This is a genomic window from Streptomyces malaysiensis subsp. malaysiensis (assembly GCF_040653035.1).
Classification (GTDB): Bacteria; Actinomycetota; Actinomycetes; order Streptomycetales; family Streptomycetaceae; genus Streptomyces; species Streptomyces malaysiensis.
In genome coordinates this window covers 1-224,960 of record NZ_JBEZNG010000009.1, presented here as the reverse complement: position 1 = coordinate 224,960, position 224,960 = coordinate 1, and the positions used below count along the sequence as shown (strand labels likewise).

General features: G+C 70.5%; 218 protein-coding genes, 4 tRNA genes, 1 rRNA gene, 2 pseudogenes and 1 riboswitch (1 of these 226 running past the window's edge). Of the genes and pseudogenes, 64 read left to right on the top strand and 161 right to left on the bottom strand.

Translation table 11 applies throughout. From position 1 onward, the window contains the following. Window positions 1–98 carry the end of a hypothetical protein gene (locus AB0E24_RS20750; protein ID WP_069865631.1) on the top strand. It extends 220 nt beyond the left edge of the window, so the window shows 98 of its 318 coding nt (coding positions 221–318); its start codon lies off the left edge, out of view; its stop codon occupies window positions 96–98. On the opposite strand, the gene AB0E24_RS20745 is transcribed toward AB0E24_RS20750, so the two are convergent. After that, complete coding sequence (locus AB0E24_RS20745) at window positions 71–796, bottom strand: hypothetical protein (protein WP_206333061.1); 726 nt, start codon at window positions 794–796, stop codon at window positions 71–73. The genes AB0E24_RS20750 and AB0E24_RS20745 overlap by 28 nt on opposite strands. 192 nt (window positions 797–988) lie before the next feature. Between AB0E24_RS20745 and AB0E24_RS20740 the strand changes: the two genes are divergently transcribed. Next, window positions 989–1,849 (top strand): polysaccharide deacetylase family protein, encoded by an 861-nt coding sequence (locus AB0E24_RS20740; RefSeq protein WP_359378767.1) that lies wholly within the window; start codon window positions 989–991, stop codon window positions 1,847–1,849. Window positions 1,850–1,930: 81 nt separating this feature from the next. Here AB0E24_RS20740 and AB0E24_RS20735 read toward each other — a convergent pair whose 3' ends face one another. Then, window positions 1,931–2,812, bottom strand: coding sequence for an alpha/beta fold hydrolase (locus tag AB0E24_RS20735; RefSeq protein ID WP_079258593.1), 882 nt, complete (start codon window positions 2,810–2,812; stop codon window positions 1,931–1,933). Between the two features lie 124 nt (window positions 2,813–2,936). Here AB0E24_RS20735 and AB0E24_RS20730 point away from each other — a divergent pair, with 124 nt between their 5' ends. Further along, complete coding sequence (locus AB0E24_RS20730; RefSeq protein ID WP_359378764.1) at window positions 2,937–5,222, top strand: AfsR/SARP family transcriptional regulator; 2,286 nt, start codon at window positions 2,937–2,939, stop codon at window positions 5,220–5,222. 53 nt (window positions 5,223–5,275) lie between these two features. On the opposite strand, the gene AB0E24_RS20725 is transcribed toward AB0E24_RS20730, so the two are convergent. Continuing rightward, the gene (locus AB0E24_RS20725; protein ID WP_359378762.1) at window positions 5,276–6,148 is read right to left on the bottom strand and encodes an aldo/keto reductase family oxidoreductase; all 873 of its coding nucleotides are present in this window, start codon (window positions 6,146–6,148) and stop codon (window positions 5,276–5,278) included. A 214-nt stretch (window positions 6,149–6,362) separates the two neighbouring features. Here AB0E24_RS20725 and AB0E24_RS20720 point away from each other — a divergent pair, with 214 nt between their 5' ends. Beyond that, window positions 6,363–7,226, top strand: a complete 864-nt coding sequence (locus tag AB0E24_RS20720; protein ID WP_102937975.1) for a LysR family transcriptional regulator — start codon at window positions 6,363–6,365, stop codon at window positions 7,224–7,226. 79 nt (window positions 7,227–7,305) lie between these two features. Here AB0E24_RS20720 and AB0E24_RS20715 read toward each other — a convergent pair whose 3' ends face one another. Genes AB0E24_RS20715 through tsaB form a run of 4 tightly spaced genes read right to left on the bottom strand, consistent with a single transcriptional unit; the run spans window position 7,306 to window position 9,965 of the window. Then, the gene (locus tag AB0E24_RS20715; protein ID WP_359378759.1) at window positions 7,306–7,569 is read right to left on the bottom strand and encodes a hypothetical protein; all 264 of its coding nucleotides are present in this window, start codon (window positions 7,567–7,569) and stop codon (window positions 7,306–7,308) included. Next, window positions 7,566–8,666: a tRNA (adenosine(37)-N6)-threonylcarbamoyltransferase complex transferase subunit TsaD gene (gene tsaD, locus AB0E24_RS20710; RefSeq protein ID WP_100806519.1), complete on the bottom strand. Its 1,101-nt coding sequence runs from the start codon at window positions 8,664–8,666 to the stop codon at window positions 7,566–7,568. The genes AB0E24_RS20715 and tsaD overlap by 4 nt, the downstream gene beginning before the upstream one ends. Continuing rightward, complete coding sequence (rimI, locus tag AB0E24_RS20705) at window positions 8,659–9,264, bottom strand: ribosomal protein S18-alanine N-acetyltransferase (protein ID WP_359378919.1); 606 nt, start codon at window positions 9,262–9,264, stop codon at window positions 8,659–8,661. The genes tsaD and rimI overlap by 8 nt, the downstream gene beginning before the upstream one ends. A 32-nt stretch (window positions 9,265–9,296) precedes the next feature. Beyond that, window positions 9,297–9,965 (bottom strand): tRNA (adenosine(37)-N6)-threonylcarbamoyltransferase complex dimerization subunit type 1 TsaB, encoded by a 669-nt coding sequence (gene tsaB, locus AB0E24_RS20700; protein WP_079258587.1) that lies wholly within the window; start codon window positions 9,963–9,965, stop codon window positions 9,297–9,299. Between the two features lie 250 nt (window positions 9,966–10,215). On the opposite strand from tsaB, the gene AB0E24_RS20695 reads away from it, so the two are divergent. Continuing rightward, window positions 10,216–10,782 (top strand): hypothetical protein, encoded by a 567-nt coding sequence (locus AB0E24_RS20695; RefSeq protein ID WP_069865157.1) that lies wholly within the window; start codon window positions 10,216–10,218, stop codon window positions 10,780–10,782. 57 nt (window positions 10,783–10,839) lie between these two features. Here the strand turns inward: AB0E24_RS20695 and AB0E24_RS20690 are convergent, their stop codons facing one another. From AB0E24_RS20690 to alr, 4 genes are all read right to left on the bottom strand, one after another. After that, the gene (locus AB0E24_RS20690) at window positions 10,840–11,037 is read right to left on the bottom strand and encodes a hypothetical protein (protein ID WP_359378754.1); all 198 of its coding nucleotides are present in this window, start codon (window positions 11,035–11,037) and stop codon (window positions 10,840–10,842) included. 377 nt (window positions 11,038–11,414) lie between these two features. Next, window positions 11,415–11,933, bottom strand: a complete 519-nt coding sequence (gene tsaE, locus AB0E24_RS20685; RefSeq protein ID WP_069865161.1) for a tRNA (adenosine(37)-N6)-threonylcarbamoyltransferase complex ATPase subunit type 1 TsaE — start codon at window positions 11,931–11,933, stop codon at window positions 11,415–11,417. Window positions 11,934–12,441: 508 nt separating this feature from the next. Continuing rightward, a complete protein-coding gene (locus AB0E24_RS20680; RefSeq protein ID WP_069865163.1) occupies window positions 12,442–13,665 on the bottom strand; it encodes an alpha/beta fold hydrolase in 1,224 nt (407 codons plus the stop codon). A gap of 2 nt (window positions 13,666–13,667) precedes the next feature. Continuing rightward, window positions 13,668–14,822 carry an alanine racemase gene (gene alr / locus AB0E24_RS20675; protein WP_100806523.1) on the bottom strand — a complete coding sequence of 385 codons (1,155 nt, stop codon included), beginning with the start codon at window positions 14,820–14,822 and terminating at the stop codon, window positions 13,668–13,670. Window positions 14,823–14,927: 105 nt separating this feature from the next. On the opposite strand from alr, the gene AB0E24_RS20670 reads away from it, so the two are divergent. Continuing rightward, window positions 14,928–16,700 carry an NAD(P)H-hydrate dehydratase gene (locus AB0E24_RS20670; RefSeq protein WP_359378749.1) on the top strand — a complete coding sequence of 591 codons (1,773 nt, stop codon included), beginning with the start codon at window positions 14,928–14,930 and terminating at the stop codon, window positions 16,698–16,700. 408 nt (window positions 16,701–17,108) lie between these two features. On the opposite strand, the gene AB0E24_RS20665 is transcribed toward AB0E24_RS20670, so the two are convergent. The 3 genes from AB0E24_RS20665 to AB0E24_RS20655 all read right to left on the bottom strand — a co-directional run bounded on the left by AB0E24_RS20665 (window position 17,109) and on the right by AB0E24_RS20655 (window position 18,304). Continuing rightward, on the bottom strand, window positions 17,109–17,669 hold the full coding sequence (locus AB0E24_RS20665; RefSeq protein ID WP_359378746.1) for a GNAT family N-acetyltransferase: 561 nt from the start codon (window positions 17,667–17,669) through the stop codon (window positions 17,109–17,111). A gap of 75 nt (window positions 17,670–17,744) precedes the next feature. Continuing rightward, window positions 17,745–18,077: a hypothetical protein gene (locus tag AB0E24_RS20660; RefSeq protein WP_359378743.1), complete on the bottom strand. Its 333-nt coding sequence runs from the start codon at window positions 18,075–18,077 to the stop codon at window positions 17,745–17,747. A gap of 14 nt (window positions 18,078–18,091) precedes the next feature. Then, complete coding sequence (locus AB0E24_RS20655; protein ID WP_359378922.1) at window positions 18,092–18,304, bottom strand: hypothetical protein; 213 nt, start codon at window positions 18,302–18,304, stop codon at window positions 18,092–18,094. Here AB0E24_RS20655 and AB0E24_RS20650 point away from each other — a divergent pair. Together AB0E24_RS20650 and AB0E24_RS20645 are read left to right on the top strand one after the other, a co-directional pair. Beyond that, a pseudogene (locus tag AB0E24_RS20650) lies at window positions 18,224–18,685 on the top strand (SPASM domain-containing protein); the annotation flags it as partial. The gene AB0E24_RS20655 and the pseudogene AB0E24_RS20650 overlap by 81 nt on opposite strands. 243 nt (window positions 18,686–18,928) lie before the next feature. Further along, on the top strand, window positions 18,929–19,537 hold the full coding sequence (locus AB0E24_RS20645; RefSeq protein WP_309145625.1) for a protein kinase family protein: 609 nt from the start codon (window positions 18,929–18,931) through the stop codon (window positions 19,535–19,537). Window positions 19,538–19,961: 424 nt separating this feature from the next. Here AB0E24_RS20645 and AB0E24_RS20640 read toward each other — a convergent pair whose 3' ends face one another. Beyond that, window positions 19,962–20,330: a holo-ACP synthase gene (locus AB0E24_RS20640; protein WP_251772859.1), complete on the bottom strand. Its 369-nt coding sequence runs from the start codon at window positions 20,328–20,330 to the stop codon at window positions 19,962–19,964. Window positions 20,331–20,436: 106 nt separating this feature from the next. After that, window positions 20,437–22,284, bottom strand: a complete 1,848-nt coding sequence (glmS, locus tag AB0E24_RS20635; protein ID WP_079258581.1) for a glutamine--fructose-6-phosphate transaminase (isomerizing) — start codon at window positions 22,282–22,284, stop codon at window positions 20,437–20,439. A gap of 128 nt (window positions 22,285–22,412) precedes the next feature. On the opposite strand from glmS, the gene coaA reads away from it, so the two are divergent. After that, window positions 22,413–23,390 carry a type I pantothenate kinase gene (coaA, locus tag AB0E24_RS20630; RefSeq protein ID WP_069865638.1) on the top strand — a complete coding sequence of 326 codons (978 nt, stop codon included), beginning with the start codon at window positions 22,413–22,415 and terminating at the stop codon, window positions 23,388–23,390. A gap of 13 nt (window positions 23,391–23,403) precedes the next feature. Beyond that, window positions 23,404–24,474: a DUF389 domain-containing protein gene (locus tag AB0E24_RS20625; protein ID WP_359378738.1), complete on the top strand. Its 1,071-nt coding sequence runs from the start codon at window positions 23,404–23,406 to the stop codon at window positions 24,472–24,474. 325 nt (window positions 24,475–24,799) lie between these two features. On the opposite strand, the gene glmM is transcribed toward AB0E24_RS20625, so the two are convergent. The 3 genes from glmM to rplM all read right to left on the bottom strand — a co-directional run bounded on the left by glmM (window position 24,800) and on the right by rplM (window position 27,310). After that, complete coding sequence (glmM, locus tag AB0E24_RS20620) at window positions 24,800–26,158, bottom strand: phosphoglucosamine mutase (protein WP_093705773.1); 1,359 nt, start codon at window positions 26,156–26,158, stop codon at window positions 24,800–24,802. A gap of 140 nt (window positions 26,159–26,298) precedes the next feature. Beyond that, window positions 26,299–26,826: a 30S ribosomal protein S9 gene (gene rpsI / locus AB0E24_RS20615; protein WP_069865172.1), complete on the bottom strand. Its 528-nt coding sequence runs from the start codon at window positions 26,824–26,826 to the stop codon at window positions 26,299–26,301. Window positions 26,827–26,866: 40 nt separating this feature from the next. Further along, window positions 26,867–27,310, bottom strand: coding sequence for a 50S ribosomal protein L13 (rplM, locus tag AB0E24_RS20610; protein WP_069865174.1), 444 nt, complete (start codon window positions 27,308–27,310; stop codon window positions 26,867–26,869). 417 nt (window positions 27,311–27,727) lie between these two features. On the opposite strand from rplM, the gene AB0E24_RS20605 reads away from it, so the two are divergent. Continuing rightward, window positions 27,728–28,588 carry a hypothetical protein gene (locus AB0E24_RS20605; protein WP_069865176.1) on the top strand — a complete coding sequence of 287 codons (861 nt, stop codon included), beginning with the start codon at window positions 27,728–27,730 and terminating at the stop codon, window positions 28,586–28,588. Window positions 28,589–28,697: 109 nt separating this feature from the next. On the opposite strand, the gene AB0E24_RS20600 is transcribed toward AB0E24_RS20605, so the two are convergent. Next, a complete protein-coding gene (locus tag AB0E24_RS20600; protein WP_069865178.1) occupies window positions 28,698–29,474 on the bottom strand; it encodes a hypothetical protein in 777 nt (258 codons plus the stop codon). A gap of 306 nt (window positions 29,475–29,780) precedes the next feature. Between AB0E24_RS20600 and AB0E24_RS20595 the strand changes: the two genes are divergently transcribed. Both AB0E24_RS20595 and AB0E24_RS20590 read left to right on the top strand, forming a co-directional pair. Further along, window positions 29,781–31,877, top strand: a complete 2,097-nt coding sequence (locus tag AB0E24_RS20595; RefSeq protein WP_359378734.1) for a glycosyltransferase family 4 protein — start codon at window positions 29,781–29,783, stop codon at window positions 31,875–31,877. Between the two features lie 99 nt (window positions 31,878–31,976). Continuing rightward, window positions 31,977–32,513: a hypothetical protein gene (locus tag AB0E24_RS20590; protein ID WP_099014561.1), complete on the top strand. Its 537-nt coding sequence runs from the start codon at window positions 31,977–31,979 to the stop codon at window positions 32,511–32,513. On the opposite strand, the gene AB0E24_RS20585 is transcribed toward AB0E24_RS20590, so the two are convergent. The 37 genes from AB0E24_RS20585 to rpsJ all read right to left on the bottom strand — a co-directional run bounded on the left by AB0E24_RS20585 (window position 32,507) and on the right by rpsJ (window position 54,448). Further along, window positions 32,507–33,739 carry a PP2C family protein-serine/threonine phosphatase gene (locus tag AB0E24_RS20585; protein ID WP_069865182.1) on the bottom strand — a complete coding sequence of 411 codons (1,233 nt, stop codon included), beginning with the start codon at window positions 33,737–33,739 and terminating at the stop codon, window positions 32,507–32,509. The genes AB0E24_RS20590 and AB0E24_RS20585 overlap by 7 nt on opposite strands. After that, on the bottom strand, window positions 33,736–34,755 hold the full coding sequence (locus tag AB0E24_RS20580) for a SpoIIE family protein phosphatase (protein ID WP_359378730.1): 1,020 nt from the start codon (window positions 34,753–34,755) through the stop codon (window positions 33,736–33,738). The genes AB0E24_RS20585 and AB0E24_RS20580 overlap by 4 nt, the downstream gene beginning before the upstream one ends. Beyond that, complete coding sequence (locus AB0E24_RS20575) at window positions 34,752–35,177, bottom strand: anti-sigma regulatory factor (RefSeq protein ID WP_069865640.1); 426 nt, start codon at window positions 35,175–35,177, stop codon at window positions 34,752–34,754. Before AB0E24_RS20575 ends, AB0E24_RS20580 begins: the two co-directional genes overlap by 4 nt. 37 nt (window positions 35,178–35,214) lie before the next feature. Next, entirely contained in the window at window positions 35,215–35,625 is a 411-nt protein-coding gene (locus AB0E24_RS20570) for an STAS domain-containing protein (RefSeq protein ID WP_069865185.1), read from the bottom strand. Next, the gene (locus tag AB0E24_RS20565; RefSeq protein WP_069865187.1) at window positions 35,622–36,500 is read right to left on the bottom strand and encodes an STAS domain-containing protein; all 879 of its coding nucleotides are present in this window, start codon (window positions 36,498–36,500) and stop codon (window positions 35,622–35,624) included. Before AB0E24_RS20565 ends, AB0E24_RS20570 begins: the two co-directional genes overlap by 4 nt. A 178-nt stretch (window positions 36,501–36,678) precedes the next feature. After that, the gene (truA, locus tag AB0E24_RS20560) at window positions 36,679–37,542 is read right to left on the bottom strand and encodes a tRNA pseudouridine(38-40) synthase TruA (RefSeq protein WP_359378726.1); all 864 of its coding nucleotides are present in this window, start codon (window positions 37,540–37,542) and stop codon (window positions 36,679–36,681) included. Window positions 37,543–37,628: 86 nt separating this feature from the next. Further along, the gene (gene rplQ / locus AB0E24_RS20555) at window positions 37,629–38,156 is read right to left on the bottom strand and encodes a 50S ribosomal protein L17 (protein WP_069865191.1); all 528 of its coding nucleotides are present in this window, start codon (window positions 38,154–38,156) and stop codon (window positions 37,629–37,631) included. 112 nt (window positions 38,157–38,268) lie between these two features. Then, window positions 38,269–39,291, bottom strand: a complete 1,023-nt coding sequence (locus tag AB0E24_RS20550) for a DNA-directed RNA polymerase subunit alpha (RefSeq protein ID WP_009715858.1) — start codon at window positions 39,289–39,291, stop codon at window positions 38,269–38,271. A 129-nt stretch (window positions 39,292–39,420) separates the two neighbouring features. Continuing rightward, a complete protein-coding gene (gene rpsD, locus AB0E24_RS20545) occupies window positions 39,421–40,047 on the bottom strand; it encodes a 30S ribosomal protein S4 (RefSeq protein WP_044571646.1) in 627 nt (208 codons plus the stop codon). A 28-nt stretch (window positions 40,048–40,075) separates the two neighbouring features. Beyond that, window positions 40,076–40,480 (bottom strand): 30S ribosomal protein S11, encoded by a 405-nt coding sequence (gene rpsK, locus AB0E24_RS20540; RefSeq protein ID WP_009715860.1) that lies wholly within the window; start codon window positions 40,478–40,480, stop codon window positions 40,076–40,078. A 66-nt stretch (window positions 40,481–40,546) separates the two neighbouring features. Next, entirely contained in the window at window positions 40,547–40,927 is a 381-nt protein-coding gene (gene rpsM, locus AB0E24_RS20535; protein ID WP_030835145.1) for a 30S ribosomal protein S13, read from the bottom strand. A gap of 211 nt (window positions 40,928–41,138) precedes the next feature. Continuing rightward, the gene (gene rpmJ / locus AB0E24_RS20530; protein ID WP_003956441.1) at window positions 41,139–41,252 is read right to left on the bottom strand and encodes a 50S ribosomal protein L36; all 114 of its coding nucleotides are present in this window, start codon (window positions 41,250–41,252) and stop codon (window positions 41,139–41,141) included. 28 nt (window positions 41,253–41,280) lie between these two features. Then, a complete protein-coding gene (infA, locus tag AB0E24_RS20525) occupies window positions 41,281–41,502 on the bottom strand; it encodes a translation initiation factor IF-1 (protein ID WP_003956442.1) in 222 nt (73 codons plus the stop codon). Window positions 41,503–41,651: 149 nt separating this feature from the next. Beyond that, the gene (gene map, locus AB0E24_RS20520) at window positions 41,652–42,488 is read right to left on the bottom strand and encodes a type I methionyl aminopeptidase (protein ID WP_069865193.1); all 837 of its coding nucleotides are present in this window, start codon (window positions 42,486–42,488) and stop codon (window positions 41,652–41,654) included. Window positions 42,489–42,580: 92 nt separating this feature from the next. Then, entirely contained in the window at window positions 42,581–43,237 is a 657-nt protein-coding gene (locus AB0E24_RS20515) for an adenylate kinase (RefSeq protein ID WP_069865195.1), read from the bottom strand. Further along, a complete protein-coding gene (gene secY, locus AB0E24_RS20510; RefSeq protein ID WP_069865197.1) occupies window positions 43,237–44,550 on the bottom strand; it encodes a preprotein translocase subunit SecY in 1,314 nt (437 codons plus the stop codon). The genes AB0E24_RS20515 and secY overlap by 1 nt, the downstream gene beginning before the upstream one ends. Before the next feature lie 203 nt (window positions 44,551–44,753). Beyond that, complete coding sequence (gene rplO, locus AB0E24_RS20505; RefSeq protein ID WP_069865199.1) at window positions 44,754–45,218, bottom strand: 50S ribosomal protein L15; 465 nt, start codon at window positions 45,216–45,218, stop codon at window positions 44,754–44,756. A 1-nt stretch (window position 45,219) separates the two neighbouring features. After that, entirely contained in the window at window positions 45,220–45,402 is a 183-nt protein-coding gene (gene rpmD, locus AB0E24_RS20500; protein ID WP_069865201.1) for a 50S ribosomal protein L30, read from the bottom strand. 2 nt (window positions 45,403–45,404) lie between these two features. Beyond that, window positions 45,405–46,010 carry a 30S ribosomal protein S5 gene (rpsE, locus tag AB0E24_RS20495; protein ID WP_030835127.1) on the bottom strand — a complete coding sequence of 202 codons (606 nt, stop codon included), beginning with the start codon at window positions 46,008–46,010 and terminating at the stop codon, window positions 45,405–45,407. 43 nt (window positions 46,011–46,053) lie between these two features. Next, window positions 46,054–46,437, bottom strand: a complete 384-nt coding sequence (rplR, locus tag AB0E24_RS20490; RefSeq protein WP_069865204.1) for a 50S ribosomal protein L18 — start codon at window positions 46,435–46,437, stop codon at window positions 46,054–46,056. A 3-nt stretch (window positions 46,438–46,440) separates the two neighbouring features. After that, on the bottom strand, window positions 46,441–46,980 hold the full coding sequence (gene rplF / locus AB0E24_RS20485) for a 50S ribosomal protein L6 (protein WP_069865206.1): 540 nt from the start codon (window positions 46,978–46,980) through the stop codon (window positions 46,441–46,443). A 20-nt stretch (window positions 46,981–47,000) separates the two neighbouring features. Then, on the bottom strand, window positions 47,001–47,399 hold the full coding sequence (gene rpsH, locus AB0E24_RS20480) for a 30S ribosomal protein S8 (RefSeq protein ID WP_055556099.1): 399 nt from the start codon (window positions 47,397–47,399) through the stop codon (window positions 47,001–47,003). 209 nt (window positions 47,400–47,608) lie between these two features. Next, on the bottom strand, window positions 47,609–47,794 hold the full coding sequence (locus tag AB0E24_RS20475; RefSeq protein ID WP_003948630.1) for a type Z 30S ribosomal protein S14: 186 nt from the start codon (window positions 47,792–47,794) through the stop codon (window positions 47,609–47,611). Between the two features lie 3 nt (window positions 47,795–47,797). Continuing rightward, window positions 47,798–48,358, bottom strand: a complete 561-nt coding sequence (gene rplE, locus AB0E24_RS20470) for a 50S ribosomal protein L5 (RefSeq protein WP_020869255.1) — start codon at window positions 48,356–48,358, stop codon at window positions 47,798–47,800. Continuing rightward, window positions 48,358–48,681 carry a 50S ribosomal protein L24 gene (rplX, locus tag AB0E24_RS20465; protein WP_030835110.1) on the bottom strand — a complete coding sequence of 108 codons (324 nt, stop codon included), beginning with the start codon at window positions 48,679–48,681 and terminating at the stop codon, window positions 48,358–48,360. The genes rplE and rplX overlap by 1 nt, the downstream gene beginning before the upstream one ends. Window positions 48,682–48,684: 3 nt before the next feature. Next, window positions 48,685–49,053, bottom strand: coding sequence for a 50S ribosomal protein L14 (gene rplN / locus AB0E24_RS20460; protein WP_003998823.1), 369 nt, complete (start codon window positions 49,051–49,053; stop codon window positions 48,685–48,687). Between the two features lie 99 nt (window positions 49,054–49,152). Further along, window positions 49,153–49,440, bottom strand: a complete 288-nt coding sequence (gene rpsQ / locus AB0E24_RS20455; protein WP_014054172.1) for a 30S ribosomal protein S17 — start codon at window positions 49,438–49,440, stop codon at window positions 49,153–49,155. Next, window positions 49,440–49,664, bottom strand: a complete 225-nt coding sequence (rpmC, locus tag AB0E24_RS20450; RefSeq protein WP_009715874.1) for a 50S ribosomal protein L29 — start codon at window positions 49,662–49,664, stop codon at window positions 49,440–49,442. Before rpmC ends, rpsQ begins: the two co-directional genes overlap by 1 nt. Further along, entirely contained in the window at window positions 49,664–50,083 is a 420-nt protein-coding gene (gene rplP, locus AB0E24_RS20445; RefSeq protein ID WP_014178774.1) for a 50S ribosomal protein L16, read from the bottom strand. The genes rpmC and rplP overlap by 1 nt, the downstream gene beginning before the upstream one ends. A 5-nt stretch (window positions 50,084–50,088) precedes the next feature. Further along, on the bottom strand, window positions 50,089–50,916 hold the full coding sequence (rpsC, locus tag AB0E24_RS20440) for a 30S ribosomal protein S3 (RefSeq protein ID WP_069865208.1): 828 nt from the start codon (window positions 50,914–50,916) through the stop codon (window positions 50,089–50,091). Next, complete coding sequence (gene rplV, locus AB0E24_RS20435) at window positions 50,916–51,263, bottom strand: 50S ribosomal protein L22 (RefSeq protein WP_059148970.1); 348 nt, start codon at window positions 51,261–51,263, stop codon at window positions 50,916–50,918. Before rplV ends, rpsC begins: the two co-directional genes overlap by 1 nt. Before the next feature lie 43 nt (window positions 51,264–51,306). Further along, a complete protein-coding gene (gene rpsS, locus AB0E24_RS20430; protein WP_020869258.1) occupies window positions 51,307–51,588 on the bottom strand; it encodes a 30S ribosomal protein S19 in 282 nt (93 codons plus the stop codon). 12 nt (window positions 51,589–51,600) lie between these two features. Continuing rightward, window positions 51,601–52,437, bottom strand: coding sequence for a 50S ribosomal protein L2 (rplB, locus tag AB0E24_RS20425; protein WP_069865209.1), 837 nt, complete (start codon window positions 52,435–52,437; stop codon window positions 51,601–51,603). A 48-nt stretch (window positions 52,438–52,485) separates the two neighbouring features. Then, window positions 52,486–52,812, bottom strand: a complete 327-nt coding sequence (gene rplW, locus AB0E24_RS20420; RefSeq protein ID WP_069865211.1) for a 50S ribosomal protein L23 — start codon at window positions 52,810–52,812, stop codon at window positions 52,486–52,488. Further along, the gene (gene rplD / locus AB0E24_RS20415; RefSeq protein WP_069865212.1) at window positions 52,812–53,471 is read right to left on the bottom strand and encodes a 50S ribosomal protein L4; all 660 of its coding nucleotides are present in this window, start codon (window positions 53,469–53,471) and stop codon (window positions 52,812–52,814) included. Before rplD ends, rplW begins: the two co-directional genes overlap by 1 nt. A gap of 10 nt (window positions 53,472–53,481) precedes the next feature. Further along, entirely contained in the window at window positions 53,482–54,126 is a 645-nt protein-coding gene (gene rplC / locus AB0E24_RS20410) for a 50S ribosomal protein L3 (protein WP_069865644.1), read from the bottom strand. 13 nt (window positions 54,127–54,139) lie between these two features. After that, a complete protein-coding gene (gene rpsJ, locus AB0E24_RS20405) occupies window positions 54,140–54,448 on the bottom strand; it encodes a 30S ribosomal protein S10 (RefSeq protein ID WP_003948644.1) in 309 nt (102 codons plus the stop codon). Between the two features lie 483 nt (window positions 54,449–54,931). Here rpsJ and AB0E24_RS20400 point away from each other — a divergent pair, with 483 nt between their 5' ends. Together AB0E24_RS20400 and AB0E24_RS20395 are read left to right on the top strand one after the other, a co-directional pair. Further along, the gene (locus tag AB0E24_RS20400) at window positions 54,932–55,921 is read left to right on the top strand and encodes a GNAT family N-acetyltransferase (RefSeq protein WP_069865214.1); all 990 of its coding nucleotides are present in this window, start codon (window positions 54,932–54,934) and stop codon (window positions 55,919–55,921) included. 146 nt (window positions 55,922–56,067) lie between these two features. Continuing rightward, the gene (locus AB0E24_RS20395; protein WP_359378708.1) at window positions 56,068–58,230 is read left to right on the top strand and encodes a PIG-L family deacetylase; all 2,163 of its coding nucleotides are present in this window, start codon (window positions 56,068–56,070) and stop codon (window positions 58,228–58,230) included. A 56-nt stretch (window positions 58,231–58,286) separates the two neighbouring features. Here AB0E24_RS20395 and tuf read toward each other — a convergent pair whose 3' ends face one another. From tuf to rpsL, 4 genes are all read right to left on the bottom strand, one after another. Then, on the bottom strand, window positions 58,287–59,480 hold the full coding sequence (tuf, locus tag AB0E24_RS20390; protein WP_069865218.1) for an elongation factor Tu: 1,194 nt from the start codon (window positions 59,478–59,480) through the stop codon (window positions 58,287–58,289). Between the two features lie 226 nt (window positions 59,481–59,706). Then, on the bottom strand, window positions 59,707–61,827 hold the full coding sequence (fusA, locus tag AB0E24_RS20385) for an elongation factor G (protein WP_206333051.1): 2,121 nt from the start codon (window positions 61,825–61,827) through the stop codon (window positions 59,707–59,709). A gap of 38 nt (window positions 61,828–61,865) precedes the next feature. Then, on the bottom strand, window positions 61,866–62,336 hold the full coding sequence (rpsG, locus tag AB0E24_RS20380; protein WP_014178748.1) for a 30S ribosomal protein S7: 471 nt from the start codon (window positions 62,334–62,336) through the stop codon (window positions 61,866–61,868). Window positions 62,337–62,338: 2 nt separating this feature from the next. Beyond that, window positions 62,339–62,710 (bottom strand): 30S ribosomal protein S12, encoded by a 372-nt coding sequence (rpsL, locus tag AB0E24_RS20375; protein ID WP_014054153.1) that lies wholly within the window; start codon window positions 62,708–62,710, stop codon window positions 62,339–62,341. A gap of 391 nt (window positions 62,711–63,101) precedes the next feature. On the opposite strand from rpsL, the gene AB0E24_RS20370 reads away from it, so the two are divergent. The 6 genes from AB0E24_RS20370 to AB0E24_RS20345 all read left to right on the top strand — a co-directional run bounded on the left by AB0E24_RS20370 (window position 63,102) and on the right by AB0E24_RS20345 (window position 69,960). After that, window positions 63,102–63,824, top strand: coding sequence for a Crp/Fnr family transcriptional regulator (locus AB0E24_RS20370; RefSeq protein ID WP_079258573.1), 723 nt, complete (start codon window positions 63,102–63,104; stop codon window positions 63,822–63,824). Between the two features lie 243 nt (window positions 63,825–64,067). Continuing rightward, window positions 64,068–64,901 carry a hypothetical protein gene (locus AB0E24_RS20365; RefSeq protein WP_167502735.1) on the top strand — a complete coding sequence of 278 codons (834 nt, stop codon included), beginning with the start codon at window positions 64,068–64,070 and terminating at the stop codon, window positions 64,899–64,901. Beyond that, window positions 64,898–67,018: a hypothetical protein gene (locus AB0E24_RS20360; RefSeq protein WP_359378701.1), complete on the top strand. Its 2,121-nt coding sequence runs from the start codon at window positions 64,898–64,900 to the stop codon at window positions 67,016–67,018. The genes AB0E24_RS20365 and AB0E24_RS20360 overlap by 4 nt, the downstream gene beginning before the upstream one ends. 31 nt (window positions 67,019–67,049) lie before the next feature. Further along, a complete protein-coding gene (locus AB0E24_RS20355) occupies window positions 67,050–68,228 on the top strand; it encodes a PE-PGRS family protein (protein ID WP_359378698.1) in 1,179 nt (392 codons plus the stop codon). Continuing rightward, entirely contained in the window at window positions 68,225–68,743 is a 519-nt protein-coding gene (locus tag AB0E24_RS20350; protein ID WP_359378695.1) for a Pycsar system effector family protein, read from the top strand. Before AB0E24_RS20355 ends, AB0E24_RS20350 begins: the two co-directional genes overlap by 4 nt. 263 nt (window positions 68,744–69,006) lie before the next feature. Continuing rightward, on the top strand, window positions 69,007–69,960 hold the full coding sequence (locus AB0E24_RS20345; protein WP_359378692.1) for a M48 family metalloprotease: 954 nt from the start codon (window positions 69,007–69,009) through the stop codon (window positions 69,958–69,960). Between the two features lie 83 nt (window positions 69,961–70,043). On the opposite strand, the gene AB0E24_RS20340 is transcribed toward AB0E24_RS20345, so the two are convergent. From AB0E24_RS20340 to AB0E24_RS20295, 10 genes are all read right to left on the bottom strand, one after another. Continuing rightward, the gene (locus AB0E24_RS20340) at window positions 70,044–73,958 is read right to left on the bottom strand and encodes a DNA-directed RNA polymerase subunit beta' (protein WP_069865234.1); all 3,915 of its coding nucleotides are present in this window, start codon (window positions 73,956–73,958) and stop codon (window positions 70,044–70,046) included. A 98-nt stretch (window positions 73,959–74,056) separates the two neighbouring features. After that, window positions 74,057–77,539, bottom strand: coding sequence for a DNA-directed RNA polymerase subunit beta (gene rpoB, locus AB0E24_RS20335; protein ID WP_069865236.1), 3,483 nt, complete (start codon window positions 77,537–77,539; stop codon window positions 74,057–74,059). 606 nt (window positions 77,540–78,145) lie between these two features. Continuing rightward, window positions 78,146–78,535 carry a 50S ribosomal protein L7/L12 gene (rplL, locus tag AB0E24_RS20330; protein ID WP_069865238.1) on the bottom strand — a complete coding sequence of 130 codons (390 nt, stop codon included), beginning with the start codon at window positions 78,533–78,535 and terminating at the stop codon, window positions 78,146–78,148. 84 nt (window positions 78,536–78,619) lie between these two features. Next, window positions 78,620–79,183, bottom strand: coding sequence for a 50S ribosomal protein L10 (gene rplJ, locus AB0E24_RS20325; RefSeq protein ID WP_069865240.1), 564 nt, complete (start codon window positions 79,181–79,183; stop codon window positions 78,620–78,622). Window positions 79,184–79,456: 273 nt separating this feature from the next. Then, a complete protein-coding gene (locus AB0E24_RS20320) occupies window positions 79,457–80,344 on the bottom strand; it encodes an SCO4651 family lipoprotein (RefSeq protein ID WP_308311549.1) in 888 nt (295 codons plus the stop codon). A 151-nt stretch (window positions 80,345–80,495) separates the two neighbouring features. Beyond that, window positions 80,496–81,215, bottom strand: coding sequence for a 50S ribosomal protein L1 (rplA, locus tag AB0E24_RS20315; RefSeq protein WP_069865244.1), 720 nt, complete (start codon window positions 81,213–81,215; stop codon window positions 80,496–80,498). A gap of 95 nt (window positions 81,216–81,310) precedes the next feature. After that, a complete protein-coding gene (rplK, locus tag AB0E24_RS20310) occupies window positions 81,311–81,745 on the bottom strand; it encodes a 50S ribosomal protein L11 (protein WP_020869305.1) in 435 nt (144 codons plus the stop codon). Between the two features lie 165 nt (window positions 81,746–81,910). Next, window positions 81,911–82,747 (bottom strand): transcription termination/antitermination protein NusG, encoded by an 837-nt coding sequence (gene nusG, locus AB0E24_RS20305; RefSeq protein ID WP_069865246.1) that lies wholly within the window; start codon window positions 82,745–82,747, stop codon window positions 81,911–81,913. A gap of 83 nt (window positions 82,748–82,830) precedes the next feature. Then, window positions 82,831–83,118, bottom strand: a complete 288-nt coding sequence (gene secE / locus AB0E24_RS20300) for a preprotein translocase subunit SecE (protein WP_069865248.1) — start codon at window positions 83,116–83,118, stop codon at window positions 82,831–82,833. Window positions 83,119–83,225: 107 nt separating this feature from the next. Further along, window positions 83,226–83,298: transfer RNA gene (locus tag AB0E24_RS20295), tRNA-Trp, on the bottom strand. Window positions 83,299–83,479: 181 nt separating this feature from the next. Between AB0E24_RS20295 and AB0E24_RS20290 the strand changes: the two genes are divergently transcribed. Together AB0E24_RS20290 and AB0E24_RS20285 are read left to right on the top strand one after the other, a co-directional pair. Beyond that, window positions 83,480–84,718 (top strand): pyridoxal phosphate-dependent aminotransferase, encoded by a 1,239-nt coding sequence (locus tag AB0E24_RS20290; RefSeq protein WP_069865250.1) that lies wholly within the window; start codon window positions 83,480–83,482, stop codon window positions 84,716–84,718. A gap of 168 nt (window positions 84,719–84,886) precedes the next feature. Further along, window positions 84,887–85,900, top strand: coding sequence for an adenosine deaminase (locus AB0E24_RS20285; RefSeq protein WP_147966129.1), 1,014 nt, complete (start codon window positions 84,887–84,889; stop codon window positions 85,898–85,900). Between the two features lie 23 nt (window positions 85,901–85,923). Here AB0E24_RS20285 and AB0E24_RS20280 read toward each other — a convergent pair whose 3' ends face one another. From AB0E24_RS20280 to AB0E24_RS20255, 6 genes are all read right to left on the bottom strand, one after another. Next, window positions 85,924–86,979 carry a UDP-N-acetylmuramate dehydrogenase gene (locus AB0E24_RS20280; RefSeq protein ID WP_359378682.1) on the bottom strand — a complete coding sequence of 352 codons (1,056 nt, stop codon included), beginning with the start codon at window positions 86,977–86,979 and terminating at the stop codon, window positions 85,924–85,926. 236 nt (window positions 86,980–87,215) lie between these two features. After that, window positions 87,216–87,650 carry a MaoC family dehydratase gene (locus AB0E24_RS20275; protein ID WP_069865254.1) on the bottom strand — a complete coding sequence of 145 codons (435 nt, stop codon included), beginning with the start codon at window positions 87,648–87,650 and terminating at the stop codon, window positions 87,216–87,218. Beyond that, window positions 87,647–88,117: a MaoC family dehydratase N-terminal domain-containing protein gene (locus AB0E24_RS20270; RefSeq protein WP_069865256.1), complete on the bottom strand. Its 471-nt coding sequence runs from the start codon at window positions 88,115–88,117 to the stop codon at window positions 87,647–87,649. Before AB0E24_RS20270 ends, AB0E24_RS20275 begins: the two co-directional genes overlap by 4 nt. Window positions 88,118–88,201: 84 nt before the next feature. Continuing rightward, window positions 88,202–88,366, bottom strand: coding sequence for a 50S ribosomal protein L33 (gene rpmG / locus AB0E24_RS20265; RefSeq protein ID WP_009715907.1), 165 nt, complete (start codon window positions 88,364–88,366; stop codon window positions 88,202–88,204). An 87-nt stretch (window positions 88,367–88,453) separates the two neighbouring features. Then, window positions 88,454–88,526 (bottom strand) — tRNA-Met (locus AB0E24_RS20260). Window positions 88,527–88,585: 59 nt separating this feature from the next. After that, a tRNA-Thr gene (locus AB0E24_RS20255) sits at window positions 88,586–88,658 on the bottom strand. A gap of 334 nt (window positions 88,659–88,992) precedes the next feature. On the opposite strand from AB0E24_RS20255, the gene AB0E24_RS20250 reads away from it, so the two are divergent. Then, complete coding sequence (locus AB0E24_RS20250; RefSeq protein WP_100806540.1) at window positions 88,993–90,279, top strand: amidohydrolase family protein; 1,287 nt, start codon at window positions 88,993–88,995, stop codon at window positions 90,277–90,279. 25 nt (window positions 90,280–90,304) lie between these two features. Further along, window positions 90,305–90,970 (top strand): NAD(P)H-binding protein, encoded by a 666-nt coding sequence (locus tag AB0E24_RS20245; protein ID WP_069865261.1) that lies wholly within the window; start codon window positions 90,305–90,307, stop codon window positions 90,968–90,970. A gap of 204 nt (window positions 90,971–91,174) precedes the next feature. On the opposite strand, the gene AB0E24_RS20240 is transcribed toward AB0E24_RS20245, so the two are convergent. Continuing rightward, complete coding sequence (locus AB0E24_RS20240; RefSeq protein ID WP_283885120.1) at window positions 91,175–91,672, bottom strand: DUF3574 domain-containing protein; 498 nt, start codon at window positions 91,670–91,672, stop codon at window positions 91,175–91,177. Window positions 91,673–91,925: 253 nt separating this feature from the next. Between AB0E24_RS20240 and AB0E24_RS20235 the strand changes: the two genes are divergently transcribed. Continuing rightward, window positions 91,926–93,146, top strand: a complete 1,221-nt coding sequence (locus AB0E24_RS20235) for an amidohydrolase family protein (protein ID WP_069865264.1) — start codon at window positions 91,926–91,928, stop codon at window positions 93,144–93,146. Here the strand turns inward: AB0E24_RS20235 and AB0E24_RS20230 are convergent. After that, entirely contained in the window at window positions 93,143–93,598 is a 456-nt protein-coding gene (locus tag AB0E24_RS20230; RefSeq protein ID WP_069865266.1) for an MscL family protein, read from the bottom strand. The genes AB0E24_RS20235 and AB0E24_RS20230 overlap by 4 nt on opposite strands. A 383-nt stretch (window positions 93,599–93,981) precedes the next feature. Here AB0E24_RS20230 and AB0E24_RS20225 point away from each other — a divergent pair, with 383 nt between their 5' ends. Continuing rightward, the gene (locus AB0E24_RS20225; RefSeq protein WP_435865303.1) at window positions 93,982–95,493 is read left to right on the top strand and encodes a glycoside hydrolase family 30 protein; all 1,512 of its coding nucleotides are present in this window, start codon (window positions 93,982–93,984) and stop codon (window positions 95,491–95,493) included. A 61-nt stretch (window positions 95,494–95,554) separates the two neighbouring features. Here the strand turns inward: AB0E24_RS20225 and AB0E24_RS20220 are convergent, their stop codons facing one another. The 3 genes from AB0E24_RS20220 to AB0E24_RS20210 all read right to left on the bottom strand — a co-directional run bounded on the left by AB0E24_RS20220 (window position 95,555) and on the right by AB0E24_RS20210 (window position 97,738). Beyond that, window positions 95,555–96,370: an MIP/aquaporin family protein gene (locus AB0E24_RS20220; RefSeq protein ID WP_359378674.1), complete on the bottom strand. Its 816-nt coding sequence runs from the start codon at window positions 96,368–96,370 to the stop codon at window positions 95,555–95,557. A gap of 137 nt (window positions 96,371–96,507) precedes the next feature. Next, window positions 96,508–97,482 carry a quinone oxidoreductase family protein gene (locus AB0E24_RS20215; protein WP_359378672.1) on the bottom strand — a complete coding sequence of 325 codons (975 nt, stop codon included), beginning with the start codon at window positions 97,480–97,482 and terminating at the stop codon, window positions 96,508–96,510. Window positions 97,483–97,656: 174 nt separating this feature from the next. Further along, window positions 97,657–97,738 (bottom strand) — tRNA-Tyr (locus tag AB0E24_RS20210). Window positions 97,739–97,927: 189 nt separating this feature from the next. On the opposite strand from AB0E24_RS20210, the gene AB0E24_RS20205 reads away from it, so the two are divergent. Then, window positions 97,928–98,416 (top strand): YajQ family cyclic di-GMP-binding protein, encoded by a 489-nt coding sequence (locus AB0E24_RS20205; RefSeq protein ID WP_069865272.1) that lies wholly within the window; start codon window positions 97,928–97,930, stop codon window positions 98,414–98,416. Window positions 98,417–98,658: 242 nt separating this feature from the next. Here the strand turns inward: AB0E24_RS20205 and AB0E24_RS20200 are convergent, their stop codons facing one another. From AB0E24_RS20200 to AB0E24_RS20145, 12 genes are all read right to left on the bottom strand, one after another. After that, entirely contained in the window at window positions 98,659–99,051 is a 393-nt protein-coding gene (locus AB0E24_RS20200; protein ID WP_347236469.1) for a YccF domain-containing protein, read from the bottom strand. After that, complete coding sequence (htpX, locus tag AB0E24_RS20195; protein WP_069865275.1) at window positions 99,048–99,911, bottom strand: zinc metalloprotease HtpX; 864 nt, start codon at window positions 99,909–99,911, stop codon at window positions 99,048–99,050. The genes AB0E24_RS20200 and htpX overlap by 4 nt, the downstream gene beginning before the upstream one ends. A gap of 151 nt (window positions 99,912–100,062) precedes the next feature. After that, entirely contained in the window at window positions 100,063–101,646 is a 1,584-nt protein-coding gene (locus AB0E24_RS20190) for an NADH-quinone oxidoreductase subunit N (RefSeq protein ID WP_359378668.1), read from the bottom strand. Further along, complete coding sequence (locus AB0E24_RS20185; protein WP_251772874.1) at window positions 101,643–103,232, bottom strand: complex I subunit 4 family protein; 1,590 nt, start codon at window positions 103,230–103,232, stop codon at window positions 101,643–101,645. Before AB0E24_RS20185 ends, AB0E24_RS20190 begins: the two co-directional genes overlap by 4 nt. 3 nt (window positions 103,233–103,235) lie before the next feature. After that, window positions 103,236–105,254 (bottom strand): NADH-quinone oxidoreductase subunit 5 family protein, encoded by a 2,019-nt coding sequence (locus AB0E24_RS20180; protein ID WP_359378665.1) that lies wholly within the window; start codon window positions 105,252–105,254, stop codon window positions 103,236–103,238. Beyond that, entirely contained in the window at window positions 105,251–105,652 is a 402-nt protein-coding gene (gene nuoK, locus AB0E24_RS20175) for an NADH-quinone oxidoreductase subunit NuoK (RefSeq protein ID WP_359378662.1), read from the bottom strand. Before nuoK (AB0E24_RS20175) ends, AB0E24_RS20180 begins: the two co-directional genes overlap by 4 nt. Then, window positions 105,652–106,242, bottom strand: a complete 591-nt coding sequence (locus AB0E24_RS20170; protein ID WP_359378659.1) for an NADH-quinone oxidoreductase subunit J family protein — start codon at window positions 106,240–106,242, stop codon at window positions 105,652–105,654. The genes nuoK (AB0E24_RS20175) and AB0E24_RS20170 overlap by 1 nt, the downstream gene beginning before the upstream one ends. Beyond that, the gene (locus tag AB0E24_RS20165; protein ID WP_359378656.1) at window positions 106,239–106,904 is read right to left on the bottom strand and encodes a NuoI/complex I 23 kDa subunit family protein; all 666 of its coding nucleotides are present in this window, start codon (window positions 106,902–106,904) and stop codon (window positions 106,239–106,241) included. Before AB0E24_RS20165 ends, AB0E24_RS20170 begins: the two co-directional genes overlap by 4 nt. Next, window positions 106,904–107,869 (bottom strand): complex I subunit 1/NuoH family protein, encoded by a 966-nt coding sequence (locus tag AB0E24_RS20160; protein ID WP_359378653.1) that lies wholly within the window; start codon window positions 107,867–107,869, stop codon window positions 106,904–106,906. The genes AB0E24_RS20165 and AB0E24_RS20160 overlap by 1 nt, the downstream gene beginning before the upstream one ends. After that, the gene (locus AB0E24_RS20155) at window positions 107,866–109,326 is read right to left on the bottom strand and encodes an NADH-quinone oxidoreductase subunit C (RefSeq protein ID WP_359378650.1); all 1,461 of its coding nucleotides are present in this window, start codon (window positions 109,324–109,326) and stop codon (window positions 107,866–107,868) included. The genes AB0E24_RS20160 and AB0E24_RS20155 overlap by 4 nt, the downstream gene beginning before the upstream one ends. Next, window positions 109,323–110,030, bottom strand: coding sequence for an NADH-quinone oxidoreductase subunit B (locus AB0E24_RS20150; RefSeq protein WP_079258554.1), 708 nt, complete (start codon window positions 110,028–110,030; stop codon window positions 109,323–109,325). The genes AB0E24_RS20155 and AB0E24_RS20150 overlap by 4 nt, the downstream gene beginning before the upstream one ends. Continuing rightward, complete coding sequence (locus AB0E24_RS20145; RefSeq protein ID WP_069865296.1) at window positions 110,021–110,443, bottom strand: NADH-quinone oxidoreductase subunit A; 423 nt, start codon at window positions 110,441–110,443, stop codon at window positions 110,021–110,023. The genes AB0E24_RS20150 and AB0E24_RS20145 overlap by 10 nt, the downstream gene beginning before the upstream one ends. Window positions 110,444–110,622: 179 nt before the next feature. On the opposite strand from AB0E24_RS20145, the gene abrC1 reads away from it, so the two are divergent. The 9 genes from abrC1 to AB0E24_RS20100 all read left to right on the top strand — a co-directional run bounded on the left by abrC1 (window position 110,623) and on the right by AB0E24_RS20100 (window position 123,009). Next, window positions 110,623–111,873, top strand: coding sequence for a sensor histidine kinase AbrC1 (abrC1, locus tag AB0E24_RS20140; protein ID WP_359378646.1), 1,251 nt, complete (start codon window positions 110,623–110,625; stop codon window positions 111,871–111,873). 323 nt (window positions 111,874–112,196) lie between these two features. After that, complete coding sequence (locus AB0E24_RS20135) at window positions 112,197–113,540, top strand: sensor histidine kinase (RefSeq protein ID WP_359378642.1); 1,344 nt, start codon at window positions 112,197–112,199, stop codon at window positions 113,538–113,540. A 91-nt stretch (window positions 113,541–113,631) separates the two neighbouring features. Continuing rightward, window positions 113,632–114,324 (top strand): response regulator AbrC3, encoded by a 693-nt coding sequence (gene abrC3 / locus AB0E24_RS20130; protein ID WP_069865303.1) that lies wholly within the window; start codon window positions 113,632–113,634, stop codon window positions 114,322–114,324. A 231-nt stretch (window positions 114,325–114,555) separates the two neighbouring features. Beyond that, window positions 114,556–116,508: a 2-oxoacid:acceptor oxidoreductase subunit alpha gene (locus tag AB0E24_RS20125; protein ID WP_069865305.1), complete on the top strand. Its 1,953-nt coding sequence runs from the start codon at window positions 114,556–114,558 to the stop codon at window positions 116,506–116,508. Beyond that, window positions 116,501–117,583: a 2-oxoacid:ferredoxin oxidoreductase subunit beta gene (locus tag AB0E24_RS20120; protein ID WP_069865307.1), complete on the top strand. Its 1,083-nt coding sequence runs from the start codon at window positions 116,501–116,503 to the stop codon at window positions 117,581–117,583. Before AB0E24_RS20125 ends, AB0E24_RS20120 begins: the two co-directional genes overlap by 8 nt. A 105-nt stretch (window positions 117,584–117,688) precedes the next feature. Next, window positions 117,689–119,698, top strand: coding sequence for an APC family permease (locus AB0E24_RS20115; RefSeq protein ID WP_347237062.1), 2,010 nt, complete (start codon window positions 117,689–117,691; stop codon window positions 119,696–119,698). Window positions 119,699–119,803: 105 nt separating this feature from the next. Continuing rightward, complete coding sequence (locus AB0E24_RS20110; RefSeq protein ID WP_359378639.1) at window positions 119,804–120,661, top strand: SDR family oxidoreductase; 858 nt, start codon at window positions 119,804–119,806, stop codon at window positions 120,659–120,661. A gap of 137 nt (window positions 120,662–120,798) precedes the next feature. Further along, on the top strand, window positions 120,799–121,815 hold the full coding sequence (gene rarD, locus AB0E24_RS20105) for an EamA family transporter RarD (RefSeq protein ID WP_069865313.1): 1,017 nt from the start codon (window positions 120,799–120,801) through the stop codon (window positions 121,813–121,815). Between the two features lie 195 nt (window positions 121,816–122,010). After that, a complete protein-coding gene (locus AB0E24_RS20100) occupies window positions 122,011–123,009 on the top strand; it encodes a M28 family metallopeptidase (protein WP_359378637.1) in 999 nt (332 codons plus the stop codon). A 154-nt stretch (window positions 123,010–123,163) separates the two neighbouring features. Here AB0E24_RS20100 and AB0E24_RS20095 read toward each other — a convergent pair whose 3' ends face one another. The 6 genes from AB0E24_RS20095 to AB0E24_RS20070 all read right to left on the bottom strand — a co-directional run bounded on the left by AB0E24_RS20095 (window position 123,164) and on the right by AB0E24_RS20070 (window position 131,728). Next, entirely contained in the window at window positions 123,164–124,132 is a 969-nt protein-coding gene (locus AB0E24_RS20095) for an ABC transporter permease (protein ID WP_435865302.1), read from the bottom strand. Beyond that, window positions 124,119–125,108, bottom strand: a complete 990-nt coding sequence (locus tag AB0E24_RS20090; RefSeq protein WP_359378634.1) for an ABC transporter ATP-binding protein — start codon at window positions 125,106–125,108, stop codon at window positions 124,119–124,121. The genes AB0E24_RS20095 and AB0E24_RS20090 overlap by 14 nt, the downstream gene beginning before the upstream one ends. 136 nt (window positions 125,109–125,244) lie before the next feature. Beyond that, window positions 125,245–126,480, bottom strand: coding sequence for a LolA family protein (locus tag AB0E24_RS20085; RefSeq protein ID WP_206333033.1), 1,236 nt, complete (start codon window positions 126,478–126,480; stop codon window positions 125,245–125,247). A gap of 581 nt (window positions 126,481–127,061) precedes the next feature. After that, window positions 127,062–128,072: a polyprenyl synthetase family protein gene (locus tag AB0E24_RS20080; RefSeq protein ID WP_069865321.1), complete on the bottom strand. Its 1,011-nt coding sequence runs from the start codon at window positions 128,070–128,072 to the stop codon at window positions 127,062–127,064. Window positions 128,073–129,264: 1,192 nt separating this feature from the next. Then, window positions 129,265–130,467, bottom strand: a complete 1,203-nt coding sequence (locus tag AB0E24_RS20075) for an FAD-dependent oxidoreductase (RefSeq protein ID WP_359378631.1) — start codon at window positions 130,465–130,467, stop codon at window positions 129,265–129,267. Between the two features lie 22 nt (window positions 130,468–130,489). After that, the gene (locus AB0E24_RS20070) at window positions 130,490–131,728 is read right to left on the bottom strand and encodes a carboxylate--amine ligase (RefSeq protein WP_079258545.1); all 1,239 of its coding nucleotides are present in this window, start codon (window positions 131,726–131,728) and stop codon (window positions 130,490–130,492) included. Between the two features lie 380 nt (window positions 131,729–132,108). Between AB0E24_RS20070 and fahA the strand changes: the two genes are divergently transcribed. Then, window positions 132,109–133,359: a fumarylacetoacetase gene (gene fahA / locus AB0E24_RS20065; protein WP_079258544.1), complete on the top strand. Its 1,251-nt coding sequence runs from the start codon at window positions 132,109–132,111 to the stop codon at window positions 133,357–133,359. A gap of 60 nt (window positions 133,360–133,419) precedes the next feature. After that, window positions 133,420–133,941, top strand: coding sequence for a PT domain-containing protein (locus AB0E24_RS20060; RefSeq protein ID WP_099014529.1), 522 nt, complete (start codon window positions 133,420–133,422; stop codon window positions 133,939–133,941). 1,358 nt (window positions 133,942–135,299) lie between these two features. Here AB0E24_RS20060 and nuoN read toward each other — a convergent pair. The 14 genes from nuoN to AB0E24_RS19990 are packed head-to-tail and all read right to left on the bottom strand — an operon-like array spanning window position 135,300 to window position 151,438. Beyond that, on the bottom strand, window positions 135,300–136,952 hold the full coding sequence (gene nuoN, locus AB0E24_RS20055) for an NADH-quinone oxidoreductase subunit NuoN (RefSeq protein WP_069865331.1): 1,653 nt from the start codon (window positions 136,950–136,952) through the stop codon (window positions 135,300–135,302). Further along, window positions 136,949–138,613: an NADH-quinone oxidoreductase subunit M gene (locus AB0E24_RS20050; RefSeq protein ID WP_174885233.1), complete on the bottom strand. Its 1,665-nt coding sequence runs from the start codon at window positions 138,611–138,613 to the stop codon at window positions 136,949–136,951. Before AB0E24_RS20050 ends, nuoN begins: the two co-directional genes overlap by 4 nt. Window positions 138,614–138,616: 3 nt before the next feature. Next, on the bottom strand, window positions 138,617–140,512 hold the full coding sequence (gene nuoL / locus AB0E24_RS20045) for an NADH-quinone oxidoreductase subunit L (protein ID WP_069865335.1): 1,896 nt from the start codon (window positions 140,510–140,512) through the stop codon (window positions 138,617–138,619). 16 nt (window positions 140,513–140,528) lie between these two features. Continuing rightward, the gene (gene nuoK, locus AB0E24_RS20040; protein ID WP_009715954.1) at window positions 140,529–140,828 is read right to left on the bottom strand and encodes an NADH-quinone oxidoreductase subunit NuoK; all 300 of its coding nucleotides are present in this window, start codon (window positions 140,826–140,828) and stop codon (window positions 140,529–140,531) included. After that, window positions 140,825–141,739: an NADH-quinone oxidoreductase subunit J gene (locus AB0E24_RS20035; protein ID WP_359378622.1), complete on the bottom strand. Its 915-nt coding sequence runs from the start codon at window positions 141,737–141,739 to the stop codon at window positions 140,825–140,827. Before AB0E24_RS20035 ends, nuoK (AB0E24_RS20040) begins: the two co-directional genes overlap by 4 nt. Continuing rightward, complete coding sequence (gene nuoI / locus AB0E24_RS20030) at window positions 141,736–142,368, bottom strand: NADH-quinone oxidoreductase subunit NuoI (RefSeq protein ID WP_359378619.1); 633 nt, start codon at window positions 142,366–142,368, stop codon at window positions 141,736–141,738. The genes AB0E24_RS20035 and nuoI overlap by 4 nt, the downstream gene beginning before the upstream one ends. Further along, the gene (gene nuoH, locus AB0E24_RS20025) at window positions 142,361–143,686 is read right to left on the bottom strand and encodes an NADH-quinone oxidoreductase subunit NuoH (protein WP_202542975.1); all 1,326 of its coding nucleotides are present in this window, start codon (window positions 143,684–143,686) and stop codon (window positions 142,361–142,363) included. The genes nuoI and nuoH overlap by 8 nt, the downstream gene beginning before the upstream one ends. A gap of 26 nt (window positions 143,687–143,712) precedes the next feature. Further along, window positions 143,713–146,202 carry an NADH-quinone oxidoreductase subunit G gene (locus tag AB0E24_RS20020; protein ID WP_359378617.1) on the bottom strand — a complete coding sequence of 830 codons (2,490 nt, stop codon included), beginning with the start codon at window positions 146,200–146,202 and terminating at the stop codon, window positions 143,713–143,715. Then, window positions 146,199–147,581, bottom strand: coding sequence for an NADH-quinone oxidoreductase subunit NuoF (gene nuoF, locus AB0E24_RS20015; RefSeq protein ID WP_099014526.1), 1,383 nt, complete (start codon window positions 147,579–147,581; stop codon window positions 146,199–146,201). Before nuoF ends, AB0E24_RS20020 begins: the two co-directional genes overlap by 4 nt. Continuing rightward, window positions 147,581–148,390, bottom strand: a complete 810-nt coding sequence (gene nuoE / locus AB0E24_RS20010; RefSeq protein WP_069865654.1) for an NADH-quinone oxidoreductase subunit NuoE — start codon at window positions 148,388–148,390, stop codon at window positions 147,581–147,583. Before nuoE ends, nuoF begins: the two co-directional genes overlap by 1 nt. A gap of 20 nt (window positions 148,391–148,410) precedes the next feature. Further along, a complete protein-coding gene (locus AB0E24_RS20005) occupies window positions 148,411–149,745 on the bottom strand; it encodes an NADH-quinone oxidoreductase subunit D (protein ID WP_069865347.1) in 1,335 nt (444 codons plus the stop codon). Beyond that, a complete protein-coding gene (locus tag AB0E24_RS20000; RefSeq protein WP_069865349.1) occupies window positions 149,745–150,494 on the bottom strand; it encodes an NADH-quinone oxidoreductase subunit C in 750 nt (249 codons plus the stop codon). Before AB0E24_RS20000 ends, AB0E24_RS20005 begins: the two co-directional genes overlap by 1 nt. Beyond that, the gene (locus AB0E24_RS19995; protein WP_069865351.1) at window positions 150,491–151,045 is read right to left on the bottom strand and encodes a NuoB/complex I 20 kDa subunit family protein; all 555 of its coding nucleotides are present in this window, start codon (window positions 151,043–151,045) and stop codon (window positions 150,491–150,493) included. Before AB0E24_RS19995 ends, AB0E24_RS20000 begins: the two co-directional genes overlap by 4 nt. Before the next feature lie 33 nt (window positions 151,046–151,078). Continuing rightward, window positions 151,079–151,438 carry an NADH-quinone oxidoreductase subunit A gene (locus tag AB0E24_RS19990; protein ID WP_069865353.1) on the bottom strand — a complete coding sequence of 120 codons (360 nt, stop codon included), beginning with the start codon at window positions 151,436–151,438 and terminating at the stop codon, window positions 151,079–151,081. A gap of 689 nt (window positions 151,439–152,127) precedes the next feature. On the opposite strand from AB0E24_RS19990, the gene AB0E24_RS19985 reads away from it, so the two are divergent. After that, window positions 152,128–152,952, top strand: coding sequence for a C40 family peptidase (locus AB0E24_RS19985; RefSeq protein WP_079258541.1), 825 nt, complete (start codon window positions 152,128–152,130; stop codon window positions 152,950–152,952). A 146-nt stretch (window positions 152,953–153,098) separates the two neighbouring features. On the opposite strand, the gene AB0E24_RS19980 is transcribed toward AB0E24_RS19985, so the two are convergent. Further along, a complete protein-coding gene (locus AB0E24_RS19980; RefSeq protein ID WP_069865356.1) occupies window positions 153,099–153,518 on the bottom strand; it encodes a CBS domain-containing protein in 420 nt (139 codons plus the stop codon). Window positions 153,519–153,787: 269 nt separating this feature from the next. Here AB0E24_RS19980 and AB0E24_RS19975 point away from each other — a divergent pair, with 269 nt between their 5' ends. Then, window positions 153,788–154,570, top strand: a complete 783-nt coding sequence (locus AB0E24_RS19975; protein WP_069865358.1) for a VOC family protein — start codon at window positions 153,788–153,790, stop codon at window positions 154,568–154,570. A 166-nt stretch (window positions 154,571–154,736) separates the two neighbouring features. On the opposite strand, the gene AB0E24_RS19970 is transcribed toward AB0E24_RS19975, so the two are convergent. The 6 genes from AB0E24_RS19970 to AB0E24_RS19945 form a co-directional block, all read right to left on the bottom strand. Then, window positions 154,737–156,047 carry a geranylgeranyl reductase family protein gene (locus AB0E24_RS19970; RefSeq protein WP_283885226.1) on the bottom strand — a complete coding sequence of 437 codons (1,311 nt, stop codon included), beginning with the start codon at window positions 156,045–156,047 and terminating at the stop codon, window positions 154,737–154,739. Window positions 156,048–156,279: 232 nt separating this feature from the next. Continuing rightward, window positions 156,280–156,972, bottom strand: coding sequence for a demethylmenaquinone methyltransferase (locus tag AB0E24_RS19965; protein ID WP_147967015.1), 693 nt, complete (start codon window positions 156,970–156,972; stop codon window positions 156,280–156,282). A gap of 117 nt (window positions 156,973–157,089) precedes the next feature. Then, entirely contained in the window at window positions 157,090–157,539 is a 450-nt protein-coding gene (locus AB0E24_RS19960) for an imidazolonepropionase-like domain-containing protein (protein ID WP_257634500.1), read from the bottom strand. Then, window positions 157,539–158,738, bottom strand: a complete 1,200-nt coding sequence (mqnC, locus tag AB0E24_RS19955; protein ID WP_069865362.1) for a cyclic dehypoxanthinyl futalosine synthase — start codon at window positions 158,736–158,738, stop codon at window positions 157,539–157,541. Before mqnC ends, AB0E24_RS19960 begins: the two co-directional genes overlap by 1 nt. 106 nt (window positions 158,739–158,844) lie before the next feature. Continuing rightward, window positions 158,845–160,626, bottom strand: coding sequence for a serine/threonine-protein kinase (locus tag AB0E24_RS19950; protein WP_359378607.1), 1,782 nt, complete (start codon window positions 160,624–160,626; stop codon window positions 158,845–158,847). 80 nt (window positions 160,627–160,706) lie between these two features. Next, entirely contained in the window at window positions 160,707–161,618 is a 912-nt protein-coding gene (locus AB0E24_RS19945; RefSeq protein ID WP_079258538.1) for a menaquinone biosynthetic enzyme MqnA/MqnD family protein, read from the bottom strand. Window positions 161,619–161,921: 303 nt separating this feature from the next. Here AB0E24_RS19945 and AB0E24_RS19940 point away from each other — a divergent pair, with 303 nt between their 5' ends. After that, complete coding sequence (locus AB0E24_RS19940; RefSeq protein ID WP_014178671.1) at window positions 161,922–162,125, top strand: cold-shock protein; 204 nt, start codon at window positions 161,922–161,924, stop codon at window positions 162,123–162,125. Window positions 162,126–162,248: 123 nt separating this feature from the next. On the opposite strand, the gene AB0E24_RS19935 is transcribed toward AB0E24_RS19940, so the two are convergent. After that, entirely contained in the window at window positions 162,249–162,695 is a 447-nt protein-coding gene (locus AB0E24_RS19935) for a cupin domain-containing protein (protein ID WP_093700974.1), read from the bottom strand. Between the two features lie 153 nt (window positions 162,696–162,848). Between AB0E24_RS19935 and AB0E24_RS19930 the strand changes: the two genes are divergently transcribed. Then, window positions 162,849–163,943, top strand: coding sequence for an AraC family transcriptional regulator (locus AB0E24_RS19930; protein ID WP_079258537.1), 1,095 nt, complete (start codon window positions 162,849–162,851; stop codon window positions 163,941–163,943). 99 nt (window positions 163,944–164,042) lie between these two features. Beyond that, window positions 164,043–165,215, top strand: coding sequence for a lipase family protein (locus tag AB0E24_RS19925; RefSeq protein WP_359378603.1), 1,173 nt, complete (start codon window positions 164,043–164,045; stop codon window positions 165,213–165,215). Window positions 165,216–165,320: 105 nt separating this feature from the next. On the opposite strand, the gene AB0E24_RS19920 is transcribed toward AB0E24_RS19925, so the two are convergent. Continuing rightward, window positions 165,321–166,025 carry a TetR family transcriptional regulator gene (locus tag AB0E24_RS19920; protein ID WP_102937653.1) on the bottom strand — a complete coding sequence of 235 codons (705 nt, stop codon included), beginning with the start codon at window positions 166,023–166,025 and terminating at the stop codon, window positions 165,321–165,323. 130 nt (window positions 166,026–166,155) lie between these two features. Between AB0E24_RS19920 and AB0E24_RS19915 the strand changes: the two genes are divergently transcribed. Then, window positions 166,156–167,172 carry an alpha/beta hydrolase gene (locus AB0E24_RS19915; protein WP_359378599.1) on the top strand — a complete coding sequence of 339 codons (1,017 nt, stop codon included), beginning with the start codon at window positions 166,156–166,158 and terminating at the stop codon, window positions 167,170–167,172. 8 nt (window positions 167,173–167,180) lie between these two features. Beyond that, a riboswitch (guanidine-III (ykkC-III) riboswitch) is annotated at window positions 167,181–167,246 on the top strand. 31 nt (window positions 167,247–167,277) lie between these two features. Continuing rightward, entirely contained in the window at window positions 167,278–167,598 is a 321-nt protein-coding gene (locus AB0E24_RS19910) for a DMT family transporter (protein ID WP_069865378.1), read from the top strand. A 113-nt stretch (window positions 167,599–167,711) separates the two neighbouring features. Here the strand turns inward: AB0E24_RS19910 and AB0E24_RS19905 are convergent, their stop codons facing one another. The 6 genes from AB0E24_RS19905 to AB0E24_RS19880 all read right to left on the bottom strand — a co-directional run bounded on the left by AB0E24_RS19905 (window position 167,712) and on the right by AB0E24_RS19880 (window position 172,919). After that, window positions 167,712–169,040, bottom strand: a complete 1,329-nt coding sequence (locus tag AB0E24_RS19905) for a dicarboxylate/amino acid:cation symporter (protein ID WP_069865380.1) — start codon at window positions 169,038–169,040, stop codon at window positions 167,712–167,714. A gap of 384 nt (window positions 169,041–169,424) precedes the next feature. Beyond that, window positions 169,425–169,712 (bottom strand): DUF4229 domain-containing protein, encoded by a 288-nt coding sequence (locus AB0E24_RS19900; protein ID WP_173963240.1) that lies wholly within the window; start codon window positions 169,710–169,712, stop codon window positions 169,425–169,427. 115 nt (window positions 169,713–169,827) lie between these two features. After that, on the bottom strand, window positions 169,828–170,352 hold the full coding sequence (locus AB0E24_RS19895) for a GNAT family N-acetyltransferase (RefSeq protein WP_167502678.1): 525 nt from the start codon (window positions 170,350–170,352) through the stop codon (window positions 169,828–169,830). A gap of 126 nt (window positions 170,353–170,478) precedes the next feature. Further along, window positions 170,479–171,138 (bottom strand): UdgX family uracil-DNA binding protein, encoded by a 660-nt coding sequence (locus AB0E24_RS19890; RefSeq protein WP_359378593.1) that lies wholly within the window; start codon window positions 171,136–171,138, stop codon window positions 170,479–170,481. Between the two features lie 95 nt (window positions 171,139–171,233). Then, window positions 171,234–172,412, bottom strand: a complete 1,179-nt coding sequence (gene mqnE / locus AB0E24_RS19885) for an aminofutalosine synthase MqnE (protein ID WP_069865384.1) — start codon at window positions 172,410–172,412, stop codon at window positions 171,234–171,236. A 45-nt stretch (window positions 172,413–172,457) separates the two neighbouring features. Continuing rightward, entirely contained in the window at window positions 172,458–172,919 is a 462-nt protein-coding gene (locus AB0E24_RS19880; protein WP_359378907.1) for an Lrp/AsnC family transcriptional regulator, read from the bottom strand. A 112-nt stretch (window positions 172,920–173,031) separates the two neighbouring features. On the opposite strand from AB0E24_RS19880, the gene AB0E24_RS19875 reads away from it, so the two are divergent. After that, window positions 173,032–173,208, top strand: a complete 177-nt coding sequence (locus AB0E24_RS19875) for a hypothetical protein (RefSeq protein WP_167459889.1) — start codon at window positions 173,032–173,034, stop codon at window positions 173,206–173,208. Here AB0E24_RS19875 and AB0E24_RS19870 read toward each other — a convergent pair. The 3 genes from AB0E24_RS19870 to AB0E24_RS19860 form a co-directional block, all read right to left on the bottom strand. Further along, on the bottom strand, window positions 173,205–173,879 hold the full coding sequence (locus tag AB0E24_RS19870) for a UbiX family flavin prenyltransferase (RefSeq protein WP_069865388.1): 675 nt from the start codon (window positions 173,877–173,879) through the stop codon (window positions 173,205–173,207). The genes AB0E24_RS19875 and AB0E24_RS19870 overlap by 4 nt on opposite strands. An 81-nt stretch (window positions 173,880–173,960) precedes the next feature. Then, entirely contained in the window at window positions 173,961–174,884 is a 924-nt protein-coding gene (gene mqnP / locus AB0E24_RS19865; protein WP_079258531.1) for a menaquinone biosynthesis prenyltransferase MqnP, read from the bottom strand. Then, window positions 174,881–176,332 (bottom strand): menaquinone biosynthesis decarboxylase, encoded by a 1,452-nt coding sequence (locus tag AB0E24_RS19860; RefSeq protein WP_069865392.1) that lies wholly within the window; start codon window positions 176,330–176,332, stop codon window positions 174,881–174,883. Before AB0E24_RS19860 ends, mqnP begins: the two co-directional genes overlap by 4 nt. Window positions 176,333–176,422: 90 nt before the next feature. On the opposite strand from AB0E24_RS19860, the gene AB0E24_RS19855 reads away from it, so the two are divergent. Further along, window positions 176,423–176,923: a PLD nuclease N-terminal domain-containing protein gene (locus AB0E24_RS19855; protein WP_167502676.1), complete on the top strand. Its 501-nt coding sequence runs from the start codon at window positions 176,423–176,425 to the stop codon at window positions 176,921–176,923. Window positions 176,924–177,097: 174 nt separating this feature from the next. On the opposite strand, the gene ccsB is transcribed toward AB0E24_RS19855, so the two are convergent. The 7 genes from ccsB to hemL all read right to left on the bottom strand — a co-directional run bounded on the left by ccsB (window position 177,098) and on the right by hemL (window position 185,017). Then, complete coding sequence (ccsB, locus tag AB0E24_RS19850; RefSeq protein WP_069865396.1) at window positions 177,098–178,192, bottom strand: c-type cytochrome biogenesis protein CcsB; 1,095 nt, start codon at window positions 178,190–178,192, stop codon at window positions 177,098–177,100. Beyond that, entirely contained in the window at window positions 178,189–180,012 is a 1,824-nt protein-coding gene (resB, locus tag AB0E24_RS19845) for a cytochrome c biogenesis protein ResB (RefSeq protein ID WP_359378585.1), read from the bottom strand. Before resB ends, ccsB begins: the two co-directional genes overlap by 4 nt. Window positions 180,013–180,015: 3 nt before the next feature. After that, window positions 180,016–180,774, bottom strand: coding sequence for a cytochrome c biogenesis CcdA family protein (locus tag AB0E24_RS19840; protein WP_069865666.1), 759 nt, complete (start codon window positions 180,772–180,774; stop codon window positions 180,016–180,018). An 11-nt stretch (window positions 180,775–180,785) separates the two neighbouring features. Beyond that, window positions 180,786–181,403 carry a TlpA family protein disulfide reductase gene (locus tag AB0E24_RS19835; protein ID WP_069865399.1) on the bottom strand — a complete coding sequence of 206 codons (618 nt, stop codon included), beginning with the start codon at window positions 181,401–181,403 and terminating at the stop codon, window positions 180,786–180,788. A gap of 142 nt (window positions 181,404–181,545) precedes the next feature. After that, the gene (locus AB0E24_RS19830) at window positions 181,546–182,733 is read right to left on the bottom strand and encodes a polysaccharide deacetylase family protein (protein WP_251772890.1); all 1,188 of its coding nucleotides are present in this window, start codon (window positions 182,731–182,733) and stop codon (window positions 181,546–181,548) included. Window positions 182,734–183,005: 272 nt separating this feature from the next. Next, window positions 183,006–183,692 carry a histidine phosphatase family protein gene (locus tag AB0E24_RS19825; RefSeq protein WP_187287006.1) on the bottom strand — a complete coding sequence of 229 codons (687 nt, stop codon included), beginning with the start codon at window positions 183,690–183,692 and terminating at the stop codon, window positions 183,006–183,008. Window positions 183,693–183,700: 8 nt separating this feature from the next. Then, complete coding sequence (hemL, locus tag AB0E24_RS19820) at window positions 183,701–185,017, bottom strand: glutamate-1-semialdehyde 2,1-aminomutase (RefSeq protein WP_206333023.1); 1,317 nt, start codon at window positions 185,015–185,017, stop codon at window positions 183,701–183,703. A 116-nt stretch (window positions 185,018–185,133) separates the two neighbouring features. On the opposite strand from hemL, the gene AB0E24_RS19815 reads away from it, so the two are divergent. After that, window positions 185,134–185,682, top strand: a complete 549-nt coding sequence (locus AB0E24_RS19815; RefSeq protein ID WP_231981349.1) for a hypothetical protein — start codon at window positions 185,134–185,136, stop codon at window positions 185,680–185,682. 67 nt (window positions 185,683–185,749) lie between these two features. Here AB0E24_RS19815 and AB0E24_RS19810 read toward each other — a convergent pair whose 3' ends face one another. From AB0E24_RS19810 to AB0E24_RS19800, 3 genes are all read right to left on the bottom strand, one after another. After that, complete coding sequence (locus AB0E24_RS19810) at window positions 185,750–186,286, bottom strand: DinB family protein (protein WP_359378580.1); 537 nt, start codon at window positions 186,284–186,286, stop codon at window positions 185,750–185,752. 93 nt (window positions 186,287–186,379) lie between these two features. After that, the gene (locus AB0E24_RS19805) at window positions 186,380–187,747 is read right to left on the bottom strand and encodes a caspase family protein (RefSeq protein WP_359378578.1); all 1,368 of its coding nucleotides are present in this window, start codon (window positions 187,745–187,747) and stop codon (window positions 186,380–186,382) included. Then, window positions 187,744–188,112, bottom strand: coding sequence for an effector-associated constant component EACC1 (locus AB0E24_RS19800; protein ID WP_069865414.1), 369 nt, complete (start codon window positions 188,110–188,112; stop codon window positions 187,744–187,746). The genes AB0E24_RS19805 and AB0E24_RS19800 overlap by 4 nt, the downstream gene beginning before the upstream one ends. A gap of 173 nt (window positions 188,113–188,285) precedes the next feature. Here AB0E24_RS19800 and AB0E24_RS46010 point away from each other — a divergent pair. After that, window positions 188,286–188,363, top strand: a pseudogene (locus tag AB0E24_RS46010) (YnfA family protein); the annotation flags it as partial. Here AB0E24_RS46010 and AB0E24_RS19795 read toward each other — a convergent pair. Then, window positions 188,360–189,823: a hypothetical protein gene (locus AB0E24_RS19795; RefSeq protein ID WP_359378574.1), complete on the bottom strand. Its 1,464-nt coding sequence runs from the start codon at window positions 189,821–189,823 to the stop codon at window positions 188,360–188,362. The pseudogene AB0E24_RS46010 and the gene AB0E24_RS19795 sit on opposite strands and share 4 nt — an antisense overlap. Before the next feature lie 273 nt (window positions 189,824–190,096). On the opposite strand from AB0E24_RS19795, the gene AB0E24_RS19790 reads away from it, so the two are divergent. The 4 genes from AB0E24_RS19790 to AB0E24_RS19775 all read left to right on the top strand — a co-directional run bounded on the left by AB0E24_RS19790 (window position 190,097) and on the right by AB0E24_RS19775 (window position 194,058). Next, complete coding sequence (locus AB0E24_RS19790; protein ID WP_079258525.1) at window positions 190,097–190,852, top strand: SDR family NAD(P)-dependent oxidoreductase; 756 nt, start codon at window positions 190,097–190,099, stop codon at window positions 190,850–190,852. Between the two features lie 287 nt (window positions 190,853–191,139). Continuing rightward, on the top strand, window positions 191,140–191,376 hold the full coding sequence (locus AB0E24_RS19785) for a ferredoxin (protein WP_069865420.1): 237 nt from the start codon (window positions 191,140–191,142) through the stop codon (window positions 191,374–191,376). Beyond that, window positions 191,366–192,754, top strand: coding sequence for an NAD(P)/FAD-dependent oxidoreductase (locus AB0E24_RS19780; protein ID WP_359378569.1), 1,389 nt, complete (start codon window positions 191,366–191,368; stop codon window positions 192,752–192,754). Before AB0E24_RS19785 ends, AB0E24_RS19780 begins: the two co-directional genes overlap by 11 nt. A 65-nt stretch (window positions 192,755–192,819) precedes the next feature. Next, the gene (locus AB0E24_RS19775) at window positions 192,820–194,058 is read left to right on the top strand and encodes a cytochrome P450 (protein ID WP_069865424.1); all 1,239 of its coding nucleotides are present in this window, start codon (window positions 192,820–192,822) and stop codon (window positions 194,056–194,058) included. A gap of 16 nt (window positions 194,059–194,074) precedes the next feature. Here AB0E24_RS19775 and AB0E24_RS19770 read toward each other — a convergent pair whose 3' ends face one another. Next, window positions 194,075–195,268, bottom strand: coding sequence for an RtcB family protein (locus AB0E24_RS19770; protein WP_069865426.1), 1,194 nt, complete (start codon window positions 195,266–195,268; stop codon window positions 194,075–194,077). A 163-nt stretch (window positions 195,269–195,431) separates the two neighbouring features. Here AB0E24_RS19770 and AB0E24_RS19765 point away from each other — a divergent pair, with 163 nt between their 5' ends. The 3 genes from AB0E24_RS19765 (at window position 195,432) to AB0E24_RS19755 (ending at window position 198,801) form a co-directional block, all read left to right on the top strand. After that, complete coding sequence (locus AB0E24_RS19765; RefSeq protein ID WP_359378564.1) at window positions 195,432–196,376, top strand: DUF3558 domain-containing protein; 945 nt, start codon at window positions 195,432–195,434, stop codon at window positions 196,374–196,376. 147 nt (window positions 196,377–196,523) lie between these two features. Beyond that, window positions 196,524–197,237, top strand: a complete 714-nt coding sequence (locus AB0E24_RS19760; protein WP_093703358.1) for a hypothetical protein — start codon at window positions 196,524–196,526, stop codon at window positions 197,235–197,237. Window positions 197,238–197,325: 88 nt separating this feature from the next. Then, complete coding sequence (locus tag AB0E24_RS19755) at window positions 197,326–198,801, top strand: DUF2637 domain-containing protein (protein ID WP_435865301.1); 1,476 nt, start codon at window positions 197,326–197,328, stop codon at window positions 198,799–198,801. Window positions 198,802–198,882: 81 nt separating this feature from the next. Here the strand turns inward: AB0E24_RS19755 and lysS are convergent, their stop codons facing one another. Next, a complete protein-coding gene (gene lysS / locus AB0E24_RS19750) occupies window positions 198,883–200,634 on the bottom strand; it encodes a lysine--tRNA ligase (RefSeq protein ID WP_069865668.1) in 1,752 nt (583 codons plus the stop codon). Window positions 200,635–200,813: 179 nt separating this feature from the next. Between lysS and argS the strand changes: the two genes are divergently transcribed. Then, window positions 200,814–202,601: an arginine--tRNA ligase gene (argS, locus tag AB0E24_RS19745; RefSeq protein WP_069865434.1), complete on the top strand. Its 1,788-nt coding sequence runs from the start codon at window positions 200,814–200,816 to the stop codon at window positions 202,599–202,601. Between the two features lie 177 nt (window positions 202,602–202,778). Here argS and AB0E24_RS19740 read toward each other — a convergent pair whose 3' ends face one another. Then, window positions 202,779–204,278, bottom strand: a complete 1,500-nt coding sequence (locus AB0E24_RS19740; protein WP_359378557.1) for an alpha/beta hydrolase — start codon at window positions 204,276–204,278, stop codon at window positions 202,779–202,781. A 209-nt stretch (window positions 204,279–204,487) separates the two neighbouring features. On the opposite strand from AB0E24_RS19740, the gene AB0E24_RS19735 reads away from it, so the two are divergent. Continuing rightward, window positions 204,488–205,087, top strand: a complete 600-nt coding sequence (locus tag AB0E24_RS19735; RefSeq protein ID WP_359378554.1) for an AMIN-like domain-containing (lipo)protein — start codon at window positions 204,488–204,490, stop codon at window positions 205,085–205,087. Between the two features lie 92 nt (window positions 205,088–205,179). On the opposite strand, the gene AB0E24_RS19730 is transcribed toward AB0E24_RS19735, so the two are convergent. Beyond that, window positions 205,180–206,061, bottom strand: coding sequence for a D-alanyl-D-alanine carboxypeptidase family protein (locus AB0E24_RS19730; RefSeq protein ID WP_069865440.1), 882 nt, complete (start codon window positions 206,059–206,061; stop codon window positions 205,180–205,182). 297 nt (window positions 206,062–206,358) lie between these two features. Between AB0E24_RS19730 and AB0E24_RS19725 the strand changes: the two genes are divergently transcribed. Beyond that, a complete protein-coding gene (locus AB0E24_RS19725; protein WP_359378550.1) occupies window positions 206,359–206,979 on the top strand; it encodes a nucleoside/nucleotide kinase family protein in 621 nt (206 codons plus the stop codon). Between the two features lie 95 nt (window positions 206,980–207,074). Here AB0E24_RS19725 and hemB read toward each other — a convergent pair whose 3' ends face one another. The 5 genes from hemB to AB0E24_RS19700 are packed head-to-tail and all read right to left on the bottom strand — an operon-like array spanning window position 207,075 to window position 213,031. Next, complete coding sequence (hemB, locus tag AB0E24_RS19720; protein WP_359378547.1) at window positions 207,075–208,118, bottom strand: porphobilinogen synthase; 1,044 nt, start codon at window positions 208,116–208,118, stop codon at window positions 207,075–207,077. Then, window positions 208,115–209,779 carry a bifunctional uroporphyrinogen-III C-methyltransferase/uroporphyrinogen-III synthase gene (locus tag AB0E24_RS19715; protein ID WP_102937678.1) on the bottom strand — a complete coding sequence of 555 codons (1,665 nt, stop codon included), beginning with the start codon at window positions 209,777–209,779 and terminating at the stop codon, window positions 208,115–208,117. The genes hemB and AB0E24_RS19715 overlap by 4 nt, the downstream gene beginning before the upstream one ends. Continuing rightward, a complete protein-coding gene (gene hemC, locus AB0E24_RS19710) occupies window positions 209,776–210,765 on the bottom strand; it encodes a hydroxymethylbilane synthase (RefSeq protein ID WP_079258514.1) in 990 nt (329 codons plus the stop codon). Before hemC ends, AB0E24_RS19715 begins: the two co-directional genes overlap by 4 nt. After that, a complete protein-coding gene (locus AB0E24_RS19705) occupies window positions 210,762–212,231 on the bottom strand; it encodes a glutamyl-tRNA reductase (RefSeq protein WP_359378542.1) in 1,470 nt (489 codons plus the stop codon). The genes hemC and AB0E24_RS19705 overlap by 4 nt, the downstream gene beginning before the upstream one ends. After that, window positions 212,228–213,031, bottom strand: a complete 804-nt coding sequence (locus AB0E24_RS19700) for a redox-sensing transcriptional repressor Rex (protein WP_093701821.1) — start codon at window positions 213,029–213,031, stop codon at window positions 212,228–212,230. The genes AB0E24_RS19705 and AB0E24_RS19700 overlap by 4 nt, the downstream gene beginning before the upstream one ends. A gap of 351 nt (window positions 213,032–213,382) precedes the next feature. Here AB0E24_RS19700 and AB0E24_RS19695 point away from each other — a divergent pair, with 351 nt between their 5' ends. The 4 genes from AB0E24_RS19695 to AB0E24_RS19680 all read left to right on the top strand — a co-directional run bounded on the left by AB0E24_RS19695 (window position 213,383) and on the right by AB0E24_RS19680 (window position 217,497). Beyond that, a complete protein-coding gene (locus AB0E24_RS19695) occupies window positions 213,383–213,661 on the top strand; it encodes a glutaredoxin family protein (protein WP_069865670.1) in 279 nt (92 codons plus the stop codon). A gap of 107 nt (window positions 213,662–213,768) precedes the next feature. Further along, window positions 213,769–214,692, top strand: coding sequence for an HAD family hydrolase (locus AB0E24_RS19690; RefSeq protein WP_069865453.1), 924 nt, complete (start codon window positions 213,769–213,771; stop codon window positions 214,690–214,692). Between the two features lie 548 nt (window positions 214,693–215,240). Then, window positions 215,241–216,047, top strand: coding sequence for an ECF subfamily RNA polymerase sigma factor, BldN family (locus tag AB0E24_RS19685; protein ID WP_069865456.1), 807 nt, complete (start codon window positions 215,241–215,243; stop codon window positions 216,045–216,047). Window positions 216,048–216,264: 217 nt separating this feature from the next. Further along, window positions 216,265–217,497, top strand: a complete 1,233-nt coding sequence (locus AB0E24_RS19680; RefSeq protein WP_359378536.1) for a DUF5667 domain-containing protein — start codon at window positions 216,265–216,267, stop codon at window positions 217,495–217,497. A 239-nt stretch (window positions 217,498–217,736) separates the two neighbouring features. On the opposite strand, the gene AB0E24_RS19675 is transcribed toward AB0E24_RS19680, so the two are convergent. The 9 genes from AB0E24_RS19675 to rrf form a co-directional block, all read right to left on the bottom strand. Further along, a complete protein-coding gene (locus AB0E24_RS19675) occupies window positions 217,737–218,777 on the bottom strand; it encodes a lysophospholipid acyltransferase family protein (protein ID WP_069865459.1) in 1,041 nt (346 codons plus the stop codon). Between the two features lie 14 nt (window positions 218,778–218,791). Then, window positions 218,792–219,835, bottom strand: coding sequence for an NAD-dependent epimerase/dehydratase family protein (locus AB0E24_RS19670; RefSeq protein WP_069865461.1), 1,044 nt, complete (start codon window positions 219,833–219,835; stop codon window positions 218,792–218,794). Window positions 219,836–220,046: 211 nt separating this feature from the next. Then, on the bottom strand, window positions 220,047–220,145 hold the full coding sequence (locus AB0E24_RS19665; protein ID WP_003948845.1) for a 30S ribosomal protein bS22: 99 nt from the start codon (window positions 220,143–220,145) through the stop codon (window positions 220,047–220,049). A 129-nt stretch (window positions 220,146–220,274) separates the two neighbouring features. Further along, the gene (locus tag AB0E24_RS19660; protein WP_014053989.1) at window positions 220,275–220,484 is read right to left on the bottom strand and encodes a helix-turn-helix domain-containing protein; all 210 of its coding nucleotides are present in this window, start codon (window positions 220,482–220,484) and stop codon (window positions 220,275–220,277) included. A 129-nt stretch (window positions 220,485–220,613) separates the two neighbouring features. After that, entirely contained in the window at window positions 220,614–221,429 is an 816-nt protein-coding gene (locus AB0E24_RS19655) for a phosphatase (RefSeq protein WP_359378531.1), read from the bottom strand. Between the two features lie 136 nt (window positions 221,430–221,565). Then, a complete protein-coding gene (locus AB0E24_RS19650; RefSeq protein WP_100806578.1) occupies window positions 221,566–222,738 on the bottom strand; it encodes an acetoin utilization protein AcuC in 1,173 nt (390 codons plus the stop codon). Beyond that, entirely contained in the window at window positions 222,707–223,927 is a 1,221-nt protein-coding gene (locus AB0E24_RS19645) for an MFS transporter (protein ID WP_099014504.1), read from the bottom strand. The genes AB0E24_RS19650 and AB0E24_RS19645 overlap by 32 nt, the downstream gene beginning before the upstream one ends. 24 nt (window positions 223,928–223,951) lie before the next feature. After that, window positions 223,952–224,608, bottom strand: a complete 657-nt coding sequence (locus tag AB0E24_RS19640; RefSeq protein WP_069865468.1) for an HAD family hydrolase — start codon at window positions 224,606–224,608, stop codon at window positions 223,952–223,954. Window positions 224,609–224,684: 76 nt separating this feature from the next. Beyond that, window positions 224,685–224,801, bottom strand: a 5S ribosomal RNA gene (rrf, locus tag AB0E24_RS19635). Between the last annotated feature and the right edge of the window lie 159 nt (window positions 224,802–224,960).

Here is a 224,960-nt window from a genome sequence, read left to right as displayed (position 1 = left end):
GTATCGAGGAGGCGGCCAAGCAGCGCGGGGAGAGCCCCGGGGAGCGGTACGAGGAGCTGCGGAGCCGCTTTCAGTCGCTCCAGAAGCTGCCGTCGTAGCCGAGGTCCGGACTGCGGGGATCCGGACTACGGGGGTCCGGATCGTCGGTGTCCGGACCTCGGGTATCCGGACCGTCGGCGTCCGGACCGCCGGTGTGGGGGCGGAGTTCGCGCCTCACGAGGCGGTAGTAGTCGATCGCCTTGGCCATGCCGAGCGCCCCGGCCGCCGCGAACACGATGCCGATACCGGCGACGGTCCCGAAGCTCTCCGTGCTGATGTCCGAGAAGAAGGCGAACCCGCCCAGCGCCAGCCCCAGGCAGGCCAGCACGATGGACGGGCCCAGCCAGAGGAGCGCGCCGCCGGAGACGCGCCAGTGCGGCAGCGTCTGAGGATCGCGCTCCAGCTCCGCCCAGTCGCGGAGGCACGCGCCCACGAAGACATCGCGCCGGATGCCGGACGCCACCCCCAGGCTGGACGGAACCGTGGCGCCCAGGGCGAGACCGAGGAAGATCACGCCCAGGATGTGCTCGACGATCTCTCCCTTCACCAGGAACTGGAACCCCGAGACCGCGAGGCTCCAGCCCAGCGCGAAGATCAGCGTGGACAGCCACAGCAGCAGCGCCCGATGCGGCGCCAGATACCACCGCGCCAGCGTCCCCATCGCCCGCGCCCGCTCGTCGAGCAGCCCGGCGCGGTCCTTCCACGGCCGCTCGTCCGGGCCGGGCGGCAGTGGCGGAAGCTCGATGGGCGGCGTCATGGCGTCCTTTCCTCAGGGCACTCGTAGCGCTTGTGTCGCTCGTGGCGCTTGTGTCACACGCAGCACACAGCGGTGTACGCCGAGGCAGTCTCTCAGCTCATGCGGACAGACCACTTGACCTTCTCACTTATGTGAAGGTTTCACGATGCCCATCGAGCGAACCGAACCGCCGCACCTATGAGGTGAGCCCTGATGGACAACCAGCTCTTCGACTACAGCCCCATCGTCGAACGCGAGCCGATCCACTGGCCCGACGGCGCCCGGGTGGCCTTCTACGTCGGGCTGAACGTCGAGCACTACCAGGTCGACCGCCCCTCGACCAGCATCTTCCCCGACACCAAGGCACTGGCCCCCGATCCGCTGAACTACGGATGGCGGGACTACGGGCCCCGGGTCGGGATCTGGCGGCTGATCGAGAGCCTGGACCGGCACCGGGTGCGGGCGAGCGTGATGCTCAACTCCGATGTCGCCGAGCGCTACCCCCAGATCATCCGGGCCGGGCGGGAGCGGAACTGGGTGTGGGCGGCGCACGGCAGGAACAACTCCATCCTCCAGGCGGACATGACGCCCGAGGAGGAGCGCGCCTACCTCACCGAGGTGATCGGCACCATCGAGAAGGCCACCGGCCGCCGGCCGCGCGGCTGGCTGGGACCGGCCCTGACCGAGACCTTCCGCACCCCGGAGCTCCTGGCCGAGCTGGGGCTGCGGTACGTACTGGACTGGGCCAACGACGACCAGCCGTACCGGCTGAACGTGCCGGGCATGCTGAGCGTGCCGTACTCGATCGAGGTCAACGACATCCAGCTGTTCGTCGGCAAGAGCCTCAGCGGGCCGGACTTCGTCCGGATCGTCAAGGACCAGCTGGACCAGCTCCACGCCGACGCGGCCACCAGTGGCCGGGTGATGTCGCTGGTGCTGCATCCGTTCGTGATCAACCAGCCGTTCCGGCACCGGTACGTGGACGAGGCGCTGGAGTACGTCGTGAACCACCCCGGGGTGTGGGTCACGACCAGCGACGAGATCGCCGAGCACTACGCCGCCCGGACGGGGTGACTCCGGGGGACTCCGCCACGGGGGAGTCCGCTACGGGATCCGCTACGGGGGAGTCCGCTACGGGGCCGTCCAGCAGGTCCGCTACCGGGCGAGCAGCTCCCGCAGCGTCTTGGCGATGTCGGCGGGTGCCTCCTCGGCCATGAAGTGGCCGTAGCCGACGGTGGCGTGCTCCAGGTCGTCGGCCCAGACGCGCCACACCGCCGCCGCGTCATAGCCGAGGGCCGCACCCCAGTCCTGCTGGACCACCGTGACCGGCATCGTCAGCCGGCGCCCACCGTCCCGGTCGGCCCGGTCGTGGTCGACGTCGACACCCGCGGAGGCGCGGTAGTCGGCCACGATCGACGGCACCGCGGCGCGGCAGGCGTCCAGATAGGCGGCGCGGACATCGGCGGGGATGGCCCGCGGATCGCCCGTCCACAGGTCGAGGAAGTGGCCGAAGAAGTCGTCGGGGCAGGCGCTGATCATCCGCTCGGGCAGCCCCGGGGGCTGGGCCATCAGATAGAGGTGGAAGCCGACAGCGCCGGTGGTGCCGTGCAGCACGTCCCACATGTCGAGCGTCGGCAGCACGTCCAGGCAGGCCAGATGGGTGATCGCCGCGGGGTGGTCCAGGCCCGCCCGGAAGGCGACCAGGGCGCCACGGTCATGCCCGGCCAGGGCGAAGCGGTCATGGCCGAGGGCGCGGGCCAGGGCGACGATATCGGCGGCCATGGTGCGCTTGGCGTAGGCGGCGGGGTCGGCGTCGGCGGCCGGTTTGTCGCTGGCGCCGTAGCCGCGCAGGTCGGGGCAGATCACGGTGTGATCGGCCGCGAGGTCGGCGGCGACATGCCGCCACATCAGGTGGGTCTGCGGGAAGCCGTGCAGCAGCACGAGGGGGCTGCCGGAGCCCGCGACGGCCGCGTTCAGGGATACGCCGTCGGCGACGGGGACGCGCCGGTAGTCGAAGCCGGGGATGACGGGGGCCATGGTGCGCGCGCTTTCTGTAGAGGGTGCGTTGCGTTTTCTTTTTGACCGGATGATGTGGATGACCAGGTGCGGGTCAGCCTGCCGGGTGCGGATGAGCAACCGGTCAGCGCGCTACCGTGACCGCATGCGGGTCGGTTTCGGGGTGCTGGGGCCGGTGGTGGCCTGGGACACGGACGCCGACGGGCGCGCGATCGCGCTGAAGGGGCCGCGGCACCGCGCGGTGCTGGCCCGGCTGATCGTCGCCCGCCGCCGGGTCGTACCCGTATCCCGGCTGGTCGAGGACCTGTGGACGGCGCCGCCGCCCGGGGCCGTGGGCGCGGTGCGTACGTTCGTGGCCGCGCTGCGCCGTGCGCTGGAGCCGGACCGCCCGCCGCGCGCCCCGGCCCGGCTGCTGGTCACCGAGGGCCCCGGGTACGCGCTGCGCGCCGACGCGGACGCGGTGGACGCCTGGCGCTTCGAACAGGACGTGGCCGCCGCCGCGACCCTGCCGCCGGACGGCGCGCTGCCCCGGCTGGAGGAGGCGCTGGGCCGGTGGCGCGGACCCGCGTACGCGGAGTTCGCCGACGAGGGCTGGGCCCGGGGCGAGCGCTCCCGTCTTGCGGAGCTGCGGCTGCACGCCGTTGAACGGCAGGCGGAGGCCCGGCTGGCGCTGGGCCGGGCCGCCGAGGCGGTACCGGACCTGGAGGCACATCTGGCCGAGCACCCCTGGCGTGAGGGCGCGTGGCGGGCGCTGGCCCTCGCGCTGTACCGCACCGGCCGCCAGGGCGACGCGCTCGCGGTGCTGCGCCGGGCCCGGACGCTGCTGGTCGAACAGCTGGGCCTGGACCCGGGCCCCGAACTGCGCCGCCTGGAGTCGGACATCCTCGCCCAGGCGCCCCACCTCGCCCCCGCCACGGCGCGGGGCGGCGGCGCGGCCCAGGTCTGGGCGGACGCGGCCGCCGCCTACGACCGCACGGTGGCCTCCGGCGCCCGAACCCGCCTGGAGTCCACGGTCGGCCTCCTGCGCGACCTGTCGATGACCGGGGGCGGCGGCCTGCTCACGGCCCGCCGACAGCGCGTGGCGGCCGTCGCGGCGGCGGAAGAACTCGGCGACCCGGAACTCACCGCCCGAGTGATCGGCGCCTACGACGTCCCAGCGATCTGGACCCGCCTGGACGACCCGGAACAGGCAGCGACGATCGTGGCCGCGGCGGAACGCACCCTGGCCGCACTCGCGGCCGGTCCCGGCGCACCCGATGACGGGCTCCCCGGCGTCGAGCCCCCTGACCACGGTGAGCCCAGCGGCCAGACCCCCGACCAGGAGTCCACCGACCACGAGGCCCCCGGCCACGAGGCACCCCATCACAGGGAACCCGATCACACGGCTCCGGACCACAAGCCAACCGGCCACAGAACGCCCGACCCCGGGACGTCGGAGCCCGAGGCAACCGGTCGGTGGGCCTCCGGGCGCGAGGCCGTCGGGCGCGGGAGCTCCGCTCCCGGGGGTGACGGCCGTGGCGCGCCCGGCCACAGCACGTCCGGGCGCGGGACAGCGGGTGAAGCGGCCACGCGTCATGACGCGATCCGGGCGCGGCTGTTGGCGACGGTCGCCGTCGAGTCGCGTGGTGGTCACTCCGGGCGGGGCCGCCAGGCCGCCCGGCAGGCCGAGGAGATCGCCCGGCGGCTGGACGATCCCGCGTTGCTGGCGTTCGCGCTCAACGGCGTCTTCATGCAGAGCTTCGACCGCGCGGGGCTGGCGCCGCGCCGGGACGCGACCGGGGCCGAGCTGATCGCCCTGTCGGCGCGGCACGGCCTGGTCGCCTTCGAGGTGCTCGGCCATCTGATCCGGCTCCAGGCCCGCAGCGCGCTCGCGGACTTCGCGTCGGCCGACCGGCACGCGGCCGCCGCCGAACGTCTGGGTGAGCGCCATGAGCGGCCGCTGGTGAAGGTGTTCACCGAGTGGTACCGGGCCCTGCGGCTGGCCGCGACGGGGCGGGCGGACGAGGCCGAGGCGGCCTACCGGGACGCGGCCACACGGCTGGACGGCGCCGGGATGCCCGGCCTTGAGCGCGGTCTGCTGCCGCTCGCGCTGCTCTGTCTGCGCGTGGGGCGGGGGCGGCCCGCCCCGACCGACCCGGAGCTCGACTGGGGCCCGTACGCGCCCTGGGCCCGCCCGCTGGTGCTGCTGGCCCGGGACCGCCGCGCCGAGGCCGCGGCCGCCCTCCGCACGGTCCCCGAGCCGCCCCGCGATCTGCTGCTGGAGGCCCTGTGGTGTCTCACCGGGCGCGCGGCCATCGCCCTCGGCGACCGGGAGACGATGGCCCGCGCCCGCACCGCGCTGGCCCCTGCCGCGGCGGAGCTGGCCGGGGCGGGCAGCGGGCTGCTCACCCTGGGGCCGGTCTCCCGGCATCTCGCCGATCTCGGGGGCTGAGGAACCGGGGATCTCGGGGGCTGAGGAAGGCCGAAGGCCGGGGCCGCGTTCCGCTAGTGGCCGATCTTGTCCAACTCGGCGAGTTCCTCGTCGGAGAGCGAGAGTCCCGCGCCGGCGACGTTCTCGCGCAGATGCGCCACCGACGAGGTGCCGGGAATGAGCAGGATGTTCGGCGACCGCCGCAGCAGCCAGGCCAGCGCGACCGACATCGGCGTCGCGTCCAGCCGGGTGGCCGCGGCGGAAAGCGCCGTGGACTGGAGCGGGGTGAAGCCGCCGAGCGGGAAGAAGGGCACGTAGGCGATGCCCTTGTCGGCGAGATCGTCGATCAGCTCGTCGTCCTGGCGGTGGGCGAGGTTGTACATGTTCTGTACACAGACGATCGGCGCGATCGCCCGCGCCTCGGCGACCTGTTCCGCCGTCGCGTTGCTGACTCCGAGGTGCCGGATCAGCCCCTGCCGCTGGAGTTCGACGAGGGTCTCGAAGGGCTCGGCGAGCGAGCCGGACCGGGGGCCCTGAGCGTCGCCGAGCCGGAGGTTGACCACGTCGAGCGAGTCGAGACCGAGGTCCTCGAGATTCTCGTGGACGGCGCGGCGCAGCTCCTCGGGCCGCCGGGCAGGGGGCCAGCCGCCCTGCTGATCGCGGACCGCGCCGACCTTGGTCACGATGTGCAGCGATTCGGGATAGGGGTGCAGCGCTTCCCGGATCAGCTGGTTGGTGACGCGTGGTCCATACGCACCGGCGGTGTCGATATGGGTGATCCCAAGAGCTGCCGCCTCGCGCAGGACGGCCAGCGCGCCGTCGTGGTCGGCGGGCGGGCCTATGACCCCGGGGCCGGCGAGCTGCATGGCGCCGTAGCCGAAACGGGGGACGGTCAGATCGCCCAGGGTCCAGGTGCCGCCGGGCAGTGACGTGGAGGGTGTGTTCATGTCGGTGTCCTTCCTGCTGCCGAGCCGGTCACTACAGAGAGTTATGTGCCACTTGGTTCGCCGTTCGTTCACGGTTCCCCTTGTTCGCGCCGGTCACCAGCGCATTCTTCGTTTCGCTCATGCCGTCGATGTTCGCTCGCGGACAAGCGGTGCCGCCAACACCGATACGGTGCGCTGTCATACCCGCTAGGTATCACTGGGTTACGCTGTGGCCATGGACACCCTGGAGACCCGCGAGCTGAGGTACTTCATGGCCGTCGCCGAGGAGCTGCACTTCGGCCGCGCCGCCGAGCGCCTCGGCATGGCGCAGCCACCGCTGTCCCGGGCGATCCAGCAGCTCGAGCGACGCCTCGGCGTCTCCCTGCTGAAGCGCAACCGCCGCGGCGTATCCCTGACCGGCGCCGGAGAGGTACTGCTGCACGAGGGCCGCGCGGCCCTCGACGCGACCACCGCCGCCGCTCGCCGCACCCGTCGCGCCGGTGGTACCGACACTCCGGGCGGCCCCCGCCACCGCCTGGTGCTGGCGGTGAAGGCCGGCGCGTCGCACGAGCTGCTGCACAAGCTCCTCGACGCCTACGCGGCCGAGCCCGAGGCCGCCGAGATCGAGGTGCTGCCGAGCGGCACATGTGAGCAGGAGGACATGCTGCGCGACGGCCGCGCCGATGTGGCGCTCATGCACGCGCCGTTCAACTCCCTCGCCGGGTTCGACAGCGAGGAACTGATGACCGAGGGGCAGATCGCCATCCTGCCCGCCGGGCACCCCCTCGCCGCGCACAAGACGCTGTCCCTGGCGGACGTCAGCGACATCCCCGATCTTCCGCTCGCCCGCTGGTCCCGGCATGGCGTATACCCACCCGGCCCGGGTCCGGAGATCCACGACCAGACGCAGCTGGCCCAGCTGATCGCCCTCGGACGCACCGTGGCCGTCTTCCCCGACTCGGCCCGCGCCTGGCTATGGGCCGAGCACACCGCCGTCCCCCTGACCGACGCGCCGCTCGTCGTCACCCATATCGCCTGGCCCGCGCACAGCCGCTCCGTCGCCCTCGCCGGGCTGATCCGCACGGCCACACGGCTCTGAGCCGCTCGTGCCGGACGGCACCGCTGTCACCCCGCCGTCACCCCGCTGACGCACCGCGGGCCGTCCGGCGCCAGTGCGGTCAGCCCTCGTCCGCCACCGTCTCGAAGCGCCAGCGGTGCACCGCGCGCCGCGCCAGCTCCTCCCCCGGCTCGGGGAGTTCCGGCAGCCCGTCGGCGTCGTAGGCGCCGTCCCACCAGGTGATGACGAGGACGCGGTCCTCGGGCGCGCGGAAGGTCTCGCGGCGCAGCGGGGCCGGGTCGAGTGGCTGACGGGTGACCCAGGCCAGCAGTTCCTCGCCCTTCCCGGCCACGGCACGGGCTTCCCACATCAACGCGACGGTCATGCGTACAGGTTCTTCCGGCTCAGCTCGTGCACATGGTCGTGGGAGTGCCCGGCGGGCGCCGGGACGTGCGGGTCCGTCACCGGAAGCGAGGAGTCCGCCGACAGCTCCCACGCCGAGGCGGACCGTCCCCGCGCCACCATCTCCGCGCCGAGCGCCGCGACCATCGCGCCGTTGTCCGTGCACAGCTTCGGCCGCGGCACCCGCAGGGTGATGCCCGCGTCCTCGCAGCGGCGTTCCGCCATGGCCCGCAGCCGGGAGTTGGCGGCGACGCCACCGCCGATCATCAGATGCGCCACGCCCTCGTCCTTGCAGGCGCGGACGGCCTTACGGGTCAGCACGTCCACGACCGCCTCCTGGAAGGAGGCCGACACATCCGCGACCGGGACCTCCTCGCCCGCCGCCCGCTTCGCCTCGATCCAGCGGGCGACGGCGGTCTTCAGCCCGGAGAAGGAGAAGTCGTACGGGGCGTCCCGGGGACCGGTCAGCCCGCGCGGGAAGGCGATCGCGTCCGGGTCGCCCTCGCGGGCGATGCGGTCGATGACGGGGCCGCCGGGAAAGCCCAGGTTCAGCACCCGGGCGATCTTGTCGAACGCCTCGCCCGCCGCGTCGTCGATGGTCGAGCCGAGCGGGCGGACGTCGGCGGTGATGTCGGGCGCGAGGAGCAGCGAGGAGTGGCCGCCGCTCACCAGCAGCGCCATCGTCGGCTCGGGCAGCGGACCGTGTTCCAGCTGGTCGACGCAGATATGGGAGGCGAGGTGGTTGACGCCGTAGAGCGGCTTGCCGAGAGCGTAGGCGTACGCCTTGGCGGCCGAGACGCCGACCAGCAGCGCGCCCGCGAGCCCGGGGCCCGCGGTGACGGCGATGCCGTCGAGGTCGGAGGCGGCGACCCCGGCGTCCTTCAGCGCACGCTGGATCGTGGGGACCATCGCCTCCAGATGGGCACGGCTGGCGACCTCGGGGACGACACCGCCGAACCGGGCGTGCTCGTCCACGCTGGAGGCGACGGCGTCGGCGAGGAGGGTGTGGCCGCGGACGATGCCGACACCGGTCTCGTCGCAGGAGGTCTCGATGCCGAGGACGAGGGGTTCGTCAGCCATGGGTCTCGGTTCCTTGTACTGAGGTCGCGGGGTTCGCGGGATTCGCTGTGTTCGTGGCGGACGCGGGGCTCGCGGAGTTCGCGGGGGCCGCGGGGTGCACCGGGTCCGTGGCGGATTCGCCGGTCTCGGCGTCCGCGGTCGTGGCGGTGCTCGCCGTCGCGGGGTCGGCCAGCCGCATCACCAGGGCGTCCACATTGCCGGGCTGGTAGTAGCCCTTGCGTATGCCGATGGGCTCGAAGCCGAAGCGCTCGTACAGCCGCTGGGCGCGGGCGTTGTCGACCCGCACCTCCAGCAGCACCTCACGGCATTCGAAGGCGGTGGCGGCCGTAAGGAGGTCGGTGAGGATACGGGCGCCGAGGCCGGTGCCCCAGTGGTCGCGGGCGGCGGCGATGGTCTGGACGTCGCCGGTGCGGTCGAAGACGGCGAGCCCGGCGTAGCCGACCAGCCGGGGCCCGCTCTCCGCCACCACATAGTGCCGGGTGGCGTCCCGGCCCCGGGCATGGGCGAGTTCGGACCAGAACATCCCCCGCGACCAGGCGTCCTCGGGGAACAGCTCCTCTTCGAGCTCCATCACCCGGTCCAGGTCCCACCAGCGCATCTCGCGCAGCGTCACGGTCGTGCCGGTGCCGGTCACTTCGGCGTGACCACCTTGTAGTTGGCGGGCACCTTGGCGTCGGGGCGGCGCAGATACAGGGGCCGGGGCGGCGGCAGCTCCTCGCCCCGCGCCAGCTTCTCGGCGGCGAGCGAGGCGAGCGCGCCCGCCGACTGATGCTCCGGCATCCCGGGCGGTACGTCGGCGAAGGCCGCCGGGTAGAGCAGCGCGCCCGCGCCGATCGCGGGCAGCCCCGCGATCCGCTCGGCGAGATCGGCGGGGTGGTCGACGGCGGGCTCGGTGGCACGGGTACGGGCGTCGTCGTAACGCGCCCAGTAGACCTCCTTGCGCCGCGCGTCCGTGGCGACGACGAAGGGGCCCTCCAGACCGGCCCGCCCGGCGGCGTACGCGATCCCGTCCAGCGTGCACAGCCCGTGGACGGGCACGCCGAGGGCCGCCCCGAAGGTGGCCGCGGTCACCAGGCCGACGCGCAGTCCGGTGTACGGGCCCGGACCCGCACCGACGACGATCTCCGTCACCGCGCCCAGCTCGGTGCCCGCCTCTTTCAGCGTCCGGTGGACGGCGGGCAGCAGCAGCTCGCCGTGGCGCCTGGCGTCCACCTCGGAGGACTCGGCGATCACTGCGGAGCCGTCGTGCAGGGCGACGGTCACGGCGGGGGTGGCGGTATCAAGAGCGAGCAACAGCACGAGGACAGCCTACGGCGCGCCGGGAGGTCGTTCCTTCGCGCCGAATTCCGTAGCGGGTGGCGTAGCGGCTTTCGTAGCGGGTGTCATGGCGGCTTTCGTGGCGGGTGTCGCACCGGCTTTCGTACCGACGGTGGAACAGCTCGGCCACCGGTTGGCCGGAGCGCGGCGGTGCGGTGGGCGCCGGTGCTACCGTCACCGTAAGTGTGTACGGGCCGTCGGCACGTACTGACCGCAGGAGAGGGAAGCCACCGTGCCAAGGAGCAGTACCGGGCCTGCTGTGGCCGTACTCACCGTCGCCGCGCTGGGCGTCGTCGGGTTCCTCGGCTACCAGGCCGCCGCGACCGCGCCCGACCATCCGACCCAGGCGCGGCCCGGGTCGCACTCCGCCCAGCACAAGAAGAAGGACAAGGACCAGACGGAGTCGAAGCAGAAGCCCACCGCCCTCCCGGCCGGATCCGGCACCGGCGTACGGGTCGTCTACGCCGTGGGCGACAGGCGGGTCTGGCTGGTCGGCTCCGACGGCAAGGCCACCCACACCTTCGCGGTGGGCCCCAGCCCGGCCAGCCCCGACCCGGGGACCTACGCGGTGACCTCGCGTAACAAGGGCGGGGTCGGATCGGACGGAGTGCAGGTCGAGCACGTCGTCGTCTTCCACTCGCAAGGGGGAGTCGTGTTCGGTTTCAGCGCGGCGGTGGACGGGTCGATGCCGGACCCGAACGCGCGCAAGCGGACCGGGGCCGTCCGGGAGAGCCGGGCGGACGGCGCGGCGATGTGGGAGTTCGCCCAGGTGGACACGAAGGTCGTCGTCGTCCCTTAGCGCTTCGGGCCTTGGGTCCTTGTGGGTTGACGCGGCGTATGGCTACGCCGCGTGTGGCTACGCCGCGTCGCGCTCCTCGTCCTCCGCCTCGTCCGTCGTGGACGCCTCGGCGGACGCGAGGGTCTCCTCCTCGGTCGGCCGCGGCGGCGTCGAGACCGCGCTCGCCGCCGCACACGCCGCCAGGAGCTCCGACATCGACGGTGACCGGTCCTCGCGCGTGGCGCCGGGCCCGGCCACGGAGTCGTGGGCCGACATGGATGCCTCCTGAGGGTCCTGGGGCAGTCGAGCGGAGTTAGGCAGACCTAACCCACGCTTTCTCCCACCATGTGACCACGGGTGATGCCCGGAATGCAACAGCATACCGACGGCTTGTCGGAAACTACCCGGCATCTGCACGGGATGTGCGACCAGCGCCGCTGTACAGGGCCGGGGCCCGCGTCGCCGACGCGCGGCGTTGCGCCGGCGTCGCTATTACGGGGGTCGCCGACGGGAGGCCGCTACTCCGCGTCACCACCGCAGGCGTGGCCACCCGGCGTCACCACCGCGGCATCGCCACCCCCGTCACCACCGCGGCATCGCCACCCGCGTCACCGCCGCGGCATCGCGACCCCGGCATCGACACCCCGGCGTCGCTACCCCGCCAGCGACGCCAGGTCCTCCCCCGCCCAGCGGGGGCCCACGCCCGTCACCACCACGTCCCGTACGTCGTCCACGTCGGCGGCCATCGTGTCCGTGACCGCCGTGTCGCCGCCCACCGTCCGCTGGATCACCACATGCAGCCGGTCCTCCGACAGCCCCTCGACCTTGCCCTCGCCCCACTCCACGGCCACCACCGAATCCGGCAGGGAGACATCGAGGTCCAGGTCCTCCATCTCGTCGAGGCCGCCGTTCAGCCGGTAGGCGTCGGCATGGACCAGCGGCGGGCCGTCGCCCAGCGAGGGGTGCACGCGGGCGATCACGAAGGTGGGGGAGGTGACGGCGCCACGGACGCCGAGGCCCTCGCCCAGGCCCCGCGTCAGGGTCGTCTTGCCCGCGCCGAGTTCACCGGTGAGCAGCACCAGATCGCCGGGGCGCAGCAGCTTGGCGAGTCTGCGGCCCAGGTCCCGCATCTGGTCGGGAGAGGTGACGGTGATGCGCGTGCCTACGTCCATACTCGCCGATGGTACGGGCCCGAAAAGCCCGCCGCGGACCGCTGTACGGCCCGCCCCGAACGCCCGAGCCAGGCGGCGGCGAGGCGACTGGCCGACGCGGCCGGGCGCCCGGCGGCGGGCGATCACCAGCCGGGCAGCCACCAGGTCGCCGGGCGGACACCGGCCGGACCGGCACCGGGCCGCCGCTCACCGGGTGGGCTGGCACCGGTCACCCGACACGGCCACCGGACCGCCGGACAGGCGCCCGACCCCTGGACAGATCAAACAGGCCCCGGGCCGCCGGACACCGAGCCGCCCGGCACAGGCACCAGGCCACCGAGAGCATGCACCGGACCACCGGACAGACACCGGACCACCGCACGGACACCAGACCACCCCGCAGGCAGACCGGACACGCGCACCACACCGCCGGAGACGGCCACCACACCCCGGAGACGGCCACCGGCCGGACCCGCACCGTGACCACCGGACCGGCAGCGCGGACCGAGCCGCCGACGGGAGTCGGTCCTCAGCCCGTGATGCCCCGACCCGCCCGGTCGCCCATCCCGTCCACGGCTCGCATGAGCAGCTGGGTCAGATGGCCGTTGACCACCTCGGGGTGTTCGAGGATGACCAGGTGTCCGGCCTCTTCGAGGATCACCAGCTCAGCGGCCGGAAGCAGCTCCGCGATCGCCTCGCTGTGCTCCATCGGCGTGATGAGGTCCTTGTCGCCCGCGAGCACCAGCACCGGCAGCCCGTCGAAGTGCGGCAGGGCCGCCGCCTTGTCGTGGGCGATGAACGCCGGGTAGAACTCCGCGACCACATCGATCGGCGTGGCCTCGATCAGCCGCTCGGCGAATCGCGCGACCCCCGGGTCCACGTCCTTCGAGCCGAACGAATAGCGCTTGATCAGCCCCGCGAAGAGGTCCGCGGTCGCCCGCCGGCCGCGTTCGACCAGGTCGGCCTGCCAGCCCAGCGCCTTGAGCAGCCCCGGCAGCACCCGCCGTACCGCGTTCACCCCGACCACCGGGAGGCCGAAGCTGACCTCGCCGAGACGGCCCGCCGAGGTGCCGATGAAGGCCGCGGCGATGACCCGCTCGCGGATCAGGTCGGGGTACTGCGCGGCCAGCGCCATCATCGTCATGCCGCCCATGGAGTGGCCGACGAGCACCAGCGGCCCCTCGGGCGCGGCCGCGTCGATCACCGCCTTGAGGTCACGGCCGAGCTGGTCGATGCTGATCGCCTCGCCGTCCGCCTGGGCGCAGCCGCGCGACGAGCGGCCGTGGCAGCGCTGGTCCCAGTAGACGGTGCGGACCACCTCGCGCAGCGCGGAGCGCTGGAAGTGCCAGGAGTCCTGGGCGAGGCAGTAGCCATGGCTGAAGATCATGGTGACGGGGGTGGGGGCGCGGCGCCCGAACCGCCGCTTGCGCCGCGGCGAGGGCGCGGCCGCGTTCTCCCGCATCTCCTCGATCTCGTAGTAGATCTCGGTGCCGTCCTCGGCGACCGCCGTGCCCGGAGTGCCGCGCAGCGTGCCGTACGGCCCCTCGGCGTCCAGCGCGAGCCGCGCCTTGCGCCGTACACCGCGGCCGACCGTGAGCCGCTCGAGCGCGACGCCCGCCGCCGCCCCCGCCGCGAGCACGCCGATCGCGGCTCCCGCGAATCCGGCACCCCGTCGCCAGCTCACGGCTGTGGCCCCCGCCGCGACTCGTGTCGCCATCTCTGCCGTACTGCCGGCCGTGCTCTCGTCGCCCATGGTCAGTTCCCTGTGCCCCCGTCCTCACCTACATAAACGCGGGGGATCCGGGCCGAGATCCTGGTCACGATCTCATAGGCGATCGAGCCCACGGCCCGCGCCCAGTCCTCGGCGGTCGGCTCGCCCCGGTCCCCCGGGCCGAACAGCACCGCCTCGTCCCCCGGGGCGGCCGTGTCGCCGCCCAGGTCCACCACGAACTGGTCCATGGCGACCGTGCCAGCGACGGTCCGCCACTTGCCCGCGACCAGCACCGGCCCGGTGCCCGAGGCATGGCGCGGAATACCGTCCCCGTAGCCGACGGGCACCAGTGCGAGGGTCGTCTCGCCGGGGGTCACATAGCGGTGTCCGTAGGAGACGCCATGTCCGCCCGGCACCCGCTTGACGGAGGCGAGCGTGGCGGAGAGCGTCATGACCGGCCGCAGCCCGAAGTCGGCGGCCGTGCCGAGTTCGGGGCTCGGGGAGATGCCGTAGGTGGCGATGCCGGTCCGGACCAGGTCGAAGTGGGACTCGGGCACGGTCAGGGTGGCCGGGGAGTTGGCCAGGTGGCGCACCTCGGGCCGCAGCCCCGCCCGTTCGGCGTGCGCCACCAGCTCGCGGAAGACCGCCAGCTGGGCGGCGATGGACGGATGGCCCGGCTCGTCGGCGCAGGCGAAGTGGGACCACAGCCCGGTCACCCGGATGGCCCCTTCCGCCTCGGCCGCGCGCGCCTCGTCGACCAGCGCCGGCCAGTCGGCGGGCTGGCAGCCGTTGCGGCCGAGCCCGGTGTCCGCCTTCAGCTGGAGCCGTGCGGTACGGCCGCATGCGCGGGCCGCGGCGACGGCCTCGCGCAGCGCCCACAGCCCGCTGGCCGACACGTCGATGTCCGCCTCGATCGCCTCCCGCCACGGGCCACCGGGCGTCCACAGCCAGCACATCACTCGGCCCGTGTCCCCCGCCGCCCGCAGCGCGAACGCCTCCTCGGGCGTGGCCGTGCCCAGCCAGCCCGCGCCCGCCTCACGGGCGGCGCGCGCACACGGGATCATGCCGTGGCCATAGGCGTCCGACTTCACCACGGTCATCAGCTCGGCCGTGGGTGCCGTGGCGCGCAGCGCCCTCACGTTGGCCCGTAGGGCGGCCAGATCGACCACGGCACGGGCGCGCATCGGTGTCTCGTCCATCTCCGTCAGTCTCTCAGGCCGATCCAGTGACCGGAGTGTGTGCTTCTACGCACGGAGTGCCCTGCTTCCACGCAAGGAGTGCCCTCCGTTCGGGAGACTATGGGCATGAGGATTGCCTACAGCGTCGAGACCGTACGGGCCGCCGAGCGCGAACTCATGGCACGGCTGCCCCAAGGAGCGCTCATGCAGCGCGCGGCGGCGGGACTCGCGGCCGCGTGCGCCGATCTGCTGGGCCGGGTGTACGGCTCCCGGGTCGCCCTGCTCGTCGGCAGCGGCGACAACGGCGGCGACGCGCTCTACGCGGGCGCCCGGCTGGCCCGGCGCGGCGCCGGGGTGACGGCGGTGCTGCTCAACCCCGACCGGGCGCACGGGGGCGGCCTCGCCGCCTTGCGGGCGGCGGGCGGGCGAGTGGCCACCGTTGGCGGCGGGGCCGCCGGTGCCGGGGCCGCCGGTGGCGGCGGCGCGGCGGCGAGCGGCGGGGCGGCGGCGAGCGGCGGACCGATGGCTGGCCGTGGCCCGGCGACGGCCGGGGGCGCGGCGACGGCCGGGGGCGCGGCGACGGCCGGGGGCGCGGCGGCGGGTTCCGGCAGGATGGCGGCGGGCGGCACGGCAGCAGGCAGCGCAGCGGCAGCAGGCGGCGCAGCGCCAAGCGGCGGGCAGGCGGCAGGCGGCGGGCAGGCGGCTGGTGGCGTGGCCTCAGGCAGCGCGGCGGCGGACCGCGGCCTGACGGACGGCGGAAGCGAGGCGAACGGTGACGCCGAAGCGGCCGTGGCCCGCGCCGACCTCGTCATCGACGGAATCGTCGGCATCGGCGGCAAGGGCGGACTGCGGCCCGACGCGGAGCGGCTGGTCCGGGCGGTGCGCGGCATCCTCGTCGCCGTGGACCTGCCCAGCGGGGTCGACGCCGACACCGGCGAGGTACGCGGCTCCGCCGTGCGCGCGGACGCCACGATCACCTTCGGCACGTACAAGCCGGGGCTGCTCATCGACCCGGCCCACACCCACGCGGGCGCCCTGCGGCTGATCGACATCGGCCTGGACGCCCACCTTCCGGCCGACCCCGACCTGGAGGCGCTCCAGCACGAGGACGTGGCCGCGCTGCTGCCCCGGCCCTCCGCGGAGAGCGACAAGTACCGGCGGGGCGTGGTGGGCGTCGTCGCGGGCTCCGCCCGCTACCCGGGAGCGGCCGTACTGGCCGTCTCGGGCGCGCTGCGGGGCGGTGCGGGCGCGGTGCGTTACGTCGGCCCCGCCGCCGACACGGTCATCGCACGCTTCCCCGAGACCCTCGTCCACTCCGGGCCCCCGGCCAAGGCGGGCCGCGTCCAGTCGTGGGTCGTCGGCCCGGGCCTCGGCGACGGCGCGGCGGCCAAGCACTCCCTGGAGGACGTCCTCGCCTCCGATGTCCCGGTCCTGGTCGACGCCGACGGGCTCCACCTGCTGCCGGCCGGGAGTGACCTGCGTAAACGCGAGGCGGCGACGGTCCTCACCCCGCATGCGGGCGAGGCGGCGGCGCTGCTCGGAGTGAGCCGCGAGGAGGTCGAGGCGGGCCGGCTCGCCGCCGTCCGGGCGCTGGCCGAGCGCTACGGCGCGACCGTACTGCTGAAGGGGTCGACCACGCTGGTCGCCGCCGAGCACCAGCCGGTGCGCGTCAACCCCACCGGCGTCGGCTGGCTGGCCACGGCGGGCAGCGGCGATGTGCTGTCCGGGCTGATCGGCTCCCTCCTCGCCACGGGCCTCCCTGCCCGCGACGCGGCCTCGACCGGCGCCTACCTCCACGGCCTGGCCGCCCGCCGCACCACGGCGCCGCATGGCGCGCCCATCGCGGCGTACGACGTGTCGACGGCGCTGACGGACACGTGGCGGGACGTACTGGCCTGAGGGTTCCGCTGGGTGCGGGCTGCTTGTGCGGGTGCCGGTGCGTGGGTGGTTGCGCCGGGTGCGTGGGCGGTGCGGGTGCGTGTTGCTTGTGCGGGTGCGTGGGGGTGCGCCCGCTGTTCGTGGTGGGTGCCGGGGGCGGGGCCTCCGGGGCGGCGCCCTGGACCGCACATTTACGTCGCCGACGAACGAAGATCGTTGAGTTGGTCGGAGATTGGCGCCACAAATATGCGTGAGCGTCCAGGACACCACCCCTCCGACCCCGCCCCCTCCCGCCGCGTCGGCGGCTCCCCGCCGGTGGCACAGAGCCCGGCGAGGTCCCCGGCCCGCCCGGTGGCGGGCACTGCGCCTCATTGGCAACGCCCAACCCTGGCCCAGATCCCGCTCGACCGGGGCCTCTCCGTCTCGCGGCTACCCGCCCGATCCGCGTAGGTCGAGCACCATCACGTCATGCAGCACCGCGCCCTCCCACGGGTGTGCCTCCCCCACCTTGCGATATCCCCACGACCGGTACGCGGCCTGCGCGGCCTTGACATCCGGCCGTGCGTTCAGCAGTACGCGCTCCGCCGTGGTGTCGGCGAGCACCGCTTCATGCATCCGGCGCGCCACCCCCAGACGGCGCCACGGGGCCCGTACGGCGAGCTCCATCAGCCCGAACGTCCGCCGCCCGTCCTCGCGGCGCAGCTCGTCGTCCACGGGCGTGATGAGCCGGTCCCACCAGCCGGTGCTCGGGCTCAGCGGATAGCCATAGGCGATGCCGACCGGCTCACCGTCACCCGTGCGGGCGAGTGCGGCCGAGAAGGTCTTCTTACGGACCTGCGAGCGGAACCGCCGGAAGTTCGCGTCGATCGACTCCGGGGTCTTGTCGTATAGCGGTTCGGCGAACGCCTCGGCATAGACCAGAGTGAACGCGTCCTCGGCCTGGGCCGCAGCAGCGCCATCCATGCGCTCGACGGCGATCGTCCCGCTCATGAACACCCTCCTCGTGCGACCTCGCGGATACGGGCGGACTGTTGGACGACCGTAAGGCAGACGCGAGGAGGCGCGTCAGCTGACGTCCTTCTCGATCGCTTCGAAGATGTCCGAGTCCGTCTCCTGCTGCCAGCCGGGAAGATCCGCCCAGTCGGCGACGTACCCGGGCTTCGGGTCCTCGAAGTGCCGGTACATCTGCGCGATCCAGCACGTCGCGACGAAACGCCCCTCGCTCAGCTCCAGGAACTGCCGCACCTGCTCGTACACCGCTCCGGCAGCCGTACGCTCCCACTCCGGGGTCTCCTCCCAGGGGGTCACATAACCCGGCTTGGGTTCCCCGGGAAAGTGCCGCCGCACCCCCGCGATCCACGCCTCCCGGAACAGCCGGGCACCCTCGGTCCGCGACATCCCTGCTCCTTTCGTCAGTTCACGCTCAGTGCCTTGATCTCGGCATCCAACTCGGCAACCCGCACATCGCGAGCGAGGGAGCCGAAGTCCATACGCAGGGCCTGGAGTCTACGAGCGACGTAACCGGAGGAGGATTCCCGCGCCAGGTGGATCGCCTTGCGGGCGTAGACGACAGCCTGCTCCGGGTCCTTGCGCTTGACGCCGATGGCGGCCAGATTCGCGAGCACGGCACCTCGGCGCCGAAAGGACTGACCCTCTGCCAGGGCACCCTGTCGAAGGGCGCTCTGAAGTACCTGCTCAGCGAGGTCGAGCCGACCCAGCTGGAGGCGCCGAGCTCCTCCGCGAGTCGGGAGCCATCAAAGCCGCGACGGGAGCTTGAAGCCCTCGGGGTGAGGCGTATCAACGTAGATCAAATCCGTCCCTTCGGGCGGGGAGCGCAGGGGCGCGCCCCAGAAATCTCCGGATTGTGCGGCCGGTGCGGCATCGGCCGAGCTGCCGTCGGTCCGGATGGGCGTGTGTCCCCGTGTGTGTTCTCCGCCAACCTGCTGGACGTCGGGAACGTTCGAAGCACCCCACTGGCCACTATCCTCGGCAGTCCCGCCATGGCCGAGCGAATGCGGCCCAAGGAACTGAAGGCGATGAACCGTGAACTGCCAGGACCCGGTTTCTGGGCACTGATTCAGCCGCACACGGGAGTCCTGTCCCAAGCGCAGCCCACCGCACGGGGGTTCGGCTCTGATCTGACAGCCATCATCGAGTGCGAGAAGGGTCCCTTCTTCGTCAAGGCCATGCGTAACCGTCCTGGGGGACGGCGTGCCTCACTCATCCGGGAAAGGCTCATCAACCCGGCCGTGCAGCCGATTTCCCCCACCCTGCTCTGGCACGCGGACGACGACGAATGGCTCGCCCTGGGATTCGACGTCGTGGACGCCCGCCGGTCGGACTTCACCCCTGCCTCGCCCGATCTGCCAGGAGTGGTCGACCTCGTTGACCGACTCGGTGACCTGCCCATCCCGGATATCGCCCGGGACTGGCCGGAGAGCCGCTGGGACCGGTTCGCGGTTGATGAGACCGAAGCTGAACTGTTCCGGGGTGACGCGCTGCTCCACACCGACATCAACCCCAGCAACCTGATCCTCGGGGAGCGCGGCCGATGGATCGTGGACTGGTCCTGGCCGACCCGAGGAGCCGGGTTCATCGACCCCGCATGCCTTGTTGTTCAGCTCATCGCCGCCGGGCACACCCCCGAGGCGGCTGAGGCGTGGGCGGCCGGGTGCAGAGCATGGGCGGACGCGGACTCCATCGCGATCGACGCGTTCGCCGCCGCCACCCGACGCATGCACCGATCGCGCGCCGACCGGCACCCCGAGGCCACCTGGCTCGAAGCGATGGCCGCAGCCGCAGGGGCGTGGGCCGTCCACCGGGGCGTGGCCGAGGTGCCTGGCCAGGCGATGACATAGGCATGCACGCTGATCGGCCGCCCGCGCCACCGGGCGGGCCGGGGACCTGGCTGGGTTCTGTGCCACCGGGCGGGTGGTCGCCGACGCGGCGGGAGGGGGTGGGGTCGGAGGGGTGGTGTCCTGGACGCTCACGCATATTTGTGGCGCCAATCTCCGACCAACTCAACGATCTTCGTTCGTCGGCGACGTAAATGTGCGGTCCAGGGCGCCGCACCGGAGGCCCCGCCCCCGGCACCCACCACGAACAACAGGCGCACCACAGCAACCACGACGCACCCGCACCAGCAAGCGCACCGGCACCACCCACGCACCCGGCCCACCGCCCACGCACCCGCGCCCGTCACCGGAGCGACCGCGCGGGGCCCGGGGCGGAGCCCCGGCGGGGGGGTGGGGGCGGAGCCCCCGCACCCGCACCCGCCCGCCCTCACCCCTCCGCGATCACCAGCGCCGACGCGACCCCCGCGTCATGGCTCAGGGAGACGTGCAGCCCCCGCACCCCCAGCCGGTCCGCGCACACGGCGACCGTGCCGCGGACCGAGAGGCGGGGGCGGCCGCTGGGTTCGGTGAGGATCTCGGCGTCCGTCCAGCGGAGGCCGCCGGGGGCGCCCAGGGACTTGGCCAGGGCCTCCTTGGCCGCGAAGCGGGCGGCGAGGGAGGCCATACCGCGGCGCTCCCCGCTCGGCAGCCACAGCTCGCGGTCGACGAACAGCCGGTCCGCCATCCCGGGGGTGCGCCGCATCGCGTCGTCGAAGCGGTCGATCTCGGCGACGTCGATACCGACGCCGATGATCACGGCGTCACTCGACGCGGCGCGCGACCCGGCACTCGACCCAGCGCACGACGCAGCACTCGACGCATCGCGCGACTCGGCACTCGACGGGTCCGACCGGGCCCAGCGGTCACTCGACCGTCACCGACTTGGCCAGGTTCCTCGGCTGGTCGACCTCATTGCCGCGCGCCGTCGCCAGCTCGCACGCGAAGACCTGCAACGGCACGGTCGCGACCAGCGGCTGAAGCAACGTAGGCGTGGCGGGGATCTCGATCAGGTGATCGGCGTACGGGGCCACCGTCTCGTCGCCGCGCTCGGCGATCACGATGGTGCGGGCGCCCCGGGCCCGGATCTCCTGGATATTGGAGACGATCTTGTCGTGGAGGACCGACCGCCCGCGCGGCGACGGCACGACCACCACGACCGGCACATCCTGCTCGATCAGCGCGATCGGCCCGTGCTTGAGCTCGCCGGCCGCGAAGCCCTCGGCGTGCATGTAGGCGAGCTCCTTGAGCTTGAGCGCGCCTTCGAGAGCGACGGGGAATCCCACATGCCGCCCCAGGAACAGCACGGTGTTCTTGTCGGCAAGGGTCCGGGCCAGCTCCCGCACCGGCTCCATGGTCTCCAGGACCTCGTCCACCTGGGTCGCGATCTCGGACAGCTCGCGGATGACGGACAGAATCTCGTCGCCCCACTTGGTGCCGCGCACCTGGCCCAGGTAGAGCGCGACGAGGTAGCAGGCCACCAGCTGGGTGAGGAACGCCTTGGTGGAGGCGACCGCGACCTCGGGCCCGGCATGGGTGTAGAGCACCGCGTCCGACTCGCGCGGAATCGTGGAGCCGTTCGTATTGCAGATGGCCAGCACCTTCGCGCCCTGCTCCCGCGCGTGCCGCAGCGCCATCAGGGTGTCCATGGTCTCGCCGGACTGGGAGATGGCGATGACGAGGGTGCGCTGGTCGAGGATGGGATCGCGGTAGCGGAACTCGCTGGCCAGCTCCGTCTCGCAGGGGATCCGGGTCCAGTGCTCGATGGCGTACTTGGCGATCATGCCCGCGTGGTACGCGGTGCCGCACGCCACGATCACCACCTTGCTGACCTCGCGCAGCACCGAGGCCGGGATGCGCACCTCGTCCAGGCAGAGGTTCCCGGCCAGGTCGATCCGGCCGAGCAGGGTGTCCGCGACGGCCTTCGGCTGCTCGGCGATCTCCTTGAGCATGAAGTAGTCGTAGCCGCCCTTCTCGGCGGCGGAGGCGTCCCAGTCCACGTGGTATGGGCGGACCTCGGCCGGCGCCCCCTCGAAGTCGGTGACGGTCACACCGTCCCGGCGGGCCTCCACGACCTGGTCCTGGCCCAGCTCGATGGCCTCGCGGGTGTGGGCGATGAAGGCGGCCACATCGGAGGCGAGGAACGCCTCGTCCTCGCCGACGCCGACGACCAGCGGCGAGTTGCGGCGCGCCCCGACCACCACATCGGGCGCGTCCGCGTGCACCGCGACCAGCGTGAAGGCGCCCTCCAGCCGGCGGCACACCTGGCGCATCGACTCGGCGAGGTCGCCGCAGGAGGAGAACGACTCGGCGAGCAGATGCGCCACGACCTCGGTGTCGGTCTCGGAGGCCAGCTCATGGCCGCGCTCGGCCAGCTCGGCGCGGAGCGCGGCGAAGTTCTCGATGATGCCGTTGTGGACGACCGAGACCCGGCCCGCGTTGTCCAGGTGCGGATGGGCGTTGGCGTCGGTCGGGCCGCCGTGGGTGGCCCACCGGGTGTGGCCGATGCCGGTGCCCCCGGTGGGCAGCGGGCGGTCGGCCAGCTCCTTCTCCAGGTTGCCCAGCTTGCCCGCCTTCTTCGCGGCCGCGAGCCCGCCGTCGGCCAGCACGGCGACGCCCGCCGAGTCATAGCCGCGGTACTCGAGCCGCTTGAGCCCGGCCAGGACCACATCGAGGGCCGACTGCCCTCCCACATAACCAACGATTCCGCACATGGACGCAGCGTACGGCCCCGGCCCCCGGCCCGGGGTGACCGACCCCACGCCGGGGGACCGCTCACTCGGCCGGTCCCTGCCATGACAATGAGGGGGTGATCACGTCAACCGCGCGCGATGCGCGCACCGTGCGCGGCCCGCACCGGCGGGGCGGCGAGGCTACTCCGTATGTGGACCTGTCGCGCGCCGAGTGGAGCGCGCTGCGGGACAAGACCCCGCTGCCGCTGACCGCCGAGGAGGTCGAGAAGCTGCGTGGACTCGGCGATGTCATCGACCTCGATGAGGTACGTGACGTCTATCTGCCGCTGTCCCGGCTGCTCAACCTCTATGTGGCCGCCACCGGCAATCTGCGCGGCGCGCTCAACACCTTCCTCGGCGATACGAAGCGGGGCAACGGCGCCCAGCCCGGTACGCCCTTCGTGATCGGCGTGGCGGGCAGCGTCGCGGTCGGCAAGTCGACCACCGCCCGGCTGCTCCAGGCGCTGCTGGCCCGCTGGCCCGAGCATCCACGGGTGGAGCTCATCACCACCGACGGCTTTCTGTACCCCAACGCCGAGCTCCAGCGCCGCGGGCTGATGTCCCGCAAGGGGTTCCCGGAGAGCTACGACCGCAGGGCGCTGACCCGTTTCGTCTCCGATGTGAAGGCGGGCCGGGCGGAGGTTTCGGCGCCGGTCTACTCCCACCTGATCTACGACATCGTGCCGGACGAGCGGCTGACCGTGCACCGCCCCGACATCCTCATCGTCGAGGGGCTCAATGTGCTCCAGCCCGCGCTGCCCGGGAAGGACGGGCTGACCCGGGTGGGGCTCGCGGACTTCTTCGACTTCAGCGTGTACGTGGACGCCCGTACCGAGGACATCGAACGCTGGTACCTGGGCCGCTTCAAGAAGCTGCGGGAGACGGCCTTCCAGGACCCCTCCTCGTACTTCCGCAAGTACACCCAGGTCTCCGAGGAGGAAGCGCTGGACTACGGCCGGATGATCTGGCGGACCATCAACAAGCCCAACCTCCAGCAGAACGTCCAGCCCACGCGCGGCCGGGCCACGCTGGTGCTGCGCAAGGGGCCGGACCACAAGGTGCAGCGGCTGTCCCTGCGCAAGCTGTGAGGAGCGTCGGACCATGCTGCATTTGAGGCTGATCGTCCCCGCCGACCGCACCGAGGGCGTGGTGCGCACGATCGAGGAGACGGTCGGCACCACCCATCTGGTGGTGCTGCCGGGCGCCGCCCGCGAACCCGCGGGGGACGTCGTCATGTGCGACGTGGCGCGCGAGGCCGGGGACGCCCTGCTGGGCGACCTGCGTGAACTGGGCCTTGACGAGGCCGGTTCGATCGCGGTGGAGAGCATCGACCTGTCGCTGTCCAAGCGCGCCGACCAGGCGGAGGAGGAGGCGCCCGGCGAGGGCGCGGACGCGGTCCTGTGGGAGCACCTGGCGGACGCCACCCACGAGGAGTCCACGCTCTCGGTGACCTATCTCGCCTTCCTCGTCATCGCGACGATGATCGCGGCATGCGGTGTGGTGCTGGACAACGCGATCCTGATCGTCGGTGCGATGGCGGTCGGGCCGGAGTTCGGGCCGCTGGCGGGGCTGTGCACCGCGCTGGTGCGGCGGGCGCCGCGGCTGGCCGCCCGCTCGGCGATCGCGCTGCTGGTCGGGTTCGCGGCGGCGATGGCGCTGACCACCGGCTTCAGCATCGTCATGGACGCCGTGGGGCTCTTCGATCGGGACATGCTGGAGCGCGCCCGGCCGAACACGGACTTCATCTGGAAGCCGGACATGTTCTCGTTCGTGGTCGCCGTGCTCGCGGGCATCGCGGGAACGCTCTCGCTGACCTCGGCGAAGTCCGGTGCGCTGGTGGGCGTGGCGATCTCGGTGACCACGGTGCCTGCGGCGGCCAACGCGGCGGTGGCGCTCGGGTACGGGGAGATCGACCAGATGTGGGGGTCGACGGAGCAGCTGCTGCTGAATCTGGTGGGGATCGTGGTGGCGGGGACGTTGACGCTGGTGGCGCAGAAGGTGTTGTGGGGGCGGCGGGTGGTCTCCCCCGGGGGCTCCGCCCCCGGCCCCCCGCCGGGGCTCCGCCCCGGACCCCGCTCCTCAAGCTCCCCCAGCTACCGCTGGGAGGTGCCCCCTGGAGAGGCTGGCCGGCCGCGGCCCCCGCAGGGGCCTGACCCGGCCGACGTGGGGTGACACCGCCCGCGCGAGGCGGCCACCCCCGGGCTCCACCGAGTGGGACGGCGGCAGCCCCACCCCACCTGCTGGCCCAGAGCCCACGTGACCGGTCGGCCCCACCAAGGCCACCAGGTCAGAACCCACATGACGGCCGCCCCGCCCCGCCCGCTGAGCAGATCCGCGGAAGTCCGCCCCGGGTCGAAGGGCGGGCGCGCTGTCGGGGCGCGGGGGCTGCATTTTTGTGCGGTTCCGCCGGGTGAGTGCGGTCGGCCGCGATGGCGCCGCGGGCTGTCGACGGATCGGCCACGGCGGCGCCGCGAACCACCATCGGCCGAGCGGAGCGTCAGCCCAGGGCCGACTTCACCGCGTCCGCCAGGCGGCCCGCCACCGAGCGGGCCTGCTCGATGTCGGCGGCCTCGACCATGACCCGGACCAGCGGCTCGGTGCCCGAGGGGCGGAGCAGGACGCGGCCGGTCTCGCCCAGCTCGCGCTCCGCCTCGGCGACGGCCGCGGCCAGGTCGGCGCTGGAGGCGACGCGGGACTTGTCCACGTCGGGGACGTTGATCAGCACCTGCGGCATGCGCTCCATGACGGCCGCGAGGTCGGCCAGGGTACGGCCGGTCGCGGCCACGCGGGCGGCCAGCAGCAGACCGGTGAGCGTGCCGTCACCGGTGGTGGCGTGGTCGAGAACGATCACATGCCCGGACTGCTCGCCGCCCAGCGCGTAGCCGCGGGTCTTCATCTCCTCCAGGACGTAGCGGTCCCCGACCGCCGTCTGGACCAGGTCGACGCCCTCCCGCCGCATGGCCAGCTTGAAGCCGAGGTTGGACATCACGGTGCCGACCACGGTGCCCTTGCGCAGCTCGCCCGCCTCGCGCATGGCCAGGGCCAGGACGGCGAGGATCTGGTCGCCGTCGACCTCGCGGCCGGTCGCGTCCACCGCGAGACAGCGGTCGGCGTCCCCGTCGTGGGCGACACCGAGGTCCGCCCGGTGCTCCACGACGGCGGCCTGGAGCCGGGCGAGGTGGGTGGAGCCGTAGCCGTCGTTGATGTTGACCCCGTCCGGGTCGGTGCCGATCGTCACGACCTCGGCCCCGGCCCGCGCGAACGCCTCCGGGGAGACCCGGGCGGCGGCGCCGTGCGCCCCGTCGATGACGATCTTGAGGCCGTCGAGCCGGTTGGGGAGGGCACCGACCAGGTGGGACACATAGGTGTCGAAGCCCTCGTCGTACTCCCGGACCCGGCCCACCCCGGTGCCGGTCGGCCGGTCCCAGGGCTCACCGGAGGCGTGGGCGCGGTACGTGGTCTCGATGCGGTCCTCGAGCTCGTCGGCCAGCTTGTGGCCGCCGCGGGCGAAGAACTTGATCCCGTTGTCGGGCATCGGGTTGTGGCTCGCGGAGAGCATCACCCCGAGGTCCGCGTCCAGCGCCCCGGTCAGATGCGCGACGGCCGGCGTGGGCAGCACGCCGACCCGCAGCACATCCACCCCGGCGCTGGCCAGCCCCGCCACCACGGCCGCTTCCAGGAACTCCCCGGACGCTCGCGGGTCCCGCCCGACCACCGCCACCGGTCGATGGCCCTCGAAGGTTCCCGCCTCGGCGAGCACATGCGCCGCCGCTACCGACAGGCCAAGCGCCATCTCAGCCGTCAGATCGGCGTTCGCGACGCCGCGCACACCATCCGTACCGAAGAGTCGTCCCACTGGTGTCCTCCGAAGTTACGAGCTGGGGGGCTGAAGTTTGCTTGTAGGTATACGCCCCCCGGTGGCGATAGCCGAACGCCCCGGAGGCACAGGTGGTGCCGCCGGGGCGTTCGGGTGAAGCAGCGGTGTCGCGATGGGCGTCAGCGCTTGCTGTACTGCGGCGCCTTGCGGGCCTTCTTCAGACCGGCCTTCTTACGCTCGGTGGCGCGGTCGTCACGGGTCAGGAAGCCGGCCTTCTTGAGGGGGCCGCGGTTGTTGTCCACGTCCGCCTCGTTCAGCGCGCGGGCGATGCCCAGGCGCAGCGCCCCGGCCTGACCGGAGACGCCGCCGCCCGAGATGCGGGCGATGACGTCGTAGCGGTCGTCCAGCTCGAGCACCTTGAAGGGCTCGTTGACTTCCTGCTGGTGGACCTTGTTGGGGAAGTACTCCTCGAGCGTACGCCCATTGATCTTCCACTGCCCGCTGCCCGGCACGATGCGGACGCGCGCCACGGCGTTCTTGCGGCGCCCGGTGCCGGCGGCCGGCTGCGGGTCACCGAAGCGGGAGGCGAGCGACTCGGAGGTGTACTCCGACTCGACCGTCTCGACGCTCTCGGTGGTGTACTCCTCGACGTCGAGGGGAACCTCGGCGGGGGTCTCGACAGGGGTCTCGGCGGTGGTCTCGGCCACGATGCTCCTCAGATTCTCTTCGTCGTAAGGGGTGGCCGGACTACTGCGCGACCTGGGTGATCTCGAACGGGACCGGCTGCTGAGCGGCGTGCGGGTGCTGGTCGCCCGAGTACACCTTCAGCTTCGAGAGCATCTGACGGCCCAGGGTGTTCTTGGGAAGCATGCCCTTGATGGCCTTCTCGACGGCCTTCTCCGGGCTCTTCGCCAGCAGCTCGTCGTAGCGGATGGAGCGCAGGCCACCCGGGTAGCCGGAGTGGCGGTACGCCATCTTCTGGGTCCGCTTGTTACCGGAGAGGTGCACCTTGTCGGCGTTGATGATGATGACGAAGTCACCAGCGTCGACATGAGGTGCGTACACCGGCTTGTGCTTGCCCCGCAAAAGGGTGGCGGCCTGAGAGGCCAGACGGCCCAGAACCACGTCGGTGGCGTCGATGACGTGCCACTGACGCTGGACGTCGCCGGGCTTGGGGCTGTACGTACGCACGGTCGTAGCCTTCGCTTCTTCAGTGAGTGGAGTCTCCCCGGGTCCGCGAGGACCGGGAGGACAGGTCCGGACAAGGCCACCCGGACGATCACGACAGCCCTGGCCGCACATCGGTGACGCATCCGAGTGCCTGCCGCTGGTCATCGGCCCGGTGGACCGGCGTAACGGCCTCTCACGTGAGAACGAGCAAGCCAATACGCATAACGAACTGGCAGAATACCGGCCCGCCCCCACGCGGGTCAAAACGCCCCCGCGCTCACGGATGGGTCCGTCGACCGCGTCCGAGCGCGGTCCGGGTCAAAACGCCCGCGCCCCGCGGACGGGGTTCCCGACGCGGACCGGTCGCGGGCCGTGCCCGGTGCGCGGCGTCCCGCCGGTGGGTCCAAAGCGTCACCCGGCCGGTCTAAGATGCGCGCCATGAGCTATGGGCAAGGGGGGCCTTACGGGCCCGGGGGGCCTCAGCCGCCCCAGCCGTCGACACCGGACTGGTCGGCGCTCGCCGACCGGTCCGCCGCGCGCAACCGCCGCCGCAAGCTGCTCTTCATCGGCGGCGGGGCGCTGGCCACCGCCGCCGTCGCCGCGATCGTCGCCACCGCCGTGATCAGCAGCGGCCATAAGGACAACGGCGGCGGCGACTCGTCCGGCGGGCTGCCCACGCCCCAGGACCTCCCCAGCGAGTCGGCGGCGCCAGAGCCCACGTTCTCCGATGTGGCGCCGCCCGCGCCGCCGAAGCCGCTGGACATCATCTCCAGCGCCCGGCGGGACAAGGCGCCGCTGAGCCCGGCCACACTCTTCCCCGAGAAGAGCGCCGCGAAGGACGACCGCTCCTACGCCAAGGCGGCGACCGCCTCGACGACCAGCTGTGCCGCCGCCACCCAGGGGGCGCTCGGCTCGGTCCTGGTGAACAACGGATGCCGCAAGCTGCTCCGGGCCACGTTCTCCCGGGACGGCGTCGCGGTGACCGTCGGCGTCGCCGTCTTCGACGGCAAGGCGGCGGCCGAGAAGGCCAAGGACCAGTACAAGCCCAATATCGCCTCGCTCTCGGGCGGGGACATCCCGGCCTTCTGCCGCCGTACGGCCTGCCAGAGCTCGGCGAACGCGATCGGGCGGTACGCCTACTTCACGATCTCCGGCTATGCGTCGGGCAAGGCCGTCACGGCGTCGGACACCGCCGCCCTCCAGGCCGGCCGCGATGTGGCCGACTACACCTTCCGCCGCATCCTGGCCCGCGGCAGCACCCAGGCGTCGGCGGAGGCGGCCGCCACCAACGGAGGCTGAGTTGTCGGGCGGGGGCCGCCGGGCAGAGGCCGCCAGGGCCTCCCCGCCCGTCGCGCTATAACCGCGCTCCGCGCTCCGCGTTCCGTTACGACGCGGCCCCCGCGTTCCGCTACGACGCGGCGCCCCGCGTCGCCTTCTCCACCTTCGCCACCTGCGCGGACACCAGCTCGGCCGGGATCTCGGACTTCGTGGGGTCCGCGATGTTCACCCCGAAGAAGACCGTCACCTGCGCCCCGGTCCGCACGACCGTGAACTTGATGACGGCCTTCTCCTTGCCCGCGTCATGCAGGCTGAAGGCCACCGCCTCATCCCCGGCCTTGGGCGCGTCCAGCGATGTCACCTTCTTGACGTCCGCCTTCTCGCCCGAGCCGTCCTCGGCCGGGAATCCGCCCTGGCAGGCGGTCACGGCCTCGCGCAGGTCCTTCACCGTCCGCTCGGCGTCGCCCGGTCCGTAGGAGGAGATCCGGATCAGGCCGGTGCCGCCGACCCGCGCCTTGGTGAGGTCGGTGGCGTAGGCGCGGTGGACGCTGGCCTCGGGCGCCGGGTCGTACCGGGTGCCCATCAGCGCGGCCAGCGGCTGGCATTGGGCCTTCTGGGACTTGGCGGAACCGCCCTCGTCGACCTCCTTGTCCGTCATCTTCTGGACCTCGAGCCCCTTGACCTCACCGTTGGTCAGGGCGGCCTTCGCCAGGGCGGATTCGGACAGCGGCTTCCCGGCCGGGGCGGTGCTCGCGGCGGCCTTGTCGCCCTGCTCGGCGCCGCCGGACTGCTTGGCGCCATCGGCCTTGCCGTCGCCGGAGTCGCTGCCGCATCCGGTCATCAGCCCCAGCGCCGCCACCACCGCGACGGCCGCGCCCACGGCCCGTTTCGCACCGGACTCGTTCATTCCTCTGTCCACCCCTGGTCGATATCGGGCCCGTACGGCCACCGCACGGACACCCCGCAGACTCCCAGAACACCGGGAGGGTTGTAATCCCTTTCCCAAATGTGGTGGATCCCATATCACCACACGCATAAGCAACCTTCGGCGCCCTGACCAGTCTTACCGACCGATCGGTCCTTACTGACTCCATACCGGCATCACACCGGCCCCATATCGGCCCAATGCAGCATGGTTCGGAGCCAGAACACAGCACGGCTTCGGAGGGGAGGGCACGTCGCGGCAGTTCAGCGCCGCCGCGCGTACATCACCGTGAAGATTTCTTTCCTGCTCCACAACGCCTATGGCATCGGCGGCACCATCCGGTCGACCTTCAATGTGGCCGGGGCGCTCGCCGATCACCACACCGTGGAGATCGTCTCCCTGATCCGCACCATCGACGCCCCGAACCTCCCCCTCCACCCCGCCGTGCGGCTCAGACCCCTGATCGACCTGCGCCCCCGCGAGGACTCCGGGCCCGCCGGGCGCGGGGCCACCGACCTCGGCCATCCGCTGCTGACGCGGCCCAGCGCCCATATCCCCGCCGCCGAGGCCAGGGGTACCACCAACTTCAACGCCCTCACCGATGAGCGCGTGGCCGACCACCTCGACCGCACCGACGCCGATGTCGTCATCGCCACCCGCCCCGGCCTGGTCATCTATCTCGCCGCGCTCGGCCGCACCGGCCGCTTTCTGCGGATCGGCCAGGAGCACCGGCTCCACGGCACCCACCGCGCCGAGATCCGCGCCGCCTGCGACGCCGCCATACCCCACCTCGACGCGTACACCTCCGTCTCCGAGGCCGACGCCGCGACCCACCGGGCCCATCTCCCCGGTGTCACCACCCGGCTGACCGCCTTGCCCAACGGCGTGCCCGCCACCGGGATCGAGCCCTCCGACGGCCGCGCCAAACTGGTCGTGGCCGCGGGCCGGCTGATCCCCGTCAAGCGCTACGACCTGCTGGTGGCCGCCTGGGAGACGGTCGCCGCCAAACACCCCGACTGGCGGTTGCGCATCTACGGCCGCGGCCCCCAACTCCCCGCGCTGCGCCGCCAGATCGACGAGCTCGGGCTGTCCGGGCACATCACGCTCATGGGCGCCCACTCCCCCATCGAGACCGAGTGGGCCAAGGGCGCGATCGCCGCCGTCACCTCCCGCGAGGAGTCCTTCGGCATGACGATCGTGGAGGCGATGCACTGCGGGCTGCCGGTGGTCGCCACCGACTGCCCGCACGGGCCGGGCGAGATCATCACCGATGGCCGGGACGGTCTGCTGGTGCCGGTCGGCGACTCCGACGCGATCGCCAAGGGGCTGCTGACCCTGATCGAGGACGATGAACTGCGCCGCTCGATGGGCGAGGCGGCCCGTATCTCGGCGCGGCGGTACGCACCCGAGCGCGTGGCCGCCGCCTACGAGCGGCTCATCGAGGAACTCCACACCGCCCGCTCCACCGCGGCCCCGGCCCACCGGCGCCGTACGGCAGCGCCCTCGTGGGGCAAGGCGGCCGGGGCGCCGCTGGCCTCCACCCTCAAGGGCGCGGTCAAGCAGCTGATCCGCAGGCCGCTGCGGCCCGTCGGGTCCTGCCGGGTCACCGCCGAGGGCAATCTGTCGGTACTGCTGGAGCCGACCGACCTGCACGGCGAGCTCGAACTGACCGTCACCCGCCGGAGGAGCGACGAGACCCCCTTCCGCGTTCCGCTGCTGCCCCCGGCCGACGCCGGGCCGTCCGCGCCCTGGACGGCCACGCTCGACCGGGCCACGCTCGACCTCGCCGAGGGCCGCTGGGATCTGCATGTGGTCCGCCCCTCCGACGGCGTCCGCCGCCGGGTGGGGTGCCGCTTCGCCGAGGGGCGCGGGCTGCTGGGCCTGGAGCCGCTGCCCGGCTCCCCGTTCACCTGGTGGATCCCCTACCCCACCGTCGACGGCTATCTCGCGCTGCGCGCCTGGCGGCGCCCGGCCCACGCCGAGGCCCGGGTGATCCGCATGGACGCCGAAGGGCTCGCGGTCGAAGGCACCCTGCACGGGGCGCGTTTCGGACCCGACGCGGCCCCGACCGCGGTGGCCACCCCGTCCCGGGGCCCGGCCCGCCCGTTCCTCACCGGGGTCACGGCGCTCGACGGCGGCCGGTTCCGCTTCACCGTGCCGTACGAGCGGATCGAGCAAGCCCGTGACGGCGATCAGGGCACCGCCGTCTGGACCCTGACGCTCCATAAGTCCACCGGGAGCGAGACCCCCATCCGGATCGGCCGGATCGTGGGCGACATCGTGGACCGCGACAAAACGGACCTCTTCCCGGTCACCCACGGTGTCCGGCCCCAGCTCACCCGCACCAATGACCTCTCCATCACCTCCCTCCCCACAGGGAATTGAGGGACTTGGGTCATAGGTGCGGTGTTTGCCGCGGAGATCACCGGTAACACTCGGTGATAACAGCCTCGAGCGAGGGAAATCTCTGCGGAAGGCATGACGATGTCAACAGTCACGCTCATCATCCTGGTGGCGGCCCTGGCCGCCATGGCCGGCCTGGTGATCGCCCCCTCGGTGCGGCAGGGCCGCAAGGGCGATCTGCCGGTCCGGAGCCTGCCCTCGGAAGCCAGGGAGCAGTACGCGGCACGGTGGGCGGGCCTCCAGGAGCGGTTCGTCGACTCCCCCGGATGGGCGCTGCGCGAAGCCGACCGGCTGCTCGGCGCGTTGGCCGTCGACCGCGGCTATCCGGCCGAGTCCGACGAGAAGCGGATGGACGCGCTGTCCGTCCGTCACCCCCGGGAGATCGAGGGCTACCGCCGGCTGCACGCCATGGCGGCGCGGATGAACCACGGTGAGGGAGCCGAGGCCGCCACCGAGCGGATGCGGGAGGCGCTGGTCGCGGCGCGGCCCCTGTTCGAGCAACTGGTCCGCGCACAGCCGCATGACGAGCGCCCGCTCCCGCCCCCGGTCCCCCGTCAGCGGGACCTCGAGCGGGGCCGCATCCCGCGGCAGCGCCTCGGCCCGGCCGCCGATCACTGACCGGTGAGCCGCACCGCCAGCGCGAGGGTGTCATCCGGATGCAGGATCACCGTGTGCATCTCCTCCGCGATGGCGCCGGGGACCTCCTCGATCGGGCTCTGAAGGTGCTTGTGCGCCGCCTCGACCAGGCGCTTCTCACCCTCGATCGGGTCCCGGCGGCTCTCGGTGAGACCGTCGGTGTAGAGCAGGAGGAGGTCCCCGGGGGCCAGCCGCTCGGTCAGCGGCGTCTCGCTCCCGGGCAGCGGAAAGCCGATCCCGCGCCCCCGGGCCTCCAGATACCGGGCCGCCCCGTCGCGGCGCAGCAGCAGCGCGGGCGGATGGCTCCCGTTGGCCAGCCAGAGCTCACCGGTGGCCGGATCGATGCGGGCGAGCTGCACGGTGGCCATCACGGACCGGTCGAAGGGGCGCAGGATCTCGTCGGTGCGGGCCACGATCGACTGGAGGCGATGGCCCTCCAGGGCCAGGGTGCGCACCGCGTGGGTGACGTTGAGCGCGCTGCGCGTACTGGTCACCCCATGGCCCAGCGCGTCCACGATGGTGATGTGGACGGTGCCGTCGGGCAGCACGAACCAGTCGTACAGATCCCCGCCGGTGGGCGCGTCGGTGCCGGCCGGCGCGTAGTGCACGGCGAGTTCGAGCCCGTCGGCCTCGATGGGCGGCGGGCGCAGCGCGTCCTCCAGCTCGCGCAGGGTCTGGCCGTGCGCGGTGCGCAACTGCTTGTCCCGCTCGTCGAGCTGGACGTAGAGCGCGAGCACCCCGCTGTTGGTCTCCGCGAGTTCGTCGTTGAGGCGGCGGTGCTCGGCGGTGAGCGCGTCGGCGGCGGCCACGACGGCGCGCAGCTCCTCCGCGGCGAGGGCCTCGTCGCCGGGCGCCTCTTCAGTGGCGTCCACCGCGGTCACGACCGCGGTGGACGCGGGTGGGGCCGCCGGGAGGCGCCAGACCACCTCCTCCCCGGTCACCGCGTCGGGGGCCATCGGGAGGTCCGCCGCCGATGGACCCGTATCGCCCGGCGTGCGCAGCACCACCGTGAGCAGCCCCTCGTCCGGGTCGTACGCCCACTCCAGAACGGTCTCCCGCCCGGCGCGCAGCGCCGCCCCGGCGGCCTCGGCCGCGGACAGCACGAGGCGCGCCCGGACCGCCGGGTCCAGGGCGTGCTCCCGTGCCAGCGCCCGAACGGCCCGGCTGAGCCCGGCCGTCGTGGCGCAGGTGAGGTTCCTCGTCGTCATGGAAGCCTTAAGGGGGACCTGGCCGCGAGGACCGTGGCGTCGTCGCGGACGCGGCGATGGCCATGGGCGAGTGCGGCGGACAGCAGGGGCGGCGGAAGGCGGAGCACGGAAGGGGGCGGGTCGAGTGCCCAGCGGGCGTCGATCCCGTCGCTGTGCAGCACCGCCGTGGCGCCCTGGGGCAGCGGGAAGCCGTGGACGCGCGGGGTGGGCATGCCCCAGCCGACGATCCCGGGCTGCCCGGTCAGCCGGTGCTGGACGCCGTCGGGGGTCAGGGCGAGGGCGCGGATGTTGCCGATGCCGCAGTAGTCGGCGTGATCGGCCCGCAGCCGCAGCAGCCCCACGGCCGCCCCCCGGGTGTGCCGCAGGGCCCGGTTCATCCGGTTGAGCACCTCCGGAAGCGGCCGGTCGGGGTCGGCGTGGAAGGTCCGCAGCGCCGCCTGGGCCGCCTCGGCGGCGGGCCGGCCGTGGCCGAGGCCGTCGAGGACGGCAGCGGTGCGGGCGGCGTCCGTGTCGACGATCGCGCGGGCGTCGCCACAGCTCTCCTCCCCTTCGGCGGGCAGACATACGGCCCCCGCCCCCTGCCACTCGGGCCGCTGCTCGCCCGGCGCGGTGAGGCGGGCGCAGGCCCAGGTGCCCGCGTCGGCGCCGCCCGTGCTGCGGATGGTGAAGTGGGTCGCCATCCGCTTGACGGCGCCGAGCCCGACGCCCAGCGTTCCGGCGGTGGTGTAGCCGTCCGCCAGACAGCGCTCGGGGTCGCGCATCCCGGGGCCCCGGTCGGCGGCGAGGATCTCCACCCCCCGGCCCAGCGGCAGCGGCTGGACGTAGAGCGTGCCGTCGCTGGCGTACTTGTCCAGGTTGGTCGCCAGCTCCGAGGCGATCACCGCCGCCTGATCGGGCAGCGCCCCCGGCAGCTCGCACTCCCGGGCCACCTCACGCGCCGTCTCGGCGGCCAGGTGCACGGCGCTGTGGTGGTCGACGCGCACCTGTGCGGTGGGCGCCGTGAACGTATGGATCACCAGGCCAGCCAGCGGGTGACGACCACCACCGTGCCCTCGCCCGGACCGGTGCGCACGGTGAACTCGTCCATCAGCCGCCGCGCGCCGCCCAGTCCATGGCCCAGCCCCGCGCCGGTGGTGAAGCCGTCGGTGAGCGCCGCGTCGAGGTCCACGATGCCCGGCCCCTCGTCCTTGACGATCAGCCGCAGCCCCCGCCGCCCACGGGGATCGCGCGGATACTCCAGGGTCACCGTGCCACCGCCCCCGTGGACGAAGGCGTTACGGGCGAGCTCGCTGGCGGCCGTGACCACACGGGTCTGGTCCACCAGGCCGAAGCCCACCTCGACGGTGGCCGCGCGCACCGCGTGGCGGACCGACAGCAGGTCCTCCTCCGTGCGCACCGGATAGGAGGCCGGCGCGGGCGGGCGCCGGTCCTCCGTCAGCGCGGGCCTCTTGGCCCCGCGGGAGGCGAGGATGGATTCACCGGGCAGTGCCACGTCGGGCCCCTTCCAGGGGCTGCGGGGCCTGACGCCACCCCAGCGCGGCCAAGCCCTGCTCCGGATTGAGTGCGGTCTCCACACCGACGAGCTCGATCCCCAGCTCGACCAGGGTGATCGCCACCGGCGGTCGCATCCCGGCCACGATCACCCGGGCCCCCAGCAGCCGGGCCACCGTGGTCAGCTCCATCAGCGTCCGGGCCACGAAGGAGTCGATGACCTCCAGCCGGGAGATGTCGATGAGCACCCCACGGGCGCCCTCGGCCGAGATCCGCTCGGTCAGCTCCTCGGTGAAGGCGATGGCGGCCCGGTCGTCGAGCTCATTGAGCAGGCCGGTGACCAGGACATCTCCCAGTCGCAGAATGGGAACACCGGGCGAGCGATGACCGGTCACCGACCGTCTCCTTCGTCACCGTCGGGACCGGGCCCGTCGATCAGCTTGATCGCGGCGGCCAGCGCGTCGGCCAGCGTCCCCCGCGTGAGGATGGTGGACAGATCGATGCCGAGCTGGGCGATGGTCTGGGCGATCGAGGGGCGCACCCCGCTGATCACACAGTCCGCGCCCATCAGCCGCACCGCGTTGACGGTCTGCATCAGATGCTGGGCGACGGCGGTGTCCACCGTCGGCACACCCGTGATGTCGACGATCGCGACCAGCGCCTCATGGTCCTGGATGGCCTGGAGCAGATTCTCCATCACCACCTGGGTCCTGGCGGTGTCCAGCGTGCCGATCAGCGGCACGGCCAGCACCTGCCGCCACAGCCGCACCACCGGTGTCGACTGCTCCATCAACTGCTGGCTCTGCCGGCGGATGATCTCCTCCCGGCCCTCCACATACGTCTCGAAGGACAGCGCCCCCGCCACATCGAGCAGCCGGTTCATGAAGACGGCCGAGGCGAACAGCTCCTCGGCGTCCCGGGTGTCCCGCTGCACCGCCTTGAGCAGCGCCTCCTTGAGCGCGAGCACCGCGAGCGAGGTCGCCGTGGGCGTGGCCCCGGCCCGCGCCCGGCGCAGGGAAAGCCCGACCACGGCCTCGTGCAGCCCCGGGGTGGAGGTCACCACACGGTCCACCGGCACCCCGCTGTGAAGGCCCGGGACCAGCGCCTCGATCAACGCGTCGGCCTCCTCGCGGAGTTCGGCCTCGCCGATGTCGGTGTCGAGCAGGGCCTGCTCCATTTGCAGCTCGACCCACCGATCGGCGATCTCCTCGCCGCGTTCCTGGAGCGCCCTGGTCAAGCGCTCTCGCACAGCGGCCTCGCTGGTACTCACGCGGATCCCTTCGCGGTCGGCGACCGTTGTCGGTTGGCAAATTTTATCGATCTTCCGGTGGCCCCGGAAGCCGCATCATGCCGATCGCCGTGCCGCCTTGACTCCTGTCGCCCAGTCGTTACCGCACACGATGCGCGTGGCGGGTACCCCGCGATCGACGGCCCCACACCCGCCCGGTTCAGCAGCAGCCGGAAATCGCCGTCGCGCCCGGCAGGGAGCGCTTGTTGCGGGACTCCCGGTTACGGGCGGCGAGTTGGCCGTCGGCCGGATAGCCGACCTCCTCCAGGGTCAGGCCATGGGGCCGGACCACATGGACGGCGGAGTCGCGCACTCCCGCGGCGAGCACCTTGGCCGGCCAGTCCGGGGAGCGGTGTCCGTCGCCCACGAAGAGCAGGGCGCCCACCAGCGAGCGCACCATGTTGTGGCAGAAGGCGTCCGCCCGCACCGTGGCCGTGATGACACCGTCCGCCCCGCGCGCCCACTCCAGCCGCTGGAGGGTGCGGATGGTGGTGGCGCCGTCCCGCTTCTTGCAGTACGCGGCGAAGTCGTGCTCGCCCAGGAGCCGTTCGGAGGCCGCGTTCATGGCGGCCACGTCCAGCGGCCAGTCGTGCCACAGCACATGGCCGCGCAGCAGCGGATCGACCCCGCCGGGGTGGTCGGTGACCCGGTAGGCGTAGCGCCGCCAGATCGCGGAGAAGCGGGCGTTGAACCCGGGCGGGGCCTCGGCGACCTTCCAGACCCGTACGTCATGGGGCAGCCGTCCGGCCAGCCGCCGCAGCAGCTTGTCCCGGTGCTCGGCCCACAGCTCCTCGGGCAGATCCACATGCGCCACCTGGCCCCGGGCGTGGACCCCGGCGTCGGTGCGGCCCGCGACGGTCAGCTCGAAGGTCTCCGAAGAGCGCGTCACCGTCCGCAGCGCACCCTCCAGTTCGCCCTGTACGGTGCGCCGCTCGCGCTGCTTGGCCCAGCCCGAGAACTCCTGGCCGTCGTAGGCCAGATCCAGCCGGACCCGTACGAAACCGGGCGCCGCCTCGTCACTCACCCAACCGTTCCTCTCCATGCGGAACGGGCCCGCTCCCAGGATCTGGGGGCGGGCCCGTCCGTGTGAACGAAAGCCGTCAAGGCGCCTCAGGCGTCCTTCGACTCCTCGGCCGGAGCCTCGGCCTCGGCCGGAGCCTCGGCGGCCTCGGCAGCCGGGGTCTCCTTCTTGAGGTCCGCGACGGCCTGGTCACCGGCGGCGTCCTTGGCGGTGCGCTTGGTGGCCGCCTCCGCCTCGCCGACGGCCTCCTGCTGCACCGTCAACGCCTCGACCAGCTCGATGACCGCCATCGGGGCGTTGTCGCCACGACGGTTACCGATCTTGGTGATGCGGGTGTAACCACCCGGGCGGTTCTCGTAGCGCGGCCCGATCTCGGTGAAGAGAGTGTGCACAACGCTCTTGTCGCGGATGGTCTGGAGCACCAGACGGCGGTTGTGAAGGTCGCCCTTCTTCGCCTTGGTGACCAGCTTCTCCGCGACCGGGCGCAGGCGTCGGGCCTTCGCCTCGGTGGTGGTGATCCGGCCGTGCTCGAACAGCGCGGTGGCGAGGTTCGCCAGCAGAAGCCGCTCGTGCGCAGCGCTGCCGCCCAGACGGGCGCCCTTGGTGGGCCTCGGCATGTCTATCTCCTAGATGTCTGCACCGGCCGTATCAGGTACCGGTGTCAGTGAACAAAATCCAGCCTGTCCGGCGATTGAGGACAAGACCTCAGCCACAGCGGACCAGCAGGTTCTAGTACTGCTCGGTCTCGACGAAACCCGCATCCGCGTCGTCGTCGGCGCCGAAGGCGTCAGCGGCGGCGGTCGGGTCGAATCCGGGCGGGCTGTCCTTGAGCGCCAGGCCCATCCCGGCCAGCTTCGCCTTGACCTCGTCGATCGACTTGGCGCCGAAGTTCCGGATGTCGAGCAGGTCCGCCTCGGAGCGCGCCACGAGCTCACCCACGGAGTGGATGCCCTCGCGCTTCAGGCAGTTGTACGAACGGACGGTGAGCTCGAGCTCCTCGATCGGCAGCGCCAGATCGGCGGCGAGGGCGGCGTCCGTCGGGGACGGGCCCATGTCGATGCCCTCGGCGTCCACATTGAGCTCGCGGGCCAGGCCGAACAGCTCGACCAGGGTCTTACCGGCCGACGCCATGGCGTCGCGCGGCCGCATGGCCTGCTTGGTCTCGACGTCGACGATCAGCTTGTCGAAGTCGGTGCGCTGCTCGACACGGGTCGCCTCGACCTTGTAGGTGACCTTGAGCACCGGCGAGTAGATCGAGTCGACCGGGATCCGGCCGATCTCCTGGCCGACCTGCTTGTTCTGCACGGCGGAGACATAGCCGCGACCGCGCTCGACGGTCAGCTCCATCTCCAGCTTGCCCTTGCCGTTCAGCGTGGCCAGGACCAGGTCCGGGTTGTGCACCTCGACACCGGCCGGCGGGGCGATGTCGGCGGCGGTGACCAGACCCGGGCCCTGCTTGCGCAGGTACATCACAACCGGCTCGTCGTGCTCGCTCGAGACGACCAGCTGCTTGATGTTGAGGATCAGGTCGGTGACGTCCTCCTTGACGCCCGGCACGGTGGTGAACTCGTGCAGGACCCCGTCGATCCGGATGCTGGTGACAGCCGCACCGGGGATCGAGGAGAGGAGCGTACGACGCAGGGAGTTTCCGAGGGTGTAGCCGAAGCCCGGCTCCAGCGGCTCGATCACGAACCGGGAGCGGAACTCGTCGACGACCTCTTCGGTCAACGAGGGACGCTGAGCGATCAGCATGGGTTTTGCCTCCAGTCTCCGGCGCCCGCTATTTGACGCCGAACCCTTTAATGGTACGGGCGGTACGTGCCAAACGGCTCCGTACCGCCCGAACCTCACATCAGCCGGCTGCGCCGGCGAGCCTCGCTACTACTTGGAGTAGAGCTCGACGATCAGCTGCTCCTGCACCTGGGTGTCGATCACCTGGCGCTCGGGCATGGAGTGCACGAGGATCCGCAGCTGCGACGGAATGGCCTCCAGCCACGCCGGCACCGTGCGCTCGCCCGCCTCGGCCTGAGCCACCTGGAAGGGGGTCAGGGTCCGGGACTTCGGACGTACCTCGATGATGTCGTTCACGGTGACGCGGGCCGACGGGATGTCGGTCTTGCGGCCGTTCACATTGATGTGGCCGTGGCGGACCAGCTGACGGGCGTGGTCGCGGGACTTGGCGAAGCCGGCCCGGTAGACCACGTTGTCGAGGCGGGTCTCGAGGATGCGAAGAAGGTTCTCACCGGTCTTGCCGGTCTTCTTGTTCGCCTCCGCGTAGTAACCACGGAACTGCTTCTCAAGGACACCGTAGATGCGGGTGGCCTTCTGCTTCTCACGGAGCTGAAGGAGGTACTCGCTGTCCTTGGTGCGCCCGCGACCGTGCTCACCCGGGGGGTAAGGACGGATCTCGATCGGGCACTTCGCGCTCTCGCACTTGCTCCCCTTGAGGAAGAGCTTCTGCTTCTCCCGACGGCAACGCTTGCAGTCGGCCCCGGTGTAACGCGCCATTGTTTGTGTTGTCTCCTACTTCAGCCGGTCAGACGCGCCGGCGCTTGGGCGGGCGGCATCCGTTGTGCGGAGTCGGAGTGACGTCCTGGATCGACCCCACCTCCAGGCCGGTGGCCTGGAGCGAGCGGATCGCGGTCTCACGGCCGGAGCCCGGACCCTTGACGAACACGTCGACCTTGCGCATGCCGTGCTCCTGCGCGCGGCGGGCGGCCGACTCGGCGGCCATCTGCGCGGCGAACGGAGTGGACTTGCGCGAGCCCTTGAAGCCGACGTGGCCGGCCGAGGCCCAAGAGATCACGTTCCCGGTCGGGTCGGTGATCGAGACGATGGTGTTGTTGAACGTGCTCTTGATGTGAGCGTGCCCGTGGGCGACGTTCTTCTTTTCCTTGCGGCGCACCTTCTTGGCGCCGGCCGTCCTGCTCTTCGGAGGCATTCCTGAATTCTCCCGTGGAGGTGGTCGGTCCTACAGCACGGACCGCTTGTCAGCGTCCGGTGCGGACTACTTCTTGCCCGGCTTCTTCTTACCGGCGATGGCGCGACGCGGGCCCTTGCGGGTGCGGGCGTTGGTGCTGGTGCGCTGGCCGTGGACCGGAAGGCCGCGGCGGTGGCGCAGCCCCTGGTAGCAGCCGATCTCGACCTTGCGACGGATGTCGGCCTGGATCTCGCGACGGAGGTCACCCTCGGTCTTGATGTTGTTGTCCACATACTCGCGGATCTTGACCAGGTCCTCTTCGCCCAGGTCGCGAACGCGGGTGTCCGGGTTCACGCCGGTGTTGGCGAGCGTCTGCTGGGCAAGGGTGCGACCGATGCCGAAGACGTAGGTGAGGGCGACCTCGACGCGCTTGTCGCGCGGGAGATCAACGCCTGCGAGGCGTGCCATGAATCTGGCTCCAGATGGTTGTCGGAGGTCTTCCGCAGCACCACTCCCGGCCGGGCGGGCCGGGTCCCCGGCCTCCGACCGGGGGTGTCGCTCCCGAGACACCGTAGAAACGTCGTAACGGCGCCAGGGGAACGGGTGACTGCGTATGTACGTTCAGTTATGCGTCGCGCGAAGATTGCTGCGAATGGTGCAGGTCTGCGGCCGGCGTACGTCAGCCCTGGCGCTGCTTGTGGCGCAGGTTGTCGCAGATGACCATGACCCGGCCGTGGCGGCGGATCACCTTGCACTTGTCGCAGATCTTCTTGACGCTCGGCTTGACCTTCATGGGTGTGAGGTTCTCCGGGTCGTGAGATCTACTTGTAGCGGTAGACGATCCGTCCGCGCGTGAGGTCGTACGGAGACAGCTCCACGACGACCCGGTCATCGGGCAGGATGCGGATGTAGTGCATACGCATCTTGCCGCTGATGTGCGCGAGGACCTTGTGACCGTTCTGAAGCTCCACCTTGAACATCGCGTTCGGCAGAGACTCGATCACGGTGCCCTCGATTTCGATGGCGCCTTGCTTCTTGGCCATGTCCTGCTTTCGGGATCGGCTACCTTGATCGGCTCGCGACATGCGGGAGGGCATGCGAGAGCCGACGTGTCAGTCTACGTCAGGGCATCCCGAAACACGAATCCGAGGCATCATGCCCCGATTTTGAGATCTTTATGCCCTCGGGGGCGTCAGCCCAGCGGGTCCGGCGCGGTCTCCACGCCCAGCTCGGCCAGCTTGGCCTTGCCGCCGTCCACGGCGGTCAGCACCAGCGGGCCCGCCTCGGTCAGCGCGACCGAGTGCTCCCAGTGGCTCGACCAGGTCCCGTCGTCGGTCTTGACCGTCCAGTCGTCGGACAGTACGTGCGTCTTCGCGGTGCCCAGGCTCACCATGGGCTCGATCGCGATACAGAAGCCGGTGACCAGCCGGGGGCCCTTGCCGCGCTTCTTGGAGACGTAGTTCAGCAGATGCGGGTCCATATGCATCTGGCTGCCGATGCCATGGCCGCCGTAGTCCTCGATGATCCCGTACTTGCCGGAGGCCGGGCGGGGCTGGCGGCGGATGTAGCCCTCGATCGCCTTGGAGATGTCGACGAGCCGGTTGCCCTTGCGGACCGCCGCGATCCCGGCCCACATCGACTCCTCGGTGACCCGGCTGAGCTCGTGCAGCTCCGGAGCGTGGCCGGTGCCCACGAAGACCGTGAAGGCGGCGTCGCCGTGCCAGCCGTCCACGATCGCGCCCGCGTCGACGGAGATGATGTCGCCGTCCTTCAGGACGGTCTCCCGGTCCGGGATGCCGTGCACCACGACATCGTTCACGGAGGTGCAGATCGTGGCGGGGAAGCCGCCGTAGCCCAGGAAGTTCGACTTGGCGCCGTGGTCGGCGAGGACCTTACGGGCGACGTCGTCCAGGTCCTTGGTGCTGGCGCCGGGGACGGCCGCCGCCCGCGTCGCCTCATGGATGGCGGCGACGACCAGCCCCGCCTCACGCATCTTCGCGATCTGCTCGGGGGTCTTGATCTCCACCATCACTCAGCCTTCCGCGGTTCATACACGTATCTGCTCAACAGTACGGCCGCGATGCCCCGGGCGGGGCATCGCGGCCGGTCAGCTGTGGGTCCCTAGGCCGCCTTGGCGGCCAGGGCGTCCATCGCCCGCTGGGTGACCTCGGCCACCTTGCCGAGCGCCGAGATCGTCACCACCAGGCCCTTGGCCTTGTAGTAGTCGATGATCGGCTCGGTCTCCCGGTGGTAGACCTCGAGGCGCTTGCGGACCGTTTCCTCACTGTCGTCCTCGCGCTGGTACAGCTCGCCGCCGCAGGTGTCGCACACGCCCGGGACCTTCGACGGCTTGTACTCCACATGGAAGGTGTGCGAGCTGTCGTTGCGACAGGTGCGACGGCCCGCGATGCGCTTGATCACCTCGGACTCGGGGACCTCCAGGTCCAGCACCGCGTCCAGCGAGACACCGCGCTCCGCCAGATAGGCGTCCAGGGCCTCGGCCTGGATCTGGTTCCGGGGGAACCCGTCCAGCAGAAAGCCCTGCTCCGCGTCCGGCTGGTCCAGCCGGTCCTCCGCCATGCCGATCGTGACCTCGTCCGGCACCAGCTGCCCGGCCCGCATGTACTCCTGCGCCTGCTTGCCGAGGGAAGTGCCTTGGCTGATGTTCGCGCGGAACAGGTCGCCTGTGGAGATATGCGGGATGGACAGCTTCTCGGCGAGGTACGCGGCCTGCGTACCCTTGCCGGCTCCCGGAGGTCCGACGAGGACGATTCGCATCAGCGGAGGAACCCTTCGTAGTGTCGCTGCTGAAGCTGGCTCTCGATCTGCTTCACAGTCTCCAGGCCGACACCCACGATGATCAGGATGCTCGTGCCGCCGAACGGGAAGTTCTGATTGGCGTTGAGCGTCACCAGCGCCACCGTGGGCACCAGGGCGATCAGGCCCAGATAGAGCGCACCGGGCCACGTGATGCGGTTCAGCACGTAGCTCAGATACTCCGCGGTGGGACGACCAGCCCGGATACCCGGGATGAACCCACCATACTTCTTCATGTTGTCGGCAACTTCTTCGGGGTTGAAGCTGATGGCGACATAGAAGAATGCGAAGAAGACGATCAGCAGGAAGTACGTGGCGATGTAGATCGGGTGGTCGCCCTTGACGAAGTTCTGCGAGATCCAGGTCGCCCAGCCGGCCTTCGAATTGGAGAACTGGACGATCAGCGCCGGAATGTACAGCAGCGATGAGGCGAAGATCACGGGAATCACACCCGCCTGGTTCACCTTCATCGGGATGTAGGTGGACGTACCGCCGTACGAACGACGGCCGATCATGCGTTTGGCGTATTGCACGGGGATCCGGCGCTGGGCCTGCTCGACAAAGACCACCAGGCCGACCATGGCCAGACCACAGAGGATCACCAGGCCGAACTCCAGCCAGCCGCCCATGATCTTGCCCTGCTGCTTGATGCTCCACATCGCGCTCGGGAAACCGGCGGCGATCGAGACGAACATCAGGATGGACATGCCGTTGCCGATGCCGCGGTCGGTGACCAGCTCACCGAGCCACATGATCAGCGCGGTACCGGCGGTCATCGTGATGACCATCACAGCGGTGGTGAAGATCGAGTCGTCCCGGACGATCTGACCGCCGACCGGGCAGCTCTGGAAGAGCGAACCACTGCGGGCGGTGGCGACGAGTCCGGTGCCCTGGAGAATCGCCAGCGCGATGGTCAGGTAGCGGGTGTACTGCGTGATCTTCGCCTGACCGGATTGGCCCTCTTTCTTGAGGGCCTCGAGACGCGGGATCACCACGGTCAGCAGCTGAAGGATGATACTCGCCGTGATGTACGGCATGATCCCTAGCGCGAAGATGGTGATCTGGAGCAGTGCGCCACCACTGAACATGTTGACCAAGCCGAACAGCCCCTGCTGGCCCTTGGCGAGGTCCATGCACGTCTGGACGTTCTTGTAGTCGATGCCCGGGATCGGGATGTGTTGCCCGAGCCTGAACAGCACGATGATGCCCAGAGTGAACAGCAGCTTCTTGCGCAGGTCGGGCGTCTTGAACGCCCGGGCGAACGCGGTGAGCACGGTGCCTCCTGCGCCCCCCGCGTGCTTGCGCGAGAGGTGACGGTCTTGAGGATCGACGAATACTTATCAGCCAGCACCCGCGCGAGACGTACCGCGCGGAAGGTAACAACGCACGCCACCTTACCGGCGACCTGGCCCCGCTTGGAACGACCAACCGGGGATGCCCCGTATCTGGGGCACCCCCGGTCAGATCCGCACGTTGCTCAGACGAGCTCGGTGACGGTGCCACCAGCAGCGGTGATCTTCTCCTTGGCGGAGCCGGAGACGGCGTCGACCGTCACCTGGAGCGCCACGGAGACCTCACCGTTGCCCAGCACCTTGACGAGCTGGTTCTTGCGAACCGCACCCTTGGCGACCAGATCGGCCACCGTGACCTCGCCACCCTCGGGGTAGAGCGCGGTCAGCTTGTCCAGGTTCACGACCTGGTACTCGGTGCGGAACGGGTTCTTGAAGCCCTTGAGCTTCGGGAGCCGCATGTGGAGGGGCATCTGCCCACCCTCGAAGCGCTCCGGAACCTGGTAGCGGGCCTTCGTGCCCTTGGTGCCACGACCAGCGGTCTTACCCTTGGACGCCTCACCACGACCGACACGGGTCTTGGCGGTCTTGGCGCCCGGGGCGGGCCGGAGGTTGTGGACCTTCAGCGGGTTACTCCCCGAAGATGCGGTCATGTCAGTCGACCTCCTCGACCGTCACGAGGTGCCGCACGGTCTGCGCCATGCCGCGGAACTCGGGGCGGTCCTCCTTGACGACCACGTCGCCGAGCTTCTTCAGCCCGAGCGAACGCAGCGTGTCACGGTGGTTCTGCTTGCTGCCGATGTAGGACTTCGTCTGCGTGATCTTCAGGCGGGGCATGCTCACACACCCACCCCGGCACGCGCCCGCAGCAGAGCGGCGGGGGCGACGTCCTCCAGCGGCAGACCACGACGGGCGGCGATCTCCTCGGGGCGCTGAAGCCCCTGGAGAGCGGCCACCGTGGCGTGCACGATGTTGATGGGGTTCGACGAGCCCAGCGACTTGCTCAGCACGTCGTGGATGCCCGCGCACTCCAGCACCGCGCGCACCGGGCCACCGGCGATCACACCGGTACCGGGGGACGCCGGCTTCAGCAGCACGACACCCGCGGCCTCCTCACCCTGGATCGGGTGCGGGATGGTGCCGGCGATCCGGGGGACCTTGAAGAAGTGCTTCTTGGCCTCCTCCACGCCCTTGGCGATCGCGGCCGGCACCTCCTTGGCCTTGCCGTAACCGACACCCACGGTGCCGTCACCGTCGCCCACCACGACCAGCGCGGTGAAGCTGAAGCGACGACCACCCTTCACAACCTTGGCGACGCGGTTGATCGCGACAACACGCTCGACGTAAGCGGTCTTCTCGGCGGCAGCGCCACCGTCCCGCCGGTCCTTCCGGTCCCGCCGCTCGCCGCCACCGGCGCCGCCACCGCGGCGCTGGGGTCCAGCCATTGGATTTACCTCTCTCGTTTCCGCTTTGCGTTGGAACCGGGGCTCAGAACTTCAGCCCGGCCTCGCGGGCGGCGTCCGCCAGAGCGGCGATCCGCCCGGCGTACTGGTTGCCACCGCGGTCGAATACGACGGCCTCGATGCCCGCGGCCTTCGCCCGCTCGGCCACCAGGGCGCCGACCTGCTGCGCCTGGGCGCTCTTGTCGCCCTCAGCCGCCCGGATGGAGCTGTCCAGCGTCGACGCCGAGGCCAGGGTGTGGCCCGCGATGTCGTCGATGACCTGCGCCACCATGTGACGGTTGGACCGCGTCACCACGAGGCGGGGACGGGCCGGCGTACCGGAGACCCGCTTGCGGACGCGGATGTGACGCCGCTTGACGGCAGCGGCCTTGCGGGCGTTGCCCTTGGCGATCTTCACACCGTATGCCATGGCTTACTTACCAGCCTTTCCGACCTTGCGGCGGATGACCTCGCCCGCGTACTTCACGCCCTTGGCCTTGTACGGGTCGGGCTTGCGCAGCTTGCGGATGTTCGCGGCGACCTCGCCGACCTTCTGCTTGTCGATGCCCTCGACGCTCAGCTTGGTCGGGGACTCCACCTTGAAGGTGATGCCCTCGGGGGCCTCGACCAGGATCGGGTGGCTGTAGCCCAGGGAGAACTCCAGGTTGGAGCCCTTGGCCTGGACGCGGTAACCCACACCGCTGATCTCGAGCGCCTTGCTGTAGCCCTGGGTCACGCCAGTGATCATGTTCGCCACCAGCGTGCGGGACAGGCCGTGCAGGGCCTTGTTCTGACGCTCGTCGTTGGGGCGGCTGACAACGAGCACGTTGTCCTCACCCTGGGCGACCTCGATCGGCGCGGCGACGGTGTGCGAGAGAGAGCCCTTGGGACCCTTCACGGCGACCGTGCGGCCATCGATGGTGACGTCCACACCAGCGGGAACCTGGATGGGCAGCTTGCCAATGCGCGACATGTGCTTCCTCCGTTCCCTGGTTACCAGACGTAGGCGAGGACTTCCCCACCCACGCCCTTCTTGCCGGCCTGCTTGTCGGTGAGGAGCCCGTGCGACGTGGAGATGATCGCCACGCCCAGGCCGCCGAGCACCTTCGGCAGGTTGGTGGACTTTGCGTAGACCCGCAGACCCGGCTTCGAAATCCGCTTGATGCCGGCGATCGAGCGCTCGCGGTTCGGGCCGAACTTCAGCTCGAGGGTGAGGTTCTTGCCGACCTCGGCGTCCTCGACCTTCCAGCCGGTGATGTAGCCCTCCTGCTGGAGGATCTCCGCGATATGCGACTTGATCTTGCTGTGGGGCATCACGACGGAGTCGTGGTACGCCGAGTTCGCGTTTCGCAGACGCGTCAGCATGTCTGCGATCGGATCGGTCATGGTCATGATGGCCTTCGGCCTCTCTCGCCGGGGTTTCCTGTATGCGCCATCCCTCTCACCCACTCACTGGCGGGCACGGGTGCGGCGCGGGGACCTACGGCGTAGTAAGGATTCTGGGCGGCGAGCGCCCAACCGTTCCACTCTACGGGAGCGGACGGGTGGGCCTCGCCATCCATTTGCTTACCGAGAGCCCGGTATCCGTCCGTTTGGACGGATTACCAGGAGCTCTTGGTCACGCCCGGCAGCTCGCCACGGTGAGCCATCTCACGAAGGCACACGCGGCACAGGCCGAACTTGCGGTACACGGAGTGCGGACGTCCGCAGCGCTGGCAGCGCGTGTACCCACGCACGCCGAACTTGGGCTTGCGGGCGGCCTTGGCAATGAGAGCCTTCTTCGCCACGGCTCACGCCTCCTTGAACGGGAAGCCGAGGTGACGCAGCAGGGCGCGGCCCTCTTCGTCGTTGGTCGCCGTGGTCACCACGGTGATGTCCATACCCCGGACGCGGTCGATCTTGTCCTGGTCGATCTCGTGGAACATGACCTGCTCCGTGAGACCGAAGGTGTAGTTGCCCCGGCCGTCGAACTGCTTCGGCGACAGACCGCGGAAGTCGCGGATGCGCGGCAGCGCGAGCGACACCAGGCGGTCCAGGAACTCCCACATGCGGTCACCGCGGAGGGTGACGTGGGCGCCGATCGGCTGGCCCTCACGCAGCTTGAACTGCGCGATGGACTTACGGGCCTTGGTGACGGCGGGCTTCTGGCCGGTGATCGTGGCGAGGTCGCGGATGGCGCCCTCGATCAGCTTGGAGTCGCGGGCGGCGTCGCCCACACCCATGTTGACCACGACCTTGGTCAGACCCGGGATCTGCATGACGTTCTCGTAGGAGAACTGCTCCTGCAACTTGCCCTGGATCTCTTCGCGGTAGCGCGCCTTGAGGCGCGGTGCAGTGGTGGTGGCAGTCATCAGATGTCCTCACCGGTCCGCTTGGCAACGCGGATCTTGTTGCCCTCGTCGTCGAAGCGGTATCCGACGCGGGTGACGACCTTCTTGCCGTCCTTCTCCACCACGAGCTGCACATTGCTCACGTGGATCGGGGCCTCGGTCGTCACGATGCCGCCGGTCTTCGAACCACGAGCGGTCTGTCCGGCCTTGGTGTGCTTCTTGACCCGGTTGACACCCTCGACCAGGACCCGGTCCTCGCGCGGGAAGGCCGCGATGACCTTGCCCTGCTTGCCCTTGTCCTTACCGGTGATGACCTGGACCAGGTCGCCCTTCTTGATCTTCATCGGTTACAGCACCTCCGGCGCGAGGGAGATGATCTTCATGAACTTCTTCTCGCGCAGCTCACGGCCCACCGGGCCGAAGATACGGGTGCCGCGGGGGTCGCCATCGTTCTTGAGGATGACGGCCGCGTTCTCGTCGAAGCGGATGTACGAACCGTCCGGGCGGCGGCGCTCCTTGACGGTGCGCACGATGACCGCCTTGACGACGTCACCCTTCTTCACGTTGCCACCGGGGATCGCGTCCTTGACGGTGGCGACGATGACGTCACCAATGCCCGCGTAGCGGCGACCGGAGCCACCGAGAACACGGATGCAAAGGATCTCCTTCGCGCCCGTGTTGTCGGCGACACGCAGTCGCGACTCCTGCTGGATCACGTCTATCTCCTGATCGTCTGCCGGTTCCCGGCGGGGGCCTGATGGATCAGACCCCCGCCGAGCCTGGCGGAACTGCCTGCGGGGGAATCCCCGCAGGAATTACTTGGCCTTCTCGAGGATCTCGACGACGCGCCAGCGCTTGGTCGCGGACAGCGGCCGGGTCTCCATCAGGAGGACGCGGTCGCCGACACCCGCGGCGTTCTGCTCGTCGTGCGCCTTGAGCTTGTTGGTACGGCGGATGACCTTGCCGTACAGCGCGTGCTTGACGCGGTCCTCGACGGCGACGACGACGGTCTTGTCCATCTTGTCGCTGACGACCAGACCCTCACGGGTCTTGCGGAAGCCGCGGTTCTGCGTTGCGTTCTCAGTCACATTCGTCTCGCTCATCAGGCGCTCTCCACCGTCTCGATGCCGAGCTCGCGCTCCCGCATCAGGGTGTAGATCCGGGCGATGTCCTTGCGGACGGCCTTCAGCCGGCCGTGGTTCTCGAGCTGTCCGGTGGCCGCCTGGAAGCGGAGGTTGAACAGCTCTTCCTTGGCCTCACGGAGCTTGCCAACGAGGTCCTCGTTGTTCAGCTCACGCAGCTCGGACGCCTTGGTACCGGCCGCCATCACGACTCACCTGCCTCGCGCCGAACGATCCGGCACTTCATCGGGAGCTTGTGAGCAGCGCGGGTGAGCGCCTCACGCGCAGTCTTCTCGTTCGGGTAGGACAGCTCGAACATCACCCGACCGGGCTTGACGTTCGCGATCCACCACTCCGGCGAACCCTTACCGGAACCCATACGGGTCTCGGCAGGCTTCTTCGTCAGCGGACGGTCCGGGTAGATGTTGATCCAGACCTTGCCGCCACGCTTGATGTGGCGGGTCATCGCGATACGAGCGGCCTCGATCTGACGGTTGGTGACGTACGCCGGGGTGACGGCCTGGATGCCGTACTCGCCGAACGCCAGCTCCGTACCGCCCTTGGCCATACCGGACCGCTTGGGGTGGTGCTGCTTGCGGTGCTTGACCCTGCGAGGGATCAGCATGTCGGTCAGGCCTCCGTTCCGGTGCTCTCAGCAGCCGGAGCGGCGGTGGCCTCGGCCTTGGGGGCCTCGGCGGGAGCGCTCTGCTGCTGCTGCGGCTTACGGCCACGGCCACCGCGCTCGCCACCACGGCGCTGCGGGCGGTCGCTGCCACCGCGCGACGGGCGGTTGCCGGCGCGGGCGGCGGCGTTCTCGGCGCGGACCTCGGCGATGTTCTTCACATCGCCCTTGTAGATCCACACCTTGACGCCGATGCGGCCGAAGGTCGTACGGGCCTCGAAGAAGCCGTAGTCGACGTTGGCCCGGAGCGTGTGCAGGGGCACCCGGCCCTCGCGGTAGAACTCCGAGCGGGACATCTCGGCGCCGCCGAGACGGCCACCGCACTGGATCTTGATGCCCTTGGCGCCGGCCTTCATCGAGCTCTGCATCGACTTGCGCATCGCACGACGGAAGGAGACGCGGGAGGAGAGCTGCTCGGCGACGGCCTGGGCCACCAGCTGAGCGTCGATCTCGGGGTTCTTGACCTCGAGGATGTTCAGCTGCACCTGCTTGCCGGTCAGCTTCTCCAGCTCGCCGCGGATACGGTCGGCCTCCGCGCCGCGGCGGCCGATGACGATGCCCGGCCGGGCGGTGTGGATGTCGACGCGGACGCGGTCACGGGTGCGCTCGATCTCCACCTTGGAGATACCGGCGCGCTCCATGCCCTTCGTCATCATCCGGCGGATGGCGACGTCTTCCTTGACGTAGTCCTTGTACAGCTTGTCGGCGTACCAGCGCGACTTGAAGTCGGTGGTGATGCCGAGCCGGAACCCGTGCGGGTTTACCTTCTGGCCCATTACCGGGTTCCTTCCTTGCTGCTGACGACCACGGTGATGTGGCTGGTCCGCTTGCGGATCCGGTAGGCACGCCCCTGGGCACGCGGACGGAACCGCTTCAGGGTCGGGCCCTCGTCGACGTACGCCTCGGAGATGAAGAGGCTGTCGGCGTCGGTGTGGTCGTAGTTGTGCGCGGCGTTGGCGATGGCGCTGTCCAGCACCTTGCCGACCGGCACGCTCGCGGCCTGCGGGGCGAAACGCAGGACCGCCTGAGCCTCCGTGGCGCTCATGCCACGGATGAGGTCCACCACGCGGCGGGCCTTCATGGGCGTGACGCGGATGTACCGCGCCTGGGCCCTGGCTTCCATGGTTGTCCCTTCGGTGTCAGTCATAGTCTTCGCACTCCGCTGATCAGCGACGACGCGACTTGCGGTCGTCCTTCTCATGGCCGCGGAAGGTGCGGGTCGGCGCGAACTCGCCGAGCTTGTGGCCGACCATCGACTCGGTGACGAACACCGGGACGTGCTTGCGGCCGTCGTGCACCGCGATCGTGTGGCCGAGCATGGCCGGGACGATCATCGAGCGGCGGGACCAGGTCTTGATGACGTTCTTGGTGCCTGCTTCGTTCTGCGTGTCCACCTTCTTGATCAGGTGGTCGTCGACGAAGGGCCCCTTCTTGAGACTGCGCGGCATCTGAACCCGCTCCTAGCGCTTCTTGTTCGTCTTGCGGCGGCGGACGATGTACTTGTTGCTGGCCTTCTTCGGCGAGCGCGTACGGCCCTCCTTCTGACCCCACGGCGAGACCGGGTGGCGACCACCGGAGGTCTTGCCCTCACCACCACCGTGCGGGTGGTCGACGGGGTTCATCACCACACCACGAACGGTCGGGCGGACGCCCTTCCAGCGCATGCGGCCGGCCTTGCCCCAGTTGATGTTCGACTGCTCGGCGTTGCCGACCTCGCCGACGGTGGCGCGGCAGCGGACGTCGACCAGGCGGATCTCACCGGACGGCATGCGCAGGTGGGCCATGGAGCCCTCCTTCGCCAGCAGCTGCACGGAGGCACCCGCGGAGCGGGCGAACTTCGCGCCGCCGCCGGGCCGCAGCTCGATGGCGTGGAGCGTGGTACCAACCGGGATGTTGCGCAGCGAGAGGTTGTTACCGGGCTTGATGTCGGCGCCCGGGCCGTTCTCGATCCGGTCGTTCTGCTTCAGGCCACGCGGGGCGAGGATGTAGCGCTTCTCGCCGTCGGCGTAGTGCAGCAGCGCGATGCGCGCGGTGCGGTTGGGGTCGTATTCGATGTGCGCGACCTTCGCCGGGACGCCGTCCTTGTCGTGACGGCGGAAGTCGATCACGCGGTACGCACGCTTGTGACCGCCACCCTGGTGGCGGACCGTGATGCGGCCGGCGTTGTTACGACCACCCTTGCTGTGCAGCGGGCGGACCAGCGACTTCTCCGGCGTGGACCGCGTGATCTCGACGAAGTCGGCGACGCTGGAGCCACGACGGCCCGGGGTCGTCGGCTTGTACTTGCGGATACCCATTTCTCAGTCCTCGGAAGATTCCGGACTTCTGGACGATTCCGGCCCCCGTCAGGAGGTCGGGCCGCCGAAGATGTCGATACGGTCGCCCTCGGCGAGGGTCACGATGGCGCGCTTGGTGTCCTTGCGCTTGCCGAAACCGGTGCGGGTGCGCTTGCGCTTGCCCTGCCGGTTGATCGTGTTGACCCCGGTGACCTTGACCGAGAAGACCGCCTCGACGGCCTGCTTGATCTGGGTCTTGTTCGCGCGCGGGTCGACGATGAACGTGTACTTGTTCTCGTCCAGCAGCGCGTAGCTCTTCTCCGAGACCACCGGCTTGACGAGCACATCGCGGTGGTCGGTGAAGGTCTTGCTGGTGACAGCGGTCGCCTCAGTCATCAGGCGGCGCTCCCTTCGGTCTTCTCAGCGGCCTTGGGACCAGCCACGAAGGACTCGAAGGCGGTCTTGGTGAAGACCACGTCGTCGGAGACGAGCACGTCGTACGTGTTCAGCTGGCCCGGCTCCAGGATGTGCACCTGGGGCAGGTTGCGGGCGGACAGCCACGCGGCCTCGTCGGTCCGCTCGGCGACCAGGAGCACGTTCTTACGCTCACTGATCTTGCCCAGCAGGGCCTTCGCGGCCTTGGTGGAGATCTCGCCGTCGACCACGCCGGTCACGACGTGGATCCGCTCGTGACGCGCCCGGTCGGAGAGGGCACCGCGCAGCGCGGCGGCCTTCATCTTCTTCGGGGTGCGCTGGCTGTAGTCGCGCGGCACGGGGCCGTGCACGACGCCACCGCCGGCGAACTGCGGCGCGCGGGTCGAACCCTGGCGCGCGCGGCCGGTGCCCTTCTGGCGGTACGGCTTCTTGCCACCGCCCCGGACCTCACCGCGGGTCTTGGTCTTGTGCGTGCCCTGGCGGGCGGCGGCCAGCTGGGCGACGACGACCTGGTGGATCAGCGGAACGCTGACCTGCGCGTCGAAGATCTCAGCGGGGAGCTCGACGGACCCGGCCTTGTCGCCTGCCGGCGAAAGGATGTCAACGGTACTGGTAGTCATGGCTTTTACCTCAGGCCCCCTTGGCCGCGGTGCGGACCAGGACGAGGCCGCCGTTCGGACCAGGAACCGCTCCCTTGATCAGGAGCAGACCCTTCTCCGCGTCAACGGCGTGGACGGTCAGGTTCTGGGTGGTGACCCGCTCATTGCCCATACGGCCGGCCATGCGCAGGCCCTTGAACACGCGGCCCGGGGTGGCGCAGCCACCGATGGAGCCCGGCGAGCGGTGCTTGCGCTGGGTGCCGTGGCCGGCGCCGAGGCCGGCGAAGCCGTGGCGCTTCATGACACCGGCGGTGCCCTTGCCCTTGCTGGTGCCGGTCACGTCGACCTTGACACCGGACTCGAACACCTCGGCCGTGACCTCCTGGCCGAGCGTGTACTCACCGGCGTCGGTGGTACGCAGCTCCACCAGGTGGCGGCGCGGGGTCACATCGGCCTTGGCGAAGTGGCCCTTGAGGGGCTTGTTCACCTTGCGCGGGTCGATCTCGCCGAAGGCGATCTGGACGGCGCTGTAGCCGTCCGCGTCAGCGGTACGGACCTGGGTAACGACGCAGGGACCGGCCTTGACGACGGTGACCGGGACGACGCGGTTGTTCTCGTCCCACACCTGCGTCATACCGAGCTTCTCGCCCAGGACGCCCTTGATCTGCTTAGCCATCTCGCGCGTCACCTCAGAGCTTGATCTCGATGTCGACGCCGGCCGGCAGGTCGAGACGCATGAGCGAGTCAACCGTCTTCGGCGTGGGGTCGAGGATGTCGATGAGGCGCTTGTGCGTACGCATCTCGAAGTGCTCGCGCGAGTCCTTGTACTTGTGCGGCGACTTGATGACGCAGTACACGTTCTTCTCTGTGGGCAGCGGCACCGGGCCCGCGACCGACGCACCAGTCCGGGTCACCGTCTCGACGATCTTCTTCGCCGAGGAGTCGATGACCTCGTGGTCGTAAGCCTTGAGCCGGATGCGGATCTTCTGTCCCGCCATGGCTACTTCGTAGTCCTGTCTCTCGTAACGCTCTGGGACCCGGTGGCGTTCGCGTCCCGCTCCACCCCACTCCCGACCCACGCGGTCGGGCGTGTCGCAGTCCTTCTCATAAATCTCCGCGATTGGAGATCCCTGGTGAAGGGGGTTTGCTGGGGGAGAAAGTCACCCACCGGGCGCCTGGCCGGGGCCCCGCTGACACTTCCCGGAAGATTCCCGTACTTCCGCCCCTGATCAGGGGCGACGAGTACTGTGGGACTCGCTTCCGGTCCTCCCGGCGGGAGGCGCGCAGCATCGGCACTCAACCGAGCAACCTGGTCAGTGTGCCATAGCGGGCGGCGCCGACGCCAATCAGGGGGCCAGGAAGGATACCCCCTGCGGGTGAGCGCTCAAACCCACGCCGACCTCCCCCGGGCTCGGTCCGCATCCTGGTACGAATAACCGCGCCCACGGTAGGTTCGGCGCGCCGAGAAGAGGGGGATCGGGATGGCCGGTGTACCGCTGCGGGTGGAGATCTTACGGGCGGGCGAGGAGCATGTGGAGCAGATCGCCCGGCTCGCCGAGTCACGGAGCCTGAACCGGCCGGACGGCACCCCGGGGTCGGTGGAGGGCGGCTTCCTGGTCTCGGCGTACAGCGAGGCCGACTACCGCGCCCGGCTGGAGACCGCCGAGCACTTCTATGTGGCGGTCAAGGGCGGCCAGGTGCTGGCGTTCCTGCTGGCCTACAGCTCCGACCGGGTCGAGCCGGACGAATGGCTGAACCGCCGGATCAAGACCACCCTCGGAAACTTCCTGGTGATCAAGCAGATCTGTGTGGCCCAGGATGCGGCGCGGGGCGGTATCGCCTCGATGCTCTACTACCACGTCCTCGACCAGTGGGACGAGAGCCCCGTGATCGCCGCCGTGGTCAACGATCCCCCCAACGACGCGTCCGCGCGCTTCCACCACAAGCTGGGCTTCCAGGAGCTGACCCGGCTGACCCCGCCGGACGGGCTGCCCCGGGTGGTGTGGGTGTGGCGCAAACCGCGGGAGGCGATGCTCCACGCGCAGTACGGGATCGCGGTGGACCTCTACAAGCACGAGGACAACCTCAACTGGCAGAAGCTGAACAACTTCTTCTACATCACCGCGGGCCTCGCGGCCGCCACCGCCTTCTGCCTCGGCAAGGAGGGCGCGGGCGGCAGCCTCGGCAAGGGGCTCGCGATGATCATCGCGGTCATCGGCATCGGAGTGTCGCTGGGCTTCTCGCTGATGCTGCGCTTCGGACGTCAGTACCTCCTGGCGCGCAAGGAGGCGGTGATCGACCTCGAGGAGTACATGGCCTGGCACGGCGGCGAGCGGATCGTGAACCGCCGCACCGATGACCCGCGGTCCGCCTATCTGAAGGTGTCCCCGACCGGCGCGATCATGATGCTGCTGCCCGTGCTGGTCGCGGCCTGCTGGCTCGCGGTGCTCGGGGTGCTGATCGCCGACTGAGACGGCCGGGGGCCGTGGCGCCCGGCGATGTGTCCGTTCTGTGACCGATACCTCCCGGTCGGCGGACAACCTGTCAAGATCACCAACCGTCCCTTCACTCGGAGCAGCCGGATACCACGCGCTGCCGAAGTGACAGGGTCACCGAATTGAACAGTCGATGGACACCGCGGGGCACGGGAACCACCCGCAGGCAGACGCTCACCGCGCTGGCGGCGCTCAGCGCCGCGGGAACCGCCGGGGCCGCCGGGATCGCCGGGATCGCCGGATGCAGCGCCGGCCGTCCGGGCACCGCCGCCTCCGTACCCACCGGGCCCGCGCAGGCGAGCGCGCCCGGGGCGGCCGAGCCCTTCACCTCGGCAGTGGGCGACAAGGACGCGCTGCTGCTCCAGGTCATGGCGCACCCCGACGACGATCTGTACTTCATGAACCCGGACGCCGAGCAGGTGCTGCGCTCCGGCGTGCCGGTGGTCTGCGTGTACGTCACGGCCGGTGAGGCCCGGGGAATCAACCACCAGGCCGGAACGCCGATCCCGCCCGCAGACAAGGCCGCCTACTCCGCCTCCCGCCACCAGGGGCTGCGGCAGGCGTACGCGCAGATGCTGGGGCTGAACCAGTTCGCGCCCTGGGAGCGGTCGGTGCTACGGCTGCCCGGCGGGGTCACGGCGGAGACCAACACCCTCGCGAACGGCGGCCGCGGGGTACGGCTGATCTTCCTCAACATCGCGATGCTGTCGGACGGCGGCGTACGGCTTCCCGCGCTGTGGAACGCCCCCGGCGCCGTGACGCACACCCTGCCGGCCGCCGGCTCCCCCGTGACGCACCCGAGTTCGTACGGCCATCAGACGCTGGTCGACGTGCTCGCCGAGATCATGGACCGCTATCGGCCCACGCTGATCCACACGCTGGATCCGGACCCCGACTTCCAGGTGCACGACGCCCTGCACCCCCGGGACAACGATCAGCCGGGCTGCTCGGACCACCGCGACCACACCCCGGTCGCGCTGTTCACCTGGAAGGCGATCGCCCAGTGGGTGGCCGCGTCCACCCAGCGGGACCAGCACGCCCCGCGCTTCACCACCACCGCGTTCCGCGGCTACTACAACCAGCGCTGGCCGCACAATCTGCCGCCCGCCCTGCTCGCCCAGAAGGCGCGGGCGATCAAGTCCTACGGCGGCGCGCCGGACTGGGACTGCGGAAACGCGGCCGGCTGCGGCGACTACAGCCAGGGCGGTGTGCGCCCGCTGCGGAACCGCAAGGGCTGGATCCGCTCCACCCACTACCGCTACCCCACCGCCCTGCCCACCCCCACCGTCGACGCCCAGGGCCGACTCGTGGCGTACGGCGTGCTCGGCACCCAGGCCGTGCGGTGGCGCGAGACGGCGCCCGGCAGCGGGCGGTTCGGGGCGCCGCTGGGGCTCGGCGGCGGACCGCTCGCCCCCGCGCTCGCCGCGGTGCGGGACAGCGCGGGGCGGCAGACGCTCTTCGCCCTGCGGTTCTCGGCGCTGGGCGGGCGGGGCGCGGCCGGACTCCGCGAGATCGTGGCGCTGGAACAGCGCCGCCTGGACGGCCCGTTCCGCCCCTGGACCGGGCTCGGCACCCCCGAGACCGACAGCGAGCACGGCCGCCGGGTCGGCTGCCCGGCGGCGGTGGCCACCCCGGACGGCCGGGTGCATCTGTTCGTACGGACCGCGGACAAGGGCCTCGCCACCCGCGTACGGGACGCGAGCGGCCGCTGGAGTCCCTGGCAGCGGCTCGGCGGCGGCGAGATCCAGGACGGGCTGACCGCGCTGCTGGACGCCGAGGGGCGCGTCCATGTCCTCGCCCCCGGCCGCGACACCGTCCACCACTGGGCCCAGGAGTGGGACGGCAGCCCGGTCACCCCGCGCCCGCCGTCCGGTCTGCCGCGCCCCGGCGGGGATCAGCTGGGCGCCGCCGTGGCGCCCGACGGCACGCTCACTCTGGTCTACCGCGCCCCCGCGGCCACCGTGCCCGCCGTGCACGGCGAAACCTCGCTCACCGTGCGGCACTTCGAGGGCTACGGCGCGATCGTCGCCCACACCGTGACCGAACCGTCCGGGCGGCGCGAGACGCGGACATTACTGCTGGTCGGCCGGGACCTGAGCGGCGAGGTCCAGGTCCAGTACGGCACCGGCCCAAACGCCAGACCGCTGCGCTCCCCCGGCCGTCTGATCCCGGTCGGCGCCCCGGCACTGCTGGCGGAGGGCGGCCGCCAGGGCGTCCGCGTGGTGGGCATGGCCCCGGACGCCATCCCCTGGATCTGGCATCCACGGCCCACCTCACGCGCATAGGAAAGAGCCCCACTCGCCAAAGGCGAGCGGGGCTCTTTGCTCCGGGGAGCGTCAGGTCACTTGACGATCTTGGTGACCTGGCCGGCGCCGACGGTCCGGCCACCCTCACGGATGGCGAACTTCAGGCCCTCCTCCATGGCGACCGGCTGGATCAGCTGGACGGACATCTCGGTGTTGTCGCCCGGCATGACCATCTCGGTGCCCTCGGGGAGGGTCACAACGCCCGTCACGTCCGTGGTACGGAAGTAGAACTGCGGACGGTAGTTGTTGAAGAACGGCGTGTGACGGCCACCCTCGTCCTTGGACAGGATGTACGCCTGAGCCTCGAACTCGGTGTGCGGGGTGACCGAACCCGGCTTGATGATGACCTGGCCGCGCTCGACATCCTCGCGCTTGATGCCACGGAGCAGCAGACCGACGTTCTCACCGGCCTGGCCCTCGTCGAGCAGCTTGCGGAACATCTCGATACCGGTGACGGTGGTCGAGGTCTTCTCCTGCTTGATGCCGATGATGTCGACGTTCTCGTTGACCTTCAGCACACCGCGCTCGATACGGCCGGTGACGACCGTACCGCGGCCGGTGATGGTGAAGACGTCCTCGATCGGCATCAGGAACGGCTTGTCGACGTCGCGCTCCGGCTGCGGGATCGACTCGTCGACGGCCTTCATCAGGTCGAGGACGGACTTGCCCCACTCGGCGTCGCCCTCGAGCGCCTTCAGCGCCGAGACCTTGACGACCGGGACGTCGTCGCCCGGGAACTCGTACTCGGAGAGCAGCTCACGGACCTCGAGCTCGACGAGCTCCAGGATCTCCTCGTCGTCCACCATGTCGGCCTTGTTCAGGGCGACAACGATGTACGGCACGCCGACCTGGCGAGCGAGAAGCACGTGCTCCTTGGTCTGCGGCATCGGGCCGTCGGTGGCGGCGACCACGAGGATGGCGCCGTCCATCTGCGCGGCACCGGTGATCATGTTCTTGATGTAGTCCGCGTGACCGGGGCAGTCGACGTGCGCGTAGTGACGCGACTCGGTCTGGTACTCGACGTGCGCGATGGAGATGGTAATACCGCGCTGGCGCTCCTCAGGAGCCTTGTCGATCTGGTCGAAGGCCGAGGCCTCGTTCAGGTCCGGGTACGCGTCGTGCAGCACCTTGGTGATCGCAGCGGTAAGCGTGGTCTTACCGTGGTCGATGTGACCGATGGTGCCGATGTTGACGTGCGGCTTAGTCCGCTCGAACTTCGCCTTCGCCACTGGGGTCCTCCTGTGGAGTGGTTCTGTACGCATCCACGCTTTGCGGATGGGTTCAGGTGGTCTTACCGAACCGGCCAGGACCCCGAGGGGGATGCCCTTCGCCGTATTCGTCTGGGGGGCCGGCTCCCGGGACCCGCCGTGAAACGCGGTGAACGCGCTCCACGACGGAATGCCCCGATGCCTTGTGCTTCCAGCCTAAAGGGTGAGGAATGCGGATGAACCCGCCTTACTCGCCCTTGGCCTTCGCGATGATCTCCTCGGCGACGTTCCGCGGAACCTCGGCGTAGGAGTCGAACTGCATGGAGTAGCTGGCGCGGCCGGACGTCTTGCTGCGCAGGTCGCCCACGTAGCCGAACATCTCCGACAGCGGAACCAGGCCGGTGACCAGCTTGGCGCCGCTCCGGTCCTCCATGGACTGGATCTGCCCGCGACGGGAGTTGATGTCGCCGATCACATCACCCATGTAGTCCTCGGGTGTGGTGACCTCGACCTTCATCATCGGCTCGAGCAGGGCCGGGCTGGCCTTGCGGGCGGCCTCCTTGAAGGCCATCGAACCGGCGATCTTGAACGCCATCTCGGACGAGTCGACCTCGTGGTAGCCACCGTCGAGCAGGGTGACCTTCACACCGGTCAGCGGGTAGCCCGCGAGCACGCCGAACTCCATGGCCTCCTGGCAGCCCGCGTCCACGGACGGGATGTACTCCCGCGGGATACGGCCACCGGTGACCTTGTTCTCGAACTCGTAGCCATCGCCCTCGAGCGGCTCCAGCGCGATCTGCACCTTGGCGAACTGGCCGGAACCACCAGTCTGCTTCTTGTGCGTGTAGTCGTACCGCTCGACCGGCTTGCGCAGCGTCTCGCGGTAGGCCACCTGCGGCTTGCCGACGTTGGCCTCGACCTTGAACTCGCGGCGCATACGGTCGACCAGCACGTCGAGGTGGAGCTCGCCCATGCCGGAGATGATCGTCTGGCCGGTCTCCTCATCGGTCTTGACGCGGAAGGACGGGTCCTCCTCGGCAAGCCGCTGGATCGCGACGGCCAGCTTCTCCTGGTCACCCTTGGACTTGGGCTCGATGGCCACCTCGATGACCGGGGCCGGGAAGTCCATCGACTCCAGGATCACCGGGTTCGACGCGTCGGAGAGGGTCTCACCGGTGGTGGTCTGCTTCAGACCCATGACGGCGACGATGTCGCCGGCACCCACCGAGTCGATCTCCTCACGCTTGTTCGCGTGCATCCGGTAGATCTTGCCGATGCGCTCCTTCTTGCCCTTCACGGAGTTCAGCACCTGGGTGCCGGCGTCCATGCGGCCGGAGTACACACGGATGAAGGTGAGCTTGCCCAGGTGCGGGTCGCTCGCGATCTTGAACGCCAGGGCCGACAGCGGCTCGTCCTCGGACGGCTTGCGCTTGACGATCTCGTCGGGGTCCTTGACCGAGTGGCCCTCGATCGCCTCGATGTCGAGCGGCGAGGGCAGGTACCGCACAACCGCGTCGAGCAGGGGCTGAACGCCCTTGTTCTTGAAGGCGGTGCCGCAGAACACGGGGGTGATGGTGATGCCGCCACCCTTGCCGGAGGCGATGGTGATACGGCGGATCGCCGCGTACAGCTGCTCCTCGGAGGGCTCCTCGCCCTCCAGGTACAGCTCCATCATCTCCTCGTCGTTCTCGGCGACGGCCTCGAGCAGCTTGCCGCGCCACTCGTCGGCGGCTTCCTTGTGGGTCTCCGGGATGTCGACGGTGTCGTACATCTCGCCCTTGGTCGCCTCGGCGGACCAGACCAGCGCCTGCATCCGGACGAGGTCGACCACGCCCTTGAAGTCGGCCTCGGTGCCGATCGGCAGCTGCATGACCAGCGGCTGGGCACCCAGCCGGTCCGTGATCATGTCGACGCAGCGGTGGAACTCGGCGCCCGTACGGTCGAGCTTGTTCACGAAGCAGATACGCGGAACGCCATAGCGGTCCGCCTGACGCCACACCGTCTCGGACTGCGGCTCCACACCGGCGACGCCATCGAACACGGTCACGGCACCGTCGAGCACGCGCAGTGAACGCTCCACCTCGACGGTGAAGTCGACGTGCCCCGGGGTGTCGATGATGTTGATGGTGTGATCGACGTTCTCAAGCGGCCAGTGACAAGTCGTCGCGGCCGACGTGATCGTGATGCCGCGCTCCTGCTCCTGCTCCATCCAGTCCATGGTGGCAGCGCCGTCGTGAACTTCACCGATCTTGTAGCTCACGCCGGTGTAGAACAGGATCCGCTCGGTGGTGGTCGTCTTGCCCGCGTCGATGTGGGCCATGATCCCAATGTTGCGGACCTTGGCCAGGTCAAGTGAAGTGGTGGCCATATGGCTCAGTCTTCTCTCGGTTCTCGATGGGGTAGCGACTACCAGCGGTAGTGCGCGAAGGCCTTGTTGGACTCGGCCATCTTGTGGGTGTCCTCACGCCGCTTGACGGAGGCGCCCAGACCATTGCTGGCGTCCAGCAGCTCGTTCATGAGCCGCTCGGTCATGGTCTTCTCACGACGCGCGCGCGAGTAGCCCACCAGCCAGCGCAGGGCGAGGGTGGAGGAGCGGCCGGGACGGACCTCGACCGGCACCTGGTAGGTGGCGCCACCGACACGACGGGAGCGGACCTCGAGGGTCGGCTTCACGTTCTCCAGCGCGCGCTTGAGGGTGATGACCGGGTCGTTGCCGGACTTCTCCCGCAGACCCTCCATGGCGCCGTAGACGATGCGCTCGGCGGTGGAGCGCTTGCCGTTCAGCAGCACCTTGTTGATGAGGGAGGTCACCAGGGGGGAGTTGTAGACCGGGTCGATGATGACCGGGCGCTTCGGGGCGGGGCCCTTACGAGGCATTCTTACTTCTCCTTCTTGGCGCCGTAGCGGCTGCGAGCCTGCTTGCGGTTCTTGACGCCCTGCGTGTCGAGGGAGCCGCGGATGATCTTGTAACGAACACCCGGCAGGTCCTTCACACGACCGCCACGCACGAGCACGATGGAGTGCTCCTGGAGGTTGTGCCCCTCACCCGGGACGTAGGCGGTGACCTCGATCCCACTGCTCAGCCGGACACGCGCGACCTTGCGGAGCGCCGAGTTCGGCTTCTTCGGCGTCGTGGTGAACACGCGGGTGCATGTACCACGGCGCTGCGGCGACCCCGCGAGGGCGGGGGTCTTGTTCTTCTCGACCTTGTCCTGGCGGCCCTTGCGGACCAGCTGCTGGATCGTAGGCACCGTTTCTCCGGTTTCTGTGTGCCAGTCTCGGTAAAGCTAACCTGGGGTTTCTCCGACCCACGCGGTCGGGTGTGTCGCGCATCGCAGCCCTCTGCGAAAGTCAGAGAGTGCAGATTGTTGGTGTCGACACCTCGGCCCCTCGCGTGCTGGGGCACCTCCCCGCCGTAGACCGGGGGCGCACACGCAAGGACCCGGGCACACCCCAGGCACAAGGTCTGAGCGTACCTACCTCACCGACTTCGGTCAAAACAAATGCAGAGGGCCCCGACACGCCGGATTTATCCGCCGCGCGATCGCCCTCGGATCGAGTGAACCAAGGCGGGTCACTCCCTGTATAGGGAGTGAATTCGGTACGTTGATCTATTCATGACACTTTGGGGGGAGCCGGATCATGACACACAGCGGGAGCACGGCCCGAACGGGAATTCCCGAGGACAGTGGGCTCGACGACCGCGTGCCCTTCTTAGCACGGCTGGAGCGCGAAGAGCGCTCCGCACTGCTCGCCCTGGGCAGGGTACTCGACTTCACGCCCCGGGCGTCGATCATCCACCAGAACGAACCCTCGTCCCACATCCTGCTGATCCTGCACGGCTGGACCAAGGTCACCGCCTCCGCCGCCAACGGCTACGAGGCGCTGCTCGCCCTGCGCGGCCCCGGCGACATCATCGGCGAGTCATCCGCCCTCACCGGCCGTCCGCGCTCGGCGACGGTCACCGCCCTGGAGCGCGTCGAGGCCGTGGCGGTCGAGCACGAGCGCTTCCGGCTCTTCCTCGAGCACTCCCCGGAAGCCTCGCTGACCTTGCTCACCCTGACCAGCGACCGGATGCGCGCCGCCGACCGCCGCCGCCTCGACTTCGCCTCGCTGACCGTGCGCGAACGCTTCGCGGTCCTGCTCCTCGACCTCGCCAGGTCGCATGGCCGACGTACCGACAAGGGCATCGAGCTGGCCGTACCGCTCAGCAAGCAGGAGCTCGCGGGGTCCATCGGGGCCTCCCGCGAAATGGTGCAGCGGCTCCTCAAGGAACTGCGGGAGCGCCAGGTCGTGATGACCGGGCGCAAGGCCCTGGTGATCCTCCGGCCGGACATCCTGCGGAAGGTCGCCCGCTCGGGCTGAGCCGCGCTCGGGCCGACTCGCTCGGGCCGCCCCGCCAGGGCTGACCCACTCCGGCTGACATGCTCCGGCTGGCCCGCTCGGGCCGACTCGCTCCGGCCGCCCCGTCCGGGCCGGTCCGCTCGGACCCTCTCGCGGACGCGTTGTGTGTACGCGGTCACAGTCCGACTGCGTCATCCGCCCTCACCCCCACCTCCCCGACCGCGCGACGCTGCCGTCGGACCAGGCGACCGAGTGGAGGCGATCATGACCCATCCCGTCAACCGAACGATCCTGCTCTTCGACATCGAGCGGTACAGCGACCGCGATGACGTGGAGCAGGCATATCTGCGGCGCATGCTCTACGACATCGCCGACCGCACCCTGGCGGCGGCCGGTGTCGAGGAGACCAAGCGGCTCCGGGCCGACCGCGGCGACTCCGTCATGGAGCTCATCGACGCGGACGCCTCGCCCATCGCGCTGCTGCGGTCCCTGCTCACCGAGGCCCCGGCCCAGCTGCGCACCGTCAACCGGATGGCGTCCAGCAGCGCCCAGATCCGGCTGAGGTCCGTGCTGGCCACCGGGTTCGTGGCCATCGACGGCCAGGGCGGCTGGGTCGGCTCCGACCTCAACCACGCCTGCCGGCTGCTGGACGCGAAGCTGCTGCGCGCCGCGCTGCGCGAGCGGACGGACGACTTCGCGCTCTGTGTCTCCGAATCCATCCACCAGGGCATCGTCCGGCACGGGCACCCCGGGATCGCCCCGGAGGAGTTCCACCCGGTCACCCTGGAGAGCAAGAACGGCCCGCTGGGCGCGTGGCTGCACGGGCCGCTGCCGAAGACGGCCCCGCCGGACGCCGCCCCGACCGCCGATCCGGCCCCGGGCCAGGACGCGGCGGCGCCCGCCGCTCGGGAACCGGCCGCCGCTCAGGCACCGGCCGCGGGCCCGGCGTCCCAGGGGCCCGGCGCCACCTTCCACTTCTCCGGAGGCACCCCCTCCTTCGGCGGCAGCCTCGTCGCGGGCGACCAGCACGGCGTATCCGGCGGCACGGTCCACGGCGATGTGCACCTCGGCGGCACGGACCAGGGCGGTACGCGATGAGCGCGGCAGAGGCCCCGGCACCGGAGCGCACCGGGGAACCGGCCGCGTCCGAACCCGTCGCGCCACCGGACCTCTCGGCGGTGGCGGCCGAGCCCGAGGAGCGGCCCCAGGAGGCCCGTGCCGCCCGCCGCGAACTGTACGACCACGCCCCGGAGTTCATGTTCAAGGCGTCGGCCTCCTTCGGCGGATCGCTGGTCGGCGGCAGCCAGCACGGGGTGTCCGGCGGCCGGGTCGACGGCGATGTGTTCATGGGCGGCAAGACCGAGAGCCACCACTACTACGGCTCGGCGGGGCCCGCGCACGCCTCCGGTGAGATCCCCGCCGAGGAGGTCGAGGGCCTCGCCGCGGTCTTCGAGGAGAGCGGCCCCTTCGCCACGGCCCTGGACCGCCTCCGCGCCGAGCGGATCGTCGTCCTGACCGGTGCCCACTCCACCGGCCGCCGCGCCGCCGCGCTGATGCTGCTGCACCGCCTGGGCATCACCACCGTTCGCGCGCTCGACGCCGAGACGCCGCCCGCCGCCCTCCGCGACCAGCTGGGCGACGCCCCCGGCCATGTGCTGTGCGACCTGGCCCTGAGCCGGGGCAAGCCGCTGAAGTACAACCATCTGCTGGCCGTCCAGGACAAGCTCCGCAAGCGGAACGGCCATATGGTGATCACCCTTGAATCCACCGCCGCCCTCACCGGCATCACCCCCGTCCGCTGGGAGCCGCCCTCCGCCGCGGCCGTGCTGCGCGCCCACCTCCGCCATCACGTGGGCGAAGAGTCCGCCGTCGAGCGGCTGCTGGGCCTCAGCCCGGTGCGCGACTTCCTCGCCCACGCCCATCAGCTGTGGGAGGTGCGCGGCTTCGCCGAGGAGGTCGCCGCGTACGACAGGGGGTCCGGCAGCCTGGAGGAGCTGGCCGCCTTCAGCCGCGCCAGTGTGGAGGAGCAGGTCCGGCAGTGGTTCGGCAACGAGCAGCTGTCCCTGCGCGACAAGTCCTTCCTGATATCGCTCGCGGTCTTCGACCAGGCCCCGTACCCGCTGGCCGCCGAACTCGCCGACCAGCTCTATGTGCTGCTCCAGGAGACCGAGGACCCCGCGCGGACGCCGGAGATCCCGGTCTTCGGCCCGGCCATCGCCGACCGGCTGCGACTCGCCCGCGCCTGCGGCTACGAGGAGTACGAGAGCACCGAATGGGGCCAGGTGCCCCAGTTCGTGGCCCGGTTCCAGGACGACCGCATCGCCCGCACCCTGCTGGAGGAGGTGTGGACCGGCCATCCGTCCGCGCGTCCGGCGCTGATCCGCTGGATCCAGGGGCTGGCCCGGGACGGCCGCCCCGTGGTGCGCACCCGGGCCGCCGCCACCGCCGCGATGCTCACCGCCGCCGACCTGCCGTCGGCCATGGCCCTGCTCATCGACGGCTGGGCCACCGCCCGTGGCTACGCGCCCCGGCTGATCGCGGCCAACACCCTGACCCTCAGCCATCTGCTGGGCGCGCCCGCGGTCCCCCGCATCCTCAGCCAGTGGTGTCTGGACGACCATCCGGCCCGTCGCTGGACGGCGGTGCGGGCCTATGCGCTGCTCGTACCGCTGCGGCCGGAGCAGACCGGACAGGCCCTGGAGGCGATCGCCGCCCGTATCCGCCTCGGCGGGAGCGACGAACGCGAACGGAACCATTTCATCCAGTCCACGGCGCTGCTGCTGTCCGCGGGCGACCGCAGGGCCACGCTCACCGAGCTGGGCGGCTTCCTGAAGGACGCCCCGCCGGTGCGCGCCCTCGTCCTCTCCGCCTTCCTGACCGCGTGCGAGGCCCAGGAGGACGGGCTGCTGGCGTGGTTCGCCGAGGACGAGGACCGGACCCCGTCCGGCATCGGCGCGCTCGCCGGACCGTGGCGCGCCGCGCTCGCCGACCCCGAGCACACCAAGGCCGCGCTCAACGCGCTGCGCTCATGGGTGTACGAGGCCGATCGGCACCCGTCCGCCGAGGAAGCCCTCACCGCGCTGCTCCCGGCCCTGGCCGTCACCGCGCAGGACGCCGCCCGCCTCAGCCATCTGCTGCGCACCCTGCCCGGCGAACACGGCGGGCCGCCGCCCGAGGCCGCGGCCCGGCTGCTGTCCGCCCTCCCGTCCCGTTGACCCGCCCTGATCCACCCGAGGAGTTGACCTCATGGCGGACTTCCGCCGTCAGCCCGAATGGCAGCAACAAGCCGACCGCCACACCCATCTGATCGACCCTGTGCTGGCCGTCCGTCCGATGGCCCGGTTCGAATACATGGCCCGCCGGCCGGTGGTCGCGATCGATCACGCGCTCGTCTTCGTGACGGCCAGGGGCGCGTACGACACCTATCTGCCACCGCAGCGGCCGAGCCGCTCCGACGCCGCGAGCCGCCGCTACACCGCCGTGTACGAGGTGGACATGGGCACTCACCCGGTCGCGCTCGACCTCGAACTCCCCAGTGACGACGACGCGTTCTCCTTCGGGGTCACCGCCGAGCTCACCTGGCGGGTCGCCGATCCCGCGCGCTTCGTGGCCAGCGGCGAACGCGATGTGCCGACCCGGCTGAACCGGGAGTTCCAGCACCTCGCCCGCCCGGTCAGCCGCGGCTTCGCCATCGAGAACAGCGCCTGGGCCGAACAGGCGGTACAGCGCGCCGTCGACAGCGGCGCCTTCGCGACGAACGTCGGCCTGGACACCACCTGCGTGGTGCGGCTCCGGCCGGACGAAGCGGCGATCGCCCACCGCAAGCAGCTGCGCGAGATCCGCTACGCGGGCGAGGTCCTGGACCCGCAGCATGAGCTGGAGCTGCGGCGGCAGCACCAGCAGCACCAACTGGAGGTCCTGCGGACCCAGCAGGAGCAGGAGCTGAACGCGGCGAAGATCAACTTCTACCAGTACCACCTCCAGCACGGCGGCGTCGCCGCCTGGGCGCTCCATCTGGCGCAGCATCCGGAGGACTCCCGGCTGGTGATGGAGAGCATGCGGTCGGACCAGCTCGCGCTGATCAAGAGCCAGCTGGGAGTGGCCACCGAACTCCTCAAGGGAGAAGGCGTCGAGGACTACCAGAAGGAGGAGCCGCGGCGGCTCGCGCTCCAGGTGGTCAACGACATCCTCAACCAGCGGCTCCCCGGGGTGGCCGAGCCCCCGGCGTACGGTCCGCCGCCGGGCGAAGAGGGCGCCGCGCTGCCGCCTCCGGTCCCGCCGGTGCCGCCGGTGCCGCCCACGCCTCCGGCCCCGGCTACGCCCCCGGAGAAGTCGCCGCCCCCGGCCCCGGCCGCGCCGCCGGAGGCGCCCCCGGCCCCGGCCGAACCGGCCGAATCGGCCGACGGGGCGGAGTACCCCCGATGACCTCCGGCGAAGGCGCTCCCGGGCCCACGGACGTCGAGGCCGCCGAGCGGCTGCTGGGCGATCTGCGGGCCGAGATCGCCCGCGCCGACGGCAAGGCGGCCGTGCTGGTCGCGGCGCTCGGCATGACGGCCGGGATCATCACCGGTCTGCTCGCCAACAGCGCCTGGGCACCCGGCGATCTCTCCGCCGTCGGCTCCCTCGCCTGGTGGACCGGGATACTCGCCCTGGCGCTGGCCCTGTTCGCCCTGCTCATGACCGTATTGCCGCGCTATGGCGGCACCGCCTGGGCGCCGGGGCGGCCGCTCGCCTACTTCAGCGACATCCAGCGCGCCGCCCGGCTCGGCCGTCTGGCGACCGCACTCGACGACACCGCCCGCGCCCCGGTCTCGGGGCTGCTGGCCGCACTGACCGAGACCAGCCGTATCGCCACGGTCAAGCACCAGTGGATCCGCACCGGACTGATCGCCTTCTGCTGCGGCGCCGTGCTGCTTCCCGGGGCGGTCCTGGCGGGCTGACGCTCACTTCTTCCTGAGGAAACGCGATGACCGAACCATCAGAGCCGCGGTACCCGCAGACACCGCAGTACCCGCACACCCCTCCGCCCGCCTACCCACAGGCGCCGCGGTACCCGGACCCGCCCCCGCCCGCCTACCCGCACACACCGACGCCGCCGCCCACTTACCCAGCGCCCCCGTACCCACAAGCACAACCACAGCCACAACCGGCGCACCCGCCCCAGCCGCCCCAGCCGCCGCCCGCACCCGCGCACCCTCATGAGATGCGGTTCACGCAGCGTCGCAGCCACATATCCGAGTACCAGCGCGGCGCCGACGCCACCGCGATCGGCGGCCTGCTGCTCCATATGCCGAACTTCCTCGGCAGCCTGCTGGTGGTCGGGCTGGTCTCGCTGTTCTTCGGCACCCCCGGTCTGCTGCTGGTGCTCGCCTGGCTGGCCGGCGGCGCGCTGGTCGTCCACCGCCCCACCGAGCGCGCCCTCGCCCGGTACGTCCTCAAGCTGCGTCCGCCCACCCATCAGGAGCTGGCCAGGCTCGCGCCGGTGTGGCGGGAGGTGCTCACCCGGGCGGGTATCGAGCAGCACACCTACGAGCTGTGGGTCGAGGACAGCGATGAGCTGAACGCCGTGGCGGCGGCCGGGCATATCGTCGGTGTCACCCGCTTCGCGCTGGAGCAGCTGCCCTCCGGGCAGCTCGCCGCCGTGCTGGCGCATGAGCTGGGCCACCATGTCGGCGGGCACAGCTGGTCGGGTCTGCTCGGCTACTGGTACGCGCTTCCCGGCCGTATCGCCTGGCGCGTCATGCAGCTCATGGCGTACGTCATCTTCCGGGTGTCCAGCGCCTTCTCCTGCCTCGGGGGCCTCGTCGTCCTGGCCTTCTTCGGATTCCTGGCCTTCATGACGGTCAGCGCGCTGTACGGGCTGCCGCTGCTGCTGCCCCTCATCCCGTATCTGATGGCCGCCGTGAGCCGGCGGGCGGAGCTGCTCGCCGACCGGCAGGCCGCGGCGCTGGACTTCGCGCCGATGCTGGCCGAGGTGCTGTGGCGGATGCATACGGCGCAGGAGCAGGCCAAGGCTGCCGCGGCGGCCGCGGGCCGGCCGCTGCCCAGGCAGAGCCCGCTCGCCCGGCTGCTCTCCTCCCACCCCGACCACCACACCCGGCTGCACCATCTGGGCCCCTACCTCCAGCCGCGCCCGTACCCCCAACCCCCCGGCTGAGCCGCCCGGAGAGGCCGGGGCCGGAAACGCCGCAGGGCGGCCACCCCACCGAGGGGGTGACCGCCCTGCGAGCGGATCGGGACTTACTGGTTGTACGGACCGTAGTCGTAGTCCTCCAGCGGAACCGCCTGGCCGGAGCCCGTGCCGAAGGGCGAGTAGTCGATGTCGTCGTAACCGACGGCCGAGTACATCGCGGCCTTCGCCTCCTCGGTCGGCTCGACCCGGATGTTGCGGTAGCGGGACAGGCCCGTACCGGCCGGGATGAGCTTACCGATGATCACGTTCTCCTTGAGGCCGATCAGGGAGTCCGACTTGGCGTTGATCGCCGCGTCGGTGAGCACCCGGGTCGTCTCCTGGAAGGACGCCGCCGACAGCCAGGACTCGGTCGCCAGCGATGCCTTGGTGATACCCATCAGCTGCGGACGGCCGGAGGCCGGGTGGCCGCCTTCCTGGACCACACGACGGTTCTCACCCTCGAAGCGCGAGCGCTCCACGAGCTCGCCCGGCAGCAGCTCGGCGTCGCCGGACTCGATGATCGTCACCCGGCGCAGCATCTGCCGGATGATGATCTCGATGTGCTTGTCGTGGATCGACACACCCTGCGAGTTGTAGACCTTCTGGACCTCGCCCACCAGGTGCACCTGGACGGCGCGCTGGCCGAGGATGCGCAGCACGTCGTGCGGGTTGACGGCACCCACGGTCAGCGGCTCGCCGACCTCGACGTGGTCGCCCTCGCCCACCAGCAGACGGGCTCGCTTGGAGACGCCGTAGGACGTCTCGTCGGAGCCGTCGTCCGGGGTGACGACGAGCTTCTTGGTCTTCTCGGTCTCCTCGATCCGGACGCGGCCGGCCGCCTCCGAGATCGGGGCGACACCCTTGGGCGTACGGGCCTCGAAGAGCTCGACGACACGCGGCAGACCCTGGGTGATGTCGTCACCGGCCACACCACCGGTGTGGAAGGTACGCATCGTCAGCTGGGTGCCGGGCTCACCGATGGACTGGGCGGCGATGATGCCGACCGCCTCGCCGATGTCCACCAGCTTGCCGGTCGCCAGCGAGCGGCCGTAGCACATGGCGCAGGTGCCGACGGCGGACTCGCAGGTGAGCACCGAACGGGTCTTGACCGTCTCCACGCCGTGGCGGACCAGCTCGTCGATGAGCACATCGCCCAGGTCGGTACCGGCCGGGGCCAGGACCTTCCCGTCCACGACGATGTCCTCGGCGAGGCAGCGCGCGTACACGCTGGTCTCGACGTCCTCCGTCTTGCGCAGCACACCGTCCGCGCCCCTGGACGCGATCGCGAGCTTCAGGCCGCGGTCGGTGCCGCAGTCCTCCTCGCGAATGATCACGTCCTGGGAGACGTCCACCAGACGACGGGTCAGGTAACCCGAGTCGGCGGTACGCAGGGCGGTGTCGGCGAGACCCTTACGGGCACCGTGGGTGGAGATGAAGTACTCCAGCACGGAGAGACCCTCACGGAACGACGCCTTGATGGGCCGCGGGATGGTCTCGTTCTTCGCGTTGGACACCAGACCACGCATACCGGCGATCTGACGCATCTGCATCATGTTTCCGCGCGCGCCCGAGTTGACCATCATGAAGATCGGGTTGGTCTTCGGGAAGTTCGCGTTCATCGCCTCGGCGACCTCGTTGGTCGCCTTGGTCCAGATCGCGATCAGCTCCTGGGTGCGCTCGTCCTTGGTGATCAGACCGCGCTCGTACTGCTTCTGGACCTTCTCGTCCTGCGCCTCGTAGCCCGTGATGATGGCCTTCTTGGCCTCGGGCACGACCACGTCGGAGATGGCGACGGTGACACCGGAGCGGGTGGCCCAGTGGAAACCGGCCGCCTTCAGGTTGTCCAGCGTCGCCGCGACGATGACCTTGGGGTAGCGCTCGGCGAGGTCGTTGACGATCTCGGAGAGCTGCTTCTTGCCCACCGAGTAGTCGACGAACGGGTAGTCCTCGGGCAGCAGCTCGTTGAAGAGCGCGCGGCCCAGCGTGGTGCGCAGCCGGAAGCTGTCACCGGGCTGCCAGACACCGCCGCCGACGCCGTCGTCCCCTTCCTCGGCCACCGGCGGGGTCCAGCCACGGGGCGGAACCGTGCCGATCGGGAAGCGGATGTCGATCTTCGCCTGGAGCGAGAGCTCCCGGGCGTCGAACGCCATGATCGCCTCGGCGGTGGAGCCGAAGGAACGGCCCTCGCCGACGACCTCGCGCTCCTCCTCGTCGGTGGTGAGGAAGAACAGGCCCAGCACCATGTCCTGGGTCGGCATGGTCACCGGACGGCCGTCGGCCGGCTTGAGGATGTTGTTCGAGGACAGCATCAGGATGCGGGCCTCGGCCTGCGCCTCCGCGGACAGCGGCAGGTGCACGGCCATCTGGTCACCGTCGAAGTCCGCGTTGAACGCGGTGCAGACGAGCGGGTGAATCTGAATGGCCTTGCCCTCGACCAGCTGCGGCTCGAACGCCTGGATACCGAGGCGGTGCAGGGTCGGCGCACGGTTCAGCAGCACCGGGTGCTCGGCGATGACCTCTTCGAGCACGTCGTACACGACCGTGCGGCCGCGCTCGACCATGCGCTTGGCCGACTTGATGTTCTGCGCGTGGTTCAGGTCCACCAGGCGCTTCATCACGAACGGCTTGAAGAGCTCCAGCGCCATGGCCTTGGGCAGACCGCACTGGTGCAGCTTGAGCTGCGGGCCGACGACGATGACCGAACGGGCCGAGTAGTCGACTCGCTTACCGAGCAGGTTCTGACGGAACCGGCCCTGCTTGCCCTTCAGCATGTCGCTGAGGGACTTCAGCGGACGGTTACCGGGACCGGTGACCGGGCGGCCGCGGCGGCCGTTGTCGAACAGCGCGTCGACGGCCTCCTGGAGCATCCGCTTCTCGTTGTTCACGATGATCTCGGGGGCACCGAGGTCGAGCAGACGCTTGAGGCGGTTGTTCCGGTTGATCACACGGCGGTACAGGTCGTTCAGGTCGGAGGTCGCGAAGCGGCCACCGTCCAGCTGCACCATCGGACGCAGGTCCGGCGGGATCACCGGGATGCAGTCCAGCACCATGCCGTTGGGGCTGTTGCGGGTCTGGAGGAAGGCGGAGACGACCTTGAGGCGCTTGAGCGCACGGGTCTTCTTCTGGCCCTTGCCGGTCCGGATGATCTCGCGGAGCTTCTCGGCCTCCTCGTCGAGGTCGAAGGACTCCAGGCGCTTCTGGAGCGCGGCCGCGCCCATGCCGCCCATGAAGTACGTGCCGAAGCGGTCACGCAGCTCGCGGTAGAGCAGCTCATCGCCCTCCAGGTCCTGGACCTTGAGGTTCTTGAAGCGGTTCCACACCTCGTCGAGACGGTCGATCTCGCGCTGGGCACGGTCGCGCAGCTGCTTCATCTCGCGCTCGGCGCCCTCGCGCACCTTACGGCGCACATCGGCCTTGGCGCCCTCGGCCTCGAGCTCGGCGAGGTCCGCCTCCAGCTTCTTGGCGCGAGCCTCCAGGTCGGCGTCGCGGCGCTGCTCGATCTGCTGGCGCTCGACGGAGACATGGGCCTCCAGCGAGGGCAGATCGCGCGTACGGCGCTCCTCGTCCACCCACGTGATCATGTAGGCGGCGAAGTAGATGACCTTCTCGAGGTCCTTCGGGGCGAGGTCGAGCAGGTAGCCCAGACGGCTGGGCACGCCCTTGAAGTACCAGATGTGGGTGACGGGAGCGGCCAGTTCGATGTGGCCCATCCGCTCACGGCGCACCTTGGCGCGGGTGACCTCGACACCGCAGCGCTCACAGATGATGCCCTTGAAACGGACGCGCTTGTACTTCCCGCAGTAGCACTCCCAGTCCCGGGTCGGACCGAAGATCTTCTCGCAGAAGAGTCCGTCCTTTTCGGGCTTGAGGGTGCGGTAGTTGATGGTTTCCGGCTTCTTGACCTCACCGTGGGACCACTGACGGATGTCATCAGCGGTGGCGAGGCCGATCCGCAGCTCGTCGAAGAAGTTGACGTCGAGCACTTGTCGTCAATCCCTCTTTCAGGGTCGTGTCTTCGGGTCTGACTGGGGGTCCGGGGAGAGGCCGGGGCGTCGCGTGGGGGGCGCCCCGACCAGACCCGTCAGACCTCTTCGACGCTGCTCGGCTCCCGCCGGGACAGGTCGATACCGAGCTCCTCCGCAGCGCGGAAGACGTCCTCGTCGGTGTCGCGCATCTCGATGGACATGCCGTCGGACGACAGCACCTCCACGTTGAGGCACAGGGACTGCATCTCCTTGATGAGCACCTTGAAGGACTCGGGGATGCCGGGCTCGGGAATGTTCTCGCCCTTGACGATGGCCTCGTAGACCTTCACTCGGCCGGTCACGTCGTCGGACTTGATGGTCAGCAGCTCCTGGAGGGCGTACGCGGCGCCATATGCCTCCAGCGCCCACACCTCCATCTCGCCGAAGCGCTGGCCACCGAACTGAGCCTTACCACCCAGCGGCTGCTGGGTGATCATCGAGTACGGACCGGTGGACCGGGCGTGCAGCTTGTCGTCCACCAGGTGGTGCAGCTTGAGGATGTACATGTAGCCGATCGAGATCGGGTCCGGGAACGGCTCGCCGGAGCGACCGTCGAACAGCCGGGCCTTGCCCGAGGGCAGCACCATGCGCTCACCGTCCCGGTTCGGCACGGTGTGCTCGAACAGGCCGGCCAGCTCGTCCTCGCGGGCGCCGTCGAAGACCGGGGTCGCGACGTTGGTACCGGGCTGGACCTCGTCCGCGCCGATCGTCCGCAGCCGGTTCATCCAGTCCTCGTCGCCCTCGACCTTCCAGCCCTGGGAGGCCAGCCAGCCGAGGTGGATCTCCAGCACCTGCCCCGGGTTCATCCGGGACGGGACACCCAGCGGGTTGAGGATGATGTCGACCGGCGTGCCGTCCTCCAGGAACGGCATGTCCTCGACGGGGAGGATCTTGGAGATGACGCCCTTGTTGCCGTGGCGGCCGGCCAGCTTGTCACCGTCGGTGATCTTGCGCTTCTGCGCCACGTAGACGCGGACCAGCTGGTTCACGCCGGGCGGCAGCTCGTCGCCCTCCTCGCGGTCGAAGACGCGCACGCCGATGACCTTGCCGATCTCGCCGTGCGGCACCTTCAGCGAGGTGTCACGGACCTCACGGGCCTTCTCACCGAAGATCGCGCGCAGCAGGCGCTCCTCCGGGGTCAGCTCGGTCTCGCCCTTCGGGGTGACCTTGCCGACCAGGATGTCTCCGGCCACGACCTCGGCGCCGATGCGGATGATGCCGCGCTCGTCGAGGTCGGCCAGGACCTCCTCGGAGACGTTCGGGATGTCCCGGGTGATCTCCTCGGGGCCCAGCTTGGTGTCCCGGGCGTCGACCTCGTGCTCCTCGATGTGGATCGAGGAGAGGACGTCGTCCTGCACCAGACGCTGGCTGAGGATGATCGCGTCCTCGTAGTTGTGGCCCTCCCACGGCATGAACGCCACCAGGAGGTTCTTGCCGAGCGCCATCTCGCCGTCCTCGGTGGACGGCCCGTCGGCGAGCACCTGGCCGGCGATCACCCGGGCGCCCTCGTCCACGACGACCTTCTGGTTGAAGGAGGTGCCCTGGTTGGAGCGGGAGAACTTGGCCACCCGGTAGGTGGTGTAGGTGCCGTCGTCGTTGGCCACCGTCACGTAGTCGGCGGAGACCTCCTGGACGACACCGTCCTTCTCGGCCTTGATGACATCGCCGGCGTCGACCGCGCAGCGGTACTCCATACCGGTGCCGACCAGCGGGGACTCCGCCTTGATCAGCGGCACGGCCTGGCGCATCATGTTCGAGCCCATGAGGGCGCGGTTGGCGTCGTCGTGCTCCAGGAACGGGATCATCGCGGTCGCGACCGACACCATCTGGCGCGGCGAGACGTCCATGTAGTCCACGTCGTCGCCGGGGATGTAGTCGACCTCACCGCCACGGCGGCGGACCAGGACGCGGTTCTCGGCGAAGTGCAGGTCGTTCGTCAGCGGGGCGTTGGCCTGGGCGATGACGAAGCGGTCCTCCTCGTCGGCCGTGAGGTAGTGGACCTCGTCGGTGACGACACCGTCGACGACCTTGCGGTACGGGGTCTCGATGAAACCGAACGCGTTGACCCGGCCGTACGAGGCGAGCGAGCCGATCAGACCGATGTTCGGGCCTTCGGGCGTCTCGATCGGACACATGCGGCCGTAGTGCGACGGGTGCACGTCACGGACCTCGAAGCCCGCCCGCTCACGGGAGAGACCACCGGGGCCGAGCGCGTTCAGCCGGCGCTTGTGGGTCAGACCGGACAGCGGGTTCGTCTGGTCCATGAACTGCGACAGCTGGCTGGTGCCGAAGAACTCCTTGATGGAGGCGACGACCGGCCGGATGTTGATCAGGGTCTGCGGCGTGATCGCCTCGACGTCCTGAGTGGTCATGCGCTCGCGCACGACGCGCTCCATACGGGCCAGACCCGTGCGGACCTGGTTCTGGATGAGCTCGCCGACGTTACGGATACGGCGGTTGCCGAAGTGGTCGATGTCGTCGGTCTCGACGACCACGGACTGGCCGTTGTCCCCGACGGTCTCGGTCTCACCGGCGTGCAGCTTCACCAGGTACTTGATCGAGGCGATGACGTCCTCGACCGTCAGGACGCCCGCGTCCAGCGGAGCGGCCGAACCCAGCTTCTTGTTGACCTTGTAGCGGCCGACCTTGGCGAGGTCGTAGCGCTTGGGGTTGAAGTAGAGGTTCTCCAGCAGCGTCTGCGCGGCCTCACGCGTGGGGGGCTCGCCCGGACGCAGCTTGCGGTAGATGTCGAGCAGCGCGTCGTCCTGGCCCTGGGTGTGGTCCTTCTCCAGGGTGGCGCGCATGGACTCGTACTCGCCGAACTCCTCCAGGATCTGCTCGGTGGTCCAGCCGAGCGCCTTCAGGAGGACGGTGACGGACTGCTTGCGCTTGCGGTCGATGCGCACACCGACCATGTCGCGCTTGTCGATCTCCATCTCCAGCCAGGCACCCCGGGAGGGGATGACCTTGACCGAGAAGATGTCCTTGTCGGAGGTCTTGTCGATGGAGGAGTCGAAGTAGACACCCGGCGAGCGGACCAGCTGCGAGACGACGACACGCTCGGTGCCGTTGATGCAGAAGGTGCCCTTGTCGGTCATGAGCGGGAAGTCGCCCATGAAGACCGTCTGAGACTTGATCTCACCGGTCTCGTTGTTGGTGAACTCGGCCGTGACGAAGAGCGGAGCGGCGTACGTGAAGTCGCGCTCCTTGCACTCGTCGATCGAGTTCTTCGGCGGCTCGAAACGGTGATCACGGAAGGTCAGGGACATCGACCCGGAGAAGTCCTCGATCGGGGAGATCTCCTCGAAGATCTCCTCCAGACCGGACTTGGTGGGGACGTCCTGACCGCTGTCCAGCGCAGCCTCGACGCGAGCCTTCCACGCGGCATTGCCGAGCAGCCAATCGAAGCTCTCGGTCTGAAGCGCGAGGAGGTTCGGAACCTCGAGAGGCTCGTTGATCTTCGCAAAGGAGATGCGCAGCGGGGCGGTGCTGGCGCCATTGTTCGTATTGGCAGTCGAGGCGTTGCGCGAGGCGGCCAAGAGGGGGTCCTTCCGAGGGCTCGGACTCACTACGCGCGTACCGGTCCCACCGAGAGCCCATGGATGAAATCCCTGGTCAGGGCGTTTCCATCGGTAGTGCTCGAAGGTAGGTATGCCCCTGGTGACGGGCAGGGAGCAGCTAACAGGCAGCGCAAAGGGTCAGTGTAGCCACTTGGCACACTGATGTCCAGCGCCGAGTTTCTGAGACCGGCAGTGCCAATCTCTCCCTCCGGTGAGGGGGCGCGCCCCTCGTTGTCTTCATCCGCCCTGTCGGCAGCCTGCGCGCTCGATGCGCATATCGATACTGCCCGCTTCGCCGACGATCCATGCCTCGGAATTTCGGATCGATGTGACGTCGCGTCCTGAGAATTGCGCGCTGCGTGCCGTTCGTCAAGGCCCCCCACTCCGGCGAGATCGTCACAGGGCGTGGCGACGGGCAACGAAGATCACCCTACCTCCACAAGCCCATAAGGCAATGTAGCCGTCACGGGAACGCCGAAGGGCGACCACCCGAACGGGTGATCGCCCCTGGCGTGAATCGGATCACGCCGCCGGACGTCCTGTCGGCGTGTGGCGGCGGGCCGAGAGGTCAGCGACCTCGACGGGTCACTTGACCTCGACGGAGGCGCCGGCGCCCTTGAGGGACTCGGCGGCCTTCTCGGCGGCGTCCTTGGCGACCTTCTCGAGAACGGGCTTCGGGGCGCCGTCGACGAGGTCCTTGGCCTCCTTCAGACCCAGGGAGGTCAGCTCACGCACGACCTTGATGACCTGGATCTTCTTGTCGCCGGCGCCGGTGAGGATGACGTCGAACTCGTCCTTCTCCTCCTCGGCCGGGGCAGCGGCACCGGGGGCACCCGGGGCGGCGGCGACCACGGCGGCCGGGGCCGCGGCGGTGACGTCGAACTTCTCCTCGAACGCCTTCACGAACTCGGAGAGCTCGATGAGGGTCATCTCTTCGAACTGCGCGAGCAGGTCGTCCTGGCTGAGCTTCGCCATGGTGGCGGTCCTTCCACTAATTCGGCAGGTGGTGCCGGATGTACATGTCGGCGGGCTTCCGGGCCCGCTGCGACCGGGGCCTGATTACTCGGCGGCCTCGGCCTCGGCGGGAGCCGGGGTGTCGGCACCGCCCTGCTCGGCCTGCTTCTGCCGGAGCGCCTCGGCGGTCCGGACGAACTTCGACAGCGGGGCCTGGAAGAGCGCGGCAGCCTGGGACTGCTTGCCCTTCATCGCACCCGCCAGCTTGGCGAGCAGCACCTCACGGGACTCGAGGTCCGCGAGCTTCTTGATCTCGTCGGCGGACAGCGCCTTACCATCAAGGACACCGCCCTTGATGACGAGAGCGGGGTTGTCCTTGGCGAAGTCACGGAGACCCTTCGCCGCCTCGACCGGGTCACCGGTCACGAAGGCGACGGCCGACGAACCCGAGAACAGGTCGTCGAGCTGGTTGATCCCGGCCTCGTTGGCCGCGATCTTGGTCAGCGTGTTCTTCACCACACGGTACTGAGCGTTCTCACCGAGCGAACGGCGCAGCTCCTTCAGCTGCGCGACGGTGAGACCGGTGTACGCGGTCACAACGGCCGCGTTGGAGGTGCGGAACTTCTCCCGCATCTCGTCGACGGCTGCGACCTTGTCAGGACTCGCCATGAGCCTCGGCCTCCTTCCGGGTGATGAGGACCGCTTCGGTCTGAAGGAAGGAGACTGAGACAACGCGAAAACGCCCCGGCGCAGGCGCTCGGGGCGTAACTCGACCGATCGGACCCACGGCCCGTTCGGGAGTGCAACCTCAATCACCTGCGCAGGTCGCCCGCAGCTAGCGGATCCTTCAGCCACCGGACCCTTGCGGGACACGGCGACAACCAGCGGTCTTTGGCTTCTTCAGGAGGTTACGCGAACGGGCCGCGGCCAGGCAAATCGGCTCTACTGCTGGAGCATGTCCTGGAAGTCCACGGTGTCCGAGGAGGTGGGCTCGGTGACCGTCACGGTGGTGCCGTAGTCCGAGTAGTAGACCGTGGAGTCGTAGGCGCCGTTGTTGCTGGTGGCCTGCTCACGCTTCTTGACCAGCAGGTTCTCGCCGTCGACCCACAGGTCGATGGTCTCGGTGTCCATGCCGGAGGACTCCAGCTGCTTCTGGAGGGCGTCCAGGTCGGACTGGCTCAGCTCCTTGGACTGCATCTTGGCGATCTCGGAGACCTTGACCGTGCCCGTGTAGTGCGTGGCCTTGACGCCCTTCACGTCCTCGGAACCCACGCTCTTGACCTTGCCCGTGGCGAGCAGCAGCTCCACCGAGCGCGACGGGTTGTTGTTCTGCATCTGGTCCTTCAGGAACGCGCCCGAGGGACCCGCCTTCTGGGCCAGCACGTCGTAGTCGTACTTCACCCAGTGCTTGCCGCCGCCGGCCTGCGCGGCGAACTCGTCGCCCATGTTCAGGAACATCGCGTCCGGGGTGTACCGCGCGTCCATCGGCTTGCCCGCGATGGGCGACGAGGCGACGGCGCCGCCGTTCTGGGTGATGGACATGTTGGCCCGGATACCGTCGGCCCAGTCCATCGAACCGGACATCTGCGAGTTCTGCTCGCCCATCTTGGTGGTGCCCTCGACCTTGGCCGAGTTCTTCTTGTCCGTCTGCTGCGAGGCCAGCTTGAGCGCCGCCAGCGGGCTCATCCCGGACTGGCCCGACTTCTCCCCCGCCTTGTCGCCGGCCTTGTCATCGCCGGACTTCTCGCTACCGCACGCGGTGAGGCCGACCATCAGAACGACGCTTCCGGCGGCTATCGCCCAACGCACACCGACATGAGTACCGCGCACGGCTCCCCCTAGTTTTTATTTCTCTTTTACGCCTGTGCTGAGTGACTTTAGCGGAGGTGTCCGACAACGGAAGAAGCCGGGCCCCCGCACCTTCGACGCGGTGCGGGGGCCCGGCGGTTGCACACCGTGGTGCGCCGGTTCAGAAGCCGCCTCAGACGGCCTCTTCCTCGGCCAGCAGGTTGCGGGTGCGGTTGGCGTCCAGCGGGATGCCGGGGCCCATCGTGGTGGTCAGGGTCGCCTTCTTGATGTAGCGGCCCTTCGCGGCGGACGGCTTGAGGCGGTTGACCTCCTCGAGCGCCGCGGCGTAGTTCTCCACCAGCTTGGTCTCGTCGAACGAGAGCTTGCCGATGATGAAGTGCAGGTTGGCGTGCTTGTCGACGCGGAACTCGATCTTGCCGCCCTTGATCTCCGTGACGGCCTTGGCGACGTCCGGGGTGACCGTGCCGGTCTTCGGGTTCGGCATCAGACCACGCGGACCGAGCACCCGGCCGAGACGGCCGACCTTGCCCATGAGGTCCGGGGTGGCGACAACGGCGTCGAAGTCCAGACGGCCCTTGGACACCTCGTCGATGAGCTCGTCGGAGCCGACGATGTCGGCGCCGGCGGCCTCCGCGGCCGCAGCACGGTCACCGGTCGCGAAGACCAGGACCCGGGCGGTCTTACCGGTGCCGTGCGGCAGGTTCACGGTGCCGCGGACCATCTGGTCGGCCTTGCGCGGGTCGACGCCCAGGCGCATGGCGACCTCGACGGTCGCGTCGAACTTGGTCGCGGAGGTGTCCTTCGCCAGCCGGACGGCCTCGAGCGGGGCGTACGCGCGCTCCCGGTCGATCTTGGCGTCCGCAGCGCGGAGAGTCTTGCTGCGCTTGCTCACTCTTGCTCCTGATGTCTGTGGAGTTCGTGGTCCGGGCCAGCGCTTGGCCCTGCCACAGATGGCCGCGAGGGCCGTCGGCCCTCACTGTGGAGGTGTCAGCCCTCGACCGTGATGCCCATGGAGCGGGCGGTGCCGGCGATGATCTTCTCGGCGGCGTCCAGGTCGTTGGCGTTCAGGTCGGGCATCTTGGTGGTGGCGATCTCACGCACCTGGTCGCGGGTGATCTTGGCGACCTTGGTCTTGTGCGGCTCGCCGGAGCCCTTCTCCACGCCCGCGGCCTTGAGGATCAGCTTGGCGGCCGGCGGGGTCTTGGTCACGAAGGTGAAGGAGCGGTCCTCGTAGACCGTGATCTCCACCGGCACGACCATGCCGCGCTGCGACTCGGTCGCGGCGTTGTAGGCCTTGCAGAACTCCATGATGTTGACGCCGTGCTGACCCAGCGCGGGGCCGACCGGCGGGGCCGGGTTCGCGGCGCCGGCCTGGATCTGGAGCTTGATCAGCCCCGTGACCTTCTTCTTCTTGGGAGGCATGCTCTCTCCGGGTCCTAGTGAGAGGTTGTTCGCCTCCGAACCGGATCATCCGGATGGAGGCATACCGCACAACGATAACGGGTATAGCTGTGCGCCTTAAAACCGAGCAGGTCAGACCGGCCGCGAAAGCCCGTCTGACCTGTTCGGAAGTTCTCGTGATGAGACTTAGTTCTTCTGGATCTGGTCGAAGCTCAGCTCGACCGGGGTCTCCCGGCCGAAGATCTCCACCAGGCCCTTGACCTTCTTGGAGTCGGCGTTGATCTCGTTGATCGTCGCCTGGAGGGTCGCGAACGGGCCGTCGGTGACGGTGACCGAGTCGCCGACCTCGAAGTCCAGCACCTGGACCTCGACCTTGCGGCTCGGCGCCGGCATACCGCTCTCCTCGGCGGCGGCCTTGGCGGCCTTCTCCTCGGCCTCGGGGGCGAGCATCTTGACGATCTCGTCCAGGGTCAGCGGGTACGGGTCGTAGGCGTTGCCCACGAAGCCGGTGACGCCCGGGGTGTTACGGACCACACCCCACGATTCGTTCGTCAGGTCCATGCGGACGAGCACATAGCCGGGCAGCTTGTTCTGCCGGACGTTCTTGCGCTCGCCGTTCTTGATCTGGACGATCTCTTCCTCGGGGACCTCGGCCTGGTAGATGAAGTCCTCGACGTTCAGCGAGACGGCACGCTGCTCCAGGTTGGCCTTCACGCGCTTCTCATAGCCCGCGTAGGTGTGGATCACATACCACTCACCGGGCAGCCCACGCAGCTCCTCGCGGAGCGCCTCGACCGGGTCGACCTCGGTCGCGTCGACCGCCTCGCCCAGCCCTTCCGGCTCGGCCTTCTCGTCCTCGAGGGCCTTCTCGTCCTCGACACGCAGCGCGTCCTCCTCGGCGGGCACACCCGCCGCGGCGTCGGCTGCTTCAGCCTGGTCGGAGTCCGCCGCCTCGACGATGTCGAGCTCGTCCTCACGGGACTCGACGGGCTCGGCGGCGTCGTTCAGGTTCGGGTCAGACACTGTGGCTGCTTCTTCCTGGCTTCAAAGGGGTGGAACGTGCGAAAGAGGCGACGCCGGGAAAGCGGTCGCCCTTCGCGAGGGTCTCAGCCAAAGACGTACTTGATGGCGTTGTTGAACCCATAGTCAATCACGGTCACGATGCCAATCATGATGACGACGAAGACGATCACCACGCTGGTGTACGTCGACAGCTGACCGCGCGTGGGCCAGACGACCTTCCGCAGCTCAGCGATGATCTGGCGGTAGAAAAGCGCGAGCCGGCCGAAAGGCCCCTTCTTCGCGCGCTTGCCGCCACGGCGGCTCTTGGTCGCCACTTCATCCTCGGGACGACCGCTTTCAGGCGTCGCGGTGGAGCCAAGGGCTTCCGTCACTCGTCCTCACCTGAATCCGGGTCGTGGCCGTGCCGCGTCCGGCCCGGCCGCACAGCGGTGCTTGTCCTTGCGTACGCATGCACGCACCCTCATCACAGTGCGTGTAGCAGGGCCGGAGGGACTTGAACCCCCAACCGCTGGTTTTGGAGACCAGTGCTCTACCAATTGAGCTACGACCCTTTGCGGCACTCCCAACCTACCGCATACATCCGGCTGCACGGAGTGTGCGGTCGGATCCGGCTGTTGATCGGCCAACGACGGATGAGTGTACGTGCTTGACGGCCGGGCGTCGAACGAGAAGCGCGCGAAGTCTCCGCAAACCCGTGTGCCACCCATTTCGCCCGTCTGCGACGATGCATCTATGACCGCTGCTACTCCCCCTGCACAGTCCCCGACCGACCGGCGGGTATCGGCCCGGATCGGCGCGATCTCCGAGTCCGCGACCCTCGCCGTCGACGCCAAGGCCAAGGCCCTCAAGGCCGCGGGCCGTCCGGTGATCGGCTTCGGCGCCGGTGAGCCCGACTTCCCCACGCCCGACTACGTGGTCGACGCCGCGGCGGCGGCCTGCCGCGACCCGAAGTACCACCGCTACACCCCGGCCGGCGGGCTGCCCGAGCTCAAGGCCGCGATCGCCGCGAAGACGCTGCGCGACAGCGGGTACGAGGTCGAGGCGGCCCAGATCCTGGTGACCAACGGCGGTAAGCAGGCGATCTACGAGGCGTTCGCCGCGATCCTGGACCCGGGCGACGAGGTCATCGTTCCCGCGCCCTACTGGACGACCTACCCGGAGTCGATCCGGCTGGCCGGCGGTGTCCCGGTGGAGGTCGTCGCCGACGAGACGACCGGCTACCGCGTCTCCGTCGAGCAGCTGGAGGCGGCCCGCACCAAGAACACCAAGGTGCTGCTCTTCGTCTCCCCCTCCAACCCCACCGGCGCGGTCTACAGCCGTGAGCAGATCGAGGAGATCGGCCGCTGGGCCGCCGAGCACGGGCTGTGGGTGCTGACCGACGAGATCTACGAGCACCTGGTCTACGGCGACGCAGAATTCCACTCGCTGCCGGTCGTGGTGCCCGAGCTGCGGGACAAGTGCATCGTGGTCAACGGGGTCGCGAAGACGTACGCGATGACCGGCTGGCGGGTGGGCTGGGTCATCGGTCCCAAGGACGTCATCAAGGCCGCGACCAACCTCCAGTCGCACGCCACCTCGAATGTGAGCAATGTCGCTCAGGTCGCCGCGCTGACCGCCGTCGCGGGCGATCTGGACGCCGTGGCCACGATGCGCGAGGCGTTCGACCGCCGCCGCCGCACCATCGTGCGGATGCTGAACGAGATCGACGGCGTCGAGTGCCCGGAGCCGGAGGGCGCCTTCTACGCCTACCCCTCGGTCAAGGGGCTGCTCGGCAAGGAGATCCGCGGCAAGCGGCCGCGGACCACCGTCGAGCTGGCGGAGCTGATCCTGGAGGAGGCCGAGGTCGCGGTGGTCCCGGGCGAGGCGTTCGGCACCCCCGGCTATCTGCGGCTGTCCTACGCGCTGGGCGACGAGGACCTCGTCGAGGGCGTCTCCCGGCTCCAGAAGCTGCTGGGCGAGGCGAGCGCGTAAGGCGCCGCGTCCGCACGTACGTCCGCTCGTACGCCTGGACGCGGGTCCGCGAGCACATGGGAACGGGCCGGAATCCGCGGGGACGGATCCGGCCCGTTTCGCATGTGTGCGCCTCCCCGTTCGGGGAAAGCGGTACCGACCGATCCGGTCGTGCGGCAGTATCTGCTGATGGCACGCGATGTACACCTGCTCCCCAAAGCGCATCTGCATCTTCACTTCACCGGCTCCATGCGCCCCGCGACCCTCCTCGAACTCGCCGACAAGTACGGCGTCCACCTCCCCGAGGCACTGAGCGGCGGCGAGCCGCCGAAGCTGCGCGCGACCGATGAGCGCGGCTGGTTCCGCTTCCAGCGGCTGTACGACATCGCACGCTCCTGCCTCCGCGAGCCCGACGACATCCGGCGGCTGGTGCGCGAGGCGGCCCAGGAGGATGTGCGGGACGGGGCCCAGTGGCTGGAGATCCAGGTGGACCCCACCTCGTACGCCCCGCGCCTGGGCGGGCTGACCCCGGCGATCGAGGTCATCCTGGACGCGGTCGAGAGCGCCTCCGCGGACACCGGGCTGGGGATCAGGGTGCTGATCGCCGCCAACCGCATGAAGCATCCGCTGGAGGCGCGCACCCTCGCCCGGCTCGCGGTGCGCTACGCGGACCGCGGCGTCGTCGGCTTCGGCCTCTCCAACGACGAACGGCGCGGATTCGCCCGTGACTTCGACCGGGCCTTCGCCATCGCCCGGGACGGCGGGCTGCTGGCGGCGCCGCACGGCGGCGAGCTCTCGGGCCCCGGCAGCGTGCGGGACTGCCTGGACGACCTCGGCGCGATCCGGGTCGGCCACGGGGTGCGCGCGGCGGAGGACCCGCGGCTGCTCACCCGGCTCGCCGAGCGCCAGGTGACCTGCGAGGTGTGCCCGTCGTCCAACGTGGCGCTCGGGGTCTACGAGAAGCCCGAGGACGTGCCGCTGCGCACGCTGTACGACGCGGGGGTGCCGATGGCGCTCGGGGCGGACGACCCGCTGCTGTTCGGCTCACGGCTGGCGGCGCAGTACGAGCTGGCGCGCGAGCACCATGGCTTCACGGACGCCGAACTGGCCGAGCTGGCCCGTCAGTCGGTACGCGGTTCGGCCGCGCCGGAGGAGGTGCGGCAGCGGATGCTGGCGGACATCGACGACTGGCTGGCGGGCTGACCTACTCACGTGAGCAGGTTGGATCACAGGCTCACGCCCACCGTCACCGGCTCGTTGACCAGCCGGATCCCGAACGCCTCCTCGACCCCGGCCACCACCTCACGGGCCAGCGCCAGCAGATCCTCGGTCGTGGCCTCGCCCCGGTTGGTGAGGGCGAGCGTGTGCTTGGTGGAGATCCGGGCCGGGCCGGTGCCGTAGCCCTTGGTGAAGCCCGCCTTGTCGATCAGCCAGGCCGCGGAGGTCTTGGTCAGACCGCCGCCCGCCGGGAAGGCGGGCGGCGCGGTGTCCGGGCCGAGGCGTTCGGCGACGCGGGCCAGGAAGGCGGCGTAGGCGTCCTCGGTGAGCACCGGGTTGGTGAAGAACGACCCCGCGGACCAGGTGTCGTGATCCCCGGGGGCGAGCACCATGCCCTTGCCCGTGCGCAGCCCCAGGACGGTCTCACGGGCCACGGCGGCCGGCACCCGGTCCCCCACCTCGACACCGAGCACCCGTGCGGTCTCGGCGTAGCGGACGGGTGCGGAGAGCCCGTCGGCGTCCTCGAGGCCGAAGCGGACCCGGAGCACCACATGGCGGTCGGGGTCGGCCTTGAAGCGGCTGTGGCGGTAGGAGAAGGCGCAGTCGGCGTTGGGGATCGTGACGACCTCGTCGGCGCGGCGATCGTAGGCGATCACCTCGGTGATCGTGGTGGAGACCTCCTGGCCGTAGGCGCCGACGTTCTGTATCGGCGTCGCTCCCGCGGAACCGGGGATTCCGGCGAGGCATTCGATGCCCGCGAGCCCCGCCCGGACCGTACGGGCCACGGCGTCCGACCAGTTCTCGCCCGCGGCGAGCTCCAGACGGGTGCCGTCGAGGGTGAAACCGCTGGTCGCGATGTGCAGCGCGGTGCCGTCGAAGCCCTTGTCGGCGATGACCAGATTGCTGCCGCCGCCGATCACCAGCAGCGGGGTCCCGGCCGCGTCGGCCTCACGGACCGCGGCGATGACCTCGTCGTCCGTGGTGGCCGTGATCAGCCGGTTGGCCGGCCCGCCGAGGCGGAAGGTGGTGAGGGGCGCGAGGGGGGCGTCGTGGAGTTCCTGCACGCGCTCAAGGGTACGGGGGCGCCCCCTGGGGCCCCGAAGTGGCCGCCCCCGGTGTGGGGATCCGGGGGCCGACGGGCATGCGGCCCGTAAGAGGGCGCGCGGCGCCGCCAGGCGCCGCCCATCGCCCCGCGACGCCGCCCCACCTAACCGCGCGCCCTCTAAGGCGCTCGGACGGGCTTCACACGCTCTGGCGTGCTCTCCTCCGCCCGGGGGGCCACTCGGGCGCGGTCGAGGGCTCAGACGAGCCGTACTACGGCGCGGGCCCGGCCCAGCACCTTCTGGCCGGCGCTGGTCGCCGTGATGTCGAGGCGCACCGTACGGGCCTCGTCGTCCAGCTTGGCGGCGACCTTGGCGCCGATCTCGATGACCGCGCCCTTGTCGTCGTTGGGGACCACGACCGGCCTGGTGAAGCGGACGCCGTACTCGACGAGGGCGCCGGGGTCGCCGGCCCACTCGGTCACCACCCGGGCCGCCTCGGCCATGGTGTAGGCGCCATGGGCGATGACGTCGGGGAGGCCGACCTCCTTGGCGAACTTCTCGTTCCAGTGGATCGGGTTGAAGTCGCCCGACGCGCCCGCGTACCGCACGAGGTCGGCGCGGTTCACCCGGAACTCGCGCACCGGTACCTCGGTGCCGACCTCCACGGAGTCGTACGAGATCTTGGCCGTCATCTGCTCTCCTCCACCTCTGCGTCGGCGGCGCGGGCCACCAGCGTCGTGAACGACGTCGCTACATGATCACCCGCCTCGTCGTGGACCTCACCGCGGACGGACAGGATGTCGTTGCCCGCCAGCGACTTGATCGAGTCGATGATCGAGGTGACCCTCAGGCGGTCCCCCGCGCGGACCGGGCGGGTGTACTCGAACCGCTGATCGCCATGGACCACCCGGCTGTAGTCCAGTCCCAACTGCGGGTCCTCGACAACCTGCTTCCCGGCCGCCTTGAAGGTGATCGTGAAGATGAACGTCGGCGGGGCGATCACATCGGGGTAGCCGAGGGCCTTGGCCGCCTCGGGGTCGGTGTAGACCGGATTGGTGTCGCCGAGGGACTCGGCGAATTCCCGGATCTTCTCCCGGCCGACCTCGTACGGGGCGGTGGGCGGATAGGTCCGCCCTACGAAGGACTGGTCGAGCGCCATCGGCGCACACCTCCTGCGATTGAATTACCAACGAAACGAGGCCGCCCCCCGCGAGTGGGGGCGGCCTCGAATGAGAGCTTATTGCTATCGCGTCTCACGGTGCGCGGTGTGCGCGTTGCAACGCGGGCAGTGCTTCTTGATCTCAAGACGATCCGGGTCGTTGCGCCGGTTCTTCTTGGTGATGTAGTTCCGCTCCTTGCACTCCACGCAGGCCAGCGTGATCTTCGGGCGGACGTCGGTGGCAGCCACGTGAGTGCTCCTTGACGAACAGGCTAGGGGATTAACGCAGAAAGAGTAGCCGATCGAAGGACCGACCCCGCAATCGGCTACTGTCAGTAGCGGTGACCGGACTTGAACCGGTGACACAGCGATTATGAGCCGCTTGCTCTACCGACTGAGCTACACCGCTGCGATGCGAGTGACTCCCCGTTCAACCAGCGTAGCGGAACGGGAAGCCGCACACATCAGAGCCCCAATACGGAATCGAACCGTAGACCTTCTCCTTACCATGGAGACGCTCTGCCGACTGAGCTATTGGGGCGAGCGATGAAGACATTACACGGTCGGCCGCCGAAGGTGAAATCCGTATCGGCCCCTCGTCACCCTGGGCTCAGGCACCACACCGGTACGACTATTCGGCTCCTCCGCGAAGCCGCCCCCACCGCGTCCTAGGCTTCGGATCGCACCCGCGTGATCTTGGCTGCGCACGCATCCGACGCGTGCCCGGCGCGTCATCCGTCGAGTCACCCGTCGCGTGGTCGGAGCGTGCTCGGCGCGTTACCCGTGGGCCATGGCGTCACCGACACCGCCCTCGTCACGCATCCGTCGCGCGCCCTCGTGCGCCCCGCGTACGCCCCGCGAATCCCAGGAGTGCGATGCCCGAGAGCCAGCAGCAGCCGCAGCCTCAGCAGCCGCCCAGGAACGGCGGCGCGACCCCCGGCGAGCCCAGCGCGCTGGTGCTCGGCGGCGTCCGGCTCGCCGACGGGCGCACCGTGGACGTCCGGCTCAGCGGCGGGCGGATCGAGGCAGTGGGCACGGCGGGCAGCCTCGTCCCCGGCACCCGGCTGGACCTCGGCGGCTATCTGCTGCTGCCCGCCCCAGCCGAACCCCACGCCCACTGCGACACCGCCCTTACGGCCGACACGGCGGGCCCGGTCCCGTACGCCCCCGGCGACGTCCAGCGCCGCACCGTCGAGGCCGCCCTGCTCCAGCTCGGCCACGGCGCGACCGCGCTGCGCACCCATGTCCGCATCGGCGGGGTGCACGGACTGCGCTCCCTGGAGGCGGTCCTGGAGGCCGGGCGGGCCCTGCGCGGGCTCACCGAACTGAGCGCGGTGGCGGTGCCCCGGGTGCTGACCGGCACCGCCGGGGCGGACGGTCTGGCGGTGCTGCGGGACGCGGTGGGGACGGGCGCGTCGGTCATCGGCGGCTGCCCCGACCTCGACCCGGATCCGACCGGCCACGCCGAGGCCGTCCTCGACCTCGCCGCCCGCCACGGCTGCGCCGTCGATCTGCATACGGAGGGTGACGATCCGGCCCGCCTCGCCCGGCTCGCGGCGATGGCCGGGGGGCTGCGGCCGGGCGTCACCATCGGCCCCTGCGGCGGGCTGTCCCGGCTGCCCGCGGAGATGGTGGGGAGGGTCGCCGAGCGGCTGGCGGCGGCCGGGGTGACCGTCGTCTGCCTCCCCCAGGGCGACTGCTCCGGGCTGGAGCACCAGGGCGTTCGGGGAGCGCGCACCTGCGCCTGCGCGCCGGTGCGGCTGCTGCGCGCCGCGGGCGTCCGGGTGGCCGCGGGCAGCGGGGCGCTGCGGGACACGGCCAACCCGGTGGGCCGCGGCGATCCCCTGGAGGCCGCCTTTCTGCTGGCCTCCCGGGGCGAGCTGCGGCCGGAGGAGGCGTACGAGGCGGTGGCCGGGCGGGCCCGGTCCGCGATGGGGCTCCCCGAGGTGCGGGTGGAGGCCGGGTTCCCGGCGGAGCTGCTCGCGGTGCGCGGGGACGGCCTCGCGGGGGCGCTCTCGCTCGCGTACAGCAGGGTCGTGGTGCACCGGGGCCGGGTGGTGGCCCGTACCAGCGCGGTGCGGGAGTACTGCGACTCGGCGGCCGCGGTGGCGCTGGATCTGCCCCGGCAGACGCGGCCGCAGAGCGGCGGCGAGCAACAGTAGGCCCCCACGGCGTACGGTCGGGATCATGCGCATTGTCATCGCTGGTGGACATGGACAGATCGCGCTGCGGCTGGAGCGGCTGCTCACCGCGCGCGGAGACGAAGTGGCCGGCATCATCCGCAAACCGGAGCAGGCGGGCGCCCTGCTGGTGTCGGACACCGAACCGGTCGTCTGCGACCTCGAGACGGCCTCGCTGGAGGACGTGGTCAAGCATCTGGAAGGCGCGGACGCGGCCGTCTTCGCGGCCGGTGCGGGCCCCGGCAGCGGTGTCGCCCGTAAGGACACCGTCGACCGCCGGTCCGCGGTGCTCTTCGCGGACGCCGCCGAGCGGGCCGGGGTCCGGCGGTTCCTGATCATCTCCGCGATGGGCGCCGCCCATGAGCCGCCACCGGACACCGAACCGGTCTTCGCCGCCTATCTGCGCGCCAAGGCCGCGGCGGACGACGACATCCGCGCCCGGGCGGGCCTCGACTGGACCGTGCTGCGTCCGGGCCGGCTGACGAACGAGCCGGGCACCGGCCGGGTGAAGCTGGCCGAGCGCACGGGCCGTGCCGAGATCACCCGCGACGATGTGGCCGCGGTCCTGGTCGCTCTCCTGGACGAGCCCCGTACGGCGGGCCACACACTGGAGCTGATCAACGGCGACACGCCGGTGGCGGAGGCGGTGGCGGCTGTCGCAGAACAGGGGTGAGGACACGGGTCGGGCGATCGGTTCCGGCTGCCGCATCCTGCGGCCCGGCCGCCGATTCCGGCGGCTGACCCCGGCGGTTGATCGAGGCGGTCGCTTCCGGCCGTGGGTCCCGGCGGTCGGTCCGAGGCTCCGTTCCGGAGGCCGACCTCGGTGGCCGGTTCCGCCGTTCGACTTCGGCGGTCGGCTCGGCTCCGGCCCGGCCGCTCAGAAGTCCACCCGGGCCGGGGCGTCGGCCCGGGCCACGGACTCCTGGGCGTACTGCCGCTCGTACGCCGTCCGGATCCGTTCGATCCGCGGGTCCCGCGTCCCCGCCTCCGAGGCCGGATAGAGCAGGATCACCTCGTACGAGCGCTCCCGCTCGATCGTCCCGTTCCGGTCCCGCCACTGGCCCCGGCCGTCGTGGATCGTCAGACCGGCGGGGAAGCGCGGGGTGATCTGCCGGTTCACAAAGGCCAGGAACCGCTTCTCGGTGACGGGCGGCCCGCCGTCGGAGCGCTCGGTGCCGAAGTAGAGCCGGGTCTCGACGTACGGCTCGCCCCGGCCCACGGCGGCGGAGGCCGCCGCGGCGGGCGGGTCGTCCAGCGCGGCGTACGTGGCGACGGGGGCGGCCGCGGCAAGGGCGAAGGCCGCCCCGACGGCGGCCATACGGAGGCGTGGCTTCGTGGTCGGCGGAGTCGGCACGCGTGGCTTCGCAGTCGGCATCGTCCGATCGTCCCGACGCCGCGGACCCCCGGGGAAGAGCGCCTTACGGGCACATCCGTACGAGGCACGGGCGCCAGGCGGGGTGAACGCGCCCGGGCTCATTTCAGCGCGCCCTGGGCGTACACGTGCGGGAACGGGACTTTCTCTTGTTGGTTGAAGCGATCCGCCCTACTCTGCGGCCACCTGAATCTGACGAACCGTCAGATCGACGGAGTGGACAGGCTCACCACGAGGAGACCGGGGAGATGGCGAGATGACCGGCGAGACGAACGGCACGACCGAGCTGCCCCTGGTCATCAGCGTCGATGACCATGTGATCGAGCCCGCGCACCTCTTCGAGACCTGGCTCCCGGCCAAGTACCGGGACCGCGGCCCCAAGCCCCTCACGGCCGGAATCGGCGAACTGGCCTACATCGGCGGCAAGTACAAGTTCACCACCGACCCGGAGGGCCAGCAGACCGACTGGTGGCAGTACGAGGGCGACCTCTTCCCCTACAAGCGGATCATCGCCGCCGTCGGCTTCTCCCGCGACGAGATGACCCTCGACGGCATCACCCGCGAGCAGATGCGCCGCGGCTGCTGGGACCCCAAGGCCCGCCTGGCCGACATGGACCTCAACCATGTCGAGGCGTCACTGTGCTTCCCGACCTTCCCCCGCTTCTGCGGCCAGACCTTCGCCGAGGCGCGGGACAAGGAGGTCGGGCTCGCCTGCGTCCGCGCGTACAACGACTGGATGGTCGAGGAGTGGTGCGGCGACAGCGGCGGCCGCCTGATCCCGCTCTGCCTGATCCCCCTGTGGGACGTCGACCTCGCCGTCCAGGAGGTGCGCCGCAACGCGGCCCGTGGCGTCCGCGCGGTGACCTTCAGCGAGATCCCGACCTACCTCGGGCTCCCCAGCATCCACAGCGGCTACTGGGACCCCTTCTTCGCCGAATGCGAGGCCACGGGGACGGTCGTGTGCATGCACATCGGCTCCTCGTCCCAGATGCCCGCCGCCTCCCCCGACGCCCCACCGGCCGTCCAGGCCGCCCTGAGCTTCAACAACGCCATGGCCTCGATGATGGACTTCCTCTTCAGCGGCGTCCTGGTCTCCTTCCCGCGTCTGAAGCTGGCCTACGCCGAGGGCCAGATGGGCTGGATCCCCTACGCCCTGGAGCGCGCCGACGACGTCTGGGAGGAGCACCGCGCCTGGGGCGGCGTCCGCGACCTCATTCCCGAGCCGCCGTCCACGTACTACTACCGGCAGATCTACTGCTGCTTCTTCCGCGACCGGCACGGCGTCGCCTCACTGGACACGATCGGCGTGGACAACGCCACCTTCGAGACCGACTACCCCCACGTCGACTCCACCTGGCCGCACACCCGCCGCATCGCCGCCGAGCATGTGGCCGGGCTCTCGCCCGAGACCACGTACAAGATCCTCCGCGGCAACGCGATCCGCATGCTGGAGCTGGACCTCGACCGGCGCGGCTAAGCCGTGCGCGGCGGCTCCGGCGGCTCACTCGTGCGCGGCTGGTCCGAGCCGCAGTAGCGGCATTTGCGCGCGGCCTCGGGGATGTCCTCGGCGAGGCACTCCGGGCAGGTCTTGACCGGACCGGGCTCGCCGAACGCCTCCACACCCCGGCGGGCCTGGGTGAACTTGTACGGCACGACGATCAGGAAGTAGATGACGGCCATGAAGATGATGAAGTAGATCAGGGCGGCGATGAACGACCCGATGTTGAGGTAGGTCGAGCTGTTCCCCTGGGCTCCGAGCTGCCAGCCGAGTCCGACCGACTTGCCTCCTTGGAGCCGGGCGATGACCGGGTTGATCACGGAGTCGGTGAACGCCTTGATCAGCGTCGAGAACGCCAGCGCTGTGACCAGGCCGACGGCGACAACGATGACATCACCGCGCATGAGGAAGTTCTTGAAGCCCCTGAGCACGATCCGCCCTCTCTGTCCTGATACGGGGGAATCACCACCCTAGGAGCGGTCCTGCGGAGCCCACGGCGCGCCACACGGGCGGCCGCCCGTACGGCGGCAGGCCCCCGCGCAGACGCGAGTGGAGGACCGACGGCCCATGGACCGTGAGCCGCGGCGTGCGCCCGGTTTCCCAAACGACTTAAGCCATGCAATGAAATAAGCCGGGTCGCGAGGATTGACGTCCTTCGCCCGGCCTTGAATCATTCAGTCACCGAGCACCGTGACCACACCGGTGCTCCGGTGCGACGTGGCCGTGAACACACCGGCCACCGGGCTCGCTCCGCACCCTTCACGGCCGTGACCGCACCGGCCGACCCTGTCCTCAGAGGAAGGCATCGACGCTCATGAGACCTGTCAGGGCCCTGACAAGACCTGCCCTTCGCCCCACCCTGGTGGGCGCCCTCACAGCGGTCGCGGTGGCCGTCGGCCCCTGGCTGACTTCACCGGCGGGCGCCCAGGTGGCCCACACCGGCTCGGCCTCGGCGGGCGAGACCGTCAACGTCTACCTGACCACCACCTCCGGCTCGGACGGCCGTACCGTCGTCAAGGGCCTGGAGCGGCAGACGCCCATCACGTTCACGACGGGCGGCGGGGGCAATGTCACGGTCGACGAGTCCCGGACGTACCAGGAGTTCTCGGGCGCGGGCGCATCGTTCACGGACACCGCGGCATGGCTGTTCAACAGCAGCGGCGCGCTGAGCCAGGGCACCCGCGACGAGGTGATGCGCAAGCTCTTCTCCCCCACCGACGGCATCGGTGTGAGCTTCCTGCGAAACCCGATGGGCGGCTCCGACCTCGCCCGTTTCGGCTACACCTTCGACGACGTACCGGCCGGACAGACCGACCCCGGCCTCACCAGATTCTCGATCGACCACGACCTGGCCGACGTCCTGCCACTGACCCAGCGGGCCAGGCAGCTCAACCCGGCGCTGAAGGTCATGGCCTCGCCGTGGACCGCCCCCGCCTGGATGAAGGACAACGACCAGCTCAACCAGGGCTGGCTGGAGGCCCAGTACTACGGCACCTACGCGAACTACTTCGTGAAGTACCTCCAGGAGTACAAGAACCGCGGGGTGCCGATCGACTACGTGACCGTGCAGAACGAGCCCACCTGCTGCGGCGGCTATCCGTCGATGCAGTGGAACGGCTCCGGACTCAACTACTTCACCAAGAGCGAGCTGCTGCCCAAGCTGGCGAACGCGGGCCTGAGCACCAAGGTGCTCGCCCTCGACTGGAACTGGGACCAGTGGTCGGGCTACGGCGCGCCCGTCGTGGACGACGCCGCCATCCGCAACCACCCCAACTTCGGCGGCATCGCCTGGCACGGCTACGGCGGCGACGTCCGCCAGCAGACGACCGTCCACAACCAGTACCCCAACGTGGACGCCTTCGACACCGAGCACTCCGGCGGCACCTGGATCGCCAACCAGCAGAAGGAGGACATGCACAACCTGATCGACTACACCCGCAACTGGGGCAGGAGCTGGATCAAGTGGAGCCTCGCGGTCGATCAGAACAAGGGCCCCCACAACGGCGGCTGCTCCACCTGCACCGGCCTGGTCACCGTGCACAACGGCGACAGCCAGAGCGGCAGGGTGGACTACACCGTCGAGTACTACACGATGGGCCACCTCACGAAGTTCGTGAAACCGGGCGCCCGCCGCATCGACTCCAGCGCCAGCTCGACCGTCCCCAACGTGGCCTGGAAGAACCCTGACGGCTCCAAGGCGCTGATCGCCTACAACGACACCGGCGGCCAGCAGACGCTGAAGGTCAACTGGGGCGGCCAGTCCTTCACCTACCAGCTCCCCGCCGGGGCCTCCGCCACCTTCACCTGGAGCGGCAACCAGGCGTAGGCGCGGCGCCGGTACGCGGCCCCGCTCGCACGCCAATGGCCCCTGACCGCGCGCCCGAGGCTCAGGGGCCATTCCCTCGGCGTGGCGGCGCCAGGATCCGGGCCCGGGTCCGGGCGCGCCGCCCGATGACGGTGTCGCGGAGCGAGGCCGCCAGTACGGCGCCCACCATGGGGGCCAGCAGATAGACCCAGAGGAAGTCGAGGCGGCCCTCGACGATCGCCGGTCCGAACTGGCGGGCCGGGTTGACCGAACCGCCCGTCGTGGTCCCCAGCACCGCGATCGCCGCTCCGATCAGGAACCCGACGAGCCAGGGGACCAGCGGCACCAGCCTGGGCACCGCGAGGAAGATCCCGACGAGGAGGACGATGACGCCCATGGACACGGCCTCCGCCGCGAACAGCGCCCCGGCCGACCAGCCCCGGCCGGGCCGCAACGCGGCATCGACCACCGGCGGTCTGCCCGCGGCCGGCCCCCATACGGCACGGCCCGCGAGTGCGCCGAGCAGGGATCCGGCCAGCTGGGCGGCGATACAGGGCACGACTGCCGTACCGGGGAGCAGCCCGAAGCGCCACATGGCGATCGAGATGGCCGGGTTGATATGTCCGCCCGATGCCTTCCCGCCGGGGCTGACGATGAGCCCGGCGAGGAGGAGGCCCACGCATCCGCCGATGATGAGCAGCTGCATATGTATCTGCTGGACCACGGCCGACACGGGCGACGGCCCCGCCACCCAGCGCACGATCGTGACGACGCCGAAGAGCAGCACGAACGTCAGAAGGAACTCCAGGGCGCTGTTCCGGCCCACCGTCCGCCAGGTGACCGGCCCGGCCGGGACGAGGTCGGCCGGCGCGTCATGGGGTCCGGCGGCGTGATCCATGGTGGCGGCCCCGCGCGAGGGGTGGCTGTGCCGAAGCCGGTCCCGAGGCACCGGTTCGGACGCACCGGTCCAACGGCACCCGGTGCAGGCGGACCGGGTTCAGGGGCACCGGTTCAGGGAGACCGGGCGGACCGGGTTCAGGGGCAGATGACCACCTTGCCCCGCACCCGGTTCTCCACCGCGCGGTAGGCGTCCACGCTGTCCTCCAGGCTGTAGCGGCCGGCGATGGACTGGGGCCGGAAGTCACCGGAGTCGAAGAACGGGACGAGCCGCTGGAGCCGTGCGCCCGATTCGACGAGGTCGTAACGCGTGCTGTTGCATCCGTAGACCCGGGTCTCGTTGCGGTACAACTCGACCAGGTCGATCTCCACGGTCGGCGGGCCCACGGAGCTGATCACCACGAGCCGGCCCCGGTGGGCCAGCGAGGCCAGCGCCGTCGGTGTAGTGACGCCACCGACCGCGTCGTACACCACGTCCGCACCCTTGCCCGCGGTGACGCGCTTGATCTCCGAGGCGGCCTCCTGAGGGCTTCCGCCGAGCGTGACGAACTCCCTGATGATCGCCGCGGCCGGGGTCCCCTCGGCGGGGCGGACCCGGTCCACACCGATCACCCAGGCGCCGAGGGTATGGGCGACCTGCGCGACGGCGCCGCCCACCCCGCCGGAGACGCCGAAGACCGCGATGGCCTCGTCCTTGCCCAGTTCGGCGGCCTCGACGGCACCGAGCCAGGCGGTGATGAAGTTGACCCCCACGGTCGAGGCTTCGTCGAAGCCCAGCCGCTCGGGCTTACGGGCCAGCGCGGCCGCCGGGATGTTGATCATCTGTGCGTGTGAGCCATCGCGGGTGAACCCGACGTCCCCGCCGGTGCCCCAGACCTCGACACCCACCCAGTCGCGCGGCCCGTCGACGACCACTCCGGCGAAGTCGCGCCCGGGGATGCGGGGAAGGGTCGTCTCCTCGAACCCGCCGGCGATGTTCACCAGGTCCGAGCGGCTCACCGAGGCCGCCTTGACTTCGATGACGGCTTCACCGTCGCCCGCGGCGGGGTCGGGCACCTCGGCCAGGCCCAGGACCTGGAGATCGCCGAAGCGGTCAAAACGCAGAGCACGCATGATGGCACCTCTCTCAGTCGGATTGGTGATCGACTCGCCATTGCGGCAGATCCCCCTCCACCGATCATCACGCGCAACCGCGACGCCCGCAGAACAAGGCGGGACCCGGGCTCAGCCATAAACCAAAACGGCCCCCGGCTGCGTTTTCGCAGCTCGGGGGCCGTTTCTTTGGCGTGGCGGCGCCAGGATTCGAACCTGGGTAGGCTAAGCCGACGGATTTACAGTCCGCTCCCATTGGCCACTCGGGCACACCGCCTGGGATATGGCCAGGTGCTCCGCTTTCGCGTCGCTGTTCCCTGGCAACGACGTAAACAATACCTGATGCCCAGGGGTGCTTCGCCACCCGGTTGATCGCCGCTGGATCATGGCCGAGATCGCTAGGCTGGCCGGAGCGGTCCGCTGGACCGTGCCACTGACGGATCTACGTACGAGGAGCCAACTCACGATGGCCGACTCCAGTTTCGACATCGTCTCGAAGGTCGAGCGGCAGGAGGTCGACAACGCTCTGAACCAGGCGAGCCGCGAGATCTCCCAGCGCTATGACTTCAAGAACGTCGGCGCCTCGATCGCATGGTCGGGCGAGCGGATCGAGATGCGGGCCAACTCCGAGGAGCGGGTCAAGGCGATCCTCGACGTCTTCCAGTCCAAGCTGGTCAAGCGCGGGATCTCGCTGAAGGCCCTGGACTCGGGCGAGCCGCAGGCCTCGGGCAAGGAGTACAAGATCTTCGCCTCGCTCCAGGAGGGGATCTCGCAGGAGAACGCGAAGAAGGTCGCCAAGATCATCCGCGATGAGGGGCCCAAGGGCGTCAAGGCGCAGGTGCAGGGCGAGGAGCTGCGGGTGACGTCCAAGAGCCGGGACGATCTCCAGGCCGTGATCGCCCTGATCAAGGGCAAGGACCTCGACTTCGCGGTGCAGTTCGTCAACTACCGGTAGGCGGACCGCCGAGTACGGCACGCCGGGGCCTCGGCCCCGGCGTTCGCGTACGCGGCGGTGTCGGGTCACGACGAGCCGTCGCCGCCGTGGCGAGTGAGCGGGCCACCGAGCGCTCCCGCGTCGTACTGCGCCGACTGCGCGGCTTCGAGGACGTACCCGAGGTACGCGACCTGCTGAATGAGCACGGACGGCTGCTCGCCGGGTGACCGGGGTGATCGGGGTGATCGGGGTGATCAGGGGCGTCAGCGCTGCGCGAAGGGCTGGTCCGTGGGGACGATCTCCACGCCGAGGGGGGCCAGGGAGATGGGGATGAGCTTGAAGTTGGCCAGGCCCAGGGGGATGCCGATGATCGTGATGCACAGGGCGATCCCGGTGAGGACATGGCCGAGCGCCAGCCACCAGCCCGCGAGGATGAGCCAGAGGACGTTGCCCACGCAGGAGGCGGCCCCGGCGTCGCGGCGGGGGACGGCGGTGCGGCCGAAGGGCCACAGGGCGAAGGCGGCGATGCGCCAGGAGGCGATCGCGAGGGGGATGCCGATGATCGTGATGAAGAGGAGGACCCCGGCGAAGAGGTAGAGGATCGCCATCCAGAAGCCGGAGAAGATCAGCCAGATCAGGTTCAGCAGCGTTTTCACGGTTGGCGTCCTGCCATCTGCTCGAGTCGGGCGATGCGCTCCCGCATGGGCGGGTGGGTCGAGAAGAGCTTGGCGAGACCCACGCCACCGCCGAAGGGGTGGGCGATCATCATATGGCTGGCGGTCTCCAGACGGGGCTCGGGCGGCAGCGGAAGCTGCTTCGTGCCGACCTCCAGCTTGCGCAGGGCGCTGGCGAGGGCCAGGGGGTCGCCGGTGAGCTGGGCTCCGGAGGCGTCCGCCTCGTATTCGCGGGAGCGACTCACGGCGAGCTGGATGATGGAGGCCGCGAGCGGGCCGAGGATCATGATCAGCAGCATGCCGAGGAAGCCGGGGCCCTCGTCGTCGTCGGACCGGCCCATGGGGATCAGCCAGGCGAAGTTCACCAGGAACATGACGACGCTGGCGAGCGCGCCCGCGACCGAGGAGATCAGGATGTCGCGGTTGTAGACATGGCTGAGCTCGTGGCCGATGACCCCGCGCAGCTCGCGCTCGTCCAGCAGCCGCAGAATGCCGTCGGTGCAGCAGACCGCCGCGTTACGGGGGTTGCGGCCGGTCGCGAAGGCGTTGGGGGCGTCGGTCGGGGAGATGTAGAGGCGGGGCATCGGCTGGCGCGCGGCCGTGGAGAGCTCGCGCACGATCCGGTACAGCCCCGGTGCCTCGAACTCGCTGACGGGGCGGGCGCGCATGGCGCGCAGGGCGAGCTTGTCACTGTTCCAGTAGGCGTACGCGTTGGTCCCGAGGGCGACGATGACCGCGATGATCAGCCCGGTGCGGCCGAAGAGGCTGCCGATGAGGATGATGAGCGCGGACAGACCACCGAGAAGTACGGCGGTCTTGAGCCCGTTGTGCCGGCGGTGCACTGTGTGCCCTCCCGTTGTGCCGCAGGGGAACGCTTTGCCTGGTGTCTCCACCTTCCAGTGGACCCTCCTGAAAAAGTCAACGCCAGGCGAAGGGCACCAGTTCCCTTGTGCACACGGGTGCGGGGGCGCGGCGGCCGCCGTGAGGGGGCGGCTAGAGCAGGGTGCCCGAGGCGAACCGCAGAACGAGCTGTGGGGCGCCGGAGAGCGCGATGCCGATGACCGCGGTGAGGCCGATGGCGGCCGTAAGGGGGACGGCACGGGGGCGGGCGACGACCGCCCCGGCGGCGGGCACGGGCTCCGCCGTCCCGCCGGGTACGGACTCCGCCGCGGCGGAGTGCTCGGGCGCGCGGAAGAGCACCGCCGTCCACTGGAGGTAGTAGTAGAGCGCCATCACCACGTTGAGCGCCATCACCACCGCGAGCCAGCCCAGCCCCGCGTCCACGGCCGCCGTGAAGACGGTCACCTTGGCGAAGAGCCCGATGACGCCCGGGGGCAGCCCGGCCAGGCACAGCAGGAAGAAGCCGAGCGCCAGGGCGGCGGCCGGGCGGGTCGCGTACAGGCCGCGGTAGTCGGTGAGCCGGTTGGCCAGGCTCGTACGGGCCACCAGGGCGGCCACGGCGAAGGCGCCGAGGTTCACAGCCGCGTACATCAGGGCGTACGCGACGGTGGAGCCGACGGCGCGGGAGGCGTCCTTCGCGGAGTCGGCGTAGCCGGCCGCGGCGATGGGGACCAGCAGATAGCCCGCCTGGGCGACGGAGGACCAGGCGAGCAGCCGTACGGCGCTGAAAGCGCGCTCGGGGCGCTGGCGCAGCGCCGCGGCGTTCCCCGCGGTCATGGTGAGGGCGGCGAGGACGGCGACGGCCGGACCCCACACATCCGCGTACGAGGGGAAGGCGAGGACGGTCACCAGGATGAGACCGGAGAACCCGACCGCCTTACCGACGACGGACAGATACGCCGCGACGGGCACCGGCGCGCCGACGTAGGTGTCGGGCACCCAGAAGTGGAAGGGCACGGCGGCGGTCTTGAACGCGAAGCCCACCAGGGTCAGTACGACACCCGCCTGGGCGAGGGTGTCGAGCCGCGGGTCGACATGGGTGAGGGCGCCGGCGATCCGGGACAGATGGAGGCTGCCGGTGGCCGCGTAGACGAAGCTGACGCCGAGCAGCATCACGGCGGTCGCGGTGACCGAGGAGAGGAAGAACTTCAGCGCGGCCTCGGAGGAGAGGCGGTCGCCGCGGCGCAGCCCGACGAGGGCGAAGGCCGGGAGCGAGGCCACTTCGAGGGCGATGACCAGGGTGGCCAGATCGCGGGCCGCGGGCAGCAGGGCGGCCCCGGCCGCGGAGGACAGCAGCAGGAACCAGAATTCGCCCGCGGGGAGTTTGAGGTCGTCGAGGGCGCTGAAGGACAGCAGCGCGGTGAGCAGCGCCCCGCCGAGCACCAGGAACTGGATGACGAGGGCGAAGCTGTCGGCCGTGTAGCTGCACGCGTGGGCGCCGGTGGTCAGGCAGAAGGTGGAGCGGTCGCCGTCCAGCAGAGGCAGCAGGGAGAGCGAGGCCAGGGCGAGTCCCGCTATCGCGCCCCAGCCCAGCAGGCGCTTTCCGCGCTCGGACAGGAAGAGGTCCGCGACGAGGACGGCGAGGCCGGTCAGGGCCGCGATGGTGGGCGGTGCGACGGCGAGCCAGTCGACGGACTGGACGAGGCTCGTGGCGAGGCTCGAGGAGTTGGCAGTCATCGGTTGCCTCCCGCGAGGAGCTGCTGCACGGCCGGGTCGGTGAGGCCGAGGAGGGCCGCGGGCCACAGTCCGGCGAGGACGGTGAGGGCCACCAGGGGGCTCCAGGCGGCGAATTCATGGCCGTGGACGTCGGCAAGGGCGGGCCGCCCGGCCCCGGTCCCGGTGCCGGGCTCGATCGGCTGGTCGCCCATGCAGACGCGCCGTACGACGACGAGCATGTAGGCGGCGGTGAGCAGGGTGCCGAAGCCGGCGAGCGCCATATAGGTGAGGAACGCCGGGCGGCTGAGCCCGTCGGCGGGGTCGAAGGCGCCGAACATGGCGAGCATCTCGCCCCAGAACCCGGCGAGTCCGGGCAGCCCCAGGGAGGCCACGGCGCCGAAGGCGAGCAGTCCGCCCAGGCGCGGCGCCCGGCCGTAGAGGGCGGCGCCGCTGGTGCCCGCGAGCTGGTCGAGGTCGGTGGTGCCGGAGCGGTCCTTGAGGGCGCCGACGAGGAAGAAGAGCAGCCCGGTGATCAGGCCGTGGGCGATGTTGGCGAAGAGCGCGCCGTTCACCCCGGTGGGGGTGAGGGTCGCGATGCCGAGCAGGACGAAGCCCATATGGCCGACGGAGGAGTAGGCGATCAGGCGCTTGAGGTCGCCCTTGGCGCCGGTGCGGGCAAGGGCGAGGCAGGCGAGGGATCCGTAGATGATGCCGACCACGGCGAACGCGGCGAGGTAGGGCGCGTAGGTGTGGGCCGCCTCGGGGGTCATCGGCAGCACGATGCGGACCAGCCCGTAGGTGCCCATCTTGAGCAGCACGCCCGCCAGCAGCACCGAGCCGACGGTGGGAGCGGCGGTGTGGGCGTCGGGCAGCCAGCTGTGCAGCGGCCACATGGGGGCCTTGACGGCGAGTCCGACGATGATGGCGAGGGCCGCGATCAGCTGGGTGGTGTGGCTGAGCCCGGAGCCTTTGTCGGCGGCGAGTGCCACCATGTCGAAGGTGCCGCCCTCGAGCCCGACGAGGAGGAGGCCGAGCAGCATGACGACGGAGCCGAGCAGGGTGTAGAGGATGAACCGCCAGGCGGCGCGCTCGCGTTCGGCGCCTCCCCACCGGTTGATGAGGAAGTACATCGGGATGAGGACCATCTCGAACGCCAGGAAGAACAGCATCAGGTCCAGCACCGCGAAGCTGGCCAGGGTGCCGGACTCCAGGAGCAGCAGCAGCGCGACGAAGGCTTTGGGGGACGGCCCGGAGGGCCGGTTGAAGTAGGTGTAGAGCGCGCAGAGGAAGGTCAGCAGTGCGGTCAGCACCAGCAGCGGCAGCGAGACGCCGTCCACGCCGAGGTGGACGCGGATGTCCAGGGCGGGGATCCAGCCGATGTCCGTCTGGGCCTGCATCCTGGCCGGGTGGCCGTGGTCGAATCCGGCGGCCAGGGCGATGGCGGCGGCGAGCACCACTGCGGTGACGGTCACACCGTGGCGCAGCACGGCCTGGTCGGGCCCGCGGCCGCGCAGCCCGGGCGGCGCCGGGAGCAGGGCGGCGGCGCTGCCGAGCAGGGGGAGCACGACCACGGCGGCGAGGAGGAGTTGCTGGACGGTGTGGTTCACGGGTCAGGCTCCCGCTGCGACGAGGACGGCGGCCACGGCCAGGACGAGGGAGCCCGCGAGCAGCGCGCCGAGATAGGTCTGCACATTGCCGGTCTGGGCGCGGCGGACGGCCGCGCCGAGCAGCCGGGGCGCACCGCCCGCGCCGCGTACGTACGTCTCGACGACCTCGCGGTCGAGGAAGCGGACGAGCCGGGCGGCGGCCCGCACGGGCCGGACGAACAGGGCGCTGTAGAGGGCGTCGAGGTGGAAGCCGACGGCCGCGTGACGGTGCAGCGGGCCCAGGAGCAGCCGCCCGGGGTCGGCGGGGTCCCTGGCGCCCGCGATGGAGCCGTAGGCCGCCTCGTGGGTGGCGATGGCCTCGGCCTCGGAGACGGCGTCGGCGGCCTCGGGGTGGGCGGCCACCGCGCCGAGCGGCACACGGGCGGCCCGCGCCGCGCTGTGCCGCCAGGCGGCGTACATGACGAGGGCGCCGATGAGGGCCGCCCCGGTGCCGAGCACGGATGTGGTGAGGGTCGCGGTGAGGGACTCGCCGTCGAACCAGTCGGGCAGCCTGCCGTAGGCGAGGCCGAGGGCGGCGGTGGGGATGAACAGCGCCCATAGGACGGCGTTCATGGCCACCGGCTGCTTGCCGTGGTCGGGGGCGGGCTCGCCCCGGCCGCGGAAGGCGAGCAGCCACAGCCGGGCCGCGTATCCGGCGGTGAGCAGCGCGGTGAGGAGCCCGGCGAGGAGCACGGTCCAGCCGACGCCCGCCGGGACGCCTGAGGTGTGGCCGGTCGCGGCGTGCTCGGCCGCGCCGAGCACGGCCTCCTTGGAGAAGAAGCCCGCGAAGGGCGGGATGGCGGCGAGCGCGAGCAGCGCGACCGTCATCGTCCAGAAGGCGTCGGGGATGCGCCCGGCGAGGCCGCTCATCCGGGACATCGCGGCGAGGGAGTTGCTGCCGGCGGCGTGGATCACCACACCGGCGCCGAGGAAGAGCAGCGCCTTGAACGCGCCGTGGGTGATGAGGTGGAAGACGGCGGCGCCACGGTCGTCGACGGCCAGCGCGCCCGTCATATAGCCGAGTTGGCCGACGGTCGAATAGGCGAGGACGCGTTTGATGTCGTCCTGGGCGAGCGCGGCGAGCGCCGAGCCGACCATCGTCACGGCCGCCATGACGGCCAGTACGGCGAGCGCGGCGGCGGAGGGGGCGAAGACGGGCAGCAGCCGGGCCACGACGAAGACACCCGCGGCGACCATGGTGGCCGCGTGGATCAGCGCGGAGACCGGGGTGGGGCCCGCCATCGCGTCCGGCAGCCAGGTGTGCAGCGGGAACTGCGCGGACTTGCCCGCGACCCCGGCCAGCAGCAGCAGCGCGATCAGGGTGGGGTGGTCCAGCGGCACCCCGGCGGTCTCGGAGGTCAGCCGGGTGTGGATCTCGCTGATCCGGAACGTTCCGGTGTCGCCCGCGAGCGCGAAGATGCCGATCAGGAACGGGACGTCGCCGAGCTTGGTGACCAGGAACGCCTTGAGGGACGCGGAGCGCGCGGCGGCGGTCTCCCAGTAGTGGCCCACCAGGAAGTACGAGCAGATGCCCATGATCTCCCAGCCGACGAGCAGCACGATCAGGTCGTCGGAGTAGACGACGAGGAGCATCGCGGCGGTGAAGAGGGAGACCAGGGCGGCGTAGGAGGGGTAGCGGGGGTCGTCCCGCAGATAGCCGGTCGAGTAAATCTGCACACAGCTCGCGACGACAGCGACGAGGACCGCGACCAGGGCGGCGAAGCCGTCGATGTGCAGGGCCAGGTCGATGGGGATCGAGCCGGTGTCGGCGAGCCGGGTCGCGGCGGTGAGCGGGGCCGTGCCGCCGCCCGCTCCCCCGCCCTGGCGTACGGCGACGAGCACGGCGAGCGCGGCCGCGGCGAGGGTCGGCAGCACCGCGACGGGGCGGACGAAACCGGGGGCGCGGCGGCCCACCAGGAGCCCGGCGGCGGCACCGAGGAAGGGCAGGAGGGGGACGAGAACGGCGGCGGTCGTGGTCGTCACGCGGTCTGCCTCCGGACGCGTCGTGCCTGGTCGGCGGCGTTGTCAGTGGGGGCTGCCATGCTGTCGTCCATCGGGTCCTGGCCGGCTGACGGGGGGTCGGCCAGGTCCCGGAGCTTGTCGACGTCGGCGATGCCGCGGTTGCGGTGGACGAGGAGGACGATGGCGAGGCCGATGCCGATCTCGGCGGCGGCGATGGTGATGGTGAAGAGGGTCAGCGCCTGGCCCGTGTGCAGGGTGTCGCGGAGCCAGACGTCGAAGGCGACGAGATTGAGGTTGACGGCGTTGAGCATCAGCTCGACCGACATCAGCACCAGGATCGCGTTGCGGCGGGCGAGGACGCCGTACAGACCGGTGCAGAAGAGGAGGACGGCGAGCACGGCGGGATAGGCGAGGTGCATCAGCGCGTCTCCTTGGCGAGGCCGGCGCCCGGGCCACTGTCATGGCCGCTCTTGCGGGACAGGACGATCGCGCCGACGAGCGCGGCGAGGAGGAGGACGGACAGCGCCTCGAACGGCAGCACCCAGTGGCGGAAGAGGCTCTTACCGGAGACGGCGGTGGAGCCCTGGACCCCCTTGTCCAGCTCGATCCAGGTGGTCCGGAAGGCGTCCACGACCACCCACACCAGGACGCCCGCGGCGGCCACGGCCACGGCGAGCGCCACCGGGCGGTTGCCCGAATCGGCGTCCGGGGAGCGGCCGATGGGCGCCTTGGTGAGCATCAGCCCGAAGAGGAGGAGGACGACGACGGAACCGACGTAGATCAGTACCTGCACCCAGGCGATGAACTCCGCCGTGAGCAGGAGGTACTCCACGGCGAGGCCGCCGAGCGCCACCACCAGCCAGAGGGCGGCGTGCACCAGTTGCTTGGTGGTGACGGTGAGGACGGCCGCGCCGAAGGTCGCGATGCCCACGAGCAGGAAGGCGATCTCGACGCCGGTCGGCGACAGGAACCCGTGGCCGGTGGCGGCCAAGTGGACCGCAGGGCTCACGAGGCGGCTCCGTTCCCGTTCTCGGTTCCGCTCTCGGTTTCGTTCGCGGTGTCGTTCGCGGTTCCGCTCGCGTCGGTCCCGCCGGATCCGCGCTCGGCCTCGGCCTGTGCGGCCTCGGCGGCTTGCGCGGCAGCGGCGGCGGCCTCGGCGGCGAGCTTGTCGGCGGCCTTACGGGCGGCGGCGATCTCCTTGGGCTCCTCCGCACGCGGGTCGAGCGCGGGCGGCGCGGGCACCGTCCACATCCACTCGCGGAGCTTGTCCCGCTCATGGGTGAGATCGCGGATGTCCTCCTCCGCGTACTCGAACTCCGGCGACCAGAAGAGCGCGTCGAAAGGGCACACCTCGATGCAGATACCGCAGTACATGCACAGCGCGAAGTCGATCGCGAACCGGTCCAGCACATTGCGGCTGCGCTCGCGCCCGCCCGGGGCGGCCGGGGGGACGGTCTCCTTGTGCGAGTCGATATAGATGCACCAGTCCGGGCATTCGCGGGCGCACAGCATGCAGACCGTGCAGTTCTCCTCGAACAGCCCGATCACCCCGCGAGTGCGGGGCGGCAGCTCGGGCTGCGCGTCCGGATACTGCGCGGTGTGCGACTTCCGGGTCATCGTGCGGAGGGTGACGGCCAGGCCCTTGGCCAGACCGGATCCGGGGATGCCCATCAGGAGATCACCACCTTGACGACGCCGGTGAGGGCGATCTGGGCCAGTGAGAGCGGAATGAGGCAGGTCCAGGCGAACCGCTGGAGCTGGTCCTCGCGCAGCCGCGGATAGCTGACCCGCAGCCAGATCACGACGAAGGCGAGGACGGCCGTCTTCAGCAGGGTCCACAGCCAGCCGAGGCCATCGGCGAACGGACCCTGCCAGCCACCGAGGAAGAGGACGGCGGTCAGCCCGCACAGGATGACGATGCCCGCGTACTCGGCGAGCAGGAAGAGCGCGAACCGCAGCCCGGTGTACTCGGTGTACGCACCGAAGATGATCTCGGAGTCGGCGATCGGCGCGTCGAACGGCGGGCGCTGGAGCTCGGCGAGACCAGCGGTGAAGAACACCACCCCGCCGACGATCTGCCACGGCACCCACCACCACTCGAACGCGTCGAGGATGCCGGGCAGCGAGACCGTGCCCGCCGCCATCGCCACGGAGGCGGCGGTGAGCAGCATCGGCAACTCGTACGCCATGAGCTGGGCGGCCGTACGCAACCCCCCGAGCAGGGAGAACTTATTCGCCGAGGCCCAGCCCGCCATCAGCGAACCCAGCACCCCGACGCCCATCACGGCGAGCACGAAGAAGATGCCCGCGTCCAGGACCTGGCCGACGGCGCCCTCGGCGGGGCCGATCGGGATCGCGACGAGGACGAGGAGGTACGGCAGCAGCGCGACGGCGGGCGCCAGCTGGAAGACTCGCCGATCGGCTCCGGCCGGTACGACGTCTTCCTTCTGCGCGAACTTCACCCCGTCCGCGACCAGTTGGGCCCAGCCGTGGAAGCCGCCCGCGTACATCGGCCCGAGGCGGCCCTGCATATGGGCCATGACCTTGTGCTCGGTCTGCCCCACGAGCAGGGGCAGCACGAGAAAGGCGAGCAGGAGGGCGAGCAGTCGCAGCGCGACGTCGAGGACGTCGTTCACGCGGTGCCTCCCGGCTGGTCGTCGGAGTCGTCGTCGGGGTTGTCGTCAGGGGTGGCGTCCGGGGTGGCCGGGGTGCCGGGTGCGTCGGGCTCGGGTGCGGATTCGGGTTCGGGTTTCGCGCCGTGTTTGTCTCCGGCTGCCTCGGTCTCCGGTGCCGGTTCCGGTCCCGGTGCCCGCGGCTCACGCGGGGACTCGGCGTCCTCGTCCCGCGCGGGGCGCGCGTGGTGCCAGGGGGCATCGGACGAGCGGCGCTGCGGCGCGGGGCGCCGGGGGCGGTCCGGGGCCTCGGCCGCCGACGGCTCGGCGGCGGACGACGGCTCAGCGGCGGACGGCTCGGCGGAGGCTGCCCGCCCACCGGCGGCCGCGTCCGCGGCGGGCGCTTCGGCCGTCGCCTCCGCACCCGCCGAACGCTGACTCGCCGAACCCTCACCCGCGCTGCGGGAGCGCCGCGCCGGACGGTCGGCTGCCGAAGCGGGAGTCTCCGCCGCACCCGCCGGACGCTGGCTCGCCGAGCCCTCGCCCGCGCTGCGCGCACGCCGCGCCGGGCGGTCGGCAGCCGGGGCCTCCGCTGCCTGCGTGCCCGCGGCCTCCGGGCGCTGGCTTGCCGAGCCCGCCGTCGCGCTGCGGGTGCGGCGGGCGGGGCGTTCGCCCGCGGCGGCGCCCGCCGCGCGGGCGCCCCGGGCCGGACGGGCCGGGGCAGCGGGCAGCTGACCCTTGAGGGGCCCCCATTCGTTGGGGTCGGGGACGCCGGGTGGCAGCATCTGCCGACGCTTGGGGCCGTGGCCGGTGCCCGACTCCCCCGGCTCCTTCGCGCCCGGCCATGCCTTGGCGACCCGGGCCGCCAGCACGAAGTCCTTGCGCAGCGGATGCCCCTCGAAGCCGTCGGGGAGCAGCAGCGGCGCGAGATGGGGGTGGCCCACGAAGCCGATGCCGAACATCTCGTGGGTCTCACGCTCATGCCAGGCCGCCCCGGCGTAGACGCCGGTCGCGGTCGGCAGCGCGGCCATGTCGTGCGGCACGGTGGTACGCACCAGCAGACCCCGCACCGCGAGACCCGCCCCGGTCCCGGCCGCGCCCCCGGCCCCCGGGGTGCCGAGGGCGACGACGCGCGCGGCCACCCGGAAGCCGGTGCCCGGCTCGTCGACCGCGCTCAGCCAGTCGAAGTAGGTGCAGCCGAGGGTGTCGCGGGCCGTCTCCAGCGACGCGATCCAGGAGTCCGCGGGGACGTCGACGGTCAGCAGGCCGTACGCCTCCTCCGCCGTGGCGCCCTCGCCGAACAGCTCGGCGGCGGAACGCGGCAGCCAGCCCACGGGCGGCGCGGCCTCCACCGCGGCCTCCGCCTCCGCGGTCCCAGCGGCCCCCGCAGCCTCCACCGCCCCGTTCGACTCCACGGCCCCGTTCGGCTCCGCCGTCTCGTTCGGCTCGGTCGGCTCGGTCGGCTCGTTCCGCTCGGTCATGGCGTGTCTTCCCGCTCCGGAGGCGTGACCAGCCCGCTGCGCAGCGCGGCCGCGGACGGACGGCCCGAGGCCGCGGAGGCGGCGGCCTCCCCGGAACCGCCCCCGGAATTCCCGTACCGCTCACTCAGCGACTCGCGTGCGATCTTCTCCTGGAGCTTGAGGATGCCCTGGAGCAGCGCCTCGGGCCGGGGCGGGCAGCCGGGCACATAGACGTCGACGGGGATGATCTGGTCGACGCCCTTGGTCACGGCGTAGGAGTCCCAGTAGGGGCCGCCGCAGTTCGAGCAGGCCCCGAAGGAGATCACGTACTTCGGCTCCGGCATCTGTTCGTACAGCCGCTTCACCGCGGGCGCCATCTTGTCCGTGACCGTGCCGGAGACGACCATCAGGTCGGCCTGGCGCGGTCCCGGCGCGAAGGGGATCACGCCGAGCCGGATGAAGTCGTGGCGGGCCATCGACGCCGCGATGAATTCGATGGCGCAGCAGGCGAGGCCGAAGTTGAAGACCCACAGGCTGTAGCGGCGGCCCCAGTTCAGGACCACCTTCATCGGCTCGGGGGCCAGCCGGGCCAGCGTGCCGAGACGGCGCGGCTCCGGCAGGTCCACCGGCGCGGGCGCGGGGACCGGCGCGGAGGCCGGTATCGATGCCGATGTCGGTGTCGATACCGATGTCGGTGTCGGCGTCGGGTTCGGTGTCACGTCCACTCCAGGACGCCCTTCTTCCATGCGTACAGCAGACCTACGGCGAGGAACCCGAGGAAGATGAACATCTCCACCAGCGTGGTGGCTCCGAAGCCGGGCGCCGCGAAGACCGTCGCCCACGGGAACAAGAAGATCGAGTCAACGGCGAAAATCACATAGAGAAAAGCGTAGACGTAATAGCGGACCTGGGTGTGGGCCCAACCCTCGCCCACAGGGTCCACTCCGCACTCGTAGGTCAGCAGTTTCTCCGGCGTGGGCACGACAGGCCGCAGCAGCCGCCCGGCCCCGAAGGCCACGGCGACGAAGATCACGCCGATCGCCGCCAGCAGTCCGACCACCGCATAGCCGTGGAAGTAGTCGGCCGCGAGCTGGACGCTGGTGCCGCTGGTGGTGCGTACGGTCGTCGCCTCCGGCACGTCCGCCCTCGCTCCCTGGTCCTCTTGTTCTTTGTCCGCTCCTCGTCGACCCCGCGTGTTCGACGATCCGTACGGACGGGAAGTCTAGGGCCTGCCGCCGCCGGGCAGGGCGGCCCGTCCGCGATGCGGGGGGCTATCCCCATGGCGGAGCCCCCCGCGGGCCCGGCAGTCTTGCTGCCATGACCTCCAGTTCCCCCGTCGGCGACCCCGACGGCGACGGCCGTGGCCGCGACGGCGAGCGGCTGCCACGCCCGCCCGCGTTCGCCTTTCCCGCGCAGACCTGGCGGGAGATCGCCCATCTCCTGGCCAATCTGCTGGTGGGCATCGTCTGCTTCGTCTTCACCCTGGTCTGGCTGACCGTGGGCCTGGGGCTGGCGGTCACGGTGGTGGGGCTGCCGCTGCTGGCCGTGGGGCTGCGGTGCAGCAGGGCCCTCGGCCGGTTCGAGCGCTACCGCGCCAGGGGGCTGCTCTCGATGCGGATCGATGAGCCCAGCCCGCTGCCGCACCAGCCGGGCAGCGGCTTCCTCGGCCGGCTGTGGACGAACCTGCGGGACCCGGTCGGCTGGCGCGCCACGCTGTACGCGCTGATCCGGCTGCCGTGGTCGGTGGTCACCTTCGCTATCACCCTGACCTCGCTGTTCGTGGCCTGGCCGGTGCTGCCGTGGATCGCCCGGGGGCTTACGCATGTGGACCGGGCGATGGTGCGCGGGCTGCTGTTCCCCTCCGATGAGCTGGAGCGGCGGATCGCCGAGCTGGAGTCGGACCGGGGCACGGTGGTGGACACCGCCGCCGCGGATCTGCGCCGGATCGAACGCGACCTCCACGACGGCGCACAGGCCCGGCTGGTCGCCCTCGCCATGGGGCTCGGTCTGGCGAAGGAGAAGCTGGAGGAGGACCCGGAAGCCGCCGCCAAGATGGTCGACGAGGCCCACGGCGAAGTGAAACTCGCCCTCCAGGAACTACGCGACCTCGCCCGCGGCATCCACCCCGCCATCCTCACCGACCGCGGCCTCGGCCCCGCCCTCTCGGCGCTCTCGGCCCGCTGCACGGTCCCCGTGAAGGTGACGGTCGAGCTGCCCGAACGCCCGGCGGCGGCCATCGAGGGCATCGCCTACTTCACCGTCTCCGAACTGCTCCAGAACATCAGCAAGCACAGCGGCGCCCACACCGCCGAGATCGAGCTGTGGCGCGCCGACAACCGGCTGCTGATCCAGGTACGGGACGACGGGCGCGGCGGCGCGGCCACCGACAGGGGCTCGGGGCTCTCGGGTCTGGCGGAGCGGCTGGGCTCGGTCGACGGGCTGTTCGCGGTGGATTCGCCGCCCGGTGGGCCGACCACCGTGACCGCCGAGCTGCCCTGGCACCACCGGACCGGGCCGGCGGCGGGCGCCGCGGTGGCCCGTTCCCGGCGAAGCGGCCGAAGCGGCTGACGCCGGGCAGCAGGCCGCCCCACCTCGAAGGGACGCCGGGCAGCACACCGGGCGCGCCCCGAAAAGGCGCCGGGAAGCAGGCCGCCCCACCCCGATACGACTCCGGACAGCACACCGGGCCGCGCCCCGAAAGGACGCCGGGCAGCACCTCGCCCCACCCCGAAAGGTAGGGCTAACCCCCCGGTGAAGAGGCCCACCCACCCGATGGCCCGGCGGGCCGCGCTCCGGGACTCTTGGGTGAACGCAGCCGACGCGACCCGACGCGATCCACCCCGTCGACCCGCATCGCGCACCCCACCAGGCCCCGGAGGACGGACAAGACGATGGCCACCGCATACCGCCCCTACGAACCGGGGACCGAGCCCCGTGGCCATCTGGTGCCCGCGGCGCTGAAGGCGCCGTTCCAGGGCCGCGTCTGGCGGGAGTTCCTCTATGTCCTGACCAGCCTGCCGATGGCCATCGTCACCTTTGTCTACACGATCACGATGATCGCGCTGGGCGCCGGGCTGCTGATCACCTTCCTCGGCGTCCCGGTGCTCGGCGCGGCCCTCGCGGGCTGCCGCGCGCTCGGCGTCGTGGAGCGGGCCCGCGCCCGTGCGCTGCTGGGGCTGGAGGTGGCCGAGCCCGAGCCGGTCCTCGGCCGGAGGGGCGGCCGCGGGGGCAGGCGCGGACCGGTCGCCTGGGTGGGTGCGCTGCTCAGGAGCGGCACCTCCTGGCGGCATGTGATCTACGCGCTGATCCATCTGCCGTGGGCGGTCTTCTCGTTCGGCTTCGCGGTGAGCTTCACCGCCTACGGCTGGGGCTTCACGACGTATCCGCTGTGGCGCTGGGTCTTCCCCCGGTATATGGACGAGCCGGGTCTCCAGATCTTCGGGGACGACCACGGGCGCAACTTCTATCTGGACACCCCGTTCGAGATCACCGTGACCTGCGCCGCCGGTGTGCTGGTCCTGCTGCTGACCCCGTGGGTGATGCGGGGGCTGACCTCGGTCGACCGGATCATGGTGTCCGGGCTGCTCGGCCCGTCCCGGCTGGCGAGCCGGGTCTGGGAGCTGGAGTCGGACCGGGGCACGGTGGTGGACACCGCCGCCGCGGATCTGCGCCGGATCGAACGCGACCTCCACGACGGCGCACAAGCCCGGCTGGTCGCCCTCGCCATGGATCTGGGCCTGGCGAAGGAGAAGCTGGAGGAGGACCCGGAAGCCGCCGCCAAGATGGTCGACGAGGCCCACGGCGAAGTTAAACTCGCCCTCCAGGAACTACGCGACCTCGCCCGCGGCATCCACCCCGCCATCCTCACCGACCGCGGCCTCGGCCCCGCCCTCTCCGCCCTGGCCGCCCGCTGCACGGTCCCGGTGACCGTGACGGTGGACCTTCCGCAACGGCCCGCGCCCGCGATCGAGGGCATCGCCTACTTCACCGTCTCCGAACTGCTCCAGAACATCAGCAAGCACAGCGGCGCCCACACCGCCGAGGTGGATCTGTGGCGCTCCGACGACCGGCTGCTGATCCAGATCACGGACGACGGGCGGGGCGGGGCCGAGACGGCGGCCGGTTCGGGTCTCGCCGGGCTGGCCGAGCGGATCGACGCGGTGGACGGCATCCTCGTCGTCCACTCCCCGGCGGGCGGCCCGACCACCGTGACCGCCGAGCTCCCCTGGCGCTGAGGGCGCACACCCCCGCCCCCCCCGCCCGTACACGGCCGGTTCCGTGCGACGCGAGCGGCCGAACCCTGGGATGCTGGTCCCCACGAACCGAATGGAACGGGGGCCGAACATCGTGGCGGACAGAGTACGGGTGGTCATCGCCGAGGATTCGGTGCTGCTGCGGGAGGGGCTGACCCGGCTGCTGACCGACCGGGGCCATGAGGTGGTCGCGGGCGTCGGGGACGCGGAAGCGCTGATCAAGTCGGTGCGGGAGCTGGCCGACGAGGGCGCGCCACCGGATGTGGTGGTGGCCGATGTGCGGATGCCGCCCACCCACACCGACGAGGGGGTGCGGGCGGCCGTCCGGCTCCGCCGCGACCATCCGGGCCTGGGGGTGCTGGTCCTGTCGCAGTATGTGGAGGAGCAGTACGCCACCGAGCTGCTGGCCGGGAACAGCCGGGGCGTCGGCTATCTGCTCAAGGACCGGGTGGCCGAGGTGCGCGAGTTCGTGGACGCGGTGGTGCGGGTCGCCCAGGGCGGTACGGCGCTCGACCCGGAGGTCGTCGCCCAGCTGCTGGGCCGTAGCCGCAAGCAGGATGTGCTGGCCGGGCTCACCCCGAGGGAGCGCGAGGTCCTGGGGCTGATGGCCGAGGGCCGGACCAATTCGGCCGTCGCCCGGCAGCTCGTGGTGAGCGACGGAGCGGTCGAGAAGCATGTGAGCAACATCTTCTTGAAGCTGGGCCTCTCGCCGAGTGACGGGGATCACCGTCGGGTGCTCGCCGTTCTGACCTATCTCAATTCCTGAAAGCAGACTCCCGCGGGCCAAAGCGAGGCCAAAGGCTGAACGAGGTACCAGGGAAATAACTGCAAGGGGGGAGGGGCGCGTCATGTCAAACCAGGACATATATGGTTCTTCTTTCGGCGTCCACCATGTGATCCGGCCAAGGAAGGCCACCCTTACCGACGTACGATGGTCGTGGGACAACCGGTCGGCACCGACTGTCCATGAGCGCCGCCTCAAGGGAGGTCCGAAGCAGTGACCAGCCAGGTCAGTAGCCCGGCCGAACAGGCCGAACCAGCCGATCAGCAGGGCGGGCAGTCGCCCGTCGGGGGGCAGCGAACAGGAGACGGCGGTAAAGAGATCCGCCGTCTGGACCGGGTGATCATCCGGTTCGCGGGTGACTCGGGTGACGGTATGCAGCTCACGGGTGACCGGTTCACCTCGGAGACGGCGTCGTTCGGAAACGACCTGTCCACCCTGCCGAACTTCCCGGCGGAGATCCGGGCCCCCGCCGGTACCCTGCCCGGAGTGTCGAGCTTCCAGCTCCACTTCGCCGATCACGACATCCTCACGCCCGGTGACGCGCCGAATGTGCTGGTCGCGATGAACCCGGCCGCGCTGAAGGCCAACCTCCCCGATGTGCCGCGCGGGGCGGAAATCATCGTCAACACCGACGAGTTCACCAAGCGCCCCATGGCCAAGGTCGGCTATGACCAAAGCCCTCTGGAGGACGGCTCGCTGGACGGCTATCACGTCCACCCGGTGCCGCTCACCACGCTCACCATCGAGGCGCTGAAGGAGTTCGGCCTGTCCCGCAAGGAGGCCGAGCGCAGCAAGAACATGTTCGCGCTCGGGCTGCTGTCGTGGATGTACCACCGGCCGACCGAGGGCACCGAGAAGTTCCTGCGGCAGAAGTTCGCCAAGAAGCCGCAGATCGCCGAGGCCAATGTGACGGCCTTCCGGGCGGGCTGGAACTTCGGTGAGACCACCGAGGACTTCGCCGTCTCCTACGAGGTCGCCCCGGCCACCACCGCGTTCCCCACCGGCACCTACCGGAACATCTCCGGGAACCTGGCGCTGTCGTACGGGCTGATCGCGGCCTCCCGCCAGGCGGATCTGCCGCTGTTCCTGGGGTCGTATCCGATCACCCCGGCATCCGACATCCTGCACGAGCTGTCCAAGCACAAGAACTTCGGTGTGCGCAGCTTCCAGGCCGAGGACGAGATCGCCGGTATCGGCGCCGCGCTGGGCGCGGCCTTCGGCGGCTCCCTCGCGGTGACCACCACCTCCGGCCCCGGTGTGGCGCTGAAGTCGGAGACCATCGGGCTCGCGGTCTCCCTCGAGCTGCCGCTGCTGGTGATCGACATTCAGCGCGGCGGCCCCTCCACCGGGCTGCCGACCAAGACCGAGCAGGCGGATCTGCTCCAGGCCATGTACGGGCGCAACGGCGAGGCCCCGGTGCCGATCGTGGCGCCCAAGACCCCCGCCGACTGCTTCGACGCCGCGCTGGAGGCCGCCCGGATCGCGCTGACCTACCGGACCCCGGTGTTCCTGCTGTCGGACGGCTATCTGGCCAACGGCTCGGAGCCCTGGCGGGTGCCGGACGTCGACGAGCTGCCCGACCTGCGGGTCCGGTTCGCCACCGGCCCCAACCATGTGCTGGCCGACGGCACCGAGGTCTTCTGGCCGTACAAGCGCGACCCCAAGACCCTGGCCCGCCCCTGGGCCGTGCCCGGAACGCCCGGCCTCGAGCACCGGATCGGCGGCATCGAGAAGCAGGACGGCACCGGCAACATCTCCTACGACCCGGCCAACCACGACCACATGGTCCGCATCCGCCAGGCCAAGGTGGACGGCATCGCCGTGCCGGACATCGAGGTGGACGACCCGACCGGCGACGCCCGCACCCTGGTCCTGGGGTGGGGATCGACCTACGGCCCGATCACCGCGGCCGTGCGCCGCGTCCGCACCGCGGGCGACCGGATCGCCCAGGCCCATCTGCGCCATCTCAACCCCTTCCCCGCCAACCTCGGCAAGGTGCTGGAGGGTTACGAGAAGGTCGTGGTGCCGGAGATGAACCTGGGGCAGCTGGTCACGCTGCTGCGCGCCCGCTATCTGGTCGACGCCCGCTCCTTCACCCAGGTCCGCGGACTGCCGTTCAAGGCCGAACAGCTCGCCACCGCCCTCAAGGAGGCCATCGATGACTGACACCATCGCCGAGGGGGCGGCATCGGCGCCCAGCGCGCTCTCCCTGGTGCCCAAGACCGCCGTCAAGCAGACGATGAAGGACTTCAAGTCCGACCAGGAGGTCCGCTGGTGCCCCGGCTGCGGCGACTACGCCGTCCTCGCCGCCGTCCAGGGCTTCATGCCCGAACTGGGCCTGGCGAAGGAGAACATCGTCTTCGTCTCCGGCATCGGCTGCTCCTCACGCTTCCCGTACTACATGAACACCTACGGGATGCACTCCATCCACGGCCGCGCCCCGGCCATCGCCACCGGGCTGGCCGCCTCCCGCCGCGATCTGTCGGTGTGGGTCGTCACCGGTGACGGCGACGCGCTGTCCATCGGCGGCAACCACCTGATCCACGCGTTGCGCCGCAATGTGAACCTGAAGATCCTGCTCTTCAACAACCGCATCTACGGCCTGACCAAGGGTCAGTACAGCCCCACCTCCGAGGTCGGCAAGATCACCAAGTCGACCCCGATGGGCTCCCTGGACTCGCCGTTCAACCCGCTCTCCCTCGCGCTCGGCGCCGAGGCGGGCTTCGTGGCCCGCACCGTCGACTCCGACCGCAAGCACCTCACCGAGGTGCTGCGGCAGGCGGCGGCCCACCCCGGCACCGCGCTGGTGGAGATCTACCAGAACTGCAACATCTTCAACGACGGCGCCTTCGAGGCCCTGAAGGACAAGCAGCAGGCCCAGGAGGCCGTGATCCGGCTGGAGCACGGACAGCCGATCCGCTTCGGCCTCGACCAGTCCAAGGGCGTCATCCGCAACCAGCGCACCGGCGACCTCGAAGTGATCACCGTCACACCCGAGAACGAACACCAGGTGCTGGTGCACGACGCCCACGCCACCTCACCCACCACGGCGTTCGCGCTGACCCGACTGGCCGACGCCGACACCCTCCACCACACCCCCATCGGCGTGCTGCGCAATGTGGAGCGCCCGGTCTACGACACCCAGATGTCCGACCAGCTCGACAACGCCGTGGAGCTGAAGGGCAAGGGCGACCTCGGCGCACTCCTCGCCGGCGGCGACACCTGGACCGTCGTGGGCTGACCCCCTCAGGGCCCGCCCCGGGTCCATTCGTACATACGGGCACAGGCGGGTGCCCGGCCGGAGCGTCTGAGCGCGCTCCGGCCGGGCACCCGCTCTGCTATCCGCATGTCCGACACCGCCGCGCCGATCCAGCCGCCCGACCGCCCCGGCTACCGTCTCAAGCGGCTGCTGCTCGGCCCGCCCCTGGTCACCGAGCGGATCCGGCGCGAGAAGCTGGGCAACCCGGCCGCGCTGGGCGTGCTGGCCTCCGACTGCATCTCGTCGACGGCGTACGGCAGCGAGGAGATGCTGCGGGTGCTGGTGCCGGTCATCGGGGTCGCGGCGTTCACCCTGATCCTCCCGGTGACCGGGGCGATTCTGCTGGTGCTGCTGCTGGTGACGCTCTGCTACAGCGATGTGGTGATGATCTACACCCGGGCGGGCGGCTCCTATGTGGTGGCGCGGGAGAACTTCGGCCCGGACATCGCCCAGATCGCGTCCGTGGCGCTGCTGGTGGACTACATCGTCACCGTGGCGGTCCAGGTCTCCGCGGGCACCAACGCGATCATCTCGTTCGCCCATCTCATCGGCGGCACCTGGACCGGTATCGACCATCTCCAACTGCCCATCAGCGCCCTGGTGATCCTGATCCTCGCCTACGGCAATCTGCGCGGACTGCGCGAGGCCGGGCGGGTCTTCATGGTGCCCGCCTACCTCTTCATCTTCGCCGTCGGGCTGATGCTGGTGGTGGGCGTGGTTCGCGGGCTCACCGGGCGGCTGCCGCACGCCGATGTGCACGCCGCGGGCGCGGTGCCGCTCGGCACCGCGGGCAGCGGCTGGCTCTACGGCGCCTCACTCTTCATCGTGCTGCGCTCGTTCGCCAACGGCGGCTCCTCGCTGACCGGTCTGGAGGCGATCTCCAACAGCGTCTCGGTCTTCCGCGACCCCAAGGGCCACAACGCCCGCCGCACGCTGATCACGATGAGCTGCATCCTGGGCACGCTGGTCCTCGGGGTCTCCGCACTCGCCCACTTCACCCATGCCATCCCCTACCGGGACGGCACCCCGACCGTACTGGCGCAGGAGGCCCATCTGGTCTTCGGCGGCGGGGTCGTGGGCGCGCTGGGGCTGGCGTTCGTCCAGCTGGCGACCGCGCTCATCCTCTATACGGGCGCCAACACGCCCTTCACCGGCTTCCCCTTCCTGGCCAGCTTCGTGGCCGAGGACCGCTTTCTGCCCCGCCAGCTCACCCGGCGCGGCCACCGGCTCTCCTTCTCCAACGGGATCATCTCGCTGGCCGTGGTGGCGCTGGCGCTGCTGGTGGTCACCGAGGCCAATGTGGACCGGCTGGTGGCGCTGTACGCGATCGGGGTGTTCACCGCGTTCACCATGGCCGGGGCCGGGCTGACCGCCTATCACCTGCGGCGCCGGGAGCCGGGCCGGATCTGGAAGGTCGCGGTCAACCTCACCACCGCGATCGTCTCCGCCACCGTGGTGCTGATCTTCGGGATCACCAAGTTCACCGAGGGCGCCTGGCTGGTCGTGGTGGTCTTCCCGCTCGGGGTCTGGGCGCTGATCCGGATCAATCGCGAGTACCGCGCGGAGGCGGCCGCCCTGGAGGCGGTGCCACGCCCCGGGGACGATGTGCCGCGCTGGCGGCGCCATGTCGTCTTCGTGATGGCGGACAGCATCGACCTCGCGACGGTCAAGGCGCTGCGGTACGCGCATGAGCTGCGGCCCGACGAGGTCCGCGCGGTGCACTTCATGGTGGACGAGACCCATGCCCGCCGGCTGATGGCCCGGTGGGAGGCCACGGCGGGGGTGACGGTGCCACTGGAGGTCGTGGAGTGCCCGGACCGGCGGCTGCGCCATGCGGTGATGGAGCTGGCGGCCCGTACCACCGAGGACGGGCACACCGCGCTGACCCTGCTGGTGCCGCGCCGCACCTACGCCTCGCCGCTGGGCAAGCTGCTGCACCGGGGCACCGCGGAGTCGCTGGCGAAGGCGCTGGAGCGGCTGCCGGGTGTGGCGGTGACGATCCTGCCGTTCGCCGTCAGCCTCGCGGCACGGGAGCGGGGGGCCGGGGAGCGGGGTGTCGGGGAGCGGGGGGCCGGGGAGCGGCCGGAATCCGAATGAACACACTCCCTTGACCAAAGCACCTTTCTAATAGTTAGCGCTTCCCTTAGGGTGGGTGTGCCCGACCGCGGGTGTGCCCGACCTCGAAACAGGAGAGTCATACGTATGAGCATCGTCGTCACCGGAGCCACCGGCCACCTCGGCCGCCTCGTCGTCGAGGGGCTGCTGGAGAAGGTCCCCGCCGACCAGATCACCGCGGTCGTGCGTGACACCGCGAAGGCCGCCGGCCTCGCCGACCGGGGTGTGCGGCTGCATGTGGCCGACTACAACCGGCCCGAGACGCTCCCCGGCGCCTTCGCCGCGGGCGACAAGGTGCTGCTGATCTCCGGCAGCGAGGTCGGGCAGCGCGTTCCGCAGCACCAGGCCGTGATCGACGCCGCCAAGGAGGCCGGGGTCGCGCTGCTCGCCTACACCAGCGTCCTGGGCGGCCCCGCCGCCGACTTCACCCTGGCCGATGAGCACAAGGTCACCGAGCGGGCGATCCTCGACTCCGGTCTGCCGTACGTACTGCTGCGCAACGGCTGGTACCACGAGAACTACACCGAGAACCTCGCCACCGTCCTGGAGCACGGCGCCGTCGTGGGCGCCGCGGGCGAGGGCCGGGTCGCCTCGGCCTCGCGCGCCGACTACGCGGCGGCCGCCGTCGCCGTCCTGACCGGCGAGGGCCACGAGGGCAAGGCGTACGAGCTGTCCGGCGACACCGCCTGGAGCTTCGCCGAGTACGCCGATCTGATCGCCGCACAGAGCGGGAAGAAGATCGTCTACGGCGCCGTCTCCACGGACGAGTACAAGAACATCCTCACCGGCGCGGGCGTCCCCGAGCCGCTCGCCGCGATCCTCACCGATGTCGAGGCGGCCATCGAGCGCGGCCGGCTGGACGCCACCCCGGGCGAGCTGTCCCGGCTCATCGGCCGCCCGACCACGCCCATCGCGGACGCGGTCGCGGCCGCGCTGAAGGGCTGATCGGGCCCGCGCGACCACGGCCCGCCTGTCATCACCGTTTCCTGAGACGGGAATGACAGGCGGGCCTCCCCGGCGCTACCTTCGGACCCTCGGAACGGGCCCGCCGGAGGGCTCGCCATGCCGTCGGGGAGGGTGCCGTGACGCCGCAGGACCAGCAGGACCGCGCCGATCGCACCGGTCTCCTCTACGGCTTCGCGGCATACGGCTTCTGGGGGCTGGTGCCGCTCTTCTGGCCGCTGCTCGAGCCCGCCGGCGCGGTCGAGATCCTCGCCCACCGGATGGTGTGGTCGCTGGTGGCCGTCGGCCTGGTGCTGCTGGTGCTGCGCCGCTGGAGCTGGATACGGCCGCTGCTGCGGCAGCCCAGGCGGCTGGCCATGATCGCGCTCGCCGCGACCGTGATCTCGGTCAACTGGGGCCTGTACATCTGGGGCGTCAACAGCGGCCATGTGGTGGAGACCGCGCTCGGATACTTCATCAACCCGCTGGTCAGCATCGCCTTCGGGGTGCTGCTGCTGCGTGAGCGGCTGCGGCCCGCGCAGTGGGCGGCGGTCGGCGTCGGGGCGGTGGCCGTGGGCGTACTGGCGGTGGGCTACGGCAAGCTGCCGTGGATCGCCCTCACGCTCGCCTTCAGCTTCGCGACGTACAGCCTGGCCAAGAAGCGGGTCGGGCTGGACGGGCTGGAGTCGCTGGCCGCCGAGACCGCCGTGCAGTTCCTGCCCGCGCTCGGCTTCCTGATCTGGCTCGGGGCGCACGGTGGCAGCACCTTCGCGAGCGAGGGCGCCGGGCATTCGGTGCTGCTGGTCAGCTGCGGCTTCGTCACAGCGCTGCCGCTCATCTGCTTCGGGGCCTCGGCGGTGCGGCTGCCGCTGTCCACGATCGGGATGCTGCAATACGTGGCGCCGACCTTCCAGTTCCTCCTCGGGCTCACCGTCTTCCACGAGTCGATGCCACCCGAACGGTGGGCGGGCTTCTCCCTCGTCTGGCTCGCCCTCGCGCTGCTCACCTGGGACGCGCTGCGCACCGCCCGGCGGGCGCGGCGGGACCTGGCCGACGCCGCCGCGCGGGCGGCCGCGCTGTCGGCGACAGTGGGGGCCGAGGTCGTTCCGGAGGCCGCCGTGCGGGATGCCCGGCCGGGACCGATATCCGGCGGGTGATGTCCGGTTTCCGCCCTTGACGCGGAGTCAGCCACGCCCGGAGCATCAGCCTCACGTCATCACGGCTTTACGCCGCACGGCTTCACGTCACCGCTTCACCGCACCGTCGGTTCACCGCTCCACCGCCCCCACGGGCACGTGCACCACACAGCGTCACGTCATTCCGTCCTGTCCTCGTTCGGAACCGGAGCCCCCATGTCGTCATGCGCTGAGCGCCGCCCCCGAAGATCCCTGATACGCCGGACGGCCGCCGTGGCCGCCGCCGGTACGGCCGTCGCCGCCCTGCTCTCGGCCGCCCCCGCCACCTCCGCCGCCGCATCGGCCCGGGACTCGGCGGACGCCCGTACCGCCCTCGCGGCGCCGGACATCTCCGTGGCCAACGTGAAGGCCCATCTGACCCAGCTTCAGTCCATCGCCACCGCCAACGGCGGCAACCGCGCCCATGGCCGCCCCGGCTACAAGGCGTCGCTCGACTACATCAAGGGCAAGCTGGACGCCGCCGGATACACCACCACCGTGCAGCAGTTCACCTCCGGCGGGGCCACCGGCTACAACCTCATCGCCGACTGGCCCGGCGGCGACACCAACAACGTGGTGTTCTCCGGCGCCCATCTCGACTCCGTCAGCGCCGGCCCCGGGATCAACGACAACGGCTCGGGCTCCGCCGGAATCCTGGAGACCGCGCTGGCCGTCGCCCGCCAGGGCGCGAAGCCCACCAAGCATCTGCGGTTCGCCTGGTGGGGCGCCGAGGAGCTGGGGATGGTCGGCTCCCGCTCCTACGTCAACAACCTGCCGTCATCCGAACGGGCGAAGATCGACGGCTATCTCAACTTCGACATGATCGGCTCGCCCAACCCCGGCTACTTCGTGTATGACGACGACCCCGGGATCGAGTCGGTCTTCAAGGCGTTCTTCTCCGCCAAGGGCGTCCCCACCGAGATCGAGACCGAGGGCGACGGCCGCTCCGACCACGCGCCGTTCAAGAACGTGGGCATCCCGGTGGGCGGCCTCTTCAGCGGCGCCGACTACATCAAGACCGCCGCCCAGGCCCAGAAGTGGGGCGGCACCTCAGGCCAGGCGTTCGACCGCTGCTACCACCGCTCGTGCGACACCACGAGCAACATCGACGACACCGCCCTGGACCGCAACAGCGACGCCATCGCCTACGCGGTCTGGACGCTCGGCGGCGCCTGATCCCGGATGACGTGACATGCCGTGTTCGGCTCCGTCGGCCGCCGGCTCAGGCCGTGCCGCCCGCTCAGGCCGTGCCGCCTACTCAGGCCGTGCCGCCTACTCAGGCCGTGCCGCCTACTCAGGCCGTGCCGCCTACTCAGGCCGTGCCGCCTACTCAGGCCGTGATGTCCTTCGCGGTGAACCGGGCCCAGGCCGCCGAGCCGAACACGGCGACGTACAGCCCCTGCAATCCCAGGTTCTTGACCAGCTCATCCCAGTAGACCGGCTCGCGGAGGAGATCGGCGAAGCTGAGCCAGTAGTGCGGGAAGAGATACGGGTGGATCGCGTGCAGCTGCGGGATGGTGTCGAGGATCTGCGCGGTGATCACCAGCCCCACGGTCGTGGCCATGGCCGCGATCCCGCTGTTGGTGAGGGTGGAGATGAACAGCCCGACCGTCGCTATGCCCACCAGCGACAGGGCCACCAGGGCCGCCACACCGAGCGCCCGCAGCAGCGCTTCCTCGAACGAGACGGTGATGCCCGAGATCAGCGTGACATCGCCGAGCGGGAAGAGCAGCGCCCCCGTCACCAGGCCCGAGAGCGCCACCACCAGGGTCGCGATCAGGCAGAAGGCCATGGAAGTGGTGAATTTGGCCAGCAGCAGACGGGTCCGCCCGGCCGGGGCGACCAGCAGATAGCGCAGCGTCCCCGAGCCCGCCTCACCGGCGATGGCATCACCGGTGATCACGCCGATCACCATCGGCAGAAAGACGGGCAGCGTCGCCGCGAGTGACGCGAAGACCAGGAAGATGCCGTTGTTGGTGATCTGGGGGAAGAAGGCGGGGCCTTCTCCGCCTCCACCACGACCGCCGCCGAAGCCGCCGCCGTCGCTCGTCTCGATCTTCACCGCGACACCGATGAGGATCGGGATCAGCGCGAGCACCCCGAGCAGGGCCACGGTCCGCCAGCGGCGGAGGGTGGTGGTCAGCTCGGAGCGGAAGAGTGCGAGGGCCCACAGGGGGCTCGTGGGTCTCTTGTCGGTTGTCGTGCCCGGTGGGCGGATGTCGGCCGCGTGCGGTACGCCGGTGTCGGACATCTTCGGTACGCCGGTGTCGGCCGATTTCGGTTCATCAGCCCGCGACATCGAAGCCCTCCCCGGTCAGCGCGACAAACGCGTCCTCGAGCGAGGCGCGTTCGGCCCCGAAGGCCCGGACCCGCACCCCGGCGCGTACGAGGGCGGCGTTGAGATCGGCCAGCTCCAGCGGTGCGTCCGCTGGCGAACTGCCGGGGCCGGGCACCGGCAGTTCGCCGGAGACCCGCTCGTCCAGGATCACCAGGTCCGTCACCCCGTGCTCCTTCAGGACCCGGACCGCGTCCACCGGGTCCGGGGTGGTGATGGCCAGCCGGCCGCGGCTGCCCGCCGCCAGCTCGGCCACCGTGCCCTGGGCGATCAGACGGCCCTGGGCCATGACCGCGGCATGAGTGCACACCTGTTCGATCTCATCGAGGAGATGGGAGGAGAGGAAGACGGTGGTGCCCTCCTCGGCCAGTTCGCGCACCAGGGAGCGGATCTCGCGCATGCCCTGCGGATCGAGACCGTTGGTCCGCTCGTCCAGGACCAGCAGCTCACGCGGCTGGAGCAGCGCGGCGGCCAGGCCCAGCCGCTGCTTCATGCCGAGCGAGTAGGCGCGGGCCCGCTTCCCGGCCGCGGCGGCCAGCCCGACCCGGTCCAGGGCGGCCGCGACGCGGGCGGTCCGGGTGCGGGGGTCGGCGGTGGGGTCGGCGGCGTCGTAGCGCAGCAGATTGTCGCGGCCGGTCAGAAAGGGGTAGAGGGCGGGGCCCTCGATGAGGGCGCCCACCCTGGGCAGCACGCTCCGGGCGGCGCGCGGCATCGGCTCGCCGAGCAGTCTGGCCCTGCCCGAGGTGGGCTCGATCAGGCCCATGAGCATGCGGATGGTCGTCGTCTTTCCCGAGCCGTTGGGCCCGAGGAAGCCGAAGACGCTGCCGCGCGGCACGGACAGGTCCAGCGCGTCGACCGCGAGCTGCCCACCCCGGTAACGCTTGGTGAGCCCGCAGGTCTCCACCGCGGCATCGTCCTCCTCGGTGGACCGCTGCTCCACGGGCTCCCCTTCTCGTCCGTCCGTCGTATCTACGCCTTACGCCGTCGTGTCCGCGTCTACGGCCGCCTTATCCGCAGCTACGGCCGCCTTGTCCGCAGCTACGGCCGCCTTGTCCGCGGCTATGCGCCCGGTGACCTCACTTGGCCGCGTTGGCGGCCTTGACCAGGGCGTCCTTGTCGACCGCGCCGACGAACACCTTGCCGTCGTCGGTGAGCAGCGCGTTGACCAGCCGGGTGCTGATCACGGTGCCGGAGCCGAACTTCCCCTTGACCTCCTTGCCGAAGCCGCCGAGGAGGCCGGAGGCCGCGCCCGGGCCGCTGTCGCCGCTGGGCGCCGCGGCGCCGCCGGGGGTGTCGAGGCGGGCGATCGAGTCCCAGCCCTTACCGACGACGTTCAGCCCGGACAGGGCGCCCTGGGCGTCCTTGAAGTCCTTGGCGCCGAAGTCCTTCTGCGCGTGCTTCCGGTCGGCCGTGGGCTCCTCGGTGACCTTGGCGCCCTTGGGCGGGGTGAACGCGAAGGTGCTCGCCTTGGGCTTGCCGAAGTCCACCTTGGTGAAGCCCACGTCGATGACCGCCTTGCCGCCGCTCTTCGGGGAGAGCGTGAACTTCAGCGGGACACCGTTGTCCGCGTCCACCGCGATACGGACGGATCCGATCGTGGAGTCGCTGCCCTGCTTGGGCTTGATCAGCAGGTCGTACGCGTCCCGCCCGGCGACCCGGGAGGTGCCGTCGACCGTCACATCGGTGGTGTCGTCCACGGAGGCGAGCACCTTCTTGGCGATCTCCTGGGGCGTGACGTCCCGCAGATCCTTCGGCAACTCCTGCCGGTGGTCGCCCTTGGCCTTGGCGCCCTTGGGGGCGGTGGCGTGGTAGGCGGAGTTGCTGCCGCTGTCGTACGCCCAGATCTCGTCGCCGTTGTGGATCAGGCTGTATTCGGCGGCGTTCTCGACGATCGACACCCGCTGCTTGTCGGGGCCGTCGGTGGCCACCCGCAGGGTGTGGGAGCCGGAGACCAGCTCCATCAGCTTGGCGTCGGGCGCGGCGGACGCGTCGCCGCCCTGCGCCCCGCCGAGGTCGGCGATGGAGCCACCGCCGGGGAGCGAGGGGATGCCCAGATCGGTGGTGATCTTCACCGAGCCGGACATCTGCTGGGCGTCCGATGCCGCCATCTTGCTGATGAGCTCTTGCGCCGAGATCTTCGGCAGATTGGGGTCACCGGTGCTCGCGAGCGCCGGGACCAGTCCTATCGTCGCCGCCGCGATGCCCGCGACGGCGACCGGGGCGGCGTACCGGGCGACCTTCTTCCCTCGGGATGGCCGCTCCTCATCCCAGAAGCCGTCGTCGGCGACCTGTGTCGGTCGGATCCGTGCCATGTGTGCTCTACCTCCGTCGTCGGCGGCGGTTCGTCAGCTTGCACTCGTCCACCTCTCGGGCCATTGTCACCCGATCCCGCCATGTGGTGGTCTTTTCATCCCACCAAATCGTGCGACGTGGCGCGTCAGCCCCCAGGATCACCTCGACGTAAGCCTCGGGTATGACACCACCCCTCCGGAACTCAGGGGCCTCCCCGAGGGGCGGGGGTCCCCAGGAGTCGGGGGCGGTTCCGTCGGGAGTCGGGGACGCTCCCCCAGGGGTCAAGGGTCGGCTCCCCCGGCGGGGTGGGCCCGGTGGCTTCCCGGGGCCCGGGGCTGGGAGCCCGGAGCCGCCGGTCGGGGTGGAGTGGGAGCCAGGAAGGGCTCTCCGGGGGAAGCCAGGGTCGGCTGTTCCGGGAGTCCGGACGCGGGCGGGGCCGCGGGCGCCCGGCAGGGGCCACAGGCGCCAGACGAGGGCCGCGGGCGCCGAGCGGGGGCCGCAGGCGCCGAAGCGGAGAGCCGCGGGCGCCGGGCGGGGGCCGCGGGCGCCAGGGGGCGAGGCCCAGGCCCCAGGCGTTGGCTGCCGTCCGGTGCGTCCGGTGTCAGCCAGCCCGGTGGACCACCGCGTCGCACAGCCCCTCGAGGGCCGTCTTCGCCGGGCCCTCCGGCAGCGGCGCCAGCATCGAACGGGCCTCCGCCGCATAGCGGACCGTGACCTGGCGGGCCCGCTCCAGAGCCGAATGGGCGCGCAGCCGCCGCAGCACCTCGGCATGGCGCGCGTCATCGGTCAGATCGCCCGCGAGCAGTTCGCACAGCTCGCGGTCCTCGGCCGAACCGGTCGCCTCGGCCTGCTCCCGCAGATAGAGCACGGGCAGGGTGGCCACGCCCTCGCGCAGATCCGTGCCGGGGGTCTTACCGGACTCATGGCTGTCGCTGGCGATGTCCAGCAAATCGTCGGCGAGCTGGAAGGCCATGCCGAGCCGCTCGCCGTACTGGGTGAGGATGCTCACGATGCTCTCGTCTGCGCCCGCCATCATCGCGCCGAACCGGCCCGAGACGGCGATCAGCGAGCCCGTCTTGCCGGCCAGCACATCCAGATAGTGCTCGACCGGGTCACGGCCGTCGCGTGGGCCCGCCGTCTCCAGGATCTGGCCGGTGACCAGCCGCTCGAACGCCTCGGCCTGGATCCGCACCGCCTCGGGGCCGAGGTCGGCCAGGATGTGCGAGGCCCGGGCGAAGAGGAAGTCGCCGGTGAGGACCGCCACCGAGTTGCCCCAGCGGGCGTTGGGGCTGGAGACCCCGCGCCGCACCTCCGCCTCGTCCATCACATCGTCGTGGTACAGCGTGGCCAGATGGGTGAGCTCGACGACCACGGCCGAGGGCACCACTCCGGGTGCGTGCGGATCGCCGAACTGCGCGGCCAGCAGCACCAGCAGGGGCCGGAACCGCTTCCCACCGGCTCGCACCAGATGCTGGGCGGCCTCCGTGATGAACGGCACATCGCTTTTGGTGGCCTCCAACAGGCCCTCTTCGACCGCCGTCAGCCCGGCCTGGGTATCGGCTTCCAGAGTCCGGTCCCGCACGCTCAGCCCCAAGGGCCCGACGAAGCTCACGGGGTACTCCTGTCTGCCTACGAATGACGCGAATGTCGATGTGTCGCTGCCTCCACCAACAGGCAGGGTATCCGGTCGAGTCTCGATCACCATGGGCGCCTTCCCGCCTTGTGCGCCTCTCACCGCTCTGTCCCGAACCGGCCGCTTCACATCGCGGTACCGCGATCGCAGCAGATCATTCATGCCCCGGCCCCCATTCGGCCAGTAGCCCCCGGCCCCACCCGGGCAACCAAATCCGGCCACAAGCCACCCAGCCAACCCGACCAACGCCCAGGGCCGCCCAGTCACCGAGGCTGATTGGCGCCCCGCGCGGTCCGCTACCCACTAACCGCCACCCGGGGCCAGCCGATAACGACGGGCCAACCGGCGGCCGGGAGCTGAGCAGTGGCCGGGACCACCGGCCGGAAGCCGGGGCCACCCGATGGCCGCATGCCGCCCGCCAGCCACATGCGGGCCGACGACCACGGGCCAATAGGTGGCCGGGGCGGGCCCATGGCCAGGGACCGACGAGTCGCCGGAATCCGCTGACCGGACGCCATAACCCCGACTGGAAGCCGGGGCCAGCCGATGACCACGGACCGACCAACGACCAAAGCCGACCAATGGCCAGGAACCGACCAGCCACCGGGGGCCGCTGACCCGAGGCCAGAGCTCGCCGGTAGCCACACGCCAACCGGCGGCCACACGGAGGCCGACGGCCATAGGCCAACCGGTGGTCGGCGGCCACCGGCCGGAAACCGGGACTGACCGATGGCCGCATGCCGACCGGCGGCCACACGCGGGCTGGCGGGCACGGGCTAACCAGCGGCCGGGAGTCGGGAGTCGGAAACCGGGATCCGATCAATGGCCGGGGGCCGCTGGCCGGGAGCGGGGAGCCGGGAGCCGACCAATGACCGGGGCCCGGTGGCCGGAAGCCACGGCCGACCGGCGGCCGCACGCGGGCTGACAGCCGCGAGCCAACCGGTTGGCCGCGGGAGGCCGGTGGCCACGGGCGGGCCGATAGCCCGGGACCGACCAGTGGCCAGGGCCGCCGGTCAGCTGACCCGGCCGGGGCCGACCGACGGCCAGGGGCCAACCATGGCTGGGAGGCCACCCCATGACCGGAAGCCACCCCACGGCCAGGAGGCCACCCCGTGACCGGAAGCCACCCCATGACGGGGAGGCCACCCCATGACGGGGGGGGCACCGCCACCTATCCGTATGTGGCGGCCACCGCCTTCGCCAGGCGTGGCGACGCGTACTCCGTGCCGCAGACGAACCGCATCACCGGGCCGAAACTCGCCGCCGCGGGCAGCCCGGTGAAGTAGAGGCCGGGGACCGAGGAGCCGTAACCGGCGTCGAGCCAGGGGCCCCCGGCGCTGGTGACCAGCTCGGAGCGGAGGGCGGGGCCGAGGAAGTCCAGTGCCGCGAGGCTCATCCGATAGCCCGTCGCGGCCAGCACATGGTCGGCGGCCAGCTCCCCGACCCGGCCGCCCCCGCGCAGGGCCAGCACCGGACGACCGTCGTCCGCCACGGTGACCCAGCTGATCCGCCGCCCCTGGGTGACCCGCACCCGCCCGGCGAACCGGTCCCGCAGCCACCAGGCGCCCTTGGGCCCCAGCACCCTGCGCACCAGATACTCCCGGGCCGGGGCGGGCAGCCGCCGGAAGCCCACGGCGTGGTACGACAGCGCGTACAGCGACCAGGCGCGGCCGAACGGCGACTCGGGCCGCAGCCTGGGCTGGTGGTCCGGCGGGGCGCCGAAGGAGACCGCGCGCGGTCCGCGGGCCACCACCCGCACGGCGGCGGCGCCCGCCTCGGCGAGCAGCACCGCGCTCTCGAGCGCCGACTGCCCGGCCCCAACGACCACCACCTCACGCCCCCGGAAGCGCCCGAGGTCATGGTGTTGCGAACTGTGGGAGACGGGGCCGCCCGGAGCGGGCCCGTCCGGTACGGCGGCGGCCAGCTCCCGGGGGAGATGGGCGAGCCCGCCGAGCCCGCTGGCGACGACGACGGCGCGCGCCGTGAACTGCTCCCCCGAGTCCAGCTTCAGCTCGAACCGGCCGCCCCGCCGGTCGACCGCCACCACCCGCACCCGCTCCAGCTCGGGCACCAGCCGCTCCTGGAACCACAGTCCATAGGCCGAGAAGGTCTCCACGGGGATGAGGTCCCAGTCGGACTCATAGCGCGGCCCGCCCACCGCATGGCAGAAGTCCAGCAGGGTGTGCCCCGGCCGCGGTGCGTCGATGTTCGAGGCGGCCGGTGTGGACTTGAGCAGCATGCCCGCGGGCATCCGCTCGCGCCAGCTCACCATCGGCTCCCCGAAGACCCGGACCGGCAGCCCGCGGGCGCGCAGATGAGCGGCGGTCGACAGACCGTATGGACCGGCCCCGATGACCACTACCGGATCGTTCATGAATCCCCCCAAGGTGTCGCGTTCACTTGGCGCGCCACAGCCGGTACAGCTGTGCCGCACCGGGCCGCAGCGAGCGGGCCAGCATGGTGAAGAACGGCTTCATGTCGTCCCGCGCGGCCCATGCGAGCTCGGTCCCGCTCGCCCGCGCCGGGGCGTGCGGGGTGGTGTATCCGCTGCGGCGGTAGGCGAGCAGCGCGGGCAGGTCGATGTTCTCGACCAGGAACCGCCGGGCCGGTCGCTGCCCGGCCCCGGGAACCGGACGTCCCGTCAGATCGAGATGCTGGGCCCGAACGACATCGATCCCGGCCGCGCTCTCGAAGAGCCGGAACTGGGCGCCCATCCGCGGATTGAAGTCCAGCAGCTTGTACCGTCCGTCGCGCCGGTCGTAGCGCCAGTCCAGATCGACGATGCCGCTGAAGCCGATCCGCTGGACGAACCGGGCCGCCATCCGCGCCAGCTCCTCGTTCTCCACCACATAGGCGCATGCCGTCATGCCCGCGTGCGGCGGCCAGGACCGCACCTTGACCCCGGTGAACATCGCCAGCGGTGTGCTCCGGGCGTCGAAGTACGCGTGCACGATCCAGTCCTCGGCCTCCTCCCGCGGCAGATACTCCTGGAGGACCACCCCCGGCCGCGGCCCCCACCGCCGCGCCAGCTCCAGCAGCTCCCGCGGGCCCTCGATCCGGGTGGTGCCGCACACCGCGGGCTTCTGCCGCCGCTCGAACGCCTCCCGGTTCTTGGCGACCACCGGAAAGCGCGCGCTCGCCGCGAACGCCTTGACATCGGCATAGGTGTCCGGGAAGGCGCCCTCGGGCGTGGGCACCCCGTGCTTGACGCACAGCTCATGCAGCCCCCGCTTGCTCGCCAACCGCCTGGGCAACTCGGGCTCGGCGCGCGGGAAGAGGAAGCGGCCCTCCCCGGCGAGCCGGTCCGCGTGCTCGGCGATCAGCACCGCCGCCTCCTCGTCCGTGGGCAGCAGAACCGTCGGCCGGCCGATCGCCCGCCCCATCCGCAGCAGCCCCTCCACCAGCCGCTCCGGCCGCTCCCTGCCGGTGGTCGGCCAGACGAAGGCCCTCGTCAGATGGCGCGAGAGCGCGGCCGGGGTCCAACGGTCCTCGGTGACCGCGTACATGGGGATACCGAGACGCCCCAGGGACCGGATGGCGCCGACGCCACCGTGGTGCAGCGGATAGTGGCCGATCTTCACGACCAGGGCGGGTATGGAACGGTCCACCGCGAACGGCACGTCACTGCTCGCCACGAGCCCCCCTCGGTCACCGCAGCGCAGTGGCCCCCCCACTGTGCGTGACCCCGATGAAGGACGCTACTTCGGAATCGCCGCCTCCAGCAAGGATTTTCCGGACATTGCCTTCTCTTTAGGGAGTAGCCGACACAACATCATCTTCCTTTCTTCCCCACCCTCCCCGCGCCTTAGGGGTCCTTGCACTATGAGCGCCCGATGAGGTCGCGTGGTGCCGTGCATCGCAAGGCGCCGGAGAGCCCTCGTAGCGGAGCTACTAGGGCTTTTCGGCAACGCGGCGAGGTGCGGTGCCAGGCCGCGCGACCTGGGCGGGCATAGTGCAAGGACCCCTTAGGGTGTGCTGGCCCCCGCAGTGACGAGGAGAAGGCGAGGCAGCCCCGATGCCGCAGCGATCCCCGCTGGACCTGCCCGAAGGCGACGCCTTCGGCCCGCACAACCTCCCCTATGGCGTCTTCACCGCGCCATACGCTCCCCATCTGCGGAAAATCGGGGTGCGCTACGGAAACCATGTGCTGGACGCGGGCGCCGCCGCGGCCGCCACCGCCTCTCCGCACGCCGAACTCCTGGGCGCCGACACCCTCAACCCGCTGATGGCCGCGGGCCGCCCGGTCTGGCAGGCCGTCCGCGCCGAGGTGCTCGACTGGCTCACCGACCCGGCGCACCGGCCGACCATCGAGCCCCTGATGCACCCCCTCCCCACCGTGGCGCTCCATCTCCCCTTCGAGGTGGCCGACTACGCCGACTTCTATGCGAGCGAGCACCACGCCACCAACACGGGCAGGATCTTCCGCCCCGACGGCGACGCGCTCACCCCCAACTGGAAACACATGCCCATCGGCTACCACGGGCGGGCCGGCACGATCCTCGTCTCGGGCACGCCCGTCGTCCGTCCGCAGGGCCAGCGGCTGCCCCCTGCCGATACCTCCGCACCACACGCTTCCTCCCCCACTCCGGTCTTCGGCCCCTCCCTGCGCCTCGACTTCGAGGCGGAGGTGGCCTTCGTCGTCGGCGCGCCTTCCACTGTGAATACACCGGTGCCGCTCTCCGGGTTCCACGATCACGTCTTCGGCGTCTGTCTGCTCAACGACTGGTCCGCACGCGACATCCAGGCGTGGGAGTACCGCCCGCTCGGCCCGTTCCTCGGCAAGTCCTTCACCACCTCCCTCGCCGCGTGGGTCACCCCGCTGGAGGCCCTCTCCGCGGCCCGTACCAGCCCGCCCGCCCGCGACGTCCCGCTCCTCCCCTACCTCGACGACAGCGCCGCCGAGCCCGGCGGGCTCGATCTGCGGCTGGAGGTCGCCCTCAACGGCCATACGATCTCCCGCCCGCCCTTCTCCGCCATGTACTGGACCGCGGCCCAGCAGCTCGCCCATATGACGGTGAACGGCGCCTCGCTGCGCACCGGCGACGTCTTCGCCTCCGGCACGGTCAGCGGCCCACGCCCGGACGAGCTCGGCTGCCTGCTCGAACTCACCTGGGCCGGCCGCGACCCGCTGCACCTCCCCGATGGCACCCGGACCTTCCTGGAGGACGGTGACGAAGTGACCATCACGGCCTGGGCACCGGGCCCGCGAGGGACCCGTATCGGTCTGGGCGAGGTGACCGGCCAGGTCGTCCCGGCCACGCCCTGACACGGCTGCTAATTTGTCGTGCTCCTGCCCTGACGAGCCCTGACGATCGAGGAGAAGCACGTGAAGAAGGCAGTGGGCATCGCCGGCACGGTGGCGGCGGCCGCCCTGCTACTGACCGCATGCGGCAGTGACGGCGACGACGACAAGAAGGACACGTCCAAGGACACCTCCTCCGCGTCGAGCGCCCCGGCGGAGGGGGGCGCGGACGCCAAGGTCTCGGGCACCTATGTGGCCAAGTCCGGTGACGAGGCCGTCATCCTGTCCATCAACGGCAAGAAGGCCATCCTGATGGCCGGCAAGCACATCTGCGACGGCGAGTACGCCGACATGGGCGGGAAGATGCTCATGCTCAAGTGCGCCGACGGCAACACCGACCGCAGTGCGGGCAAGGTCACCCCGAGCGCGGACGGCAAGACCCTCACGGTCGACTGGGACGCGCTCGCCAAGAACGACACCTTCACCAGGACGACCTCGCCCAGCGACCTTCCCTCGGGTATTCCGACGTCGCTGCCGTCCGGTCTGCCGACCGATCTGCCGAGCGGCGTCCCGACCGATCTCCCGACCGATCTCCCGACCGGCTGAACCGCGACGCCGGACATCCCGCCCGGCGCCCGGGCCCCTGGCGCACCAGCGCACCAGCGCGCCGGGGGCCCGCCGTGCGCAGTGGGGCCCCGTCCCCGCGCCCGCCCGTGTCGCCGACCGGCTGTGCGTCTCCGCCCGTACCGATGTCCTCCACGTCGAGCGGCCGCGCCGGCTCGGCGGCCTTCCAGCGCCCGGTCGTCGTCCAGGCGTTCCTCGCCGTCCCGGGCGCCCGGTGGTTCGCGGATCGGGCGGTCCGGGGTCCGAAACGGCTACGGCCTGCGGGGCTTTGTCGCCCAGGACAACGCCCGCGCCCGGGGCGCGGCCTCACCTCGGCGCCTGCGCCATCAGCTATCCGGCCGGTCAGCTGTCCGGGGGTCAGCTGTCCGGGGGCACTGGCGGTGGGCCGGTGGGCGCGCCCACCACGCCCGTACGGCCCCGTCCGGCCCCGGAGGCTCCCGGGCCCGGGGCGCCGTGCGCCGGACGCTCCTGCGTCGCTTCTGGGGCCGTTACGGCCTGCGCGGCGGTTCGCTTACGGCCTGCGCGGCGGTTCACTGCTGGCTGCCCTCGGTATGTGGCAGTTGTTCACCACCCTCGGCATCAGCCTGTGGCTGCGGTTCGCGTGGTTTCCCTCCGCCGCCTATGTGGTCCGGGAGTTCGCCGAGCGGGGCGGCGTCGGCGTCTGCTGGTAGGACGCGCGTACGCGGCTAAGGCGACGACAGTGGTGGCGGCGTGGCGTTTCCCCACCCCGCCCCTTCCCGAACCAGGGGGCTCCGCCCCCTGACCCCCGCCGGGGCTCCGCCCCGGACCCCGCTCCTCAAACGCCGGAGGGGCTGGAGTTGGCCCCCCGAAGCTCCAGGAGCCCCTGGATTCGGAAAGGGGCGGGTCGGACGGATTCGGGAACGGGCTGGGCGGGTGGATCCGGGAACGGGCAGGGCAGGCGGAATCGGGAAGAGGCAGGGCGGGGGGATTCGGGGAGGGGCCGGGCGGGGTGGATCCGGCGAGAGGCAGGGCGGGCGGATCCGGGAAGAGGCAAGGCGGGCGGATCCGGGGAGGGGCAGGGCGGGCGGATTCGGGGAGGGGCGGGCCGGGTGGATCCGGGAAGAGGCAGGGCGGGGGATCCGGGAACAGGCAGGGCGGGCCGAATCGGGAACGGGCAGGGCAGGCGGATCCGGCAAGAGGCAAGGCGGGCGGATCCGGGAACGGGCAGAGCGGGCGGATCCGGGAACGGGCGGGGCGAGGGGCGGCTGCTGTGGGAGGCAGGACTCCGGCCGGGCACGGCACCGTCGTGGTGTCCGTGCCCGGCCGGGGGTCAGGGGGCGAGCCCTCTGAGTTCGGGAAGGGGCGGGGTCGGGGAATGGCTAGCGGACGAAGACCCCCGCCTGGCTGGCCAGGTCCAGGAAGTACTGCGGGGCGACGCCCAGGACCAGCGTGACCGCCACGCCGATGGCGATGGCCGACGAGGTCAGCGGGCTCGGCACCGCCACGGACGGGCCGTCCGTGCGCGGCTCGCTGAAGAACATCAGCACGATGACCCGGATGTAGAAGAACGCGGCGACCGCCGAGGAGATCACACCGATCACCACCAGCGCGCCCGCCCCGCCGTCGGCCGCCGCCTTGAACACGGCGAACTTCCCGGCGAAGCCACTGGTCAGCGGGATACCGGCGAAGGCCAGCAGGAAGACCGCGAAGACCGCGGCCACCAGGGGCGAACGGCGGCCGAGCCCGGCCCACTTGGACAGATGGGTGGCCTCGCCGCCCGCGTCCCGCACCAGGGTGACCACCGCGAAGGCGCCGAGGGTCACGAAGGAGTACGCGGCGAGGTAGAAGAGGACGGAGGAGATGCCCTCGGGTGTGGTGGCGATGACACCGGCCAGGATGAACCCGGCGTGGGCGATCGACGAGTACGCCAGCAGCCGCTTCACATCGGTCTGGGTGACGGCCACGATCGCACCGCCCAGCATGGTGACGATGGCGACGCCCCACATCACCGGCCGCCAGTCCCAGCGCAGCCCCGGCAGCACGACATACAGCAGCCGCAGCAGCGCGCCGAAGGCCGCGACCTTGGTGGCCGCCGCCATGAAGCCGGTCACCGGGGTCGGCGCGCCCTGGTAGACGTCCGGGGTCCACATGTGGAACGGCACGGCGCCGATCTTGAACAGCAGCCCCATCAGCACCATCGCCCCGCCGATCAGCAGCAGCGCGTCATTGCCCATGGTCCCGGCGAGCGCCGGGGTGACGTTCCTGACCTGGCCGTCGACGACGTCCGCGATCCCGGAGTAGGTGACCGTGCCCGCGTAGCCGTACAGCAGGGCGATGCCGAAGAGCAGGAACGCCGAGGAGAAGGCGCCCAGCAGGAAGTACTTGACGGCGGCCTCCTGCGACAGCGCGCGGTGGCGCCGGGCGAGCGCGCACAGCACGTACAGCGGCAGGGAGAAGACCTCCAGCGCCACGAAGAGCGTCAGCAGATCGTTGGCGGACGGGAAGACCAGCATGCCGCCGACCGCGAAGAGGACCAGCGGAAAGACCTCGGTGGTGGTGAAGCCCGCCTTGACGGCGGCCTTCTCGGCGTCGCCGCCGGGCACGGCGGCGGCCTGTGCGGCGAAGGAGTCGACGCGGTTGCCGTGCACCACCGGATCCAGCCGCCGCTCGGCGAAGGTGAACACCGCCACCAGCGCCACCAGGAGAATGGTCCCCTGGAGGAAGAGCGCCGGTCCGTCGACCGCGATCGCGCCCATGGCCGCGACGCGGGCCTTGCTGGTGCCGTAGTCACCGGCGGCGAGGCCGATCACCGCGGCGAAGGCCGCGGCCAGGGCGACCACGGAGACGAACACCTGCGCCACGTACCGCTGGCGGCGCGGCAGGAGCGCCTCGATCAGGACGCCGACGATCGCGGCGCCGAGCACGATCAGCGTGGGTGACAGCTGGCCGTACTCGATATGGGGCGACGGGATCTTTTCGGGCGCCGCCGCCGCTGTTGTCCACAGGCTGTGGACAGTGGCCGCGTTGGTCACTTGGCACCTCCGGAAGCACCGTCGTGGGAAGCACCCTCGGACTTGGGGCTGTAGCTGAACCAGCCCGCGTCGGTGACGGGGTGCTCGGGCCTGGGATCCTTCTTGTCCACCACGGACAGCGTGTGGTCGACCGCCGGGTTGACGATGTTGGCCAGCGGCTTCGGGTAGACGCCGAGGAAGATCAGCAGGGCGATGAGCGGGGCCACGACGACCAGCTCACGCACCCGCAGATCGGGCATGGACCGCACCTCGGCCTTCACCGGACCGGTCATGGTGCGTTGGTAGAGGATCAGCACGTAGAGCGCGGCCAGCACTATTCCGACGGTCGCGATCACGCCGAACACCGGGTAGCGGCTGAACGTGCCGACCAGGACCAGGAATTCGCTGATGAACGGCGCGAGCCCGGGCAGCGAGAGGGTGGCGAGGCCGCCGATCAAGAAGGTGCCGGCGAGCACCGGGGCGACCTTCTGCACACCGCCGTAGTCCTCGATGAGCCGCGAACCGCGCCGGGTGATCAGGAACCCGGCCACCAGCATCAGCGCGGCCGTGGAGACACCGTGGTTGACCATGTAGAGGGTGGCGCCGCCCTGGCCCTGGGTGGTCATCGCGAAGATGCCCAGGATGATGAAGCCGAAGTGGGAGATCGAGGCGTAGGCGATCAGCCGCTTGATGTCCCGCTGGCCGATCGCCAGCAGTGCGCCGTAGATGATGCTGATGAGCGCCAGGATCATGATCGCCGGGGTGGCCCACTTGCTGGCCTCCGGGAAGAGCTGGAGGCAGAAGCGGAGCATCGCGAAGGTGCCGACCTTGTCGACGACCGCGGTGATCAGCACCGCGACCGGGGCGGTGGCCTCCCCCATCGCGTTGGGCAGCCAGGTGTGCAGCGGCCACAGCGGCGCCTTCACCGCGAAGGCGAAGAAGAAGCCGAGGAAGAGCAGCCGCTCGGTGCTGGAGGCCATGTCCAGATGGCCGTTCGTCCGCGCCTGGACGATCTCCTGGAGCGAGAAGGTGCCGGTGCCGAGTTGATCGGCGGTGACCGCGTACAGACCGACCACCGCGGCCAGCATGATCAGCCCGCCCGCCAGGTTGTAGAGCAGGAACTTCACCGCTGCGTAGGAGCGCTGAGTGGCCGTCTCCTCCTCGGAGCGGCCTCCGGCCCGGTCCCCGAAGCCCCCGATGAGGAAGTACATCGGGATCAGCATGGCCTCGAAGAAGATGTAGAAGAGGAAGACGTCGGTGGCCTCGAAGGAGATCACCACCATCGCCTCGACCATCAGGATCAGCGCGAAGAAGCCCTGGGTGGGTCGCCAGCGGCGGTTGGGACGGGCGCCTTCCAGCGGATCGGCGTCATGCCAGCCCGCCAGGATGATGAAGGGGATGAGCACCGCGGTGAGCGCGAGCAACGCGACCGCGATCCCGTCCACGCCCAGTTCGTAGCGGACGCCGAAGTCCTTGATCCAGGCATGGGACTCGGTGAGCTGGAAGCGGGCGCCGCCGGGATCGAAGCGGACCAGCACGATCGCCGCGAGGGCGAGCGTGACCAGGGAGAAGCCCAGCGCCACCCATTTGGCGGCGGTGCGCTGGGCGGCGGGCACGGCGGCGGTGGCCACCGCGCCGAGGGCGGGCACCACGGCCGTGGCCGTCAGCAGGGGAAATGACATGACTCAGACCGCCCTCATCAGCAGGGTCGCGGCGATGAGCACCGCCGCACCGCCGAACATCGAGACCGCGTACGTACGGGCGTAGCCGTTCTGGAGCTTCCGCAGCCGGCCGGAGAGTCCGCCGACTCCGGCCGCGGTGCCGTTGACCACCCCGTCGACCAGCTTGTGATCGACATAGACCAGACCTCGGGTCAGATACTGGCCGGGTTTGACGAGCGCGACATGGTTGAAGTCGTCCTGGAGCAGATCGCGCCGGGCGGCCCGGGTGAGCAGCGACCCGCGGGGGGCGGTCCTCGGCACGGGGCGGCGTCCGTACTGCGCCCAGGCGAGCGCGACACCGATCACCAGCACCACCATCGTCCCGGCGGTGACCGTCGCCGCGCTGAGCGGGGAGTCGCCGTGGCTGTGGCCGGTGACCGGCTCCAGCCACTTCAGGAACGAGTCGTTCAGACTGAACAGCCCGCCCGCGAAGACCGATCCCACGGCCAGAACGATCATGGGGATGGTCATGGACGAGGGCGACTCATGCGGATGCGGCTCATTGCCCGCCTCGTCCGGCACCCAGCGCTTCTCGCCGAAGAAGGTCAGCAGCATCACCCGCGTCATGTAGTACGCGGTGATGGCCGCGCCCAGCAGGGCCGCGCCGCCGAGGATCCAGCCCTCGGTGCCGCCCTTGGCGAAGGCCGCCTCGATGATCTTGTCCTTCGACCAGAAGCCGGACAGCCCGGGGAAGCCGATGATCGCGAGATAGCCGAGCCCGAAGGTGATGAAGGTGACCGGCATGTACTTCCGCAGGCCGCCGTACTTGCGCATATCGACCTCGTCGTTCATGCCGTGCATGACCGATCCGGCCCCGAGGAAGAGCCCGGCCTTGAAGAAGCCGTGGGTCACCAGGTGCATGATCGCGAAGACATAGCCGATCGGGCCGAGCCCGGCGGCCAGGATCATATAGCCGATCTGCGACATGGTGGACCCGGCCAGGGCCTTCTTGATGTCGTCCTTGGCACAACCGACGATCGCACCGAAGAGGAGCGTGACCGCGCCGACCGTGACCACCGCGGTCTGGGCGTCCGGGGCGCTCTCGAAGATGGCGCCGGAGCGGGTGATCAGATACACGCCCGCGGTCACCATGGTCGCCGCGTGGATCAGGGCCGAGACCGGAGTCGGGCCCTCCATCGCGTCCCCGAGCCAGGACTGGAGTGGCACCTGGGCCGACTTGCCGCAGGCGGCGAGCAGCAGCATCAGCCCGATCGCGGTGAGCTTGCCCTCGCTCGCGTTATCCGCGTTGGTCAGCACCGGGGCGAAGGTGAATGTCCCGAAGGTCGTGAACATCAGCATGATCGCGATCGACAGGCCCACATCGCCGACGCGGTTGACGATGAACGCCTTCTTCGCCGCCGTGGCCGCGCTGGGCTTGTGCTGCCAGAAGCCGATGAGCAGGTACGAGGCGAGGCCCACGCCCTCCCAGCCGACGTACAGCAGCAGGTAGTTGTCGGCGAGGACGAGCAGCAGCATGGCCGCGAGGAAGAGATTGAGATAGCCGAAGAAGCGGCGGCGGCGCTCGTCGTGCTCCATATAGCCGATCGAGTAGATGTGGATCAGTGTGCCCACACCCGTGATCAGCAGGACGAAGGTCATGGACAGCTGATCGAGCTGGAAGGCGACGTCCGCGCGGAAGCCGCCCACCGGGATCCAGCTGAAGACCTTGCTGTGCAGGGCCCGGTCGTGCTCGCCGCGGCCGAGCATGTCGGCGAAGAGCACCGCGCCGATCACGAAGGAGGCCGCGGCGAGCGCCGTGCCGAGGTAGTGACCCTTGCCGTCCAGCCGCCGCCCCCCGCACAGCAGCAGGGCGGCGCCGAGCAGGGGCGCCGCGACAAGCAATCCGATGAGGTTCTCCACTTGAACGCGACCCCTTCTAGAGCTTCATCAGGCTGGCGTCGTCGACCGAGGCCGAGTGGCGGGAGCGGAAGACGGTCACGATGATCGCGAGACCGACCACGACCTCCGCCGCGGCGACGACCATCGTGAAGAAGGCGATGATCTGGCCGTCGAGGTTCCCGTGCAGCCGGGAGAAGGTCACGAACGCGAGGTTGCACGCGTTCAGCATCAACTCGACGCACATGAAGAGAACGATCGCGTTCCGCCTGATGACGACGCCGGCCGCACCAATGGTGAACAACAGGGCGGCCAGGTAGAGGTAGTTGACCGGATTCACTTGGCGGCTCCCCTCGAATTCCGGGCGCTGCCCGCGTTCTCGCCGTTCTCGCAGTCCTCGCCGTTCTCCGTCTCCGCGTCGCCCCCGGACGCCGCGCCGGTCTCGTCGGTCTTCCGGCCCAGCCAGCGCTTCGAGCGCCGCTCCAGCGCCGCCAGCTCGGCCAGCGATTCACGGGAGACGTCCCGGATCTGGCCGCGGCCGCGCAGCGTCGCGTTGACCGTGAGCTCGGACGGGGTGCCGTCGGGGAGCAGACCGGGGATGTCCACCGCGTTGTGCCGCGCGTACACACCCGGGGCGGGCAGCGGCGGGACGTTCCGGCCGATGCGCACCCGCTCCTCGGACTGCTCGCGCTGGGTGCGGGCCCGCTCGGTGCGCTCGCGGTGGGTCAGCACCATCGCACCGACCGCCGCGGTGATCAGCAGCGCGCCGGTGATCTCGAAGGCGAAGACGTACTTGGTGAAGATCAGAGCCGCCAGGCCCTCCACATTGCCACCGGAGTTGGCCTGGCCCAGGCCGTTCCACGACTTCAGCGAGGCATTGCCGATCCCGGCGCACAGCAGGATGCCGAAGCCGATCCCGCAGAGGGCGGCGAGCCAGCGCTGCCCCTTCAGGGTCTCCTTGAGGGAGTCGGCGGCGGTGACACCGACCAGCATCACCACGAAGAGGAAGAGCATCATGATCGCGCCGGTGTAGACGACGATCTGGACGATGCCCAGGAAGTACGCGCCGTTGGCGAGGTAGAAGATCGCCAGGATGATCATGGTGCCGGCCAGGGACAGGGCGCTGTGCACGGCCTTGCGCATCAGGATCGTGCACAGCGCGCCGATCACGGCGATCGTGCCGAGCACCCAGAACTGGAGGGCCTCACCGGTGGAGGTGGTGGAGGCCGCCGCGGCCAGACCGCCGCTCATGCCTGCACCCCCCGCTGCCGCTCCGGCGACTCCTGCGACTCCTGCGACTCCTCGTTCCCCGCGGCCTGGTCGGAGAGGGTCTCGCCCTTGCTGACCGCGACCTGCCGGGTGGTGCCGGGCGCGGCCTCGGTCACCAGACCCCGGTAGTAGTCCTGCTCATCGGTGCCGGGGTAGATGGCGTGCGGGGAGTCGACCATCCCGTCCTCGAGGCCCGCGAGCAGCTCCTCCTTGGTGTAGATGAGCGATTCGCGGCTGCGGTCGGCGAGTTCGTACTCATTGGTCATGGTCAGTGCCCGGGTGGGGCACGCCTCGACGCACAGACCGCACAGGATGCAGCGCAGATAGTTGATCTGGTAGACGCGGCCGTAACGCTCGCCCGGGGAGTAGCGCTCCTCGTCGGTGTTGTCCGCGCCCTCCACATAGATCGCGTCGGCGGGGCAGGCCCAGGCGCACAGCTCGCAGCCGATGCACTTCTCCAGCCCGTCCGGGTGCCGGTTGAGCTGGTGGCGTCCGTGGAAGCGGGGCGCGGTGGGCTTCTTCTCCTCCGGGTACTGCTCGGTGAGCCGCTTCTTGAACATGGCCTTGAAGGTCACGCCGAAGCCGGCCACCGGATTCTGGAAGTCAGACACCGTCGGCCTCCTTTCCGTCACTGACAGTGTCGGGCCCACCACTGACAATCAGCTCGCGCTCGGCGTGCGGACGTCGGCGGGGGACGGGCGGCAAGGTCTGCCCGGGCAGCGGCGGCACCGGGAAACCTCCCGCCATCGGATCGAAGGCGGGCTCCGGTTCCGGTTCCGCTCCGGCCTCGGCCTTCACGGCACGGTCGCGGAAGAAGTCGACCACGAAGGACAGCAGCAGCAGCGCGATCACCGCACTGCCCACGTAGAGCACGATGTCCTGGTAGTCGTAGTTCTCGTTGCGCAGCGCCCGGACGGTGGCGACCAGCATCAGCCAGACCATCGAGATCGGGATGAGCACCTTCCAGCCCAGCTTCATGAACTGGTCGTAGCGGACCCGCGGAAGCGTGCCGCGCACCCAGATGAAGACGAACAGCGATGTCACGACCTTGCCGACGAACCACAGCATCGGCCACCAGCCGTGGTTGGCACCCTCCCAGAAGGTGCTGATCGGCCAGGGCGCCCGCCAGCCGCCGAGGAAGAGGGTCACGGCGACCATCGAGACGGTGACCATGTTGATGTACTCGGCGAGCATGAACATCGCGAACTTGATCGAGGAGTACTCGGTGTTGAAGCCGCCGACGAGATCGCCCTCGGACTCCGGCATGTCGAACGGCGCCCGGTTGGTCTCACCGATCATCGAGACGATGTAGATGAGGAACGAGACCGGCAGCAGCACCGCGTACCAGCGGTCGTGCTGCGATTCCACGATCTGCGAGGTCGACATCGACCCGGAGTAGAGGAAGACCGCGGCGAAGGAGAGCCCCATCGCGATCTCGTAGCTGATCATCTGGGCGCAGGAGCGCAGGCCGCCCAGGAGCGGATAGGTCGATCCGGAGGACCAGCCGGCCAGCACGATGCCGTAGATGCCGACCGAGGCAGTGGCGAGGATGTAGAGAACGGCGATCGGCAGATCGGTCAGCTGCATCGCGGTGCGGTGCCCGAAGATCGAGACCTCACCGCCGGCCGGGCCGAACGGCATCACCGCGACCGCCATGAAGGCGGGGATGGCCGCCACGATCGGCGCCAGGACGTAGACCACCTTGTCCGCGCCCTTGACGACCACGTCCTCCTTGAGCATCAGCTTCACGCCGTCCGCGAGGGACTGGAGCATGCCCCAGGGTCCGTGGCGGTTGGGCCCGACGCGCAGCTGCATCCAGCCGACCACCTTGCGCTCCATGACGATGGAGATCAGCACCGTCACCATCAGGAACGCGAAGCAGAAGACGGCCTTGATCACGATCAGCCACCATGGATCGCGGCCGAACATCGACAGGTCCTCTGCGGCGAGAAACCTCACTGGGTCACCTCCGTCGCGGGGGCAGTGATCGTGACGACATCGCCGGGGCGGGCGCCCAGATCGCGGTGGACCCCGCCGCCGACGGAGGCCAGCGGCAGCCAGACCACCCGGTCGGGCATCGGGGTGATGCTCAGCGGCAGTTGGACGGAGCCGGCCGGGCCGGTGACCTGGACGAGCTGCCCGTCCTCGACCCCCGCCTCGTCCGCCGTGGCGGCCGACAGCCGGGCCACGGCCGCGTGGCGGGTCCCCGCCAGCGCCGGATCGCCGTCCTGGAGCCGGCCCTGGTCGAGCAGCAGCCGATGGCCGGCGAGCACCGCCTCGCCCTCGGCCGGCCGGGGCAGCGGACCGCCCGTCTCCAGCGAGGCCGTGGCGCGCGGGCCCTGCCAGGTGCCCAGCCGGGTCATCTCGGCGCGTACGGCCCCGACGTCCGGCAGGTCCAGGGGGGTCTCCAGCGCGTCGGCCAGCATGTGCAGCACCCGGGCGTCCGGAAGCGTATGACGGCGGGTCATCTGGTCGGGCTTGAGCGCCGCCTCGAACGGCCGGGCCCGTCCCTCCCAGTTGAGGAAGGTGCCGGACTTCTCGACGGCCGCCGCGACCGGCAGCACCACATCGGCCCGCTCGGTGACCTCCGAGGGCCGCTGCTCCAGGCTCACCACGAAGTCCACCGCGTCCAGGGCCTCAAGCGCGCGCGCCGGATCGGGCAGATCGGCGACCTCGACGCCCGCGACCAGCAGCGCGCCGAGCCCGCCGACCGCCGCGGCCTCGATGATCTGGCCGGTGTCCCGGCCCACCTGGTGCGGAAGGTCGGCAGTGCCCCAGACGGAGGAGACCTCCTCGCGGGCCCTCGGGTCGTGGGCCGGGCGGCCGCCGGGCAGCAGCCCGGGCAGCGCCCCCGCCTCGATCGCGCCCCGCTCCCCCGCCCGGCGCGGAATCCAGGCGAGCGTGGCCCCGGTGGCGGCGGCGGCCCGTACGGCGGCGGTCAGGCCGCCGGCCACGGACGCCAGCCGCTCGCCCACGATGATCACCGCGCCCTCTTCGCGCAGCGCCTCGGCGGCCCGCTCCCCGCTCTCGTCCAGACCGGTGCGGCCCGCGATGGCGTCCAGCCACTCGGTCTCGGTGCCCGGAGCGGCCGGCAGCAGCGTGCCGCCCGCCTTACGGAGGCCGCGGGTCTCGTGGGTGGCCAGTGAGAAGGTGCGCTGTCCGTGCTTGCGGTGCGCCTTGCGCAGCCGCAGGAAGACACCGGGCGACTCCTCCTCGGACTCGAAGCCGACCAGCAGCACGGCCGGGGCCTTCTCCAGCGTGGAGTAGGTGAGTCCGCCGCCGTCCAGGTCACGGCCCCGGCCCGCGATATGGGTGGCCAGGAAGTCGGCCTCCTCGTCGCTGTGCGTACGGGCCCGGAAGTCGATGTCGTTGGTGTCCAGGACCAGCCGTGCGAACTTCGCGTAGGCGTAGGCGTCCTCGACGGTCAGCCGGCCGCCGGTGAGCACTCCGGTGCGGCCGCGCGCCATCCCGAGCCCCTCGGCCGCCGCGTCCAGCGCCTCGGGCCAGCTCGCCGGCTCCAGCTTCCCGGACTCGCGGTCGCGCACCAGCGGGGTACTGAGCCGCTCCGGGAGCTGTGCGTAGCGGAAGCCGAAGCGGCCCTTGTCGCAGATCCACTCCTCGTTGACCTCGGGGTCGTCCGCGGCCATCCGCCGCATGACCTTGCCGCGCCGGTGGTCGGTGCGGGTCGCGCAGCCGCCCGCGCAGTGCTCGCACACGCTCGGCGAGGAGACCAGGTCGAAGGGGCGGGAGCGGAAGCGGTACGCCGCCGAGGTCAGGGCGCCCACCGGGCAGATCTGGATGGTGTTGCCGGAGAAGTACGACTCGAACGGGTCGCCCTCACCGGTGCCCACCTGCTGGAGCGCGCCCCGCTCCAGCAGCTCGATCATCGGGTCGCCCGCGATCTGGTTGGAGAAGCGGGTGCAGCGCGCGCACAGCACACAGCGCTCGCGGTCCAGCAGCACCTGGGCCGAGATCGGGACCGGCTTGGCGAACGTCCGCTTCTGGCCCTCGAACCGGCTGTCGGCCTGTCCGGCGCTCATCGCCTGGTTCTGGAGCGGGCACTCACCGCCCTTGTCGCAGACCGGGCAGTCCAGCGGGTGGTTGATCAGCAGCAGCTCCATCACCCCGCGCTGTGCCTTCTCGGCCACCGGCGAGGTGAGCTGCGTCTTGACCACCATCCCGTCGGTGCAGGTGATGGTGCAGGAGGCCATCGGCTTGCGCTGGCCCTCCACCTCGACGATGCACTGGCGGCAGGCGCCGGCCGGGTCGAGGAGCGGATGGTCGCAGAACCGCGGGATCTCGATGCCGAGCAGTTCGGCGGCGCGGATGACCAGCGTCCCCTTGGGGACGGAGATCTCGATCCCGTCGATGGTGACGGAGACCAGATCTTCTCGCGGCACCGCCGCCTCCCCGCCCGACGAGGGTGCGTTGGTGGTCACGGTCATGCGTTCACCCCCAGGTGAGTGGAGCGCGGCTCGTCGGCCCAGGCGGTGGATTTGGCCGGGTCGAACGGACAGCCTCCGCCGGTGATGTGCTGCTCGTACTCCTCGCGGAAGTACTTGAGCGAGGAGACGATGGGGCTGGCCGCCCCGTCGCCGAGGGCGCAGAAGGACTTGCCGTTGATGTTGTCGGCGATGTCCGCCAGCTTGTCGAGGTCGTCCATGCGCCCCTTACCGGCTTCGATGTCGCGCAACAGCTGGACCAGCCAGTAGGTGCCCTCGCGGCAGGGTGTGCACTTGCCGCAGGACTCATGCGCGTAGAACTCGGTCCAGCGGGTCACGGCCCGCACCACGCAGGTGGTCTCGTCGAAGCACTGGAGCGCCTTGGTGCCCAGCATCGACCCGGCCGCGCCCACGCCCTCGTAGTCCAGCGGGACGTCGAGGTGCTCATCGGTGAGCAGCGGGGTGGACGAGCCGCCCGGGGTCCAGAACTTCAGCCGGTGGCCGGGGCGCATCCCGCCGCTCATCTCGAGCAGCTGGCGCAGGGTGATCCCCAGCGGGCCCTCGTACTGTCCGGGGTTGGTCACATGGCCGGACAGCGAGTAGAGCGTGAAGCCCGGGGACTTCTCGCTGCCCATCGATCGGAACCATTCCTTGCCCTTGTTGAGGATCGCGGGAACAGAGGCGATGGACTCGACGTTGTTGACAACAGTGGGGCAGGCGTACAGACCGGCGACCGCGGGGAAGGGAGGCCGCAGCCGGGGCTGGCCACGGCGTCCCTCCAACGAGTCCAGCAGCGCCGTCTCTTCACCGCAGATGTACGCGCCGGCGCCGGCGTGCACGGTGATGTCGAGACCCGGAAGTCCATCCACCCCCAGCTTCTGCCGTCGCCGTTCCGCCGTGCCGAGGTAGCCCGCGTCGTACGCCTCGCGAACGGCCTCGTGCAGCCGCCGCAGCACGGGGACGACCTCGCCGCGCAGATAGATGAAGGCGTGTTCGGAGCGGATGGCGTGACAGGCGATGACCATGCCCTCGATGAGGGCGTGCGGATTGGCGTAGAGAAGGGGGATGTCCTTGCAGGTGCCCGGTTCCGACTCATCCGCGTTGACGACGAGATAGTGCGGTTTGCCATCGCCCTGCGGAATGAACTGCCACTTCATTCCGGTGGGGAAGCCGGCGCCGCCGCGTCCGCGCAGACCCGCGTCCTTCACCAGCGCGATCACCGCGTCGGGGTCCATGGCGAGGGCCTTGCGCATGCCCTCGTAGCCCTCGTGCCGCAGATAGGTGCGCAGGGCCCAGGAGTTGGGCTGGTCCCAGAACGCGGAGAGCACGGGTGCCAGCAGCTTCTCGGGGCTGTGCCCATTGATCTCGGTTGTCACGGTCATCACTCCCCCTCCTCGGCGACCGGACCGGCCGGGTGATGCGGATCGGAGGCGGAGGTCCGCTGCGGCGCGTCATGCGAGCTGGGATGCGTCGGCGGCGCCTCGTCCTGCGGAGCGTCCGCGGACCTCGGCGAGACGACCCGGCCGGGCGCGGTCTCCCCCTTGGCCAGCCGCAGCCCGACCAGCGAGGCGGGCCCCGCGGAGCCACCGGCCTCGACGGCGCCCGGACGGGCGTCGGGGAAGCCGGCCAGGATGCGGGCGGTCTCCTTGTAGGTGCACAGCGGCGCGCCCCGGGTCGGCTCGACGGTCCGGCCCGCCCGCAACTCGTCGACCAGCCGCTTGGCGGACTCGACGGTCTGGTTGTCGAAGAACTCCCAGTTGACCATCACCACGGGCGCGAAGTCGCAGGCCGCGTTGCACTCGATGTGCTCCAGGGTGACCTTGCCGTCCTCGGTGGTCTCCCCGTTGCCCACCCCCAGATGGCTCTGGAGCTCCTCGAAGATCGCGTCGCCGCCCATCACCGCGCACAGGGTGTTGGTGCACACCCCCACCTGGTAGTCGCCGGAGGGCTTGCGCCGGTACATCGTGTAGAAGGTCGCGACGGCGGTGACCTCGGCGGTGGTCAGGCCCAGCATCTCGGCGCAGAACCGCATCCCGGTACGGGTGACATGGCCCTCCTCGGACTGCACCAGATGCAGCAGCGGCAGCAGCGCGCTGCGGCTGTCCGGGTAGCGGGCGATCACCTCCCGGGCGTCCTCCTCGAGCCGGGTGCGCACCTCGGCCGGGTAGTCGGACGCCGGCAGCTCCGGCATCCCCAGCTGCACTTCGGCACTCACCGGTCCACTCCTCCCATCACGGGGTCGATGGACGCGACAGCGACGATCACATCGGCGACCTGACCGCCCTCGCACATCGCCGCCACGGCTTGCAGATTGGTGAAGGACGGGTCGCGGAAGTGGACGCGATACGGGCGGGTGCCGCCGTCGCTGACCACATGGGCGCCCAGTTCACCCTTGGGCGACTCGATCGCCGCGTACACCTGTCCCGGCGGGACCCGGAATCCCTCGGTCACCAGCTTGAAGTGGTGGATCAGGGCTTCCATCGAGGTGCCCATGATGTTCTTGATGTGATCCAGGGAGTTGCCGAGGCCGTCCGGGCCGAGCGCGAGCTGCGCGGGCCAGGCGATCTTCTTGTCCGCGACCATCACCGGACCCGGCTCCAGCCGCTCCAGGCACTGCTCGACGATCCGCAGCGACTGGCGCATCTCCTCCAGCCGGATCAGGAAGCGGCCGTAGGCATCGCAGGTGTCGGCGGTCGGCACCTCGAAGTCATAGGTGTCATAGCCGCAGTACGGATCGGTTTTGCGCAGATCGTGCGGCAGCCCGGTGGCCCGCAGTATCGGGCCGGTCACACCGAGCGCCATACAGCCGGCGAGGTCGAGGTAGCCCACGTCCTGGAGCCGGGCCTTGAAGATCGGGTTCCCGGTGGCCAGCTTGTCGTACTCGGGCAGGTTCTTGCGCATGGTCTTGAGCACGGCCCGGATCTGGTCGACCGCCCCGGGCGGCAGATCCTGGGCGAGCCCGCCGGGCCGGACGTACGCGTGGTTCATCCGCAGGCCGGTGATCAGCTCGAAGATGTCCAGGATCAGCTCGCGGTCGCGGAAGCCGTAGATCATGATGGTGGTCGCGCCGAGCTCCATACCGCCGGTGGCGATGGCCACCAGATGCGAGGAGAGCCGGTTGAGCTCCATCAGCAGCACCCGGATCACCGAGGCCCGGTCCGGGACCTGGTCCTCGATACCGAGCAGCTTCTCGACGCCCAGGCAGTACGCCGCCTCGTTGTAGAACGGCGTCAGATAGTCCATGCGCGTCACGAAGGTGGTGCCCTGCGTCCAGTTCCGGAATTCGAGGTTCTTCTCGATTCCGGTGTGCAGATAGCCGATTCCGCAGCGGGCCTCGGTGACCGTCTCGCCGTCGATCTCCAGGATCAGCCGGAGCACCCCGTGGGTGGAGGGGTGCTGCGGACCCATGTTGACGATGATCCGCTCGTCGTCGGCCTTCGCCGCGGCGGCCACGACCTCGTCCCAGTCGCCGCCGGTGACGGTGTAGACGGTGCCTTCGGTCGTCTCGCGCGCGGACGCCGAGGGCGTTGCGTGGGGGGCAGTCATCAGCTGTACGACCTCCGCTGGTCCGGAGCCGGGATCTGGGCGCCCTTGTACTCGACGGGGATGCCGCCGAGCGGGTAGTCCTTGCGTTGCGGGAAGCCCTGCCAGTCGTCGGGCATCATGATCCGCGTCAGCGCGGGATGGCCGTCGAAGATCAGGCCGAAGAAGTCGTAGGTCTCGCGCTCATGCCAGTCGTTGGTCGGATAGACATCGACGATCGACGGGATGTGCGGGTCGTCATCCGGAGCGCTCACCTCCAGCCGGAGCACCCGGCCATGGGTGATCGACCGCAGATGGTAGACGGCGTGCAGCTCACGGCCCTTGTCGCCGGGGAAGTGCACTCCGCTGACGCCGGTGCACAGCTCGAAGCGGAGCGCCGGGTCGTCGCGCAGGGTCCGGGCGACCCGCGGCAGGTGCTCGCGGGCGATGTGGAAGGTCAGCTCACCGCGGTCCACGACGGTCTTCTCGATCGCGTTCTCCGGGAGCAGCGACTGCTCCTCGAGCGCGCCCTCGAGTTCGTCGGCGACCTCGTCGAACCAGCCCCCGTACGGCCGGGTGGCCTGGCCGGGCAGCCGTACGGGGCGCACCAGACCGCCGTAGCCGGTGGTGTCGCCGCCGTTGTTGGCGCCGAACATCCCGCGCTGGACGCGGATGGGCTCGCCCTGGTCGCCGCGGCGGCCGGGGAGGTTCTCGGCATTGAGGTCCTTGTCGGGGTTGACCCCGTTGGCCCCGTTGGCCCCGTTATCACTCACCGGAGCAGCCCCTTCATCTCGATCATCGGCAACGCCTTCAGCGCCGCCTCCTCCGCCTCACGGGCCGCGCGCTCGCGATTGACGCCGAGCTTCTCCTCGCGGATCTTCTGATGCAGCTTGAGGATCGAGTCCATGAGCATCTCGGGGCGCGGCGGACAGCCGGGCAGATAGATGTCGACCGGGACGATGTGATCGACGCCCTGCACGATCGCGTAGTTGTTGAACATCCCTCCGGAGGATGCGCAGACGCCCATGGAGATGACCCACTTCGGGTTCGGCATCTGGTCGTAGACCTGGCGCAGCACCGGGGCCATCTTCTGGCTGACGCGCCCGGCAACGATCATCAGATCGGCCTGGCGGGGCGAGCCGCGGAAGACCTCCATGCCGAAGCGCGCGAGGTCGTAGCGCCCCGCACCGGTGGTCATCATTTCGATGGCGCAGCAGGCCAGCCCGAAGGTGGCCGGAAAGACGGAGGACTTACGGGCCAGCCCGGCGGCCTCTTCCACGGTGGTGAGCAAGAACCCACTCGGGAGCTTCTCTTCGATACCCATGCGATGTTTCCCCTATCTCCTCTAGAGCCCCTTTTAGTCCCACTCCAGGCCACCGCGCCGCCATACGTACGCATAGGCGACGAAGACGGTGAGCACGAAGAGGAGCATCTCCACGAGCCCGAACAGGCCGAGGGCGTCGAAGGTGACCGCCCAGGGGTAGAGGAAGACGATCTCGATGTCGAAGACGATGAAGAGCATCGCCGTCAGGTAGTACTTGATGGGGAAGCGCCCACCGCCGGCCGGATGCGGAGTCGGCTCGATGCCGCACTCATAGGCTTCGAGCTTGGCCCGGTTGTAGCGCCTGGGGCCGATGATCGCGGCCATCAGAACCGAGAAGATCGCAAAACCAGCCCCGAGGGCTCCCAGTACGAGGATGGGCGCGTATGCGTTCACCGTCCTCGCTCCCTTCAGTCGACGATGACTGCTTGGCGGACCGCACGGACATGCCGCCGCCCCACGAAGATCGCGCACATGTGAGGCAGTTCACAAGCCGTTTCGCCTGCATCTTATGCCCGTCGGTCTGTGATCTGCGACACGGGGTACGACAACGTCTTTGTGATCTCCACCACCTGACGAAGGATCATGAAGTCGGATGAGCGGTGATCTTGTACATGAAGCATCCGAACGACCACGAGAAGTGACATTCGAAGACGTCATCACAGGTGAGCGCGTTGCGCGCCTACCAAGACATGGTACATACATGCAAATTTGCTATGGGCGGCGTCAGCTGATAAGAGTCCGCCATCCCCATGAGTGACCTTGGTCCCGGGCGCCAATTGATCACCGGCTCGCGCACGCGTTCACGAGCGGCTCGGGGCGAGTGAGGTATCCCACGCCCGGACGGGTTGTGGATCTAGATTTCACGGGAACCCTTTGTACACGGGCCGCATCGATGCTAGGCCGCCCACAGTCACCGCATGGCCCTCAAATGCCGTGCGTAGAGACATGATCGAGAAATTCGGGCATGGCGGCCGGATGGCCCAGGAAGATCATTTGGCCCGGTTTTTGGACGTGTGCACGCCAAATGTGGCGCACCCCACTTTTGTTGATCTGGGCCTTAGGGCCCTGGTAGCCAGTGACCTATGTCCCCAGTCGCACACATACCCAGCCACCGGAAGCCCCGCCAAGCCGCGTCGACGCGTGCTCTCCGCGCAGGGGTGACCGGTGGCTTCCTCACCCTCGCGGTGGCCGGTGCCGCGGTGCCCGCCTCCGCCGCCGAGTCCAACGCCGCTCCCGCCGAGTCCACCCTGGAGATGCCGACCGTCAGCGCCACGCTGGCGAGCACGGCCGCCCAGACCGCCGACGCCACACAGCAGGCCGCGTCGGACTACGAGCTCCAGGCGCAGCAGGACCAAGCGGCCGCCCACGCGAAGACCGCCGCCAAGAAGGCCAAGGCGGAGGCCGACCGCAAGGCGAAGGAAGCCCAGGAAGCCCGGGAGGCGGCCCGTAAGGCGGCCGCCAAGCGCGCGGCCGAGGCCAAGGCCCAGGCGGCGAAGGCGTCGCGCTCGGCCGAGCGCACCACGCTCTCCACCGCCAGTGTCAGCAACGCCACCGGCAATGCCGCGACGCTGATCAGCTTCCTGAAGGCACAGCTGGGCAAGGCGTATGTGCTCGGCTCCAGCGGTCCGTCCTCCTACGACTGCTCCGGGCTGACCCAGGCCGCCTTCAAGCAGATCGGCGTGAGCCTGCCGCGGGTCTCCCAGGACCAGTCCACCACCGGCACCCCGGTCTCGCTGGACTCCCTCCAGCCGGGCGACCTGCTCTACTGGGGCAGCGCCGGCAGCGCCTACCACGTCGGCGTCTACGTCGGTGGCGGCAAGTTCATCGGCGCCCAGAACCCGAGCACCGGGATCGTCGAGCGCTCGCTGGACTACGACATGCCCACCGGGGCCGTGCGCGTCCTGTAAGGCGCGTTCGCGCGATCCATAAGGCGCTCATGCGCTCCGTAAGGCGCTCACGCGCCCTGTACGGCTCGCGCGTCCCCTGTCGGGCCCCTTGTGCGTCCTTGTAGGCGTGAGGCCGCCGTTCCGCCGTGGACGGCGGCCTCACGTCCCTACTGTGCGTAGACCTTCTCCAGGAACTCGCCGAGGAGGTCGTCGCTGAGGTGATGGGCCAGATCCGCCTCGGAGATCATTCCGACCAGTCGCTTGTTCTGGTCGATCACCGGCAGCCTGCGGATCCTGTGCTCCTCCATCTCCCGCAGGACGTCACTGACATCGGCCTCCGCGGGAATCCAGCGCGGGGTGCCCTTGGTGAGCGCCCCGACGGGTGTCCCGGACGGGTCGGCGCTCTCCGCGATGCATCCGACGACGATGTCCCGGTCGGTGACGATGCCGCACAGCCGCTCATTGGCGTCGCTGACCGGCAGGGCCCCCACGCCCAGGTCCCGCATCAGCTGGGAGGCGCGCAGTACCGTCTCGTGCTCCGACACCCACTGCGCGCCCGGGTGCATGATGTCCGCTGCCTTCGTCATGGCGTACCTCCTGCCAGGCCCACCGGCGGTGGATCCGGCCCCGTGAGCCCCATCGATCCGGCGTCGCCGCGGCTGACGCGCACGGCGCCCCCGCCTTCATTGTCACCACCGCCCCACGGCGACGTCATGTCGAGCCCGGCGGCGGCTGTCGGTGCCCGGTGCCAGACTGAGTAACGAGGCATTCCCGCACAGAAGCAGGCAATTGCAGAACGAGGCAATCTCCGGCAGGACTCCGTGTGCCTTCGCGCCCGACCGTCGAAGGAGCGCCCATGCTCACCACCGATTACGTCCCCGGCGCCCCCAACTGGCTCGATCTTGGCGCCTCCGACACCGAAGCGGCCGTGGCCTTCTACGGCTCCCTGATGGGCTGGCACTTCGAGTCGGCCGGCCCCGAAGCGGGCGGGTACGGCTTCTTCACCCTGGACCGCAGAACCGTCGCCGCCGTCGGGCCACTCACCGAGGAGGGCGCACGGCCCGCCTGGACGCCGTATTTCCACACCCGTGACGCCGAGGCGACCGCCCGGACCGTGGACCAGGCGGGCGGCACGGTGCGGCTCGCCCCGTTCGACGTCTTCGAGGAAGGGCGGATGGCCCAGTTCACCGATCCCGGCGGGGCCCGCTTCGCCGTCTGGCAGCCCGGCAGGACGGCGGGGCTGGACGCGGTCAACGACCCGGGCACCCTGTGCTGGACCGAGCTGCACTCCCCCGACCCCGCCACGGACCTGGCCTTCTACCGCAAGGTCTTCGGCTGGGACGCCGAGGAAATGCCCTTCCCCGGCGGGACGTACACGATGCTGATGACCTCCGGCGCCGGCCGGGAGGGCTCCTTCGGCGGCGTCGCCCAGCTCCAGGAGGGGCATTCGACGCCGCCGCAGTGGCTGCCGTATTTCGAGGTGGCGGACTGCGACGCGGTGGTGGCCAAGGGGCAGGACCTGGGCGGCTCGGTGCTGATGCCGGCCATGTCGGCCGAGGGGATCGGCCGGATGGCCTGGCTGACGGATACGGTCCGGGCGCCGTTCGGCGTCATAGCGAGCGGCGGCCCGGGGGCGTAAGCGCTGCGCTCGCTGGACGTGCCGCGATGCGTGTGTGCCGCGATACGTCTGTGCCGCGATGCGTTGTCGGGCGGCTGCGGCGCCGTTGTGGCTGGGCGCGCAGTTCCCCGCGCCCCTTCGGGGCGCCGGCCGCCCTTCGGTCGAGCCGAGTCCCTTACGGCGATCGTCAGGCGCGCGGGGTCACCTTTGTCAGGCCGTTGATGATGCGGTCCATCGCGTCGCCGCCGGTCGGATCCGTCAGATTCGCCAGCAGCTTGAGGGTGAACCGCATCAGCATCGGATGCGTCAGCCCGCGCTGCGCCGCCAGCTTCATGACCGTCGGATTGCCGATCAGCTTCACGAACGCCCGGCCCAGCGTGTAGTAGCCGCCGTAGGTGTCCTTGAGGACCTTCGGGTAGCGCTGGAGGGCCAGTTCGCGCTGGGGGGCGGTGGCGCGGGCATGGGCCTGGACGATCACGTCCGCGGCGATCTGCCCGGATTCCATCGCGTAGGCGATGCCCTCGCCGTTGAACGGGTTGACCATGCCGCCCGCGTCCCCGACGAGCAGCAGCCCGCGGGTGTAGTGCGGCTGCCGGTTGAAGGCCATCGGGAGGGCGGCGCCGCGGATCGGGCCGGTCATGTTCTCCGGGGTGTAGCCCCAGTCCTCCGGCATCGAGGCGCACCACGCCTTGAGGACCTCACGCCAGTCGAGCTCCTTGAAGGAGGACGAGGTGTTGAGGACGCCCAGGCCCACATTGCTCGTACCGTCGCCCATGCCGAAGACCCAGCCGTAGCCGGGCAGCAGCCGGTCCTCCGCGCCGCGCCGGTCCCACAACTCCAGCCAGGACTCCAGGTAGTCGTCGTCATGGCGGGGCGAGGTGAAGTACGTCCGCACGGCCACGCCCATCGGGCGGTCCTCGCGCCGGTGCAGCCCCATGGCGAGCGAGAGCCGGGTGGAGTTGCCGTCGGCGGCGACCACCAGGGGCGCGTGGAAGGTGACGGGCGTCCTCTCCTCACCCAGCTTCGCCTCGACCCCGGTGATCCGGCCGGTGCGCTCGTCGATGATCGGCGCGCCCACATTGCAGCGCTCGTACAGCCGCGCCCCGGCCTTCTGCGCCTGCCGCGCCAGCTGCTCGTCGAAGTCGTCGCGCTTACGGACCAGGCCGTAGTCGGGGTACGCGGCCAGGTCCGGCCAGTCGAGTTGCAGCCGCACTCCGCCGGCGATGATCCGCAGGCCGCGGTTGCGCAGCCAGCCCGCCTCCTCGGAGATGTCGATGCCCATGGACACGAGCTGCTTGGTGGCGCGCGGGGTCAGTCCGTCACCGCACACCTTCTCGCGCGGAAAGGCCGTCTTCTCCAGCAGCAGCACATCCAGCCCCGCCTTGGCGAGGTAGTACGCGGTGGCGGAGCCGGCCGGCCCGGCGCCGACGACGATCACATCGGCGCTGCGCTCCGAGATCCCGGAGGACGCGCTCTCGGTGGGTGCGGTCTCGCTCACGCGGGGTCTCCCCAAGCCTCGGTAACAGCGTGCCGGTCGCACCGGTCACTGGACATGTGCAGAGTCTATGGGGGCCGGGACCCGGGCACTCGCGAAGGGCCGTCCCCCGCGGCCCGCCCGGAGAACCGCCCATGGCCGCCTTACGGTTCGCACGGCCGCCTTACGGTCGGCACGGCCCGCTTCTTACGGCTCGTGCCGACCGCCCTACGCGCCCGTACCGGCACCGGCCGCCCTATGGCTTGTACGCCCGGTGGAGGGCCACCACACCGCTGGTGAGATCGCGCCAGGCCGGGCGCTCCCAGCCGGCCGACCGCAGCCGGGCGGCGAGACCGGGCTGGTCCGGCCAGGCGCGGATGGACTCGGCGAGGTAGACATACGCGTCCGGGTTGCTGCTGACCGACGTCGCGATCGGCGGCAGCGCGCGCATCAGATACTCGGTGTAGACCGTGCGGAACGGCTCCCATGTGGGGTGGCTGAACTCGCAGATGACGATGCGTCCGCCGGGCCGGGTCACCCGCAGCATCTCGCCCAGCGCCCCTTGCGTGTCCTGGACGTTGCGCAGCCCGAAGGAGATCGTGACGGCGTCGAAGACCCCGTCCGCGAAGGGCAGCCGGGTGGCGTCGCCCGCCGTCAGCGGCAGCCGCGGATGGCGCCGCTTGCCCTCGCGGAGCATCCCGAGCGAGAAGTCGCACGGCACCACGTACGCGCCCGCCGCCAGGAAGGGCAGCGAGGACGTCCCCGTACCGGCGGCGAGGTCGAGCACCCGCTCGCCGGGGCGCGCGGCCACGGCCCGGGCGACCTCCTTGCGCCACAGCCGGGTCAGCCCGAGCGACAGCACATCGTTGGTGAGGTCGTATTTGGCCGCCACGCCGTCGAACATGGCGGCGACTTCATGCGGCTGCTTGTCCAGGGATGCTCGGCTCACGCCCCCCATTGTTCACCTCGTCGCCCCGGGCCCCCGCGCGGGGCCCGCCGCGCCGCGGCGGCGCCGTGCCCGAGCCGTGCCGGTGCTTCGGTGGCCGGTGCCTCGGCCGCCGGTCCCTCAGCGGCGCCGGTGCACCAGCCGCCCCGCCACCACCGTGGCCAGGCACTCGCCGTCCGCGTCGAAGACGGCCAGGTCCGCACGGCCCGCCGGGGCGAGGGCGGGCGGCCGCGGCCGGTCCAGGACGGCGATGCCGCCCCGGTGGGCGGCCGCGCGCAGCTCGGCGTCGTCGAGGTGGCGCGTGAGGACGGCGGTCGCGCCCCGCCGCAGCAGGGCGTGGATCCGCTCCCGCGGGCTGGGCGCGTCCGGCACCGGGCCCTCGTGGACAAGGGCCGGGCCGAGCTCCCCGGGCCACTCCCGCACCCGGGCCCGTGGATAGGTCCGCCGCAGCTCCTCCAAGGGACCGATGGCCGCGATGCGGTCGCCGTCGACCGCGACGGCTGCGTCGTGCAGCGGCGCCGCGTCGCCGGGGGTGCGCCGGACGACGGGCGCCGCGTGGAGCGTGAGCATCAGGACGCCTGGATCACCGTCAGCTCGGGGTGGGCCGTGCCCCCGTCGATCGCGGTGGAGGACAGATGCGAGACGACGTGGTCGTCGACCGGGTCGTTCGCCGGGTCGTCGTGCACCAGCAGGTGCTCGTACGTCGTCGCGCGCTGCGCGGGGACCCGGCCGGCGGCGCGGATGAGGTGGAGCAGCTCCATCCGGTTGGAGCGGTGGCGGGCGCCGGCCGAGGAGACCACGTTCTCCTCCAGCATCACCGAGCCGAGGTCGTCCGCCCCGTAGTGCAGGGCCAGCTGACCGGCCTCCTTGCCGACGGTCAGCCAGGAACCCTGGATATGGGCCACGTTGTCGAGGAACAGCCGGGCGATGGCGATCATCCGCAGGTATTCGAAGACGGTCGCCTGCGTACGGCCCTTCAGATGGTTGTTCTCGGGCTGGTAGGTATACGGGATGAAGGCGCGGAAGCCGCCCGTACGGTCCTGCACATCGCGGATCATGCGGAGGTGCTCGATCCGCTCGGCGTTGGTCTCGCCGGTGCCCATCAGCATGGTGGTGGTGGACTCCACGCCGAGGTTATGGGCGATCTCCATGATCTCCAGCCAGCGCTCACCGGACTCCTTCAGCGGCGCGATGGCCTTGCGCGGCCGCTCGGGCAGCAGCTCGGCGCCCGCGCCAGCGAAGGAGTCGAGACCGGCCGCGTGGATACGGCGGATGGCCTCCTCGGCCGGGACGCCCGAGATCCGCGCCATGTGCTCGACCTCGGACGCCCCCAGCGAGTGGATCACCAGCTGCGGGAACGCCTTCTTGATCGCCGCGAAGTGCTTCTCGTAGTACTCCACACCGTAGTCCGGGTGGTGGCCGCCCTGGAACATGATCTGTGTGCCGCCGAGCTCGACGGTCTCCGCGCAGCGCCGCAGGATGTCGTCGAGATCGCGGGTCCAGCCCTTCGCCGTGTCCTTCGGCGGGGCGTAGAAGGCGCAGAACTTGCACGCCGTCACGCAGACGTTGGTGTAGTTGATATTCCGTTCGATGATGTACGTCGCGATGTGCTCGGTGCCCGCGTAGCGACGGCGCCGCACCGCGTCGGCCGCGGCCCCCAGCGCGTGCAGCGGAGCCGAGCGGTAAAGGTCGAGCGCCTCTTGAGGGGTGATCCGACCACCGTCGGCGGCGCGGTCGAGGACTGCCTGCACCTCTGCGTTTGCGGTCACCGGGGCGTACCTTTCGGAGGTTTATGGATGGACCGGGCCAGAGTACGCCACGGCCTGTACGCCTGTACGAGTACGTGTCGGGCACATCCGTACCCGCCCTCCACGCTCACTTGAGCTTGCGCAAAGTGCCCGTGGGGTCGCCCGCCGCCTTGTCCTTCGCCTGGTAGCTGAGCGTCCCGTCGGAAGTGAGGGTGAACTGCTCGTCCGTCGAGGCGTCGCTGCACCCCTGCTGGGGCTCGGAGCCCTTGAGACGCGCGTCGAGGTGGAGCTCCTTAGGGGCCGCCGAGACCAGCTTCCAGGTGCTGTCGCAGCGCAGCACGGACAGCTTGACCCGGCCGCTGGCCACGTCCTGGCCGGTGCGCCCCTGCCGGAAAGTGATGGTGAGCGTGCCCACCGGAATGCCGGAGTCGGAGGTCAGATCGCCCTGCCAGGTGCCGAGGAACGGCTTGGGCACGGCACCGCTTCCGGAATCGGCGTCTCCGTCTCCCGGGTTCTGTTCGGTGGCGGACGGGTGGGGCTTCCCGGCGCTCTGGTCCTTGCTGTCGCCGGAGTCGCCGGGCAGCACCTTGAAGAGCACGGCAGCCGTCGTCGCCACGGCCAGCGCGCCCGCGACGGACAGCACCAGCGTGCAGCTCAGCGCCCTGGGACGCTTCTTACCGCCGACGGCGGCCGAGAGCGAGACACCGCGGCCGCCCGGCTCCGGCGCCGACGGGGAGGGGAGCGGATGGCCGACGGGCCGATCCTTCGCGGGCGGCCCGCCGACGTACGACGGGTCGGGCGGGCCGAAGGCGCCCAGCACGGGCGCGGCCGAGCCCGGGGCGGGCGGCGGGGTCGGGGCCGAGGCGGGCGGCGTGGTCGGGGCCAAGGAAGGCGGCGGGGTCGGACGGTCCTCGGCGCGCGGCCCGGCGTCGAACGGCAAGGCGGGCGGCTGTGTGGCCGGCGGCCCGGCATCGGAGGGTTCCGCCGCGGACGGCGGGGCCACGGCCTCCGCCTCCAGGTCGAGCAGCTCCACCACCTGCCGGCTCACCCGCTCGACCACCGCCCCCGGCAGCCAGCCCGGCCGTGCGAGCCCCGAGGCGCCGTCCTCCGGGGCGAGCCGCCGCACGATCTGCTCGGGGGTGGGGCGGTCGGCCGGGTTCTTGGCGAGGCACGCGGCCACCAGATCGCGCAGCTCTCCGGTCAGCTCGGGGCCGAACCGGGGCTCGTCGTGCACCACCTTGTAGAGCAGCGCGGCCGAGGTGTCGCCAGGGAACGGCGGTTCGCCGGTCGCCGCGTACGCCAGCACCGCGCCCAGGGAGAAGACATCGGCCGCGCCCTCGACGCCCTCGCCCAGGATCTGCTCGGGCGCCATATAGCCGGGCGAGCCGATGGAGGCGCCGGTCGAAGTCAGCGACACCGTGCCCTCGGTGGCCCGGGCGATGCCGAAGTCGATCAGACGCGGACCGTCGAGCGCCAGCAGCACATTGGACGGTTTGACGTCGCGGTGGACCAGGCCGAGGGCGTGCACCGCGGCCAGCGCCTCGGCGAGCCCCGCACCCAGAGCCCGCACCGACGGCTCGGGCAGCGGCCCCTCGTCGGACACCGCCTGGTTGAGCGGCGGGCCCGCCACATAGCCGGTGGCCACCCACGGAATGCGCGCCTCCGGGTCGGCGTCCAGAACCGGTGCGGTGAAGGCGCCGCCGACCCGGCGCGCGGCGTCGACCTCGCGCCGGAAGCGGGCGCGGAATTCCTCGTCCAGCGCGAAATGGGCGTGCACCACCTTCACCGCGACCGTGCGCCCGCCCGCGCTGCGCCCCACAAAGACCCGGCCCATACCGCCCGAACCGAGCCGTCCGAGCAGCCGGTAGGCGCCCATGATCTGTGGATCGTCCGGTCCCAGCGGCTCCATCGCGTTGCCTCCCCCTCCGTGCGCCGGTCCAGCTTAGGCGGTGTTCGGCCGTCTACCGCAGGCCCGTGACCCCCGAAAGGTCAGGTCAGCAGCTCGACATGGACGTCCGCCGGGTATCCGGTCGTCGGCCCCGTACGGCGGGCGAACTCGGCGATGCCGGCCAGCTGCGCCGTGCCGAGGCTGAAGTCGAGGGTGGTGAAGTAGCGCTCCAGCACCGACGCCTCGAGCTGCTCCCAACGCGCCGCCTGCTCGGCGACCTTGCCGACCTCCTCCAGGGAGAGATTCCGCGAGGACAGAAACGCCTCGTGCACCCCCCGGACGATCTCCGGCTCCCGCTCCAGATACTCACGGCGGGCCGCCCACACCGCGAAGACGAAGGGGAGCCCGGTCCACTCCTTCCACATCTGCCCGAGGTCGTGGACGCGCAGCCCCAGCCGGGGCGCGTCATGGAGATTGGCCCGCAGCGCGGCATCTCCGATCAGCACCGCCGCCTCGGCCTCCTGCATCATCAGGCTGAGGTCGGGCGGACAGGTGTAGTAGTCGGGAGTGAGGCCGTACCGCTCGGCGAGCAGCAGCTGGGCCAGGCGTACGGAAGTGCGCGAGGCGGAACCGAGTGCGACGCGCGCCCCGTCCAGCTGCTCCAGCGGCAGCTGCGAGACGATCACGCAGGACATCACGGGCCCGTCGCAGCCCACCGCGATGTCGGGAAGTGCGACGAGATCGTCGGCATTGCGCAGATACTCCACCAGGCTGATCGGGCCGATGTCGAGATCGCCACGGACCAGGAGGTCGTTCAGGGCGTCGGGAGACGCCTTGGTGAGCTCGAAATCCAGAAGCGATCCGGTCCTGGCGAGGCCCCAGTACAACGGCATGCAATTGAGGTACTGGATGTGCCCCACTTTTGGCCGGCTGAGCCGATGGCCGACGGGCGGTCTGCTGCTTTCGGAGGCGCCCTGTGTACTCCGCGAGGGGGAACTCGGTGAATTGTCCACGTCTCGGAGGCTAGCTCCGCTCGGCCCCGGGAATGGCGGCGGGGTGGCCGGGTAGCCTTGGGGCTGACCGGCCGACACCTGCTCGACCTGCGATCTTATCCATCTCGCAGGCCAGGGAAACCCCTCGTTTTCGTGATCTTCGGCTCTTTCCTCTCGCACACGGAGCGTGCTAAGCTCGCCGCAAGTTGCAGTTTGGTTTCCTTGCAGTACAGAGCCTGCGGAGCATGTAACCGCAGGCTTTTGTAGTTTTCAGACTTCTTGCAGGTTCTGGAGCAGGGCAACCCTTTGGCCCAAGGAGGGCTTATGGCTACCGGAACCGTCAAGTGGTTCAACGCCGAGAAGGGCTTCGGCTTCATCGCCCAGGACGGCGGCGGCCCCGATGTCTTCGTTCACTACTCCGCGATCAACGCGAGCGGCTTCCGTTCTCTCGAGGAGAACCAGGCCGTGACCTTTGACGTCACCCAGGGCCCGAAGGGCCCGCAGGCGGAGAACGTCAGCGCCGCCTGATCCAGCAGCACCACCCAAGGAGCCCTGCTCCCCGCCCGGCGGGGAGGCGGGGCTCCTGCCTTTCCATGCCCCTTTCTGTCTTTCCCACCTTTTCCGCCCTTCGGGCCCGCGCCACGGGGACGGTCAGTCCTCCAGCAGCCGGAAGTCGGCGAAGTCGAAGCCCGGGGCGACCACACAGCTCACCAGGACCTCCTCGTCCGCCGCCGGACGAGCCGCTTGCCAGGTGCCCGGCGGGATGACGACCTGGGGGCGCTGACCGGAGGCGATATCGGGACCCAGGACCACATCCGTGGGGGCCGCCTCCGGAGCGTCGCCCGTACCGCCGAGCCGCAGCCGCAGCGGGCCACCGCTGTGCCACAGCCACAACTCGGCCGAACGCACCACATGCCAGCGGGACTCCTCACCGGGAGTCAGCAGGAAGTAGATCGCCGTGGCCGTCGCGCGCTCGCCGTCGTACCCCGGCGGCCGCACCGTGACATCGCTGCGCCAGGTCTCCCGGTACCAGCCGCCTTCCGGATGGGGTTCGAGGCCGAGCCATTCGGCCGTCGCGGGCCGTCGGGTCGTGGTCATGTCCCTCACTCACCGCTCTCACACATCGGTCCGGGCCCGTCGAGGATAGCCCGTGAGGCGTCCCGAAAAGCGCCCCGTAAGGCGCTCACGGACCGTAGGGGCCCGGCGACGCACCGCTGACGAGACGTGCCCGCCCGGGCTACGGTTCTGACCATGGGGCGCGGGCGGCGAACGGTGACGGTGCACCATGTACGGGCCGCGCTGCGCGGTGCGCAGCGGCTCGGCCTCGACACCGTCCCCCTGCTCCAACGGGCCCGGATACCCCCGCTGTTGCTCGCCGACGACCGCGCCCGTGTCTCCCCCGAGCAGTTCGCCCGGCTGGTGCGCGCCCTGCACCGGGTCACGCGGGACGAGTTCCTGGGGCTGGGGACCATCCGCAGCCGGCCCGGCACCTTCGCGATGATGTGCTACGCCTCGCTGGGCTGCCCCGACCTCGGCACGGCGGTGGAGCGCGGGGCCCGCTTCTACCGGCTCTTCCCCGGCGGGCCCAATCTGGCCCTGGAGCGCGGCGCGAGCCCGGGCCGGGAGGCGGTGTTCGCCCTGCGCGGCGGGCTGGGCCCGCATGAAGGCGGCCTTACGGCGGCCGAGGGCCATATCGTCGCCGAGTGGCTCATGCTCATCTGGCACCGGCTCGCGGGCTGGCTGATCGGGCGCCGGATCCCGCTGCTGTGGGCGCAGTTCGCGTATCCCCCGCCGCCGTACGCCGAGGACTACGAGCCGCTCTTCGGCTGCCCGCCCCGCTTCGGCGCACCGCGCACCGCCGCCGGATTCGACCGTCGCTGGCTGACCGCCCCCGTCGTCCAGGACGAGGCCACGCTCCAGACTCTGCTGCGGTACGCGCCCGCCGGGCTGCTCAGCCGCGGCGAGTACGGAACGACGACCGTCGCGGAACAGGTGCGGCACGCGCTCACCGGGGCGCTGCGGACACGCGGCGGCCCGGCCGACGGCCCGCGCGCCCGGCGCACCGCGCGGCTCCCGGAGCTTCCCGAGGTCGCCGCCCGGCTGGCGGTCAGCCCGGCGACGCTGCGGCGGCGGCTGAGCGCGGAGGGCACGTCCTTCCAGCGGCTCAAGGACGCCGTACGGCGCGATGAGGCGGTCAGCAGCCTGGCCGAAGGGGCCGAACCCATCGCCGACCTGGCCGTACGGCTGGGCTTCTCCGAGGACACCGCGTTCCACCGGGCGTTCCGGCGCTGGACCGGGACAACCCCGGGCGCATACCGACATGAGACGTGGAGTCAGCAAATCTGAGCGCCGCGGTCAGCCACAGACACCCCGGCCGTCCCTACGGTCCTCCCACAGCGACCCGGCACCGCCGGAGCGCACCGCCCGCACCGTTGGGAGAGCCGTATGCGTATCCGCACCACCGTGCTCGCCGCCCTCGCCGTACTGACCCTGGCCTCGGCGTCACCCGCCGCCCCGGCCGCCGCGGCCTCGTCGGACACCCCGGCCGCGGACACCGGCAGACCCGGCGACATCGTCACCTCCGCCCCCACCGCCTTCCGGACCCCGCCCGGTGTGCCGACCGCCACCAGGGCATGGCACATCACCTACCGCTCGACCACCGCCACCGGCCGTCCCGACGTCGTCTCCGGCACGGTCGTCGTCCCCGACGACGGCACGAAGGGCCCGCGGCCGCTCATCGCCTGGGGCATCGGCGCCGTCGGCCTCGCCGACGGCTGCGCGGTGTCCGGCCGGTTCCCGCAGGGCACCTCGAGCGAGGCCCAGCTGATCGACCTCGCGCTGCGCCGTGGCTGGGCGGTGGCCGTCACCGACTACGAGGGCCTGGGCACGCCGGACGACCACACCTATACGGTCGGCCGGTCCGAGGGCCAGGCCGTCCTGGACGCGGCGCGCGCCGCCCAGCGCCTTCCGGAGGCCGGGCTCTCACCGGACGCGCCCGTGGGCATCATGGGCTACTCCCAGGGCGGCCAGGCGGCCGGCTGGGCCGCCGAACTCCACCCCTCCTACGCCCCCGAGCTGCGGGTAAGAGGCACGGTCGCCGGGGGCGTGCCCGCCGACCTCCCCACGACGTTCGACTACAACGACGGCGGCGCGGGCGCCGGGCTCGCCCTGATGGCGCTCGCCGGACAGGACTCGGCCTTCCCCGCGCTGCGGCTCGACTCGTACCTCAACGACCGGGGACGCGGCTATGTGGACTTCATGAAGCGGAACTGCGTGTCCCTCAGCACCATCGCCGGGCTCTTCCAGCACAGGTCCGAGGTGACCGTAAGGGACCCACTGGCCGACCCGGTCTGGCAACTCGCGCTGCACGCCTCCCTCTTGGGCACCCGCTCCGTCGACCACCCCGTCTACCTCTACCAGGGCAGGCTCGACGAGCTGATCCCGTACCGGGTCGGCGAGGCGCTGCGTGACCGCTGGTGCGCCCGGGGCGTACCGGTGGAGTGGCAGGACTATCCGCTCGACCACGTCACCACGGCGCTGACCGGGATGCCGACGGCCCTGGACTGGATGGCCGGACGGCTGGCGGACGAGCCGACGCGGGGCGACTGCGGGGCCTGACGCCTGCCTGGCGCGACGCCGACTGCCTGTCAGCCGATCAGCCTGCGTCAACCGATCCGCCCGCGTGAGCCCTTCGATCAGCACGCGAGCCGTTCGACCCGCACGTCAGCCGATTCGCTCGGGCGCCCAGCCCCGCCCCTGGAGCAGGTTCCCCAGCCCGGCCCAGGCGAAGTTCATCAGGGTGGCCGCGGCCTCCTTGGCCGAGGGGGCGCCCGCCCTGCCGTCCCCCGCCCAGTCCGCGAGCGACTCGGCCGCGCCCACGAGCGCATGCGCGAGCCCGGACACCTCGGTGCCCGCGAGGGTCCGGGCGCGCGCCGCCTCGCGGGCGTGCTCCCGCGCCGCCGCGGCTATCAGCTGGGTCACGAACTCCACGATCTCCGTGCGCATCGCGGCCACTTCGCGTGCGTAGGGCTGCCCATGCGTACGGGCCTGCACATGCAACAGCGTCCATCCGTCGGGGTGTTCGGCCGTATGGGCGAAGAAGCCGCTCAGCCCGCTCCACAACTGCCGGTCGGCGGGCGCGTCCCGCTCCACGGCCGCGCGCACCGCGGTCACCAGCGCCGCGGCCTCCCGCCGTATGCACGCCGTGAACAGGTCTTCCTTGGAGTTGAGATAGAGATAGACCAGCGGTTTGGAGACCCCGGCCAGCTCGGCGATGTCGTCCATGGAGGCGTTCCGATAGCCGCTGCGTGCGAAGGCCCGCACCCCCGCGTCCAGCATCTGCTGCTCCCGCACCGCCCGTGGTACGCGCTTGTTCCGCGTCGCCCCGCCCACGCAGGCCGCCCCCTTCGATCGTGCCCCCGCACACATACCGCGGATAAGCCTACGTGGGACCACTGTCAGCGCTCTTGCCACAGCCGCCCGCCGACCTCAAAGTTTCAACTGACCACGCACCGTGCCCCGTTCAACTCCGTAACGCAAGCGCGAAGGAGAACGAACGATGCCGAACCGCCGCCGTACCCTCGCCGCGCTGACCGCGCTGGCCGCCACACCGCTCCTTGCGGCCGCCGCGGAGGCCCGCTCCCCGGAGCCCGGCTCCTCCAAGGCCCGTTCCCCGGAAGCGTTCAGCAGACGCCGGACACCCGCCCGCGCGCGCCTCCTCGCCGCGGACCGCGTCAGCGAGCGCGTCCTGGACCTGACGATCGACTCCCCCGCCCTGGGCCGCGAGGGCCACGCCCGCGTCCTCCTCCCCACCGGCTACGACCGCCGGCCCCACCACCGCTGGCCCGTCCTCTATCTGCTCCACGGCTGCTGCGACCCGGGCCCCGGCTGGGAGGCGTGGACCCGCAACACCGATGTCGAGACCATCACCGCCACCACCCCGGCGCTGATCGTCTCCCCCGAGGGCGGCCCCGCCGGCTTCTACTCGAACTGGTGGAACGGCGGCCACTACGGCCCGCCCGCCTGGGAGACCTTCCACCTGGCCGAGCTGCGCCCCCTCCTGGAGCGCGCCCTGCGGGCCAACGGCCGCCGCGCGATCGCCGGACTGTCCATGGGCGGCTTCGGCGCCCTCTCCTACGCCGCCCGCCACCCCCGCCTCTTCCGCGCGGCGGCGTCCTTCAGCGGTGTCATCCACACCACCCTGGACCCCGCCGGCGTCCAAGGCATCCTCACGGGCCAGGGCGCCGACCCGGCGGCCCTCTGGGGAGACCCCGCCGCCCAGTCCTCGCTCTGGGACGCCCACAACCCGTACGCCCTGATCCCCCGGCTCCCCCGCGGCTACCCGCTCTACCTCGCCTGCGGCAACGGCAGCCCCGGTCCCCTCGACCCCCCGGACCGCCCCGAGGACACCCTGGAGCGCGGCCTCGGCGAGATGGCCCAGCGCTATGTCCGCCGGGCCCGCGCCCACGGCCTGGGCATCACCGCCCACCTCTACGGCCCCGGCACCCACACCTGGCCCTACTGGGAACGCGAACTCACCCACGCCCTCCCCCTCCTCACCGCCCCGCTCATCTGACACGGGGAGGTTTGCTACGGTCGGAATCGACCCGACGAGACGCGCCGTACCGGGACCCGCAAAGACGACGCACCCCGTAACGAGAGACTTCACGGAGGTGCCGTCATGGCTTGGGTCCTGCTCTTCATAGCCGGGCTGTTCGAAATCTGCTGGTCGATCGGCATGAAGCTGAGCGACGGCTTCACCCGCCTATGGCCCAGCGTGATCACCGTCGCCGGTCTGATCGTCAGCATGGGGCTGCTGAGCGCGGCGGTGAAGAGCCTGCCCATCGGCACGGCCTACGGCGTCTGGGTCGGCATCGGCGCCGTAGGCACCGCCCTGCTCGGCATGGTCCTCTTCCACGAGCCGGTCACCCCGGCCCGGATCTTCTTCCTGCTCCTGCTGGTGGTGGCCATCGTCGGCCTGGAGGCCACGGCGGGCGAGTGAACAGCACGGTGCCCCCGGACCGAGGCGTGGTCCGGGGGCACCGCTTGTCGCTCTTATGGCCGTTGTCGCCCTTGCCGCACTGAGGTGCTACGCGGCGGCGTTGCCCGACGACGTCACGCGGCGGCCAGCTGGGGCTCCGGCTGCTCTTCGCGGTCGTCCAGCGGGGAGGCGCTGGCGTGGGCGTACGCCTCGTGGTCGAGGATCTTCTCGCGGGCCGAGACGATCACCGGTATCAGTGCCTGGCCGGCCACGTTGGTGGCGGTCCGCATCATGTCCAGGACCGGGTCGATGGCCATCAGCAGGCCGACGCCCTCCAGGGGCAGGCCCAGGGTGGAGAGGGTCAGGGTCAGCATGACCGTGGCGCCCGTAAGGCCGGCGGTGGCGGCGGAGCCGATGACCGAGACGAAGGCGATCAGGAGGTAGTCGCCGACGCCGAGGTGCACGTCGAAGATCTGGGCGATGAAGATCGCGGCGATCGCCGGGTAGATCGAGGCGCAGCCGTCCATCTTCGTCGTCGAGCCGAAGGGCACCGCGAAGGAGGCGTACTCCTTGGGGACGCCCAGCCGCTCGGTGACCTTCTGGGTCAGCGGCATGGTGCCGACCGAGGAGCGGGAGACGAAGGCGAGCTGGATGGCGGGCCAGGCGCCCTTGAAGAAGTTCAGGGGGTTGATCTTGGCGACCGTCGCGAGCAGCAGCGGGTAGACGCCGAACATCACCAGCGCGCAGCCGATGTAGATGTCGGCGGTGAAGGTCGCGTACTTGCCGATCAGGTTCCAGCCGTAGTCGGCGATGGCGGTGCCGATGAGGCCGAGGGTGCCCAGCGGGGCGAGGCGGATGACCCACCACAGCGCCTTCTGGAGGAGTTCGAGCACCGACTGGCTCAGGGTGAGGATCGGCTGGGCCTTCTCGCCGAGCTGGAGGGCGGCGACGCCCGCGACGGCGGCGATGAAGACGATCTGGAGGACGTTCAGCTCGGTGAACGGGGTGATGACGTCGGTCGGCACGATGCCGGTCAGGAAGTCCAGCCAGGAGCCCGCGTGATCCGGCTTGGCGCCGTCCTTGGGGGACAGGTCGGTGCCGGCGCCCGGGTTGGTGATCAGGCCGATCGCCAGGCCGATGGCGACGGCGATGAGCGAGGTGGCCATGAACCACAGCAGGGTCCGGGTGGCCAGCCGGGCGGCGTTGTTGACGTTCCGCAGATTGGTGATCGAGATCAGGATCGCGAAGAACACCAGCGGGGCGACGGCCAGCTTCAGCAGCTGGACGAAGATCGAGCCGATCTTGTCGAGCGTGGTGACCAGCCAGCCGACATCGCCGCTGCGGGCGATCCAGCCGAGCACCACACCGAGGACCAGGCCCAGCAGGATCTGCGCCCAGAAGGGCACCTTGGGCAGGCGGAAGGAGGACGGCCCCTGGGGGGACGCCTTGAGGTCGGACGACAACGGACACACTCCGGTGGAGGTAAGAGGGCGGGAGAAAGCCAGGAGTCCGTACGGGATCTCCGGCCGCTGTGCGGAGGAGAAGTCAGCGGCGACGACAGGCCGCGGACAGACAGCGGCAAAGATCGATGTGCAGGCGCGCCACGAGCGGAACGCTCGCTGTGATGTGGGGCGCGGCTGCTGTCTTCATGACAAGTACATTAACACCGCCACTTTGGGGAACCCAAAGGAATTCTTTGACTTCTGAGGGCTCCTGAGGGGCGGAAAGACATCAACGCCCCTTGTGCCGACGGAAGATGGCACAAGGGGCGTCGCTGGAGTGTGCGGGGTGGTGTGAGGAGGGTTACAGGACCGCGCCGGTCAGGCGCCGTTCCCCCGGCCCACCGGTCAGACGCCGTCCTCCTGGCTCTGGTTCGCGGCCAGCCGCTCCTTGGCGCGGTCCACCTTCTCGGCGACCTGGACGGCCATGGCGTCCCGCTGCCTGCGCAGCACCACCCAGCTCAGCGGCGCCGAGACGACCAGCGCGAGCAGCATGACCCAGAAGAGGTTGGAGCTGCCGAGGCCGGAGGGCAGCACCCGGAAGTAGACCAGGCCCCAGATGGCCAGGAACGAGCCGACGAAGATTCCCAGGCGCATGAGGGTGTAGCGGAACGCGGCGCTCGGCGTGAAGGACACGACTCGTCCTCTCTCTCCTGGGAGTTCTGGGACTTCTGGGAGTTCCGCCGGGCGCTCCTGATGGGGCCTCTGCCGGAAGAACCTGTCCTCCCAGTGAACCATGGCCGGTTTCTGATCAATTCAGCGGCAGCCACATGGTGACGTCGTCCCGGAAATCGTCGTCCGCGACCCTGATCGCCCCGGGCACCCGCCCGACCTCCTTGTAGCCGCACGCCTCGTAGAAGCGGTCCGCCCCGGTGCCGCCGCGGCAGGTGAGCCGTATCCCCTGGATGCCGTCCATACGGCGCGCGGCGTCCTCGGCGGCGGCCATAAGGGCGCGGCCGTGTCCCTTGCCCTGGTGGGAGGGGTGCACCATCACGGTGTAGAGCCAGCACCAGTGGTGCATCAGCCGGTGGGTGTTGAAGGTGAAGAAGGCGGTGGCGGCCACGGCGCCGTCCTCGTCGCGGCCGATGAGCAGGCGGGTCCGGCCCTCCGTCATCGCGGCGAGGTGCCTGAGCAGATCGGGGCGTATGTCGTCCTTGGCCACGGGCGGTACGAAGCCGACGGCGCCGCCCGCGTTCGAGACGTCGGCCCAGAGGGCACAGACGGAATCGAGCAGCTCGGGGGTGGTCTCGGGGTCGAGTTCAAAGCGCAGGGGCATGCGGCCGACGATACCCATGGGGGCTGACAGCACCCTCGGGCCCCGGCCATGGGGCATCGGGCCCCGGCCATCGGGTATCGGGCCCCGATCACCGCTCGTACGCGACCCGCGTCCGGTCTCCTCGCCTCAGCCGAGCAGCTCCGCCGCGACCCTCAGGTCCGCCACCAGGCCCTCGTACGCCGCCTCCCGGTCGTCGGCCCGCAGCACCGCGGAGGGGTGGATCGTGGGGACGATCAGGCCGCCGTGCGCCGGTCCCGACGCATCGCCCTCCAGCCGCGTCCCGCGATGTTTGGTCACCCGGAACGACGGGCCGAGCAGCGCCCTCCCCGCCGTGGCGCCGAGCGCCACGATCACCTCGGGCTCGATCAGCTCCAGCTCGGCCTCGAGCCAGGGCCCGCAGGCGGACAGCTCGCGGAGACTGGGCGGCTTGTGGATGCGGCGCTTGCCGCGCTCGGGGACATGGGTGAACTTGAAGTGCTTGACGGCGTTGGTGAGGTACGACTCGTCCGGGTCGATCCCGGCCTCGTCCAGCGCCCGGTCGAGGACCTTGCCCGCCGGGCCCACGAACGGCTTGCCCTGCCGGTCCTCCTGGTCGCCCGGCTCCTCGCCGACGAGCACGACCCGGGCGTCCGCGTCACCGGCGCCGAAGACCGTCCGGGTGGCGTCGCGGTGCAGCGGGCAGCCGCGGCATCCGGCCGCCGCCTCCCGGAGCGTGCCCAGGTCGGCGTGGTGCGGGACGAAGGGGGCGGCGGTGTACGCGTCCTCGGGGCTCTTCGTACCGGCCATGGCCCCCGGGTACCCCGCTCGGCGGCCGTCAGACAGCGGCCGCCGGGCGGAGGGCGGAGCGGGTCACCCCCGCCCCGGGCGGAGGGCGGGACGGTTCACACCCGCATCGGCTGCGGGGATTCGCGGCGGGCCGGGTCCGGGCCGTCGAACTCGCGGATGATCTCGTAGCGGGTGTTGCGCTCCACCGGCCGGAAACCGGCGTCCTGGATCAGTTCGAGCAGGTCGTCACGGGTGAGCTTGTTGGGCGTCCCGTAGTCGTCGGCATCGTGGGTGATCTTGTACTCCACGACCGAGCCGTCCATGTCGTCCGCGCCGTGGTTGAGCGCGAGCTGCGCGGTCTGCACCCCGTGCATCACCCAGAAGACCTTGACGTGCGGCACATTGTCGAACAGCAGCCGCGAGACCGCGAAGGTCTTCAGCGCCTCGGCACCGGTCGCCATGGTGGTGCGGGCCTGAAGGCGGTTGCGGATCTTGCCGTCCTTCATGTCCACGAAGTCGTGCTGGTAGCGCAGCGGGATGAAGACCTGGAAGCCGCCGGTCTCGTCCTGGAGCTCACGCAGGCGCAGTACGTGGTCCACCCGGTGGCGGGGCTCCTCGATATGCCCGTAGAGCATCGTGCAGGGGGTCTTGAGCCCCTTCTCGTGCGCGAGCCGGTGGATGCGCGACCAGTCCTCCCAGTGGGTCTCGTGGTCGACGATGTGCTGCCGGACCTCCCAGTCGAAGATCTCGGCCCCGCCGCCGGTGAGGGACTCGAGCCCGGCGTCGATCAGCTCGTCGAGGATCTCCGAGGCCGACAGTCCGGAGATCTTCTCGAAGTGGTGGATCTCGGTGGCGGTGAACGCCTTGAGCGAGACCTGCGGAAGGGCCTCCTTGAGCGCCCTGAGCGAGCGCGGGTAGTAGCGCCAGGGGAGGGTGGGGTGCAGGCCGTTGACGATGTGGAGCTCGGTGAGGTTCTCGTTCTCCATCGCCTTGGCGAGGCGGACGGCCTCCTCGATGCGCATCGTGTAGGCGTCCTTCTCGCCGGGCTTGCGCTGGAAGGAGCAGTACGCGCAGGACGCGGTGCACACGTTCGTCATGTTGAGGTGGCGGTTGACGTTGAAGTGCACGACGTCGCCGTTCTTACGGGTGCGCACCTCGTGGGCGAGACCGCCCAGCCAGGCCAGATCGTCGGACTCGTACAGGGCGATGCCGTCCTCCCTCGACAGCCGCTCGCCCGCGCGGACCTTCTGCTCCAACTCCCGCTTGAAACCCGCGTCGTCTGTGGTCCCCGTCACCCCGGTCGCCTCCCATACGTCTCCTGATGTCAGCCTTGGCCGACACTACGCCTCGATGCCCTCCGGAAGCTCGCCGACCCGGTTTTCCCACTTGGTCGAGAGCACGATCGTGGTACGGGTGCGGGAGACGCCCTTGGTGCCGGAGAGCTTGCGGATGGTCCCCTCCAGCCCGTCCACATCGGAGGCGCGCACCTTGAGCATGTAGGAGTCGTCACCCGCGATGAACCAGCAGTCCTCGATCTCGGCGACTTCGCGCAGCCGGTGGGCCACGTCCTCGTGGTCGGTGGCGTCCGAGAGCTGGATGCCGATCAGGGCGGTGACGCCGAGTCCGAGGGAGGCGGCGTCGACGGTCGCGCGATAGCCCGTGATGACCCCGGCGGCCTCCAGGCGGTTGATCCGGTCCGTGACGCTGGGCCCGGAGAGGCCGACAAGCCTGCCGAGCTCCGCGTACGAGGCCCGTCCGTTCTCCCGAAGAGCCTGGATGAGCTGCCTGTCCACCGCGTCCATATCCACGTACGCCTTCCATTATTCAGGGATTGAGCAAGATTACATGTAGAATCTAAGGCATCAGGACCACAAGCCCTGTAAATCTTTTAGGCGATCGACCATCCCTCAGGAGATGAGACTCACCGTGTACACGATCGAGGGCCTTGAGGCCCGCATGCTCGAGCTGCGGGACCTGGCCGGCCGCTCGCGTGCAGCCCGTACCACCGACCGGCCCGTCTCCCGCGCGGCCCGCCGCGCGGCCGTCGTCGCGGCCCGCAGCGCACGCTCGAGGAGGCGCTGGACCCGCTAGGCCGTTCCCCGGTCCCGGTCCCCACCGAGTTCCCCCTCCCACCGGCGGTACAGCTTGTGCGGCACCCCTGCCGCGTCCAGCACCCGCCCCGCGACGAAGTCCACCAGATCCTGGATATGCGTCGCCCCCGCGTAGAACGCCGGCGAGGCGGGCAGCACCACCGCGCCCGCCTCGTCCAGCGTCACCAGAGCCTTGAGCGTCTGCCCGTTCAGCGGCGTCTCGCGCACCGCCACCACGAGCTTGCGCCGCTCCTTGAGCGTGACGCTCGCGGCCCGCTGGAGCAGGTCCTTCGACAGTCCGAGCGCCACCCCGGCCACACACGCGGTGCTCGCCGGGACGATCAGCATCCCCTTGGTCGGGTACGAACCCGAGGACGGCCCGGCCGCCAGGTCCCCGGCCGCCCAGTGGGCCACGTCCGCGACCTCGGCCGGCACCTCGAAGGCGTCGGGCGTACCGTCCGCGCCCCGCGCCAGCCAGCGGCACAGATCCTCGCGCCAGTGGGCGTCCCGGAACCCGATCCCCGTCTCGTCCAGCAGCGTCAGCCGCGACGCCCGGCTGACCACCAGGTCGACAGCCTCCCCCGCCGCCAGCAGCGCGCGCAGCACCGAGGCGGCGTACGGCGTCCCGGACGCGCCGGACACACCGACCACCCAGGGACGGCGCCGGCTCACTTCCTCGTGCGGCCCGTACGGCTCATGCGGTCCGTAAGGCTCGTGCGGCGTCTCCACGCCACCGAGCCTATCCGGCGGGTCTCACAGGCCGAGGCCCCGCACCACGAGGTCGAGGAGAGCGCAGCAGAAGAGGGCGATCCCGATGAAGCCGTTGACCGTGAAGAAGGCGCGGTTCAGCCGGGACAGATCGCCCGGCCGCACGATGGTGTGCTCATACGCGAACGCCGCCGCGACGATCACCAGCCCCACCCAGAAGAACGCCCCGGCGTCCGTGGCCAGCGCGTACCAGACCAGCAGGGCCGTGGTGACCACATGGCAGACCCGCGCCCCGTACAGCGCCCCCGCGATCCCGAAGCGGGCCGGCACCGACCGCACCCCGTGCGCCCGGTCGGCCGCCACGTCCTGGCAGGCGTAGATCAGGTCGAAGCCGCCGATCCAGATGCCGATCGCGAGCCCGAGGATCACCGCGTCCCACGACCACTCGCCGGTGACCCCGATCCAGGCGCCGATCGGACCGATGGCCTGGGCCAGGCCCAGGATGGCGTGCGGATAGTCGGTGAACCGCTTGCCGTACGGATAGACCACCATCGGCACCACCGCGATCGGCGCCAGCGCCAGGCAGAGCGGGCCCAGGAGCGCCGCAGAGCCCAGGAAGACGGCGAGCGCGATGAGCGCGCCGGTCCACGCGGTGCGCACCGACACCGCGCCGGTGACCAGCTCACGGCCGGCGGTGCGCGGATTGCGGGCGTCGATCTCTCGGTCGATGATCCGGTTGCAGGCCATCGCGAAGGTGCGCATGCCCACCATGGCGACCGTGATCAGCAGCAGCCGCGTCCAGTGGACGGTGGAGTCCCACAGGAGCATCGCGGTCAGCGCGGCGGTGTAGGCGAAGGGCAGCGCGAAGACCGAGTGCTCGATCATCACCAGCCGCAGAAAGGCGCGGACCCGGCCGGGCGGCGCCGGTTCGGGGCCGAAGAGATCGGGGGTCGCGGAATCGGCGCTCACAGCCCGTACTCCTTCCATCGCTTTGTCACCCGATCGGCGGTCTCCGGGTCGGACATGACCATGCGCGGCCATCCGCCGTCGCGCGTATAGCCCTCCTCGGGCCATTTCGCGGTGGCGTCGATGCCCGCCTTGCCACCCCAGAACTGCTGGTACGAGGCGTGGTCGAGGTGGTCGACGGGGCCATCGACCACGGTCAGATCGCGGGCGTAGTCGGTGTTCCCCAGAGCGCGCCAGGAGACCTCGTGCAGATCGTGTACATCGCAGTCGGCGTCGACCACGACGATCAGCTTGGTGAGCGACATCATGTGGGCGCCCCAGATGGCGTGCATCACCTTCTGCGCGTGCTTGGGGTACTTCTTGTCGATCGAGACGATCGCGCAGTTGTGGAAGCCACCGGACTCGGGGAGGTGGTAGTCGACGATGTCCGGGATGATGATCTTGAGCAGCGGGAGGAAGAACCGCTCGGTCGCCCTCCCCAGCGGTCCGTCCTCGGTCGGCGGACGGCCCACCACGATCGACTGGAGCAGCGGCCGCCGCCGCATCGTCACACAGTCGATGGTCAGGGCCGGAAACGGCTCCTGGGGCGTGTAGAAGCCCGTGTGGTCGCCGAACGGACCCTCCGGCAGCATCTTCCCCGGCTCGAGCCAGCCCTCGATGACCACCTCGGCGGCGGCCGGGACCTGGAGCGGCACCGTCCGGCAGTCGACCATCTCGACCCGCCGGCCCTGCACGAACCCCGCGAAGAGGTACTCGTCGATATCGCCGGGCAGCGGCGCGGTCGCGGCGTAGGTCACGGCGGGCGGCGCGCCGAAGGCGATCGCCACCGGGAGCTTCTCGCCGCGCCTGGCGGCCACTTGGTAGTGGTTGCGGCTGTCCTTGTGGATCTGCCAGTGCATGCCGATGGTGCGGCGGTCATGGCGCTGGAGGCGGTACAGGCCCAGGTTGCGCACCCCGGTCTCGGGATGCTTGGTGTGGGTGAGGCCGAGGTTGAAGAACGACCCGCCGTCCTCGGGCCAGGTGAACAGCGCCGGAAGCTGGTCCAGATCGACGTCGTCGCCGGTGAGGACCACCTCCTGGACAGGCGCCTCCTTCACCTTCTTCGGCGGCACATGGGCCACCGAGCCCAGCTTCCCGAACGCCTCGCGCAGTCCGATGAACCCCTGGGGCAGCTCGGGTTTGACCAGCCCGCCGATCTTCTCGCTGATCTCGTCGTACGAGCGGAGGCCAAGGGCCTTGAGGAGACGGCGGTCGGTGCCGAAGACATTCATGGCCAGCGGCATCGCCGAGCCCTTGACGTTCTCGAAGAGCAGCGCGGGCCCGCCGGCCTTGTTGACCCTGTCGACGATCTCCCCGATCTCCAGATACGGATCGACCTCGGCCTTGACCCTCTTGAGGTCGCCTTCCCTGTCGAGCGCCCGCAGAAAGGAACGAAGATCGTCATAAGCCATGCGTCCCAGTATCCGGTACGCACTACCCTGGTCCCGTAACTGGGGGCCCGAGCCACCGCCCCGAACACCACACGCAGGGGGAATCGCCTCATGCTACGGGTGCTGATGATCCTGGTGCCGCTGGCACTGAGCATCTACGCGTTCATCGACTGCATCACCACCGACGAACAGGACATCCGCTATATCCCCAAGCCCATCTGGGCGATCCTGGTCCTGCTGTTCCCCGTCGTGGGCTCCGTCTCCTGGCTGATCGCGGGCCGTAAGCGCGCCGTCGGCGGGGGCGGCGGATGGCCCGGGGCGCGGAGCGCGGGCGGCGGGGGCGGCTGGGTCGCGCCTGATGACAACCCCGAGTTCCTCAAGTCCCTGAATGACAACAGCGGTAAGGACGACGGGAACGGACCGGCCGACACGCCCGCCGACCGCGAGAGCGACGAGGATCGCCTGAAGGACTGGGAGGCCGACCTCCGCCGCCGCGAGGAGGAGCTGCGGCGCAAGGGCGAGGGGCCCGGCTCCGGTTCGGGTTCCGGTTCGGGCTCCGGCTCCGGGCCCGGTTCGGGACCCGAGGACACCCCGCCGCCCGCCGTGTCCTGAACGGGGCTCAGGCGGCCGACGGCACGGCGCGCCGAGGAGCGGGCGGGGACGCCGCGGTCCTTACGGGCGTTCGCCCGCCCTCCGGGCTGTCCGCACGACAGCGGCCGGCCCCCGTGACCCATGTCACAGGAGCCGGCCGCCTGCGGTTCGGTGCCGGACTCCGGCGTATCGGTGTCAGACCCCGGCGTAGGAGTGCTTGCCGGTGATGAAGATGTTGACGCCGTAGTAGTTGAACAGGTAGCAGCCGAAGGCGATCAGCGCGAGGTAGGCGGCCTTGCGGCCCTTCCAGCCGGCGGTGGCGCGGGCGTGCAGATACCCGGCGTAGGCGACCCAGGTGATGAAGGACCAGACCTCCTTGGGGTCCCAGCCCCAGTAGCGGCCCCAGGCGGCCTCGGCCCAGATCGCGCCCGCGATGATCGTGAAGGTCCACAGCGGGAAGATCGTGGCGTTGATCCGGTACGCGAACTTGTCCAGCGACGCCGCCGAGGGCACCCGCTCCAGAACGGACTTGGCGAACCGGCCGAACTGCTTGCCCTCCGGGTTCTCCAGCTGGGCCTCGTAGCGGTCGCGGAAGAGGTAGAGCAGCGTGGCGACGGCCCCGATGTAGAGCGAGGCGCCGGAGATGATCGCGCAGCTGACGTGGATCCACAGCCAGTACGAGTGCAGCGCCGGAACCAACTGGTCGCTGTCGGTGTACAAGACAGAGACGGCGAGACCGAGGTCGAGGAGGACCGTGGTGACGAGGGGCAGCCCGATCCAGCGCACATTCTTCTTCAGCGCCAGCAGCACGAGGTATGTGCCGACCGCGACCATGGCGAAGGTCGTGGAGAACTCGTACATGTTGCCCCACGGGGCCCGCTGCACGGACAGCGCGCGCAAGAGGACGCCCGCGGCATGAAAGAGGAAGGCCAGTACGGTCAGGCCCACCGCGATCCGGCCGTACACATCGCCCTGTTCGGTGCCGCCCGCGGCGCCCGGCCCATCCGGGATGTCGCGGCTGCCCGCCGCGGAGCGGGTGACGATCTTCGGGCGCTCCAGCACGGCGGTGCCGCCGCCCTGCCCGCCGACCTGCACGGTCACCTTGGCGCGCTGGGTGGCCGCGGCGTCGGAGGTGATCGCGGCGGCGGTGCGGCCCACGGCGCTGCGGCTGCCGAACACCCACTCGGCGATATGCGCGAGGAAGGCGAGGGTGTAGACCGCCATCGCCGAGTAGATCAGCACGTTGCTGTAATGAGCCAGGTTCTCGTTGACTTCGGCGGCGAGTTTCACGCGCGCGCTCCTTCGGCAGGATCTGCGGGATCTGCGGTGTCGGATGCGGATTCCGGGGAGGAGTCCTTGCTGGGGTTCTCGTCGGAGCCCTTGCCGGATTCCTGGGTGGACTCCCGGCCGGATTCCGGATCGGCTTCCGCTTCCGGGGCCGGAGGTGCGTCCGCCTGGAGACGGACGGCCAGATCGGCGAGTTCTTCGGGGAGCTTGGCGTACTCACTGCGGCCGAGCCCCGCCATCTCGACCACGGTGGTGCCGTCGTCGCCCGTCACCGCGCGCACCCACACCCGGCGGCGCTGGATGAACAGGGAGCCGGCCAGGCCCACCAGGGCGACGACGGCGCCGATGAGGGCGCCCTGGTCACCCGGCTTGTGCGAGATCTGGAAGCTGGCCCATTCCTTGACGCCGTCGAACGAAAGCGTTCCGGCGCCGTTCGGCAGCTTCATCGTGTCGCCCACACTGAGTGCCCGGGCGAACTTGGTCTTGCCGTCGGACTCCTTGAACTGCTTCATCCGCGACTTGTCCAGCTGGTACACGCTCTGCGGAGTACCGCCGTCCACACCGAGGCTGCCGTGGTAGGCGGTCAGCACCAGGGTGGGGTTGTCCAGCGCCGGGAAGACGGAGAACATGCCCTGGCTGCGCACCCAGGTCGGCAGGAACTGCCCCTGGAAGCCGATTTGATCCTTCTTGCCGTTCTTGTCCCGATAATCCGGGACCTTGATGACCATGCTCTCGGTGAGGTTGGCCCCGTCGATCGGCAGCCCGACCACCGGGCCCTGGTGCACCACATTGCCCTTGCCGTCCCGGATGGTGACGACCGGCGAGTAGCCGTGGTTCAGCAGGAAGACCTTGTAGCCCGAGATCTCCAGCGGCTTGTTGACCTCGATGGAGGTCTTGCGGGACGCGCCCTCCGCACCGTCCCAGTAGGTCACATCGGCGCGGAAGGTGCGCGGGGTGCGCATCTGCGGGCCGCTGCGTTCATAGGTCGCGGTGAAGCGGTCCAGCTGGAAGCCGAAGGGGGCGAGGTCATCGCTGTTGAACAGCTGCCCCGTCTTGATGTCGTCGTACTGGGTGAGGCTGTTGGAGAAGCCGCCGCCCTCGGTGACCAGGCTGCTGCCCTCGGTCTTCCACAGCTGGCCCGCGGCGAAGGACACCAGCAGCACGATCAGCGCGATATGGAAGAGCAGATTGCCCACCTCGCGCAGATAGCCCTTCTCCGCGGCCACCGCGTCGCCCGAGGCGTGGGCGCGGAAGCGGCGCCCCTTCATGATCTTCCGGGCGGCGGCCAGCACCTGCTCCGGCTCGGCCTCACTGCGCCAGGTGGTGTACGCGGGGAGCCGGGTCATCCGGCGGGGCGCGGCCGGCGGGCGGGAGCGCAGCTGGCCGATGAACTGCCAGGTGCGCGGCACGATGCAGCCGATGAGGGAGATGAACAGCAGAAGATAGATCGCCGAGAACCACACCGAGCTGTAGACATGGAACAGCTGGAGCTTCTCGTAGATCGGCGTCAGCGTCGGGTGCCGCTCCTGGAAGTCCTGCACCTTGAGCTGGTCGATGCTGGTCTGCGGGACCAGCGAGCCGGGGATCGTGGCGAGGGAGAGCAGCAGGAGCAGCAGCAGCGCCACCCGCATCGAGGTCAGCTGCCGCCAGAACCACCGGGCCCAGCCGAGCGGCCCCAGCGAGGGGATGTTGATCTCCTCGGCCGGGGCGGTGGACAGCTGCGACTCCGCGGCGCCGAGCTCACGCTCCTCGGCGGTCGCGCCGCCCTCGGGCGGCGTTCCGGCCTCCTTGCCGGACGCGGTGTCGGTATCGGTGGTGGACATCGATCAGATCCCAACGTTGAAGCCCTGAGCCCAGGTCTGCATGGAGCCCATCATGGTGTCCCAGACACCTGTGAGCAGCAGCACCCCCAGGGCGACGAGCATGCCGCCCCCGGCTCGCATCACCCAGACGTAGTGCCGCTTGACCCAGCCGAAGGCACCCAGCGCCCGGCGGTAGGCCACGGCGACCACCACGAACGGCAGCCCGAGCCCCACGCAGTACGCGGCGGTGAGCAGGGCCCCGCGCCCCGCGCTCGCCTCATTGAACGCCAGGGCGTTGACGGCGGTGAGCGTCGGCCCCAGGCACGGCGTCCAGCCGACGCCGAACAGGGCGCCCAGCACCGGCGCCCCCGCGAGCCCCAGCGTGGGCTTGACATGGAAGCGGAACTCCCGCTGGCCGAAGCCCTTGAGGACCCCCATGAAGGCGAGGCCCATCACGATCGTGATGACCCCGAGCACCTTGGAGATGGTCTCCTTGTGCTCCTGGAGCGTCCAGCCGAAGTTGCCGAAGAGCGCGCCCCCGGAGACGAAGACCGCGGTGAAGCCGAGCACGAAGAGCGAGGCGCCCGCGATCATGCGGCCGCGCTTGGCCTCGGCCAGATCCGTCCCCGTGACGCCGGTGACATACGACATATAGCCGGGCACCAGCGGAAGCACACAGGGGGAGAAGAAGGAGACCAGTCCGCCGAGCAGGGCGACCGGAAGCGCCAGCAGCAGCGCCCCGGTCAGGACGGTCTGGTTGGGATCGGTGGCGGCGGCCAGCATGCTCACGGAGGTCACTTCTCCGCGATCAGCGGGGTGACCATCGAGCGCAGGCGCTCCTCGCTGAGCGGCGTCAGGGCGCGGGCCGCGATCCTGCCCTCCCGGTCCAGGACGATCGTCGAGGGGATGGCCTGCGGGTTGAGGCTGCCCTTGGGGAAGCGCAGCATGAGCTTCCCGATCGGGTCGTACAGGCTCGGGTAGTCGACGCCGTATTCCTTCTCGAACCTGAGCGCGGGGGCGCGGTTGGAGTCACGGGTGTTGATCCCGATGAACTGCACACCCTTGGCCTTGGTGTCCTTGGCGACCTTGGCGAGATTCGCCGCCTCGGCCCGGCAGGGGGCGCACCAGGACCCCCAGACGTTCAGGACCACGATCTTGCCCTTGTAGTCCGCCACATCCAGCGGCTTGTTCTCCAGGGTCTTCCCCGAGAGCTGGGGGGAGTCCTTACGGTTCTCCTTGGCGACGGTGTCCACGCCGCCCTTGCCCTGGACGAACTTGGTGTCGGCGGAGCCGCCCGAGGTGCCGCCCCCGCCGCAGGCGGTCAGGGACAGCGCGGCAACCGTGGCCCCGATGGCCAGCACGGTTGCGCGACGACGGGTCGCGAGGCCCCGAGGGGCACGGCAGGCACTCATGTGAAAAGTTTCGCATGGCCCTTTTGGGGATCTTCGCCACCCCCCTCCGGGTACCAACCGCCGGGCCCCACGGGCCCTGCGGCGCGCCACCACCCCGGCTCCCGCCCCGCACCGTCTCCGCTTCGCGCCCCCGCCGACGGCGTCAGCCGTTGTTCGCGCTCCACGCCTGGCCCACGCCGAACCCGCGCAGTTCGGCCAGGACCGCGGGGTCCTGTGCGTCCAGCCAGTCGGTGAGCTGCTTGAAGGAGACCAGCCGGACGTCCTTCCGCTTCTCGTCGGCCATGTGCTTGAGCGCTTCCTCGACGGCGTCCATATAGATGCCGCCGTTCCACTGCTCGAAGTGGTTTCCGATGAAGAACGGGGCGCGATTGGTCTCATAGGCGCGATTGAAACCGGCTATGTACGCGTCGGTGGCCTGCTTGCGCCAGCCCGGGTAGTTCGCGGGCGGGGCCTTGGTGGAATTCTGCGACTGGTTCGCCAGGATGTTGTAGTCCATCGAGAGCACCTCGAAGGAGTGCCCGGGAAAGGGAATCTGCTGAAGCGGGAAGTCCCACACCCCTTGCTTCTTCGAGGGCCACACCTGAAGTCCGCCCGGCGAACTGGCGTCATAGCGCCAGCCGAGCTCCCGGGCCGTCGGCAGCAAATTGGTCTGCCCTTTCAGACATGGGGTGCGGCCGCCGATGAGTTCCTTGCGGTAGTCGAAGGGCAGCGGTTCCACATCGGTGAAACGCGTATTCGTCCGCCACTCCGTGACGAAGGACACGGCCTGGTCGATCTCGGACTTCCACTGCGCGGGCGTCCAGTTCTCCACCGATCCGCTTCCGGAGCAGAAGTGCCCGTTGAAATGGGTGCCGATCTCATGGCCCTCGAGCCACGCCTCGCGCACGTTCCGCAGCGTCTCCTTGATGTGCTCATCGGTGAGATAGCCGATGTCGGAGGCGCCCACGGGGTTGTTCGGCGGCCGGTACAGCGACTTCTTCGACTCCGGAAGGCAGTAGATACCGGAGAGGAAGAACGTCATGGACGCATCGTGGTCCCGGGCCAGTTTGCGGAACCGCGGGAAGAGACCGTTGCCGACCTCTCCCGCGCCGTCCCATGAGAAGACCACGAACTGCGGCGGCTTCTGCCCGGGTTCCAGCCGCTCCGGCTTCGGGGCCTCCGGCCGCTTCTCACCCTGTGAAGTCGAGCCGTCACCAATCGGCTTCGCCTGGGTCGTCCTCGCGGGCTTCGGCGTACCGGATCCGGATCCCGAGGAGCAGCCGGCGACGGCCAGCGATGCCGCCGCTCCCACACCAAGACCGAGGATCCCCCTCCGGCTGACCTCACGCATAACGTCCTCAATTCGCACTCGCCGCTCTGATTGCCCGGGGTGTCCGGACAACCCTGGAGATGGCGAGGCGAATAGCGAGGTTCCGAGGGAACGCGGTCAATTACACGGCGGGCACAATGTCTCCATTCGATGACATGGCCCATGGCCCGCCGGTCATCCCGCGGCCATGTGCCGGTCACGCACACCGCGGTCCCGCGCACCGCGGCCCCGCTCCGCCCGGGCGCCGTGGCCCCGGCGGCCGCGCTCGAGCGCCGTAACCGCTGGAGGCCGTCTCAGGCCCCGTAGCCCTTGGAGGCCCCCTTCACCGGCTTGGCGCCCGCGCGCAGATGGGGCGGAACGAGATCACGGGCCGGTTCGCTGTAGCCCACCGAGACGATCCTGTCGCCCCGGAAGGTGAAGCTGGTGAGGCTGGCCAGCGTGCACTGCCGCCGGCGCGGGTCGTGCCACAGCCGCCGGCGCTCCACGAAGCTCCGCACGATCCAGATGGGCAGCTGATGGCTGACGCACACCGCCTCGTGCCCCCGCGCGGCGTCCCGCGCCCGGCCCAGCGCCGCCATCATCCGCACCACCTGGTCGACATAGGGCTCGCCCCAGGACGGGCGGAAGGGGTTGGTGAGATGGCGCCAGTTGCCCGGTTTGCGCAGCGCGCCGTCACCCACGCCGAAGGTCTTGCCCTGGAAGACGTTCGCCGCCTCGATCAGCCGCTCGTCCGTGGCCACGTCCAGGCCGTGCGCCTTGGCGATCGGCGCCGCCGTCTCCTGAGCCCGCTCCAGCGGGGAGGCGACCACATGGGTGATGTCACGGTCGGCGAGGTGCTCGGCGACCCGGTCGGCCATCTGGCGCCCCAGGTCGGAGAGGTGGTAGCCGGGCAGCCTGCCGTACAGCACCCCCTCCGGGTTGTGGACCTCGCCGTGGCGCATCACATGGACGACGGTGATGTCGTTCTCGCTCTGTGTCATGTCACCCATCATTCAGTGGCTTCGGCGGCGGCCCGCGCCGCCCCCGGCAGAGCCGCCGCCACCCGCTCCAGCGCCCGCTCGTCATGCGCCGTGGAGACGAACCACGACTCGAAGGCGGACGGCGGGAGGTAGACCCCCTGCGACAGCATCGAGTGGAAGAAGGCGGTGAAGCGGAACGCCTCCTGCGCCTTGGCCTTCTCGTAGTCGGTGACCTCGTCGCCGGTGAAGAAGACCGAGAACATATTGCCCGCGACCTGGACCCGGTGGTCCACGCCCTCCTTGGCGAGCGCCTCCGTCACCATCGCCCGCAGCCGCTCGGAGGCCGTGTCGACCTTGGCGTACGCCGCGTCGTCCAGCAGCCGCAGCTGCGCGACGCCCGCGGCCGTGGCGACCGGGTTCCCGGACAGCGTGCCCGCCTGGTAGACCGGGCCGGCCGGGGCCAGGCGCCCCATGACGTCCGCGCGCCCGCCGAAGGCCGCGGCCGGGAAGCCGCCGCCCATGACCTTGCCGAAGGTCATCAGGTCCGGCTCCACGCCGTCCAGCCCGTACCACCCGGCCCTGGAGACCCGGAAGCCGGTCATGACCTCGTCGGAGATGTAGAGCGCGCCATGGTCGGCGCAGAGCTGCTTGAGGCCCGCGTTGAACCCGGGCAGCGGCGGCACCACGCCCATGTTGCCCGGCGACGCCTCGGTGATCACACAGGCGATCTCCCCGGGGTGCGCGACGAAGGCCGCCCGGACCGCCTCCAGGTCGTTGTACGGCAGCACCAGGGTCTCCCCCGCCTGCGCCCCCGTCACCCCCGGAGTGTCCGGCAGCCCGAACGTCGCGACGCCGGACCCGGCCGCGGCCAGCAGGGCGTCCACATGCCCGTGATAACAACCGGCGAACTTGATCACCTTGGACCGCCCGGTGAAGCCGCGGGCCAGCCGGATCGCCGACATCGTCGCCTCGGTGCCGGACGAGACCAGGCGCACCTGCTCGACCGGGGCGACCCGAGCCACGATCTCCTCGGCGAGCTCGACCTCGCCCTCACCCGGCGTACCGAACGACGTACCGCGAGCGACGGCCGCCTGTACGGCCGCGATGACCTCGGGGTGGGAGTGGCCGAGGATCATCGGACCCCACGAGCACACGAGGTCCACATACTCGCGTCCATCGGCGTCGGTGAGGTACGGACCGTCACCGGACACCATGAACCGGGGCGTACCTCCCACGGCGCGGAACGCCCGCACCGGAGAATTAACGCCGCCGGGCGTCACGACGGCGGCGCGATCGAAAAGCGTCTGCGAAACTGGGGCTGCGTACGGATAGCTCACGCAAGCCATGTTGTCAGAGGCGGACGAAGTCCTGCGGCCGGGCGTTTCACCGCCCGAGCGTGGGGGAGGTCTCTGTCACAGAGATCGGGTTGCGCGGTAGTGGCCGCGAGTGGTCGGGTGGAGATATGCATCGCGGTGGCGAACTGGGTGAAGGGACCGATGACCGAGGCCCCGAGCGTGCCCGGCCCGGACGCCATCGGCGGGACGAGGCGGGCAGGGCAGGCAGGAGCGGGGGCCGCATGGGGGTGACCTACAAGTACTTCGGTGCGCCCGACGGCGCCACCGCGGCCAGGGTCCCCATCTCCATGCGTCCCGAGGAGCTCGGCGGCGACGAGCTCGGCCAGGGCATGTTCACGAAGATCAAGCCGGAGACGGTCGCGGCGATGGTCCTCACCGGTATCGAGGGCGTCCCGCTCCACAAGGTCCCCCCGCTCGAACTGGTCGTCCTCCACCCGGATTACGCCGTGGTCAAGCTCCCGATGACCGCGGTGGACCCGCTGCGCGGCGTGGGCGAGGAGGCCGTGGGCGCCGCGGCCTTCATCTGGTCCACGGTCCCCGACCGCGGCGGCCCCCGGGATGCCTTCACGGTCTATCAGCTGCTGCACGAATGGCAGGACTTCAGCCACCGGCTGCACGAGGCGGGGCATCAGCCGTACTGCCTGGTGTGGCCCTGAGGGCAGGGCCACGGCCCTGAAGCCGGAGCTATGGCCCTGAAGGGCTCTGGACGTTGAGGCCCGGCCCCTACGCCGTGGACGCGGCGCGCAGCAGGCGGAGTTGGCCGATCTCGGTGGCGTTCTTCATCAGCTCGGCGTTCACCCACGCGACCATATGGGCGACGGTGTGCTCGGGGTCCCGGTCCCAGGGGAACGGCGCGATGCCGTCCAAGTCCTCCTCGGTGAGCCGGTCCAGTACGGCCGTCCACTGCGTCCGCAGCGCGCGCAGCCACTCGATGGCCGCCTTACCGTCGCCGGGCCAGCCGACCTCGGTGCGCTCCCGCGGCTCGCGTCCCTCCGCGTGGTCGAGGGTCACGCTCCACCACCAGCCGATGTGCCAGCTCAGCCATCCGATGGTGGGGACGGGCACGGGATCGGGCTCGGTCTCCGCCCAGTCCGGCACCCATGACCCGTCAGCGGCCCGCCGCACCGTCCAGCAGTGCGCCGCGGGCTCCCACAGGAAGTCCCCGGGCTCCAACCGCTCCAGGTGGTACTCGAAAAGCGGCCAGGTCAGGTCGAACTGCCAGCGCAGTAAGGCACATCGGGAGGTGGCCGAAGTCGTCATCGGCCGACCCTGGCACACGGCCCGATCCCCGCAAAGGGAATTTCCGACGGGGGCCCGGGGCCCGGGGCTCGGGCACGCCCATGTGGGGCTAGGTCAAGGGGGATCGCAGGCCGGGTGGCCGGAGTCCGGGCCGTCGCAGAGGAAGTAGCCCGTCCAGCGGTAGGCGCTGTCGGGCACGGTGCCCGCGCCTCGTGCCCAGGTGGCCACCTGTTTGCCGTTGGAGAAGGTCAAGCCGCCCTGCCCGGCCTCCGGTTCGCGTTCCAGCAGGGTGGCAAGGCCATGGAGGAAGGACGCCCGGTCCGTACGCTTCTTCCAGGACGCGATGACCTTGTCCGGTGTGGCGCCCGAGAGGCCCGTGCCGTCGAACCCCCCGCGGTCCATGGCGACTTCCATGGGGCGGAAGTTGCCCTCGCACGCGGCGTCGTGCACCTCGTCGATGGACACCTCGTGGCGTTGGGTGCCATCCCCCAAGTCGAAGGTCGAGTGAGCCTTGCCGCAGTCCAGGCCCTTGCCGTCGCTGTCGCCGTCGGGCAGGAGCCAGAAGGTCAGGCCCGCGATGGCGGCGAGGACCAGGGTGGCGGCGGCGAGCGTGCGCCGTCGTCCGCCGAGACGCCGGGTTTCGGCCGCGGAGCCGGTCTCGTCCGTCTCCGGGGGTTCCTGGCGGGGAGCGCGGTTGCGGGCTATGGAGATATGGGCCCCGCGGTCGCGGTTCAGCTGCTGGGGGCGCGGGCGGTTCTTGCGCATCAGGACGCGGTCCACGCGGTCGTACAGATCCGCCATGGTGAGCAGTTCCGGCGCGTCCGGGTCGCCCTCTTCGAGCAGGGCGATCAACTCGCCGGTGAAGGCCGGGTACCGCTCCCCACGGGGCGCCAGGGCCTGTCTGGTGGCGTGCGAGGCGGCGAGTACCGAGGTGCCCTCGACGTCGGCCAGCCGGATCGCGTCGGCATCGGCGGACAGGGGTCCGCGCAGGGCGGTGCCGCTGAAGCAGCAGTCGAGGATGACGACCTTACGGCGGACACGGGTGGCGCTCAGCAGGATCTCGCGCAGGTCGTCGTACTTCACCGCGGTGAACGACTTGTCCTTCGTCGTCTCCGGTACGGCCAGGTGTAAGTCACCGCTGAGCGGATAGAGCAGGCCGTGGCCCGCGTAGTAGACGACGAGCGTGTCCGTGGCCTCGGCGGCCGCGCGGTGGACGGCTTCCAGCATGCTGTCGCGCGTCGGCTGCGAGACGATCGCGCAATGGTCCTCGGGGAGGCCCCACACCTCGGGATCCCGGAACAGCTCGGCCAGCCGCCGGCAGCCGGCGGCCACCGACGGGCGGTCGTCCAGATGCCGCTGCCGGTCCCGTGCGGCGGCTCCACCGCGGGTGAAGGCGTGGGCCTCGATGAGGACCGCCCGGGACGCGGAGGGGTCGGAGAGCCGTCCTGCCGTGGCGTCCGCGGTGTGGGAGCGCCGCGTCATGCCGGGTCCTCCGGGCCGTCGGAGCCCTCTGGGGACTCCAGTTGCCGGAGGAGGCGGCGGATCGTCTCCGGGTCGCTGCTCTCGACGCGCAGGGAGACGCCATCGCGTTCGACCCGGGTGTCCGCGCCGCGCGCCCGTGCGTCACGCCACGTGGCCACGGCGACCAACAGGTTGCCGAGGGCGGTGAGATTCGAGACGACGATGGAGATGATCTCGAGGCCGCCCAATGTGTCGGCGTGGTCGCCCTCGTCCACCAGCGCCAGCTCCGCGGCGTCCGCGGCATCGGGATCCTCGGTCAGCCAGCGGTAGAGGTCGAGTACGCCGGGAGCCCCTTCAGCGGCATCGACTCGAAGGCGGAACTGCACGGCACCACTCCCCCGGTGTGATCCTGTGGTGGGCGCCGATCGTAGCGCTCCGCCCCGCTACAGGACGGGCGGGCGGGGCGGGGCGGGCGGGAGGTGCGAGGGCGGTGTGGGTTCCCGCCCCGGCCTTTCGATCGGGGCGGGCCGTACCCCTCCCCCATGCTCAACGCACGTCGCGTGAGCACGGGGGAGGAGTGTGGATCGGCGCCGGGGTCATCGCTCTGGGCGCCTACGGGTTCGTGGTACGTACTCAGGCGGTGACCGACGGACGGCTGTAGCCGTCCTTGCCCTTACGGTCGCCGTGGTCGTCCTGCTTGCCCTGCTTGCCGTGGTCACCGTGGTCGTCGTCCCGCTCCTGCTCCGTGCCGAGGACGCAGCCGGTGTCGGGGTCGATGTAGACGGTCGTGATGGTGTGGTCGCACTCGACCTCCACGACCCACACCTTCTTGCCCTCGTGCTGGTGCGGGCCCTTGTGCTCGTCCTTGCGCTCGTCCTTCTTGTGCTCGTCCTTGTGCTCGTCCTTGCGCTGACCGTCGTGGCGCTTCTCGTCCTTGCGCTCGTCCTTACGGTCGTCCTTGCGGTCTTCCTTGCGCTCGTCCTTGTGCTCGCCCTTGTGGTGCGGGTCGTCCTCGGGGCAGTCCTCCAGCTCGGCGCTGATGGCCCGGCCGCCGACCTCGCACTCGGCGATCTCGATCGCCTCGTCGATCGTCACCGGGTCGTTCTTCTTCTGGTCCTGGTGCCGCTCCTTGTTCTCCTTCTGCTGCTTGTGCTCCTCCTGCTGCTTGTGCTGCTCCTGCTGCTTGTGCTCCTGCTGTTGCTTGTGCTCCTCGCCGTGGCGCGCGGCCTGGTCGTCCTGGTGGACGGGAGCCATGATGGGCCGCACCGCGCCGCGGTCCTGCGTCTCCTCACCGGACTGGGCCGCCTCGTACGGCTGCGCGGCCTGCTCAGGCTGCGCGGCCTGCTCAGGCTGCGCGGCCTGCTCGGGGCGCGCGATGCTGCGCCCCTGGATGCCTTGCCAGAACTTCCCGGGGAAGTAGCGGCTGGCGTCCTGACGCCCGTGGTCGTCGCGCTGGCCCTTCTCCTCCTGGCGGTCGTCGTCCTTACGGCCGTCGTCCTTACGGCCGTCGTCCTTACGGCCGTCGTTCATCTTCTCGTCGTCGCGGCCGCTGTCCTCGCGCTTGCCGTTTTCCTCGTGCTTGCCGTTCTCTTCGCGCTTGCCGCTGTCCTCGTGCTCGCCGTTCTCCTCGTACCGCCCGCCCTCGTCCCGGCGGTCGTCGGAGTCCTTCTGACCGTGGTCCTCGCGGCGGTCGTCGTCCTTCTGACCGTGGTCCTCGTCGCGGCGGTCGTCGTTGTCCTTCTGACCATGGTCCTCGCGGTGACCGTTCGAGTCCTTGTGGTCGTTGTCCTTACGGTCGTTGTCCTTCTGACCGTGGTCCTCGTGACGGCCGTCGTTGTCCTTCTGGCCGTGGTCCTCGTCGTGGCCGTTGGAGTCCTTGTGCCCGTTGTCCTCGTGGCGGCCGTTCTGGTCCTTGTTGCCGTTCTCGTCGTGGTGGCCGTTCTCGTGGTGACCCTTGTTCTCGTCGTGCGCCCGGTCCTGGGGGCAGTGGTTGCTCGACGACGAGTGCTGCGGGTCGGGAGTGCTGCCCGAGGCCCAGGCGGTTCCCGGAGCACCAGTGACCAGGGCTGCGGCCGCGATGGCGCCCGCTGAGGCCACGCCCCAACGTCTGAAGGAACGACGAGACCGCTGAAGGAATCTGCTCTGCTGGGACATTACGTGAATTCACTCCTTGGGCATGGGTGCTCCAATACCGGCGCTGTGCCGGACGCAGTGCACCCTTCCCCGAGCCCAAGAGCCCCTAGCGGATTCCTATCTTCAGTCCCCCGGTTGGACGTAAATCAGGCCGTCATATCCTGCATATGGATCATGCGCACGCACCACCGTTTGCGCCACGTCGCCACAGTCACCACAGTCGCCTCAGGAGGCCCGATGACCACCCGTACCGCAGTCATCACCGGCGCGAGCAGCGGGATCGGAGCCGCGACCGCGCGCCGTCTGGCGGCCGCCGGATTCCGCGTCGTCCTCGCCGCCCGCCGTAAGGAGCGCGTGGACGCGCTCGCCGCCGAGCTGACCGAGGCGGGGCACGAGGCGGAGGCGTACATCCTGGACGTCACCGACCGTGCCGCCGTGGAGTCCTTCGCCGCCGGTCTGGACCGCTGCGACGTCCTGGTGAACAACGCGGGCGGCGCGGTCGGCGCCGAGACCGTGGCCGCCGCCGACCCGGCCGACTGGCGGGCGATGTACGAGGTCAACGTCGTGGGCGTGGTCCAGGTGACCCAGGCGCTGCTGCCCGCCCTCATCGCCTCCGGCGACGGCACGATCGTCGTGATGTCCTCCACGGCGGGCCATGTGGCCTACGAGGGCGGCGGCGGGTACGTGGCGGCCAAGCACGGCGCCCACGCCATCGCGGCCACCCTGCGGCTGGAGTTGTGCGGTGAACCGGTGCGGGTGATCGAGATCGCCCCGGGCATGGTCAAGACGGACGAGTTCGCGGTGAACCGCTACCGCGGCGACGAGGCCCAGGCCGCGGCCGTCTACGAGGGCGTGGCCGAGCCGCTGACCGCCGACGATGTGGCCGACACGGTCGAGTGGGCGGTCACCCGCCCCTCGCATGTGAACATCGACATGATGGTCATCCGCCCGCGCGCCCAGGCCGCCCAGCACAAGGTCCACCGCGAGCGCTGAGCCCGCCCCCGTAGCCCGCCTGCCCTCGTAACCCGCCCGGCCTCCCCGCCTCCGTAGACGGCCACCGCGGGGCCCCACCGCCCCGTGGACGGGCCGGGGCCACCCCGTGGACGGGCCGGGCGGCCCCCGCCGCCCCAAGCCCCTCCGTCCGCGCGCCCCGCCCCCGTCCGCCCCCGTCCCGGCCCCCGCCTGTTCGTTCCCCCGTCCGGCCCAGTGCGTATGCGCCGTCCCGGGGGCTCTCCGATGCTGGAGCGGGGCCGAGCACCTCGCGGTGGAGCGGAGGCGTCATGAGGGTTGTCGTTGATCTCAACCGGTGCCAGGGCTATGCGCAGTGCGCCTTCCTGGCGCCGGACGTCTTCGCGATGCACGGTGAGGAAGCTCTGCTGTACGACGCCCAGCCCGACGACACACGGCGCGTGGACGTGCTGCGGGCGGTGGCCGCGTGTCCGGTCAGGGCCATCACCGTGGAGGGCGCGGGCGGGAAGTGGACGGCGGACCGGGTGGGTGTCCCCCATGGCGCTTGACGGTTCCCTGGAGCGGCTCCGGCGCGAGGGCCACATCGTCGTCGTGGGTGCCTCCCTGGCGGGGCTGCGGGCCGCCGAGACGCTGCGGGCGGAGGGCTTCACCGGCGCCCTCACCCTGATCGGCGACGAGCCGTACGGGCCGTACGACCGTCCGCCGCTGTCCAAGCAGGTCCTGCTCGGCCGGGTGCCGCCGGACCATACGGACCTCCCCCGGCACTGTGCGATCGACGCGCGGTGGCGGCTGGGAGTCGCCGCGAGCGGGCTGGACCTGGCGGCCAAGCGGGTGGCTCTCGCCGATGGCACATCGGTGGAGTACGACCGGCTGCTGATCGCCACCGGGGTGCGCTCGCGCCCGTGGCCGAACGAGCTGGAGGCGGGCCTGGACGGCGTCTTCGTGTTGCGGACGAGGGACGACGCCGCCCGGTTGGACCACCGGCTGAAGGCGGGCCCCAGCCGGGTGCTGGTGATCGGCGCCGGTTTCACCGGCTCGGAGATCGCCTCGGTATGCCGTGAGCGGGACGTGCCCGTCACGGTCGCCGAGCGCGGCGCGACCCCTCTGGTGGGCGCCCTGGGCAGCGTGATCGGCGAGGTGGCCGCCCGGCTTCAGCACCAGCACGGCGTCGACCTGCGCTGCGGCGTGATGGTCACCGGGCTCGAGGGCGACAGCGCGGGCAGGCTGCGGCGCGCCCACTTCTCCGACGGCGGCACGGTGGAGGCGGAGGTGGCCGTCGTCGCCCTGGGGGCGACGCGCAACACCGAATGGCTCGCGGACTCCGGACTGGCCGCGGGGCCGCGCGGGATCGCCTGCGACGCGGGCTGCCGGGCCTTCGACGTACGGGGCATCGTCGCGGACGACGTCTTCGTGGCGGGGGACGTGGCCCGCTCCCCGCACCCCCTGTTCGGCTACCAGTTCCTGTCCCTGGAGCACTGGGGCAACGCGGTCGCGCAGGCCGAGGTCGCGGCGCACAACATGATCAGTCCCGGTGAGCGGCGCCGCCCGCACCTGTGGACGCCGTACTTCTGGTCGGCCCAGTTCGGCGTCAACATCAAGTCCGTCGGGGTCCCGAACATGGCCGACCACATCCTCATCAGCCAGGGGTCCCTGGACGAACCCCGTTTCACCGCGGCCTACGGCTACCAGGGCCGCGTCATCGCCGCCGTCTCCTTCGACCAGGCCAAATGGCTGGAGTTCTACCAGCGGCAGATCGAGCAGGCCGCGCCCTTCCCGCTGCCGTTCACCACCGTCGACCGGCGGCCCGAGGGCATGCGGCCGGTGCCGGCCGGTTTCCCCGACCCCTCGGTCCCCACCCACGGCCCCGAGGTCACCGTCAGCGGCCACTCCCCGACCGACCAGCGCGTCACCTTCACCCCCGCCTGACCAGCGGTCACGTTCACCCCGCCTGACGCGGGCACCACCGGCACCGCACCCGGAAGGACTCCACCATGACGTCGGTCGCACTCCTGGACCAGATCCTCGACCACGCCAACCGCGCCGACCCCTACCCGCTGTACGCCGAGCTCCGCGGGACCCCCGTGGTGCGGGACGCGTCCGGCCCCTACCTGGTCAGCACCTACTGGGAGATCCGCAGCCTGCTCCACGACCCCCGGGTCAGCTCCGACGTCCGCAATCTCGCTCCCGAGGCGAGAACCGTCCCCAGCACCGACGACCCCGAGCTGCCGCCGAGCTTCATCCGGATCGACCCGCCCGACCACGACCGGGTCCGCCGACTGATCATGCGGACGTACGGCCCGCCGCACACCCCCCGGCGGGTCTACGACCTGCGCGGCGAGATCGGCGGAATCGTCTCCGCACTCATCGACGGCTTCCAGGGGCGGGACCGGATCGACCTGGTCGAGGACTTCTCGTACCCCTTCCCGGTCACCGTGATCTGCCGTCTGCTCGGCGTTCCGCAGGAGGACGAGCAGCGCTTCCACGGCTGGGCCGACACCGTCGCCACCGCCATCGAGCCGCCCGTCGGCACGCCCGAGGAGCAGCAGGCCCACTGGCGGGCCGTCCGGGAGGCCCGGCGCCAGCTGGCCACCTATCTCTCCGGCCTGATCGACCAGCGCCGCCGCGCGCCCCGGGAGGACATGATCTCCGCCCTCACCATGGACCGTGGGGCCGACGAGAGCCCGATGTCCCTGCCCGAGATGCTCAGCAATCTGACGCTGCTGCTGATCGCGGGCCACGAGACGACCGTCAACCTGATCACCAACGGGATGCTCACGCTGCTGCGCCACCCGGACGCCCTCAAGCAGCTGCGCGAGGACCCGGATCTGATCTTCCCGCTCGTGGAGGAGCTGCTGCGCTTCGAACCGCCCGTGCAGTTGCTGCCCGAGCGCACCACGCTGGACGACATCGAGATCGCCGGCACCACCATCCCCAAGGGCGCCTCGCTGTGGCTCGTCCCGGCCTCGGGCAACCGGGACCCCCAGCGCTTCCCCGAGCCCGACCGCTTCATCCCCGACCGCCCGGACAACCAGCACTTCGGCTTCGGCAGCGGCATCCACAACTGCATCGGCTCCCCCCTCGCCCGCCTCGAGGCGCAGACCGCCCTGACCGAACTCGTCCGCCGGCTGGACAACCCCCGCCTGGTCGAGGACCCGCCCCCTTACCGCCGCAACGCCGTCCTCAGGGGCCCCCAACACCTGTCCATCGCCTACGACGGCCTCAGACGGTAGCGGGCCCGCACGGAACTCAGCCCTTCACACACACGACCTGCTTGAGCCTCGCCACCACCTCGACGAGGTCCCGCTGCTGGTCGATGACCTTCTCGATCGGCTTGTACGCCCCGGGGATCTCGTCCACGACGCCGGAGTCCTTACGGCACTCCACGCCCCGCGTCTGCTCCTCCAGATCCCGGGTCGAGAAGCGCTTCTTCGCCGCGTTACGGCTCATCTTCCGGCCCGCGCCGTGCGAGGCCGAGTTGAACGACGCCTCGTTCCCCAGACCGCGCACGATGTACGAACCGGTGCCCATCGAGCCCGGGATGATCCCGTAGTCCCCGCTGCCGGCGCGGATGGCGCCCTTACGGGTCACGAGAAGGTCCATGTGCTCGTAGCGTTCCTCGGCGACGTAGTTGTGGTGGCAACTGATCACCGGCTCGAAGACCGGGCGGGCCTTCTTGAACTCCTTGCGCACCACGTCCTGGAAGAGCGCCATCATGATCGCGCGGTTGTACTTCGCGTACTCCTGCGCCCAGAACAGATCGTGCCGGTACGCCGCCATCTGCGGGGTGTCCGCGATGAAGACGGCCAGGTCGCGGTCGACCAGATCCTGGTTGTGCGGCAGCTTCCGGGCCTCGCCGATGTGGTACTCGGCCAGCTCCTTGCCGATGTTGCGGGAGCCGGAGTGCAGCATCAGCCAGACCGAACCCTCGTCATCGAGGCAGAACTCGATGAAGTGGTTACCGGACCCGAGCGAACCCATCTGCTTGACGGCCCGCTCCTGGCGGAACTTGACCGCTTCGGCCACTCCCCCGAACCGGCTCCAGAAGTCGTCCCAGCCCCCGGTGGGAAACGCGTGCAGCCGCCCCGGGTCCACCGGGTCGTCGTGCATTCCGCGCCCCACCGGGATCGTCTGCTCGATCTTGGACCGCAGCCGCGAGAGATCCCCCGGAAGGTCGTCCGCGGTCAGCGACGTCTTGACCGCCGACATCCCGCAGCCGATGTCCACACCCACCGCGGCCGGGCACACCGCGCCCTGCATCGCGATCACCGAGCCGACCGTGGCACCCTTCCCGTAATGCACATCCGGCATCACGGCGAGGCCCTTGATCCAGGGCAGCGTGGCCACATTGCGCAGCTGCTCCATGGCCACGCCCTCGACCGTCGAAGGGTCGGTCCACATCCGGATCGGCACCCGAGCGCCGGGCACCTCGACATACGACATGATGTACTCATTCCCCCGTAAAAGACAGAAAACGCAAAAGCCGGGCCAATGCCCCATAGGTAGCGGGCGACCGACAGGCACGGCAGTGCGTGCGATAGACATTGTCTCCAGCCACCGCCCGCGGGCGGCAAGGAGTTTTCCGTCGCTCGAAGGGACACGGACAGTGCAGCCAGCGCAGCGAAGGGCGTACGAACGGCGGCCCATCCCCGCCGTCGCCGTGCTCATCACCGTGCTCGCCGCCGCGGGGCTCGGCGGATGCACCGGCTCCGATTCAACGCCCGGCCCGGACGACGGCGCCTCCGGCGACTCCGGGACGGCCGTCTCGGCCGAGCCCGGCCGCTACCGCACCCTGCCCGAGGCATGCGGCGCGGTCAGCCGTAAGAACCTCCAGGCGCTGCTGCCCGGCGCCGAGCAGGACGACAAGGCGTACGAGGGCCAGGCGGCCGTGACGTACGACATAGACCGGCGGGACGGCTGCCGCTGGAAGGTGGAGACCCCGAGCGGCACGCGCTATCTCACGATCGACTTCCAGCGCGTGGTCTCGTACGACCCCTCGGTCAGCGATGACGACCGGGCCCAGGAGACCTACGAGGAGAAGGCCACCGCCGCCCATATCCCGGACGCCACGAGCAGCCCCTCGACACCCTCCGCCAGTTCGTCGCGGAGCGAGAGCGGCGCGAGCGACGGCAGCAGCTCCTCCGCCTCCCCCGGCTCGAGCTCCGATGAGCCCGGTAAGGGCGACAACAGCAACAAGAGCGGCAAGAGCGGCAAAGACGGCAAGACGGACAGTGGAGACAAAGGCACCGGTACCCCCTCCTCGGGGGCCGATGCGAGTGGCGGAAGTGACGAAAGTGACACCGCCTCGGCCGACACCGCCCCACGCCGGCTGGACGACCTCGGTGACGACGCCTTTCTCAACGACCAACTGATCACCAAGGACTCGGGTATCCACCGCGACATCACGGTCGTGTTCCGGTCCTCGAATGTGATTGCCACCATTGAGTACGACCAGTGGACGACCGACAAGAAGCACATTCCCAGCAGCCAGGAACTCCAGGAAAAAGCCCAGGACTTGGCCGATGAACTGACCGGTCGCCTCAACGAATAACGGGTCCTCGCCACACCCCCGCGAGCGCCCCGCCCACCCTCCGCGGAGACTTCGGAAATTGGGACGCCCGCGCGTCGGCCGCGTACCGTGCCGACTAATGACGCGGGCGGCACGTCCGCCCATCGACAGAGAATGAGCGAAGGACCCATGCACCGTTCAGCCCCGCGACTCGCCCGAATACTCGCCTGCGCGACCGTACCGGTGGTGCTCGTCGCCGGCTGCTCCTCCGGCTCGGATAAGTCGGACAAGCCGGACGACAAAAAGGCGGAGGGCTCGGCGAGACCCGGCTCGCCCAGTACGTCACCCACCGTCGAGGCGGCGAAGTTCAGCAAACTGCCCGATGTGTGCACCACACTCTCCGGGAAGACGATCGACGATCTCGTTCCCAAGGCGCAGAGCAAGAAGGGCAAGGCCCTCCCCTCGGCCGACACCAACACCTCGGCCAGCTGCCTGTGGAGCGGCCTCGACGGGTTCGACTACCGCTCGCTGACCGTCTCCCTCAAGCTGTTCCGCTCCGACCCGGGGCTCGGCTCCGGCGACCGGCGCGCCGGGGAGTACGCCGCCCAGCAGGCGAGCCGGGCCGCCACCGCCGGCAAGGTGACCGACCCCAAGACCGAGAAGGTCGCGGGCATCGGCGACGAGGCGACCACGGTCAGCGCCAAGCAGAAGAAGGACGGCGACGACTTCCGCGACCAGACGGTGGTGACCCGCACCGCCAATGTCGTCATCACCCTCCAGTACGACGGCGCGGGCTATGAGACCGCCAAGGCCCCGGACGCGGCCGCACTGCTCAAGGACGCCAAGTCCGCCGCCAAGGAGGCCGTCGGTGCCATCGCGAAGGGCACGTCGAGCGGCGTCTGACCGACCGACACGACCCCTTCCCGCCCGCGCACCTTGACGTGTATGCGACGCTGTGGCGGCTGTTGTTGAGGACGGGGAGGGGTCGCGGGTGGCCGCGATGCAACTGACACGGATGCACCGAATACTGGCCGGCGTGGTCGTCACCGGAGCGGTGGTGATCGCGGGGATCGGCTTCGCCGGTTCCTACGCCGCGGTGCGCGATCTCGCCCTCGACAAGGGCTTCGGCAGGTTTGCCAATGTCTTCCCGATCGGTATCGACGCGGGGATCGTGGTCCTGCTCGCACTGGATCTGCTGCTCACCTGGATCCGCATTCCCTTCCCGCTGCTGCGCCAGACCGCCTGGCTGCTGACCGCGGCCACGATCGCCTTCAACGGCGCGGCCGCCTGGCCGGACCCGGTCGGCGTCGGCATGCATGCCGTGATCCCGATCCTCTTCGTCGTCTCCGTCGAGGCCGCCCGGCACGCGGTCGGCCGGATCGCCGACATCACCGCCGACCGGCACATGGAGTCGGTCCGCATCACCCGCTGGCTGCTCGCGCCGATCCCCACCTTCCGGCTGTGGCGCCGGATGAAGCTGTGGGAGCTGCGCAGCTACGAGGAGGTCATCAGGCTGGAGCAGGACCGGCTGGTCTACCAGGCCCGGCTGCGGGCCCGCTACGGACGCGCCTGGCGCCGCAAGGCCCCCGTGGAGTCGCTGATGCCGCTGCGGCTGGCGCGGTACGGGGTGCCGCTGGCGGACACCGCACCGGCCGGGCTCGCGGCGGCCGGTCTCGACCCGACCGCGGTGTCGGCCACCGCGCTCCCTCCGGGCCGGACGGACCGGGCGGGCGAGCCGGGGGCGCAGAGCGCGTCCCCGGAGGCCCAGCCGGGCCCGTACGGCCCGCCCGGGGCCCTGGCCGGTGGGGGCCCGCAGCAGCACCCGGAACAGCCCCAGACGCAGGAGCTGCCGCTCTCACTGCCCCTGCCGGTGTACCAGCAGCCCGGCGGGCAGCAGGGCCACGACGGGCGGAACGCCGTGCCCTTCGACCCGGCCGCCACCCACCCCGCACCGGTCGAGCAGCAGGCACAGCAACCCCAGCAGCTCCAAGAGCCACAGCAGCCGCAGCAGCTCCAGCCGGAGTACCAGCAGGTCCCGGGCCAGGCGGCGCAGCCCGAGCAGCTGCCCCAGCAGCCGCAGCCGCAACAGGCACAGCCCCAGCTCCAACAGCACCAGCTGACCGTGCCCGTCGGGCCCGGCGGCCGGGTGCGGCCGCTCGGCGGCGAGGGCCTGGGCAGCCAGCAGGGCGTGTACGTACCGGAGCAGCGCGAGCCCGAGCGCTACGCATACGAGGAGCAGCCGGGGCAGCCGATGAACCAGCTGCCGGACGATGTGCCGCGCGAGGAGGTCTACTACGCGACCTTCCGCCAGTTCCTCGCCGACCACAGCCGGTACCCCTCCGCGTACCAGTTCGGGCAGCGGCTGCGGGAGACGTACGGCGTGAACGACCTCAGCAACAGCGAGCTGGCCGCGTACGTGGACGACTTCAAGGAGCGCGTCCGCCTGGAGCGCGAGGCCATTCCGTAAACGCCGAGGGCGCCGGGCGGGGGCCGTGAGGCCACCCGCCCGGCGCCCTGGAGCGGAGAGCGGCTGATACGAGCGGAACGCTCAGGCCGCGAGCAGCTTGCGCACCCGGTCCGCCCCCACCGCCAGCAGCAGCGTGGGCAGCCGCGGGCCGGTGTCCCGCCCGACCAGCAGGGTGTAGAGCAGCGCGAAGAAGGACCGCTGGGCGACCTTCAGCTCCGGTGTCGGCTTGGCCTCCGGCGGCAGCCCCGCCTGGATCTTGGGCACCCCGTAGACCAGCGTGGTGAGACCGTCCAGCGACCAGTGGTCGTCCAGGCGGTCGAGCAGCAGCCGCAGCGACTCGCGCTCGGTGTCGCCCAGCGCGGCCAGCCGCTCGGTGTCCGGCTCGTCCCGCACGCGGGTGCGCTGGTCGGCCGGGACCTGGGTGGTGATCCAGCGCTCGGCCTTGTCGAGCCGGGGCCGGGTCTCCTCCAGGGACTTCACCGGGTTCTCGGGGTCGAGGTCGCTGAGGATGCGCAGGGTCTGCTCATCATGGCCGGTGGTGATGTCCACCACCGAGGCCAGCGTGCGGTACGGCAGCGGGCGCGGGGTGCTCGGCAGCTCGCCCGAGGCGGTGCGGGTCGCGCGGCTGTACGCGGCCGCGTCGGCGGGCTGGGCCGTGGACTCGGTGATCTTGCGCTCCAGCGCGTCCCACTCGTCGTAGGTCCGCTGGATCTCCTGGTCGAAGGCGATCTTGAAGGACTGGTTGGGCCGACGGCGGGCGTACAGCCAGCGCAGCAGCGGCGCCTCCATGATCTCCAGGGCATCGGCCGGGGTGGGCACACCGCCCTTGGAGGAGGACATCTTGGCCATGCCGCTGATGCCCACGAAGGCGTACATCGGGCCGATGGGCTGCTCCCCGCCGAAGACCTCGCGGACGATCTGGCCGCCGACCACGAAGGACGAGCCCGGCGAGGAGTGGTCGACGCCCGAGGGCTCGAAGATCACGCCCTCGTAGGCCCAGCGCATCGGCCAGTCGACCTTCCAGACCAGCTTGCCGTGGTTGTGCTCGCTCAAGCGGACGGTCTCGCCGTGGCCGCACACACAGGTGTAGGCCAGCTCGGTGGTCTCGTCGTCGTACGAGGTCACCGTGGTCAGATCGCGCTCGCAGACCGAGCAGTACGGCTTGTACGGGTAGTAGCCCCCGGCGCCCGCGCTGCCGTCGTCCTCGGCGGCCGCGCCCGAGCCCTCGGCGGCGGCCAGCTCGGCCTCGTCGACCGGCTTCTGCTGCTGCTTGGCAGGCTTCTTCGCGGCGGCCTTTTCCTTAGTGCGGTACCGGTCGAGGACGGCGTCGATCTCCCGGCGGTGGCGCATCGCGTGCAGGATCTGCTCGCGGTACGCCCCCGAGGTGTACATCTCCGTCTGGCTGATGGGGTGGAACTCGATGCCCATCTCCCGCAGCGCCTCGGCCATCGGCGCCTTGAAGTGCTCCGCCCAGTTCGCATACGGCGACCCGGGCGGGGCCGGGACCGAGGTGAGCGGCTTGCCGATGTGCTCGGACCAGGAGGGGTCGATCCCGGCCGGAACCTTGCGGTACCGGTCGTAGTCGTCCCAGGACAGGATGTGAACGCATTCATAGCCCCGGCGCCGGATCTCGTCGGCGACCAGGTGCGGGGTCATGACCTCGCGCAGATTGCCGAGGTGGATCGGGCCGGACGGGCTGAGGCCCGAGGCGCAGACGACAGGTTTGCCCGGGGCGCGGCGCTCCGCCTCGGCAATGACCTCGTCGGCGAATCGGGAGACCCAGTCGGTCTCGGTGCTCTGAGCCACGGTCGGCACTTCCTTCCTAGCGGTCATGGCACCGCCCATTGTCCCAGACGGAACGGACCCCTCCGGAGTTACCCACAGGGTCGGCCCTGAGGTGCCCACCGCGCCTCCCGGTGGCCCCGGGTTATCCACAGGCCGGGGAAATCGCTGGACCCGCCGTGAAATACTGGGTTGGCCCATACCACCACTATCGGAATGGCACCTCATCCATGGCATCGGTCCCTTCTCTCGCCGCTACAGTCCATCAGCGCGTCGCGGACGCCCTCTCGGCTGCCCTGCCGGAGGCCGGCTCCGCGGACCCGCTGCTGCGACGAAGCGACCGGGCCGATTTCCAGGCCAACGGAATGCTGGCGCTGGCCAAGAAGCTCAAGGGAAACCCCCGTGAGCTGGCGTCCAAGGTCGTCTCGCACCTTCCGGTCGCCGCCACCTCGGCCGACCCCGATCCGGTGATCGAGGACATCGAGGTCTCCGGCCCCGGCTTCCTCAACATCACGATCGCCGACTCCGCGATCACCGCGACGCTCGCCGCCCGCGCCGCCGACGACCGCCTCGGTGTGCCGCGCGCGGATTCGCCCGGCACCACCGTGATCGACTACGCCCAGCCCAATGTGGCCAAGGAGATGCACGTCGGCCATCTGCGCTCGGCCGTGATCGGCGACGCGGTGGTGCGGATCCTGGAGTTCGCGGGCGAGCAGGTGGTCCGCCGCCACCACATCGGCGACTGGGGCACCCAGTTCGGCATGCTCATCCAGTATCTGATCGAGCACCCGCATGAGCTGGACCACAAGGACGCGGCCTCCGGCCAGGAGGCCATGTCCAACCTCAACCGGCTCTACAAGGCCGCGCGGGCGCTCTTCGACTCCGACGAGGAGTTCAAGGAGCGGTCCCGGCGGCGGGTGGTCGATCTCCAGGCGGGCGACGAGGAAACCATCGCCCTGTGGCGGAAGTTCGTCGACGAGTCGAAGATCTACTTCTACTCGGTCTTCGACAAGCTGGACATCGAGATCCACGACCCCGATGTGGTCGGCGAGTCGGGTTACAACGACATGCTGGCCGAGACCTCCCGGCTGCTGGAGGAGTCCGGCGTCGCCGTTCGCTCCGAGGGTGCGCTGTGCGTCTTCTTCGACGACGTCAAGGGCCCCGAGGGCAAGCCGGTGCCGCTGATCGTCCAGAAGTCCGACGGCGGCTTCGGCTATGCGGCCACCGACCTCTCCGCGATCCGCGACCGGGTGCAGCACCTGAAGGCCGACACTCTGCTGTATGTGGTGGACGCCCGTCAGTCGCTGCACTTCAAGATGGTCTTCGAGACCGCCCGCCGGATCGGCTGGCTCAATGATCAGGTGCACGCCGTCCAGCTCGCCTTCGGCACCGTCCTGGGCAAGGACGGCAAGCCGTTCAAGACCCGCGCGGGCGAGACGGTGCGGCTCGAGGACCTGCTGGACGAGGCCACCGAGCGGGCCGCGGCCGTGGTCCGGGAGAAGAGCGAGAAGCTGGGCCTCACGGAGGAGGAGATCCTCGAGCGCGGCGCCCAGGTCGGCATCGGCGCGGTGAAGTACGCGGATCTGTCCACCTCCGCATCGCGCGACTACAAGTTCGACCTCGACCAGATGGTCTCGCTCAACGGCGACACCTCGGTCTACCTCCAGTACGCGTACGCCCGGATCCAGTCGATCCTGCGCCGCGCCGGGGAGGGGCAGCGGCCGCTGGCCCACCCCGAGCTTCGGCTGGCCCCGGCCGAGCGGGCGCTGGGCCTGCACCTCGACCAGTTCGGGGAGACGCTGCGCGAGGTGGCCGCCGGGTTCGAGCCGCACAAGCTGGCCGGGTATCTCTACCAGCTGGCCTCGCTCTACACGACCTTCTACGACCAGTGCCCGGTCCTGAAGGCGGAGGGCGGCCCGGCCCAGGTGGAGAACCGCCTCTTCCTGTGCGACATCACGGCGCGGACGCTGCGGCAGGGCATGACCCTGCTGGGCATCCGCACCCCCGAGCGCCTCTGAGCCCGCTGAAGCGCGCGGTGCCCCGCCCCGGCAAGAGGGGGCGGGGCACCGCGCGTTCTCAGGACCCCTGTGCGTCCATCACTGTGCGTCCATCAGGACCTCTGTGCGTCCATCACAACGGCTGTGCGCCCCTCGGGACCACCGCGCGTCCATCGGCGGATCGGCGGCTCTTCGCGTTCATGACCGGCAGAACACATCGCGCTCCGGCCGCTCACCGGTCAGCAGGAAGGCGGTCACCTTCCGGTCCGCGCAGGCGCTGCCGTCGTTCTCCACATAGGCCGCGCCATGCCCCATCGCGTCCACGCTGACCATCCGGGCCCGGTCCCCATAAGCGCGCCGTAGATTGAGCGCCCCGCTGTACGGGGTGGCCACATCCCGCTTGTTCTGCACCAGCAGTACGTTCGACGGCCCCTGATCGGTGATCCGCACCGGCTTGTCCCGCGGCTTGTCATGCCAGAACGAGCACGGTGTGACGTTCACCGGCATGCCCGCCGTCAGCGGGTGGCTCTTACGGCTGGCGGCGACGTCCCGCGCGTAGTCGGGCAGGGAGGTGGGCCACTCCACGTCGTTGCAGATGGTCGCGAGGGACACGGCCATGGCGTCCTGAGGGGGCTCGGACGGTGCCTCGCCGGGCGCCTCGCCCGCGTCCGCGTCGACGATCAGCCTGGCCAGGCCCTCGAAGTCGTCCCGGGAGTAGAGGGCGTTCAGCACGCTCTGGCGCAGCGCGTTGCCGTTCAGCTCGGGCGGGTTGGCGCCGGGCCACGGCAGCGGCTTCGCGTCCAGCCGGGCGGCGAGGTCCAGGACCCTCGCGCGCACCCCGTCGGGGGTCCGGGCGAGCCGGACGGGGCTGTCGGGGCCGGAGGCCCAGGCGGCGAAGTCGGGGAAGGTGTCCTCGACGCCGACCGCGTAGTTCGCCAGCCAGCCGCGCTCCACCCGCTCGGGGTCCGGGTCGTCATTGCTGTCCAGCACCCAGCGGTCGGTGTGCTCGGGGAAGAGCTGCGCGTAGACGGAGCCCACATACGTCCCGTAGGAGACGCCCCAGGCGGACAGCTTCCGCTCGCCGAGCGCCCGGCGGACGCTGTCGATGTCCCGGGCCTCGTTGACGGTGCTGATGGTGCGCAGCAGTTCGCCGCCGTTGCGAGCGCAGGTGTCGGCCATGCGGCGGCCGGTGGCGATGTTCGTCGTGATGTCGCCGCCGGGGGCGGGCCACGGGCGGGAGGCGAGCAGCGACAGATCGGCGGCGTCCAGCTCGCAGCCGGTGTGCGTGGACCGCCCCATGCCGCGCGGGTCGAAGCTCACGATGTCGTACGCGTCCCGCACCGGCTTCGGCAGCCGCTTGCCGAGTGTGGTGGGCCGGTCAAGACCCGGCGATCCGGGGCCGCCCGGGATCAGCAGCAGGGTGCCCCGGCGGGCCCGCGGCCGCTCGCTGGGGATGCGGGAGACGGCGAGCGAGATCCGCTTCCCGCCGGGGTCGCGGTAGTCCTGCGGTACCTTCACCGCGGCGCATTCCTGGCGGGGGTCGAGCCCGGTGCCCGGACAGGGCCCCCAGTCGAGGGCGGTGGCGGTCGGATCGGCGGGCGGTCCCGGTGTCGCGTCCGCGGACGCGACACCGAGGAGGGATGCGGTGGCGGCGGTGGCGAGGGCCAGCGCCGCGGTTCTGCCGGTCGTCGGTCTCATGGGGAACAAGCCTGGTCGAACCGGTATCCCCGGCCCATCCGGGCAACCGGCCGACCCGTCCGGGGGATAACCCCCCGACGGCCCGTCAGGCGTACGGGCACGCACGTGGCATTCACGACACATTTCCCGGACCTGGACAACCTCTCCCCGTCCCGGCCCGTCCAACCCCGTGAATCACCTGTCATCTACAGACCATTGGGGGCTCGACCATGCGACGGTGGGGGACCGCGCTCGCGGCGATGGCGCTCGCGGGCGGCGCGCTGGCGGCGACGGCGGGGACGGCGGGGGCCGTCACACCGACGGCGGCCAAGGCGGCGGCCAAGGCGGCGGCCGCCTGTGAGACCGGCTGGGGCAGCGGCGAGAAGACGGCCGCTCCGGCGGGGCACGCGCCGCTGGAGAACATCAGGACCGGGCGGCACACGTGCTACGACCGCATCGTGTTCGACGTGAAGGGCGCCACGGCCGCCGATCGCGTCGGCTACCGCGTGGAGTACGTGGACGCCCTGCACCAGGACGGCTCGGGCGAGGAGATCCCGGTCAGCGGCGGGGCGATCCTGGACATCCATGTGTCCGCGCCCAGCTACGACCCGGGGACCGGCGGGGAGTCGTATCCCGGGCGGGCGCGCAAGCCGCTGCCGGGGGTGGACATCGACGGCTACCAGACCTTCCGGGACACCCGCTTCGGCGCCAGCTTCGAGGGTGAGACCCAGGTCGGCCTCGGGGTGCGCGCACGGCTGCCGTTCCGGGTCTTCCAGACGGACGGGCATGTCGTGGTGGATGTGGCGCACTCGTGGAACGCGGTGCGCTGAGCGGGCCGGAGCCACGGCGAAGGGCCTGCCCCGCGAACCCGATGAGGTGCGCGGGGCAGGCCCTTCGTATGCGGCGAGCCCGCCGCGTACGGCTACTTGGTGAAGCCGTAGTTCATCAGCTTCTTCGCGTCCGCGGTGCGGTTGTCCACCGAGGAGGAGGCGAGGACGGTGCCGATGACCGTCTTCCCGTCCCGGGTGGCGGCGAAGACCAGGCAGTACTTGGCCTCGGGGCCCGAGCCGGTCTTGACGCCGATGGTGCCCGAGTAGCTGCCCAGCAGGGTGTTGGTGTTGGTCCACGACATGTAGCGGTAGCCACCGCTCTTCGTGGTCACCTTCTGCTTGGTCGACTTCGTCTTCACGACCGTGCGGAACGTGGAGTACTTCATCGCGCTGCTGGCGAGCTTGGTCAGATCGCGCGGCGTCGAGTAGTTGGCGCCGTGCCCGATGCCGTCGAACGAGTCGAAGTGGGTGTTCGTCAGTCCGAGGGACTTGGCGGTGGTGTTCATCTTGCCGATGAACGACTTGACCCGCGCCGCCCGGGTGGAACCGGTGCCGAACTTGTCCGCCAGCGCGTACGCCGCGTCACAGCCGGACGGGAGCATCAGCCCGTACAGCAGCTGGCGGACGGTGACCTTGTCGCCGACGATCAGCTTGGCCGAGGAGGCCCAGTTGTTGTCGACGATGTAGTCGCTGTACGCCTTCTGGACCGTGACCTTGGCGTCGAGGTTGAGGTTCGACTGTGCGAGCACCACCCGAGCGGTCATGATCTTGGTGGTGGAGCCGGTGGAACGACGGGTGTCAGCGGCCTTGGTGAACAGGCTCTTCCCGGTGCCGTTGTTCATCACGTACCCGCCCTGGGCGGTGATCGTGGGAGTAGCGGTCGTCGCGGCCTGCGCGGAGGCGGTGAACGCCCCCGCCGTCAGCACGGCTCCAGCGGTGATCGCGACCGCGGATACGCGACGAAGTCCCTTCATGCCGGTTTTCAACGTGAATATCTCCAAATGCCCCTGGCCGGCGGCCGCATCACAGGGCCGCTCCCTGATCAGACATACGAGAGGGCCCGATGGATGTGCTCTCTGCCGAGATTTCCCGCGAATTCCCCCGCGCGGGCATCCGGGGGCCGCCCACTCGGCGGCGCCGGCGCCCCGTCCGCGCATCCGTATCCCGTGAATCCCGCGCCCGTAAATCCCGCGCCCTTACGTCCGGCACCCCCGTAAGTCCCCCGGGCCCGCGGTCCCGTAAGATCCCCGAAATCGCCGAAAGTGCCCGCTATGACTCCCCAGCAACTCCTCGAGCGCGCTCAGCGCCTGGCCGACGCAGGCGGCCGCCGTCTGCTCGGCATCGCCGGACCGCCCGGGGCCGGTAAGACCACCCTCGCCGAATACCTGGTCGAGGCCCTCGGCGCCGACCGGGCCGTCCTGGTGCCGATGGACGGCTTCCACCTCGCCGACGCCGAGCTGCGCAGGCTCGGCCTGACCGGCCGCAAGGGCGCACCGGAGACCTTCGACCCTTACGGCTATGCCGCGCTGCTGCGGCGGCTGCGGGCGCCGCGCGCCGAGGAGGTCGTCTACGCCCCGGGGTTCGACCGCGAGCTCGAACAGCCGGTCGCGGGCTCCATCCCGGTGGCGCCGGAGATCCCGCTGGTGATCACCGAGGGGAACTATCTGCTGCTGGACGAGGCGCCCTGGCTCCCGGTGCGCGAGCTGCTGGACGAGACCTGGTGGGTCGACCTGGACACCGAGGAGCGGGTGCGCCGGCTGATCGACCGCCATGAGCGGTTCGGCAAGGCGCGCGACGAGGCCGAGCGCTTCGTCCTCGCCTCCGACGAGGCCAACGCCCGGCTGGTCGCCCCCGGGCGGGCGGCCGCCGACTTCGTGGTCAGGCGCCGATGACGACCGGCGCCCTCAGCCACGGAGCCGGTGAGCCGCTCAGTCACCGACGCTCAGTCGCCGACACCGAGGTGACCGACACCGAGTGACCGAGCTGCTCAGCGCGGTGCCACTCCCGCGGTGCTACTCCCGCGGTGCCACTCCCCGCGGTTCAGCCGCCGCGCGACCTCCGTCGCCCAGTACGTGAGGATCATCCCCGCGCCAGCGCGCCGCACCGAGGTCAGCGTCTCCATGATCGCGCGGTCGCGGTCGATCCAGCCGTTGGCCGCGGCCGCCTCGACCATCGCGTACTCACCGGAGATCTGGTACGCGGCCACCGGCACGTCCACGGCGTCGGCGATCTGCCGCAGGATGTCCAGATACGGCAGGGCCGGCTTCACCATGACCATGTCCGCGCCCTCGGCCAGGTCCAGCTCCAGCTCGCGCAGGGACTCCCGGGCGTTGGCCGGGTCCTGCTGGTAGGTCTTGCGGTCGCCCTTCAGCGACGAGCCCACCGCCTCGCGGAACGGACCGTAGAAGGCGGAGGAGTACTTCGCGGTGTAGGCGAGGATCGAGATGTCCTGGTGCCCGGCGCCGTCCAGCGCCTCACGGATCACCCGGACCTGCCCGTCCATCATTCCGCTGGGGCCCACGGTGTGGACGCCCGCGTCGGCCTGGACGCGGGCCATCTCCGCGTACCGCTCCAGCGTGGCGTCGTTGTCCACCCGGCCCTCGGCGTCCAGGACCCCGCAGTGGCCGTGGTCGGTGTGCTCGTCCAGGCACAGATCGGACATGATCACGAGGTCGTCGCCGACCTCGGCGCGCACGTCCCGGATGGCCTGCTGAAGGATCCCGTCCGGGTCGGTGCCGGGGGTGCCGACGGCGTCCTTCTTGGACTCCTCAGGCACTCCGAAGAGCATGATCCCGCCGACCCCCGCGGCGACCGCCTCGGCCGCCGCCTTCCGCAGGGTGTCCCGGCTGTGCTGGACGACGCCCGGCATCGACTCCAGCGGCACCGGCTCGGTCACGCCCTCGCGGACGAACGCGGGCAGGATCAGCTCCGCCGGGTGCAGCCGGGTCTCCGCGACCATGCGCCGCATCGCGGGCGTGGTGCGCAGCCGGCGCGGCCGCGCACCGGGGAAACTGCCGTACGTGGTGCTCAAGAGCGTGCCCTCCTCCGCGAACCGGGCCGTCGCTCGCTCGGGCGGGTGACCTGCTCCCCGGCCTCGATCGCGGCCTGGCGCCGCGCCGCCCCGAAGTCGGCGAGCGCCTCGGCCAGCTTGAGCACCGAGGGCTCGGGCGACAGCACGTCCACCCGCAGGCCGTGCTCCTCCGCGGTCTTCGCGGTGGCCGGGCCGATACAGGCGATGACAGTGACATTGTGCGGCTTGCCCGCGATGCCGACGAGGTTCCGCACGGTGGACGACGAGGTGAAGAGCACCGCGTCGAACCCGCCGCCCTTGATGGCCTCACGGGTCTCGGCCGGCGGCGGCGAGGCGCGCACGGTGCGGTACGCGGTCACGTCGTCGACCTCCCAGCCCAGCTCGATCAGCCCGGCGACCAGGGTCTCGGTGGCGATGTCGGCACGCGGCAGGAAGACCCGGTCGATCGGGTCGAAGACCGGGTCGTACGGCGGCCAGTCCTCCAGCAGCCCGGCCGCGGACTGCTCACCGCTGGGCACCAGATCCGGCTTCACCCCGAAGTCGATCAGCGACCTCGCGGTCTGCTCGCCCACCGCGGCGACCTTGATCCCGGCGAACGCGCGGGCGTCGAGCCCGTACTCCTCGAACTTCTCCCGCACCGCCTTGACCGCGTTGACCGAGGTGAAGGCGATCCACTCATAGCGCCCGGTGACCAGGCCCTTGACCGCGCGCTCCATCTGCTGCGGGGTGCGCGGCGGCTCCACGGCGATCGTCGGCACCTCGCTGGGCACCGCGCCGTAACCGCGCAGCTGGTCCGAGAGCGAGGCGGCCTGCTCCTTGGTGCGCGGCACCAGTACCTTCCAGCCGAACAGCGGCTTGGACTCGAACCAAGACAGCTGATCGCGCTTACCGGCCGCGCTCTGCTCCCCGACCACGGCTATCACCGACTGCCCGCCCTGCGGCGACGGCAGCACCTTCGCCGCCTTCAGCACCTGGGCGATGGTCCCCAGCGTCGCGGACCAGGTCCGCTGGCGGGTGGTGGTGCCGGCGACGGTGACGGTGAGCGGGGTGTCCGGCTTACGGCCCGCGGCCACCAGCTCCCCCGCGGCGGCGGCCACCGTCTCCAGGGTCGCGGAGACCACGGCGGTCGCGTCGGACGAGCCGATCTCGCTCCAGCAGCGCTCATCGGCGGTCAGCGCGTCCACGAAGCGCACATCGGCGCTGTGGGCGTACCGCAGCGGCACCCCCGCGTAGGCGGGCACGCCCACCGCGGCGGCCACACCGGGCACCACCTCGAAGACGATGCCCTCGGCGGCGCAGGCGAGCATCTCGTCGGCGGCGTATCCGTCGAGGCCGGGGTCGCCCGCGACCGCGCGGACGACCCGCTTGCCGCCGCGCGCGGCTGTCATGACAAGATTGGCGCTGTCCCGGAGTACCGGGACGGTGGCGGTGCCTGATGACCCATCAGTGTCCGCCTGCCGCGGCGTGCCCTGAGCGTCCGCGGCCACGCCCGGCCTGACGTGACTGCGCACCACGTCGAGCACTTGAGGGTCGGCGATCAGTACGTCAGCGGCGGCCAGAGCCTCCACGGCGCGCAAGGTCAGCAGGCCCGGATCTCCGGGGCCGGCACCGAGAAAGGTGACGTGTCCGCAGCCGGGGTGATTCGGGGCGTTGGGGTTCAAAGTGCTCGCTCCCCCATAAGACCGGCCGCACCCTTGGCGAGCATCTCGGCCGCGAGTACGCGACCGAGGTCCGCGGCGTCGCCGGGCGACGCGGGTACGGGACCGGTGGTGGACAGCTGCACCAGCGTCGTGCCGTCGAGCGTGCCGACGACGCCGCGCAGGCGCATTTCGGTGACAACCTGACCGTCGCCCAACAGGTCGGCCAGCGCCCCCACGGGTGCGCTGCAACCGGCCTCCAGGGCGGCGAGCAGGGAACGCTCGGCGGTCACGGCGACCCGTGTGTACGGGTCGTCGATCTCGGCGAGCCGGGCAGCGAGCGAGGCGCTGGACGCGGCGCACTCCACTGCCAGGGCCCCCTGGCCGGGGGCGGGCAAAACATGGTCGGCATCGAGCAGCTCGGTCGCCTCGCCGATCCGCCCCAGCCGGGTCAGACCGGCGGCGGCGAGCACCACGGCGTCCAGCCGCCCGGACCGGACGTAGCCGATACGGGTGCCGACATTGCCGCGTATCGGCACGGTCTCGATGTCGAGGCCGAGGGAGCGGGCCCATGCGTTCAGCTGGGCCGCGCGGCGCGGGGATCCGGTGCCTATCCGGGCCCCCGGCGGAAGCTGGGCGAAGGTGAGCCCGTCCCGGGCGATCAGCGCGTCGCGCGGGTCCTCGCGGCGCGGCACGGCGGCCAGCGCGAGCCCCTCAGGCTCCGCGGTGGGAAGGTCCTTCAGCGAGTGCACGGCCAGGTCGATCTCACCGCGCAGCAGCGCCTCGCGCAGCGCCGAGACAAAGACACCGGCGCCGCCGATCTGGGCGAGGTGCTCCCGCGAGGTGTCGCCGTACGTGGTGATCTCGACCAGTTCGACGGGGCGCCCGGTGACGTCCCGCACCAGATCCGCGACCAGGCCGGACTGGGCCATGGCGAGCGCGCTGCGGCGGGTGCCCAGGCGCAGCGGCGGAGCGCCGCCGGAGGCGGCGGGTGAGGGGGTGGCGTTCATGCCCGGCCTCCCTTCGGGTCGTTCGGTCCGGCGGTGCGGGCGGAGCCGTCCGCGCGGCTGACGGCGGCGACCGCCTGCGGATCGAGGTCGAACAGCTCGCGCAGGGCGTCCGCGTAACCGGCGCCTCCCGGAGTGCTCGCGAGCTGCTTGACCCGCACGGTGGGCGCGTGCAGCAGCTTGTCGACGACCCTGCGCACGGTCTGCGTGATCTCGGCGCGCTGCTTGTCGTCCAGATCGGGAAGGCGCCCGTCGAGGCGGGCGATCTCGCTGGCGACGACGTCCGCAGCCATGGTACGCAGCGCGACCACGGTCGGGGTGATATGCGCGGCACGCTGGGCCGCCCCGAAGGCGGCCACCTCCTCGGAGACGATGGCCCGCACCTTGTCCACGTCGGTGGCCATCGCCCCGGCGGACGAGCCCGGCTCCCCGGACGGCTCGGCGGCCGCCTCGGCGAGGGACTCTATGTCGACCAGGTGCAGCCCCTCGGCGCGGTGCGCCGCGGCGTCGATGTCGCGCGGCATCGCCAGGTCCAGCAGCGAGACGTCCGCCGCCGCGGGGTGGGCCCCGGGCGGACAGGCGGCGCGCTGGGCGAGCGCGGTGCGCAGCTCGGCGGCGGTCAGGACCAGACCGGTCGCGCCCGTACAGGACACCACGATGTCGGCGTGCGGCAGCTCGGCGGAGACCCGGTCCCGGGGCACGGCGCGGGCCACCAGACTCCCGCGCAACGTTTCCTCACCCACTGCGCTGACCGCGGCCGGGGTGGCCGCGTGCTGCTCGGCCAGGGACTCGGCCAGGCGCAGGGCCCGCTCCAACGTCCTGTTGGCGATCACCAGTTCTGCCACCCCGGCGCGGGCGAGCGTCGCCGCCGCAAGCGAGGACATCGAACCGGCGCCGATCACCAGGGCCCGCTTGCCCCGGGCCCACTCCGCCACCGGCGCGCCCTGGGCCAGCTGCTCCAGGCCGAAGGTGACCAGCGACTGGCCCGCCCGGTCGATACCGGTCTCGCTGTGGGCCCGCTTGCCGACCCGCAGCGCCTGCTGGAAGAGATCGTTCAGCAGCCGCCCGGCGGTGTGCAGCTCCTGCCCCAGCGCGAGCGCGTCCTTGATCTGGCCGAGGATCTGGCCCTCGCCGACGACCATCGAATCCAGCCCGCAGGCCACCGAGAACAGGTGGTGGACGGCCCGGTCCTCGTAGTGGACGTAGAGATACGGGGTGAGCTCGTCCAGTCCGACGCCGGTGTGCTGGGCGAGCAGGGTGGACAGCTCGGCGACCCCGGCGTGGAACTTGTCCACATCGGCGTAGAGCTCGATGCGGTTGCAGGTGGCCAGCACCGCGGCCTCGGTGGCGGGCTCGGCGGCGAGGGTGTCCTGCACCAGCTTCGCCTGCTCGTCCCCCACCAGGGAGGCGCGCTCCAGCACGCTCACGGGCGCGCTGCGGTGGCTCAGTCCGACGACGAGGAGACTCATGCCGGCATCACGGCGGGCACGTCCCCGTCAGGTCCTTGCCGACCGCTGTCGGCGCCGGGAGCGCCGGGGGGTGCGCGGTGGGGCGACACGGGCGGCGGGGACACGGCCCCCGCGCCCTCATCGGGGGCGGCGACCTCCTCGCCCGCCTTGCGCTGCTCGTGGAAGGCGAGGATCTGGAGCTCGATCGAGAGATCGACCTTGCGCACGTCCACCCCGTCCGGAACGGACAGCACGGTGGGCGCGAAGTTGAGGATCGAGGTGATCCCGGCGGCCACGAGCCGGTCGCAGACCTGCTGGGCCGCGCCCGCCGGGGTGGCGATGACGCCGATCGAGACCCCGTTGTCCGTGATGATCTTCTCTAGCTCGTCGGTGTGCTGCACCGGGATGCCCGCGACCGGCTTCCCGGCCATGGCGGGATCGGCGTCGATCAGCGCGGCGACCCGGAAACCGCGGGAGGCGAAGCCGCCGTAGTTGGCGAGCGCGGCGCCGAGGTTACCGATACCGACGATCACAACCGGCCAGTCCTGGGTGAGCCCGAGCTCCCGCGAGATCTGGTAGACGAGGTACTCCACGTCGTAGCCGACACCGCGGGTGCCGTACGAACCGAGATAGGAGAAGTCCTTGCGCAGCTTGGCCGAATTGACGCCGGCCGCCGTGGCCAGCTCCTCCGAGGACACCGTGGGCACCGAGCGCTCCGAGAGCGCGGTCAGGGCCCGCAGATACAGCGGTAGCCGGGCGACGGTGGCCTCGGGGATCCCTCGGCTGCGGGTCGCCGGTCGGTGAGTTCGGCCAGTTGCCACGGTGCTCCTGCGGGTAGAGCGAGGCTGCGGGCGGCCGGGTGTTTCATGACCGCCCCATCGACAGCAGGCTATGTCTTTGTGAACGCGTGCACAAAGATGGTGTCCGCTTTGTCCTTGCAAAGTGACCGGTGTCACGCGCGTTTTCGGGCCAGCCGCGGAACCACTACCTGCGTCGCACCGTTCCCGGCGGGCACGCTCGTACCCCTGGACCGCCGACCGGAGCACAGGCGCTCACTCCTCACCTTTTTACCCCCGGACAGCAACAAAACGCCCACGATCGTAATCGACCGAGAGCCCACTTCCGAACTCGTCGGGAGCGGCCCGCCCGCGCGAGGGGGCATGCTTAAGGACATGAGTCCGCTGCTGCGCCGCACCCCGCGGAAGAAGCCCACCGAGCGCACGGTCACGCTGATCGGCAAGCCCGACTGCCACCTGTGCGAGGACGCCGAGGCCGTGATCAAGGAGATCTGCGGGGAACTGGGCACCCCCTGGGAGAAGAAGGACATCACCCAGGACGAGGAGCTCCACCGCGTCTACTGGGAGCAGATCCCGGTGGTGCTCATCGACGGCGAGCAGCACGACTTCTGGCGGGTCGACCCCAAGCGGCTGCGTGCCGCGCTCGGCGGCTGATTCCGGTCCCCCGCGCGGCCTCGCGCGGCCTCCCTTTCGCGCAACCTGAATCGGCCCGACACCCGGGCGTAACGGGATGCCGCCGGAGCGCTGGCTATGCTCGCTGCATGGCCGCACTGGGATGGTTCACCCGACGCCGACGACCCGCCACCGAGCGGAGTGTCCTCGCCGGAGAGGCATCGGCCGAGGCCGCGCGCAAGTCATCGGCCGAGACCCCCGCACCGCAGCCCCCCGCCGAGCCGGAGTTCCCCGTCGTCGGGGACGAGCTGGCCGCCGCCTTCTTCGACCTGGACAACACGGTCATGCAGGGCGCCGCGCTCTTCCACTTCGGCCGCGGCCTCTACAAGCGGCACTTCTTCCGCAAGCGCGAACTCGCCCGCTTCGCATGGCAGCAGACCTGGTTCCGGATGGCCGGGGTCGAGGACCCGGCGCATATGGAGGACGTGCGCAGCAGCGCCCTGTCCATCGTCAAGGGCCACCGGGTCTCCGAGCTGATGTCGATCGGCGAGGAGATCTACGACGAGTACATGGCCGACCGCATCTGGCCCGGCACCCGCGCCCTGGCCCAGGCCCATCTGGACGCCGGGCAGCGGGTCTGGCTGGTGACCGCCGCGCCGGTCGAGACCGCGACGATCATCGCCCGGCGGCTCGGCCTGACCGGGGCGCTGGGCACGGTGGCCGAGTCGGTGGGCGGCATCTACACCGGCCGGCTGGTCGGCGAGCCGCTGCACGGCCCGGCCAAGGCCGAGGCCGTACGGGCGCTGGCGACGGCCGAGGGGCTGGACCTCTCCCGCTGCGCGGCCTACAGCGACTCCTCCAACGACATCCCGATGCTGTCGATCGTGGGTCATCCGTACGCGGTGAATCCGGACAGCGGCCTGCGCAAACACGCCCGTGAGCACGGCTGGCGGCTGCGCGACTACCGCACCGGCCGCAAAGCGGCCAAGATCGGCATCCCGGCGGCGGCCGGGGTGGGCGCGGTGGCGGGCGGTACGGCGGCCGCCGTGGCGCTGCACCGCCGGCGCCGCTGACCGCCCGGCGCCCGCACGCCCGCACCGCTCCCCGGTCCACCGCCGGCCTCCCCTGGCCCGCTTCCGGCCCTCCTCCGACCCCCTCCGACCTCCTGTTGAGCGCCTTCCGGTGTGCTCCTTTCGGGCGGTGCTGACCGCCTGCGTACGACCGTGACCGAGGACGGTCAAAGCTGACCGGTGATCGCGCTCCGTGACGACGTGCCCATCGATACACAGCGTCACCAAGCGAACGCGCCCGCCCTGTTTCGGTCATTCCGCGCTTCCTACCCCACAGCGCCCCCGCCAGTCCCCTTACCGCCGCTTTGTCACAACACGCCACGCAATCGCACAACCCACGTACGGTTCCGGTCAATTAGCGGTACACGTTCGATACTTGACCCGTCGTCAATCCATAACAGAACGAACGGAAACGATGATTTGAGCAACTGAGTGTAGTGCCGCCTGTACGAAGCGTTATTCTCCTTAGACGCAAATCGGTACCCACGCGTCCCTACGGCGGGTGACGGTCCCGTACTGCACGTGATGGAAGCTCTGCCTCTGGGAGTCCCGTGTACCCACACGTCGGGGTTGACGCCTCGGGCCTGGCTACGCTGCGCGCAACGGTCCTCGACTGTCTGCGCGGCTTCGTCCCCACCGCGTATGCCGTCCCCGCCCTCGCCACCCCCCAGCCCGTCAGCCCAGCCGTCGGCACGGTCGACCGCCCCGGCCAGGCCGGTCCGTGCTACGCCCTGGCGGACGGCGGCGCCGCGGTCGGCAGACGCTCCCGCGGCTCCACCTCAACCGCCCGGCGCCCAAGCGCCGACAGCGACAGCCGCCGCATGATGGACCTCGTCGAGCGCGCCCAGGCCGGGGAGGCCGAGGCGTTCGGCAGGCTCTACGACCAGTACGCCGACACGGTCTACCGCTACATCTACTACCGCGTGGGCGGCCGGGCCACGGCCGAGGACCTCACCAGCGAGACGTTCCTGCGGGCCCTGCGCCGCATCGGCACGTTCACCTGGCAGGGCCGCGACTTCGGAGCCTGGCTGGTGACCATCGCCCGCAACCTCGTCGCCGACCACTTCAAGTCCAGCCGCTTCCGGCTGGAGGTCACCACCGGCGAGATGCTGGACGCCAACGAGGTCGAGCGCAGCCCCGAGGACTCCGTCCTCGAATCGCTGTCCAACGCGGCCCTGCTCCAAGCGGTGCGAAAACTCAACCCGCAGCAACAGGAGTGTGTGACGCTCCGCTTCCTCCAGGGCCTCTCGGTCGCCGAGACCGCCCGGGTCATGGGGAAGAACGAGGGCGCGATCAAAACCCTTCAGTACCGGGCCGTCCGCACTCTGGCCCGGCTCCTTCCGGACGACGCCCGCTGACCGCCCGTAGCGCCCCGGCCACGGCCCGTGCGCCCGGCGGCAGGGCCCGTGAGGAGGGCGTAACCCGGGTGCTGCGCCGCTCGTTGTGGGGGATGCAGGCGCCTCGTGGTCGTACCCTGCCCGTGGTCCACTCACTCGATCGGGTGGACGCGCGCATGGCACGGAACCCTCGGGTGTCCTGGGGAGTCGACCGTCACGACGAGAGGAGGTGCCGCCTGTGATCGCGAACGTATCGGCACACCGGCGGGCGAACGCCTTCGCCAAGGCCCTGGAGGCCCTGGAGAGCAACAGCCAGGCCGCCCGGGACGAGACGCCGCAGCAACAGCCAGATTCCTCATCGGCGGAGAGCGCCGAGCGGAGACGGCTGCTGGCCCTGGCGAGCGGGCTGGGCGAGCTGCCGGCACCGACATTGGACCCTGAGGTCCGCGCCACCCAGCGGGCCCAGCTGCTCGCCGCCATGGAGGCGGCCTTCGCCGAGGGCGCGCCGCGCGTGCCGGAGCAGCGCCGCCGCCCCAGCGGCGCCCACCGGGCCAAACCCCCGGTGGCAAGACTCCGCCCCCGTTCCCGCTGGTCCAAGGGGCTCGCGGCCGGGGGGCTCACGGTCGGTGTCGCGGCGGGAGCGTTCGGCGGCGTCGCCGCGGCCAGCTCGAACGCGCTGCCGGGCGACACCCTCTACGGGTTCAAGCGCGGTATGGAAGACCTCAAGCTGGAGATGGCGAACGGCGACGCCGACCGGGGCCGGATCTATCTGGACCAGGCGTCCACGCGGATGAGCGAGGCGCGCCGCCTGATGGAGCGGACCCGCAGCGGCGATCTGGACCATGAGTCGCTGCGGGAGATCCGCCGGGTCCTCGCCGGTATGCACCACGACGCCTCCGAAGGCCACCGGCTGCTGCACCAGGTCTACGAGCGCGACGGCTCGCTCGGCCCGATCCAGCGGCTGTCCACCTTCTCCCAGGCCCACCGCGACGGCTGGAGCCAGCTGCGCGAGCGGCTGCCGATCCAACTGATGGACGTCGGCGACGAGGTGAGCTCGGTCTTCGACGCCATAGACGAAGAGGTCGGCCCGCTGCGGGCATTGCTGCCCACGAAGAGGGAGCAGCAGGGCCAGTCCGGCCACCAGACCGGCAGCGCGCCGCAGCACGCCGGTGGGGTGGACGCGAGCGACCGCGCGGCATCCGCCCCGGCCACCCCGAGCGGCAGCCACACCGGCGAGACCTCGAGCCACCCGCGCCCGTCGTCCACCTCGGCCACCGCCCACGACCAGAGCGGCGGCCTGGTGGGCGGGGCGGGCGATCTGCTGGACCCGCCGCTCGGCGGCGCGAGCCCCACCCCGTCCACGGGCAGGGGCGACCAGGGCAGCAAGCCGCCCCAGCCGGACATCACGATCCCCCCGCTGCTGCCGAATCTGCTGCCGGGCCTGAGCATCGACGGCGACGACACAAGGTGAAAAAACCGGTGGTGGGTGGTGTGCAGGGCACACCACCCACCACCGGACCACCGTCAGAAAACCTGCCTCAGAAGAACACCGACCGCCGCTGCACCAGCAGCTTGGCCCCTCTTCCGGCCGCCCTCGCGTGGCTCGGCCCTGGAGGGCCTCCCCAGCTTCGGCCGAGCTGCGCCGGACTCCGTCCGTCGGGCCGGGTGGCCGCAGCCGCGCCGCCCTCGTCGCCCCCGGCCGGGCAACCCTCAGAAGAACACCGACCGCCGCTGCACCAGCAGCTTATAGAGCGTGTGCTGGATCGTTTCCCGTACCTGGTCGGTCAGGTTGAACATCAGCATCGGATCGTCCGCCGCCTCCGGCGGATACCCGTCCGTGGGGATGGGCTCGCCGAACTGGATGGTCCACTTCGTCGGCAGCGGCACCGCGCCGAGCGCCCCCAGCAGCGGGAAGGTCGGCGTGATCGGGAAGTACGGCAGGCCGAGCAGCCGGGCCAGGGTCTTCGAGTTCCCCACCATCGGGTAGATCTCCTCCGCGCCCACGATCGAGCACGGCACGATCGGCGCCCCCGCGCGCAGCGCCGTCGAGACGAAGCCGCCCCGCCCGAAGCGCTGGAGCTTGTACCGCTCCGAGAACGGCTTGCCGATCCCCTTGAAGCCCTCCGGCATCACCCCGACCACCTCGCCGCGCTCCAGCAGCAGCTGGGCGTCCTCGGCGCAGGCGAGGGTGTGGCCCGCCTTGCGGGCCAGTTCGTTGATGACCGGCAGTACGAAGACCAGGTCGGCGGCGAGCAGCCGCAGATGGCGCTGGGCCGGGTGGTGGTCGTGCACCGCGACCTGGAGCATCAGCCCGTCCAGCGGCAGCACCCCGGAGTGGTTGGCGACGACGAGCGCACCGCCGCTGTCGGGGATGTTCTCGATCCCCTTCACCTCGACCCGGAAGTACTTGTCGGACAGCGGCCGAAGCAGGGACATCAGGACCTGCTCGGTCAGATCGTGGTCGTAGCCGAAGTCGTCGACCTCGTAGTCCCCGGTGATCCGGCGGCGCAGAAAGCTCAGCCCGTGGGCCAGTTTGCGCTCCCAGTCGCCGCTGCCCGGGGCGGGCTTGGGCGAGTCGGGCGGCAGGGGCGGCACGGCCGCGGCCGCCGTCTGGGGGTCCTCGGGCTCCTCGTCGCGCTGCTGCGGTACGGGCTTGAGCGAGCCCTGGGAGCGGCCGCCACGGCCCAGCCGAGGGACCTTCCTCCGGGACCGTGGTTCCTCACCGAACGGAATGACCTTGGCATCCGCCATGGTGGTTGCGCTCCTCACGTCTGGGCGCCGACGGGCAGCACCGCGGCGAGCCGGTCGATGGTACGGGCGAGGGTCTCGGGCGGGAGCAGCCCGGGACCGCGGCTGTGCGCATAGTCCGCGAGGGCGCCGGCGGTGGTGTGCTCGGGTTCGAATCCCAGGGTCTCGCGCATCTGGTTGGTGGCCACGACCCGGCCGTGGGTGAGCAGCCGGATCTGCTCGGGCGAGAAGTCGGTGATGCCGAGGGACCGCAGCGCGGTGCGGGCCCAGCGCAGAGTGGGCAGCAGCAGCGGCAGGGTGGGGCGGCCGAGCCGCCGGGCGGCCTGGGAGAGCAGCAGCACCCCGTCTCCGGCGATGTTGAACGTGCCGCTGTTGAGCGTGGAGCGGCGCGGCTCGGAGGCCGCGATCCGCAGCACCTCGATGGCGTCCTTCTCATGGACGAACTGGAGCCGGGGGTCGTAGCCGATCACGGTGGGCAGCACCGGCAGCGCGAAGTACTCGGCGAGGGGGGAGTCAGCGCACGGCCCCAGGATGTTGGCGAAGCGCAGCACGCAGACCGCGACATCGGGGCGGCGCCGGGCGAAACCGCGCACATATCCCTCGACCTCGACGGTGTCCTTGGCGAAGCCGCCGCTCGGCAGGGATTTGGGCGGGGTGGTCTCGCTGAAGACGGCGGGGTCACGGGGCGCGGAGCCATACACATTGGTGCTGGACTTCACCACCAGCCGCTGCACCGACGGGGCCTTCTGGCAGGCGCCGAGCAGCTGCATGGTGCCGATGACATTGGTCTCCTTGACCGAGGTGCGATTGCCGCGCGCCCCCAGCGGAGTGCCGTTGATATCCATGTGGACGACGGTGTGGACACCGTATTCGGCGAGCAGTTTCCCGATCGTGGGATGACGGATATCGGCCCGGACGAAGTCGGCGCCGCCGAGGTGGTGTTCGGGGGGCACGGCGTCCACGCCGATCACCCGCTCGACATCGGGTTCGCGCTGTATGCGCCGGACGAAACGGCCTCCCAGCCGACGAGCGACTCCGGTGACGAGCACGACCTTTCCCAAGATCAGCGCCTTCCTTCCCACCCTCGTCCGAGCTGGGCTGTGCCGAACACCGTAACCGCTCGATGTTGCACTGTGATGACCACTCGCCGCGCGGTGCGACGTTTTAAGCCGGGGCCAACGGGACGGCCGTGGCGAAGACCGGTGTCATGCACGCGCCGCAGCCCTCCCACCTGCGGTGGAAGGGCTGCGGGACGAACACAGCGTCGCTTGCTTACTTCTTGTTGCGACGCTGGACGCGCGTGCGCTTGAGCAGCTTGCGGTGCTTCTTCTTGGCCATCCGCTTGCGCCGCTTCTTGATAACAGAGCCCACGACTACCCTCGCTCACTTCGATTCACTCGGTGCGGGGCGTCCGAGCCCACACGACCTACATCGGGCCAGCCTACCCGCCGCCGAGCGAACCACGTAATCCGAGGGTCCTCCCCGGGCCCCGGAATGGGCCTAGGCGGACTCCACCCCCACATACGATTCGCGGAGGTATTCATGAACCGCTTGCTCTGGGACCCGGAAAGACCTGCCCACCCGGATCGCCGGCAGATGACCGCTGTGCACCAAGCGGTACACGGTCATCTTGGACACTCGCATCACCGAGGCGACTTCCGCCACGGTCAGAAACTGAACCTCGTTCAGAGGCCGTTCGCCAGCAGCCATGACAACACCTGAACCTTCCGCACATGTCGGGCACCGGCTTCCCCTCCGGTGACTCCTTGTCGCATGCGCGCTCCTCCCCAGGTTAGGGGCGGGTGATGCAAGTGGGGAAGAGGAGTAGCGATCGGACGCCTACTGTGACAGACACGCTCGATTGAGTACATAGCGAGTAATCGGCCGGTAGTAACCAGACCGCACACCGTCATCAAGCGGAACGGCGACGGACACCCGTCCCTCGGCCTCCCCGACGAACAGCGCGGGGTCGTCCGTGTCCCCCAGCCCGATGGCCTCAAAGCCCAGCTGACCTGCTCCGCAGACCCATCCATGGTCCCCGATGACCAGTCCCGGCAGCGGGCCGCCGGACTCCGCGGCACAGCCGAGGGCGACCCGAACCGGGAGCGGCGAATGGCTGTGGGCGCCCGGCTCACTCGCCGTCGGGCGGGCGCCGGGCGCCCGCACCATCGCGACACCTCGTACGTAGGCGAGCTGGTGGGTGCGTACGCCGAACCGCGTCGTTATGTCGATACATCTACCCTCCGCGGGAGTGAGGACACGGCAGCCGGCCGCCGAGAGCGCCGACGCCAACGCGGCGTAGAAACCGAGGAGACGGTGGGGGTGGCCGGTGCCCAGGAGCACGGGGAGCCGGGTCCTGGCGGCGGCGCGCAGCCGGTCCGCGAAGGCATGCAGCGCGGCGATCGTCAGCTCCGGATCGATCACATCCGGCCCCGAAACATTGGCCGGGTCGATCGAAACCCCGCATTTGTCGCCCATCAGGCAGAGCAATTCCATAAAGGACCAGTCGTATTCGGGCTCCAGACCGAGCAGCACCCGGGGGTCCCGGGCGGCGAAAAGCCGATAGCGGCGCAGGCTCTCCTCCCGGCTCGTCGCCACCGGTCCGGCGAGCCGCGCCGCCAGCAGATGCGCGCGCAGCGCGGCGGTACTCAACACGCCATCGATGCTGGCGGACACACCCCGCCGGCCGCCCGGATACGCCGGCAGACCCCACGGTTGGCGTAACGCCCGCTGGATCAGCCCCTCGTGCGGGCGTTCCCGAAAGGCGCCGAGCGGCTTTCCGCGGGGCGATTCACGGAAGCAGCCCGTGGTGCGGGAAGACCGCCCGGCGCGTCGCCAGGATCGCCTGGTCCAGCCGGTCCGCGGGGTCGTACCCGGACTCGGCGAACTCCTGCCAGTTCGGCTCCCGCCCGTCCGTCATCCGCCGCGGCGCGTCCATCCGGGTCCGCCGGTACACCTCCTGCCGCCACTCCTCCGGCACCGGCGTGGTGGCCTCCACCGGCCGCCCCGCCGCGATCGCGACCAGATGCGTCCAGGACCGCGGCACCACGTCCACCACCGCGTAGCCACCGCCCCCGAGCGCGACCCAGCGCCCGTCCGCATGCTCATGCGCCAGCCGGTGGCAGCTCTCCGCGACCGCCCGCTGCGCGTCGACGGTCACCGCCAAGTGGGCCAGCGGGTCCTCCACATGGGTGTCCGCGCCATGCTGGCTCACCAGCACCTGCGGGCGGAACGCCGCAAGCAGCTCCGGCACCACCGCGTGAAAGGCCCGCAGCCAGCCCGCGTCCGAGGTCCCGGCCGGGAGCGCCACATTGACCGCCGAGCCCTCGGCGCCCTCCCCGCCCGCCTCCTCCGGCCAGCCGGTCTGCGGGAACAGGGTCCGGGGGTGCTCGTGCAGCGAGATCGTCAGCACCCGCGGATCGTCCCAGAAGGCGGCCTGCACGCCGTCCCCGTGGTGGACGTCCACATCCACGTAGGCGACCCGCTCCGCCCCCAGCTCCAGCAGCCGGGCGACCGCGAGCGCCGCGTCGTTGTAGACGCAGAACCCCGAAGCGGCCCTGGGCATCGCATGGTGCAGCCCGCCCGAGAAGTTCACCGCGTGCAGCGCCTCTCCGCGCCATACGTCCTCCGCCGCGCCGACCGACTGCCCGGCGATCAGCGCGGACGCCTCGTGCATCCCCGCGAAGGCCGGATCGTCGATCGTGCCCAGGCCGTACGAACCGTCCGCCGCTTCCGGGGCCGCCGAGGCGCGCCGTACCGCCTCGATGTACTCCTGCCCGTGGACCAGGCGCAGCGTCGACTCCCCGGCCGGCTTGGCGGCGACCACCCTGACCGCTCGATCCAGCCCGTACGCCTGCACCAACCGCATGGTCAGCGCCAGCCGCACCGGGTCCATCGGATGCCCGGCGCCGAAGTCGTATCCGGTTACTTCCTCATCCCACATCAACTGTGCGCGGCCGCTCATGCCCGTCACCGTATCCGGCTGGTACCGGGCTGAACGACCTCGCGTACCGGATCGTCACCAGCACGAGCACCATCGGCACCAGCATCGCCGCACGGTAGTTCCACAGCCCGCCCAGCGCGCCGACGAGCGGTGAGCCGATGAGGAAGCCCACGTAGTTGAAGATGTTGAGGCGGGCGACGGCGGCATCGGACGCCCCGGGGAAGAGCCGCCCCGCGGCCGCGAAGGTCTGCGGCACCAGCACGCACAACCCCAGCCCCAGCAGCGTGAACCCGGCCATCCCCGCCCATGCCCCGGGCGCCGCCGCGACCACCGCGAACCCGCCGCCCGCGAGCAGCGCCCCGGCCCGCACCACGGCGGCCGCGCCGAAGCGCCGCACCCCGAGGTCCCCGAAGGAGCGGCCGAGGAGCGTGGTGACCATATAGACGTTGTACGGGACCGTGGCCAGCTGCTCCGAGCTGTGCAACACGTCCTCCAGATACTTGGCGCTCCAGTTGGAGACCGTGGAATCCCCGATATAGGCGAACGCCATGACGAGACAGAGCGGCAGCAGCACCCGCATGCTCACCGCGGCGCCACCCGCCTCCGCCGCCGGGGACGGTCCGGTCCGCGGGATGCTCCGGTCGTCGAGGTACCAGCGGCTCGCGATCAGCGCGGCGGGCACCAGGGTGGCCACGAGCGGTGCGTAGAGCGTGGTCAGTGACAGGTCCCAGTGCGCGCCCGCCCAGGCGAGCGAGGCCCCGGCGATCCCGCCCAGGCTGTACGCGGCGTGGAAGCCGAGCATGATGCTGCGCCCGTACGCGCGCTGGAGGCTCACCCCGAGCATGTTCATCGACGCGTCGAGCGCCCCGACCGTCAGCCCGAACACCGCGAGCGCCGAGGCGAGCTGCCACACCGCCGTACCCGATCCGGCGGCCAGCAGGGCGAGGGAGACGACCGGCTGGACGACGCGGAGGACCAGCCCCGGACGCATCCGTTTGACGAGATGTTCGGTGCCGACGCTGCCCACACCGGCGAGGATCGGCACGGCGGCCAGGAAGACGGGCAGCAGCCCGTCGGAGACCCCGTACCGGTCCTGCAACGCGGGTATCCGCGTCACCAGCAGAGCGAAGACCGCGCCCTGGACGAAGAAGCTGATGGCCAACGAGGCCCGGCCATGCCGGAGCCGGCGGCTCGGAGGCGAATCCGTCATGGCCGTGGAGCGTACGGCCCCGGACTACTTGTGGGTAGAGGTGAGCAGTGCTCGCAGTTCGGCCATGTCGACAAAGCGGGCTCGGGCCGCGGAGAGCTTGGCGGCGGGTGTCATGGCCGTGTAGCCGTACACATCCATCCCGGCGGCCACGGCGGCCTGGACCCCGAGCGGGCTGTCCTCGACGACGGCACAGCGCGCGGGCGCCACGCCCATCCGCTCGGCCGCGTGCAGAAACAGATCCGGAGCGGGCTTGCCCCGGCCCACGTCCTCGGAGCTGAAGATGTGGTCCTCGCCGAAGAGGTCGTACAACCCGGTCGTACGGAGGGCGACGCGGATGCGCGCATGGCTTCCGGAGGAGGCGACGCAGTACGGGATCCCATCGGCCCGCAGCTTCTCCAGAACCTCGGCCACACCGGCCACCGGCCGCAGGTCGCGGCGGAAGGCGTCGAAGACCCGGGCGTGGAAGGTGGCGTCGAAGTCCGGCGGAAGCCGTCTGCCGGAGCGCTCGAGGACCAGATCGTGGACGCGGTGCAGGGCGGAGCCCATGTAGTCGCGTATGGAGTCCTCGTAGCTGGTGGGATGCCCCAACTCCGTGAGATAGGCGGCGAGAAGTCGATTGGAGATGGGCTCGCTGTCGACGAGCACTCCATCATTGTCGAAGATGACCAGGTCATAGCTCATACGGCCAGCCTACAAAGCGCAATGAGAAAAGCCCGGTTGGGAGCCGAAGCTCTCAACCGGGCTTTTCCTAAAATTTGTTCGGCGGCGTCCTACTCTCCCACAGGGTCCCCCCTGCAGTACCATCGGCGCTGAAAGGCTTAGCTTCCGGGTTCGGAATGTAACCGGGCGTTTCCCTAACGCAATGACCACCGAAACACTACGAAACACAAACCGGACCCAACACAAAGGGGATCGGACAGTTCGTTGTTTCAGAACCAACACAGTGGACGCGAGCAACTGAGGACAAGCCCTCGGCCTATTAGTACCAGTCAACTCCACCGGTCACCCGGCTTCCATATCTGGCCTATCAACC

What these genes read in the sequence shown, in the direction of transcription:
- AB0E24_RS20120 (WP_069865307.1), top strand. Translation starts at nt 116,501, where the DNA reads ATGACTGACACCATCGCCGAGGGGGCGGCATCGGCGCCCAGCGCGCTC.
- tsaE (WP_069865161.1), bottom strand. Translation starts at nt 11,933, where the DNA reads ATGGACGTAGGCACGCGCATCACCGTCACCTCTCCCGACCAGATGCGG.
- AB0E24_RS20400 (WP_069865214.1), top strand. Translation starts at nt 54,932, where the DNA reads ATGGCCGGTGTACCGCTGCGGGTGGAGATCTTACGGGCGGGCGAGGAG.
- map (WP_069865193.1), bottom strand. Translation starts at nt 42,488, where the DNA reads ATGGTGGAGATCAAGACCCCCGAGCAGATCGCGAAGATGCGTGAGGCG.
- AB0E24_RS20625 (WP_359378738.1), top strand. Translation starts at nt 23,404, where the DNA reads ATGCTGCATTTGAGGCTGATCGTCCCCGCCGACCGCACCGAGGGCGTG.
- AB0E24_RS19730 (WP_069865440.1), bottom strand. Translation starts at nt 206,061, where the DNA reads ATGAAGGGACTTCGTCGCGTATCCGCGGTCGCGATCACCGCTGGAGCC.
- rpsJ (WP_003948644.1), bottom strand. Translation starts at nt 54,448, where the DNA reads ATGGCGGGACAGAAGATCCGCATCCGGCTCAAGGCTTACGACCACGAG.
- AB0E24_RS20690 (WP_359378754.1), bottom strand. Translation starts at nt 11,037, where the DNA reads ATGTCGGCCCACGACTCCGTGGCCGGGCCCGGCGCCACGCGCGAGGAC.
- rpsE (WP_030835127.1), bottom strand. Translation starts at nt 46,010, where the DNA reads ATGGCTGGACCCCAGCGCCGCGGTGGCGGCGCCGGTGGCGGCGAGCGG.
- AB0E24_RS20225 (WP_435865303.1), top strand. Translation starts at nt 93,982, where the DNA reads ATGAGACCTGTCAGGGCCCTGACAAGACCTGCCCTTCGCCCCACCCTG.
- AB0E24_RS20680 (WP_069865163.1), bottom strand. Translation starts at nt 13,665, where the DNA reads ATGGGCGACGAGAGCACGGCCGGCAGTACGGCAGAGATGGCGACACGA.
- AB0E24_RS19830 (WP_251772890.1), bottom strand. Translation starts at nt 182,733, where the DNA reads ATGCGTGAGGTCAGCCGGAGGGGGATCCTCGGTCTTGGTGTGGGAGCG.
- AB0E24_RS20605 (WP_069865176.1), top strand. Translation starts at nt 27,728, where the DNA reads ATGAGCTATGGGCAAGGGGGGCCTTACGGGCCCGGGGGGCCTCAGCCG.
- AB0E24_RS20290 (WP_069865250.1), top strand. Translation starts at nt 83,480, where the DNA reads ATGACCGCTGCTACTCCCCCTGCACAGTCCCCGACCGACCGGCGGGTA.
- AB0E24_RS19930 (WP_079258537.1), top strand. Translation starts at nt 162,849, where the DNA reads ATGGGGCGCGGGCGGCGAACGGTGACGGTGCACCATGTACGGGCCGCG.
- AB0E24_RS19690 (WP_069865453.1), top strand. Translation starts at nt 213,769, where the DNA reads ATGGCCGCACTGGGATGGTTCACCCGACGCCGACGACCCGCCACCGAG.
- AB0E24_RS19705 (WP_359378542.1), bottom strand. Translation starts at nt 212,231, where the DNA reads ATGAGTCTCCTCGTCGTCGGACTGAGCCACCGCAGCGCGCCCGTGAGC.
- AB0E24_RS19735 (WP_359378554.1), top strand. Translation starts at nt 204,488, where the DNA reads ATGCGACGGTGGGGGACCGCGCTCGCGGCGATGGCGCTCGCGGGCGGC.
- AB0E24_RS20035 (WP_359378622.1), bottom strand. Translation starts at nt 141,739, where the DNA reads ATGAGCGGCGGTCTGGCCGCGGCGGCCTCCACCACCTCCACCGGTGAG.
- AB0E24_RS20350 (WP_359378695.1), top strand. Translation starts at nt 68,225, where the DNA reads ATGACCTCCGGCGAAGGCGCTCCCGGGCCCACGGACGTCGAGGCCGCC.
- rplC (WP_069865644.1), bottom strand. Translation starts at nt 54,126, where the DNA reads ATGGCTAAGCAGATCAAGGGCGTCCTGGGCGAGAAGCTCGGTATGACG.
- AB0E24_RS19815 (WP_231981349.1), top strand. Translation starts at nt 185,134, where the DNA reads ATGCATCGCGGTGGCGAACTGGGTGAAGGGACCGATGACCGAGGCCCC.
- rplL (WP_069865238.1), bottom strand. Translation starts at nt 78,535, where the DNA reads ATGGCGAAGCTCAGCCAGGACGACCTGCTCGCGCAGTTCGAAGAGATG.
- rplX (WP_030835110.1), bottom strand. Translation starts at nt 48,681, where the DNA reads ATGAAGATCAAGAAGGGCGACCTGGTCCAGGTCATCACCGGTAAGGAC.
- AB0E24_RS20745 (WP_206333061.1), bottom strand. Translation starts at nt 796, where the DNA reads ATGACGCCGCCCATCGAGCTTCCGCCACTGCCGCCCGGCCCGGACGAG.
- AB0E24_RS19895 (WP_167502678.1), bottom strand. Translation starts at nt 170,352, where the DNA reads ATGCCCCTGCGCTTTGAACTCGACCCCGAGACCACCCCCGAGCTGCTC.
- AB0E24_RS20275 (WP_069865254.1), bottom strand. Translation starts at nt 87,650, where the DNA reads ATGACGGCCAAGATCTCGTACGACTCCGTGGAGGTCGGCACCGAGGTA.
- AB0E24_RS19725 (WP_359378550.1), top strand. Translation starts at nt 206,359, where the DNA reads ATGACTCCCCAGCAACTCCTCGAGCGCGCTCAGCGCCTGGCCGACGCA.
- nuoE (WP_069865654.1), bottom strand. Translation starts at nt 148,390, where the DNA reads ATGCCGGAGCTGCCGGCGTCCGACTACCCGGCCGAGGTGCGCACCCGG.
- AB0E24_RS20585 (WP_069865182.1), bottom strand. Translation starts at nt 33,739, where the DNA reads ATGACGACGAGGAACCTCACCTGCGCCACGACGGCCGGGCTCAGCCGG.
- lysS (WP_069865668.1), bottom strand. Translation starts at nt 200,634, where the DNA reads ATGACCGCTAGGAAGGAAGTGCCGACCGTGGCTCAGAGCACCGAGACC.
- AB0E24_RS20190 (WP_359378668.1), bottom strand. Translation starts at nt 101,646, where the DNA reads ATGACTGCCAACTCCTCGAGCCTCGCCACGAGCCTCGTCCAGTCCGTC.
- rpsG (WP_014178748.1), bottom strand. Translation starts at nt 62,336, where the DNA reads ATGCCTCGTAAGGGCCCCGCCCCGAAGCGCCCGGTCATCATCGACCCG.
- rpsK (WP_009715860.1), bottom strand. Translation starts at nt 40,480, where the DNA reads ATGCCTCCGAAGAGCAGGACGGCCGGCGCCAAGAAGGTGCGCCGCAAG.
- AB0E24_RS19840 (WP_069865666.1), bottom strand. Translation starts at nt 180,774, where the DNA reads ATGCTGGCCGCCGCCACCGATCCCAACCAGACCGTCCTGACCGGGGCG.
- AB0E24_RS20100 (WP_359378637.1), top strand. Translation starts at nt 122,011, where the DNA reads ATGTCGTCATGCGCTGAGCGCCGCCCCCGAAGATCCCTGATACGCCGG.
- AB0E24_RS20600 (WP_069865178.1), bottom strand. Translation starts at nt 29,474, where the DNA reads ATGAACGAGTCCGGTGCGAAACGGGCCGTGGGCGCGGCCGTCGCGGTG.
- AB0E24_RS20365 (WP_167502735.1), top strand. Translation starts at nt 64,068, where the DNA reads ATGACCCATCCCGTCAACCGAACGATCCTGCTCTTCGACATCGAGCGG.
- AB0E24_RS19890 (WP_359378593.1), bottom strand. Translation starts at nt 171,138, where the DNA reads ATGGCCGGTACGAAGAGCCCCGAGGACGCGTACACCGCCGCCCCCTTC.
- infA (WP_003956442.1), bottom strand. Translation starts at nt 41,502, where the DNA reads ATGGCCAAGAAGCAAGGCGCCATCGAAATCGAGGGCACCGTGATCGAG.
- AB0E24_RS19675 (WP_069865459.1), bottom strand. Translation starts at nt 218,777, where the DNA reads ATGGCGGATGCCAAGGTCATTCCGTTCGGTGAGGAACCACGGTCCCGG.
- abrC1 (WP_359378646.1), top strand. Translation starts at nt 110,623, where the DNA reads ATGACCTCCAGTTCCCCCGTCGGCGACCCCGACGGCGACGGCCGTGGC.
- glmS (WP_079258581.1), bottom strand. Translation starts at nt 22,284, where the DNA reads ATGTGCGGAATCGTTGGTTATGTGGGAGGGCAGTCGGCCCTCGATGTG.
- rimI (WP_359378919.1), bottom strand. Translation starts at nt 9,264, where the DNA reads ATGCGCTGGTGGGACCTGGACCGGGTGATGGAGCTCGAAGAGGAGCTG.
- fusA (WP_206333051.1), bottom strand. Translation starts at nt 61,827, where the DNA reads ATGGCCACCACTTCACTTGACCTGGCCAAGGTCCGCAACATTGGGATC.
- AB0E24_RS19880 (WP_359378907.1), bottom strand. Translation starts at nt 172,919, where the DNA reads ATGGACGCGGTGGACAGGCAGCTCATCCAGGCTCTTCGGGAGAACGGA.
- AB0E24_RS20720 (WP_102937975.1), top strand. Translation starts at nt 6,363, where the DNA reads ATGGACACCCTGGAGACCCGCGAGCTGAGGTACTTCATGGCCGTCGCC.
- fahA (WP_079258544.1), top strand. Translation starts at nt 132,109, where the DNA reads ATGCCGCAGCGATCCCCGCTGGACCTGCCCGAAGGCGACGCCTTCGGC.
- rplO (WP_069865199.1), bottom strand. Translation starts at nt 45,218, where the DNA reads ATGACCGCATCTTCGGGGAGTAACCCGCTGAAGGTCCACAACCTCCGG.
- AB0E24_RS19660 (WP_014053989.1), bottom strand. Translation starts at nt 220,484, where the DNA reads ATGGCTGCTGGCGAACGGCCTCTGAACGAGGTTCAGTTTCTGACCGTG.
- nuoF (WP_099014526.1), bottom strand. Translation starts at nt 147,581, where the DNA reads ATGACCGTGACAACCGAGATCAATGGGCACAGCCCCGAGAAGCTGCTG.
- AB0E24_RS20205 (WP_069865272.1), top strand. Translation starts at nt 97,928, where the DNA reads ATGGCCGACTCCAGTTTCGACATCGTCTCGAAGGTCGAGCGGCAGGAG.
- AB0E24_RS19775 (WP_069865424.1), top strand. Translation starts at nt 192,820, where the DNA reads ATGACGTCGGTCGCACTCCTGGACCAGATCCTCGACCACGCCAACCGC.
- AB0E24_RS19985 (WP_079258541.1), top strand. Translation starts at nt 152,128, where the DNA reads ATGTCCCCAGTCGCACACATACCCAGCCACCGGAAGCCCCGCCAAGCC.
- AB0E24_RS19995 (WP_069865351.1), bottom strand. Translation starts at nt 151,045, where the DNA reads ATGGGTATCGAAGAGAAGCTCCCGAGTGGGTTCTTGCTCACCACCGTG.
- AB0E24_RS20020 (WP_359378617.1), bottom strand. Translation starts at nt 146,202, where the DNA reads ATGACCGTGACCACCAACGCACCCTCGTCGGGCGGGGAGGCGGCGGTG.
- AB0E24_RS19910 (WP_069865378.1), top strand. Translation starts at nt 167,278, where the DNA reads ATGGCTTGGGTCCTGCTCTTCATAGCCGGGCTGTTCGAAATCTGCTGG.
- AB0E24_RS19790 (WP_079258525.1), top strand. Translation starts at nt 190,097, where the DNA reads ATGACCACCCGTACCGCAGTCATCACCGGCGCGAGCAGCGGGATCGGA.
- AB0E24_RS20735 (WP_079258593.1), bottom strand. Translation starts at nt 2,812, where the DNA reads ATGGCCCCCGTCATCCCCGGCTTCGACTACCGGCGCGTCCCCGTCGCC.
- rpmJ (WP_003956441.1), bottom strand. Translation starts at nt 41,252, where the DNA reads ATGAAGGTCAAGCCGAGCGTCAAGAAGATCTGCGACAAGTGCAAGGTG.
- AB0E24_RS19805 (WP_359378578.1), bottom strand. Translation starts at nt 187,747, where the DNA reads ATGACGCGGCGCTCCCACACCGCGGACGCCACGGCAGGACGGCTCTCC.
- AB0E24_RS19835 (WP_069865399.1), bottom strand. Translation starts at nt 181,403, where the DNA reads ATGAGTGCCTGCCGTGCCCCTCGGGGCCTCGCGACCCGTCGTCGCGCA.
- nuoH (WP_202542975.1), bottom strand. Translation starts at nt 143,686, where the DNA reads ATGTTCGGCCGCGATCCATGGTGGCTGATCGTGATCAAGGCCGTCTTC.
- rplV (WP_059148970.1), bottom strand. Translation starts at nt 51,263, where the DNA reads ATGGAAGCCAGGGCCCAGGCGCGGTACATCCGCGTCACGCCCATGAAG.
- hemL (WP_206333023.1), bottom strand. Translation starts at nt 185,017, where the DNA reads ATGGCTTGCGTGAGCTATCCGTACGCAGCCCCAGTTTCGCAGACGCTT.
- resB (WP_359378585.1), bottom strand. Translation starts at nt 180,012, where the DNA reads ATGTCCACCACCGATACCGACACCGCGTCCGGCAAGGAGGCCGGAACG.
- rplD (WP_069865212.1), bottom strand. Translation starts at nt 53,471, where the DNA reads ATGACTACCAGTACCGTTGACATCCTTTCGCCGGCAGGCGACAAGGCC.
- rplJ (WP_069865240.1), bottom strand. Translation starts at nt 79,183, where the DNA reads ATGGCGAGTCCTGACAAGGTCGCAGCCGTCGACGAGATGCGGGAGAAG.
- AB0E24_RS20355 (WP_359378698.1), top strand. Translation starts at nt 67,050, where the DNA reads ATGGCGGACTTCCGCCGTCAGCCCGAATGGCAGCAACAAGCCGACCGC.
- AB0E24_RS19925 (WP_359378603.1), top strand. Translation starts at nt 164,043, where the DNA reads ATGCGTATCCGCACCACCGTGCTCGCCGCCCTCGCCGTACTGACCCTG.
- rpmC (WP_009715874.1), bottom strand. Translation starts at nt 49,664, where the DNA reads ATGGCGGCCGGTACCAAGGCGTCCGAGCTGCGTGAGCTGAACAACGAG.
- AB0E24_RS19760 (WP_093703358.1), top strand. Translation starts at nt 196,524, where the DNA reads ATGCACCGTTCAGCCCCGCGACTCGCCCGAATACTCGCCTGCGCGACC.
- rpsC (WP_069865208.1), bottom strand. Translation starts at nt 50,916, where the DNA reads ATGGGCCAGAAGGTAAACCCGCACGGGTTCCGGCTCGGCATCACCACC.
- AB0E24_RS20095 (WP_435865302.1), bottom strand. Translation starts at nt 124,132, where the DNA reads ATGTCGCGGGCTGATGAACCGAAATCGGCCGACACCGGCGTACCGAAG.
- AB0E24_RS19915 (WP_359378599.1), top strand. Translation starts at nt 166,156, where the DNA reads ATGCCGAACCGCCGCCGTACCCTCGCCGCGCTGACCGCGCTGGCCGCC.
- nuoK (WP_359378662.1), bottom strand. Translation starts at nt 105,652, where the DNA reads ATGCACCTCGCCTATCCCGCCGTGCTCGCCGTCCTCCTCTTCTGCACC.
- AB0E24_RS19920 (WP_102937653.1), bottom strand. Translation starts at nt 166,025, where the DNA reads ATGTGTGCGGGGGCACGATCGAAGGGGGCGGCCTGCGTGGGCGGGGCG.
- AB0E24_RS20360 (WP_359378701.1), top strand. Translation starts at nt 64,898, where the DNA reads ATGAGCGCGGCAGAGGCCCCGGCACCGGAGCGCACCGGGGAACCGGCC.
- AB0E24_RS19645 (WP_099014504.1), bottom strand. Translation starts at nt 223,927, where the DNA reads ATGACGGATTCGCCTCCGAGCCGCCGGCTCCGGCATGGCCGGGCCTCG.
- AB0E24_RS20250 (WP_100806540.1), top strand. Translation starts at nt 88,993, where the DNA reads ATGCCCGAGAGCCAGCAGCAGCCGCAGCCTCAGCAGCCGCCCAGGAAC.
- AB0E24_RS20715 (WP_359378759.1), bottom strand. Translation starts at nt 7,569, where the DNA reads ATGACCGTCGCGTTGATGTGGGAAGCCCGTGCCGTGGCCGGGAAGGGC.
- rplR (WP_069865204.1), bottom strand. Translation starts at nt 46,437, where the DNA reads ATGGCATACGGTGTGAAGATCGCCAAGGGCAACGCCCGCAAGGCCGCT.
- rplP (WP_014178774.1), bottom strand. Translation starts at nt 50,083, where the DNA reads ATGCTGATCCCTCGCAGGGTCAAGCACCGCAAGCAGCACCACCCCAAG.
- AB0E24_RS19695 (WP_069865670.1), top strand. Translation starts at nt 213,383, where the DNA reads ATGAGTCCGCTGCTGCGCCGCACCCCGCGGAAGAAGCCCACCGAGCGC.
- AB0E24_RS20245 (WP_069865261.1), top strand. Translation starts at nt 90,305, where the DNA reads ATGCGCATTGTCATCGCTGGTGGACATGGACAGATCGCGCTGCGGCTG.
- tsaD (WP_100806519.1), bottom strand. Translation starts at nt 8,666, where the DNA reads ATGGCTGACGAACCCCTCGTCCTCGGCATCGAGACCTCCTGCGACGAG.
- rplE (WP_020869255.1), bottom strand. Translation starts at nt 48,358, where the DNA reads ATGACTGCCACCACCACTGCACCGCGCCTCAAGGCGCGCTACCGCGAA.
- AB0E24_RS20165 (WP_359378656.1), bottom strand. Translation starts at nt 106,904, where the DNA reads ATGGGCATCCCCGGATCCGGTCTGGCCAAGGGCCTGGCCGTCACCCTC.
- rplQ (WP_069865191.1), bottom strand. Translation starts at nt 38,156, where the DNA reads ATGCCGAGGCCCACCAAGGGCGCCCGTCTGGGCGGCAGCGCTGCGCAC.
- rpsS (WP_020869258.1), bottom strand. Translation starts at nt 51,588, where the DNA reads ATGCCGCGCAGTCTCAAGAAGGGGCCCTTCGTCGACGACCACCTGATC.
- AB0E24_RS20110 (WP_359378639.1), top strand. Translation starts at nt 119,804, where the DNA reads ATGAGCATCGTCGTCACCGGAGCCACCGGCCACCTCGGCCGCCTCGTC.
- AB0E24_RS19780 (WP_359378569.1), top strand. Translation starts at nt 191,366, where the DNA reads ATGGCGCTTGACGGTTCCCTGGAGCGGCTCCGGCGCGAGGGCCACATC.
- AB0E24_RS19740 (WP_359378557.1), bottom strand. Translation starts at nt 204,278, where the DNA reads ATGAGACCGACGACCGGCAGAACCGCGGCGCTGGCCCTCGCCACCGCC.
- rplB (WP_069865209.1), bottom strand. Translation starts at nt 52,437, where the DNA reads ATGGGTATCCGCAAGTACAAGCCGACGACCCCGGGCCGTCGTGGCTCC.
- rpmD (WP_069865201.1), bottom strand. Translation starts at nt 45,402, where the DNA reads ATGCCCCGCCTGAAGATCACGCAGACGAAGTCCTACATCGGCAGCAAG.
- AB0E24_RS20670 (WP_359378749.1), top strand. Translation starts at nt 14,928, where the DNA reads ATGAGGATTGCCTACAGCGTCGAGACCGTACGGGCCGCCGAGCGCGAA.
- AB0E24_RS19875 (WP_167459889.1), top strand. Translation starts at nt 173,032, where the DNA reads ATGAGACTCACCGTGTACACGATCGAGGGCCTTGAGGCCCGCATGCTC.
- AB0E24_RS20235 (WP_069865264.1), top strand. Translation starts at nt 91,926, where the DNA reads ATGACCGGCGAGACGAACGGCACGACCGAGCTGCCCCTGGTCATCAGC.
- AB0E24_RS20240 (WP_283885120.1), bottom strand. Translation starts at nt 91,672, where the DNA reads ATGCCGACTGCGAAGCCACGCGTGCCGACTCCGCCGACCACGAAGCCA.
- rpsQ (WP_014054172.1), bottom strand. Translation starts at nt 49,440, where the DNA reads ATGAGCGAGACGAATGTGACTGAGAACGCAACGCAGAACCGCGGCTTC.
- AB0E24_RS20220 (WP_359378674.1), bottom strand. Translation starts at nt 96,370, where the DNA reads ATGGATCACGCCGCCGGACCCCATGACGCGCCGGCCGACCTCGTCCCG.
- AB0E24_RS19950 (WP_359378607.1), bottom strand. Translation starts at nt 160,626, where the DNA reads ATGGAGCCGCTGGGACCGGACGATCCACAGATCATGGGCGCCTACCGG.
- AB0E24_RS20215 (WP_359378672.1), bottom strand. Translation starts at nt 97,482, where the DNA reads ATGCGTGCTCTGCGTTTTGACCGCTTCGGCGATCTCCAGGTCCTGGGC.
- AB0E24_RS20740 (WP_359378767.1), top strand. Translation starts at nt 989, where the DNA reads ATGGACAACCAGCTCTTCGACTACAGCCCCATCGTCGAACGCGAGCCG.
- AB0E24_RS20155 (WP_359378650.1), bottom strand. Translation starts at nt 109,326, where the DNA reads ATGACCGAGCGGAACGAGCCGACCGAGCCGACCGAGCCGAACGAGACG.
- AB0E24_RS19785 (WP_069865420.1), top strand. Translation starts at nt 191,140, where the DNA reads ATGAGGGTTGTCGTTGATCTCAACCGGTGCCAGGGCTATGCGCAGTGC.
- rpsM (WP_030835145.1), bottom strand. Translation starts at nt 40,927, where the DNA reads ATGGCACGCCTCGCAGGCGTTGATCTCCCGCGCGACAAGCGCGTCGAG.
- AB0E24_RS20085 (WP_206333033.1), bottom strand. Translation starts at nt 126,480, where the DNA reads ATGGCACGGATCCGACCGACACAGGTCGCCGACGACGGCTTCTGGGAT.
- abrC3 (WP_069865303.1), top strand. Translation starts at nt 113,632, where the DNA reads ATGGAACGGGGGCCGAACATCGTGGCGGACAGAGTACGGGTGGTCATC.
- AB0E24_RS19650 (WP_100806578.1), bottom strand. Translation starts at nt 222,738, where the DNA reads ATGAGCGGCCGCGCACAGTTGATGTGGGATGAGGAAGTAACCGGATAC.
- AB0E24_RS19640 (WP_069865468.1), bottom strand. Translation starts at nt 224,608, where the DNA reads ATGAGCTATGACCTGGTCATCTTCGACAATGATGGAGTGCTCGTCGAC.
- AB0E24_RS19855 (WP_167502676.1), top strand. Translation starts at nt 176,423, where the DNA reads ATGCTACGGGTGCTGATGATCCTGGTGCCGCTGGCACTGAGCATCTAC.
- AB0E24_RS20370 (WP_079258573.1), top strand. Translation starts at nt 63,102, where the DNA reads ATGACACACAGCGGGAGCACGGCCCGAACGGGAATTCCCGAGGACAGT.
- AB0E24_RS19935 (WP_093700974.1), bottom strand. Translation starts at nt 162,695, where the DNA reads ATGACCACGACCCGACGGCCCGCGACGGCCGAATGGCTCGGCCTCGAA.
- AB0E24_RS19940 (WP_014178671.1), top strand. Translation starts at nt 161,922, where the DNA reads ATGGCTACCGGAACCGTCAAGTGGTTCAACGCCGAGAAGGGCTTCGGC.
- rplK (WP_020869305.1), bottom strand. Translation starts at nt 81,745, where the DNA reads ATGCCTCCCAAGAAGAAGAAGGTCACGGGGCTGATCAAGCTCCAGATC.
- AB0E24_RS19980 (WP_069865356.1), bottom strand. Translation starts at nt 153,518, where the DNA reads ATGACGAAGGCAGCGGACATCATGCACCCGGGCGCGCAGTGGGTGTCG.
- AB0E24_RS20660 (WP_359378743.1), bottom strand. Translation starts at nt 18,077, where the DNA reads ATGTCGCGGACCGAGGGTGCCCGGCTGTTCCGGGAGGCGTGGATCGCG.
- hemC (WP_079258514.1), bottom strand. Translation starts at nt 210,765, where the DNA reads ATGAACGCCACCCCCTCACCCGCCGCCTCCGGCGGCGCTCCGCCGCTG.
- AB0E24_RS20115 (WP_347237062.1), top strand. Translation starts at nt 117,689, where the DNA reads ATGTCCGACACCGCCGCGCCGATCCAGCCGCCCGACCGCCCCGGCTAC.
- AB0E24_RS19960 (WP_257634500.1), bottom strand. Translation starts at nt 157,539, where the DNA reads ATGCTCACGCTCCACGCGGCGCCCGTCGTCCGGCGCACCCCCGGCGAC.
- AB0E24_RS20730 (WP_359378764.1), top strand. Translation starts at nt 2,937, where the DNA reads ATGCGGGTCGGTTTCGGGGTGCTGGGGCCGGTGGTGGCCTGGGACACG.
- AB0E24_RS19975 (WP_069865358.1), top strand. Translation starts at nt 153,788, where the DNA reads ATGCTCACCACCGATTACGTCCCCGGCGCCCCCAACTGGCTCGATCTT.
- rplW (WP_069865211.1), bottom strand. Translation starts at nt 52,812, where the DNA reads ATGACTGAGGCGACCGCTGTCACCAGCAAGACCTTCACCGACCACCGC.
- AB0E24_RS20075 (WP_359378631.1), bottom strand. Translation starts at nt 130,467, where the DNA reads ATGAACGATCCGGTAGTGGTCATCGGGGCCGGTCCATACGGTCTGTCG.
- AB0E24_RS20005 (WP_069865347.1), bottom strand. Translation starts at nt 149,745, where the DNA reads ATGACTGCCCCCCACGCAACGCCCTCGGCGTCCGCGCGCGAGACGACC.
- AB0E24_RS20665 (WP_359378746.1), bottom strand. Translation starts at nt 17,669, where the DNA reads ATGAGCGGGACGATCGCCGTCGAGCGCATGGATGGCGCTGCTGCGGCC.
- AB0E24_RS19860 (WP_069865392.1), bottom strand. Translation starts at nt 176,332, where the DNA reads ATGGCTTATGACGATCTTCGTTCCTTTCTGCGGGCGCTCGACAGGGAA.
- AB0E24_RS19770 (WP_069865426.1), bottom strand. Translation starts at nt 195,268, where the DNA reads ATGTCGTATGTCGAGGTGCCCGGCGCTCGGGTGCCGATCCGGATGTGG.
- AB0E24_RS20135 (WP_359378642.1), top strand. Translation starts at nt 112,197, where the DNA reads ATGGCCACCGCATACCGCCCCTACGAACCGGGGACCGAGCCCCGTGGC.
- AB0E24_RS19810 (WP_359378580.1), bottom strand. Translation starts at nt 186,286, where the DNA reads ATGACGACTTCGGCCACCTCCCGATGTGCCTTACTGCGCTGGCAGTTC.
- rplF (WP_069865206.1), bottom strand. Translation starts at nt 46,980, where the DNA reads ATGTCGCGCATTGGCAAGCTGCCCATCCAGGTTCCCGCTGGTGTGGAC.
- AB0E24_RS20270 (WP_069865256.1), bottom strand. Translation starts at nt 88,117, where the DNA reads ATGGCGCTCGACCAGTCCTTCGTAGGGCGGACCTATCCGCCCACCGCC.
- AB0E24_RS19825 (WP_187287006.1), bottom strand. Translation starts at nt 183,692, where the DNA reads ATGACACAGAGCGAGAACGACATCACCGTCGTCCATGTGATGCGCCAC.
- rpsH (WP_055556099.1), bottom strand. Translation starts at nt 47,399, where the DNA reads ATGACCATGACCGATCCGATCGCAGACATGCTGACGCGTCTGCGAAAC.
- alr (WP_100806523.1), bottom strand. Translation starts at nt 14,822, where the DNA reads ATGGACGAGACACCGATGCGCGCCCGTGCCGTGGTCGATCTGGCCGCC.
- AB0E24_RS20725 (WP_359378762.1), bottom strand. Translation starts at nt 6,148, where the DNA reads ATGAACACACCCTCCACGTCACTGCCCGGCGGCACCTGGACCCTGGGC.
- rpsD (WP_044571646.1), bottom strand. Translation starts at nt 40,047, where the DNA reads ATGGCGCGTTACACCGGGGCCGACTGCAAGCGTTGCCGTCGGGAGAAG.
- AB0E24_RS20550 (WP_009715858.1), bottom strand. Translation starts at nt 39,291, where the DNA reads ATGCTGATCGCTCAGCGTCCCTCGTTGACCGAAGAGGTCGTCGACGAG.
- AB0E24_RS20285 (WP_147966129.1), top strand. Translation starts at nt 84,887, where the DNA reads ATGGCACGCGATGTACACCTGCTCCCCAAAGCGCATCTGCATCTTCAC.
- AB0E24_RS20345 (WP_359378692.1), top strand. Translation starts at nt 69,007, where the DNA reads ATGCGGTTCACGCAGCGTCGCAGCCACATATCCGAGTACCAGCGCGGC.
- argS (WP_069865434.1), top strand. Translation starts at nt 200,814, where the DNA reads ATGGCATCGGTCCCTTCTCTCGCCGCTACAGTCCATCAGCGCGTCGCG.
- AB0E24_RS20050 (WP_174885233.1), bottom strand. Translation starts at nt 138,613, where the DNA reads ATGTCATTTCCCCTGCTGACGGCCACGGCCGTGGTGCCCGCCCTCGGC.
- AB0E24_RS20515 (WP_069865195.1), bottom strand. Translation starts at nt 43,237, where the DNA reads ATGCGAATCGTCCTCGTCGGACCTCCGGGAGCCGGCAAGGGTACGCAG.
- AB0E24_RS20590 (WP_099014561.1), top strand. Translation starts at nt 31,977, where the DNA reads ATGTCAACAGTCACGCTCATCATCCTGGTGGCGGCCCTGGCCGCCATG.